The sequence below is a fragment of the Spiroplasma endosymbiont of Monopis laevigella genome (assembly GCF_964019975.1).
In the GTDB taxonomy this organism is placed as follows: Bacteria; Bacillota_I; Bacilli_A; order Mycoplasmatales; family VBWQ01; genus Spiroplasma_E; species Spiroplasma_E ixodetis_A.
The window spans coordinates 173,014-403,699 of record NZ_OZ026473.1 but is presented as its reverse complement, the minus strand read 5'-3'; the positions used below and the strand labels follow the sequence as shown (position 1 = coordinate 403,699).

The window sequence follows — 230,686 nt, the reverse complement described above, 5'->3', positions numbered from 1 at the left end:
GTTTGCATTTAAACATGTAATTCATATTGTTTAATTTCTAAATTAGTAATTTGTTTTTCTAAAGATGCTATTTTAAAATTTGCTTTTTTTGGTATTTCTAAAAGAATTTTAAAATTAGTAAGTTTATTATTTTGATAATCAGCTTTTAATTCTTTTTCTAATTTATCTTTAATATCTTTAATATTTTCTTTTAATTTTGTCTTTTGATTCTCTATCAAGATATTTTTTTGTTTTAACTTCTGCTGTTGTTTTTGTAAAAATTTTATGTCCCTATCAAAAACCTCTTTTCATAAAAGTTTTATTTTACTATTTAAAGTTAGTAAATCGCTTTCTGCTTCTATCAATTTACTATTAAAATAAACTCTAAACCTTAATACTTTTAATAAAATTTTCTTTAAATGTTTTTTAGAAAAATTATCTTTTTCAATTTGTTTATTAATAAATAAATTTAATACTTTTATTTTTTTTAAAATTAATAAAATCTTCAAGTATTTTTGGTAAAAAAACCTCTTTTAAAGTAGTTAATTGAAAATTATATGAATAATTATTTATTTCATCATTTAATTCTAAGATTAAGGAATTTGTTCAATCTTCAATAATTTTAAGTGAATCAAATTTCCCTTTTAGAATTGGTATCTTTTTATCCAAACATTTTATTTTATATTATGTTCATTTATTACTAAAAAAATAAATATAATTGTCCATTGTTCTTCATCCTTTACATAAAATTATTATTTTAAATACTAAATAAATAAATTTCCCTTAATTTAGTAAATCATTAAATATTTATAGATATCATCTCTAGTTATTTCAAAATTAGATTCTATTAATATTCTTTACTTATACTTTTGATATTTTTTCCTTTTAAATACTATTACTAATTACTTTACCATTGACATTAGAAAATATCTTATTTTCTGACATGTCTAAAATTATATCAATAATCTCGGGCGTTTTAGGTATCTCTGGTCTTTCAAATATCTCAATTTTAGTATTAACAACATCAAAGAAATCATTAATATCAGAAAATGTTTTATTTTCTGATATATCTAATATAATATCAATAATCTCGGGCGTTTTAGGTATCTCTGGTCTTTCAAACATATTAGTTTCAATGTTATTAATACCATTAGATAAATCTTTAACGTTAAATATATCTGCCTTGTGTACTATTTCTTGTTCTTCATTACTTTTAGTTACTGGCATTGGTACGATGTTAGAAAGCATTATCGTATCATCAACTTTTTGCTTTACTATAACTGTCGCATATTTTGTTTTAATATATTTTGAATTTTTGCAAATTTGAGTATCATATCACTCTATAGGACTTTGAGTATGTTCTCTCATTTTTTCTTTATTTTTTTGACATCATCTGTGATTATATTCTCGTATTTTTTCTTTATTTTTTTGGGACCATCTTTGATAAGATTCTCGTTTTCTCGCTTTCACTTCAGGCCTTTGAGCATATTTTTGCTTTTTTGCTTTCACTTCAGGCCTTTGAGCATACTCTCGTTTTCTTGCTTTCACTTCAGGCCTTTGAGAATATTTTAATTTTTTAGTTCCAACCTCAGGTTTTTGATTATGTTTCCGTATTCTTTCTTTGCTTAAATTTTTTTGATTAATTTGAATTATTTTAAAAATTTTTTCTATTTTTTTAATTAGTACTTTCTTATTTTTTTCCATTGTATACATAATATTTTCCTTTCAAAAAATAAAAAAACCTATTTACTTTAAAAAATAAAGCAATCGGTTAAAAACTTATATTTAGATTAAAACATATAATTTTTATTACAATGATAATACATTAATATTTCTAAAAATAAAAAACAATTTTCTTATAATTAATTTTGTTTTTTTAGTAGTGTTTTTTTTCTTTCTTAACTTCCTTTTTCTTTAATTTTTTATGTTTTTTCTTTTTCTTATTTCTTCTGAATCAATTTCAAAATGAACGCTTTTTCTTTACCGTTTTAATAATAGTAGGCTCAAATATTTTATTAGTATCACCAATTGAAAAATCATTACAAACAGAATTAATATTTTCATTAGAACTAATAAATAATAGTTCATCATTTAACATTAATATTTCATTTCTACTAGGAATAATAACTTTACCGTGACGTTTAATTGCAACTAAGTTAATTTTATAATTGCTAGGAATTTTTAAAGTTTCTAGTTTTTTATTTGTAAACTTAGTATTTTTAACAATTACATTAGCTATTGAGTACTTTTCATCAACTGTAGTTAAATCTATTCCTAATTTTCAAATAGCACGATATGCAGCTTTCTTACCGGCTTCTGTTTCAGATAAAATAATATTAGTAATACCAATTGCTTCTAAAATTAGTTGGTGAGTACTATCAACAGCTTTAGCAATAAGATTAAGTGATGATAATGTATTGTGTTCACGATGAATTGCTAAAACATGAACAGCAGTAACAATTGAAGCTGCTAAATCAGAACCAATAGCAATAATAATATTTTGCACTTTATGAATTCCAGCATCATTTAATGCATCACGATTAGTCGAATCTAAAATTAAAGTTTCAGAAGCTATTGATGAAACTAATTGACAACGGTCTTCTCTTTTATCAATAGCTAATGTAACTTTACCTAATTCTTCTAAAGTTTTAACAACTGAAATTCCGAATTTACCTAAACCAATGACACAAAAATCATTTTCTGATGAAGACATCTATATCCTTCTTCCTTAAATAATATTTACTTAAATATGTTATATTATACTAAATTATAAACTAATTCTTAAAATATTGGTATTTTACATTTAAAACTAATATTTAATAGAAATGACTATAGTATAGTATAATAATAAAAGAAAATGTTATTTTAGGAGTTTTTTGATGCTATCTAAGGTTAATTATCGTAGTGTAAAAAATATTTTTAAAATTATTTTTGTTGGTAAAACCCGTCCCCGACAAATGTTTAATTTATATTTTTTCACTTTATTAGTTGGAACAATACTTTTAATGACACCAATTGCCACAACAAAAGGACAATGAAACTTTTTGCCTGCCCTTTTTACTGCTAGTAGTGCGTTTTCTGACACTGGTTTAACAGTAAAAAGTACTGCTAATGATTTTACTTTCTTTGGTCAATTTATTATTTTAATTTTAATTAAATTTGGTGGTATTGGTTTAATTACAGTTAAACTAGCAATATTATCCTTATTTGTATTTAATCGACATACCAGTTTAAGAGAAAGATTACTAATGCAAGGTGAACGTGGTTCTAATAAATTAGGAACGACTATTGATGTATTAAAAATTGGTATTATTGTTATGACAATTACTGAATTTTTAGGAGCAATTGTTTTATTTTTATATTTTTATTTTGTGCCTATCTCAGGAATAGAATATGGTCTAAACAATAATACAGGTTACTATAATCACATACTATTAGCATTATGATCGGGAATTTTCCACTCAATTTCTGCTGTTAATAATGCTGGATTTGATATAGTTGGTATAACTTCATTAGAACCTTTTCAGAGTGATTATTTTGTGCAGTGAATTTTTATTATTGAATTTGTAATTGGTGGTATTGGTTTTCCTGTTTATTATGATTTATATCATTGAATTAAAAGTAAAACTCATGGTAAAAAATTTAGATTTAGTTTATTCACTAAACTAACATTAATAACATATTTTTTAGTTGCGATATTGGGTGTTAGTAGTGTTATGTTTATTGAATATTTTTCACGTAATGTCATAACTCCGTCAAGGCAAGAGCCCATTTTTAAAAATTTATCGACATCTGATGCAATTATGGCTGTTTTTTTTAATACAATGTCAACAAGAAATGCTGGATACTATACAGTTGACTTAAATAAATTTCACCTTGCCTCACAAATGATCCAATCATTAATGATGTGAATTGGTTCTTCACCAGCAAGTACTGCCGGAGGAATTAGAACGACAACTTTAGCAATTATTCTTTTAACAATTTTTAATATTGCACGTGGCCGTAATGATGTTTTTGTATTCAAGCGTAAAATTCCTAATCAAACTGTTCGTATGTCATTTATAGTCGGTACACTTGGTTTTATTTTAGTTTTTGTATCAGTAATGATTATCACAATTGAAAATGTTTTTTTAACAGATAATTCTGATATGACCTTTGCACAAGTAATTTTTGATGTTTCAAGTGCTTTTGGAACAACAGGACTTTCATTATTTGATAATTCCAAATTAGGTATTTTTAGTCAACTTAGTTTAATTTTTGTCATGTTTGTGGGACAATTAGGAGTATCAACTACTGTTCTTGCTTGAAGTGATCGTAAATCAAAACCAACGATAAGTAGAGTTGAAGAAAACGTATTAATTGGATAAATTAAGAAACGGTGAACACATATGATAAAAATTTTAGATGGTAAAATAATTGCCCAGCAAATTAAAGCAAAAATTAAATCACAAGTAATAACTATTACTAATCGCAAACCTAAACTAGCAGTAATAATTATTGGTGAAGATTTAGCATCACAAATGTACGTACGAACTAAAATTAAAGCATGTCAAGAATGTGGTATTGATGGACAAGTATTTTCACTAACAACAACAGTAACACAAAAAGAAATAATTAATAAAATTGAACAATTAAATAGTGACAATAATATTGATGGAATTTTAGTACAATTACCACTACCAAAACATTTAGATACATTAGAAATTATTAATAGCATTACTATTAATAAAGATGTTGATGGTTTAACAAATATTAATGCCGGAAGATTATTACAAGGTGATAAAAAAGCAATGTTGCCTTGTACAGTAAAAGGTATTTTAAAATTACTAAATCACTATCAAATTCCCATTTCTAAACAAAATATTACTATCATTAACGATAGTAATATTGTTGGTAAACCATTGGCTTTATCATTAACTAATATGGGAGCAACTGTTAGCATTGTTCATAAATTAACCAAAGACTTAACTATTTATACTAAAGAAGCTGATATCATTTGTAGTGCTACTGGTGTCTATAATATTATTAATAGTAGTCAAGTTAAACGTGATGTTGTTATTATTGATGTAGCAATTAATTATCAAGGTAAAGAAAAAAAAGTTGTTGGTGATATTAATTTTGAAATAATGAAAAATACCGCTTCAGCAATTACTTCTGTGCCTGGTGGTGTTGGACCAATGACTATTGCCATGTTATTAGAAAATTTAATGATTTGCTATCAATTAAATAATAAATATAATTAAATTGGAAAATTAAATGTTAAAGAAAAATTGGATTAAAAAAAGATTAAATAATATTGAAAAAAATAATTTAGAATTATTAAAATTTAAGTTTTTAAAAGAAACTATTTCAACAAATAGTGTTTATTTTGATAGTCCTTTACATTTTTTAAAACCTGAAAATTATTCAGATTATCAAATACATAATGAAAATAATACTATTATTTTTAAAATAGAAGTTAATACACAAAAATTATATGATGATTGAATAAAAGGAATGAATAATTTTGCTTGAGATTATATTTTAAGTAAAAAATATATAAATATTAACACTGAATATAATTTAAAAACTAATGATTTTATTAATAAACTTAATCAAAACTTATTTCTTTTAAAAAATAATTTAATATCAAAAAATAATATTTATGTTGTAAGAGTTTGAACTTCAAAAATAGAAAAAAATAATTTCAATATTTCTTCCTTTGAAAAAGATTGAGAAGAATTTAGCGATGTTGGATATTGATGAACAGATAAAGACACTTTAAATAAAGAAGTTTCTTTAAATAAAAAATTACGTTTTACTTTTAGAAATTCATCAGACTCTTTAATAAAAGAACTATTATTTAAAGGAAACCATGAAATTACAATAAAATATGTTGAAACTGAAACTGAAATTACTACTAAAGGTTATGAATATAAAAATTCTAATTGATGAAAAAGAAATTGATCATCATTTATTTCAATATTTATTTCAATTTTAGCACTTTTATTTACAATCATATTTAACTTTTTAAATTAATATAAATCATTAAAGCACTAAATCAAAAATAAATCATATTGTATGTAAAAATTATAAAATTTGTTATAAAAATAATTAGAAACTAAATTATAAGTTTTAACTCATTGCTTTTATTTTAAAAGTAAATGAGTTTTTTTACATTTAAAAAGGAGTACAAAAATATGAAATATTTTAATCCAAATTATTGATTTAAATTATGATTATTAATCACGCCACTTTTTAATAATCAACTTCAAAATATTAATGCTAAAATAATTTATAATAAAGAAAATATTAAAGATTGAAAACCTAAAAATATATCTATTACAGATTGTACACAATCTAATGATCAAGATATTTGGATGGGTTACACTTTATTGGACACTAATTACATAGACAAGTGAACAAATTAGTTAAAAGAAAGGAATTATAATTATGGTCACTATTAACTCATATTCAGATGAATTTAAAAAACAAATAGTAGCTTTATATCAAAGTGGCAAATCAGTATCTTGCCTTGTTAAAGAATACAATGTTACAAGAGCATCTACTTACAATTGAATTAAGCAATTTACTAATTCAGGTAGTTTTAAAACTAAAGATAATCTTTCAGATTTAGAAAAACAATTAATTCAAGCAAATAAAGAATTAAAACAGTTACGAATGGAAATTGATATTTTAAAGCAAGCAGCACTAATAATAGGCAGAAAGTAGAGATTATTGCAAATAATAAATCTAAATATAAAATTCGCACAATGTGTCATTTTTTAAAACTCTCTAAATCAACATATTATTTTAATTTAAAGAAAAAAAATAAAATTCAAAATAATATTTATGAACAAGCTGTTATTAGTGCTTTTAAAGAAAATAAAGAAGTTTATGGTACTAGAAGATTAAAAGTCATACTAGCAAACCAAGAAATTTATTTATCACGCAGAAAAATTAAAGAAATTATGAATAAGCATAATTTAATATCAAAATACACTAAATTATCATTCAAAAATTATCATAATAAAGTCAATGATAGTCAAATAACCAATCTTGTTAATAGAAACTTTAATAATAGAATTAAAAATGAAGTTATTGTTAGTGATTTAACTTATGTTCAAGTTAATGGTAAATGAAACTATATTTGCCTATTAATCGACCTATTTAACCGCGAAATTATTGGACATAGTGTTGGAGTTAAAAAAGATGCATCATTAGTATATCAAGCATTTATGCAATCAAATCACTGTTTAAAAGATATTGAAATATTTCATACTGATCGCGGTAATGAATTCAATAATAAAACTATTGATAAACTTTTATTAGCTTTCAACATAACTCGATCTTTAAGCAAAAAAGGATGTCATTATGACAATGCTGTTGCTGAAGCAACTTTTAAAACTTTCAAAATTGAATTTATTAATGATAAAAATTTTACATCATTAATCCAATTAAAATTAGAATTATTTGATTACATCAATTGATATAACAACATAAGAATTCACAGTACTCTAAACTACCTAACTCCAATTAGTTATCAAAAACAAATGTCTACCAAAAAATAGTCCTAAAAAGGGTTGCCATTCCAATCAAAACCATCAAATCTTCTTTGCCTTTTAGGAACTATTACAGGAGTAAAATTACTATTGCGATCTCTTGGTACATCAATTTCAATTTTACCTTGTTGAGTTATTAATTTTTTTGAACTTGTACCATTACGAGCATTTTCAGTAGTACTATGTTGATTTTTTTCATATCCTAAATAATTTTGCATTTCAGAATTCAACATTTTTTCAACTAATCTTTTTGTTAATTCTTTATATAAACCGCCTGGTTTAAAAACTGTTGTTAAATCTTCAGTATTTTCTAGTAATAAATCTACTGCTTTTGATATTGGATCATTATTATTAAAGTTATCTTTTTTAGCCATCTGTAACTCACTCTTTCTAGTCATTTAATTATATTTACTAGAATTAATTAAACATAGTTATTTTTGTAAGTTACACAGATTACTAAACATTTCCAAAATTAATTTTAAAATTTTCAATTTTTTCTATAAGTAAATTTATTCTATCAATAATATAAATAACTTATTTTTATAATGAAGAGTTGTTATTTATACTTGTTAAAGATTGATTTGAAAAATCTCCTAATTCCATTGAATTAATTTGATCAATATTTAAATTTGATTCGATTTTTTTATCTAAATTTAATTTTCCATAAATAGCTAAACTTAAAACATCATTGCAAATGCCTAAAATAGTTTTATTTACAAACTTGGCAGTAATTGTTTTTTCAGCAATAGAACCATCTCCACCACCTTTGTAGGGCTTATTTAAATCTAAATTCATATTTGTTAAATCAATTCCATACAAATGTCATTCTTTGGTACTTATTTTGTTTGAATAATGTTTACCTAAATAATAAATTTTTGCTTTTGTATTATTAACATTAATATTAGTTTCTTCTTTCATTTCATTTATTACTGTTGTGTTAAGATCTTTTTTTCTACTCCCCCAGTAATAGTGCTATATTCACTAATTTGTTTATTTTTAAATAACGGATTATTTTCTTTAACTAGTAAATAATAATATTCATTTTCTTTTAAAACATAAGGTAATATAGCAACTCCTTTATTATTAGTTCAATGCTCTTCAACACCATAGTAAAAGTCTTCTTTAATTAATTTTACGAAAGTAGTTCCTTCATTTGTACATGTACCATTTAAAAATGATGAATTTTTTAAGTTACTATTAATATTTCTTTTTTTATGACGATGTTTATGATTAAAAATTTCGGCTTGTTTTAAATTAATTGGTAGTTGTTGTAAATTGGTTAATGATTATTGTAAGGTTGTTGGGTTATTTAATGATTTTATTGGCATAGATTGTACTTTTTGTTTTTCATTATGAAATAATGGAATAATTAATATTCATAATTTAAATAAAAAACTTGGATTAAAATATTTCATTTTAACACCCCTTTCAAAATAATAATTAATAAAAATATATCTAAAATTATGTATTTATTTTAACATTTTTTTATTTTTCTTAAGATATTTACTTTTATAATAATAAATATGGTATATAATTTAAAGCAAGATTACTATACTTTTATAAATGAGATTTAAATATATATTATAGTTTTATCGCTATAACTAGGTATTAACCACTAAGTTTATTTTTAATTTGTATTTTAGATAATAGAAATTTATTTAATCATCAATTATTAATAAATTTTAAGTTTAAATTTAATTAAAAATAATAAAAAAAGTATCAAATTTACACTTGTGGTAAAAATTGATACTTAAATAAAATAAAATTATTTTATTTAAAACATTAAATCAGAAAATGGAAAACAAGATTTAAATAGGGTAATATATTTAATAGTTTTTTGTTCATTATAATTTAATTCTGTATTTAATGTCATTAATTGCTTACGAAATTTTTCATAAAACATTGTTCAAAATAATCAACTTATAGTAATAATAAGTAAACTAAGGAAACTAAAAATTGCTAATATTTCCTTGTTAATATTATTATTTTGAGTTGGAATATAATACAATAAAGCACAAATAATATTAATAATAACACCATTTATAAAAAATAAATTAATAATTGGTAGAGCTAAATTACTTCATTTTTGAGAATTATTTTTTCACTTAATAACAAGTACACTACTTAAAGTTTGATATTTATTTCAAGTAGTGGTTTCATTAAAATCACGACTTTTTAATTTTAAAATATTTTTTTTAAAATTATAGTTAAGATATTTAAAAGTAAATTTACTTTTAACTATTTGACAATTAATATTTTCATTGGATAATGATTGTTGATAGCTAGGTTTTAATTTAGTATCATTTTTTTTTACTTTTTAAAATAATAATTAATCAAAAAATAAATTGGAATAATTGAAATATTAAAACCATCGCAATTAAAAATAAACTAATAAGAATAAAAACACTTGTTGTTTGATCTTGAGTAATCATATATTTTCACTATTTATTTTCTATAGCATTAATACCAGGTAAATCCTTACCTTCTAGATATTCTAATGAAGCACCTCCACCAGTTGAAATGTGGCTAAATTTATTTTCATATCCAAATTTAACTGCTGCTGCTGCACTATCACCACCGCCAATTAGTGTAAATGCACCTTTTAATTGTGAAATAGTTTTACAAATATTTTTTGTTCCATTAACAAAGTTACTCATTTCAAAAACTCCTAATGGTCCATTTCAAAAAACAGTTTTAGCATTAATTAAAGTATTTTCAAATAATTTAATTGTTTTTGGACCAATATCCATTCCTTCATATCCATCATGAATATTTTCATTAGTAGTAATTTTACCTTTGATGTCCTTAAATTCCGGAGCAATTACAAAGTCAATAGGTAGTATTAATTTTTCTTTTCCTAATTCAATAATTTCTTTAGCAATATCAATTTTATCTTTTTCTAATAATGAATCACCAATTTTATAATTCAATGCTTTCATAAAAGTATAAGCCATACCACCACCAACAAGAACTTTATCAGCTTTTGTTAATAATTGTTTGATAACATCAATTTTATCTGATACTTTAGCACCACCAAGTACTGCTATAAAAGGATGTTCTGGATTAACGGTGATTTTATTAAGCATTGTTAATTCTTTTTCAATTAATAAACCAACACAACTATTTTTGATATTAGTAGCAATACCAACATTAGATGCATGAGCACGGTGTGCAGTACCAAAAGCATCATTAACAAATACATCACCTAAATGTGCTCAATCTTTACCTAATTCGGGATTATTAGTAGATTCTTTATTACCATTTAAATCTTCAAAACGAGTATTTTCTATTAAAAGTAATTCTTTGTTTTTAAGATTATTAATAGCTGTTTCAAGATTTGTACCACGAGTTTCATTAATGAATATTACATTTTCTTTTAAGATTTCACTTAGTCTTTTTGCAACAGGCGCTAAAGTATTCTTCGCTTTATCAGCTTCAGATTTAATTCTTCCAAGATGTGATAACATGATTATTTTTGCATCTTGATTTTGTAAATACTTAATAGTTTCGATGCTTGCTTTTATTCTTGTATCATCGGTAATTTTATTATTTTCTAATGGTACATTGAAGTCAAAACGAACAATAACTTTTTTATTTTTAAAATCAAGATCCTTTAATGTTTTTTTATTCATATAATTTTCATCTCCTTTTTTCATATTATAATTTTAATATATTTTTAAAACGATTAATAAAAATGCATCTTGTAATTGGTAAGATGCATTTTTGTAGTTTAATATTTTAATTAAACTATTTAAAAATTATTTTAGCTTTGCTAAGTGTATTACTGTTCTTACTAATTGTGATACATATGACATTTCATTATCATATCAAGCAAAAACTTTAACAATTTGTTTGCCTTCAACTTCAATAACTTTTGTTAATGTTGCATCAAAAATTGAACCAAAACTTGAACCAATAATATCAGTTGAAACAATTGGATCTTCATTATAAGCAAATGATTCGCTACTATGTTTTTTCATTGCTGCATTAACTTGTTCAACAGTAACATTTTTCTTTAATTCAATTGTTAAATCAACAATTGAACCAGTAATGATTGGAACACGCATTGCTGAACCATCTAGTTTTCCTTTAACAGAAGGGATAACTAAACCAATAGCTGCAGCAGCACCTGTAGCTGCAGGAACAATATTAGACATAGCACTACGTCCTCTTCTGAAATCTGAATGTTCTAAGTCTAGTAAACGTTGGTCATTGGTTGCAGCATGAACTGTTGTCATTCATCCTTTAATAATTCCAAATTCTGATTCTAGAGCATGAACAACAGGAGCAAGACAATTAGTAGTACATGAAGCACCAGAAATAATATTATCAGTACTTTTTAGAATATCATGGTTAACATTATAAACAATAGTTTTTAAGTCTCCCTTAGCTGGTGCTGAAATCACAACTTTTTTAGCTCCAGCATCAATATGTGCTTGTGCTAATTCTTTTGTTGTAAAACGTCCAGTTGCTTCAATTACGATATCAACAGCATTGGCTTTTCATGGTAATGCTTTTGGGTCTTTTTCTTGACAAACTTTAATTATTTTACCATCAACATTAATAGTATTTTTTGATTTGTCTGCTTTGATTTTTCCGTGTTTTCAAGTTCTATGTGCTGAATCATATTGTAATAGATATGCTAGGGCTTCTACATTTCCTAAATCATTGATAGCAACAATATCAATTTCTTTTTTGTCAAATAATTGACGGAAGGCAAGGCGGCCAATGCGCCCAAATCCATTAATTGCAATTTTAATTGCCATTATTAAGTCACTCCTTTTGTGTGTTTGTTTTTTATATTGATTAATGACTAGGTATATTATAAACAAATATTGTTAATATTTGTCATAAAATATGGATTTATTTATAAAACATTTATTTTATTAGTAAATTATTTCCTTTATTTTAATTATAGTTTTCATTATTTTATTTTTTTATGAAAAATACTATATTTTATATTGGTATATATTCTATTTCATTATTAATATTGTCAATATTATTATTTTCAATTGTAGTTTGTGATTCTTCAACAGTTAATTCAATTGGTATAGTTAAAGTTTGAATACGTTCTAATAAGCGTTTAACTTTAATTTCTTCTGATTTACTATTTTTTAAATAATAATGTTGATATAGTTCACTAATGCTATAGTTAGAATTAATAAATGTAGTTTTTAATGGTAAAATTCGTGCATTAAGAATACTAAATAATAATTCATCACGCTCTCAAGCGCTAACGGTTTCACCGCCTAAATCATCAATAAATAATAAGTCACATGATTTTAATTGTTCAATTTGCTGATTAGTATCAGTATCATTTTTAAAACTTTTTTTAATGTCCATAACAAATTCAGGTCATACAATAAAACAAACAGTTTGATTTTTTTGAATTAATTTATTTGCAAATAAGATAAAAATAAAAGTTTTGCCACTACCTGTGTCACCATATAAGTATAAACCTTGATAACTTTTGTGTTTTAAAGATTGATGTAAATACTGGATGATTTCTTTTCTTGCATTAGTTGAGGCATTAAAATTTTTACTTCATGAAAGTGATAAAAGTTTATCATCATAGTATTTAATTAAAAAATTATTATGTACTTGTTGTTGGACAGATCTATTAATAGAATGAAGACAATCCGTTAGTACTAAACTTATTTTTTGATTAGGTAACATTACTAGTTTATAACGATATCCTTTAACATTTTGTAGACATTTGCTAAGATTTTCTCGTTTTTTACATAAATTGTAGCTATCAATATAAGTTTTTAATAATTCAACATATGGTTCTAGTTTGCTGTTAGTTAAGTTGTTTTTTTTAATAAAGTCATGAAGTTCAGCATTGTTAATGTTTTCTTTTAAGATAGTTGTCGCTTTAAGTTTCATGATAATCATTTCCTTACTTAATAATAGTGTCTTTTAATAATTAAATTAATGGGCATCAAATTCCTTTAAAATATTCTTTATTTCTTCTTGAGTTAATGTTATATCTTTTTTATTAATATTATCAACCTTATATTTTTTAATTAATTTTTTATTGAAATTATTTGTTGTTGATTGTTCTGTAGTAGATCATAATGATTCTTGTTGAAATTGTTGCTGTGGATTTTTTTTGCTACGAGCATAAGCAAGTTTTAAATGAGATAAAGCATCATCAATAGTATTAATTTGATTTTCTTGAAAGGTTTCAGCAATTTTAATAATATAGTTTGGTTCTAAACGTTTATTATTTTTAAATCAAACATATTCAATTAAGCAGTTAATTACAGCATTATTTAATTGAAAGTTATTAGTTAATATTTCTAATGTTGTTTTTAATTTATCAGTTGGTATTTTACCAGTTAAATTTTTTAAATATTCTTCAGGTAATTTTTGTTGCATTAAATTTAATGTGGTATTAATAACATTAGAATTATCTTTAGATATAATTGTATTACCATTAGAATTTAAATTAAATTTCATAGTGTTAATTTGATTTTTATTTTGAAATGAATAAATTGGTCTAGAGATTGATGTTTGTTCTTGTTTAGCATAAATATTATTAAGTGCTGTTTTTAATTTTAAAGATTGAGGGATAGTATTTTCCTGTTGAGTAATATTAACATAATTTTCTGTAATTTCAATATCATTTTTCAAAAAATAAAATTTTTGTCTTTCGTAATTTAAAGTTCCTAATTGTTTAAGTAGTTCTGAGTTTAAATGGGTATTAGCAAAAAAATCATCAGCAGATAAGGGAGAACACAATTGATAAATGTAAGTAGATTTTAAAGAATAGTAGTAAGTATTAATAATGTTAACAGATTCAAGTTGTTGGAAAGCAACAAGTAATTGAGCGGAAGTTATTTTTAATAAAGATTTAATTCGTCCGTGATTGAAATCAAGATTAATACGTTTTGTTAATAACTTTTCTTGAACTAAAGTTAAATATAAATTTATTGCTTCAATACCAATTATTGGTTGATATAACATAAATAAAATTTGGTAATCTTCGTTACTAATATATTCTGATTGGTTCAACTTAAAAATATCAATATCATTTATTGTTCTGTTCATATTCATTCCCTAACTTTCTTTTTACTATCCATTTCTTTCATGGTATGATAATTATATGCACATAAAGAATATAAATAAAGTGAAATGATTAAAACACATACTTATCCACATTTATTCCACTTTTTTTTATTAAAAATATTCTTTATTAATATATACTTTTGAGTTTTCCACAGTTAATATTTAATTTGACAGTGATTACAAAAGTAAGTTCCGCGAAGGTTTATTTTTATTTTTTTGATAATAGTATGGCATTTAAAACAAGGCATTTTTGCTCTAGTATGAACTTGTAATTCTTGTTGATAGTAACCTGTTACACCAAGGCTTGAAGTATAACTACTAATTGTTGATCCGCCAAGTTTTATTGATTTATTAAGCACAAATTTTGCTTTATTAATGATTTCTTGTAATTGTTTAAGTGTTAAGTTTTTAGTAATACTTTGCGGATGGATACTAGCATAAAATAATACTTCATCTGCATAAATATTTCCTAAACCACTCATAACATTTTGTTCTAATAATGTTGCTTTAATACTTTGACTTTTATTTTTTCATTTATTTTTTAAATATTCAGTAGTAACATTTTTATTAAAAGGTTCTGGACCAATATTAATATAAGGTTTTATTTTTTGATATTCATTTTTAGTTTGTAAATGAAAGGTTCCAAACTGTCTTGTGTCATGATATCTTAATTCGTATTTATTGTCTAATTCTAATATTAATAAGACATGTTTTCAATTTATTGATTGATTATTTTGTTGAAAATAATATTTTCCTTCCATTCGTAAATGACTTAATAATACATAATCATCTAATATAAATATTAATAATTTACCAACTCTTTGAACATCATTTATTGTTTGTCCAATAATTTGTTTTGTGAATTGTTCAATACTTGGTGTTTTGATAATTTTATTTAAAAGAATTCTAACACCAATAATTTTATGATTAGTTAAAAGTGGTTGTAAAGTTTTGCGAACAGTTTCAACTTCGGGTAATTCTGGCATTTTTATTTTCCTTCCAATAAAATATAATAAACTAATTTATTTTAAATATTAATAAATTTTTAAAAATTTATTTTAATTCAAATCAGTTATCACCAATACTAGTATTAATTAATAAGGGAACTTTTAATTTAGTAACATTAGACATAATTTTAGTAATTTTAGTAATAACATCATTAACTTTATTATCTTCAACTTCAAAAATTAATTCATCATGAATTTGTGCAATTAATATTGCATCAATATTTTGTTTTTTTATTTCTTTATAAATTTTATTCATTGCTAATTTTAAAATATCAGCAGCACTACCTTGAATTGGCATGTTCATTGCTATTCGTTTACCAAAATTTTGAATCACCTTATTTTTATTTGTAATTTCCATTACTTCTCTTCTACGATTAAAAATTGTTTGAACGTATCCATTTTTTTCACAAAAATCAATTATATTATTAATATAACTTTTAATTTTTGGAAAAACCGAAAAATATTTATTAATAAATATTTTAGCATCTTCAACTTTAATTCCTATTTGTTGTGATAAACCAAAACTAGAAATGCCATAAACAATTCCAAAATTAATAGCTTTTGCATTTTGTCTTTGTTCGTTAGTAACTTCTGCTAAAGGTATATTTAATATTTTACTTGCAGTTTCGCGATGAATATCATGCTTTTGCTGAAAAGCTTTAATTAAATTTTCATCTTCACTAATATGAGCTAATATTCTTAATTCAATTTGCGAATAATCACAGGATAGTATTTTAGTATGTGGTTTGCTTGGAATAAAGATTTTGCGAACTTCTCTTTGCTCTTTATCGCGAATACTAATATTTTGCATATTAGGATCTAATGAAGATAACCTGCCAGTACTGGTTTGCACTTGATTATAAATGCTATGAATTTTACCATCATCAAAAATATATTTTTGTAAACCAAGTAAGTAAGTGGAATATAATTTTTGTAATTTACGATATTCTAAAAGAATATCGATGATTGGATGTTGATTTTTTAAACTAATTAAAACTTCAAAAGCAGTACTACCTTTTTTATAATTAGGTAATTTTAATTCTTTAAATAAGTATTCACTAATTTGTTTTGGTGAATTTGGATTTAAATTACTATTACTTTCTTTTTTAATTTGTAATTCTAAATCTTGGATTTTTAGTAAAGTTTTATCAGTTAGTAGTTTTAATTTTTTTTGATCAATGTTAACACCATTACACTCCATATTTACTAATACAAAAGCAGCAGGTAGTTCAATCTCTTGATATAAATTTCAGTTATTAGTATCTTTTAATTTTTTTATAAGAATGAGATGAGAATCTGTTAAAAAATTTAATTTTTTTTCTAAAAAAATAGCTATTTCTTTTTCATCATTGGGAATATTTTTTTTAATACCTTTGCCATAGAAATCATCAGCGCTTAAATTATCTTTAACATTGACATTGAGCATAACAGCAATGTTTTCTGGTAATATTTTTTCATTAGCATAAAGAAGGTAAGCAGCTAACATATGGTCAAAAATAATATTATTTATTATTAATTTTAAACGTAGTCCTGCGATAATAACCTTTTTTAAATCTCAAGTTATTTTTTGTAGTTTTTTATTTTGTAAGAAATGTTGAAAATTAGAACAATTAATTGCATTGATTTTATTAATATAAAATGTTCCTTTTTTATTTTTAATACCAAAACCAATAATATTATCACGATTATAATTATCACCAAAAATTTCTAATCATAAGTAATTTGAATCACAATTTCATTCTTGACTTCACTTATTTATAATTTGAACGTGAGATGTACTATTTTTATTAGTTTTAGGATTAGTGTCTTGTGTTAATAAAGAGTTCATATTATATTGTTTGTAAAAGTCTTGTAACTTTTCATTATTTAAATTTTCAACATTATAATTAAACGTTTCTAAATTACCAGTAATTGGTGTATTTAAATTAAGTTGTGCTAGTTGTTTACAAATAATACCATTATTAAAGTTAAGTTTAATTAGTTTACTAACATTTGGTTTTAATTGTTCTACATTTTCAATAATATTTTCTAATGTGTCATATTCTTTTAATAAACTAATAGCAGTTTTTTGACCAATTCCTTTAATGCCAGGTAAATTATCAGAACTATCACCCATTAATCCCTTTAAATCGGTAACTTGATAAGGTAATAATTCATATTCTGATTGAAATGTAGAAATAGTAATAACCTTTAAATCACTCATCCCTTTTTGTGGATTAAGAATTTTAATATTGTTATCTAATAGTTGTAATAAATCTTTATCACTACTCATAATATCAATTTGATAATTACTAGCAACTTTATTTTTAACAATGCTGCCAATAATATCATCAGCTTCATAATTATTTATTTGTCCCCAAGGAATTTGTGCTAAGTCTAAAAATATTTTAACTAAATTAAATTGTTCAATTAACTCAACCGGAGTTTCACTTCTTTTTCCTTTATATGTTGCTAAAGTTTCATGGCGAAATGTTTTACTACCAGCATCAAATGCAACAAAAACACTAGCATAGTTGTTAGATTTTAAGTACTTAGTCAGCATTCTAATAAAAGCATAGACGGCATTAGTTGGAATACCCTGTAGCGAATGTAGATTAACTCCTTGGTATGCAGTAGCATAATATGCTTTAAATAATAAATTGTTACCATCAATAATTAATGCTTTTTTCATTTATTCACCTAATTTCATAAAATTATTATAACAATAAGTAAGTATAACTTCATATAAAATTAAAAAATTAGCATATAAAAAAAACAAGATTTTTTTCTTGCTATCGAACAATAATTAAGTTACAGATTTAATTGTGTAGAAAACATTATAAATATAAGGTTTTAGGGTTAATTTTAAGAGAATTATTATATTTATAGTGATTAGAGTTCTGTAACTTAATTATTTAAATATTAAGGATATTTATAAATAGATCCTTAAGTTTTATTATAACATTCAATTTTTAATTTTTAAATTCATTTTTTCTTTTTTATATATAAAAAACAAGAGCATATAAAAAACAAGAGCTTTTCAGCTCTTGTCTACACAAGAATTATTGCTAAGGTATATGTCATTTATAAAAAAAGGGGGGGTTATTTATAAATAAAAATTAAGGTTATTGGGGTTATAGAGTTTAAATTAGGGGTTTTAGATTAATTTTAAATTTTTATATTTAAAAATATTATAATTGAATAATGTTTTGACATATTACCTTAATTTTAAAGGACCTAGGCTATCTAAATCCTTATAAGAATAATAACAAATAATATTTAAATTGCAAGGAAATTTGTTATTATTTTTAGAAATAATTTATATTTTCAGTTTTTTTTCAAAAATATATTCATACTCTATATAAGTTTTTGATTTTTTTGATAAATATTTTTGGAAAAATTGCAATAATTTTACCCTACTTATCTTAATTTTATAAAAAATCTTAGTGCATTAATGGAGTGTTTATTTTTAGTAAAAATTTTTACATATTATGAAATTTTTAAACACTAATAAAAGTAATAAAATAAAAATATGTGGTTAAACTTATAGTTTTAATTTTAGTTATAAAAATTTGTAAAAAATTATTTAAAAAAAATAAAAAAGATATATAATGATGTCGGATATTTAATATTTATTAAATTAAGTAACGTTTTTCTTTTATTGTTTGTTTTTATAATTTTTTATGATAAGATTTGTTTGTTATTAAAATCTATAAAATTGGTTTTCAAAAACCTAGAATTGCAGAATTTTATATGGATATTGAACAAGATTTTTATATTAAAAAAGTTTTTTATGCTTGTTATGTGAAAAATATAGTATTACCTATTTCATTTTTAACTAATATTGGAAATAAAAAAGGTAAATGTTATGTTGGTAATAAGCAAAAATTGAGAAATAGTACTGTTCGTACTAAAACTAATTTAATTCAAAAAGCATTACATAATTTTTATAATAGTAAAATGTTAAGTTTTGTTACTTTAACTTATAAAGATAATATGCAAGATGTTAAAAAAGCAAAAAAAGATATTGGTTTATTTTTATTAAATTACAAAAGTGATGAAATGACCCTAAACGTTTTTCACATTTAGGAGAATTAAAATATTTTTATGTTTATGAATATCAAGAACGTGGAGCAATTCATTTTCATATAATTTTTAATAGAAAGATACATAAAAGTATGTTAGCAGAATGATGAACTCATGGTTTTAATGATTTAAGGGTAGTTAAAAAAGGTACTAATGAATTTGTTATTAAATATTTAGGAAAGTATGTTACAAAAGCAATAGATGATGTTAAGTCTTTAAATCAAACAGATGTAGGTGTAAAGGCTTATGCTTTTAGTCGTAATTGTAAAAACCCTATTGTGGTTCGTGGTATTAAGAAATTAACAATTGGAGATATAATTAAAGCAAGTTTTAATGCTACAAATGTCTTTTATTTTAAAACTCAAAGAGATAGTAATGGTAATACTGTTATGATTGGTGGTATTATTGAAAGTATTGTTGTAAATGATTATTTTAAAGAGTATGAAGATTACGAACGCTATGTATATTTAAGCGCTTTATCGCATAAACATTATTTACGGACTAGTGAAATAGGTTATTTAATTCAAAGAGATAAAGATGTTTTGACTTGGGTAGATAAAGTTTTTGGTAATAAAGTTGAAAAAATAGATTTTAAGAAAAAATGGATGGGTTACACTTTATTGGACACTAATTACATAGACAAGTGAACAAATTAGTTAAAAGAAAGGAATTATAATTATGGTCACTATTAACTCATATTCAGATGAATTTAAAAAACAAATAGTAGCTTTATATCAAAGTGGCAAATCAGTATCTTGCCTTGTTAAAGAATACAATGTTACAAGAGCAGCTACTTACAATTGAATTAAGCAATTTACTAATTCAGGTAGTTTTAAAACTAAAGATAATCTTTCAGATTTAGAAAAACAATTAATTCAAGCAAATAAAGAATTAAAACAGTTACGAATGGAAATTGATATTTTAAAGCAAGCAGCACTAATAATAGGCAGAAAGTAGAGATTATTGCAAATAATAAATCTAAATATAAAATTCGCACAATGTGTCATTTTTTAAAACTCTCTAAATCAACATATTATTTTAATTTAAAGAAAAAAAAATTCAAAATAATATTTATGAACAAGCTGTTATTAGTGCTTTTAAAGAAAATAAAGAAGTTTATGGTACTAGAAGATTAAAAGTCATACTAGCAAACCAAGAAATTTATTTATCACGCAGAAAAATTAAAGAAATTATGAATAAGCATAATTTAATATCAAAATACACTAAATTATCATTCAAAAATTATCATAATAAAGTCAATGATAGTCAAATAACCAATCTTGTTAATAGAAACTTTAATAATAGAATTAAAAATGAAGTTATTGTTAGTGATTTAACTTATGTTCAAGTTAATGGTAAATGAAACTATATTTGCCTATTAATCGACCTATTTAACCGCGAAATTATTGGACATAGTGTTGGAGTTAAAAAAGATGCATCATTAGTATATCAAGCATTTATGCAATCAAATCACTGTTTAAAAGATATTGAAATATTTCATACTGATCGCGGTAATGAATTCAATAATAAAACTATTGATAAACTTTTATTAGCTTTCAACATAACTCGATCTTTAAGCAAAAAAGGATGTCCTTATGACAATGCTGTTGCTGAAGCAACTTTTAAAACTTTCAAAATTGAATTTATTAATGATAAAAATTTTACATCATTAATCCAATTAAAATTAGAATTATTTGATTACATCAATTGATATAACAACATAAGAATTCACAGCACTTTAAACTACCTAACTTCAGTTAGTTATCAAAAACAAATGTCTACCAAAAAATAGTCCTAAAAAGGGTTGCCATTCCAGATAATCAAGTAGTTATTAGAAAAAAATCTATTTTGGATTTTAAAAATAAAGAAAATATTAATGGTATCATTAATAATGATGAAAAGATTAAAGAAAGTAAAAATATTTTAGGTAAATTAGGTAGGTGAGTTTTGGAAAATTTTTTATTTTTGCCCTTGAAACTTATCTTTTTGGTGTTGTTTCAGGAATTATTTCTGTTCTTGCTCTTAAAATTCCCCTTGTAATGGCGCTTTGTTGATGAACTCCTGCAGCTTTGGGAATAGCAACATTTACTGCTCTGCCTATAGGTTGATGTATAGTTTTAGCAATTGTAGCAGTATTAGGTGTTCAGTTACTAAAAGAATGTGCAATTAAACCTTTATTAAAAAAAATGTGAAATCTAGTAGAATCAAAAAAAGCAAAAAAACTAGAAATGGAAGACTTAAAAGAAATAGATTTTCATAATATCAATTCTAGAGTTTTAAAAAACTATTTAAGTTCTCAAAAAAACATACCTTTTGATGAAATTAGACCAAGTTTTGAACAAAATATTAATATAATTAAAAATAGAAAATTGTCTCATCAAACTCAAGAAAAATTTGATGCAAAGAGTATTAATAATATTCCAATTTCAACTAATACTTGAAATAAAGTAAAATGTTTATTTCAATATACTTAATAAGTTAACAATTTTGTCGAAAATAATAAAATTTTAATCTATAAAATTAATACTATTTTCTCTTTTCTCTTATTTTATGGTTAATATTCATGTTATTATTACTAAGTAATTAAAAAATATTAATGAGGTATAAGATGAGTATTGTCACAATTGAGAATTTAACACATGCTAATGGTGGAAAAGTTTTATATAAAAACGCCACTTTACAAATTAATAAAGGTGAACATGTGGCATTAATTGGTATGAATGGTGTTGGTAAAACAACATTATTAAATATTATTAATGGAACAGTATCTGCAGATCATATTAATTTAAATATTCATCCTAAAATTAAAATTGGGTATTTGGATCAACATCAAGAGGTTAATTTAGAATTAACAGTTTTACAATATTTGCGTGAAAGTTATCAAAAACTTTTTGAACGCGAACAACAAATGGAAAACTTATATGCAGAAATGGCTAATAATTATAGTGAAGAGTTATTAACGAAAGCAATGAAAATTCAAGATGAATTGACACACCAAGGATTTGATAATATTAGTAAAAAATTGGTCGTTTAGTTGATGGATTGGGTATTAATTTACAACTTTTAGAACAAACTTTAGGTAGTTTAAGTGGTGGTCAAAGAGCAAAAGTGTTATTAGCAAAATTATTATTAAATGAAGATGATTTTTTATTACTTGATGAACCAACTAATTTTTTGGATATTGAACAAATTAATTGATTAGCTAAGTTTTTACAAAATTACCCTAGTGCATTTTTATTGGTGTCACATGATCGTAATTTTATTAATACAACATGTAATATTATTTTTGATATTGATAATTATATGATTACTCGTTATGTTGGTAATTTTGAAAGTTTTTTAGAACAAAAAAGTTTACATCATCGTCAATATGAATCAGCATATTCAAATCGAAAGAAATTAATTGAAAAATTAGAAACTTATATTAGTAAAAATGCAGCACGTGCTTCGACTGCTAAAAGTGCTGAATCAAGAAGAAAACAATTATCCAAAATTAATTTTTTAGAAAAACAGCAAATCCAGTCTCCTCCAAAGTTTTATTTTAAGTATTATAAAACAACAAGTTCAATTGCTGTCCAAGCTAAAAACCTTGAAATAGGTTATCATAAACCGAGGCTTTTTAATAATCTGTGTATCTTTGTTTTACAAAGTTACTAATTTAGATTAATTCTGTCTTCAAATTTTATCATAAAATGAGCAATTGCTGTATTTCAATTTTGAATAGGCAATGTTCATTTTTTTGTTATATTTTCAATTGCCAAGTAAAATATTTTGAAAACTGCCATATCATTAGGAAAAACTTTTTTATTTCTGATGATTTTTCGTAATTGACTATTAACAGATTCAATAGCATTTGTAGTATAAATCACTCTTTTGATTTCTACTGGATAACTAATAAAAACCATTAAATTATCTCAATTTTTATATCAAGATTTAGTAATTTGAGGATATTGTTTATTTCATTTACTTTCAAACGATTCTAAAGCTTGCATTGCTTGTTCTTCACTACATGCACTATAAATTGGTTTTAAATCTGCAACTAGACATTTTCGATGTTTGTATGAAACATATTTTAAACTATTTCTAATTTGATGAACAATGCATAATTGATGTTCTGTTTTAGGATAAACTGATTGTATTGCTTCTGACATGCCTGTTAAATTATCACTACAAGCAATAAGAATATCATTTAAGCCACGATTTTTCATTTCTGTGAAATTAGATAATCAAAACTTAGAACCTTCATTTTCACTAATTCATAATCCTAAAACATCTTTTTTGCCTTCTAAATCAACTCCTAATGCTATATAAACTGATTTGTTAATAATCCGTTTATCTTGTCGTACTTTAACTACTATACAATCAAAATAAACAATAGGATAAATACTTTCTAATGGTCGATTTTGTCATGCTTTAACATCATCAATAACATCATCAGTAATTTGACTAATAACACTTTCACTAATATCAGCACCATGATATAACTCTTGCAACTGCATTCTAATGTCAGATAATGTCATTCCTTTTGCATACAAGGAAAGAACTTGTTGATCAAAACCATCAAATCTTCTTTGCCTTTTAGGAACTATTACAGGAGTAAAATTACTATTGCGATCTCTTGGTACATCAATTTCAATTTTACCTTGTTGAGTTATTAATTTTTTTGAACTTGTACCATTACGAGCATTTTCAGTAGTACTATGTTGATTTTTTTCATATCCTAAATAATTTTGCATTTCAGAATTCAACATTTTTTCAACTAATCTTTTTGTTAATTCTTTATATAAACCGCCAGGTTTAAAAACTGTTGTTAAATCTTCAGTATTTTCTAGTAATAAATCTACTGCTTTTGATATTGGATCATTATTATTAAAGTTATCTTTTTTAGCCATCTGTAACTCACTCTTTCTAGTCATTTAATTATATTTACTAGAATTAATTAAACATAGTTATTTTTGTAAGTTACACAGATTACTAAACATTTCCCATAAACCATTAATTAAGCCGCTTACTTTTGTTATTAAGACTGGTAGTAAGTGAGTTGTTAAAGGGTATAATGGAATTGGTAAAACTACTTTCTTGCAAACGTTAGCTGGTAATATTTCCAGCACTTGCTGGAAATATTAATTTAGATGATCGAATGCAAGTAGCGTATTTTCATCAAACTGAAGTAATGACTAGTACTACTCCATTTAATTATTTAAAAGAGTTAGATATTAAATTAAATGATGTTGAGATTAGAAGAATTTTAGCAAGTTTTGGTTTGCGTAGTAATTTAGTAATGAAACCAATGAACTTACTTTCTGGTGGTGAACAAACTAAGGTTAGATTAGCAGCATTGGCATTAAAACCTTATAACTTATTAATTTTAGATGAGCCAACTAATCATATTGATGTTTTAGCTAAAGAGTCTTTATTAAAAGCATTGCAAGAATTTGAAGGCACTGTATTATTGACAACTCATGATACTAATTTTAATAATAGTTGAGTTGATGGGGTTTTAGATTTTGAAAAATTAACAAATTAGTGAAATTAAAATAGTTATTTTTAATATTTAATTTATACAATTTATACATTTAAACAAATAAAAAAAACTTATAACTAAATCTTAGTTATAAGTTTTTTTTATTTGTTTAAATTATCCTTTACGATTACGGTCGTCACGGTCTCGTCTGCTAAATCCACCACTGTTTCCTCAACTAGAATCACCACGGTCAGAACGTGGTCTAAAGTTTCCACGATCAGAAGAATTTCTATCCCCTTGTGTTCTTGCTCCACGTTCAGCAAAACGTTTTTCACGTTCTTCTGTGATTTTTACAAGTGTTGTTAAACTTGCATTAATAGTAATTACTGTTTCTTTTAAAACTTTAATTTCTTCTAATAATGCTTCTATTGTTTGATTGTTTTCCATTAACAATGCCTCTTCTTTCTTGCGCCTAATTGATAAATCTGATAATAATATCTGATATAATGAGATTAATAAGCACTTAATTAAGTATAGCATTAAAATTAAAATTGTATAGTATATAGTCATATATTTTATAGTTAAAAATAATTATTATTATGATAACTATTATTTTTTTAGAGGCTTTTTAATAATCTGTGTATCTTTGTTTTACAAAGTTACTAATTTAGATTAATTCTGTCTTCAAATTTTATCATAAAATGAGCAATTGCTGTATTTCAATTTTGAATAGGCAATGTTCATTTTTTTGTTATATTTTCAATTGCCAAGTAAAATATTTTGAAAACTGCCATATCATTAGGAAAAACTTTTTTATTTCTGATGATTTTTCGTAATTGACTATTAACAGATTCAATAGCATTTGTAGTATAAATCACTCTTTTGATTTCTACTGGATAACTAATAAAAACCATTAAATTATCTCAATTTTTATATCAAGATTTAGTAATTTGAGGATATTGTTTATTTCATTTACTTTCAAACGATTCTAAAGCTTGCATTGCTTGTTCTTCACTACATGCACTATAAATTGGTTTTAAATCTGCAACTAGACATTTTCGATGTTTGTATGAAACATATTTTAAACTATTTCTAATTTGATGAACAATGCATAATTGATGTTCTGTTTTAGGATAAACTGATTGTATTGCTTCTGACATGCCTGTTAAATTATCACTACAAGCAATAAGAATATCATTTAAGCCACGATTTTTCATTTCTGTGAAATTAGATAATCAAAACTTAGAACCTTCATTTTCACTAATTCATAATCCTAAAACATCTTTTTTGCCTTCTAAATCAACTCCTAATGCTATATAAACTGATTTGTTAATAATCCGTTTATCTTGTCGTACTTTAACTACTATACAATCAAAATAAACAATAGGATAAATACTTTCTAATGGTCGATTTTGTCATGCTTTAACATCATCAATAACATCATCAGTAATTTGACTAATAACACTTTCACTAATATCAGCACCATGATATAACTCTTGCAACTGCATTCTAATGTCAGATAATGTCATTCCTTTTGCATACAAGGAAAGAACTTGTTGATCAAAACCATCAAATCTTCTTTGCCTTTTAGGAACTATTACAGGAGTAAAATTACTATTGCGATCTCTTGGTACATCAATTTCAATTTTACCTTGTTGAGTTATTAATTTTTTTGAACTTGTACCATTACGAGCATTTTCAGTAGTACTATGTTGATTTTTTTCATATCCTAAATAATTTTGCATCTCAGAATTCAACATTTTTTCTACTAATCTTTTTGTTAATTCTTTATACAACCCTCCCTCTTTAAAAACTTTTGTTAAATCTTCAGTATTTTCTAATAATAAATCTACTGCTTTTGATATTGGATCATTATTATTAATATTTTGCTTTTTAGCCATCTGTAACTCACTCTTTCTAGTCATTTAATTATATTTACTAGAATTAATTAAATATGGATGGGTTACACTTTATTGGACACTAATTACATAGACAAGTGAACAAATTAGTTAAAAGAAAGGAATTATAATTATGGTCACTATTAACTCATATTCAGATGAATTTAAAAAACAAATAGTAGCTTTATATCAAAGTGGCAAATCAGTATCTTGCCTTGTTAAAGAATACAATGTTACAAGAGCAGCTACTTACAATTGAATTAAGCAATTTACTAATTCAGGTAGTTTTAAAACTAAAGATAATCTTTCAGATTTAGAAAAACAATTAATTCAAGCAAATAAAGAATTAAAACAGTTACGAATGGAAATTGATATTTTAAAGCAAGCAGCACTAATAATAGGCAGAAAGTAGAGATTATTGCAAATAATAAATCTAAATATAAAATTCGCACAATGTGTCATTTTTTAAAACTCTCTAAATCAACATATTATTTTAATTTAAAGAAAAAAAATAAAATTCAAAATAATATTTATGAACAAGCTGTTATTAGTGCTTTTAAAGAAAATAAAGAAGTTTATGGTACTAGAAGATTAAAAGTCATACTAGCAAACCAAGAAATTTATTTATCACGCAGAAAAATTAAAGAAATTATGAATAAGCATAATTTAATATCAAAATACACTAAATTATCATTCAAAAATTATCATAATAAAGTCAATGATAGTCAAATAACCAATCTTGTTAATAGAAACTTTAATAATAGAATTAAAAATGAAGTTATTGTTAGTGATTTAACTTATGTTCAAGTTAATGGTAAATGAAACTATATTTGCCTATTAATCGACCTATTTAACCGCGAAATTATTGGACATAGTGTTGGAGTTAAAAAACCTGCATCATTAGTATATCAAGCATTTATGCAATCAAATCACTGTTTAAAAGATATTGAAATATTTCATACTGATCGCGGTAATGAATTCAATAATAAAACTATTGATAAACTTTTATTAGCTTTCAAAATAACTCGATCTTTAAGCAAAAAAGGATGTCCTTATGACAATGCTGTTGCTGAAGCAACTTTTAAAACTTTCAAAATTGAATTTATTAATGATAAAAATTTTACATCATTAATCCAATTAAAATTAGAATTATTTGATTACATCAATTGATATAACAACATAAGAATTCACAGTACTCTAAACTACCTAACTCCAGTTAGTTATCAAAAACAAATGTCTACCAAAAAATAGTCCTAAAAAGGGTTGCCATTCCAAACATAGTTATTTTTGTAAGTTACACAGATTACTAAACATTTCCTTTTTTTATTAAATATCTAGTAAATAATACATTAAAATTAGTTTTTTATTTTACTAAAGTAATACTTTTAAATTTAAAAGTACGTATACCTTGAAAATCAATTAAATTTTCAATATCAATAGCAGTGATAATAAAATGATATGTAGTGTTTTTAATTTTATATGTAAAATCATATTTTAAATTAATTGTTTCGATATTATTGATGGTAGTTTTAGTCATAGTAATATCAGAAGTATTACCTATTTTTTTATTAATGCCGGTTGTGTTATCAGCATCAAAATAAACTTCATAGTTATCTTTAATTCATTGATTATTATTAGCAGTAATAATATTTTTAATTCCTAATTTATGAATTTCATAAGTAGTACCAAGTAATAAATTTAAGATATTATTTAGTTGACTGTTTGGTTCAAGCATAGTTTTTTGTAAAATATCAAGTATTGAACCTTGAGTAAAAGTTGGATATTCTGGATCATCTTTATTAATGTGTCCACCTAATGATTTATATAATTCTTCGACATCGGTTGCTGTTACATCACTTTTATTAATTATGTTTTTTAGAGTAACAATAGTATCATTTTTAAGAATTATTAAGAGACCAGTAGTATTATTAAATAAAAAATTCTCTAAATCTTGTAGATCAATATTAATACCTTCATTACCTGGGTATTGTTCTGAAATTTTGGTAATTAGATCAGTAATACTAGTAATAATGTTTTTAACACTATCTGTATTAATTGCTTTGATAATGGTATCAATTAATGGACTAGGATCATATGCACTATCACCAATAAGTCCGCCTAAGGTTAAATTTGCTGATATAGGTAAAGGACCAATTTTAACTTTTAAATTAAGTTTAACATCATAAAGAAATGTATCGAAACCACGAGTTTCTTCTGTAGTTTTACCAAATACGGTTAGAAGTATTTGTTTTAATTTTTCTGGTTGGCTAATTAAAGATTTTATAGTATTGATAATATCAAGTAAATTATAGCTACCAGCACTTGGCTTTGATGGATAACCATTACCAATTGTTAAATTTTTAACACCTTCAGTAATATCGGGCATATCTAATATTCATTTTTTAATAACCGGAATAATTGCTTCAATAATTGTTAAGATATAAAGTGGGTTAGTTAAAAGATAGGGAAAGTATTTTTCAATATCAGCAAAAAATCCTTTATCATCAAATTGAACATCCGGTGGATTTATACCATTAACAGTTATATATTCTGAAATAATATTACCTAAATACCTTGGAGTTTTATCATCTTTACCAAAAATTTTATTGTCTTCACTCATTTTTCAAAACAAGTAATTAATTAAAGTTCCACCATGATATAAATCATAATCTTGTTTTGATTTTCAATTTTCAAATTTATGACCAGGAAATTGACCAAAACTTGGACTTATTTTTCATTTTCCATCATCATTTCAAACGCTATAAGGTTGACCACTATCATCTTTTCAATTATTCATAAACTTAGTTAATGTTTCTTCATCAGTGGGTGTAGAAGTTTGTTGATCAGATCAACTGCCATTGACTAAATTACCAAATATTCTAGTTAGCGGATTTAAAAAATTAGGACCATAGTTATTAATTAAATTAGCAACTAATTGTAATCCAGCTGGTAAACTGCTTAAGTCACCTTGTAATGATTTTAAAAAACTAGAAATGGGGTCCATACCAGCACCTACAACTATATTTTCTAATTGTGGGTTAGCCATAATTGATATAGTTCTAATATAATCAAGTGATGAAAAAACATCATTAACTTGCTTTTTACTATTGATGGTTTTAGTTAATTCACCTGTTCCAGAAGCTTTAAAAAAATTATCAGGATCAAAGTTATTTACATCAATTTTTCCATTTTCCCCTCAACGTGTTTGTAAATCACCTCAATTATTTAAACTAGTATTTTTAGTTAAATTATTAATACTATTATTTTTAATTTTTCCCATAATATCATCATTAGTACTACTAGTATCAGCACCTAACTCTTTTGACATAACCATACTTTTAATTAAAGCAGAAGTTTGGTCAGCAAAACTTTTAGCGATACTATTAGTTACACGGTTAACATAAAAATTAAAGGTACAAGCCGATAGAGGTAAAATAGTGGCACTTGCTATTAAGATAATTCCTAACTTGGTAAATAATTTTTTCATAGCAGTTCTCCTTAAATAAAGTGTTATTTTTGTCAATTTTATTTTACTAAAATTTAATATATTTAACTCTGAAAATAATTAAATTCATTTCTTACAAATTGTATCATTAGTTATTTTAATTTTAAAATTTATTTAAATAAACAATTTAAATATGGTAATATATCAAACAGAGAAAAATTAAACATTATAAAAACTATCTATTATTTATTTTAAAATTATCCTATATATTAATTTTGTATAAGTGTGATATTATTAATCCATATGTGAACTTAATAATTAAAATTAAATGCAAAATTTTAATTTCAGGAATTAGGGAGAACTGTAATGGCAAGGTTAAATAAACGCGAAAAAGCGAATAATAAAAAAATGGTATCTACTAATAAGAAATCAAAAAAAAGTTTATTTAAGAATGCGTTACTATTAAAGCAGACTTTAGTTGCTACATGAAAAAGTAAATTACAATTAGTTATTTTACTATTACTTACTGCTTTTGCAACTTCGTTGGTTACTGGAAGTTGAATATCATACGTTATAATGATTGAAGGAAGTAATCAATTAGGATTAAATGATCTTAAGTTTGATGCTGTTTTACCTTATTCACCAGTGTCGCAAGGTATTAAACAAATTGCTAATCAAGCTTTTAGTTTAAAGTTAGGTCGATTTTATGTTCAAGATGGAACTAATAGTAAAAGTAATAAAGCGCTTTATTTTGATGATACAAAAATAGGTACAGATCAAGAAATACTACCAATCACTAAAGATAACTTAACTATTGATTATACTCGTGATAATACAGGCAATATTACTGGGTTTAATGATATAAGATGAACAAATCCGGATAATCCTTTAGTTTTTAATTTGAATAATAATAATGTTAAAGCAAGCATCTATGGTCAATTATTATTAAAATCAAAAAATGCTGCTAATGAAAATTTAAAAAACCATTTTAAAACAGCAGCAGATGATTTATATCGCGATGTTTTCTTAAAAAAAACAGCACCCAATATTCTTCAATCTATTAATACTTTTATTAAGGAATGGATTACAAAACATTCAACAGATCCGATATTAAAGGAAACTGATAATGATAAAGTTACCACTTGAATTTTAGAAAATAAAATAAATTTTAGATCTTCTTCTAATGATGCTACTATTCCTGATAGTGTTAATTTGCAAGATCCAACAGAAAGAAATGAACTTTTTATTAAAGTAGTTAAGGAAACTGAAACTGATCCAAAATTAGATAATGAGTATGGTATGAATGGTCAATGAATGAGAATTTATCGTAATTTTTCTGCAACAGAATCAGATAGTAAGATTTATACTAATTTTACTAATACTTCTATTGGTTATCATTCACCTTTTAACTATAATGTGATTAGTGATGGCACTGAAAGAGATGCATTTTCTACATATTTAATTCGTGCGGTTGCAGCATTACAAATGCGTGATTTATATGTTCGTAATCAATTTACTGCCAGTGCTGGAGTAATTAATAATACTCAAATTAATACTAAAATTATTGATATTGGTTTACCTAATGCTTTAAATCATACTAATCTAAAAGTATTTGAAGGTGTTGCACCAACAAGTAAAAATGAAATAGTTATTACGCCACAATATGCAAGAAAAAATAAAAGTAATAAAGCGTATAAACCAGGCGATCATATTAATATTAATGGTACTGACTTTATTGTTAGTGGTATTGGTGGTGATGCTTATGATATTTATCCAACGATTAGTGACTTAGATCCAATTCCTAATACAAGAACTGAATTTATTGCTTATGTTACACCTTCAGCATGAAATGATGGAAATTGATATAAGACAGCAGATAAAACCGATAATACTTTAATGTATTTTACAAAATGAAATAATATTCCTAAAAATAGTATTCATGAATTTGATGTTGATTTATTTAATGATTTTTTTCAAAAAACAATATTTAGTGATAATGGTGTTAGTGATTTAAATCAATATGATTATAATAAGTATTTAGTTGAGAAATATGGTAATACTAACCCAACACCACAATCATCTTCTACATATCTTATTAATCCAAATCCTGTAGTTACAAGTAGCAATAGTCAGTTTTCGCTTTATAATAGTAAAGAAAAGATATTTAATTCAGCAATAATTGGGTTTTTATTTGCAGCAATAGCAGGCGTATTATTTTTACTAGCGGTTGTTATTTTTATCACCACTTTAATTGTTAAAAAGGCAATCCAACATGGACAAGTTTCAATGGGTATTTTAAAATCAATAGGTTATAAAACATGACAAATTACGATTTCTTATTTGGCATATCCATTATTAACGCTATTAATTGCAATTCCAATTGGCTGAATTGTTGGTCTTGTAATTCAGGTATATTTAACTGAGATTTTTAATACTTTATTTGTTTTACCATATAATGTTTTTAACTTTGATGTTGTTCCATTATTTATTTCAATTGTTTTAATTATTGGTTTTATTACAGTTGTTACTTTATTAACTGCCTTTCGTCTTTTAAAACGTGATCCTTTATTTTTAATTAAAAAAGATAGTGATTTAGCTTTAGGTGTTCCTAAAAGTAGAGCTAGCAAGTTTTTACAAAATAATTTTCGTCTTCGTTTTTTATTATCATTATCAAAAACTAGTTGAAAAAAAATTTTAGTTACTTCGGGAGTTATTACTTTAGCTTCACTTTCAATTGTAGCAACAACACTAGTTCCTGCCACTATTAATAGTTTAAAAGTTAATTATTTCAAAACTCAAAAATATAAAAATTATTATGAGTATCAAACACCAATGCCGAATATGCCGATGAGTAAATATGGATTATATTCATGAGATTTTTTTAATCGACCAAGTGGTGAGAAATATTATCCAACTTATGGTGCTATGCCTTGACCTGAAGATAAAATTGTTTATGATGAGAAAAAGGCACGTGTTGGATGATATAATCCATTATTGTTTAAAAAAAAAAATTAACTAATAATTTTGCTGATATTTTTACTTTCGATTCATCTTTTCCTGAATCTGAAAGAGCAGAGTTTATAAAAAAAATGTCCTCTTATTATCAAGAACAATCAACAGGGACATTAGGTCTTAATGATTTAGTTTGATCATATAGTTGATTAGGTGGCAAAGCTTTTAGTAATCAGTTAATAACTGATTTAAGTAAAGAAGATAATACACCATCAAAAATATTTTCATATAATATTGTTAATTTTGCAAGTGGCCAATTACCTAATATTTTGCAGGTTCCCAATCCTGGAGTGCCCCCTGGTCCAGAGGCAATTAAAGAAATTTTAAAGCAAGTATTACCGGGCTTTGTTCGTCAGAGTATTGATAGTTTGCCAAGACCTAATATTAAAGAAGATCCTTATGATTATTTTAGTATTGGTCATAATACTATTGCTTTTAATCCAAAAACTACTAATAATGGTGATATTAATGGACCAGATGAAGAATTAGTAACACAGTTTAAAGTTGGTGTTGATGAAAGTACAAAAATTGCTAAAAAAGAACTAATGGATGTTATTGGGATTAATCCCAATACTGCAATGTTAGTATTAAAAAATGATGAAGTTAAAGCTTTAAAATATAATGCTAATGCTAATGCTATTCCAATGGTTATCAATCGTGCTTTTCAATCTAAATTTGGATTAGATGTTGGTTCACAATTTAGTGGTGTACCACAAGTTAATACTTTATGTTATAAAAATATTGATGGTAAAAGTATTCCTTTACCAAAAGAAAATTGATATTACGGTGAAACACCACCAACAGATTCTTATACTACAAATGGTGGCATCTGATCAAAAAGTGGAACAAAATGAAATTATCGTGGTGATCAAAAAATAAAATTATCTGATAATAGTAAAGAATATAGTGATATCCATGGTACTAGGTATAATGGTATGTATGATGAAAAAGGACAACCAATTATAAATAATGAACCTAGTACTTGAAATAATGTTAATGATATTTGATTAAAATTGCCTTCTGATATTGATCATCATGCTATAGAGGGTACAATTCCAACAGCTGATGGGACTAAAATTATTGAATTTAATTTAGAAAATATTTCCGATTTAACAGGTAAATGAATTAGACCTTTTTCATATGATTTGGTAAAGTCATATAATGGATTTGATCCTAAAGATCCATTAAGTATTTTATTAAACCGCCCAGCAGAATGATTTATGGGAATGGTTAATAATAATATTTTAACTAAAGAAAATAATATTAATGCTGATAGTTTACAAGCAGATATTAAAAATAACATGCCAACATGATGAAAAAATATTACGGGTAATGATAATCCACTTCATACATATCAAGTTGTGGGAATTCAAGATTCTTATGATACTCCTAAAGCCTATGTTGATCAAAAATGAGCTAATGAAATTATGGGTTATAGTTATATTGATGATAATCCTTATTATTCAGGAACGGATGTATTTCAATGATTTAATGGTAAGTTAAGTGCTAATGCTAATGTTTTTGATTTAATTGGAAGAATGAGTTTTAAATCAAATTTAGATGATTATACTTTTTATGCAACCACTAGTTTAAGTGGTAATCAAAATATACCAATGGTCAAAAAAAATTATTTATTATCAAGACAACAAGCAATGCTTACTAAAATGTCAGATATTGCTTTCAGTGCTAGTGCTTTATTTATTGTGACAACGATTATTTGTTCAATATTAATTGTTATTATGATTACTGATTTATTTACCGATCAATTTCGTCGTTTTATGGCTCATATGAAAGCAGAAGGATATACTAATTGAGAAATTAATTCTTTTACTTTAGGTATTTTTACACCTTGAGCATTACTTGGTTATATTGTAGGGTTTGCCCTAGGTTACCTTGCTATTTATGGTTTAATTAATATTCTTATTAGTTTTGTTGGTGTGGCTTTACCATTTACAATAACATGATGAATATTACCAGTAAGTTTTATCATAATTGGTGGTATATATATTTCAACATTTATTATTAATAATCATGAATTAAATAAAATGAATTTAATTGAATTATTAAAATCTGATGAATAAAATAAAGTTCACTAAAGAATGTTTGGTAAATTTAAATATTTAAATTTACCAAATTAATAGTCAAATATGTATACTTTATTTGAAAACTAAATATTGTTTTTAACTCATTACTTTATTTTAAAGTAAATGGGTTTTTTATTTTGAAAGGAGAAAAAAAGAATTTTGAAAGATAAATCATTAATTTCTAATTATTATGATATATTAAATGTATTACCAACAGCATCAGTAGCAGAAATTAAAAAAAAATTCCAATAGACTGCTCTAAAAACTCACCCAGATAAAAATAATAATCCTCAATCAAAACTTAAAATGCAAGAATTGAATGAAGCAAAAAGAATATTAACAGATGAAAACTTAAGAAAAGTTTTTGATCAAAAACTTTTTATTTACTTTTTACAAAATGGTAATAATAAGGAAGTTATTTATTTTCTTACTAATAAAATAAATAATTTAAATATAAATGAAAAAGATAATTCTGGTAATACTCCTTTACATTATGCATGTTTTCATAATTTTTTAGAAACTGCAGATCTATTAATTAAATATGGCGCTAATATAAATGTCAAAAATAATAGAGATAATACTCCTTTACATTATGCTATAATGGGTAATGCTGATTTAAAATTTATTAATTTATTAATTGATAAGGGTGCTAATTTTATTGAAAAAGATAAAATGGGTAATGATAGTTTATCTTTTGCCAAATATTTTTCAAAAGATAAGAAAATTTCTGAATTTTTTTTTAAAAAAATGAAAAAATTAAAAATAAAACAAAATCAAAAAAATTTATTAAATATAACTAAAAAAATTACCAATATTGAAAGAGATATTGCACATTTTGAACAGAAAAAAATAAATTCAGTATTAAATTATATTATTATTATTTTTACTTTTGGTTGTGTTAATAAGAACAAAGATATAAATAAGGATATTTTAATTAAAACTGATCAACTTAAAAATTTATTATTAGAAAAAGAAATTGCTAATAATGAGAAACATGTATTTGAAGAAAAAATCAACCGATTAAGTTTTAATAAAACTAAAAAAATAAATGCAATGGATTTACAAAATCAACCTTCAACAAGTGGATATAAACCATCAAATTCATCATGTATTTAATAAAACAAGTTAAAAAGATTGCAAAAGCAATCTTTTATTTTTAGTTAAAATCAAGAAAAATTGATTGATATTTTTTGGATTTATTATTAAATTAAAATATAATAAATTACTTATTAAATAAAACTTTTGAATCGTACTATTAATATTTTAATAAAATTAAAGTATTAATGTCATAAATAACTAGTTATTTATTGGTATAATAAACAATGTAGGTGAAAATATGGCATTTTTTAAAAATTTAAAGACAAAATTATTTGGTCAAAAGACAACTAAATATGATCAGGGCCTTAAAAAGTCAAGAACATTATTTGCATCTAAAATTAAAGCATTAGCAGCGCGTTATCATCAACTTGATGAACAATATTTTGAAGAATTAACTGAAGTATTAATTTTAGCAGATGTTGGATACAAAATGGCAGAAACTATTACTGATGAAATTCGTCATGAAGCCAAAATCCAAAAATTAACAAAACCAAAAGATATTAATGATATTATTATTGATAAAATGTTTGTTATTTATACTGATGGTCAGTTGGTTTCTACAAGATTAAATTTTAGTAGTAATAATATTTCGTTATTTTTAGTTGTTGGTGTTAATGGTAATGGTAAGACAACATCAGCATCTAAATTAGCAGCTAAATTAAAGACACAAGGTAAAAAACCAATTCTAGTTGCTGCTGATACTTTTCGTGCTGGTGCAGTTGAACAATTACAAATTTGAGCAGAAAGAATTGGCATTCCTTGTTATTTAGGAACACCAAAGCAAGATCCAGCTAGTGTTGTTTATGCTGGAGTTGAAGCAGCTAAATCTGAAGGTTGTGATGTTATTATTGTTGATACGGCAGGAAGATTAGAAAATAAAGTTAATTTGATGCAGGAGTTAAAAAAGATTAATAAAATTATTACTCAGAAATTAGGACATGAAGCTAATGAAACATTGTTAGTAATTGATGGTACAACTGGACAAAACGGTATTAATCAAGCGCAAGAATTTATGAAAATTGTTTCTTTGACTGGCATTATTTTAACAAAAATGGATGGCACTGCTAAAGGTGGTATTATTCTTGCTATTAAGGAAGAATTAGATATTCCTGTTAAATTAATGGGTTTTGGTGAAGGTATTAATGACTTGGAAGAGTTTGATTTAGATAAGTATATTTTTAGTTTAACAAGTGATTTGTTTGTGGAGTATGAAAATGAATAGTTTAGAAAAACAAGTTTTATATTATAGTTTATTTGCTTTTTATAATACATTATTAACAGCAAAACAAAAACAATATTTTACAAATTACTTTATTGAGAATTTATCTTTACAAGAAATTGCTGATTTACAAAAAGTATCACGAACGGCTGTTCATGATAGTCTACAAAAAGTTATTATTTTATTAAATAAATATGAAAGTAAGTTGCATCTTTATGAAAAATATAAACAACGACAAGTAATATATGAAAAATATACGGAAAAGTATAATTTTATTAAAGTTTTACAAGAAATTGATAAAATAGAATAAAGCAGGTGGAAATTAATGAAAATTTTAATAATTGGTGATATTTACAGTATTGTTGGTAGACAAATGGTTAAATATTGAATTCCTAAAATAAAAAAGGAATATGAAAATCAATTTAAGATTGATTTAGTAGTTGCGAATGGTGAAAATACTACGCATGGTAAATCATTATGTAAAAAACACTATGATGAATTAAAAAATGCTGGTATTGATATTATTACTACCGGTAATCATATTTTTGGTCATCCTGATGTTGTTAAGTATATTAATACAACTCCCGATTTATTGCGTCCTTTAAATTATAATCCTTATCATCCAGGTAATGGTACAATTTTAGTTAAAGTTGGTAATAAAAAAGTGCGTGTAACAAACTTAATTGGTCGTACTTTCATGGATAAATCTGATAATCCTTATTTTGCTCTTGAACAACTTATTACGATTGATAAACAAAATAGTGAAGAAAAAAGTGACATTCATATTATTGATTTTCATGCTGAAGCAACAGCGGAAAAGTTATCTTTTGCTTGAAATTTTGATGGTCAAGTTACTTGTGTGGTAGGAACTCATACTCATGTTCAAACAGCAGATAATCGTTTATTACCAAAAGGTACCGCTTTTATTAGTGATGTTGGAATGACAGGTCCGTTTTATTCTATTATTGGTGCTAAAGCTGAAGAAGTTATTATTCGTGATAAAAAAAGTATGCCAGCAAAATTTAGTCCAGCAGATGGTGAAGGTCAATTTTCAGCTGTTTTATTAACTATTAATGATGAAACAAATAAAGCACAAAAAATTGAACGTATTTTTATTCATCCACAAGCACCTAATTTTAAAATTTACGAATAATTACAAATATAGGAAGGGACTAACTTTAACATGATATGAAACAATGCTAATTTTTTTACTGAGCAAAATGGTTTATATTCGATTTTAATTGGGATTAGTATATTAGTAATTTTAATAATTTTAATAATTTTATTAATGGCAAAAATTAAAGACAATGTTCATGTACAACAAGCTGCTGAAATACGAGAAAAGGTAATTATTTTACGTGATGGTTATGAAGTAAAATTATTTAAGCAAATGGTTGATAAAAGTACAGTCATTATTATTGGTGCTCATGGCTTGCAAGGTCAAAAAGATGATTTTAAATTACTAAGTTCTTTTTGTAAAAAATCACAACTATCTTTGATTACTTATGATCGAAGAGGTAATGGTAAAAATGGACAAGATTGAAAATTTAAATCATTAGGTACTGATATTAATGATTTAAAAGATATAATAAGTGCAGTAAAATCTAAATATCCCAATCAAAAAATTATTGTTTTTGGTGAATCATTAGGCGCAGCTATTGCTAGTCATGCTGTTAAAAATAATTCACAAGTATCAGCATTAATTACTAGTAATTTAGTAACTAAAAAAAATCTTTATCAATTTTCATTAAGTTTTATTATTTGTTTTTGTTTTGCTTTTATTTTTAATTCTAATATTCAAATGCCAATCTATGTTGAAAATCGAGATATTTCTAGTAATAATGCTCATATTACTAATATAAATCAAAGATATAGTAATCGTCAAAATTGATCATTACGTTTTTTACTACAATTTAAAAAAATTAATAAAAAAAGTATAATGGAAATTAGTAATTCAAAACTTCCAACGTTAATCTTGCAAAGCGCTGATGATGTATTTAGTGATTTTCATCAACTTAAAATTAATAAAAAATATTGGAAGAAACATCATAGTTATGTTTTTATTTTTGATGGTAAACATGCTTTAATTAATGAACCTAATATTAAAGATATATTTGATAATGAAATTATGCCATGAATTACAAAAAATATTTTACTTGAGAAAGGTTAAAAAATATGAAATTAATACCTAATATTACCCATCCTCTTTTTACTAGTGAGTCTGTTGCTCCTGGTCATCCTGATAAGATTTGCGATCAAATTGCTGATGCAATTTTGGATGCTTTTTTAAAACAAGATCCACATGCCAAAGTAGCATGTGAGGTTTTTATTACTACAAATTTTGTTTTAATTGGTGGTGAAGTTCATAGTCACGCTCAAGTTGATTATCAAGCAATTGCGCGAAAAGTTATTACTGAAATTGGTTATATAAATGATGAAATTGGATTCAATGGCTTTACTTGTGAAATTAAAGTGTTAATTCATGAACAATCACCTGATATTTTACAAGGTGTTGAATTAAAAAATCATCAAATTGGTGCTGGTGATCAAGGAATAATGTTTGGTTATGCATGTCAGCAAACATCAGAATATATGCCATTAGCAATTGTTTTAGCACATGAATTAATTAAACGAGCTACAAAATTACGAAAGGAAAAAAAATTTAAGTATGCACTTCTTGATATGAAAGCGCAAGTTACTATTGATCAAGAAGACCCTAAAAATTTAAAAATACATACTATTTTAATGAGCATTCAACATCAAGCAAATTATGATGAAAAACAATTTAAAACATTTATTCATACAGAAATTATGCAATATATTGCTAATAAATATCATTTAAATCTTGATTTTAAATATTTAATTAATCCAACCGGTAAATTTGTAATTGGTGGACCTGCTGGTGATACTGGTTTAACAGGAAGAAAATTAATGGTTGATACTTATGGTGGAGCTGCTTGTCATGGTGGGGGAGCTTTTTCAGGAAAAGATCCCACTAAAGTTGATAGAACGGGTGCTTATTATGCTAGGTATATTGCTAAAAATATTGTTGCTGCTAACTTAGCAAAGATTTGTGAAGTACAATTAGCTTATGCAATTGGAACTCCTGAACCAATTGCAATATTTGTTAATACTCATCAAACTATTATTTCCGGTTTAACAGAGGCAAAATTAACAGAAATAATTTATCAAGTCTTTGATTGTTCTGCTAGTGCTATGATTGATAAATTAGAGTTATTGAAACAAAATTATCAACAATTATCAACTTATGGTCATTTTGGTAGAAATGATTTACAATTACCTTGAGAGAAATTAGATAAAGTTAGTTTATTGAAAACTTATTTACAAAAAAAATAAGATGGGGAGAAATATTTTATGTTTTTAGAAGTAATAGCTACATCTTTAAAAGATATAGAAAAAATTAATAATTCTTTAGCTGATCAAGTTGAACTTTGTACTGCTATGGAATTTGGTGGTTATACTCCAAGTTATGAATTGATTGCTGAAGCATGTAAAATTTCATTGAAACCAGTAATGGTTATGGTTAGAAATAATAATAATGGTTTTAATGTTACTGATAATGATTTTAAAATCTTTAAAAGAGATATTGAATTTATTAAAACAACTCATGCATCAGGTATTGTTTGTGGTATTTTAACTAAAGATAATAATATTGATGTTGAAAGAATGAGTGAAATTATTAAATTAGCAAAGCCTTTAAAAATAACTTTTCATCGTGCTTTTGATGAAATTTTTAATAAAAAACAAGCTTTAGAACAATTAGTAAAATTAGGTGTTACTACAGTTTTAACTTCTGGTGGTCAAGATAATATTGTGAATAATATTAATAAATTTAAAGAATTAAAGAAATTAAATTTACCAATAAAAATTTTTGCTGGTGGTGGAGTTAATTTAGAAAATGTTAATGTTTTATTAAAAAACGCTATTAATGATATTCATGTTGGAAAATGTGTGCACGAAGATAATAATTTTAATAATCCTATTAATTATAAATTAATTAATAATATTAAAAATATTGCATAAATAATAAAAAGTTTTATAATAGATAAGTTTAAACATTTAATAAAGGTTACTGTTCTTTTAGTACAAAAAAACAGTAACCTTTATTGATGGTTTATTATTATAATTAGTTGCATTGATTTCATTTTTATTAGATTCTAAAGAACATTGTTTTGTTAAAATTTTTTCTACTTTTGTATGTTTTTGTTTTTGTGCTCTTATTAAAGCAGTTTCACCACGTAAATTTATTTGATTAATGTCAGCATCATTGGCTATTAATAAATCAACTACATTTAAATGGCCATTTTTGGCGGCCTTTGTTAAAGCAGTATTGCCAAATTTTGTTTATATAATTAACGTTAGCGCCGTTTGTTATTAAAAGATTAACTATTTTTATGTGACCTTGTTTAGCAGCTAATATCATCATTTTTGTTTATATAATTAACGTTAGCGCCATTTGTTATTAAAAGATTAACTATTTTTATGTGACCTTTTTTGGTAGCTAATAATAAAGGTGTATCATAATTTTTATTTATATAATTAACGTTAGCGCCGTTTGTTATTAAAAGATTAACTATTTCTGTGTGACCTTGTTCAGCAGCTAATAATAAAGCTGTATCATCATTTTTGTTTATATAATTAACGTTAGCGCCGTTTGTTATTAAAAGATTAACTATTTTTATGTGACCTTTTTTGGTAGCTAATAATAAAGGTGTATCATAATTTTTATTTATATAATTAACGTTAGCGCCGTTTGTTATTAAAAGATTAACTATTTCTGTGTGACCTTGTTCAGCAGCTAGTGTTAAAGCAGTATCTTTTGTACTATTTATATGATTGATATCAGTATTATTTTGGATTAAAAATCGAACTATTTCAATGTGACCATAATCACCAGCAGTTATTAAGGCACCCTCCATATCGAACTTATTGTTATCAGAATCAAATAGTAAAGTTTTAACTGTTTGTAAGTCACCTTCTTCAATAGCTGTTAAAAATTTATTTTTAGGCATTTCTTTATCTTCCTTTTCTAAATTAAAACAAAAAACCTATTTATTTTGAAATAAAGTAAATAGGTTAAAAACTTATATTAAATTTTAATAATATAATATCATATTTTCTTTACTAGTAATAGAAAATTATCATTTTTAATTAAAAAATAATTTTAAAATATATAAAAAAGAAAAGAAATTTTTTAAAAAATTTCTTAATTTACAAGTATTTTTGCATATTAAAGTTATATTGTAAAATATTTGGTTTTCATATATTATTAATTCAAAATCTTTATTGGTTTTTAAATTAACTTATTATTTTTAAGCGAGGTAAAAAATGAAAAACTTAGTAAAATTATTATCGATCTTAACAATGTCAACACCAATATCATTATCAGTTGTTGCTTGTAATAATAACACAACACAAAAAACAGAATTAAAAGATAAAATTACTAAATTAACCACAAATATTACTATAGATGTTAATAAAAGTAATAAAAAATTAGATACATTAACAAATAATACAACAGAAGTTAAAAACTTAAATCCAAAGTTAGTTAACCCTATAATTAAATATTTTAGTGATGCACAAGGCAAAACTGATGTAAGTAATCAAAATCAAAAAGCAGGAGATTTATATGTAATTATTACTAGCAATAGTAATGATTTGAATTATCAAGGTTCAACAGCACCAATTAAAATAAATATAAAAGAACAATCTGATAAAACTGATTTAAGTACTATTACTCAATTAACTGGTTTAGACATTATTGCTAATCCAAGTAAAAGTTATAAAGAATTAATTAGTAATATAAATAGTTTTGATGAATTTAAGTCAACACCATTAGCTGCTGGTTATCAACTTCAATTTTATAACGAAAATAATCAAGAAATAACAAACAATAAACAAGAACTTGAAAAAGTATCTAAAATAGTTGTCAAAATAAGTAGTAATTCAAATGATCCGAATTATCAAGGTTCAACAATGATTGATATAACTAAGCAAACAATTATTTCAGATAGTGATATGCAAAATTATTTTTCAAAGACAACTTTGCCATTCGCTTCATTAGCATCACCAAGTTCAACTAAAGCAACCATAAATAAACAAGAAGCCGTAACAGATGTTATAAATAAATTAAAAAAATTACAAAAAGATTCAGAATTAGTTATTAAATTATTATTAAAAGGTATTTATAAAGAAAAAATTGATTTTAATAAGCTTAGAAATGAAAATGAAATTTATGATAAAAATAAAGAGCCAGTACCTAATGATTGATTTAAAGATAAAGAAACAGATAAAGAAGCAAATGTATTGATTTTTTATGGTAATACAGAAACTGGTTATTTTTACCCTATAAAAATAAATATAAATTAATTAATTTATTAAAATTTATGATAAATAATAAAAACTCTCTTTTAATTAAAAGAGAGTTTTTATTATTTAAACTTTTTTATTATTTTCCTTTAAATTTTGATGTTTATAAAACATTCTATTTTCAATACTTGCAATACGAGCAGTTGATTCACCAACATTAATATTAACCAACGCTTCATCAATTGCATAGATTTTTGCATCTAAGTTATCTAAATGATGTAAAATTTCAGCTTCTATTGTTTTTGGTAAGACAGGTGAGCCATATTCATATTTACCATGACTAGCTAATATTAGATGCTGTAATAAAACTACGATTTCTTCCTCTAAGTTAATATTTAATTCCTTACAAGCAAGTGTAACTTGCATTGCACCTAATGAAATATGACCAATCATTTTACCTGATAGTGTATATGAACTAATAGGATTATTATTTAATTCAACCATTTTTCCATAATCATGCATAATGATTCCTGCATATAATAGTTCACTATTAATATTACGATCATTATAAAGTGCTACTACTTGTTTTGCCATTCTTAGCATTGTTACTGAGTGTCATAATAAACCGCTTTGAACAGCATGATGCATTTTAACTGCTGCTGGTCATTTTTTATAATCATCAATATTTTTTTTATTAAAACATTGGATTAATAATTTTTTTAAAATTGGATTTTTAAATTCCTTTATTGTTTGACTAATTTCAGTTCATGCTTCAATAATATTAATTGGTGCTTGTGTAAGTAATAAATCATAATATTCACTAGGATTAGTAATAATAGTTCAATTATTAATTTTTAGTTGTATTTCATTATTATAATTAATGCTATTTGCTTCAATTTTAATTACTTGTCCTATTGTTAATTGTTCAATAGTTTCTTTGCTTACGTCTCAAATTCTTGCTGAAATTGTCCCAGTTTTATCTTGTAATTGTAAGTTTAAATAATTAGTATTGTTAGAAGCAACACCTTGAATTACTCGATTAATAATTGCTACTAAACTTAAAACATTATTAGGTTTAATATCTTTAATTACAGTCATTTTTTAGTTCCTTTCTATCATTTTATATCTTTGATATTTAGATGTTTGATAGCTAATTCTTCATACATTTTTCTCATTTTTAATTGTGCATCATTAATGGTTTTATCAACACAAACAAAATAGAATTTAATTTTTGGCTCAGTTCCACTAGGTCTAACAGCAAATCATGAACCATCACTGAAGTAAAATTTTAGTAAATTTTGCGATGGCATTCCATGTAAACCAGTTTGATAATCTTCAACTTTAATTGTTTTAACATTATTAAGCGTTGGTATTTTACTAGTTCTTAATGTTTCTAACATATTATTAATAGTATTTTGTCCTGTTTTTCCTTTTAAAATAAGATTAACAGTATAACAGTAATAATATCCAAATTTTTGATAAATATTTTCTAAAACATCAACTAATGTTTTTTGTGAATTTTGATAATATCAAGCCGCTTCTGCTGCTACTATTGCTGATTGAATACCATCTTTGTCACGAGTAATATCTTTAATAACATAACCATATGCTTCTTCAAAACCAAAAACAAAGTTAATGTTACGTGCTTTTTCTTTTAGCATTTCTGCACCAATTCATTTAAAGCCAGTTAACGTTTTAATGACTTGACATCCGTATGATTTAGCAATCATATCAGATAAATTGGAAGTAACAAATGTATTGTACATAACGGGATTTTTTGGCATTGTTTTATTAAGTTGATAATGGCTTAATAAATATTCTAATAAAATTGGTGCTGTTTCATTACCTGTTAATAATACATAATCATTATTATGTTTTACAGCAATACCAATGCGATCAGCATCAGGATCATTTAAAATAATTAATGGTGCATCATGTTTTTTAGCGTGTTTAATTGCTAAATCAAATGTTGGTTTTACTTCGGGATTGGGCGACACCACACCTTTAAAATCAGGATCATAGTTAGCTTGCTCTGTTACTAAAATAATTTCATAACCGCATTGTTCTAAAATTGGTTTAACTCATTCACGACTAGTACCGTGTAGATTAGAAAATACAATTTTAAAGTTACGATTTTTAACTTGTGGATAAAACTGTAAATTTTTAATATCATCACGATAATTATCTTCTACTGTTGAAGGCACTTCTTTAATTAGGTTAGTATCATAATCGAATGTTAATTGAAAATCATCAGGCAATTGTTCCATTTTATTGCTAATTATATTGGTAACATTAGGAAGAAATTGACAGCCATATTGATCATAAATTTTATAACCATTATATTCAGGAGGATTATGACTGGCCGTAATAACAATTCCAGCAAGAGCATTAACTTTTCTAATACTATATGAAAGTACTGGTGTTGGTCTTAAATCATTATTTTTAAATAAAAAAATAGGAATTTTATGTTTGGCTAAAGTTTTTGCTGTTAACATTGTAAATTCTGCTGAAAAGTGACGATTATCATGAGCAATAATAACACCACGAAGTAAGTCTTTTTCAGAAAAAGCAGATTTTAAATATTGAATAAATGCGACAGTTGCTTTCATAATAATAATTTCATTAATTCTGCCGGTACCAACTCCAGTAATACCACGCATGCCAGCTGTACCAAATTCTAAAGTTGTAGTAAAAGCATCTTCAATTTCACTTTTAGACATTGTAGTTAATTGTTTTTTTAAGTGTTGTGGTAAGTTTTGCTTTTTTCAAATCTCATATGTTTTTAGTACATTCATTATTATTTCTCCTTTATAATAAAAAATTAAGTTTATAGGTAAATCATACTATAAAATAAGAAGAAAATAAATTTTAGTAGTTAATCTAAACATAAACTTTTAATTAAATAATAAAAAATAAAATTATTAAAAATTTCAATTTCAATCTTTAATAATTTTATTTTATTTTTATATTGATTGTGAATTGGTTTTATTTAGAATTGTTATTGGTTGTTTGTCGTTTTTAATAGAATTTATTGCTTTAATGTTTATTTTTTATTTGGTTCTGAAGTTTTAATTACTTTATATAATGGTACTTGTTTGTTATCTTTATTAAGATACTGATCACTAGTAATAGTACCAACAATCTTTTCATTATTATTTAGTAATATTTCAGCAAGAGATGTTGTTATTGGTAATTGTGGTTTAATTTTTCTTGAATTTGTTGTTGTTTTTTCTTTAAAAACTTGTTTTTCTTTTTCTGTTATAAGATTTTCTGTTTTTTTACTATATAGCACTTCTAAATATCTCCTTTTTTAAATTAAAAACCTATTTACTTTAAAATAAAAGTAAATAGATAAAAACTTATATTAATTTTAGAAAAATTATATCATAGTATCTATATTTAATATAGATATTTTTCATTTATTCTTGTATTAGATAACTATTGTTTAATTAGAAATAGTTATTTCCTTAGAAGTTTTATAATTTAATTATTTATAAAAAATACATGTATAGGAAATTAAATATTAATACTTATATAAGTGTTAATTATAATTTTCATCAAAAGTATTATTTTTTATGTTATTATATATTCATAATTTATAACTGTTCAGTCCTAATGTAGATATATTTCTATGTTAGGATTTTTATTAAATTAAAGTTTTAAAGAAAAGGAAAAAAAAGATTAAAAGAAATTCCTAAAGATAAAACTAAAACAAATTAATTAAAGTAGCAGTAAGCAATAGAACAGTTCTTGCTTATGCTTGAGACGCCAGATTAGTCAATAAGAAACATTGTGAGGTTGAGTTACAAATTATGAAACAAATGATTATTTTTGTTTCTATTGTTACACCTGACTATGTAGAGATGAAAAACTTAGTTAAAAAATGACAAAAACAAGTGAGTGATTTAATAAATAAAACTGAAGTTCCAATCAGTGAATATAAAAAATTTTGTTTTAAAAACAATTTCAGGACAATTATAAATAAAGATTGCATTTGCAATCTTTATTTATCTCTTTATATTAATTTTAAGTTATTAATTTTTTTTATTGATTTTACTTGGAATTTCTTGTAAATGAGTTACAATTGTATTAAAGTTTTAAAGGAACTTTGGAACAAAATATTTTGGTTTTTTTATAGACCTCGTTTAAATTTTTGTATTTAAATTAGGTTTTTTGTTTTATTATATCGTTTAAAGGAGTGAGAAATATGAAATCACAATTTTATAGAGATGGAATAATTTATTATGCAATGAATTTAGAAAAGTGAGCAAATGTTGAAAATAAAACTTATTTTATAAAATATCATGATTTGATTTTAAAATTAACTGATATCATTAATTGTTATGATTTAAAAAATATTTCTGAAGTAAAAGTTTATAAGTTCTTAGCAGATGCTTTTAATAGTCGAATTTTAAAAGAAGTAGGGGATAACTAATGAAAATTAATTTAGAAGAATGCACAAATAATAAAATAAAATATTTAGAATCATTACCAGAAAGAACTAATGGAATGTCTTTAGTTATGTATCCAGTAAATTCATGAGCAGAAATAGTTAATAAATGTGCTTGCAGTAATTCTAGTGATGAAGAAACAGCAGTAGTACTACAAACTAAAAAAGGTCCTAAAATATAAACCATTATAAAATAAAAAAAGGCGTATTAATTACGCCTTTTATTTTTTTATAATGGAGCGGGTGATGGGAATCGAACCCACGTCTTCAGCTTGGAAGGCTGTAATAATACCATTATACGACACCCGCAGTTATGTTAACCACCATCTATTTATATCATATTACTAAAATTAAAGTCAACTACTTTTGATAAACAAGTTAAAAAAAATTATTTTTTAATCTTTTTTTTCAATATGTTTATTTTTTTTCTTTTTAAATAAAAGAAGTTTTTCTTTAAAGAAAAAAATACAAAAATAATTGAAGCTATAGCAAAAAAATTAGCAATTAATCATATAATTCAGAATTTATTAATATTTAAACTGAAAAGAAAAGTTGAACACAATATTGTGATAATTAGTGACAATGTTAAAAATACTAATAAAATTTCTTTTTTATTAGTAACTCATATTGGCATAATAAAAATAAATAGAATTATACTAGTAATTGGTCAAATCATAATTTGAATTGAAGTATTCATAGTTTTGGCAACAAATGAGTTTTGAGATTTAGGAAAAAAATTATTAGTCATAAACATTAGTCAAACTAAAAATAAAAATAAAGAAGCAATTGTTAAAGTTATTTTGCTAATTAATAAAATTTGTTTTAATTTATTTTTTTCCATTTCACTCACCATTTAATAATAAGTTTTGTAATCTGGCATCAAAATGCCAGATTACAAAAAAACCTAATTATAATACTTTATCATAAGTATACTAAAATATTTTAAAAAATATTATTCTTTGTTATTTTCTTTTCTTTTTTGTTTTTTATGACTTTTAAAATCCATTATGACAAAGAAAATAAAAAGACCAATAATACTTACTAAAGAAATTACCATTAAAATAATTGCTCCAACATCCATGTTTTTTAACCTCTTTCAGTTTTTGTTTTTATTTTAAATAATTTATTAAAACCATTATGAATATTTTTATGATAAGTTAAGATAAAAGTTAAAAGTAAAACTAATCCAACACCAAGTGTTAGACCAACTGTACCATAGACAAAATTAGCATTGATAATATTAATAATAAAATCATAGATACCAGTAGCAATATTAATTAAAATTAAAATTGGTGCGATAATTAAAATTACTATTTTATATCCTTTTGTTCATTTCATTCATGAATTTTCATTATTATATAATTTTAATGTATCATATAATTTTCAGCCATATGGACTAATACCAATTAATAAAATAAACCCAATTATTAGTAATCAAATTTGTGCTACTCAGATTGCTAGCCCATTAAACAGCGCTGGTGAATTACTAAAGGTAAATAATACTGATACTGCCATTGCTCCTAATAATGATATTGCTAATGCTTGTTTGCGCTTTAAATGAATTTCATATTCTAGACCATTTACCATTGATTCAACTTGACCAATTAGTGAGGACATACCCGCAAAGAAAAGTGTAACAAAAAATAATATTGCTAAAATATTTCCTAAAATAGGAACTTGATTATTAATAATAGCAAATAATTGTGGTATTACTTGGAAAATCAAAGCAGGACCTGCTTGAAATACATCTTTAATATCAGTTTTACCTTGATTTTGAGCAATTGCACCTATTGAATTAAAAACAATAATTGTTGTTAATATACCAATAACGCTAGTACCAAAGGCTACTACAAAAGCTTGATTAGTACTATCTTGTTTTTCGGGAGCATGAGCTGCATAAATATAAATGGTTCCTGTACATGTTGATAACATAAAGAATGATTGACCAAAAGCATCTTTTCATAATCCAGGATTTAATAATTCTTTAGCATCTAAATCAAACATTACATTTAATCCAAGTTTAGCACCCGATAATGTACTAGTATAAATTGCTAAAATAATAATCATTAAAAATAAAAATGGAATCATAATTTTATTGGCTTTTTCAATTCCTTTTTCAACACCACCTAATAGAATGATACCCAAAATAATTCATACACCAATTGTTGCAAGTAAAATCATTCAATTTAAGTTACCTAGGCTATTTAAATTGCTAATATCTTGATCATTTGTTTGTTGTAAAATATTATGATAAAAATAAGAACCTTTATTTAAATTAGAAGTAAAACTAATAATAATATTAATTAAAGTTCATCCTACTAAAACACTATAATAAGTACTTAGTAAAATAACGGTTGTTGAATGCAATCAAGAGAAAAAAGCACCTTTTTTACCTCCAACCTCACTAAAAAATTCAATATGATTTTTGCGATATTTATTACCAATTGTCATTTCAATAAATAAAACTGGTATTGCACAAATTACCATACATATTAAAAAAGGGATTAGAAAAGCACCATGATGGTTATACATTTGAGTTGGAAATCCTCAAATACCACCTAATCCTACTGCCGAACCCATTACTGAAAGTAAGAATCCTAATTTTGAGATATTTAAGCGTTGTTTTTTCATATTAATAAATGACCTCCTTTATAATAGTTAATTATACAAAAAAAATATTTTATTAAAACCAATTTCAGTAAATAAAATTTTGCGATGTTATTTATTAATAATGTGTATTGAAAAATATATAGAAAATCAAAATTTTATTTTATTAAATAAAATGATATTATTAAAAATAAATAATAAGAAAAAAACAAGGGTTTTGAGTAAATTTTAAAAAAGATTAATAAAAAATAAAACTTTTCCTTATATAAGGAAATAATAAAAATTTATTTTTTAGTGTTATTAATTTAATTATTTAAGTTTTTAAAATTATTTTTCATAATTTTAATATTAATGATTATATTACTTTCATTTATTTAATATAGGGTTATAATACAAGAAGTAATAAATAAAGACTAGAGTTTAGCTCATATTTAAGGATTGTAATTCTTAATATGGGTGTTTTTATATTAATTTTATTACTTTAAATTATTTTTTAGAAAGGATGAAAAATATGGATTCATCACCAGCAAGAAGTTATTCTTCTACAGAACAATTATTACCAAATGATTTAATATCAACTAATAATAGAAATAGGGTAGCACCTACTATAAGAGATGTATTACTTACTATTGGTAATTCAATGGTAACTGGGGGTAACTATTTATTATATCAAGATGGAGTATTATCACTAGTACCAGCATTATGTTTTATGGTGGAAGGCGCAGTTAATTCAAAAATTTCGTTAACTAATTTAATATTAAGATATCGAAATATTAATAATGTAAGGATTAATAATTTATTAACAGGAGTAAGTTTTGCAACAGCACCATTATTACCACTAGCAGTAGCTTGACTTAACTGACCAACACCCAATCCAGATACATTACCTGTTACATATGCTTTTATTACAGCAGCAGCAGCTTCAAGTTTAAATCACATAGTGACAATCAGTAAAAAAATATCAGAATGTTGTGCACCTAATAATGAAGAAAATGTAATAAATCAACAACGTAATATATGACAAAAAATAGGTAATACAGCAGCAAGTTTATTAGCACCAATAACTATTGCTAGTGCAATTACTGGTGTTAGTCTTTTTGCATATCATGAATTAAGTAATCCAAATAATAATGATGATGATCAACCATTTTATAAAAAAAGATCAATTGCTTTTTGAGAAACAATAGCTGGTCTTGCAACAGTTGGTACTGGTTTATTAATAAATACTGGAATGGAATTATATGAAAATTGATGTGCGGATGTTAATAATTTTGATGAAGAAGATACTTATGAAAATGTTTCTAGCAGTACATCTTCGCCATCATCATCAAGTTCTGAAGATAGTGATGATAATACTTCATTATTAAATAAATCTTTTAATCCAGAAAAAATTAATAATGGAGAGGAAACACAATCAGTCATGTCAACTTCTCATGTTGTTGAAATACCTGATCCTAAACCACTTAATATAGCAACATTAAATTCTGAAGAACGTTTGCCTATTAAACAACCATCTTCAGAACGTCGATTATCAGTTTAATAATATTTAATGTTATAAAAATAAAAAGGTATTCTTTTAAGAATACCTTTTTATACTAATAATTTAATATTAGTGGTGCCCAGAGCGGGACTCGAACCCGCATGATTTCTCGGTAGATTTTGAGTCTACTGCGTCTGCCATTTCGCCATCTGGGCAAAATATAGTTTACTTATTTATAAAAAATGAGGAATACTTCCTCGTCATTAATAAATATATAAAATGGTGCCCAGAGCGAGACTCGAACTCGCACAACCTATAAAAGTCATCGGATCTTAAGCCCGACGTGTCTGCCATTTCACCACCTGGGCATCAAATGGTGTCCCCGGCAAGGATCGAACTTGCGACACCTCGGTTAAAAGCCGAGTGCTCTACCGCTGAGCTACGAGGACAAATTAATAAAATATATGGCTGAGGTGGTTGGATTTGAACCAACGCATGACGGCGTCAAAGGCCGTTGCCTTACCGCTTGGCTACACCCCAATAAGTAATATGGTGGAGGGGGAGGGAGTCGAACCCCCGAACTCGAAGAGATCTGGTTTACAGCCAGGTGCAGTTGGCCACTTTGCTACCCCTCCATAAATAATAATGGTGCTGATGACAGGAATCGAACCTGCAACCTACGGTTTACAAAACCGTTGCTCTGCCGGATTGAGCCACATCAGCAGGTAAATGGTGGAGTATGACGGACTTGAACCGCCGACCTATTGCTTGTAAGGCAATTGCTCTCCCAGCTGAGCTAATACTCCTTATTTTTTGTTTTATTAGAATTATTTATTCTTAAAAAACCTTAATCATTATAATAGATATTTTTCACATTTACAATTATTTTTTAAAGATAATGTAAAATTATTTTATTTTTAATTATTTTTTAAAAGAAAACTTAAGAGAAAAAACCAAAAAAAGTAATTTTATGTTAAATATTACTATTTTATACCTATTTTCAGTTTTTATATATTTTAAATATAATATTTTTTTAGAGTTTGCTACAATTTTTTTGAGCCATATTTATATTAAAAGAAAGGGAAAATTTATGCAAAAAATTTGAAAAAAATTATCAAAGTTAGATAAAATTAGTTTTTACGTATTTATAACTATGTTAATAGTAATGATTTTAGGATTAATTTTAATTGGAACAGTATCTTGAACAGTTAAACCTCTAGGAGCTAAAGTGGCCGAAAGTCATGATGGGTTTTGAATTTTAAGAAATTCTCATCCTTGAACTATTGGAGATTTTATTAAGGGTAGTATAACTAATTTTGGTGTTACTATGTCATTAACTGATTATTTTGATAAATTAAAAATTGCAGTTGCTGCATTAGGTGGAACTGCAACTTTAACAGGTACAGCAGCACAGTTACAAATAGGATTAATCTTATCGGTTATTGCTACTCCAATCTTATTGTTTACAAGTATTATTATTTTTGGATACAGTTGTTATTTAAAAGTAGTAAAAAAGTAAAAATAGCAATTTATTAATTTTAAAAAATTCTTATTTTTCACATTAAAGTAAGAATTTTTTTATTTATTTTATAGCAGTAATATAACAATGATATAATTAAAAAAAATAGGTGATAATAATGATAACTAAAAATTGATGAAAAAAATTACCTCTTGATGAAAAAATAATTACTATTTTATTTTTTTCTGGTTTTATATTTTTATTATTAGGGTTAATTATGTTATTAAGTATTAAAATAGATATTTTTAATGGATTTAATTTTATTTATATAAATGGTGTAATTGATAGTTTAACCTATCAAAGTAGTCAAGGAATAACAGTAGATATTTTCTTTTTAAAAGTAGGAATTATTTTTACTATTTTCTTAATGCCAATTTGTTCTGGCTGTAGTATAATTTGATTTATTATTAAACGATTAATTTTTAAAAAATAGAGGTGAATAATGAAAAATAATGATTCATTTATTGAAATGATAAATAAAACTTTGGATAAAACAGTTAATTTAGATTTTAAAACTTTAAAAGGTCATAATATTATATTTATTGTTGATATGGTTAATGGCTTTGCTAAAAAAGGAAATTTATTTTCACCTAATATTAATTCAATTATTAAACCAATTAAAAATTTATTAGCAAAAGTAAATACTAATGAAACCAAAGTTATTGCTTTTAATGATGCTCATAATGAACATAGTCCCGAATTCCATACTTTTCCTAGTCATTGTTTGGAAAATACTATTGAATCAGAGTTAGTAGAAGAATTAAAATTTGACAATATTAAGATTATTAAAAAAAATAGTACTAATGGTTTTTTTGCTTTTGATTTTAAGCCAAATTTACAATGGGATAACATTATTATTGTTGGTTGTTGTACTGATATTTGTATTTATCAATTTGCTATTAGTTGTAAAACTTGATTTAATCAGCACAATAAAGAAGTAAATGTTATTGTTCCAATGACAATGACAAATACTTATGATCAACCAGAGCATCCAGCTCATATTTTAAATCAATATGCATGATATTCAATGCTTAAAAATGGCATTACTATTGTTAAGGATGTTATTTAATTAAAGTAGAGTTTTAAATAAAATAAATTTATATAAATAATAAATTTTATCCATATTATTTAATAATTTTTATATTTAGAATAGAAATTATGATAAAATAATAAAATAATTTAATAAATGTTTATACCTAATATAGAAATTAATCTATATTAGGTTTTATTAAATTAAAATATTAGAAAAGGAAGATTAAAAGATGGCTAGTAAAGTAATCCAATCAGAAAGTGAGTATCAAGAACTTGAAAATCAACAATTAATAATAAATATTTTTGAAAAATTTGAATTTAATTTAAATTTTATAAATATGAGTTATGAAGATTTATTAATATTAAATATAAAATTATTAAATAATGAATTTAATGATGTTTATCAAGAGATTATTAAGAATAATGAAATAAATGAAAAATTATCTTTCATTTTTATTGAATGTATTAATCAAGGTTTTTCTGAAGAAAAAGCACAATATTCTATTCAAGAACAAATAACTAAGCATATAGTAGAAAGTTTTTTAATTAAAGAACAAGAACAAAAAATGGTAAATGAAATAAATCAATTTGATTTTATAAATGCACCATCAACTAGTACTGGTATATATCATTTACCATCATTTAAAATACAACTTAACTTATAATTACATTTATTTAGATTATTATTTGCAAAGAAATGTCATAATATAATATTGTAAATTAATAAGTGAAAAACAACTAAGTAAATTATATAAAAACCATTCTTTTCAGAATGGTTTTTATATAACTATATTTTAATGTTTTATTAAATTTATTATTAGGAAATTATTTTTTACCTAATAATGTAAACATTTTCTTTTTGTATACTTCAACACCAGGTTGGTTAAATGGGTCAACACCTAATAATTTTGCACTAACAGCACAAGCCTTCATAAAGAAATAACTAGCATAACCAAACATTTTGCTATCCATTGTATCCCATTCTAATAAAATATTTGGAGTTTTTCCTACTATTTCATCACTATGAGCTTCAATAGTTCCTTGTAAGGCAATATTATTAATTTCATGTAAAGAATGTTTTGTTAAATAGTTTAATTGATCATTGTTTTCTTTATCAAGTGGAATTTTGATATCTTCATTAGGTTTTTTGATTTTTATTACTGTTTCAAAAAACATTTTTGAACCTTCTTGAATAAATTGGCCCATTGAATGTAAATCAGTTGAAAAAACAACACTAGCTGGTAATAATCCTTTGCCATCCTTACCTTCTGATTCACCAAATAATTGTTTTCATCATTCACATAACATTTGCATTTGTAATTCATAGCTTACTAAAATTTCAACTGCTTTATTATTAGTTTTATGTAAATGATAGCGAGAAACTGCATATAAATAAGCATTATTAACATCAATTTTATCACTTTTACATTCTTTTGCTGCTAATTGTGCACTAGCAATAATTTCTTCACAGTTAATTCCTGCTACCATCATCGGAAAAATACCAACAGGAGTTAAAACAGAGTATCTACCACCGATATTATCGGGGATAACAAAGCTTTCATATCCTTCTTCTTTTGCCAAATCATGGAGTACTCCTCTTGTTTTATCAGTAGTAGCGATAATTCTGTTATTAACAATATTCTTATTTTTCTTTTGTTTAATTAATAGTTCTTTTAACAAACGAAAGGCAATTGCTGGTTCAGTAGTAGTTCCTGATTTAGAAATAACATTAATGGCAAATTCTTTATCTTTTAAATATGATAAAACTTGGTGAACATAAGTTGAACTCATAGTATTACCCATATAAATTACTTTAACAGGAGCAGTATTATTAAATAAACCTTGCACCATATCAATTCCTGCTCTAGCACCTAAATATGATCCACCAATACCAATTACTACTAAAACTTGTATTTCTTTTTGTAGTTTCAATGCTAGAGTTTTCATTCGCTTTCAAGACTCTTGAAAAGTAATGTCTTTTTGGTATGCAAATGGAAAATCAATTCATCCTAATCAACCATCTTCATTTTTAGCATTACTTTCCAGTTCGGCGTTAATCGCCGTTACTTTTTCTTGATATAAAGTTGATAATTCTTTCATATCTAAATTAGTAAACTTTAAATTAGTTTTTATCACTATTCTATAACCTCCTTATAGTATTTAAAATTAAAATATTAATTCGTAATAATACTATTTAATATTTATAATAAAAATATAGTTGTAAAAATTTTAAATTGCAAGAAAAAAATAAAAAATATTGCCATTAAATAGCAATATTTTTTATTATTTGGAAGAAAAATAGTATTTTAATTATTTTCTTCTTTTTTAAATCAATTATCAACAGTTTCTCTTATTGGTGCAAATCCTTTACCATTTTCTTCAATTGAAGAATTATTCTTTGCCACTAATCCTTGTTCTTTTGTACTTAAACTTAATTGTTGTTTAGTATGATCAATACCTATTATTTCTGCTTTAACTGATGTACCAATTGTAAAATAATCACTAACATTTTTAACAAATTTAGGGGTAATACGACTAATGTGAATTAAACCAGAAAATCCATTTGGACACTTACAAAAAACTCCAAATTCCTTTATTCCAGTTGGAGTTACGGTAATAATGTCACCAACTTGAAATTGTTGAACATTTGATTCATTTTCTTCATTTTTAATAATTGTACTCATAATAAGTTAATTCCTCTTTCTTTTGTATAATTTAATAATACATAAAAATATTATAACATTATATTTAATCTTGAAGTTAAAATTAATAATATTAATTTTATGAATTTCTAAACATTAGAATGAGAAATTATTAATTGATTTTAAATTTAAAGATTATTAGAATATTAAATTTGTTAGCAACTTGTTTGTTTTTAAAGAAATGAATGTTATTTGTAACAATATCACTAATTTTTTTTAATATTTTTCTTTATTTTATACTTAAAACGGTAATTTAAAATAAATATTTTTATTTTATAAATATTATTAAAAATATTGGAATTTATTATAGTAATCCAGATTTTTCAAGTAATTCTTCTAGAAAAGTTCCCTTGATTTTTTTTAATGCACCTCTACGGAAAATTTTTAAGATGAGAGGAACTTGTATATCATTAATTTTTTTCTTATCTCATAAAATATGAGTTGAATTCAATAGTACTCTAATATCATATGCTGAAGCAAAAACTTCTGGTATTCCTCTATCAACGTTTAATAATTTATAGACGGCTTCCATAGCAGTTCTCACTGAATATTCGGTTGTAAAAACTGTATCATCTTCAGTTTCACTAAAATTACCAATAAATGCTAAATTTTTTGAACCTTCTGGAACTACTAAAGGACGATCACCAATTTCTCTTGGCATAAAATATGAGGTAATAAATGGCATATAAACTGGTACCACATTACATGAGTTTTTAGCAAGTTCAAAGATTTCTTCTTCAGGAACACCAATATGATATAATCACTCTTGAGCTATTTCCATGCCAGAACATTCAGTAATACTTTTTTTAATATAATCTCCTTCCTTATTTGAAAGTAATCCATAGATTCAAACAACTAATTGATCATCTGATTGGCTTTTAAAGTGTGGTTGACGATTTAAGGTATAACTTAAAATTCAACTGGAATCGATAGCTGTAACAATTCCACCAGTTACAACTTTTTTAGCATATGGATCTCTTTTACTAATTTTTTCAATATAAGGTGCCATTTTTTTATCTAGAGTTGTTAATGTTGCTGAGATAAATCAACTTTCTTTTGGTAAATTTGCATAAAATTTTTCTGGTTTTCCAAAATCTTCACTTTGCTTTGCCAAATTTTCTCATAATTCTCAACTTCCACCTAATTGGAGTTGTTCACTAATTGGTGCTGGAGTATTATGATCGCCGTATCTTGTACTTTCAGTAATACTGCCATTAGTTACAAAAACGAAATAATTTTCTTTTAATATTATTTGTTGTTCTTTATTCTTTTTTTGAAAAATGATTTTTTTTGCAATTTTTTCATTATGTTCATTTTCTGAAATTATAATATTTTTTACTGTTGTTTCATAGTGAAAAACAACACCTTGTTCTTCTAAGTGAGAAATTAATGGTAAAACAAGTGATTCGTATTGATTGTATTTGGTAAATTTAAGTGCTGATAAATCTGGTAATCCACCAAGATGATGAATGAATCTCATAATATATCTTCTCATTTCCATAGCACTATGTCATTTTTCAAAAGCAAACATTGATGATCAATATCATCAAAAATTTGATTTAAAAAAATCTTCTGGAAATACTTCTTCGATTGTTTTATTACTTAGATTTACTTCTTTTGTTAAAAATAATTCAATTATTTTTTTACAAGCTGGATGGGTTACACTTTATTGGACACTAATTACATAGACAAGTGAACAAATTAGTTAAAAGAAAGGAATTATAATTATGGTCACTATTAACTCATATTCAGATGAATTTAAAAAACAAATAGTAGCTTTATATCAAAGTGGCAAATCAGTATCTTGCCTTGTTAAAGAATACAATGTTACAAGAGCAGCTACTTACAATTGAATTAAGCAATTTACTAATTCAGGTAGTTTTAAAACTAAAGATAATCTTTCAGATTTAGAAAAACAATTAATTCAAGCAAATAAAGAATTAAAACAGTTACGAATGGAAATTGATATTTTAAAGCAAGCAGCACTAATAATAGGCAGAAAGTAGAGATTATTGCAAATAATAAATCTAAATATAAAATTCGCACAATGTGTCATTTTTTAAAACTCTCTAAATCAACATATTATTTTAATTTAAAGAAAAAAAATAAAATTCAAAATAATATTTATGAACAAGCTGTTATTAGTGCTTTTAAAGAAAATAAAGAAGTTTATGGTACTAGAAGATTAAAAGTCATACTAGCAAACCAAGAAATTTATTTATCACGCAGAAAAATTAAAGAAATTATGAATAAGCATAATTTAATATCAAAATACACTAAATTATCATTCAAAAATTATCATAATAAAGTCAATGATAGTCAAATAACCAATCTTGTTAATAGAAACTTTAATAATAGAATTAAAAATGAAGTTATTGTTAGTGATTTAACTTATGTTCAAGTTAATGGTAAATGAAACTATATTTGCCTATTAATCGACCTATTTAACCGCGAAATTATTGGACATAGTGTTGGAGTTAAAAAAGATGCATCATTAGTATATCAAGCATTTATGCAATCAAATCACTGTTTAAAAGATATTGAAATATTTCATACTGATCGCTGTAATGAATTCAATAATAAAACTATTGATAAACTTTTATTAGCTTTCAACATAACTCGATCTTTAAGCAAAAAAGGATGTCCTTATGACAATGCTGTTGCTGAAGCAACTTTTAAAAATTTCAAAATTGAATTTATTAATGATAAAAATTTTACATCATTAATCCAATTAAAATTAGAATTATTTGATTACATCAATTGATATAACAACATAAGAATTCACAGTACTCTAAACTACCTAACTCCAATTAGTTATCAAAAACAAATGTCTACCAAAAAATAGTCCTAAAAAGGGTTGCCATTCCAGTTTGTGATACTTTTATTGAAGGTTTAATAAGTAATAGTACAGTTTGTAGAACATATAAAAAGTTTCAATTACCAAAAGCCAATATCCTCAAAATACCATTACAACCATATCAAAATTTATATGTAAATATTGATGATGGACATAGAAAATTTAAGTTTAATGAAAAACATAATACTAAAAATTGTAAAAAATGTTCAATGAGATTATTAGTATTTTGTACTGGTAAAAAGAAGAATGGAAAATTAATTAATAAAAGAGCTGTATGTAAAATTAGAGTATCAAAAACAGAAATTGGTGCTGAAAAAACTGCCAAATTAATTGAAAAATATGGTAATTTATTTTTTGAAAATTTTGACCAAGCAAATTTAATAGTTTGTGGAGATAGTGCAAAATGAATTAGAAAAACTGCTACAATTTTAAATGCTAAATTTATTTTAGATAAATTCCATGCTTTTCATGTTTTATTTCTTGGCATAATGGCTGGAAGAAGAAAAAATAAAATTGCTAAATTACACTATCAAAATGCAATAAATTTATTTTCCAAAGGTCAATATTATGAATTAATTGATTTTTTACAATCATTGACTTTACAATATAAAAAATTAAAAGTTGGTTATTTTGTTAATGCAAAAGATGGCGTATTAAATCAAGCATTAGTTGAAAATATTGGTTGCTTTACTGAAACTAATATTAAACAAATTTTAAAGCATATGATTGGTGATAGAACTTATAACATTGATATGTATACCAAAATGGTTAATTTTAAATGTTATCAAATAAATACAGCAATACAATTATTATAAATTAACCATTTCAATTTAAAGATAACTAAAAATAAAATAAAACTTATTAAAGTAAAATTTAATAAGAATTTTTGAGTTATAAAAGTAAGTATTATTGTTGACTAATATTTTACAAGTGTTAAGATTAACATACAATTGCATATTGATTCTCGTCTAATCTTATAATTTAAAGACAAATTTGAATATTATTGACAACATCGGTACGCTCCCACATAATTTAATGAATATAGTAATTATTGATTATTTCACAATTTGCAATAAAGTCTCAAAAATTTTTATTTTTAATTTTTATTTTTAAATAAATTATTCATAAAATTAATAATATAGTTATAAATATTAAAATTGGTACTAAAATCTCGCAAAAAATAATTCCAATTTTAAATTGTAATAAAGAATAATGATAATAATTATGAACAGTATAATAGTTTCCAAAATTTTTAAGAGAAATATTATTATTACTTAGAATATAATATAAACTATATTTACTTCATAATATAAAACCATTATATTTAAATATTTTTTTTAAAATTTTATGTAAAGAAATATTTTTCGAGATTACTACTTCTTTTCCATGAAATAAACCTATTATTAACAATCCTATAATTAAAGTTAAAATAGTTAAAATAAATAGTAATACAGTTATTAACTGTAAATTTTTAAGTGCTTTAATTTTCATTTTTAAATTCTCCTTAATTTTATTTCATAAGTTTAACATTTAACAAACTTAATTATAAGTATTTTTGTTGCAATTTATTTAAAAAAATTATATTATTTAAATACAATTTCATAAAAATCCAAATTATTTCTTGTCTAAAATATAATAAGACTATATAAATTTAATTTATTCCGGATTTTTGACAATCTCCTTTTTTATGTTGTGAAAGTAGAGAAGTAACTTGTGCTTGTGCTGAAAATTTACTAACAAAAAATCCACCTGGATAAATACTATATCCTAATCTAGCAGCACCAACAGCATAATTTTCGCCAATTTGTTGATAAGTTTTGCCAACAAATGGTATTTTTTGAAATTTCCATGCTGGTGTTAAAGGTTTATGAAAATAATTTGCTACAATACTAACTGCATTTGGACCATTACAAAACTGATTATTATGATAAGGTTCCTCCATTTTAATTTCTTGAATTTTTGGAAGGATTTTATTACCTTTAAAATTGTGTTCCAGCTCCAACAAGTGCACCATTATCTGATAAACTATCACCAATAACGTATAAATTATCAACTTGTTCTATAGCTCGTTCTTCTTTATTTAAATAACAATGCTTTGAATTAATAGTTAATAAAGATAATGAACTTAAAAGTGTAGCACACGTTAAGTTATATAAACGCATGTTTATTTGCCTCCTATGTATTTTTTCATTATTTTTTTTAGAAATATTTATTTTTTAGTATTAAGATTTACTAAAAATATTATTTGTTGTTTTTTTAATTTTGAATTCATTTTGATAAAAAATATAAAATAATTTTAATTAATTCAGTTTTTATAAAATTCAAGTGTGTATAAACTAAACTAATGAGTAGTTTTAGTCTTTTTAAAATAATTATTATAAGTAAATCTTAATTTAAGTCTATAATTGAAAAAATGAATATACAATAAAAATAAAAAAAGATAATTTGATTAATTAAACTATCTTTTATTTATTGATTAGTGTATTTAATTTTAGATTAAAATATTAATTAGTAAAAATATAGTCTAATGGTATATCTCAATTATCGTGATTAATTATATAAGGAATTTTTTGAATAGCAAAACCAAGTCCTATTTTACTAAAGTTAAATTTATTTTTAGATAAATAACGGTCGTAAAAACCTTTACCATAACCAATACGGTAATAATCTTTATCAAAGGCAATTAATGGTACTAACATACAATCAATTTGACTTCCTATAACTTTTTGGCAATTTAAACTTGGTTGTCCAATTTTAAAATCATTATCAAATACGATATCGTTTCAACTATTAATAAAGTAAAATTCCAAATGTTCACCATTCATTCTTGGTAAACAAACTTGTTTTAGATTTTTTCATAATAATTCAATAATTTCTTTAGTTTCTACTTCATATGGTAAGGAATTATAAAGAGCAAATACATTATTTTGTTTAAAATAATGTGATTCATTAAATTTATTGAAAATAATTTTATTTCACTTTTGATAATTATTTTTAGAAACATTTTTTAATTTTTTTAAATAAATGGTTCTTAAACTAATTTTATCCTTAATTTCCATTTCCATTTTTTTCACATTCTTTCTCAATTATTTTATTAATACCATTAATACCAATAAGGGCACATTTAATTCGATTACGCTGTCTTGGTACATTTTTAAAAGCAATCATATTTTCAATTATTTTATCATTAAATTGCTTTTCTGATAACATTGCTTGATAATTAATAATAATTTCTTTTATTTGTGATATTGTTTTACCTTCAATTAAAATACAAAAAAGATCGGTTGCTGCAGTTGAAATAGCACACCCAATTCCAGTAAAGCGTGCGCTATTAATAACTTTATTTTTAATAGAAATTTCAACATGAAAATTATCAACACATGATTCATTGTTTTGATGATATGTCAAACTATTTGGTAAATTTTTAAAACCTTTATTTTTTGGATTACTATAGTGTTCAACAATTAGTTTGCGATAATAGTCTTGATTGTTATTAAAAGAATTCATTTAAAAAATCTCCTCCTTCATTAATCCCTTTTTTTAAAGATATTACTAATAAGTCAATATCTTTTTTACAATTATATATGTAAAAACTAAGACGAATTGTTACTTCAGCGTTAATTATATTAGGTAATAATTTAGCACAATAAGTTCCACTGCGTACGCATATATTTTGTGTTCCTAAAAAATTAGCAACATCTTGTGCAAATACTTTTTTAATATTAAATATTATGTTACTACTATTGCCATCAATATTATAAATTTCAATATTATTTCCTAAATGCGCTGTTAATTGTTCAATTGCGTATTTTTTTAGTAAAATTTCATGATTTCTAATATTTTCAATACCAATGTTTAATAAATACTTAATAGCTGCACCTAGCCCAAATACACCCGCAATATTTTGTGTTCCACCTTCAAAACGATAAGGACTATTTAATAAGTTAAATTTCCCATTTTCATAAATATCACCATTCATGCCTCCACCCAATATTAGTGGATCTAGCATATTTAATCATTCGTTTTTTCCTCAAAAGACACCGATTCCAGTTGGACCAAAAACTTTATGACCAGAAAATCCAAAAAAATCAATATTTCAATTTTTAACATCAGTTTTTATATGTCCTATTGATTGTGCACCATCTATTATTACTAAAATATTTTTAAAAATTCAATTATCACTTTTAACATTTTTTTTACCATATTCTTTAATAAAATTAGTTAATGTTTCAGTATCATTTTCTATTGCTAAAGAATTATTAATATTTGCAAAAGCAACTATTCTGGTTTTAGGTGTTAAAACTTTTTTTAAACTTTCAACAGTAATGAATCCTTGTTTATTTGTTTCAATAAATTTTATTTTAATTTTTTTAGTTTGTATCAAACGATAAAATGGTAAGAGTAATGAGCTATGTTCTAAAGTGGTTAATAAAATTTCATCATTTTCTTGTAAATATTTTTCTAAGCCAAAAGCAATTTGATTATAAGCAAAAGTTGCTGAAGGACAAAAAACTATTTCGTTTTCGTTACTATTAATAAATTTACTAATTGTTTTTCTAGTATCTTCAAATATATCATTTCCCTTAACAGCAAGTTGATAATCTTGACTATGTGGATTAATACAATATTTTTCATAATAATCGCTAACAGCATCAATAACTATTTGTGGTTTTAGTGAAGAAGCGGCTGTATCTAAATAAACTAAATCAGGATTATTTTTAAAAAAGGGAAAATCAGTTTTAAAGGTATTATCATTAATGTTTATTTTTTTATTCATATTTACTCCTATATCATTACACCAAATATAATATACTTATACTAATGATTATACACTTAATTTTGTGCTAATTTTCTTAAAATTAAAAAATGAATAAAATATTATTTGTGCACTATAAAGTAATAATATTTAAAAAAAATAATATTTTAAATTTTTTAAAATAAATAATTGGTAATTAGTTATTTCATTTTAAAATTAATTAGAAAAAACTATCCCTTAAATATAAATTTTATGTTAAGATATCTTAGTAAAATAAATTAAAAAATCTTTTTTTGCTATAGATTTAATTAAAAGGAGTGAATAAAGTGCGCAATATTCTTGCCTTAGTTGCAGCTTTCACGTTATCATCAACATCAACTATGTCTATTATAGCTTGTAATAATTCAAATGAAAGAGGCACAACTAATATTTTCGACTGAAATAGTGCTTTTATAGATACAAGTACTACGACTGACACCTTTTTTAATTACTTATTAAATAATCCCAACAGTGGATGAGGTAAAACATTATATACTGATATTAATCAATATATTAATCTTTCAATTTTAAAAAATACTCCAGAATATAAAGATGATTATCTTGCTGCTTTGACAGCAGCTCAATCTGAAATGGAAAATAAAATAAAATCATTACAAGCAAAATATGGTCGTTCATGAGAAAAACAATGAAAGAAAGTATTGGGCGATGATGATGTTAATACTTACATTGATAATATTTTAAAAAAGAGTGCTTTAGGTATTATTCAACGTAGTTATGTTACTAGTAATTATAAGGATTATAAATACTACAATCAAAATGAAATTAATATTTGATTAAAGGATTTATGAGAACAAGTAAAGAGCGAAAACAATCCAAATGGTACTTATGATAGTGTACAAGAATACATTAATGGTAAAGCAGGTAGTATCGCTCTTGGTAAATATTCTAGCAAAATTTGAATTGTTGCTAATGCTAATAATTCAGAATCAGATGCTATTGCAAAATTAAACGATAATGTCAAAATTGCTAAAACATGAACTGGTGTTAATATTAGTCTTCCTGTTGTAAAAACTAGTGATGATAAGAATGATAGTAATTATGAAACAGATTCATACAATACTATTGATGGCTTATTAAGTGATAATCAATCTAAAATAGCTAAAGTAATGTTAAGAAATCAAGAATTAATTTGAACTCGTCAAATTGTTATTCCTTTTGACTCTACTGCTAAACCTTTACAAGAAAAGATTAATGCTTCTCAGTTTTCTCAAAATAAAACTAAAATTAATGAAATTTTAAACAATATTAGAACCAATGGTTTCGATCAAACATTCACCGAAGAAAAAGGGGCCGCTATTACTGATGTTAGTAAAACTGGTGATTTAGGATTAATGGATATTACTAAATCTTCACAAGAGAATAGTCCTTTTTATTATTACTTATATCGTTATGTAACTAGTGCTGAAGGTGTTGGTAAAAATGTTGATGGTATTCAACCATATAAATTAACAAAATTTACTTCACCAACTGACAAGGAAAAGGGTTTAGATGACTTAATTCCTTATATAGACCGCGATAGTATTAAAGATAAAGGTAAAGATGGTACTAGTCAATATAATGATTTAGTTTATATGAAAGATATAAAAGGACCACAACTTCCTGATGCTGCAGTTAATAATGGACCTGGAGTTGGCATTTTTATTGATACTGGTGGTATTCATTTTATTCAAACGCCAGGTATCACATATCAACAGCAAGACAAACCTAAAAGCGATGAATCAACTTATAATATAATTAAAACATTTAAAAATCATAGAAAAGATACTTATCAGTGAAAAGACTTAGCACCGTTATCTGAGCGTCTAGGTGGATTATCTGATTCTCCTTATCTTGATTATTTACAAACTGGTTTTTTACTACAAAAATATACTCCAAATACAACTCCTACTTTTAATTTAAATGATGCATTAACAGCCTTTACTGGAGGTACTGGAGGTACTGGTAGCCTTGGTGATGCAACTTGATGAGATTATAATTTATACTTTAATAATAACTCAAGTTTAATTCATTGAAATTTACAGGATATATTTGGTTCAAGTCCTCTTGATCCAACTGATAAGAAAATTAATGACTTTGTTGAAAAAATGAAAAGTTGATTTGATAAAACTAAAGAAAATCGTTGAAACAATAGACAAGGTATTAATATTAATGCAACATTTAAGGATAATATTATAAAAACTAATAATACATGAGATGGCTTTACACAAGATGCACCAGTTGCTCGTATGGATACTAATATTGCTAATTATCTAGATGTTGTTGGGAAACGAACATTATGATGATATGATCCAAGTATCATTAGTTCTTAGACGGGAGGTATAAAAAATGAAAAAGATAAAAAATATTTTACCATTATTAACTTCAGTTACTCTTTTATCTGGCCCTGTATTATTATTAGTTGCTTGTGATAATGAACGTGATATGAGTAATTTACCTAGTGGTAAAATTCCTGATGATTATAAAAATCGTGTATTATTTAATTTTTTAGGAGTAAACTTTAATGAAACGATTTCTGCTCAGTTTAAGAATACTTATTCACAAGGTCTTGATTTTATTTTAAAAGATGTTGAAGGAACAATTGCTCAGCAAAAATTTTATGAATTTTTTCATAAGAAACTTCATTATAGTGAAGACACAAAAAATGCAAATGGTACTACTACAATGGGAGAAGCCAATAAAGCTTTTATAAAACTTAAAGATGATTTAGGATTAAATTTATTAACTCAAAAGTACTTAAGTGGTATTAATACAGCTAATTCACTAGATAAAGTATCAGCAGCAGATAATAATGAGTTATTATTTCAAAATCAAAGTTGACATCAGGATGGTACAAGTAAATTTAATTATCAAAATGTAGAATTTTATAAAGAAAAAAATAAAGATACTGATAAAGTTAATGATCCTGATCAAATATTTACTCCTGATAGTTTATATAAAGATTATGGTGATAAAGATGCTGCTTTTGATGAACAATTAGCTGCCATTGCTAAACATCCAGATGACAATTATAGTAATGAAATTGGTAAATTATTACCAAATGATGCTAAAAAATGAAATAGTAGTGCTGGTATTAATAAAACACAAAAAGGTCTTTCTGGTACTGATATTCCAACTTATTCAAAATATTTAAAACGTTTCCAATGATGATTACGTTTTCGTTATCAACAATATTATCAATATCAAATTTTACCAGAATTAAATCAAACTTTATTTACAATGTCTTATATTTTAGACAATATTGTTGATATTAAAGATAATGAAGCAGGTAAACCTATAATTTCAACCCAAACAAATAACCTTTACATAAGTCAATTACAAGATACTACTGGTTGACAAAAGAGTAACTATAATGTAAATTGAAACTTTACTACTGATTTAGCAAATGCGCAAAGCATTGATCAAAAATGAAATAGTAGTCCTTCTGAATCTCCAAAGTGAGAGTCGATTGTTAAAAATGATGATTCAGGAAAAGAAAAAACTTTAAATTCTGATTTTTTTACTCAATTAACAAGCGGTAATGCCTCAACTATTAGTGAAATTGATCCTAATTTTGGTGCTAATGGTTTCTTAAGTGCTGCTACTACTACCCAAGAAGCTGCAAGTTGAGTAACTAATGGTGGATTACATTACACTACGAATAATAATATTGCTACATTTACTTACTCTGCTCCTATTCATTTCCTAAACCTTTTACAAAATTTAGATTTTAGTTTTTTAAATAATAAAAACAAAGGCTGAGTTCCAGAAATTAGTAATTTAATTCATTCATGAAACAATAGTGGTAATGCTAGTCTTGAGACAGATTTCTCTAAGTATATAAGGGGTGATGCTAACGAAAGCACTATTACCCAAGAAACAAAGTGAAATATATTTTGACAAATGTTATATTCTATATCTGCTAGTGATTCTGCAACTAAAGATTCACCAGTAGCTGAAAACTTTAAAATCGCTGCTCAAAATTTATTTCCAACATATATTCCAAAAAATAATATATATGAAGAAGGATTTTGAAATAAGGTAAAAGAGTTTTATCCATAATAATACTTAATATTTTAAGTTATACTTATAAAGTAAGTTGAGGTGAAATATATGACAAATAAAGCATGCATTTTTTGTACAATTATTAAAGATACAAATAACTTAATTTTTGAAGATACAAATACAGCAGCATTCATGGATATCAATCCCGTAACTAAAGGACACATTCTAGTAATTCCAAAGCAGCATTTTGAAACTTTTATTGATACTACACCCAAAATAGTGATTGATGTTAGTATCACAACTCATAAAATTGCTAATTTGCTAATAAAAACTATTCCCGAAATTAAAGGATTTAATATTTTAACTAATAATGGTAGCGAAGCATTTCAAGAAGTGTTTCATTATCATGTTCATATTATTCCAAAATATATTCGTGAAAAAGGGTTTTTAATTAATAGGACAAAAGAAAATGTTACAATTGATGATATTAATAATATTAAAAAAATACTAAAATCACAATTAATGTAAAAAATATTTAAGGAGGAAAAAAATGAAAAGTCTTAAGTTATTAACTTTACCTAAAATATTAATGCTAATTGGTGCTGTATGAATTATTGTTTTTAGTTTATTGTATGCAGCGGGAGTTATAACTTATAGTTTCTATGGCTGAAATGAAAATGGAGCTACATTAGTTATAATAGGTATTATTTATATTCTAATACCATTTTCAGTTAAACCTGGATTATGATCAAGACTATGAGCACTATTTATATCATTTCTTTCAGTTATAATAGTTATTGGTTTATTTGTTGGCAAAGATGTAGATTATAAGTCAACATGAACTTATATTAATGCTTTACCACATATTATCATGGCGTTTGGCTCTATTTTATGAATATTTAATAGTAAATAAGTCATAAAATAATTATTAATAACTTAAAATATTGGTTGAAAATAGTATTAAACCAATTTTTAATAAATAATTAATAATATTTTTAGAGTTTATTTTCAACATAAATAATAAGAAAAAAATATTATAATAGTTATTAATTATCAAATTTTATAAAAATTATTAATTGATGAGTGGCATAACTACCTTTTTGTTTTAATCAAAAAAGCATTTTTTATTAATGATGCTATAATTTTAAGCATTAATAAAAAAAATAAAGGAGATTGAGATATGAAAAAAAGAAAAGTATTACATTGTTCAAGTTGTAATAAAGGAATTAATGGTAATGATTTAGCTTCAAACTCAAAAACAGCAAGAAAAATTATGAAATGCCCAGAGTGTGCTAATCAATAATTTTTTGATTATTAATAAAATTTATATTATTATCAATAGTCCTTATCAACTAATTTTAAAAATTTTTGGGAGCGTACCGATGTTGTCAATAATATTCAAATTTGTCTTTAAATTATAAGATTAGACGAGAATCAATATGCAATTGTATGTTAATCTTAACACTTGTAAAATATTAGTCAACAATAATACTTACTTTTATAACTCAAAAATTCTTATTAAATTTTACTTTAATAAGTTTTATTTTATTTTTAGTTATCTTTAAATTGAAATGGTTAATTTATAATAATTGTATTGCTGTATTTATTTGATAACATTTAAAATTAACCATTTTGGTATACATATCAATGTTATAAGTTCTATCACCAATCATATGCTTTAAAATTTGTTTAATATTAGTTTCAGTAAAGCAACCAATATTTTCAACTAATGCTTGATTTAATACGCCATCTTTTGCATTAACAAAATAACCAACTTTTAATTTTTTATATTGTAAAGTCAATGATTGTAAAAAATCAATTAATTCATAATATTGACCTTTGGAAAATAAATTTATTGCATTTTGATAGTGTAATTTAGCAATTTTATTTTTTCTTCTTCCAGCCATTATGCCAAGAAATAAAACATGAAAAGCATGGAATTTATCTAAAATAAATTTAGCATTTAAAATTGTAGCAGTTTTTCTAATTCATTTTGCACTATCTCCACAAACTATTAAATTTGCTTGGTCAAAATTTTCAAAAAATAAATTACCATATTTTTCAATTAATTTGGCAGTTTTTTCAGCACCAATTTCTGTTTTTGATACTCTAATTTTACATACAGCTCTTTTATTAATTAATTTTCCATTCTTCTTTTTACCAGTACAAAATACTAATAATCTCATTGAACATTTTTTACAATTTTTAGTATTATGTTTTTCATTAAACTTAAATTTTCTATGTCCATCATCAATATTTACATATAAATTTTGATATGGTTGTAATGGTATTTTGAGGATATTGGCTTTTGGTAATTGAAACTTTTTATATGTTCTACAAACTGTACTATTACTTATTAAACCTTCAATAAAAGTATCACAAACATCATGATACTTTTTACCATCTGCAAAATATTTCAAAATTTGTTTAATAACATTAGGTGCAAGTTTACTATATTTTTTAACACCAAGATAATTATCTAACAATGAAAGAAATTCCATTTTTTGTGTTTTTGGGTTATAATATGTACAAATACGTCGTTTATAAGTTAATAAACCTTTTTTTGTTTTTAATTTTCTTTTTCTAAATCTATATGACTTATATACAGATTTATCACATGCATTTCATAAATAATCATCTATTTTTTTAAATAATTCTTCTGTCTGTTGTAAATTTAATTCATCTTGATTAAAATTGTGTTTGTCTCAATCAAAATGATTTACAAATGGTAATATAAACATTTTTAATGTTCCTTTCAAAATTTTATTTGTTAATAATTTAAGTTTAATTTTTTTTAAAAATAAGGAGTAAATATGGCTTTTATCACTAGTTATGTACAATTAAATAAAAAATATAATCTTAATTTTAGTGATAATAATTATGGTTTTAGTTGGGATATTTTTAAAGAATTTGTTGGTGATGAATGAGCAGAATATTTTACTACCAATTGTTTTTATCGTTTTGTACCAACAGCACGTGGAACAAGAAAAACTTGAAATTGTTTAGCATTTGATTTATTTATATGTTGTAATTTTAGTGATAGTAGTGTTCAAGAAGTAAGAAGATATGAAAATACTCATAGTGAAACTACAATTGGTGCTTTAATGAATGTTTGTCAAGTTTTATTAGATACATATAATATTAATTTATTACCTAATAATCCACATGGTATTAAATGAAAAATAACTAAGGATGGTGGATGTATTATTTTTCCTAATAATCAACAAATTGACTTTATTGGTTATGCTAATGGTAATAAGATTTTTGGAAAAGAAGCCGGTGGTTCAAGTTTTTTAGGTTCAAGAACAGATGAAATTATTATGGCAGAAGAAAAAGAAACACTAACAGAAAAGCAATTAACATATCGATATGAACGTTTACAAAACTCTATGTTTAGAAGTAATCGTATTAAAGTATCAAAAGAACCTATTAAAGAATGAAGTTGAACGTTTATTGATAAAAATATATATAGTCCTAATTTTGGAAAAAAAATTACTCGCTATTTTTATAAAAGTTTCTTTATTACTTTTACATGTAATCCTTATGATAAATATCATCCATTTTATTTAAAATACTGTACGCCATTTTTACCATTAAATGATAAAGTGATGTAAAATCTTAAAAAAAATGGCAAAATTTATTATGAAAATCAAGATATGTTTAGTGGTTTAGGTTTATTTGTTTTAAGATTTACTATTCAACCATTTTGAAATAAATTACCAGATATTCAAAAAAGAACATTATTAGAAATGAAAAAAAGTAATCCTGATGAATTTAATACTGTTTTTTATGGTTTTGAATTTTTAGATAGTGATGCAACAATTTTCCCATTTCAAAAAACTGTAAAGTGCTGACAACCATATGATTTAAAAGAATTTTATAATTCAAAAAAAGATATGTATAAATTTGATTTTTATTCAGTTGGTGTGGATTGAGCAACTGGTCATAAAGACCATACTGTATTTATAGTAGTGGGTTTTAAAGAATATAATAATACTGGTTATTATGATGCTTATATTATTTGTGAATTAGTAGTTACTCCAAATGATTTTATAAATGAAAATGAAAAAATTAATGCTTATGTTAATGAAATTTTAGGATTAATTGATAATTTTGAAAATTTTGAACAAGCAATTTATTTTTATGATGATAAAGCACGAACTGCCATTGATTGATTAAATCAAAAATTAATAGATGAACATAATACTATTTTAATCACACAAACTGCTATTAAACATGCTTCAAATTTAAATCAAGAAGCAGGATTAACTAATAGAGTAGTTTGAATGAGAAACATTATGAGTTATGGAAACTTTTATGCAAATAAAGATGATTTACCAAAGACTACTCAATGTTTAGAAGAATTACGTTATGACCAAACCAAAACTAACATTCCTGATAAAAATATGTATCAAGACCCGTATGATGGATTATTTTATGCATTGTATCCATATAAAAATGTAATTAGGGGTAAAAATAATGCTACTGTGAAAAAAAGCATCTTCACATTTGCCATATAATAAACAACTACAATATCATTAATAGTATAGGTATCACAAAATAACGCCTTTTATTTAGGCGTTATTTTGCGTTTAAAAACGTACTTGTAAAAATAATCAAAAATAGTACAGTTTATAAGTAAAATCAAGGAAAAAAGGAGTAATTTAATATGAAAACATGAATAAAAGCAAATTTAAGTAAAATAACATTAGCATTAGCACTAACTGGTGCTACAACTGGAACAATAGGATTAATCATGGGAGGTGCTTACCCATAATCTTAGTGGACTTAAATATTATTTAAATTCATATAAAAAACCTATAATGGGTGTTCAGAAAATATGAATGTCTGACATTCATGGTATTTCAGTTTCTATAAAAAGTGAATTTAAAATATACTTTGCTGATAATCCTAAAAAAACAAAATTTTATAATGGTGGAGATACTATTGAAAGAATAGATATACCATGAGATGGCAATTATCCATATGGTTATTTTAATAAATAACATTTAAATTTCTAAATTAATATAAGAAATATTTTCATTATATTTGTCAAATAAATTAATATTAGTTAAGTTTATTTCTTGTTTGTCAGTTATTAAAATTAAATAATAATTACCAGCACCAAATATTCCACTAATTTCAATCCGATTTAAATTATTAATTGGATTTTTAATTTGCAATTCAAATTCATTTTTATTATCAATTTGTAATATCTCTTCATAAAATTCTAATTTAGAAAATAATTGAGATTTATTTGAACCATATAAATTTAAAGCATTCTCAATTTTATTGTTACTAATAATTACTCTTGTAAAGTATTTTCCATATTCGCCATTTCCTAATGTTCAATCTGCTGGAATTAATGACGGAATATTATTGCTTTCTAATTCATTTGTAATAGATAATCAATTAAATTGATTATCATCAAGTTTAAATAATTCATTTTGACTAATATCATTATTTTTTAATTTAATATTATTCATATCTGTAAAATCAAAATATTCAGATTTTAGTATTACTTTTACATCTTTATATTTTCAACTATTATCCTTATTAGAATGTATAGGATTTGATTTTAATTCAAAATAATAAGGTAATAAAATTTTATTATCATCATTTAGACCTTTATTTATTGATAATGTTGAATAAATATACTTTGATAACATAATAAATACTTGTTTAAATATTTTAACTTGTTGCAAATTTATGTAATTTGGATAATCAAGTTCTCATTTTCTAAATAAATTAGTAATAACTTCATCAGGTTTTTGACCTGAGAATTTATCACGTAATTTTGCTATTTCATTTTTATCATCATAATCTGCGCCATCAAAATTACGATTATAATTATAGGTATAACTTAGCATATCTAATAATAATTGTTGTAAGCTATCAATAGTTGGTGCATCTTTAATTTCAATTTCAATATCATTAAATTTATTATTAGTTGCAATATAACTATAAAATTGACTTTCACCTACAAAATCTCAAACTTCTTTATCCTTTAATTCTTTTTGACTTTTTAATGGTCATTTACCACCTAAAACATTACTAAACTCATATCCTAATCAAGCATGAGTTATTCTTGCATTATTAATAACTTCTCTTCTTGTTACAGAACCACTACTAATTTTAATTAAATCTAAAACTGATTTTTCTTGTCCGATAAATTGTTTTGCTAAATTTCAAGGTAATATTTGCTCACTAAATCATTGTTGTAAAATTCTAACTTTTGGTTGAGTTTCAATAGGCATTGATAACAGCGGAAATGCTATCTTATTTTTAACAAATAACTTTGGGTATACTTCCATATTGTCAACTTCACCAAGTACCTTTATATTGCCAAAAATCATGCTTCTAGGGGCTTTAATTTTTAAACCAGTAACTTTTGTATCTTTATCTAATGGTTTTTGTAATTTAATAATGATTGGATAACCATCTCTTGTTTTAAAATCTTTAATTTTAATAATAGTTATACTTTTAGTACTTCTAGTTTTTGGATTTTGATAAGGTTGTGAATAATTATTAATTATATATAAATTATCAATATTATTTTCAGTTAAAGGTTCATTTATACTAACGGCACATAACTTAAATTGATTTAATAAATTTATTTCTTGAAATATTAAATTTTTAATATCAGTCATACTATATTCAATTGTATTATCATTAATATTAGTACTTGCTCTTTGATTTAATTGCATAGTAAAATCAGATGTTTCAACAGCAGTAGTTTTTAATACTTTATCAATATCAATAAAACCTATTTTAATAGTATTTGCTGAAAATTTTAAACTATTATTTTCATTATTTTTAAATAAACGTTCAATTTCATAAATATATATCGTTCTTTTTTTAAATTCATCATATGCTCTATTAATATCTGGGTCACTAGTAGCACGCATCATATTAGTAAAGTCATAAGGAATGTTATCAATTAAATAATCATTTTCTACTTCTGCTTGATTAAGTTTAGTTTGTTTCTGTGGAAATTTCGTTTGTGGTTTGTTGTTGTTTTCCATTGTTCTCTCCTATTAATTGGTTATTTTCGGGATTAAATAATTTTAATTTAACTGTTAAATTATTAATTTCTTGATCATCATTAATATTAAATGTTTTACTATTTAATAAATCTTTATCTACACTTACTAATATTTGAATAAATTTAAGAATATCAATATTAAATTGTCATAATTTTTGTTCAATATAATTAATAGTTGAAATATTTACTGCTGTACTTTCGGGAACTGATTGTTGTGCTGATTTCTTTTGACTTGGTATATGAATACCACAACGTTTAAATATTTCATTAACATTTCAATCATATATATCAGTTAAATTTTTACCTTTAAAATTACTATTTGTCATATTGATATTTTCGTTTTGTTCATTATTATCTCCACCGCTTTTAAATATGTAATTTTTAGTAACTAATGTTCTTACTGCGTCTTCTATTAAAGATTGAACATTGCCATAAGTTTGACTAAATATAAATTTAGGTGAGTTTAAAATAGTATCTAAAACAATTTGTTCATAAATAACATCTAATGCTTTAATTTTATCCATTACTTTATTACAATCTGCTAGCTCATTTGCTTTATTTCTCATAATTGCTATTGGTATATAGTTAATATTTAGTGTTTGTTCTTGTGCTAAATTAGGGTTATTAATGAATGATTTAAAATCTAATGGAAATTGTTTTTTATTATCACTAATACTATAAATTGCACGATTAATAGTTATTTGTTCATTATTTAATGTATAAACTTCAAATAATCTTACCATTTGTGCATTTTGTTCATAACTATCATAAAAAATAGTACATTCAATTAATTTACCAGTAATATCATAAACTCTTTGTTGTATATCTACTACTTGAAAATATAAGTCATCATTAGCAATATAAATTAAATAAGCACTAATTCCTAATTTACTTAATTTAAAAATTGAATTTCAATTTTTTCTGTAAAATTCTTGTTGAATTAAATATTGTTTAATAGTTTCATTATTAATATCTAATGGAGCATTATATAAATTAGCATTATTTTCTGCTACAAAATCAGTGAAATAAGTTTCATGGTTAAAATCATTAAAACCAAAATAATTTAAAATTGAAGCATGAGTACTTTTATTTTTATTAGTTAAAAATTTTACTTTTTCATTTTGATTATCACTAATATTACTTTTTTCTTTTCTTTTAAATAGACTTAACATAATATTCACCACCTTTTTTTAAAATATTTGATTAATTTTTAATACAATTTTTATAATAATAAATATAATTAAACCTGCTGTTGCTGATGATAAAATTACTCCTATTAAACCTAAAATAATTTTTATAATTTTAAAAAACATAATATTATTCCTGTAATTCTTCTAATTTTTTAAAAATATAATCTCTACCCATACCCCACATTATTCTATTATTATAAATATTAATTTCAGTATCCGCATTAACATTATTATTTGATATTCATAAACTACTTTTTAAAACATTTGTATCTAATTGATAATAAAAATTAATTATTTGTCAACTATAATTTTTATTATTTTCTTTACTAGTATAATCACCAAAACTATAATATATTCTATAATGTGTTTTATCTTTAAATATATATTCTATATGTGTAATATTATTTTTATCTACTACGACTTTACCTACTTCTTTTCAATTTGAACCACTTGGACTGGGTTGTGGTTGTTTTTCTAATATTTCATTAATTGCTTGTAATAATTTTTTATTTTGAGTTTTTAATAATTTATATTCATTATTTTCTAATAAATCTTTACAAAGTAATGAATTTTCTTCATCATTTAATGCAATTTCATTTGTTTCAGTATTATATTTAAAATAATCATTTGAAAATTTTTTATCTTTTATTTTTTCTTTTAATTCATTAATAGCACCGGCAATAGTTTTATCAGTAGTTTCTAAATTAGGAATTTCTGCACTAATAGCATTTATTTGAAATGCAATAGGAAATTGTGATTTTACATCTTCTAATTTTTTATCTACTTCTTCTTTTTTATAATAATCAGATAAATTAGGAATTTTATTATTGATTTCATTAATTGCAGGAACTATTTGTTTAGAAACTGTTTGTAAAGCATCATCATTGATATTTTGCTTTTTATCTAATAAATTATTAGTTTCTAGTTTTGTGTAATAATCATGTTCAGTACTTTCTTCTGTTATAAATTCAGTTGGTGTATCTATTCCTTGATATTGATATATTTCTTGTATATCACCAATTAAATTAATTTTTCCACGTTCAGGATAGGAATTACCTCCACCACTAAATTTTTTATTTCTATTGTCATAGTAAATAGTTCCAATATTTAAAATATTTTCATTTTGTATTTGTTCTTTATAAGTCATGGAATCAACATTTAACAATTCAAATTCATGAAAAATATTATTTAAATAAATTTTAATTATTTTATAAAATTTCATAAAGTTATTTTCTGTTGAATAGTGATAACTGATTTTAATAAAATATCATTTCAACATTTCTATATTATTATTTTCAACTTTTTTTCATAAAGGACTAGTTTCAATATTAAATCAATTATTTTTGATATCATCAATGTTTTCATTTGTTTTAGTTAATTCACTATTTAATTTGGTAATTTCATTTTCATTAGTAGTAATTCGTTTTTGTTGTTTAGCAGAAAAATCACAAGTTGGTGCATGAGTAAAATCACCAATTTGCGGATTATTTTGTAATGCTTCTGGTGGTAATGTTCCAATTTCATCTGGTCAATCTAAAATCATTGTTTCAGTTTCTTTATCATAACCAGTTGCAACATAACCTTTATTAACAAATTTACTAATAGGACCTCTATATATTTCATTTTCATTATCATCAACTAAATCATCATATAATTTAATTTGTTTTAATAATGTAAATTCTTTTTGTTCTTTAATTAATTCATCAACTTGATTTCTAGTATAAAATGCTTTTAAGTCAATTTTTTCAACATCTATTTCATCATTATTATAACTTGAAAATATTTGTTTTAATTCTGTTAATCTTGCTCATATTTTCATTCTACTAGGTGCTAAATCTCAAACATTAATTGTAGGAGTACTATTTGCACTAAATTGATTACCATTATTAAATTGAATAGTAGCATCAACATTAAATTCAATTGGTGTACGATTAAATACTCAATGTTCAACCATAACATAAACCATATCTCTTAATGTTTCTTTAATTAATTCATCTTTAAAACTATCAAAAGGAAATTTAGATAAAATAAAATCAAGATAAGCATTAATATCATTTTGCGCGCGAATAGCAAAAGTTATAAATCAATCATTAATATTTGATCATGTTTGTATATATTGTTGTGGAGTTTCTGTAATTTTTCCAGTTAATGGATATCAGTTATTATAATTTTCAAGACTGACATCAGTTCAAAGTTTATTAATCATAATTTATCATTCCTTAAAAAATGCTTGTTTATAATGATGAGTATGTTTTTTTGTTTTTTTATGTGTTATATGTTCAATTTCTTTTTGTATTTTATTTTTACCTTTTTTTATTTTTTTCTTACTTTTTGTTACAACTTGACTATATGCAAACTTTTCTAAATGATGTAATAATCCAGTACCAAATAAAGTATTAACACTAAATTTTAAACCAACATTTTTAAATGATTTGTTAATATTTTCAATAGGATTATTAATAACATTTACTACTTTATGATAAGTTCTAATAGTTCTAAATATTTCTCTATATACTTTAAAACTATCTCTAATTACTTGTTGCACCACTGGTGGAGCAAATGCTATTGCTTTTAATCATTTATTTTGATTAACTCCATAACCAATGTATCAACCACTATATCAACGATATCAATGGAATGGATGTATTTGAGTAACAAAAGTTTTTGCTTTAAGAATACTATCAACAACTGTAATTGGGTTATATTTAGGATTGCGATGATAAATAGTAATTGCACATTTATCTAATGACAAAGGTTGAATTTTACAACCCATAAATACTGGTGAATTTAATGGAATTAATTGTGCGTGTTTAATTGCTCTTTTTTCTGCACTAGTAAATAAATCAGTTGCTTTTTCTTTTAATTTCTGAATTTTTTCAAATACTTGTTTTTCTAACTTTTCAAATTTTTCTTGTAATTTATATATACTTTCTCGTATTTTTTCAAAATATGGTGTATCTTTTCAAAATTTATTTAAACCTTTTTTTAAATAAAATCTAATATCAAAATATTTAAAAGTTTGATTTGCTTTTAAAACAAGTTGATGAATAACATTATTTTTAAAATTAAATTTAATAGCATTAGCACGAATTTTTTGTAAATCTAAAATTAAAGTTTTTCCATATCTATTTTCTGTATGTATTGTATGAACTAAATTTAATCAATCATGTTGATTCATTTTTAATACTTCTTTTAAATCAGTATTAAATTTTTTTAAAAAGTTATTTGCTTTTTCAATATCTTTAATTTTAAATTTAGGAGTTAATTGTGGACTTAATTTTATTAATGTATTTTGTAATAATAAGTGTTCCATTAATTTTTCTGTTTCTAGTTTTTGAAAATTATTCTTATATTGTCTTTCAGCAACATATCCTAAATCTCGTAATACTGTTTCACGATTAGGAGTAAAACTATACTTCATTAAATAACGTTTATTACCAATAATTTTATCTGTTAAAATTTCTTTTCCACTTACTTGACTAATAATTTCTTGTAAGTTTTTTGCTTCTTTAATACCAACTTGTTCTAATGTTTTAGTTTTTTGTGCTAACTTAATAAATTTAGTTGTACGATAACCACGACTAATTTTATTAAGTCCAGCAAATGCTGGTAATATATTAAAAAAAGTATTTAATGGTGTTACATTTCCTTTTAAATAATCATAAACTTGATTAATAGTAAAATCAGTTAAAAATTCTACACCAACAGCACTAATACTAGCAATTAAATCACTTGCACCTAATCCAAGGGCTACACTTTCACTTAATCCACCAGTAAAAGGAGCAAGTGCTACTGCTATAACTTGTACACCAATCATTTCTAAAATTTCTCATCAAAAACTTTTATTTTCTTGTTGTTTACTTATTCTAGTATGTTTTGGTTTATTTATGTTTAAAAGTATTGCTGTACTAGTTGTACCGATTGGCATGATATTAATTTCCTTTATTTAAGAGTTATTTTTATAGGATTTGTTGAACCTTGATAATTTGCATCATTAATATCTGCAGTAATAATTACATATAAATCTCCTGCTTTTTGATTTTGATTACTTACATCAGTTTTGCCTTGTGCATCACTAAAATATTTAATATTTGCATGTACTAAATCTAATGCTGGATTCAAACCAGTAATTTCTCTTGCATTTTTTATTGCTGTATCTAGTAATTGATTTTTTCTATTCGTATTAGCAGTAATATCAGTTGTTAAAATTGTAAGTTTACTACTTAAATCTGTTTTAGTAATAATTCCACATAGCATTCAACGTGATGTTGTTTCTTTTTTTGACATATAAGGAATTGATTGACCTAGTACTTCACCACCAACTTTATATGCTCTACCAAGTTTGCCATCAGCAATTTCTTGAACATAAACAATTGTTTGTTGTAACATATATCTTTTCATTGCTCTTGGTGTTGCTAAAATAAAAGGTATAATTTGTTTTTTATTTTCACTATCAGTAAATGTCATATAATCATCCATTACAATTTGACATAATACACCTTTTATATATAAATCATTACCATTTAATCTTAGTTGTTGAGCAATTTGGTTATCTGTAATTAAACCTTTATTATTAGCCAAATAAACAATAGTATCATAAAGATTATTTGTAATAAAGAAACGACAATTTGCACTATTTCTTAATTGAAATAAAGTATTTCAAGCAGATAACATTGCCTGTATATGCCCTGTTGGTGATGTGTCACTAATTATTACTTTAGTTCCGTTATCGCTAATTACTTGTATATCATCAGTTGCTAATTTATCTGCTAAATCATTAGCGACTTCATATTGCATACTTTCTAATAAATTTTGTCCATTTTCAGCATTTAAGTCAACTGCTGCAATAGTTTCACCAGCAACATATAATTTTTCAATTATTTTTGGAATAGTATCAGTTTGTGCATAAGTTACATCTATTCTTTGACTTTTATCATTTCATGCAATAACTTTAATTGATGGGTCTTTCGGAACTTTAATAATAAATTCTATTTTAGTAGAATTAACTATTTCAATAGGAAAAAAGTTTGCTCATGGACTATTTGATTGTTTGAAAAATTCAATAAATTCTGGTGCTTCAACTAGTTTTTCTGTATTATTTAAGTTTGTTTGAATATTAATTGCCATTTTTATTTTCCTTTCTGTTATAAATTATTTTTCTTTTTATAATCCAATAAACTACTTTTTATTGAATTCGATTGATTTGTTAATATTGTTTCTTGTTTACCACCTGTATTAATTGGTTCTTTAAATACTGGTTGTTCTTTAATCATTTTTTTAATAGTGTCTTCTACTTTTGAATTTTCTATATTACTTGTTTTAAATTTTAAAAAATCATAAAATTCTTTTTTAACTTGATATTTTTTAAATATATTAAGCATTTCTTTTTCTTTAATTTCTTCATTAAGTTTATTTAACTTATTTTCTAATTCAACAATCTTAGTTTCTTGTTCTTTTTGCAAATCATTATTTTCAGTTAAAGGTTCAGTTGTTTCTTGAACATTAGTTTCATTTTCTAACATTTACATTACACCTTTATTTATTAATTTTTTCATTTAATTTTGCTAATTTTTTTTTATGTTTTATTACTTTATTATTTGCTCGAACATGTTTTGGAGTTGTAATAAATCGTTTAAATCAAACAATTAATTCTCTGCAAATTAATGTTCCTACACTTGTTCCAATAATGATTAATTCATGCAATAATTCTTTCATTTCAATATTTTCCTTTCAATTATTTATTTTTTAATTATTCGTCAAATTGACCACCATTAATTCTTTCAACCATTGACTGATAATTACTTATAATAGTTACTAATAAAGAAATTTCTTTATTTAATTGTTCCATCCTTTCTTTATGTATTTTTATTTCGTGATTATAATATTCAATTAATTTTTCTTTATTCATAAATTACTCACCTCCTTTATAAACTGTCATAATATGTAGTTGGTCTATATACTGGTGATATTCTATCTACAACATCATTAATTAATCTTGCATTTTCACTAGTAAATGTTGTTTCTTGCATTTCTTCAACATGATTAGTTGTTTCCATTGGTAGTAAATTATGGATAATTTCAGATGCACCAGCAATAATAGTCGGAACTGCATAAGCATTCATAAAATCATTATTAATACCCATAGCAACACCACTACTAATCAAACAACCACCAGTTGCCATATTTGCTATTTTACGTATAGTTTCAAATTTACTTGGTATTAATTCTGTAATTCCAGCAACCAAATTTGCAATACCATATGAATTTAAAGATATATAAGTATCTCAATCCATTAAAGATTGGTCATTAACATTATTATTAGTTACTGATAATGTTAATGCTGGTCATGGCGGAGTTTCTGTAGTGGTTGTAGTTGGGGTGATAGGATTTATTGTTTCAGTAAATTTACTATAATTTGCTAAACCAATTGTTCCTAATCCTAATGCTATTTTTTTACTTGAATTTAATAGTTTACTTTTTAAATTTGGCATTTGATTTAAATTTCATATATCAATTCCTAATTTTTTAGAAAATAATAAAGCATTTATACTACCTAATATTGGATTACCAATAAGTTGACCATAGTATGCAGAAGTTCCTATCATACCAAATAATGGACTTGCTCCAGTTCTTATTAATTTTAATAAATTGTAATTACTTGATTGTACAGTTATGTCATTTGGCATTTTCTTCTACTTCTTCTACTTTCTGTTTAATAAAAACTTCTATTCAACCTTGATAATTAAAGTTATCTCCAACTAAAATTGCAGTATTAGCATGTGGTTGAGAAACAATTAAATATTTAGCAATAACATTGGGATATTTTCATAAAATCAATGCTTTTATATCATTACTATCTGTTAAATCTTTGGGATTTGGTGAAAATATTTCTATTTTATCTTCACCAAATAAATCTTTTAATTTAATCATTATCAAATTCTCCATTTTCAATTCTTTCTTTTAAAGAAAAGACATATTCTGTATAAGTTCTATGTGGATTTTTATCATTTATAATTTCATCGATATCTAAAATTAATTTTTCTTTATATTCATTAATATATTTTTGGGCAATTTTTCTTCTTATATTTTCAACTTTTATCATATGTTTATCACAAAAATATCTTACTTGAACATTATCTTTATCTAATTTTGTTGGTAAATTATTACAATTTGTTATATGTTTACCAAGTTCATTAACTTCACTAAAACAACATGGTATATTTTCTTTATTCATTATCAATGTTTCCTAAATTTCTTCAACTTCTTCTATTTCATTTATTAACTGATTCTAATCAACAACTATTACAGGTATTGGATAAAAAGTTTTCTTTTACTTTATTGTACATAGAACATTTATCTTCATATTTCATATTATTTCTCCTTATTTTCAATTTGATTAGCAATTTCACTTAATATTTTTAATACTTTATATTCATTTTTTAATTCTTTACTAATAAATATTAAAAATATTATTAGTGTTATGCTTGTTATTAATATTGGTACTATTAATAAAATTTTTCATAATATCATTTTTTACTCTTTTCATTTTTTAAATCATTTAACATTTATTGAACAAAATGCACGATTTTTAGGAATATTTAAAGTGTTAAAAATTTGACCAGTTACAATAATTTCATCGTTTTTGTTTAATAAAATACAGCGTCTATAAAATTTTGGGTTGTTAAAAATTAAAGTAACATAGTTTAATCCATTTCATTGACCTCGAACACTATAATATAATTCTTTATTACCTTTTTCGTAATATTTTGTTTCAATAGTGTTACTCAGTTTTACTGTTAATTTGACATAATTGGCTTTCTCTTTCATTTTTATAATTCCTTAAATAATATTTAATATGCTTATATGCATCTTGTTCATGTTTTGTTAATTTTATATTTCCTTTATAATTTTCTATTTTGTTTTTATTTTTTGGTTCACTTTCTAAATAATCTCAATTCATAACATCTTCTGCTAATACTATTAAAGCACCAATAATTTTAGGAGTTGCTAATGGATTTGTTAATAATTGTTTTGAATTTAAAAAGAAATTTTCTACAATAACTAATATTTTTTTATTATCAAAATGTTTTTTAATTAATAAAAAGTATTCTTTAAATAGATTTTTGCTTTTTAAAACTGTTTTAGTTTTAAATGTTTCATTAAAAACAATATTATTAGTTTCATTTGAGTATATAATAATTCCATTACTACCAATACCAGCAGGGTCAATTCCAATAATTAAGTCATATTGCATTAATCAAATTAACCTCTAACAATTGTTTTAATAATTTCTAAATCACAATTAATTCAGCAATATTTACATTCTTCGATAAACTCTTTATGTCCACAAACTAAATTATTTTTTTGTAAACTATCAATTTGTTTGATTAATCCTACTTTATATTCAATAATCTTTTTTTCCATTATGTAAATCATCCTTTTCAATTATTTTTGCTGTTTGTTTAAGGTATTTAGGTATTTTGTTATAACAACTGTCACATATTAAATAAGGTATTGGTCAATTTTTATATTTAATAGTTTTAGTAGAATTATTAATACATTCTTTTCAAACTTTATCCATACAAACTCTTAATTCACATTTTTTATTTTTATTATTCATAGTTTTTTTCTTTATAAATAAAATATCTTTTCATTATGAGTTAAAATATGTTTATAAGAAGTGACTATATAATTAATTGACAAATCATTATGGTTATATGGATTATTTAGTTTAAAACCTTTTCTGTTTTCTTCTCATGTAACATTATATTTAAAACAAGGATTAGTAATCTTTGTTTTACTATCAGTTATTTCACCAATAAATCAACTATTATGCTGTTCATAAAATGTTAATGGTTCAAGTTTTATATCATTAAGATAATATTCTTTGGGTGTTTCTGGTTTATTAACAGTTATTTTCTGTTCAGAAATATATGGTTCTAATAATTTTGTTAATTCATCACCATTTAATTCTCTTTTAATATTTTCAGAATTAAAAACCCAATATGTGTAATTATTATCAACAATAAAAGAATTATTTTTAATCATTCATTTTGGAAGTGATAATTTATATTCAACATAATCAATAAGAATAGATTGTGGTTTATCTTTAACAATTTGTTCTTTTTTAAATTCTATTTGCATAATAATCCTTTCCTAATATGTCCTGTTGCTTCTAGCATAAAGGACATATATTTTGATTTTTAAATTATTAATAATACTATTATTAGTTTTATTCATTCCAGAAATTCTGGGCTCAAAAATAAATTGTGAAATTTTAAAAAACATTGAGGCATTCGATTCAATATTTATTTAATTTGCATTTAGCAAATTAATATTTTAATTGAACCGGCACCGCTCAATTTTTTTTACAAGTTTGAAATTTATTTTCTCGCCCAAAAATTTTTCAAAAAAAATAAAAAATAAAACCAACACTTGCTCACTGGTGAGTGGCAAGGTTGGTTAAATAAAGAATAGAATTAATATAGTAGGTTCCCTAAGCAGGTCTATATATACTAGTTTCCAATCCGCTCCCACCCCAAGAATTACCATTAAATGGTTAGTATATTTTATTAGGTATCACTCCACTTTTTATTTATCCATGCAAGTCCACATGCTAGCTACTATTTTTAACAACTGTGTTGTAGTTCACTTTTTTAGTTCCCTAACACGTGTTGATAATAGCGTTAAAGAGGGTTATTAAAAATTTTAAAATTTTACAATTACAAAAAAAGACAAGATTTTTATTCTCATCTTTTGTCATTTATTTTTAATTTAAGGATTTAAAAAAGAAAGGAGCTATTTTTAAAACTTTTTAGTTATCGACATCTTCGGTACGCTCCCAAATTTTTACTGATTGTTTTAGAAATCTAAAACAATTTTCATCTTAATTGTTAATAAAACAAATTATAAATAAAAACAATACTAGTCTATATCTATTGATATCAAAGGCAAGAATATAAAGAACTTATTTCTGAAATCAAAATATGGAGGAGTATTATATGTCTAAAAAAAATAAAAATTCAAAAATTATTGCCGGAATAATTAGTTCTGCGGTTTTAATTAGTGGTGCAACTACTGGTATTTTATATAATTCTGAAATGGAAGAAAATATTGAAGAAGAAATTGAAATTGAAAAGAAAAAAAACTTAGAAATAATTTTTCCTAAAGGAAAAAGAAATTTAGGTAAAATTTATATTGGACAAAACATAACTGCTATAAATGATGATGAAAAAGTAAAAAAAGAAATTATAGATATTTTTAGTAATAAATATAATATAGATGTAACTAGTTTGGAAATTAAAATTGTTAATAACCAAAATCAAGCAATAATTACTTCAATAAATGAAGATATTTATATTGGAACAGTAAAGCTTAAATATAGTCCTAATAGATCTTTTGTAACGTTAGATTATATTGTTCCTGATTTGAATATAAGAGATGAACAAGTTCCTACTTATTCTTATCAACATCATCAAGAAATTTTATTTGGAAAAAATGATATTTTAAATGATAATGAATTTAAAAATTTACTTGCTGTAAATGATTTTATTAATATTTTAAATGAACAAGTTAAATTTAAAGCAAATGAAGAATCAAATAATGCTTTTAAAAAGTTGGAAAATAATAATGATAATTTTGAAAATTTTGAAGATTTAAAAAAACAATTTAATGATCATCATCTTTTATTTGATGGCAAAATTGATTTTGAATCATTTATTAAAACAATTAGTAATTATCATATAAATGCAAACATTGATGAATTAAAAACAGCAATATGTCGTTTTTATAATATTTTAGCTCAATTATATGGAAAAAATAATGTTTTTAAAATGTTAGAAAAAATTGAATTAGATCAAAAATTGTGAGAACAGTCTAAAAATAAATATGTCAGGAGAAGCATATTTTGGTTCTTGTAATAATAATATGTGTAATACTAAAATAATACTTGATACAGATATTTTTAGAGATATAAAGTATGGAATGGAAGTTATGGTACATGAATATGGTCATATTTTGGATTCTTTAATTCGTAATAAACAAAATAATAATTTTGATGCAAGAAAATATATGATTTCATCATTAGCAAAAGGAACTAAGATTAATAATAAATCTTATCAAAAACTTTTAAGTTATGGTATTGTTAGAAGTTGATATGGAAGAACATCATATATTGACTTATTTCCAGAAGCTTTTGGTCGTTGAATAATGACTCCTGAACAAAATCGTGATCTTGGATGAGAAAAATTAGATAAATTTTTTCGAATAGATTTACTTAAATTATTATAATAATAAAAAATATATCTTTATAATCATAATAAGGACAAAATAAACTTTGTCCTTATTATTAATTTTGTTTATTAATTAAAAATTGTAAATAAAGTTATTAATTGTTCATTATGTTATCAAAATTTATGTTGTTTAATGCAATGTTAACATATGTCATACGACCAAATGAAGAATTTAAAAAACAATACCATTGAAAGTAAATATTATCATTATCATGTCAAAGATCTAAGTTAAGAGCAATTTCTGTTCCTCATCCTCCACCATCTTTAGTATTAATATAAGCAATAAAAAGAACATTAGCATTACCGTGTTTTTTATATTGTTCAATTTTTGCAGTATTAGTTGATAGTGTTGGACTACTTTCAATTCCTGTTGAAGTTGATACTTTGAAATATGAATTAATAAAACAAAAAGTTTGATACATATTACTGAAGGTATTTCAGTCTCTTGCATAATTGCTTCACTTAAGAATATTATAAATATTAGAATTATCAGTAGCGATTGATGTTCCATTATGTCAATCTGAAAAAGAATAATTTATTTTATCATTAATAATATTATTAGTGTTTTTTCAATTATTATAATAAATAGCAACTAGATTATTACTTTTATCAAAAATTCAATTTAATGAATAGTTTTTAGTAGTTAATGTTAGTGGTGATTTATTCAAAAAATTATAAACATTTTGATTATCAATAATTAAATTAATAATGTTACTAGTTAATTGATTGTTAATTTGCCCTTTTAAACTAGTTTGATTAATAAAATACATTGCTAAGTTATTAGCTATTGTCTTACTAATTTTATTATCATGTGTTGCTTTAGCAATATAATATAAACCTAGTGTTTCATTTAGATTATTGCTATGTTCAACTTTATCAGCACCTACTTGATTAGAAATATCAATATGTTTTTCAATATCACCTTGTTGAATATATTTTCAATTATTATAACCAGTAAAGTATGAATCAGAATATTCACTTTTACTATATGGATTATAATCATCTTTAATAATAGTTACTTTTTTGTGGCTGTTCATTTCTTGTTTTGTATTTTCAATATTTACTTTATCTTTATCAGGAATATTTATATTAGGGTTATAAACTAGGTTACCATAGTTATCTACTAAAAAAGTATTCCTTGCTTTAGGAAAAGTGTATTTTGCTAAAGATAATGTATCATAACTATAAAATTTATGATCTGTTATTGATTGATTAGTAATTAACTCACTATTGCTTAAATAGTTAAATTGGTTATTGAATGAAGCATTATTTTCTTCTAATTGATTTATTAGTACAGTATTTTCAATATTTATATTATTAATATTGTTTCCTAAAAAAGTTAAAGGTGGTATCACACTTAAAAAAATTAAATATTTATTCATAATTTTATACCTCTATTTTTTAAATAATTATTTAAAAAATTAATAAATATATATTTTATAACACTTTAGTCATTAAAAAGTGTTGATTTAATTATAAACATTTTATTTGAAATTAGCAAAAAAAACTTAAATAAATAATGTGTATTAAACGTACTTTACAATATGTTTCAATATTAATAATTTGCATATTAAATAAGTCCTTTTTTAAGTTATAATATTTATTTATAACTCAATGAAAAAAAATAATACGAATTTATTGGAAAAATATTATTATTATGATAATATTCTACAAAAGAATATAAAGTTTTTTAATCCTCTTATTTTAATTTTAAAATAAATGGGTTTTTTTATTTTTAGAAAGGAAGAAGAAATAATGGCAGCTGAAACTTATATTAGAAAATTAAAATTATCGCCAACATTTGCATTCACAACACAACAAATCCGTTCATTGACAAAAGAGCAAAGAGAAGCGATTGATAAAAAACAAACACCAGTATTTACAATGGAACAAATGAGAACATTCACACTTGAACAAATGGAACAACTTGCAATTGATCCAGGTCTTATTGATGAAATCATGAGATTATCAGAAGAAGAACAAGTGGAACTGGCAAAAAAATTATCGTTAGAAAAAGAAAAACAATCTGACATAATAGTAAAAGAATTTAAAGAAACATCAATTCCCTCATCACAAACATTTAAAGTAGAGACAGAAGTAAAATTAGTTACTGAAGAGGAAATACTAAAACAAGGAGTAAGACCCAAAGGAAGTAAGATTGTTCAACGTCAAATTCAACATACAAATAATAATCATCAAGAAAAGGCAATAATTTCCGAACCAACCATTTCACCATCTCTTTATGAAAGTAGTTTAGATTTACAAGCAACCAATGAAGATGATGAATTTGGTTTTGTAGTTGTTGATGAACCTTATAAAACATTACAATCAGAAGAAGTATCTGAGAAAGAAAGAGAAGATATTGATAGAGCGATTGCATTGTCATTGCAAGACCAATTTAATGTAGAACAAGAGCAAGAAGATATTGATAGAGCAATTGCATTGTCATTGCAAGACCAATTTAATGTAGAACAAGAGCAAGAAGATATTGATAGAGCGATTGCATTAGAAGCTTTATCATTAAAAAGACAAGAAAGAAATAATAAAGCAATTGGTTTATATTTAGAAGAACAAGAAGAACTTGAAAAATCAGCAAAAAGACAATCAAATTTAATGCAAGTAATCAAAAAAACTGAAATAGAAGAAATTAAAGTTTTAGAACAACAAAAAATAAATAAATTTAAAAATTTATTTATTAAATTAGTAACTTTTGGAAAAATTAATAAAAATAAGAAAATTGAATTAGAAATTAGTAAAAAATGAAAAAAAATATCAGAATCATGTAGTAAAAAGTCAAAAACAAATCCAACATTATTTTCAAAATCATCTGGAAAAGCTTTTAATAAACAACAAGTAAACAATGACTCAACAAACGCACCATTAACAAATTTAAATAAACCAAGAACATCACAAATGTAAAAATATTAAGAAAAGAGTTATCTTATTTAAGATGAAATATTATTTTTTTTATCTTGGGGTGATCTTTTCTTTTTTAATTTGTTCAAAGATTCAAATTAGTTAAAATAAAATTATATTTTTGTCATTCTTATTTATACTTTTTTAATTATTTTTAAAAAATTACTTATTTTATTAAGAATATTGTTAATATTATATTAAATAATAACTATTAAAAATTTAAGGAGAAATTATGGAAAATAAAATTAATTTAGATAAATTAACTATTAATTCAATTCGTATGTTAGGAGTACAAGCAGTTAATGCTGCTAAAAGTGGCCATCCTGGTATTGTTTTAGGTGCTTCACCAATGACTTTTTCTTTATTCAAAAATCATTTATCTTTTAATCCAAAAAATCCAAAATGATTTAATCGTGATCGATTTGTTTTATCAGCAGGTCATGGTAGTGCTTTATTATATTCAATATTACATCATGCTGGTTATAAATATACAATCAATGATATAAAACAATTCCGTCAATTAAATAGTAATACACCCGGTCATCCCGAATATCATTTAGACTATGGAGTAGAGACGGCTACTGGGCCATTAGGTCAGGGTATCGCTAATGCTGTTGGAATGGTGCTTACTGAGAGTTTTCTTGGTGCTAAATATAATCAAAAAGATCTTAATATTATTGATCATTATACATATGCAATTTGTGGTGATGGTGATTTACAAGAAGGTATTGCGCAAGAAGCACTTAGTTTTGCTGGACATTTTAAATTAAATAAACTAATTATTTTATATGATTCAAATGATGTTCAATTAGATTCATCTGTTAAATTAGTATATTCAGAAAATTTAAAAATGCGTCTTCAAGCATTAGAGTGAAATTATTTAAAAGTTGAAGATGGTGAAGATGATAAACTTATTTCTGAAGCTATTAAAAAAGCAAAACTTAGTGATAAACCAACTTTAATTGAAATTAAAACTATAATTGGTTATGGGGCTAGTAAACAAGGAACACCCAGTGTTCATGGCTCTCCTTTAATGGAAGATATTAAAACAGTTGCTAAAAATTTAAACTGAGAATATCCTGAATTTACTGTTCCAAAAGAAGTAAGTACTTACTTCACACAAACAGCACTTAATCATGGTTCTAAAATAGAATTAGTTTGAAATCAAAAAGTTGAAAAATATGCAAAATTATATCCAAAATTGTATAATGAAATTAAATCAGCATTGAAAAATGAAATTTTTAATGAAGATTATCAATTAAATAAAATTGATTGAACTTCAATTATTGGAGTAAATCCACAAGCAACAAGAGTAGACTCTGGTAATATTTTAAAACTTTTATCAGCTCATTGTCCAACATTAATTGGTGGTAGTGCTGATTTAGCTGGCTCAACTAAAGCATTAGTAACAGATAAAGACTTTTTACCTCTTGATCATTCAGGAAGACATATTCATTATGGAGTAAGAGAATTTGCAATGGGCGCTATTGTTAACGGTATGACGTTACATCAAGGCACAATTCCTTTTGGTTCTACTTTTCTTGTGTTTAGTGATTATCTAAAGCCTGCATTACGATTAGCAGCTTTAATGTCAATTCCATCTTTGTTTATTTTTAGTCATGATAGTATCGCAGTTGGCGAAGATGGTCCTACCCATGAACCAGTTGAACAACTAACAATGTTAAGAACTATTCCTAATTTTAATGTAATTCGCCCCGCTGATACAAAAGAAACAATTGGTGCATATTTAATCGCATTATCTAGCAAAACTAACCCTAGTGCTATTATTATTACTAGACAAAATTTACCACAACTTGCAAATAGTAATATTGAGGCAGTTCAAAAAGGTGCTTATATTATTAGTAAAGAGAAGAGTAGTAAAGCTTTAGATTTAATTATTATTGCTACCGGTAGTGAAGTTTCGTTGGCTATTGCTAGTCAAGAACAACTATGAAACGATCAAAAACTTAATGTTCGTGTAGTTTCAATGCCTTCTACTTTTATTTTTGATAAACAAGATAAAACATATCAAAATAAAATTTTACCTAATGATATTATAAAAGTTGCTATTGAAATGGGTTCTAAAGATAGTTGATATAAATATGTTGCAGGTAATGGCTTTGTTATTGGCGTAAGTACTTTTGGTATTTCTGCTCCTGATAAGGTAGTACTAGAAAAATATGGCTTTACATCAAATCAAGTGTGTGATAAAATTAATAAGTTTTTAAACAGTAAGTAAGGAGAAATTAATAATGATGGTTTGGTGAGCAGTATTAATCATTGGCATTGCTAGTGCGTTAATTGGTGGATTAGTTGGTTTTATTGTTACTAAGAAGATTTTCGAAAAACAATTACAGAAAAATCCTCCTATTAATGAAAATATGATTCGTGCAATGTATTTACAAATGGGGCGTAAACCTACTGAATCTCAAATTAAATCAGTAATGCAAGCAATGAAACGTCAACAAAGTACTATTAAAAAACGATAATTTTTATTAAATATAAATTGTAAAATAGTTACCATAATGGTAACTATGAGGCTTTTTAATAATCTGTGTATCTTTGTTTTACAAAGTTACTAATTTAGATTAATTCTGTCTTCAAATTTTATCATAAAATGAGCAATTGCTGTATTTCAATTTTGAATAGGCAATGTTCATTTTTTTGTTATATTTTCAATTGCCAAGTAAAATATTTTGAAAACTGCCATATCATTAGGAAAAACTTTTTTATTTCTGATAACTTTTCGTAATTGACTATTTACAGATTCAATAGCATTTTTTGTATAAATCACTCTTTTAATTTCTGCAGGATAACTAATAAAAACCATTAAATTATCTCAATTTTTATATCAAGATTTAGCAATTTGAGGATATTGTTTATTTCACTTATTTTCAAATGATTCTAAAGCTTGCATTGTTTGTTCTTCACTACATGCACTATAAATTGGTTTTAAATCTGCAACTAGACCTTTTCGATGTTTGTATGAAACATATTTTAAACTATTTCTAATTTGATGAACAATGCATAATTGATGTTCTGTTTTAAGATAAACTGATTGTATTGCTTCTGACATGCCTGTTAAATTATCACTACAAGCAATAAGAATATCATTTAAGCCATGATTTTTCATTTATGTTAAATTTGCTAATCAAAATTTAGAACCTTCATTTTCACTAATTCATAATCCTAAAACATCTTTTTTGCCTTCTAAATCAACTCCTAATGCTATATAAACTGATTTGTTAATAATCCGTTTATCTTGTCGTACTTTAACTACTATACAATCAAAATAAACAATAGGATAAATACTTTCTAATGGTCGATTTTGTCATGCTTTAACATCATCAATAACATCATCAGTAATTTGACTAATAACACTTTCACTAATATCAGCACCATGATATAACTCTTGCAACTGCATTCTAATGCCAGATAATGTCATTCCTTTTGCATACAAGGAAAGAACTTGTTGATCAAAACCATCAAATCTTCTTTGCCTTTTAGGAACTATTACAGGAGTAAAATTACTATTGCGATCTCTTGGTACATCAATTTCAATTTTACCTTGTTGAGTTATTAATTTTTTTGAACTTGTACCATTACGAGCATTTTCAGTAGTACTATGTTGATTTTTTTCATATCCTAAATAATTTTGCATTTCAGAATTCAACATTTTTTCAACTAATCTTTTTGTTAATTCTTTATATAAACCGCCAGGTTTAAAAACTGTTGTTAAATCTTCAGTATTTTCTAGTAATAAATCTACTGCTTTTGATATTGGATCATTATTATTAAAGTTATCTTTTTTAGCCATCTGTAACTCACTCTTTCTAGTCATTTAATTATATTTACTAGAATTAATTAAACATAGTTATTTTTGTAAGTTACACAGATTACTAAACATTTCCGTAACTTATTTTTATTCATTATATTTGTGATAAATTTAATGTTTTATATATCCGCTTGTTGATGGCTTATTTTGTGGATAATTTTCTTCTTTTAATTCTTGTTTAATTTTTTTCTGTCATTTTTTTTTGATTAGTATTTAATTTATTAATGTTACATTTAAATATTTTCTTTATTCTTTGTTCAATTTTTAAAATTTTTTTCTTATTGATTTTTAATCCAATTAATATTAAATTTTCTTTTATATTTTTTACTGAATTATTTGTATTTAAATGTATTAATATATTATCTTTAATATCATGAAATAATGAGTTATTTGAAAATTCTGGCCTATATTTAATAATTTCTACTTTCGCCTTATTTGTAATATATTCTTCATATTCTTGATAAAATATGTTTTCTAATATATTTTTTATGTTTTTATCATAAAATAAACTATTATTAATAATGATTGTCAAAGCCGTATCACCATTTTGATTTATGAAATGAATATTTGCATTATTTATTAGTAAAGTATTAACTATTTGTGCTAGTCCATTTTTAGCAGCTAAATGCAAGGCTGTATCACCATTTTGGTTTGCGTGGTTGATATTAGCGCCATTTTCTATTAAAATTTTAATGGAATCTATAAGTTGATAATAGTGACTTGATAAGTTGATAATAGTGACTTGCTAATATTAAAGGACTATCACCATTTTCGTTTGTATAATTTAGATTAGCATTTTTTTCTATTAAATTATTGATCTCTTTTTTTATTTCAGAACTAATTTTTTCTTCTTTAATTATATAATCCCAATAATTAAAATATGTAATATTTTGATATGAAGTGACAGAATTTAAAATAACTGATATTATTTTTTCACCATTAATATCTTTATCATTCATTATTTTGTTCCTCCTTTTGAAATCAAAAACCCATTTATTTTGGTGAAAAATAAATGGGTTAGAAACATATAATAATTAATAATTATATTATAACACTTTTAGTATTAATTTTATTATCGTTTAAATCATTTGTAAATTTATTTCTATGTTTAATATTATTTAGATGTATATAAAAAAAATCAGTATTAATAAGTAAATACTGATTTAATATTAGTTATCTTTTAGTGATAGTGCTGTTAATAATTTATTGTATGTAGCAACATCTTGTTTTTTAAAGTATTTTAAGAAGCGTTTTCTGCTTGCTACCATTTTTAACAAACTTCGTTTTGCAGTAATATCTTTTTTTTGTACTTGTAGATGGGCTGTTAATTCTAAAATTCTTTTTGTTAAATTAATAATTTGAACTGCAGAAGAACCAGTATCTTTGGCATTTAAGCGAAATTTTTTAATCAATTCATCTTGTTTAATTTGTTCCATATTTGACAACTCTCCTTTAAATATAATTCGGCTTAAGCAAAGCTAATATCGGAGAGAATATTAACAATGTTAAGTCAACACGGTTATAATACTACATTAATTTTAAACATAAAACAAGCATTTTTTAAAAAAATATTTTTATTAATTTTGTATAAAGAGATTATTTTTTATTTTTTTTCTTCATTTGCTTTTTTATTTTTTTTATCAAAAATAGTCACTTTACGTTCAGTATGATTAAGAATTCTTTTACAATTATCTCAATGACGAATAATAATTAATATTCAAATTAGAGCCATAATTATATTAACAATATAGTATTGAGTGTCTTGTTGGGAAAGAAAAGCATGCAGTGGCATATTCGGTATTCATGATAAGATAAAAGCAAGTATCATCATTAACATTGAAGATAAAGATGACATTCTACTTAAATATAAAATAAATCATCAACTAGCAATTGTGATAACGCAATAAATAGGATTAATCATTAATAGTACTCCTAATGAAGATGCAGCTCCTTTACCACCACGAAAACCATAAAATAGTGGTCAACAGTGACCAATAATTGCAGCAAGACCAGTTGGATAAATATATGCTTGTTTAAACATTGTTTCATAATTAGGATTAGTAATATTGATAAAGGTTAAACCGTATGCAATTAAAATAGGAATAGCGGGCTTAAAACCGTCAATAATTAAAATAATAGCTCCTCATTTACCACCCATAACTCGTGTTGAATTAGTAGCACCAGCATTTTTAGAGTAATAATCTCTAACATCGGTTTTAAATTTTATTTTACTAATAATAATTGAAGGTGAGATTGAGCCAATTAAATAACCAATGATAATAAAAATAAAAGTTCCTAATAGATTAATATGTTCCATTTTTTTCTCCATTCTTGTGCAAGTATTATGTTAATAAAAATTTTATTTTTTGGAAGTTAAATTGTTCTTTTTATCTTTATTATTATAATATAAATTATAAATTATTAATGTTAATAATATGATATTAATAACTGTGCCAAAGGCATTTGCTGCTAGTAAGGGAATGTTTTTAATTAAACTAGCATAAATTATGAATGAAGTTAATCCTATTTGATATATGCTATAAGAAATTAACGATAAACCTTTTGTGTTTTTAGTTTTAATTAGTTTAATAGTTTGTGGTAAAAAGGCAACCGAAATAAAAAAGGCACCTATATATCCAATAATATCAATTGCAATATTAGACATTTTTTTCCTCCTTATTTTTTTGTTTAATTAAATTGTTAACAATAATCCCAATTATTATGAAATTTAGTATAGCAGTAATAGTTTGACAAGTAATCATGGGAATATCATTACGAAGTATGCCAAATATTAAAAAAGTAAGACCTCCCAGTTGATAGATACTATATGAAAAAATAGAAAGACCTGAAGTATTTCTTGTTTTAATTAGTTTAATAGTTTGTGGTAAGAATGCCAAAGGAATACAAATGGCTGCAAGATACCCCAATATTTCTATAAAAATGTTCATTTTTTCTCCTTTTAATTAATTTAATTTATCATAGTAATTATAATAAAATATTGTGAAAATAGTTATTTATTTTATTTTAAATAATAAAAAATGTGTTTTGCTAAACACATCATTAATTTATTTTTCTTCTTCTTTAATGAAACATTTTTTACATAAAGATTTCCCTTCTTTTGTATCAAGAATGTCAAAAGGTTCAAACATCATTTCGCAATCAAAACATTTTACGGTTTTTGTTAAAGGTTCATTATCAGTTTTTTTGTTTTTTTTATTGAATCATTTCATTATATCCTTCCTTTCTAAATATATTAAATAAGTGTGTCATTAACACACTTATTTAATATATTTATTTAGCACAATCTTTACACAAACATTTACCATCTGCTGCTTTAGTACATTCAGATGAACTTTTCATTTTCCCACAACCAGCACATTTTTTTTGATCTTTTGCTTCTCCGGTTTTATCCCTTTTTTTAAATGGTCACATGTATATAACTTCCTTTCCTCATATCATAATTATTCTACTCAATTATAACAAATTTTATTATTTTCTATGGTATTAACTATTTTTAAAACTTTTTTGTTAAATTTTGATTAATTATTTTTTTCTATTTTAAGAATATTATTTTTGATTTCTTCAATTTCTTCAATATCAGTTATTCTATTAAATAAGTGAAAAAGCATATAGTTTAATTCTTTTGGTTTATGAAAGTGTTTTTTAAAAAATATTATTGTTTCATCAATAGTTGCCATTAGCATTACTGCTTGTTTGGTGTTAATGCTATTATTTTGTAATGGTATACGAACAAGTGTTGGCAACTGACTAACAAACATGTAGTCTTCTAAAGATTTTTCTTTTTGTGTATAATAGAAAATTTGAAAAGCACTAAAAATTAGAAATATTTTAAAATATGTTTCATACAAACATCGAAAAGGTCTAGTTGCAGATTTAAAACCAATTTATAGTGCATGTAGTGAAGAACAAGCAATGCAAGCTTTAGAATCGTTTGAAAGTAAATGAAATAAACAATATCCTCAAATTACTAAATCTTGATATAAAAATTGAGATAATTTAATGGTTTTTATTAGTTATCCAGTAGAAATCAAAAGAGTGATTTATACTACAAATGCTATTGAATCTGTTAATAGTCAATTACGAAAAATCATCAGAAATAAAAAAGTTTTTCCTAATGATATGGCAGTTTTCAAAATATTTTACTTGGCAATTGAAAATATAACAAAAAAATGAACATTGCCCATTCAAAATTGAAATACAGCAATTGCTCATTTTATGATAAAATTTGAAGATAGAATTAATCTAAACTAGTACTTTGTAAAATAAAGATACACAGATTACATAAAAGCCTCAAAAATTTTAAACCAACATTTTTAAATGATTTGTTAATATTTTCAATAGGATTATTAATAACATTTACTACTTTATGATAAGTTCTTACGATTCTAAATATTTCTCTGTATACTTTAAAACTATCTCTAATTATTTGTTGAACAACCGGTGGTGCAAATGCTATTGCTTTTAATCTGGAATGGCAACCCTTTTTAGGACTATTTTTTGGTAGACATTTGTTTTTGATAACTAATTGGAGTTAGGTAGTTTAGAGTACTGTGAATTCTTATGTTGTTATATCAATTGATGTAATCAAATAATTCTAATTTTAATTGGATTAATGATGTAAAATTTTTATCATTAATAAATTCAATTTTGAAAGTTTTAAAAGTTGCTTCAGCAACAGCATTGTCATAAGGACATCCTTTTTTGCTTAAAGATCGAGTTATGTTGAAAGCTAATAAAAGTTTATCAATAGTTTTATTATTGAATTCATTACCGCGATCAGTATGAAATATTTCAATATCTTTTAAACAGTGATTTGATTGCATAAATGCTTGATATACTAATGATGCATCTTTTTTAACTCCAACACTATGTCCAATAATTTCGCGGTTAAATAGGTCGATTAATAGGCAAATATAGTTTCATTTACCATTAACTTGAACATAAGTTAAATCACTAACAATAACTTCATTTTTAATTCTATTATTAAAGTTTCTATTAACAAGATTGGTTATTTGACTATCATTGACTTTATTATGATAATTTTTGAATGATAATTTAGTGTATTTTGATATTAAATTATGCTTATTCATAATTTCTTTAATTTTTCTGCGTGATAAATAAATTTCTTGGTTTGCTAGTATGAATTTTAATCTTCTAGTACCATAAACTTCTTTATTTTCTTTAAAAGCACTAATAACAGCTTGTTCATAAATATTATTTTGAATTTTATTTTTTTTCTTTAAATTAAAATAATATGTTGATTTAGAGAGTTTTAAAAAATGACACATTGTGCGAATTTTATATTTAGATTTATTATTTGCAATAATCTCTACTTTCTGCCTATTATTAGTGCTGCTTGCTTTAAAATATCAATTTCCATTCGTAACTGTTTTAATTCTTTATTTGCTTGAATTAATTGTTTTTCTAAATCTGAAAGATTATCTTTAGTTTTAAAACTACCTGAATTAGTAAATTGCTTAATTCAATTGTAAGTAGCTGCTCTTGTAACATTGTATTCTTTAACAAGGCAAGATACTGATTTGCCACTTTGATATAAAGCTACTATTTGTTTTTTAAATTCATCTGAATATGAGTTAATAGTGACCATAATTATAATTCCTTTCTTTTAACTAATTTGTTCACTTGTCTATGTAATTAGTGTCCAATAAAGTGTAACCCATCCAATATCTTTAATTTTAAATTTAGGAGTTAATTGTGGACTTAACTTTATTAATTCGTTTTGTAATAATAAATAATCTTTTAACTCTTGTGCTTCTAATTTTTGAAAATTGTTCTTATATTCTCTTTCAGCAACATATCCTAAATTTTGTATTATTGTTTCACGATTGGGAGCAAAACTATAATTCATTAAATAACGTTTATTACCAATAATTTTATCTGTTAAAATTTCTTTTCCACTTACTTGACTAATAATTTCTTGTAAGTTTTTTGCTTCTTTAATACCAACTTGTTCTAATGTTTTAGTTTTTTGTGCTAACTTAATAAATTTAGTTGTACGATAACCACGACTAATTTTATTAAGTACAGCAAATGCTGGTAATATATTAAAAAAAGTATTTAATGGTGTTACATTTCCTTTTAAATAATCATAAACTTGATTAATAGTAAAATCAGTTAAAAATTCTACACCAACAGCACTAATACTAGCAATTAAATCACTTGCACCTAATCCAAGGGCTACACTTGCACCTAATCCACCAGTAAAAGGAGCAAGTGCTACTGCTATAACTTGTACACCAATCATTTCTAAAATTTCTCATCAAAAACTTTTATTTTCTTGTTGTTTACTTATTCTAGTATGTTTTGGTTTATTTATGTTTAAAAGTATTGCTGTACTAGTTGTACCGATTGGCATGATATTAATTTCCTTTATTTAAGAGTTATTTTAATCATATTTGTTGTTCCTTTATAATTTAAGTCATTAACATTAGCATTAATAGTTATGTATAAGTCACCTGCTTTTTGTTTTTGATTACTTACATTAGTTTTTCCTTGTGCATCACTAAAATATTTAATAGTTGGATTTGTTAAATTTGGATTTAATGATTTAAGTTCATTAGTACTTTTTATTTCTGTATTTAATTCATTGTTATTGTTATTAACATTTGCAGTAATATTTGTTGTTAAAACTGTAATTTTAGTTTTTAAATCAGTTTTTTCTGTTTTAATAACTCCACATAACATTCATCTTGATGTTGTTTCATTATTAGAAATATATGGAATTGCTTCTCCAACAACTTCACCAGCAACTTTATATGCTCTTCCTGCTTTATCATCTTTAATAAAATCTACATAAATAACTGTATTTTCTATCATATATCTTTTCATCGCTCTTGGTGTTGCTAAAATAAAGGTCATTAATTGTTGTTCATTTTTATCATTAGTAAAAATCATATAATCATCAAGAACGATTTCACATAATAAACCTTTTACATATAAACTATTTCCATTTAAACGTAATTGTTGTGCTAACTGATTATCGGTAATTAAACCTTTATTATCTGCTAAATAAACTAAACTATCATAAAGACCATTAGTAATAAAAAATTTACTATTTGCAATGTTTCTAAATTGAAACAAAGTATTTCAAGCAGATAACATTGATTTTAAATAGCCTACTGGTGTTGTATCTTCAATATCGATTTTAGTAGCAAATTTTGCAATTGCTTGTGTATCATCAATTGCCAATTTATCTGCTAAATCATTTGCAACTTCATATTGCATACTATCTAATAAATTTTGTCCATTATTTGCTTTTAAATCTACATCTGCAATAATTTCTCCTGCAAGATATTTTTTAGTTATTTTTTTACTAATTTTATCTGTATCAACATATGGTAATTCATATCTTTTACTTTTATCATCTCAAGCAATAATTTTTACTTCTGGTTTTTTTGGTTTTTTAACAATAAACTCAATATTTACTGAGTCAACAATTTCAGTAGGGAAAAAGTTTGCCCATGGACTATTTGAAATTTTAAAAAACTCTATAAATTCTGGCGCTTCTACTAATCTCTCTGTATTGTCTAAATTTTGATTAAATGGTACTGACATTTTATTTCTTCCTTTCGTTTATAAATAATTTTTCTTTTTATAATTAATTAAAAAATTTTCTTTATCATTTGTTTTATTATTAATAATTATTTGTTTATTGCCACCTGTATTAATTGTTTCTTTAAATACTGGTTGTTCTTTAATCATTTTTTTAATAGTTTCTTCAATTTTTGAATTTTCTAAATTATGAGTTTTAAATTTTAAATAATCATAAAATTCAGTTTTAACTTGATATTTTTTAAATATATTAATTATTTATTTTTCTTTAATTTCTTGATTAAGTTTATTTAACTTATTTTCTGCTTCATTAACTTTATTTTCTATTTCTTGTTGAGCATTATTTTCAGTTAAAGGTTCAGTTGTTTGTTGAACATTATCTTCATTTTCTAACATTTAACATTCTCCTAATCTTATCCCAATAATCAATCTTTAACTAATTGTGGCATTTCACTTATTAATTTTTTATAATCATTAACTGCATTTTCTAATGCGTTAATATCAGTAAATTTAAAACAATTATCAATATGTAATTCAAAATCCCTATCAATTCTGATATCTTGTTTTCTATATTTTTCATTAAATTCAATTTTTGTCATATTATTTTTCTCCTTTATTAATTTTTTCGTTTAATTTTGCTAATTTTTTTTGATGTTTTATAATTTTGTTATTTGCTCTAACATGTTTTGGAGTTGTGATAAATCTTTTTAATAAAACAATAATTTCTCTGCAAATTAATGTTCCAACACTTGTTCCAATAATTATTAATTCATGTAAAAATTCTTTCATTTGAATATTTTCCTTTCAACTATTTATTTTTAATTTTTAATTATTCATCAAATTGACCACCATTAATTCTTTCAATCATTGATTGTGAATTACTTATAATTTCTACTAATACAGATATTTCTTTATTGAATTCTTCTATTTTTTCTTTATATATTTTTATTTCCTGATTATAATATTCAAGTAATTTTTCTTTATTCATAAATTATTCACCTCCTTTATAAACTCATATGATTATAATCTCAATTTAATGAAGCATTATCGTGATTTAATACTACTTCGCTCATATTATCACTACCGTATTGACTAGTTGTTTCACTATTAATTGTGAATCTATTATCATTTACTAATCTTGCAGTTTCATCATTAAATGATGTTTATTGCATTTCTTCATTATGATGTGTAGTTTCCATAGGTAATAAATTATGGATTATTTCACTTCCACCAGCAACAATAGTAGGAATTGCATAAGCATTATTAAAATCATTATTTATACCCATTGCTACACCACTTGATATTAAACATCCACCAGTAGCCATATTACAAATCTTTCTTATTGCTTCAAATTTATTAGGTATTAACTCAGTTAATCCACTAATAAGATTTGAAATACCATAAGCATTTAAACTAATATATGTATCTCAATCCATTAATGACTGATGTTCTTGTTTTGGAAATGGTGATAATATTTCAATTTCATCTTTATTTTCAAACAAAGTAGGTAATATTATCATTATTCAAATTCTCCATTTTCTATTTTTTTAATCAGTTCTTCACGTATTATTAAATTCGTTGCAATAATTGTTTGTTTTTCTCAATTATCAGTTTCCATAAATAAAGTTTTTAAATATTTAATTAATTTTTCTTTATTCATAATTTAACCTTTCTTTCCTAACTCTTTTATTTTGTTTTTGTTTACATAAGTTATTACATTTATGAGCAAAAACTCTACCATAACCACATTTATTATTCTTTTTAATTTTTATTATCATTATAAAATTCATTACTTTCTAAATATTCTAATATATTTGCATAAGTATCTGCTTTTGATTGAAATCATTTGTCTTCAACTTGATTAAAATTATTATAAAATTCAGATAAAAAAGATACTAATTTTTCTTTATTAATACAATTTTCATGTAATAATTTATCTTCTTTAATACTTTCAATTTTACCTATTTCATTAAATACTCATTGTTCTAACTCTTCTTTATTCATTATTATTTCTCCTTAGTTTTAATTTGATTAGAAATTTCACTTAATATTTTTAATACTTTATATTCATTTTTTAATTCTTTAATAATAAATATTAAAAATATTATTAGTGTTATGCTTGTTATTAATATTGGTACTATTAATAAAATTTTTCATAATATCATTTTTTACTCTTTTCATTTTTTAAATCATTTAACATTAATTGAACAAAATGCACGATTTTTAGCAATATTTAAAGTATTAAAAATTTGACCAGTTACTATAATTTCATCGTTTTTGTTTAATAAAATACAGCGTCTATAAAATTTTGGGTTGTTAAAAATTAAAGTAACATAGTTTAATCCATTTCATTGACCTCTAACACTATAATATAATTCTTTATTACCTTTTTCGTAATATTTTGCTTCAATAGTATTACTTAGTTTTACTGTTAATTTGACATAATTTGCTTTATCTTTCATGTTTATAATTTCCTTAAATAATTATCAAAAATTAATATTTTTTTATGATTTTTTAAATAATATTGAATATGCTTATAAGCATCTTGTTCATGTTTTGTTAATTTTATATTTCCTTTATAATTTGTTATTTTATTTTTATTTTTTGGTTGGTTTTCTAGATAATCTCAGTTGAAAACATCTTGAACTAATACCATTAATGCACCAATGATTTTAGGCGTTGATAATGGATTAGTTAGTAATTGTTTTGAATTTAAAAAGAAATTTTCTACAATAACTAATATTTTTTTATCAATAAATTTTTCTTTAATTAATTGAAATTTTTCTTTATACATATTTTTAGTTCATAAAACAGTTAATGTATTGAATGTTTCATTAAAAACAATATTATTAGTTTCATTTGAATATATAACAATTCCATTATTACCAATTCCAGCGGGGTCAATTCCAATAATTAAATCATATTGCATTAATTAAGTTAACCTCTAATAACTGTTTTAATAATTTCTAAATCACAATTACATCAACAATATTTACATTCTTCAATAAATTCTTTATGACCACAAACTAAATTATCTTTTTTTAAATCATCAATCAGTTTAATTAGTCCTATTTTAAATTCAATATCATCACTGTCTGGTATGCAAATCGTTCCTCTTTTAGTTAAATATTCTTTATCCATATTTATACCTCCTACTTAACCTAATATTTAAAATACAATCATAACAAATCGCTTTACTATTTTTATCTCTTAAAAAATATTTTCTTGTTTTTATATCATTAGTATTAAAGAATAAATAATCTAATTTATTTTGTTTACATGTTCAACAAAAATATTTTTTCATTATGAGTTGAAATTTCCTTATAAGAAGTAACTAGATAATTAATTGGTAAATCATCATGTTTATATGGATTATTTATTTTAAAACCTTTTCTGTTTTCTTCTCACGTAATGTTATATTTAAAACAAGGATTAGTAATTTTAGTTTTGTTATCTGTTATTTCACCTATAAATCAACTATTATGCTGTTCATAAAATTTTAATGGTTCAAGTTTTATATCATTAAGATAATATTCTTTTGGAGCAGTTGGTTTATTAACAGTTATTTTTTGGTCTTTAATATATGGTTCTAATAATTTTATTAATTCATTACCACTTAATTCTCTTTTAATATTTTCTAAATTAAAAACTCAATATGTGTAACTGTTATCAACAATAAAAGAATTATTTTTAATCATTCATTTTGGAAGTGATAATTTATATTCAACATAATCAATAAGAATAGATTGTGGTTTATCTTTAACAATTTGTTCTTTTTTAAATTCTATTTGCATAATAATCCTTTCCTAATATGTTCTGTTGCTTCTAGCATAAAGAACATATATTTTGATTTTTAGATTATTAATAATACTACTATTCGTTTTATTCATTCCAGAAATTCTGGGCTCAAAAATAAATTTCAAAAAAAATAAAAAATAAAACCAACACTTGCTCACTGGGGAGTGGCAAGGTTGGTTAAATAAAGAATAGAATTAATATAGTAGGTTCCCTAGTAGGTCTATATATACTAGTTTCCAATTCGCTCCCACCCCAAGAATTACCATTAAATGGTTAGTATAATTTATTAGGTATCACTCCACTTTTTATTTATTCATGCAAGTCCACATGTTCTAGCTACTATTTTTAACAACTGTGTTGTAGTTCACTTTTTTAGTTCCCTAACACGTGTTGATAATAGCGTTAAAGACGGTTATTAAAAATTTTAAAATTTTACAATTACAAAAAAAGACAAGAAATAATCTTGTCTTTTTCCTTGTTAATAATTTTTATTTTATCTTATAAAATCTATATTTTTTAAAATACGTCGAATATAAATTTAAGGGTAAAAGAGAATTTAATTTGTCTATCATCATTTTTAAATGGTAATTTCGGAAATAAGTTACTAATATGATAATTAATTATTTCGTAACTTTGACAACCGCCCTATAAACAAAAGCAATGAGAAGCTTTAATTGGTTTATTAAATACAAAAGTTTATACATTTTTTTATGATGCCGCTAAAAATGGTAATAAAATTACTAGATTTATTAATGTTCAGAGAGTGTGATTACAAGTAGATTTTGGGAAAGTAAATGCACTAAAAGATTCAAGAATTGGATCATTACCAGTTTTAGATTAAAACTATATTAACACAATTATATTTTACAAAAAGAGCAGTTGACAATGCTCTTTTTGTGTTAATTAATAAATTATTTTATCTAATCTTATTTTAATATTTGAGTTTGTTGAATTAATTTATTTTTTCTTTTATTCATAAATAAAATAATTTGATATTTTATTTATGAACTAAATTTATAATTATCAAATAAGAGGGGGTGTTAAAATGATAAATAATGTTGTATTAGTAGGTAAATTAATGAATGAACCAGAAATAATACCAACCAGAGAACAAATTCCAACAAAATGAACCAAGTTTATAATGGCAGTTGAAAGACCTTTTAAAAATCGTCAAAATCAATTTGAAATTGATTTTATCACTATTAAAACTTGAATAGCTAATACAGAGGAATTAAAAACACTATTAAAAAAGAATGCAATTATTGGTATTAAAGGTAGAATTCAAACATTTGCTAATAAATCTAATGATTTTTACTATATAGAAATTATTGCTGATCGTATTATTTATTTAACTTAAAACTAATTAAAAAATAGTCTTAATTACTCAATAATTAAGACTATTTTTATTTTTACTACTAATAAGTTTATAGTCACTTTATATTTTTTCAAATTAAAACGATATATAGTAAAATAAATTTGTTATAATTTTACTATAATTTATTAGTATAAAAAGTTAGGAGTAAACAAAATGAAAATTGGAATTGTAAGTGATTCAGCTACTGGTTTTACCCTTGAAGATATGAAAAAATATCCTGAAATAATAATTATTCCTTTAAATATTATTGAAGGAGAAAATGCTTATGATGATAATAATATTGATATTGATAGTGAAACAATTCGTAAAAAGATGATTGATGAACACTATATTTTAAAAACTAGTCAAACTAGTCGTGGTAAACTTGAACAATATTGAGATAATGCTTTGAGTAAATATGATCAAATTTTATTTTTACCAATTGCTAATAATGCTTCAGGACAATATGCAAGTTCGCAAGTTTTACAAAAAGAAGAAAAATATAAAAATAAAGTCCATATTTTAGAAACAGGTGCTGCTTCAATACCTTTAAAATTTATGGTTTTAATTGCTTTTACTCTTGTTAAAAATGGAAAAAAAATTCCTGAAATTTTAGAAATTTTAAATAAATTCCGCAAAACTTATGAATCTTATATTGCTCCTAATGATTTAAAATTTTTAGCTCGTGGTGGTAGATTACCAATGAGTAAAGCAAGAATTGGTAATTTTTTACGTTTTAAACCAATTTTAAGATGTAAAGAAACAATTGATAATATTGGTAGAGTTAGAACTTTAAGTAAAGCTATGGAAGAAATGTTAGATATTATTACTAAAATTAAAGATGTTACTAAAGAAACAATATATATTATTGATGGTTGATGTAGAAAAGATATTATTGATGAAGCAATTAAAAAAGTAAAAAATAGAGGATTTACCAAATATAAAGTTGAACCATTATGTAATATTTTAAAAACACATACTGGTAATAATACTATTGGTTTTTCAGTAGTACCTAATCAATGAGTAAAAGAAGTCTAATAAAAAAGTAGTTTTATAAAAGATTGATTAAGTATGCTGTTTTTTTAGAAAAATATATAAAAAAATTTAAATCTAAAAAAGAATGTTAGTAAAGGTTAATTTAGTTTACTAACATTCAGATTTTTTTCAACTTATAAATTATAAATAATAAAATATTAAATATTATGATTTAAATTCTTATTAATAGTTAAAGTTTTAAACTAAAGAAATAATTGAAAAAATTTAATAAAATAAATATCTATAAATTAAAGTAATGGTTTTTTAATTTATTGAGCTTTAACTATAAAATTAAAAAATATTTTTAAAATTTAATGGAGGATGAAAATGCAAACTTTTATTGGAATTATAGGTTATTTAACCGGAATATTATCTATTATAACATTTATTCCACAAGCAATAAAAACAATAAAAACTAAGGAAACTAAACATATAATCTTATCAACTTATATAATTTATAATATTGCTAATCTTTTTTTCTTGATATTTGGAATACTTTCAGTAACATTACCAGTAATGTGACCAGAAGGTGCTGATACTCTTGAAATTGCAATTTGAGGTTCTACCTTAATAATACCGTATACAGTAACAATGACTGCAACTAATTGTATTATTTATGTTAAAGTAAAAAATATGAAAACGTTGGGCGAAAATGCTAGAACTTTGGAGGAATAAAAATAATGGCAAATACTGAATGATGAATTATTACTATAATAGGGATTATTGGAGCACTTATTGCTGTTATAGCATTTTGTCCACAATCTTTAAAAACAATAAAAACTAAAAAAACAGATGGTATTTCTTTACTTACATTTATTCTTTATACAACAGCTAACAGTTTATGAGTATTATGGGGCATTATTCATTTATCATATTATGGCGGATCTCAATCAACAATTTTAATGAAAGATTTAGTTATAATTTGTGCTAATACACCTTGTGCAATATGATCAGGAATTATTCTTGGTATTAAAATTAATAATATGTATAAATATTGTGAAGTTTGTAAAAAATGAAAAGGTAAAGTAAATATAAAGAGCAACTTTTAATAGTTTATTTTTTATTAAAAATAATAATTTATTACTAAAAATGCATTGTAATGATGCATTTTTTAATAGTTATAATAGTAAAATACTTATCAAAATTAAAAATAATAATTTAAGTTATAATATATGTATAATTAAAAATTTTGTGGGGTTAAATAATGATAATTCAAAATGATGTTTATAAAATTCTAGTACAAGTAATCCTAGAAAAAGGTCATTGTAATGTTTTATTAGCACAAATGATGCGAGATAAAAATCTAACATTATCAGAAAAAGAAGCAATTGAAAAGATAGTACTAGGAACTTTAAAAAATCAAATTTATTTAGATTATATATTAAATCAAATATGAAATGTTTTGAAATCAGTAATTACTATTCCTTTTCACATAACTATTTTATTATGAATAATTTTATATGAAATCTATTTTTTAGAAATTACTAATAAAGAAATTTTCATTGAAAATACTTTAAAAAAAGTAAGCACCATTGATAATAAACTAATATTTATTATTTCTAAAGTATTAGATTTATGTTTTACTGAATTTAGATCAGAAATTAACTTACAAAAAGAAAGTAAACAAAATATTAAATTAATTAAATATAGTTATCCTAGTTGATTATATTCTTTAATAAAATCACAATTTAGTATTAATATTGCAAATCAATTGATAAAAGATAACTTAAGAATGCCATTAATTAGTTTTAGAGTTAATACATTAAAAACTACTGTTAATAAAGTGTTAAACAATGAAAATTATAAATCTTTTAACTTTTGTTTAAGCGAGATAGTATCTGATGGTATTATTAGTTCAAAGTCAATTTTTAACACAAAATTATATGAAAATGGTGAAATTATTAAACGAGACCAAGCAAGTATGTTAGTTAGTCATTTTTTAGATCCACAACCATATGATGAAGTATTAGATATGTGTGCAGGAATTGCTAGTAAAACAGCTCATATGGCAGCTTTAATGTCTAATCACGGTAAGATAGTTGCTTGTGATATCAATGAAGAACGATTAAAAATTGGTGCTACTTATTTAAAAAAATTAGGCGTAACAAATACTGAACTTAAATATGGTGATTCTACAATATTGGATTTTAATAATAAGTTTGACAAAATTTTAATTGATGCTCCTAGTACTGCTTGAGGTTTAATTAAAAGAAAACCAGAAGTTAAACTTATCAATTGAAGTAAAGAAGAAATTAATCACTTAATTACTGTTCAAGCAAAATTATTAAATAAGGCTTATCAACTTTTAAAACCCGAAGCGATAATTGTGTATGTTACTTGTACTTTCAATATTAAAGAAAATCAAAATCAAATTGAGAAGTTTGTTAAAAATCACGCAGATATGACAATCATTGCAGAAAAACAATTTTTTGGTTTTAATAACAATACTGATGGATTTTATATTTGTAAATTAAAAAAAGGAATATAGGGGGTCAGTTTATGAAAATAAATGCTAGTTATAAAACAGATGTTGGTAATTATCGTACAAATAATCAAGATGCCGTTTTATATTTAACAAATAATACGGGACAAGTTATTGGTGTTGTTTGTGATGGTTTGGGTGGTCATAAATGTGGTGAAGTGGCCAGTAATATGGTTGTTAGTATGTTAAAAAAATTTTTTGAAACAACAGATTTTACTAAATTAAAACATGATAAACAAATTCATGCATGATTACAAGAAAAGATAGATATTATTCAAATTGAAATGAATAATTTTATTTTAAGTAATGAACAAGCGCTTGATATGGGAACAACTATGGTAATAATTTTAATTACTAATAACAAAGCTTATTTAGTAAATATTGGTGATTCACGTATTTATCAATATAGTGAACAAGGATTAAAACAGTTAACAGTTGATCATAATATTTTAAATCTATATTTACAAAAAAACACAACTAAAGAATCAAGTGTTGATTTAAATCACACTTATTGAAAGGCATTAACTAGTGCTCTTGGTCCACGTAAGCCATTGAAAACCGATATTTTTCATTTACCCTTAATAATTCCATCATATTTTCTTTTAACTAGTGATGGTGTTCATGATTTTTTAGAAGAATATGAAATAGTTAATATTTTAGAAAAAAATGGAAATATTAATAACAAAGTTAAGTTATTAATTAAGCAAGCATTACTTAATGTTTCAACTGATAATGTTACTGTATTATTAATGGAAATAAAATTTTAGTCTTTTGACATTTTTGTGTAAAATATAAATTATAAATAAGTTAGTAATTTTTAAAAAATAAATTTAAAAGTAATGGTGAAACTAATGGAAATAAATAAATTATTGAATAATCGTTATCATATTTTAAAAATTATTGGTTCGGGTGGTATGGCTAAAGTTTATGAAGCACAAGATAAATATTTAAATCGGCAAGTTGCTTTAAAAGTAATTAATCCAATTTCACCACTAGATGACTTAATAAAAGAACGATTTTTGCAAGAAATTAGAGCAGTATCTAGAGTTAGACATCCCAATGTTATTTTGGTATATGATGTTTTTATTGATAAGAAAGATTGATGCTTAGTTTTTGAATTATTAGAAGGTAAAACATTAAAAGAATATTTAAGTAATTATTCAGTTTTATCAGTTAATGAAGTTATAGTTATTATGGAAGAAATTTTAAAAGGGGTTAATGCGTGTCATGCAGTCAATATTATTCATCGTGATTTAAAACCCGAAAATATTATTTTAACTAGTAGTGGAGCAATTAAAGTTTTAGACTTTGGTATTGCTGTTATTGATGATTATGAAGTTAAAAAACACGCTGATCAAGTTGTAGGAACAATGAAATATATTGCTCCAGAAGTAGTAAAATTTCAAACACCAACAATTCAAAGTGATATTTATGCTTTAGGTATTATATTATATGAATTATTAGTTGGTAAACCACCTTTTTTTCATAAAAATCCACAAATATTAGCGGCCAAACATATTAAAGAACCAATGCCATTAATTCATGAAATTAATAAAAATATTCCACAAAGTTTAGAAAATATTATTTTGAAGGCAACTGCTAAGGATATTAATGATCGCTATCGGACAATTAGTGAATTGAGTAATGATTTAGATTGTTGTTTAAAAATGGAAAATAAAAATAATATGTTATTTAAGAAAAATTACTTAAATTCACAAAAATTAAAAAAACCATTTTATTTAAAAAAAGAATTTTTATCATCTTTAATTTTAATTATATTATTACTTATTGGTGTTATTATAAGCATATTAATTTTATATTAATTGGAGGACACTATGAACTTTAAACAAGGAATAGTTATTGGAGTTGCAAATAACTTTGTTGAAGTAAGAATTGAAAATCAAATTTATTCTTGTTTAATCAAAGGAAATTTAAAATTTCAAACAGCAAAAATTTTAGTTGGTGATTATGTTAAAGTTAATTTTAAAGATGATAAAAATCCTTTGGTTGAATCAATTTTACCTCGATTTAATGAACTATATCGACCAAGCATTGCTAATGTTGATCAAGTATTAATTGTTAGTTCTCTTGTTAATCCTTTTCTTAGTAGTTTTCTATTAAATAAATTATTAACTATTTTTAATTATTATCATTTAAAAATAATTTTAATATTTACAAAAATTGATTTGGTAACTAAAGATAATGAAGTTTGAACAAAAGTTAAAGCATATCAGAATTTAAATTTACCAGTAATTTTTATTTCAAATGTTAAAAAAAATGGTATTGAAGATTTAAAAAAAGTTTTTACAAACAAGTTATCAATATTAACAGGTACTTCAGGAGTGGGAAAGAGTTCAACTTTAAATAGTTTGGATAATAATTTAAAACTATGAACACAGTATATTTCTACAAGTTTAAATCGTGGTAAACATACCACAACTAAAACTCGCCTTTATTTTTTACATGATGGTATTATTGCAGATACACCTGGTTTTTCGGTCTTTCAATTGCAAGGTTTAAGTAGTATTGATATTGCTACTAATTTTCCTAGTTTTACTAATATTTGACAAAATTGTAAGTTTCGTACTTGCTTACATCAGCAAGAACCAGAATGTGCAATTAAAAAAGCAGTTGCAAATAAAATAATTTCTGGTTTTTTTTATGAAGATTATTGTAAAATTTTAATAGAATTCAATAAAATTAATAATTTAAAATAAAGGATGGTAATATATGAAAAAAGAAGTAACAATTGCCGCTAGCATTTTAACTGCTAACTTTCTATCTTTAAAAGATGATTTATTAAATTTACAAAATGCAGGAATTAATTGAATTCATTTTGATGTTATGGATCATCATTTTGTTGAAAATTTAAGTTTTGGTGCAAAAATATTAAGTGATGTATGTAAATTTAGTTCTAATATCAATATTGATTGTCATATGATGGTAAAGATAACAACATTAAAAGTATGTGATTATTTAAAACCATTTATAATTTTACCGCAAGTTAAAAATATTACTTTGCATTATGAAGCATTAACAGAAGAACAATTAAAAGAATTTCTGCAGTGAAAAAACCCTGGTTTTAAAAAAGGAATTGCCATTAATCCTGATACACCAATTTCAAAAATTTATGATTATTTGAAAGATCTTGATACAATTTTAATTATGAGTGTGCAACCAGGTGCGGGTGGACAACGTTTTTTAGATTTAACTATTAATAAAATTAAAATGTTAGTAAAACATATCGATAATAATTTTCCAAATATTACAATTGCTGTTGATGGCGGCATTAATAATTTAACAGCAAATGATTGTATTACTGCTGGTGCTAATTACCTAGTAGCGGGTAGTTATTTATTAAATAGTGATAATTCAGTAAAAAAACAAGTTGCGATGTTAACAAATTATGAAAAATAGTGATATTAAACAATTAGTAATTGTTTGTCGTGATTATAATTTAAATTGAGAACAATTTATTAATCCAATTTTTGTTGGTGTTGAAACTGGTGTTTTATCATTATTAAAATATAAAAAACCAATTAAGTTTATTTGTGGTGATAATGATACCATTAATAAACAACAGTTAAAGATTTTAAATGATCAAAGTAAAATACATAATTTTGAAATTATTACTTTTAATAAAGAAAAAGATTTTATTGATAGTGAACTTGCGATAGTTACTGCAATTTCCAAAAAAATTAATTTTCAACAAATAGTGATAGTAAGTGATGGAATACGTTGGGATATGTTACTTGCTAGTATTAATATAATAAAAAAATATGAATGTTTTAACCCAATTTTATTAGGTGAAAATAATTATTGTTTTTTATTAAAAGCAAAATCAGAATATATTTTTTACAATTGACAATTAACATATAAATATATTTCTTTTTTTAGTTTAGACAATGAAGAAGTAATTTATAATTTTAGTGGTTGTAAGTTTTATCCAAATCAGGATATTACTGTTACTAATAATAGTACACAAACTATTAGTAATGAATTTAACAAAAAAGAAAGACCAAAACTAATTATTAAAAAGGGAAAATGTTTAGTTTTTTTACATAAATAATTTTTTAAAATTTAGAAAAACTAATTATTATTTTATGCCAAAAGTATATTAATAAAATCTTAAAAAAAAGATAGTATAATAAAAATCATAAACTTAATATAAGTTTTATAACCCTTATTTTTATTAAAAATAAATGGGTTTTTTTATTTTTTAAAAGAGGAGAAATTAAAAAATGGTAAAAGAAAAAATGTTATCTGCAACAAAGTTAATAAAAAAACTTGAAAGTATAAAGTTAAGATATCAAAAACAACATAATACTCAAATTCCTTATTTTAAAAGAATTATTGAAGAATTAAAAGGAATATTTTTGGTTGCAGATATTCCTAATGTTATTAAAAATCTTAAATATCTTCAATATAATTGTGGAAAAAGTACAAAAAAATATTCTGATAAAGCAATAATGCCAATTTTATCTTTGTTTACTGTAACTATTAGTTTTTTAGAAGCACAAGCAAATAAGGGAACATTGGCAATAGATTTTAAAAATATATATAAATATGATTTAAGTAATGTTTTAACTACTTCAGAAGATAAGTTATTTGTATTAGGTTTACAAACTGATTTAGAAGTTGAAATAAAGCATAGAGATAGTTCTAAAAGTTTAGATGATTTAACACTATATGATAGTTCAGACATTAGTGAAATTTTTAAAGAAATGCAAGAAAAAATACATGATTTAAAAATACTAAAAGAAGCTAAAAATAAAATATGTGGACAAATTAATAATTTTAATTTGAATTTCAAAAATGAAAAACAATTAGCAAGAAGATGGTGACATTGACCACTTAAATTTTTGACTTGTGGAATGTGAGAAAGTAATAAAATTAAAGCAATTAATAATAAATATAGTAAGGATAGTTTTGATAAATTAATTTGCGAACATAATGGATTAAATACTAAAATTAATAAGTTAGAAAGTGATATTGAAATTTTAAAAACTAAAGTTAATAAATTAGAAAAGAAAACTAAAATATTAGGAAGTAGTAGTTTAAATTATGGTAAAAAATGAAAATCAATAAATGATTTAGATGAACATAATATTGTAGAAAAGAGTTTTTCATATCAAAATTTATTATAAGACGTTATTATTTGGTGATAATTTATTTTTTTAATTTAAAATAAAAATTAATCTCTTTAAAATTTTATTTTTAAAGAGATTAATAATATTTTTTGTTAAAAGGATATAATTTAAGCAATAAGAAATAATAATTATAAAATTATTTTAAATTTTAGTAGTTTTAGATATTTTACTTGGAAGTAATGTTGTGGTTGTAATTCCCATTAGTAGTAATAAAGGTCATTCAAATTCTAATAATGTATCTAAGTCTAATTTATTTGTTAATAAAAAACCTAAATATAAAACTACTGTCAATAAAAATGCAAATATTATTGTTAATAATTTAATTATAAAATAAAATTTAAGTTTTTTTAATTCGTATTTATCATTTTCAGTTTGTTCATCATTTTCTTTTGAATTCAAATTATTTTTAGTTTGAATATCAATTGTTTCGATAGTTTTTTTAATTTTTGATCATTTTTATCATTTGTTTTTTGAATCTGCTTTTGTTTCATTTTATCCTCTTTTTTTAATTTATATAGTAATAAACACTTATAGTATATCAAAAATAATAATTAAATAAGATAAAAAAGTATAAATGTTTGTTTTTGTTTAATAAACACTAAAAATTTACCTTTTATTAAGTAATTACACAAATTATTTATAATGTAATTGATTTATTTAATTTATCATCATATTCTTTTAAAAGTTGTTTTGAATCGTTTATAATTTTTTTTATTTCTGGTTAATATTGTTCCATTTGTGCTTGTGATACTTCGAACCTCCCTATTCTTATTAGTTCAAGTTCAATTTTTTACTAATTTTTTCTTCTTTTAATTCAGAAGAACAAGATCATAATGATAATGGTTCATCTGAAAATAGCTTGCTTTCTAATTCTTTGATTTCTTTTCAAATATTTTTAATTTTTTCTTCAATTTCTTTAATGTTCATTTTTTCTTTTTTACGTTCTTCATTTAAATTTAGTATATATTCTGTAATTCCAAGTTGGTCATCATTAATTTCAAAAAATGTAATTAAAGATGTTAATATTTTGATGCCAGTATTTTTGCTATTTTTTATTATTTGTGCAATATTTGGAAAATCTGTTTTAAATTGTGTTCAGTTTTTTGATTCTTGTTTATTTTCATTATCTTGTAATGGTTTTTCTTCAAATGTTTCGAATTCTTGAGATTGTTGAAGATTTTCCTTATTAACTTTTGTATCATTATCTAAGATTATAGTTTCAAATATTTTTAATAAATATTCACCTGGTATTTTTTTGTTAATATTTTTTATTGCTTCTTTTTTTCTTTTTTCTCTTTCATTTTGTAATAGTTTTTCTTTTTCTATATAAGTTAAAGGCATATCTTTTAATCTTTTTCCTTTCTTTAATTTTAATTTAATAAAAAACCTAATATAAATAAATTTCTATATTAGGAATTAACTTTTATTAAATTATAAATAAATATTAGCATAAAAAATAATTATATTTATAAAGTTAATACTTAACATGAATAAATGTAAATTATAGATTTATTAATGTATAAGGTGTATTAAAATTAAGATTAGCGTAGTCAATTTTCTTATTTTTATGTAGAAGTAGTTATTTTATCAAACTAGGAATCCTTTACATTATTTATTGTAAAAATTAAAAATTATTAAGTTACAAAATGATAAAATTAATATATAAAAAGTAAAGGAGGAAGTAAATGGAAAAAATTGGTGCTGCAGTTTATTTACATTTAGCAAATTTAGAAGAAATTAAAAATTATACCGAATTATTAGCCAAGAATAATATTAAAACTATTTTTACAACTTTAATTAGTTTTAAAAAAACAGATTATGAAAATTTAAAAAAATTAGTAGTATTAACACAAATTGCTAAAAAGTATAATATGCATGTTTTTGCAGATATTAATATTGAATTTATTAATGAATTTAATCTGAATCTTAATAAACGACTTGATTTCATAAAGTTTTTTAAAATGTATGGTTTATCGGGTATTCGTTGCAACGAAGGAATTGATATTAAACATCAAGCAAAATTAAGTCAAAATCGTTTAAATTTTAAAATATTTATTAATGGTTCATATGTTGTTAATGATATCAACTACTTAATATTATTTTATAAAGCTAATGTTAATAACCTTATTAGTTGTTATAATTTTTATCCACAAAGATATACCGGTGCTGATATTGACTTTTTTTGTTTAAATCAATCTGAAAGCGTTGTTAATAAAATTCCATTTGCCAGCTTTGTTACATTATTAGGAAAAGATAAAATTGGACCTTGAAAATATAATGATAATTTACCAACATTAGAACTGCATCGTGATTGACCATTGGTAACACAAATTCGTCATTATATTGCTTTATGCATTGATATGATAATTATTGCTAACCAGTTTTTAACAGAATATGATTTGAAAATGATAAATGAAATTGATTATAAAAATTTATCGTTAAAAATTGAGTTAAATTCTAATATTACTGATAGTGAACAACAGATTCTTTTTGACAAAAATATTCATAAAGTTAGATCTGATTTAGCACGAGATATAATTCGTAGTGTTATTTCTCGAGTTATATATCAAAAATTAGATATCCCTGCTAACAATACTAATCAATGATTAGAAAAAGGTGATGTTGTTATTCTTAATAATAAAGCACAAAATTATCGCGGTGAATTACATATTATTACAAATAAAATTAAAAATGATGGTATTCGTAACGTTGTTGGTAAACTTTCTAAAGAAGATTTAAATTTTATTCCATTTTTAGTGTCAAATCGTTCATTTAGATTTATTTTATAAATAAATTTTTATTTTATTTATTAAAAACATAAACATTTAAAATATGATAAAATCATTAAGTATTATTAAATAATAGTTAGTAAGTGTGAAATTTTAAAAGATAATCTTACTTTTAATTTTTTTTTAAAATAAAAAGTTTAATATTGTATAAAAATATTGATAATTTTTTAATTTACTAATATAATTGTTAAAGTAAAATAAAAAATAGGAGCTGACATGAATGCATTCAGTGAAAAAATCACCATCATCAGACAACAAAGAAAACGAAGAACGAACAAGTAGTGAACAAGAGTTTCAAAGTCTTTTAAAAGGATTTAGTAAAAAGGCCCAAGAGACTAAAAGAGCAGAAAAAAGACATAAACATTTTCTTTCTGCGCGTGATGAAAAACGCGAAAAACAAAGCTCTGCTGCTAAAAAGAAAAAACATCGTAAGTAATAAAAAGGAAAAAATGGTAATCACTGTTAATTATTATTGGCGGTTATTTTTTATATGAAATATCCTTTTGTTCAACAAGAAACAGAAAATGATTGTGGTTTGGCATGTCTTGCTATGATATATAGGTTTTATTTTAAGAAGAAGTTATTAATTAATGACATAAAAAAAGATATATTTTTAACAAAATTGGGAATTAATCTTTTAGAATTAAAACAATTGGCTAGTAATTATAATTTATTATTAAAATCTTATAATATTAATTTTGATAAATTAAAATCACTAATAATTGTTAAACCATTAATTATTCAAATATATAATGCTAATGTTGGATTTCATTTTGTAGTTATTTACAAAAAGAAAAAAAATAAATGACTGGTGGCAAATCCAGAAGATATTGAACTTAGTTGAAAAAATATTGAAGATTTTGCAAAAATTTTTACAAATGTTGTTATTTCAACTAATATAATAAATAAATTCTTTATTACTAATAAAAAAAAAGATGAATAAAATTAAAAATTTTTGACCATTTTTGATTCCAAATTATTTATATTATTCATTAATTATTATAATTAATAATTTATTTTTGGTTACTACCTTTTTTATAGCACAAGTATTTTATAAGCATTTTATTAATCAAATTATTTTAAATAATAGTTTACAGTTAGCAATGATTTTATTATTAAGTTTCTTTTTTATTAATTTAATGAAAATTTTAATTGAATATATTTTAAATAAAATATGTCAAAAATTTTATTTTTATTTCAATAACTTTTTAGTAGATTTATTTCATAATAAATGATTTAAAAGTAAACCAATAGAAATACAAAAATATAATGGTAGTGATTTTTTACAAATATATCAAGATATTAATAATATATCAACTATGTTTTGTCATAATAGTTTAGAGATAATTATTAATTTTATTACTAGTGTTATTGTTAGAATAGTTTTGATTAAGATTCATTTTATGATTTGATTAGTAAATTTATTAAATGGTTTTATAACAGTATTAATTAATTTTATAATAATGTTATGAAAAAAACCATTAGTAAAAAAAGAACTAGTTACCAAATTAGATTTGCAGCAACAAATAATTTTAAGTCAAAAAAATTTTGAAGATGCCTATTTTCGCAATTTGCAACTGCATATTAAAAGTATATTAGTTAAAAAGTATAATACACATATTAATAATTATTGACAATTAAATAATTTAGTTATTAATAATAGTTCGTTAACAAGTTTTATTAAAAATATTATTAGTTTTATTACTATATATTTATCATTAATATTAATTTTTGATGGTAAAATTAATCTATCTCAATTAATATTTATTACTAGTATTAGTATTTATATTAATTCTTTTTTTCAAAATATTGGTAATAGTCTTATTTTCTTTCCGGTTTTTATTAAATCATTTCAAAGATTTAATAATTTTATTAATTGTAGATTACAATATAAGAATAACAAAAATTTTTTTTCAATATCAATTAATAAAATAGTATTAAAAGATTGTTATTTTAATTTAAGAAATAAAGTAGTTTTTAGTAATTTAAATTTAATATTAAAACAAAGTAATATTATTATTGGTCCTTCTGGCATTGGTAAAACAACCTTACTATCATTATTAATTCAGAAATATGTGCCTTTTCAAGGTAAAATTTTAATTAATAATGAAATTGGATTAGATAATATTTCATATGAATTTTGACAAAAAAAATGTATTTATTTACATTCAAATTCTATTATTCATAACGGTACAGTTTTAGAAAATATTTTATCATTTAATATTACAAAAGAAAAATTAATAAATTTTCAAAAATTAGGATTTAATGATCTCTTGGGCAGTTTAGGTTTAACAACATTTTATTATTGTCAAGAATATGGGGCTAATCTTAGTCAAGGTCAAAAACAAATAATTATTTTCTTAAGTTTATTTTTTTATGATTGAAAAGTAATTTTATTAGATGAAATTTTGAGTAACATCAATAATGATTTAAAAATAAAGTTAATAACTTTATTATTGAATCATTATAAAAAAATAATTATTATTTATGCAGGTCATGATTTAACACTAGTAAAATTATTTAAAAATGTAATTGATTTAAATAATTATAAAAGTATAGATGGTAATGAATAATGATTTTTTTTAGAAAAAGTACTTATTTATTAGGGAGTAGTTCAATTTTTCTTTTTTTAAGACTCTTATTAGGTTTAAAAATTATTAATATTCCTCATGTTTATGCTGGTAATGGTCAAACTATTTTTATAAGTGAGACAAGATATGAAAATAAGGGACACTTTGCTTATTTATTAGATTTTAAAAGAGAAGAATGTTTAAAGTTTAATAGTTTTAATCAAATTACTATTTTTTTGGAAATGTTTAGTAATCTGTGTAACTTACAAAAATAACTTTTACTTTATTTCCATTAACTACTATTTGTTTATTAACATTATTAGCATTTAAAAATAATTTAAAATCAAACTCATAAAAATTATTAATAGTTTTTAAATCTTTAGTTTGACCTTTAAAAATAAGTGTATCATCTAATTGGGCATTAATAGTATACTGCATATTATTAATATAATAATGTGATAATAAATAATATTTTTCTCATCCTTCTTGTACTATCAAATAATTTGGATGGGTTTCTACTACTTTCAAATTAACATTTTCAATATTTATATGTTCATCTTTTTTAAAGTTAATATTAACTAAGGAAGTAAAAGTAAATACTAATAATAAAAAGAAATACTTATAAAATGATTGATTTTTAAAAAAAATATAATACAAAAGAATAATTATTATTAATAATAAAACTAAACCACTAAATATCGTAAAACTTGATAAAAAGAAAACTAAAAATATTAGAAATAAAACAGGAGATTGTCAAAAATCCGGAATAAATTAAATTTATATAGTCTTATTATATTTTAGACAAGAAATAATTTGGATTTTTATGAAATTGTATTTAAATAATATAATTTTTTTAAATAAATTGCAACAAAAATACTTATAATTAAGTTTGTTAAATGTTAAACTTATGAAATAAAATTAAGGAGAATTTAAAAATGAAAATTAAAGCACTTAAAAATTTACAGTTAATAACTGTATTACTATTTATTTTAACTATTTTAACTTTAATTATAGGATTGTGAATAATAGGTTTATTTCATGGAAAAGAAGTAGTAATCTCGAAAAATATTTCTTTACATAAAATTTTAAAAAAAATATTTAAATATAATGGTTTTATATTATGAAGTAAATATAGTTTATATTATATTCTAAGTAATAATAAGATTTCTCTTAAAAATTTTGGAAACTATTATACTGTTCATAATTATTATCATTATTCTTTATTACAATTTAAAATTGGAATTATTTTTTGCGAGATTTTAGTACCAATTTTAATATTTATAACTATATTATTAATTTTATGAATAATTTATTTAAAAATAAAAATTAAAAATAAAAATTTTTGAGACTTTATTGCAAATTGTGAAATAATCAATAATTACTATATTCATTAAATTATGTTTCTAAATTTATTTTATTACATTTAAAAATAACCATTTTAATATAAATCAAAATATTATATGTTCTATTACCAAGCATTTCTTTTAAAACATGTCAAATATTAGTTTCAGTAAAACAACCAATATTTCATTTTGCACCTTGATTTTCAATACCTTGTTTATTATTTTTAAAATATTTTTTCTTTAATTTTTTATGATTATCTAATTGATTATATAAATAGTCAATTAATTCATCATATTTACCATTATTAATTAAATTTTTACAGTGATTATATTCTTTTAAATATTTTCCTTTATTTCCAGCCATTATACCAAGATATAATGTTCTAATTAAATGGAATTTATCTAAAACAAACTGTGTACTTAAATAATCAGCAACTTCTTTAATTCATCCTGCACTATCACCACAAATAATAATTTTTGCTTGTTCAATGTTTTCGTAAAATTTTTGACAATGTTCTTTAACAAATTCAGCAGTTTTTTTAACTCCAATTTTTGTTTTTGTTGGTCTTATAATTGCTTTTACTCTTTTATTTTGTACTTTGTGATTAATATTATCTGTATATGTTACTATTAATCGAATAGAATGTTTTGTACCTTTACGTTTAAAATTTCAAAATTTTCGATGACCATCATCAATTGATGCAAAAATAGGTTGATTTTTTTCTAATTTTACTTTTACTGGATTTGCTTCAACTATTTCAAAATTTTTAAAAACTCTATGAACACTACTAACACTAATGCCTGCTTTTTTACAAATAACACAAATATCACGATATCTTTTTCCATCTGCAAAATTTTCAATAATAGTATCTTCAATATCTTCACCAATTCTTTTATATTTAGGTAATTGTATTATTTCATCAACTAAACAAACACGAATTCATTCTTGTAATTCTTCATTAAAATATTCATAAATTCTTCTTGGAATGGCAACCCTTTTTAGGACTATTTTTTGGTAGACATTTGTTTTTGATAACTAATTGGAGTTAGGTAGTTTAGAGTACTGTGAATTCTTATGTTGTTATATCAATTGATGTAATCAAATAATTCTAATTTTAATTGGATTAATGATGTAAAATTTTTATCATTAATAAATTCAATTTTGAAAGTTTTAAAAGTTGCTTCAGCAACAGCATTGTCATAAGGACATCCTTTTTTGCTTAAAGATCGAGTTATGTTGAAAGCTAATAAAAGTTTATCAATAGTTTTATTATTGAATTCATTACCGCGATCAGTATGAAATATTTCAATATCTTTTAAACAGTGATTTGATTGCATAAATGCTTGATATACTAATGATGCATCTTTTTTAACTCCAACACTATGTCCAATAATTTCGCGGTTAAATAGGTCGATTAATAGGCAAATATAGTTTCATTTACCATTAACTTGAACATAAGTTAAATCACTAACAATAACTTCATTTTTAATTCTATTATTAAAGTTTCTATTAACAAGATTGGTTATTTGACTATCATTGACTTTATTATGATAATTTTTGAATGATAATTTAGTGTATTTTGATATTAAATTATGCTTATTCATAATTTCTTTAATTTTTCTGCATGATAAATAAATTTCTTGGTTTGCTAGTATGAATTTTAATCTTCTAGTACCATAAACTTCTTTATTTTCTTTAAAAGCACTAATAACAGCTTGTTCATAAATATTATTTTGAATTTTATTTTTTTTCTTTAAATTAAAATAATATGTTGATTTAGAGAGTTTTAAAAAATGACACATTGTGCGAATTTTATATTTAGATTTATTATTTGCAATAATCTCTACTTTCTGCCTATTATTAGTGCTGCTTGCTTTAAAATATCAATTTCCATTCGTAACTGTTTTAATTCTTTATTTGCTTGAATTAATTGTTTTTCTAAATCTGAAAGATTATCTTTAGTTTTAAAACTACCTGAATTAGTAAATTGCTTAATTCAATTGTAAGTAGCTGCTCTTGTAACATTGTATTCTTTAGCAAGGCAAGATACTGATTTGCCACTTTGATATAAAGCTACTATTTGTTTTTTAAATTCATCTGAATATGAGTTAATAGTGACCATAATTATAATTCCTTTCTTTTAACTAATTTGTTCACTTGTCTATGTAATTAGTGTCCAATAAAGTGTAACCCATCCATATTTGCACTAAATTGAATAGTTGCATCAACATTAAATTCAATTGGTGTACGATTAAATACTCAATGTTCAACCATAACATAAACCATATCTCTTAATGTTTCTTTAATTAATTCATCTTTAAAACTATCAAAAGTAAATTTAGATAAAATAAAATCAAGATAAGCATTAATATCATTTTGAGCACGAATAGCAAAAGTTTTAAATCAATCATTAACATTAGGTCATGTTTGTATGTATTGCTGTGGCGTTTCTGTAATTTTTCCAGTTAATGGATATCAGTTATTATAATTTTCAAGACTGACATCAGTTCAAAGTTTATTAATCATATTTTATCATTCCTTAAAAAATGCTTTTTTATAATGCTTAGTTTTTGTTTTAGTTTTTCTATGTGATATATGGATAATTTCTTTTTGTAACTTTTTTTTACCTTTTTTTACAACTTGACTATATGCAAACTTTTCTAAATGATGTAATAATCCAGTACCAAATAAAGTATTTACTGAAAATTTTAAACCAACACTTTTAAATGATTTATTAATATTTTCAATAGGATTATTAATAACATTTACTACTTTATGATAAGTTCTTACGATTCTAAATATTTCTCTGTATACTTTAAAACTATCTCTAATTATTTGTTGAACAACCGGTGGTGCAAATGCTATTGCTTTTAATCATTTATTTTGATTAACTCCATAACCAATGTATCAACCACTATATCAACGATATCAATGGAATGGATGTATTTGAGTAACAAAAGTTTCTGCTTTAAAAATACTATCAACAATTGTAATTGGTTTATATTTAGGATTACGATGATAAATAGTAATTGCACATTTATCTAATGACAAAGGTTGAATTTTACAACCCATAAATACTGGGGAATTTAATGGAATTAATTGTGCATGTTTAATTGCTCTTTTTTCTGCACTAGTAAATAAATCTGTTGCTTTTTCTTTTAATTTATTAATTTTTTCAAATGCTTGTTTTTCTAATTTTTCAAATTTTTCTTGTAATTTATATATACTTTCTCGTAATTTTTCAAAATATGGTGTATTTTTTCAAAATTTATTTAAACCCTTTTTTAAATAAAATCTAATATCCAAATATTTAAAAAATTTATTTGCATTTAAAACAATCTTATGAATTGAACTTTTTTTAAAATTAAATTTAATAGCATTTGCACGAATTTTCTGTAAATCTAAAATTAAAGTTTTTCCATATCTATTTTCTGAATGTATTGTATGAACTAAATTTAATCAATCATGTTGGTTCATTTTTAATACTTCTTTTAAATCAGTATTATATTTTTGTAAAAAAATGTTTGCTTTATCAATATCTTTAATTTTAAATTTAGGAGTTAATTGTGGACTTAACTTTATTAATTCGTTTTGTAATAATAAATAATCTTTTAACTCTTGTGCTTCTAATTTTTGAAAATTGTTCTTATATTCTCTTTCAGCAACATATCCTAAATTTTGTATTATTGTTTCACGATTGGGAGCAAAACTATAATTCATTAAATAACGTTTATTACCAATAATTTTATCTGTTAAAATTTCTTTTCCACTTACTTGACTAATAATTTCTTGTAAGTTTTTTGCTTCTTTAATACCAACTTGTTCTAATGTTTTAGTTTTTTGTGCTAACTTAATAAATTTAGTTGTACGATAACCACGACTAATTTTATTAAGTCCAGCAAATGCTGGTAATATATTAAAAAAAGTATTTAATGGTGTTACATTTCATTTTAAATAATCATAAACTTGATTAATAGTAAAATCAGTTAAAAATTCTACACCAACAGCACTAATACTAGCAATTAAATCACTTGCACCTAATCCAAGGGCTACACTTTCACTTAATCCACCAGTAAAAGGAGCAAGTGCTACTGCTATAACTTGTACACCAATCATTTCTAAAATTTCTCATCAAAAACTTTTATTTTCTTGTTGTTTACTTATTCTAGTATGTTTTGGTTTATTTATGTTTAAAAGTATTGCTGTACTAGTTGTACCGATTGGCATGATATTAATTTCCTTTATTTAAGAGTTATTTTAATCATATTTGTTGTTCCTTTATAATTTAAGTCATTAACATTAGCAGTAATAGTTATGTATAAGTCACCTGCTTTTTGTTTTTGATTACTTACATTAGTTTTTCCTTGTGCATCACTAAAATATTTAATAGTTGGATTTGTTAAATTTGGATTTAATGATTTAAGTTCATTAGTACTTTTTATTTCTGTATTTAATTCATTGTTATTGTTATTAACATTTGCAGTAATATTTGTTGTTAAAACTGTAATTTTAGTTTTTAAATCAGTTTTTTCTGTTTTAATAACTCCACATAACATTCATCTTGATGTTGTTTCATTATTAGAAATATATGGAATTGCTTCTCCAACAACTTCACCAGCAACTTTATATGCTCTTCCTGCTTTATCATCTTTAATAAAATCTACATAAATAACTGTATTTTCTATCATATATCTTTTCATCGCTCTTGGTGTTGCTAAAATAAAGGTCATTAATTGTTGTTCATTTTTATCATTAGTAAAAATCATATAATCATCAAGAACGATTTCACATAATACACCTTTTACATATAAACTATTTCCATTTAAACGTAATTGTTGTGCTAACTGATTATCGGTAATTAAACCTTTATTATCTGCTAAATAAACTAAACTATCATAAAGACCATTAGTAATAAAAAATTTACTATTTGCAATGTTTCTAAATTGAAACAAAGTATTTCAAGCGGATAACATTGATTTTAAATAGCCTACTGGTGTTGTATCTTCAATATCGATTTTAGTAGCAAATTTTGCAATTGCTTGTGTATCATCAATTGCCAATTTATCTGCTAAATCATTTGCAACTTCATATTGCATACTATCTAATAAATTTTGTCCATTATTTGCTTTTAAATCTACATCTGCAATAATTTCTCCTGCAAGATATTTTTTAGTTATTTTTTTACTAATTTTATCTGTATCAACATATGGTAATTCATATCTTTTACTTTTATCATCTCAAGCAATAATTTTTACTTCTGGTTTTTTTGGTTTTTTAACAATAAACTCAATATTTACTGAGTCAACAATTTCAGTAGGGAAAAAGTTTGCCCATGGACTATTTGAAATTTTAAAAAACTCTATAAATTCTGGCGCTTCTACTAATCTCTCTGTATTGTCTAAATTTTGATTAAATGGTACTGACATTTTATTTCTTCCTTTCGTTTATAAATAATTTTTCTTTTTATAATTAATTAAAAAATTTTCTTTATCATTTGTTTTATTATTAATAATTATTTGTTTATTGCCACCTGTATTAATTGTTTCTTTAAATACTGGTTGTTCTTTAATCATTTTTTTAATAGTTTCTTCAATTTTTGAATTTTCTAAATTATGAGTTTTAAATTTTAAATAATCATAAAATTCAGTTTTAACTTGATATTTTTTAAATATATTAATTATTTCTTTTTCTTTAATTTCTTGATTAAGTTTATTTAACTTATTTTCTGCTTCATTAACTTTATTTTCTATTTCTTGTTGAGCATTATTTTCAGTTAAAGGTTCAGTTGTTTGTTGAACATTATCTTCATTTTCTAACATTTAACATTCTCCTAATCTTATCCCAATAATCAATCTTTAACTAATTGTGGCATTTCACTTATTAATTTTTTATAATCATTAACTGCATTTTCTAATGCGTTAATATCAGTAAATTTAAAACAATTATCAATATGTAATTCAAAATCCCTATCAATTCTGATATCTTGTTTTCTATATTTTTCATTAAATTCAATTTTTGTCATATTATTTTTCTCCTTTATTAATTTTTTCGTTTAATTTTGCTAATTTTTTTTGATGTTTTATAATTTTGTTATTTGCTCGAACATGTTTTGGAGTTGTAATAAATCGTTTAAATCAAACAATTAATTCTCTGCAAATTAATGTTCCTACACTTGTTCCAATAATGATTAATTCATGTAAAAATTCTTTCATTTGAATATTTTCCTTTCAACTATTTATTTTTAATTTTTAATTATTCATCAAATTGACCACCATTAATTCTTTCAATCATTGATTGTGAATTACTTATAATTTCTACTAATACAGATATTTCTTTATTGAATTCTTCTATTTTTTCTTTATATATTTTTATTTCCTGATTATAATATTCAAGTAATTTTTCTTTATTCATAAATTATTCACCTCCTTTATAAACTCATGTGATTATAATCTCAATTTAATGAAGCATTATCGTGATTTAATACTACTTCGCTCATATTATCACTACCGTATTGACTAGTTGTTTCACTATTAATTGTGAATCTATTATCATTTACTAATCTTGCAGTTTCATCATTAAATGATGTTTCTTGCATTTCTTCATTATGATGTGTAGTTTCCATAGGTAATAAATTATGGATTATTTCACTTTCACCAGCAACAATAGTAGGAATTGCATAAGCATTATTAAAATCATTATTTATACCCATTGCTACACCACTTGATATTAAACATCCACCAGTAGCCATATTACAAATCTTTCTTATTGCTTCAAATTTATTAGGTATTAAATCAGTTAATCCACTAATAAGATTTGAAATACCATAAGCATTTAAACTAATATATGTATCTCAATCCATTAATGACTGATGTTCTTGTTTTGGAAATGGTGATAATATTTCAATTTCATCTTTATTTTCAAACAAAGTAGGTAATATTATCATTATTCAAATTCTCCATTTTCTATTTTTTTAATCAGTTCTTCACGTATTATTAAATTCGTTGCAATAATTGTTTGTTTTTCTCAATTATCAGTTTCCATAAATAAAGTTTTTAAATATTTAATTAATTTTTCTTTATTCATAATTTAACCTTTCTTTCCTAACTCTTTTATTTTGTTTTTGTTTACATAAGTTATTACATTTATGAGCAAAAACTCTACCATAACCACATTTATTATTCTTTTTAATTTTTATTATCATTATAAAATTCATTACTTTCTAAATATTCTAATATATTTGCATAAGTATCTGCTTTTGATTGAAATGATTTGTCTTCAACTTGATTAAAATTATTATAAAATTCAGATAAAAAAGATACTAATTTTTCTTTATTAATACAATTTTCATGTAATAATTTATCTTCTTTAATACTTTCAATTTTACCTATTTCATTAAATACTCATTGTTCTAACTCTTCTTTATTCATTATTATTTCTCCTTAGTTTTAATTTGATTAGAAATTTCACTTAATATTTTTAATACTTTATATTCATTTTTTAATTCTTTAATAATAAATATTAAAAATATTATTAGTGTTATGCTTGTTATTAATATTGGTACTATTAATAAAATTTTTCATAATATCATTTTTTACTCTTTTCATTTTTTAAATCATTTAACATTAATTGAACAAAATGCACGATTTTTAGCAATATTTAAAGTATTAAAAATTTGACCAGTTACTATAATTTCATCGTTTTTGTTTAATAAAATACAGCGTCTATAAAATTTTGGGTTGTTAAAAATTAAAGTAACATAGTTTAATCCATTTCATTGACCTCTAACACTATAATATAATTATTTATTACCTTTTTCGTAATATTTTGCTTCAATAGTATTACTTAGTTTTACTGTTAATTTGACATAATTTGCTTTATCTTTCATGTTTATAATTTCCTTAAATAATTATCAAAAATTAATATTTTTTTATGATTTTTTAAATAATATTGAATATGCTTATAAGCATCTTGTTCATGTTTTGTTAATTTTATATTTCCTTTATAATTTGTTATTTTATTTTTATTTTTTGCTTGGTTTTCTAGATAATCTCAGTTGAAAACATCTTGAACTAATACCATTAATGCACCAATGATTTTAGGCGTTGATAATGGATTAGTTAGTAATTGTTTTGAATTTAAAAAGAAATTTTCTACAATAACTAATATTTTTTTATCAATAAATTTTTCTTTAATTAATTGAAATTTTTCTTTATACATATTTTTAGTTCATAAAACAGTTAATGTATTGAATGTTTCATTAAAAACAATATTATTAGTTTCATTTGAGTATATAATAATTCCATTATTACCAATTCCAGCGGGGTCAATTCCAATAATTAAATCATATTGCATTAATTAAGTTAACCTCTAATAACTGTTTTAATAATTTCTAAATCACAATTACATCAACAATATTTACATTCTTCAATAAATTCTTTATGACCACAAACTAAATTATCTTTTTTTAAATCATCAATCAGTTTAATTAGTACTATTTTAAATTCAATATCATCACTGTCTGGTATGCAAATCGTTCCTCTTTTAGTTAAATATTCTTTATCCATATTTATACCTCCTACTTAACCTAATATTTAAAATACAATCATAACAAATCGCTTTACTATTTTTATCTCTTAAAAAATATTTTCTTGTTTTTATATCATTAGTATTAAATAATAAATAATCTAATTTATTTTGTTTACATGTTCAACAAAAATATTTTTTCATTATGAGTTGAAATTTCCTTATAAGAAGTAACTAGATAATTAATTGGTAAATCATCATGTTTATATGGATTATTTATTTTAAAACCTTTTCTGTTTTCTTCTCACGTAATGTTATATTTAAAACAAGGATTAGTAATTTTAGTTTTGTTATCTGTTATTTCACCTATAAATCAACTATTATGCTGTTCATAAAATTTTAATGGTTCAAGTTTTATATCATTAAGATAATATTCTTTTGGAGCAGTTGGTTTATTAACAGTTATTTTTTGGTCTTTAATATATGGTTCTAATAATTTTATTAATTCATTACCACTTAATTCTCTTTTAATATTTTCTAAATTAAAAACTCAATATGTGTAACTGTTATCAACAATAAAAGAATTATTTTTAATCATTCATTTTGGAAGTGATAATTTATATTCAACATAATCAATAAGAATAGATTGTGGTTTATCTTTAAAAATTTGTTCTTTTTTAAATTCTATTTGCATAATAATCCTTTCCTAATATGTTCTGTTGCTTCTAGCATAAAGAACATATATTTTGATTTTTAGATTATTAATAATACTACTATTCGTTTTATTCATTCCAGAAATTCTGGGCTCAAAAATAAATTGTGAAATTTTAAAAAATAAAATCAACACTTGCTCACTGGGGAGTCGCAAGGTTGGTTAAATAAAGAATAGAATTAATATAGTAGGTTCCCTAGTAGGTCTATATATACTAGTTTCCAATTCGCTCCCACCCCAAGAATTGGATGGGTTACACTTTATTGGACACTAATTACATAGACAAGTGAACAAATTAGTTAAAAGAAAGGAATTATAATTATGGTCACTATTAACTCATATTCAGATGAATTTAAAAAACAAATAGTAGCTTTATATCAAAGTGGCAAATCAGTATCTTGCCTTGTTAAAGAATACAATGTTACAAGAGCAGCTACTTACAATTGAATTAAGCAATTTACTAATTCAGGTAGTTTTAAAACTAAAGATAATCTTTCAGATTTAGAAAAACAATTAATTCAAGCAAATAAAGAATTAAAACAGTTACGAATGGAAATTGATATTTTAAAGCAAGCAGCACTAATAATAGGCAGAAAGTAGAGATTATTGCAAATAATAAATCTAAATATAAAATTCGCACAATGTGTCATTTTTTAAAACTCTCTAAATCAACATATTATTTTAATTTAAAGAAAAAAAATAAAATTCAAAATAATATTTATGAACAAGCTGTTATTAGTGCTTTTAAAGAAAATAAAGAAGTTTATGGTACTAGAAGATTAAAAGTCATACTAGCAAACCAAGAAATTTATTTATCACGCAGAAAAATTAAAGAAATTATGAATAAGCATAATTTAATATCAAAATACACTAAATTATCATTCAAAAATTATCATAATAAAGTCAATGATAGTCAAATAACCAATCTTGTTAATAGAAACTTTAATAATAAAATTAAAAATGAAGTTATTGTTAGTGATTTAACTTATGTTCAAGTTAATGGTAAATGAAACTATATTTGCCTATTAATCGACCTATTTAACCGCGAAATTATTGGACATAGTGTTGGAGTTAAAAAAGATGCATCATTAGTATATCAAGCATTTATGCAATCAAATCACTGTTTAAAAGATATTGAAATATTTCATACTGATCGCGGTAATGAATTCAATAATAAAACTATTGATAAACTTTTATTAGCTTTCAACATAACTCGATCTTTAAGCAAAAAAGGATGTCCTTATGACAATGCTGTTGCTGAAGCAACTTTTAAAACTTTCAAAATTGAATTTATTAATGATAAAAATTTTACATCATTAATCCAATTAAAATTAGAATTATTTGATTACATCAATTGATATAACAACATAAGAATTCACAGTACTCTAAACTACCTAACTCCAATTAGTTATCAAAAACAAATGTCTACCAAAAAATAGTCCTAAAAAGGGTTGCCATTCCAAATTACCATTAAATGGTTAGTATAATTTATTAGGTATCACTCCACTTTTTATTTATTCATGCAAGTCCACATGTTCTAGCTACTATTTTTAACAACTGTGTTGTAGTTCACTTTTTTAGTTCCCTAACACGTGTTGATAATAGCGTTAAAGACGGTTATTAAAAATTTTAAAATTTTACAATTACAAAAAAAGACAAGATTATTTCTTGTCTTTTTCCTTGTTAATAATTTTTATTTTATCTTATAAAATCTATATTTTTTAAAATACGTCGAATATAAATTTAAGGGTAAAAGAGAATTTAATTTGTCTATCATCATTTTTAAATGGTAATTTCGGAAATAAGTTACTAATATGATAATTAATTATTTCGTAACTTTGACAACCGCCCAAATAAAACTAATAAAGCATGATAAGTAAACATCATTAAAAACTAATAAATTTATGCATCAATTGTATATATTTTCTTTTTGTGGTTATTAATAATTTTTCTAAATTCTCTAACAATTGTTTTGCATTTAAATTTTTTTTATTAAATAATAATAATACTTTTTTGGCATCTTGACTATTTAAACCTAAATTAATTAAAGGCTCTAAAGTAATAGTATAACGGGAATAATATTTAATAGCATTATTTCTTGGTGATAATATTAATTTATAATTTTCACTAATATTTTGATTTAGATTTAATGCCAAAATGTCAAAATAAACATTAGAAATATTCAAAGTATTAATTAAATTAATAATACTTATTTTTGAATTAAGAATTTTAACATAATATTTATTTCGTATACATAAATCTTCTCTAATTGGTAAATGTTCTTTAATTTCAACAGTAATAGTAATAATTTTTGTATCATTTTTTTCCTTACTAACTATTTCATTTTCATTAAAATTTTTAATCAACTTTAATACAACTAATCCATTACTTGCAAGAAAAAGAATTGTCAATGTTATAATTAATAATCTCATTTAATTTCACCTCAATAATTATTAAAAATGAGATAAGCAATTTCCTTTTTTTTATTTTTTTTAATATAATAAAATAAAAAAGATAATTCAAAGGCTGATAATAATGACAAAAATAAAAACTGATGGTAAGAAATGAGAAAATAATTTTATAAAAATAATTAAAAATAAAACATTTATTAAATGATGCAAATATAATTCTATTATATTAATATTAGGAACTTCATTAATACTAAATATTATTTATATCCCAAAATTCTTAAATGGTACTACTAATCAAAATAGCATTACTACTAATATTGAAATTACAGCTATCAACGGCAAGGAAACTATCCTTGAAAAAACTAATTATATTACTACTTTTAATACACTTGGTAATTTATTAAGTGCTTGTTCTAATGATTTTACTGTTGAAAAAAGTCAATTGGGAAGATTTTTGGTTGCTGTAAAAGGTAAAAAAGGTACTCAAGAAGATAAAAAATTTTGATACATTGAGCATTGAAATGGTAAAGAATTTATTGATTTTTCAGTAGGTATTGATGATATTAAATTGGAAAATAATGAAATTTTTCAACTTGAATTAAAATAAAAGTTTTTTATAATTCTTTAATCTTGGCATTGATTAATTTTTTTTGATTTTGATACTTTTCTAATTTCTGCTTTTCTATTTCAACTTTTGTTGGTGGTGCCTTTGCTAAAAATTGTTGGTTATTTAAAATATCTTTACTACGTTTTATTTCATTTTCAATATAAACTAATTCCCCTTTTAATTTTGCTAATTGTTCTTCTTTATTAAATAAATTTGAAACATTAATTTCTATTACTGCTGAATTAATAATTTTAATTATTTTATTATTAACAGACAACGGACTATCACTAATAGTAACAATTTGACTATTAGTTAATTGTAATAAATAAGGATTTAAAGTATTTTTTTCTACTTCAAAAAAAGAATTAGTCGTATTGATATGAATAGTTAACGGTAATTTTAAAGATAAATTAAGTTCTTTACGAATTTCTCGAATATTACCAATAATTTCAATTAATATTTCAACAAATTGTGTTACAACTTTTGTTTTTTCCATAACTTTAACTTTAGGAAACTTATTTGTTAAAATGCTATTTTTATACCCCATTTCTTCATAAATTGCTTCTGTAATAAAGGGAATAAAGGGATGAACCATAATAATAATTTGCTGTAAAACATAATATAATGTTTGTAATGAGTTACTTTGTTGCTCTTGATTTTGTAAATTAACTTTATTTAATTCAATATATCAAGAACAATATTTATTTCATATAAAATTTGATAGTGCTTTAACTACTAAAACAAATTCATATTTTTCCATATATTGCTCTACATAAATAATCAATTGATTAAGTTCTTGTAAAATTCATTGATCAATAAATGATAACGAATTATTATAGACAATATTTTCATCCAATTGAAACTTATCATCAATATTCATTAGCACATAACGTGCAGCGTTTCATAACTTATTATTGAAATTTCAAGCTGACTCAACTTTAGTAATACTAAATCTTAAATCTTGACCGGGAGCACAATTGCTAACTAAAAAGTAACGTAAAGCATCCGCACCATACTTTTTAATAACTTCCATTGGATCAATTCCATTATTTAATGATTTTGACATTTTTCTACCTTGTTCATCACGAATTAAACCATGAATTAAAACATTAGTAAATGGTTTTTGATTAGTAAATTTTCAACCCATAAACATCATTCGTGCAACTCAAAAAAATAAAATATCATAAGCAGTAACTAATACTGATATTGGATAATATTTTTGCAAATCAACATTTTTTTGTGGTCAACCCAAGGTTACAAAAGGTCATAAACCGCTAGAAAATCATGTATCTAATACGTCTGATTCTTGAATATAATCGTTAATTGGTGATGGTGGGTTAGTATCAACATAAATTTTCTTAGTTTTTTTATGATATCAAACCGGAAGCGAATGACCCCATCACAATTGACGGGAAATACATCAATCTTGAATATTATTTAATCACTGCAAAAGTTGTTGTTCAAATAATATTGGATGAAAATCAATCTTTGTTTTCTTATTTTTTTGTTTATCAATAATCATTTCAACTAATGGTTTCATTTTTATGAATCATTGTTGTGATAAATATGGTTCAATAATAGCGTTACTTCTTTCTGAATAACCAACTTGATGAAGATGGTCTTCAACCTTTACAACTAAATTTTCTTTTCTTAATTGTTCAACTAATTGTTTACGACATACCATTCGATCTTGATTAATATATGATTGTGCTAATTCATTCATAGTTCCATCAACATTCATACAAATAGGCATTGCTAAATTGTGACGTAATGCAATTTCATAGTCATTAGCATCATGAGCCGGTGTACATTTCATAGCACCCGTTCCAAAATTCATATCAACATAATCATCAGCAATGACTTTAATTAACATTTTATTAGCCGGATTAATAACCATTTTACCAATAAATTGTAAATAACGTTTATCTTTACTATTTACAACTATACACTGATCAGCAAACATTGTTTCTGGTCTGGTAGTAGCAATAGTAATAAATTCACTACTATTTTCTATAAAATATTTTAAATAATACATTTTTCCTTTTGTTTCATGATAATTTACTTCAATATTAGAAATAGCGGTTTTTAATTCTGGATCTCAATTTACTATCTTTTTTCCTCTATAAACTAAACCTTCTTTATATAACTTTACAAATACTTCATTAACTGCTTGTTTAACATTTTCATCTAAAGTAAATACTTCATGCGAATAATCTAATGCTAAACCAAGTTTTGCTCACTGTTTTCTTATGTTTTGTGCATATTCTGTTTTTCATTTTCATGCTTGTTGTAAAAATTTATCTTTACCTAATTCTTGCAAATTAAGTTTTTGTTCTTCTTTAATACGTTGTGCAACTTTAACTTGTGTGGCAATGCCAGCATGATCCATACCGGGTATAAATAAAGTATTAAATCCTTGTAAACGTTTATAACGAATTAATAAATCTTGGATAGTACTATCTCAAGCATGACCTAAATGTAAAAGTCCGGTTACATTGGGTGGTGGTAAGATAATAGAAAATGTAGGATTAATAGAACTAACATTTGCCTTAAATAATCCAGATTTTACTCATTGTTGATAACGATCCTTTTCAATTTCAATATGATTATATTTTTTGTTTAAATTTCTATTCATTTGTTATACTCCTTTTTAAAATAAAAAAACATTCCACAAATAGGAACGTTTTTTAACGCGGTACCATCCTAATTCATTTACAAAGTAAATGCACTTAATTATTATTTAAATTACTAATAATATAAGTTACCTTCAAATTAAACTTGCTTAGTTTACAGCAACCACTAAGTCTCTAAATTACCATTTAATTTTACTCTTTTATATTTTAAATTAATTATGTATTTTATTTTACATTGTTAATTTTAAAAAACAAGACATTTGAGAAAAGAAAAAATCTAAATATTAAAATTATCTTTTTTAAAAACAGGAGTTGATGTTTTCATAGACTGCATGCAGTCTAATTTATTTTTTATATTTTGATCAAAATCACACAATAAAGGAGTATCATCTTTTTTTATTGTCTTTTTTTGATATGCTTGTTTTTCTAATAATTTTATTTTTCTTTGTTCTGGTGTTAAGTTATTTCACCATTTTTTTGCCTCATTTTTAACAACATCTACTTGTTTGGGGGTTAAAGTATTTCATCATTGTTTTGGATTTTTGATTATTTGTTCTCTTTGTTGATTAAATCAATCAATAACTTTTTGATAATCCTCCTTTAAAATTGATTCTTCATGTATTAAAACTTCATCTAAAATACTAGATAATATTTCACTATCCTCTAATATCTTTTGTTCATCATTTATAGCTTTTGATTTTGACTTATCAAAATCAATAAAAATTTCTTTTATTTTAATATTTTTTCACTTTTTAATATCATCTCTTTTATTAAAAATTGCATGAGGTATATTAATTTCATAATCATAAAAAAAAGTTTTTTTATTTCATGCATAAGTGAATCCTAATTTTTTATAAAATTCACCGACAGTAGCATTAGTTGGATCTGATAATAAAATAAGGTTTTCGATATTATTGCTATGACATATCTCAAAAATTTTGTAAATAAGTAAACTACCATATTGTTGCTTACGATATTTTTCTTCAATAAATATACTTTCTAAAATATCTTCTTTTTTTCTAAATCAATAATAAGTAATGCGTCACCAATTTTATTACTAAATTCATCAATTAATAATAAACTTTTTATACTTGGATTATTTAAATTATTAGTAATAATAACTTCTCTGCCGTTTGCCATATTTTAACTTCTTTCTAATAAATTCAATATAAAACTTGACTTTAAACGCAATAAACCTAATATATAATATTTTTTTAATTAAATTAATTTAATAAAAACAAAAAAACTAATATAGGTAAAACTATCTATACTAGTAATTAACAGTTATTAAATTAATTTAATAATATCATAAAATATCTTTTTTTAAAAAAAACAAATTGTATGCAAAAAATATATTATATAACTTTTTTATTACATTTAACCTTACTAATAACATAAAATTTTTTCCTAATATTTATATATTTTTATTTCTATCATAAACTAAACACTTATTGCATTTATTTTTAAACGACTTAAAATATAAATTAACTTCTTAAACTTAAGAAGTTATTGGGGAAAAACAAAAAAGGAGATCTTAATGAAAATATTAATCAAAACATTAAGTGTTTTAACACTTGCAACAACCACAGGTAATTTAACTAGTTTCTTAAACACTATCAAACAAAATACTAATATTACACAAAATAAAATACAACAAGATACAATTTATATTGACAAAACAGGAACAAAAGTAGAAACAAATAAAAAAGATTTATCAAATATAGATAGTAAAGAAATTATTCAAATCGGATTTTTTGAAAATGGAATTAGAGAAATTCAAGCTGTTAAAATGCCAATAATAGTTGAAAAAGTACCAGATCAATTACCAACAAAAATTACTTCTTTAAGTAATATGTTTGCTGATAATCTAACATTTGATCAAAACATATCTTCTTGAAATATATCAAATATAGTAGATATGAGTTATATGTTTTATGATGCAAAAAAATTTAATCAAGACATTTCAAAGTGAAATACTTCAAAAGTAACAAATATGATGGGAATGTTTTGAAATGCAAAAAAATTTAATCAGAACCTTTCAGCATGAAATGTAGAAAAAGTTAATAATTTTGATCTTTTTGCTACTAATTCAGGAATTGATAGCCGAAGTAAATGACCAAAATTTAAGTATCATTAATTTTTAAAAATAAATCAAAACAAGCCTAATTAGGCTTGTTTATTTTGTAAATATTTTTTAAAATTTAAATAATTTCTTTATAAACAAATATTTTTTCTTATTTACTTATTTACTTCGATATTTATAAGCCATAATTGCTCCAAATATTAATGCTCCAATTCAAAGTAAACTAACTAAAATCGGTATTCAGTAATTATCAAAAAGTGCTGCATTGATTAAATCATTTGGAGTACCATAATTATTTCATCCTCTATTCATAATAGAAACAGGATAAGAAAAAGGAATAATTTTAGCAATAATAACTAAAACTGGTTGTCCTTTAATGGCTACATACGGAATATATTGACCTGATAAAAATGACGTTGGCAAATATAATAATAAAGCAAAAGCATTAGCAATTTTAAAATCAGAAGCAAGAATACCAACCATTATTCCTACTGCTGAACACATAATTGATGAAAGCAGAATTGCTAGTAATATATAACCTCAATTAATTAGTTCTCAATTAATCTGATTATGATATAAAGCTGCACCAATTCCTAATGTTCAAAAACTACCAATAAAAATTAAAATAACATGAAATATTAAAATACTACTAATAAATTGTCATGGTTTTAATGGTGTTGCACCAATTCTTTTAATAATTATTGATTGTTTAAAATCAGAATATGTCATTGATAAAGTAACAATTCCTAATACTGGTGAAGCTGACATCACTAACCCCGGTAATACTGTTTGTGCAGCATTTGGGTTACCAGGTGTTAATACAGCAACTAAAATTGTTAACATAATAATAGGGAAAATAAAGCCAAAGAAAATACTATGGAAAGATTTCTTAAAATAACCAAATAATAATTGAAACATTGCTAGCATTATTTTTTTTCCTTTCTCGTAGTTATTTCTAATGATGTTTCTGTTTTTTCTAAATAATATTTTAATAATGAACCATATTTTTTAGTAACTTCAACAACAGTAGTATCATCAATAATTTGACCATCCTTTAAAAAAATAATACGTTTACATAAAGCTTGTATTTCATCTAAGTTATGACTAACTAAAATTAAAGTAATGTTATTCAAACTAATTTGTTCTTGTAAAAAATTAATAATATCAATTCTTGTTTTAACATCTAAACCAGTTGAAATCTCATCACCAATATAAATTTTTGGTTGATGAAATAATGATAAAAATAAATTAACTCTTTGTCTTTGACCACCCGATAAACTATTTACTTTACGTTTGTATAATTCTTTTAATTGAAACTTATCTAACATACTATTAAAAATTTCGGGTTTTATTTTATCTAAATAAATTTTATGATAAAAATTTATTAATTCTTTAACTGTTATAAAGTTAGGATAAACTTGATCTTGAAAATTTATTCCAACAACATATGGAATATCTTTTTTATTAAAGTTATATTCAATTTCTCCTGTACTTGCATTTTTAGTATTACTAATAATCTCACATAATGTGGTTTTACCAGCACCATTAGCACCAAAAATAGCAACAGAACTACCACTCTCAATTTCTAAATTAATAGGTCCCAGTACAACATTACCATTATATGACTTAGTAATATTTTTAACCTTAATTACTTTCATAATTGCTTCCTTTCATATTATTTTAAACTTTATAAATAAGTATAGCATTAAAAAAATCTAATTTTATATCATAACAGCCAACATTTTTTAATTAAAATCTTTTTTTAATATATTTAATTTTAAGTAACATTTAAAATGTTACTTAAAATTTTTATTTGAATACAAAATGCCTTCAGTTCCTGCAGCATATAAAGTGTTTTCTGAATTAATTGTTAAGGCAAGAATATGTTCATTATCATTATCTCTTCCTAACATATTGTAAAAAGTAGATGATTTTTTTACTTTTTTATATATTTGATTTGAATCAACACCAGCAAACAAAACACCATCTCTATCAATAATTAATCGTTTAATTTCATGACCTGTATTTAAAATTTTAGAATACATTCCACTATTAATTTGATAAATATTACCATTATCAGAACCAGCAAAAATAGTTCCAATAGTATCTACGACTAAACTTTTTATTGATCCAGCATCATTTTGTTCTTTAATTAATTGAAAATCATTTACACCATTACTTTTATAAATTTTACCATGATTATTAGCTCCAGCAAAAACAGAACCATCTTCACCTATTGCTAAACTATTAATATAATCATGTGTTCCTAACATATGATTAACGTTACTATTTTTATCAATGCTATATACACCATCATCATTTCCAACATAAACAATGCCGGTTTTTTTATTAACTGCTAAAGTTCATATTCAATTTGTTGAATCTGGCAATAAAATTTTGGAATGGCAACCCTTTTTAGGACTATTTTTTGGTAGACATTTGTTTTTGATAACTAACTGGAGTTAGGTAGTTTAGAGTACTGTGAATTCTTATGTTGTTATATCAATTGATGTAATCAAATAATTCTAATTTTAATTGGATTAATGATGTAAAATTTTTATCATTAATAAATTCAATTTTGAAAGTTTTAAAAGTTGCTTCAGCAACAGCATTGTCATAAGGACATCCTTTTTTGCTTAAAGATCGAGTTATGTTGAAAGCTAATAAAAGTTTATCAATAGTTTTATTATTGAATTCATTACAGCGATCAGTATGAAATATTTCAATATCTTTTAAACAGTGATTTGATTGCATAAATGCTTGATATACTAATGATGCATCTTTTTTAACTCCAACACTATGTCCAATAATTTCGCGGTTAAATAGGTCGATTAATAGGCAAATATAGTTTCATTTACCATTAACTTGAACATAAGTTAAATCACTAACAATAACTTCATTTTTAATTCTATTATTAAAGTTTCTATTAACAAGATTGGTTATTTGACTATCATTGACTTTATTATGATAATTTTTGAATGATAATTTAGTGTATTTTGATATTAAATTATGCTTATTCATAATTTCTTTAATTTTTCTGCGTGATAAATAAATTTCTTGGTTTGCTAGTATGACTTTTAATCTTCTAGTACCATAAACTTCTTTATTTTCTTTAAAAGCACTAATAACAGCTTGTTCATAAATATTATTTTGAATTTTATTTTTTTTCTTTAAATTAAAATAATATGTTGATTTAGAGAGTTTTAAAAAATGACACATTGTGCGAATTTTATATTTAGATTTATTATTTGCAATAATCTCTACTTTCTGCCTATTATTAGTGCTGCTTGCTTTAAAATATCAATTTCCATTCGTAACTGTTTTAATTCTTTATTTGCTTGAATTAATTGTTTTTCTAAATCTGAAAGATTATCTTTAGTTTTAAAACTACCTGAATTAGTAAATTGCTTAATTCAATTGTAAGTAGCTGCTCTTGTAACATTGTATTCTTTAACAAGGCAAGATACTGATTTGCCACTTTGATATAAAGCTACTATTTGTTTTTTAAATTCATCTGAATATGAGTTAATAGTGACCATAATTATAATTCCTTTCTTTTAACTAATTTGTTCACTTGTCTATGTAATTAGTGTCCAATAAAGTGTAACCCATCCAGTTTCTACTCCTGTAGTACTAAGTTTATAAACTCTATCTTCTTGTGTTCTAAAAATATTACTTTGTGAATCAACACCCAAAGCATAAATTTTTTCATTTGCTATTTTTTTATTTAATAAAACAGATGAATCAGATAAATTATGAAATGTAATAGATTCCAAATTTATATCATAAGAACTACCACTAGCACAAAACTGAGAAGAATTATGACCTGCATATTGACAATAAATATTATTATCATCATGCCATATACATAAATATATATGAATTCGATTTTGAGCCATAAAAATTCAAAAATTATTTTCAAACTTAAAATTAAAAGTATCATTATTTAATACTACAGGATCATTAAATGGAGGAGCAATATACTCAGGAATAGATTTATTAATTTTATTAGTCATTAAACTTAGATTATTGTTAATAACAGGACCATTAGAATTAGTTAATTTAATATAAGAATTATTAAATGAAAGGCTAGGTCATAATAGACAAAATTCTTCTCATCTTTTTGCATATTTTGTTCAATTAATTAAAGTGTAGTTTTCTGATTTAAAATCTTCTCAACTATTAGTTCCATCAAATGATTGATAATTAAATATATTAATATTTTTACTTAAATTCGTATTATTAAATTTATGATAATAAATTTCAATTAAATTATTATCTTTATCAAAAATATAATTAATTGAATAATCTCTTGCATCTTTAGAAAAGGGCAATTCATTAATTAGTTTATAAACTTTTTCTTTATCAACAATTAAATTAATAATCTCATTAGTTAAACTTTTATTAAAACTATTTTTAATACTAATTTTACTAATAAAATCCTTTCCTAAACTATCAGCTACACCTTTAGTAATTTTATTTTCGTGTACTGCTTTAACAATATAGTATAAACCTAATGTTTCATTTAGATTATTACTGTGTTCAACTTTATCAGCACCTACTTGATTTGAAATATCAATATGACTATTTAATCCTCCAAATTGAATATATTGTCAATCATTATTATCACCTTCAAAATAATTATTATCATAAATACTTTCATTAGATATATTTTTTTTATCTTTAGTTTTTGTCACTTTTTTATAGTTAATCATTTCTTGTTTTGTATTTTCAATATTTAACTTATCCTTTTCTAAAATAAGTGTAGAATCATAATTTAAATTACCATCATTATCAACAAAAAAACTTCTCTAGCATTAATATAATTGCTCAACTTATAATTAGCATGATTTGTATCATAACTGTAAAATTTTTGATCTAAATCTGATTGATTAGTAATTCAATTACTATTTGTTAAATAATTATATTGATTATTAAATAAATGAGTTAAGGGCTCATTTGTTGATTCTTTTTTTGGTAGTAAGGAATTTTTATTAACAACATTATTATCCGTTTTATTACTATCAATATTAATAATGTTACTTGTGAAAAGTAATGATGCTAAAATACTTATTGTAAATATACTTAATATTTTTTTCATAATTTTGCCCTCCTAAAAAATAGAATGACAAAATGGTTTAATATTTGATTTAACTTCATCATAAATTGAATCGGTATTTATTTTTTCATATATAGGTTGTTCTTCTACTTTTTTTGTAATATTTGATAGTTTAATTTCATTAATTTCTTCCGTCGTTACTTTCATATTATTTTCACTTGTTTTATTTCTTGGTGGTAATTGTGGAGGAACATTATTACCAACTGAACTCAATGAAGTTGTTTCATCTTTTACATTTTCATAAATAAATTTTTCAAAAATAGCTTTTTCTTTTATTTCTTCATAAATATGATCATCTTGATTAAAATATAAAGGATTATCAATTGAACTATTTTGATAATTTAATAACATTTTAATAGTATTAAATAAAAAAATATTATCTTCTTTTAGTTTTTTCATCTCTTCTTCTATATGAAGAATTTCTTTTCTTATTTTTTGTAATTCTTTATTTTTCTTTTTAAAGTACTTTTTAAGATACTTATTATAAAATTTTCTTATAAACTTTAACATTTTCTTTCTCCTTCTTATAAAAAAATAAAAAAATTTTAAAACAATCATGCTTTTTTTATTTTTTTATTATTTCTTAATTTCTTTTTTAATTCCAAAATGATTTTATTAGTTCTGGTGTTATTACTATTTTTATATATTTACTTAAACTTATTTTTTAAAATTCTTTCAAAAAATAAAAATTTCTTATAATAAAGGTATGTCAAAATTTTTAATGTCCGTATTTATTTAGTTATTTAAAATTTAATTATTATAAAAGTTTAATTATAACTAAAAATAAAAAAATCATTACTTTTACCATCCTCTAAAATCACACCAGTAATTATAATAATTGTATATTAAATACAATAAAAATAAAACGATAAATATGAATTTATTTTCTAAAATATAATAGAATTTTTTTAAAATTTTTTAAACAGAGTTATTAAAATAAATCTATTATTAAAAAGGGATTTTTATATTATCCATGTGGTTCAAATGTCGGATGAGGTACACTTTCTACTTTAGAATTAATAATATTTTTATTTCAAGGAATTATTTTATAAAATACATAAGCACAAATAAAATCAGCTGATTTACTTAAACACGAAATCATAATTACCATTTTAATACTTAAGTCAGTTCACTGCAATAAAGCAAAAGTAATAAAAATATCAATAAATCAAATTAAAAATAGATCAGCAATACTAATAATTAAAGTATAGCCACCAGCATAAAGAAAACTAAATAATGGTTGCATCATATTAATGAAAAAATAAGTTACTGCTGAAAAAGCCATATATCAAACTGCAAGTTTCATAGCATTATTAGATAAATTTGGAAATAATACTTTTGGAACTCAAAAAGCACTACCCAAAATAATTAAAGCAATAACAGTTGAAATAGCAAAACTCAATTTTAATATCTTCTTAGCATTTTCTTTAGCCAGTACTAGTTCTCCTGAACCTAACTTGCTACCAACAGCATAGCCAACTAAAGCATTATATCCCCTAAAAGTAGAATAAAAAATAGCAACAACACTACCAACAATTTGCACAGCGGCAACAACTTCAGTATCACCAAAATGAGAATATAAAGCTGTTAACATTACTACTGAAACACCAAATAATACTTGACTAGCAAATAAAGGAATAAAAGTAATAATATATTTTTTATGTAAATCTTTTGTAAATTTAAAAATATTTCAATTAGGAGCATAAATTGGTTTTTTATAAATTAAATAACCTAACAATATAAAACATTCTACTGCTCTTGAAATAATTAAACTTATTGCTAATCCTTCAATGCCTAATTGTGGTCCCCCACTATATGGTAATGATAAAATACAAACTAAAAATGTATTTAAGAGTAATGAACAAATAGAAGTTATCAATGGTGTTTTAACGTTACCACATGTATTCATAGTAATTGACATAATAAAAGCAAAACCTAATAATGGGTAATTTCAAGCAATTAATTTACTATATTCTTCAGCAATACCAATAGCATTTTGATGAGAATTATCTTCAGCACCAAGAATTATTCCCATAATTTGTTTACTAAATAATTCTAATATTACAACAAAAAATATTGAAAAAATTAAAGTATAAAATAATTTTATATTAGTAGTTTCTTGAATTTTCTTCTTATCTTTAATACCTAAATATTGAGCAGTAAAAATATTACCAGTAGCAACAATAGCAAAAAAGATATATCAAACCATATCATAAATATTACTTGATGATGCAATTCCGGCAATAGCATCATCATTTCCAAATTGACCAACCACAAAATTATTCATTAAGTTTATTAATGTTTCAATTAAAGATTGTGCACAAATTGGAATCATAAATAATAATGCCATTTTATAAAAGCTTAAATTATCTTTGTTTAACATTTTCATATCATCTCACCCAATTTAAAATTTAATATAATAAAAAAATATATTAATGTTATTATTTAATATTTTGTTATATTTTTAACGAATAATTGCTTGAAATTTTTTCTTTAATATTTCTTGAATATTACTTATTTGTCCACTTACTTTTGTTTCATCTAATTGTTCTTCTTGACTATTAAATTTCAAATTAAAAGTTAATGAGTGTTGATGTTGTGATTTTAATTTTTCATCATTATAAAAATCTACCAAAGATATTTGTTCTAAAAAATCAATATTTGCAAACATTATAGCATTTTTTACATCAGAAAATTGAATATCGCTATTAACAATAATTGATATATCACGACTTAAAGTATTAAATTTTGATCAAAGCTTAAATTTAGAAACTACTTTTTGTTGTTCTTCTATGATTTTAACTAACTTACTACAATTAATTTCTGCTAAGAATATTTTTTCAACATTAATTATTTTTTCAGTTTGTGGATGCAGTGCGCCAATAGTAGCAATATGTTCTTGCTCATAAAAAATATCTGCGCTTAAATACGGATGCATTAAAGAATTATTATTATTTTTATAAACAATAGAGTTAAATAAATTTGGCATAACTTTTGCTAAAAAACCATCTAAAAAACCTTTAATAAAATAATAAGTACTATTAGTAATTTTATTAGCATTAATTTTTGGTCAAAAATTATCCATAATCATAAAAGCTAAATGATGATTATCATCAGTTTCATCACCTGTATAAACAGTTTCATCAGTAAAAATTTTTAATTGTGTTTCTTTACGTGCATAATTATATTGACAAATTCTTAATAAACTATCTGTCAAACTAAAACGCATAACTTCTCTTGTTAATGTCAACGGTGCTTCTAATTTTACAGGTATTTTATATTTAAAAAAATTAAAATCATTTAATCTCTGCATACTTGTTAAACTATATGTTTTTACTTGATTAAAACCATAACTTGTTAAATGTTGTCTTCATTTCATCATTAAATTTTCCAATGCTGTTGGTGACTTAAATGATACATTAAATTGTGGTTTAATAACTGGTAATTTATCATATCCAAATACTCTGGCAACTTCTTCACTAAAATCATTAGCGTTATTTAAATCACTACGATGATTAGGAACTGTTACTTTTAAAATTTCTTGATTTTTTGCATCAATTTCAATTTGACAACCAATAATAGTCAAATAATTAATTATTTCATTAACCTCAAATTTTGTACCTAAAATTTTATTAATAAAATTGAAATTAAAGTTAATCACTTTTGTTTTAACTTGATAAGGAACATCATTACTAAAACCGGTAATTTCATATTTAACTTGCAATTGTCCTAAAATAAACAAATAACGTTGTAAAGCAATTAAATAATAGTCAGGAACAACTGGTCTTGTTAAACGTTCTAATAATGTATTAATAAGAGCACCATGTCGTTTTGCTTGTTTACTCATTAAGGTAACATCAGGATTAATTGAAAATATAAAAACTTCTTTGGAACTTGGTTTAACTTCATATTCAATATTATGACTAACTCCTAAAACACTAAAAGCCAAATATTTATCGTGTAATAAAATATCGCCCTCTTTAATTTGCAAATTACCTTCTGGGTATGATTTAGGCGAAATATTTAAAGATGGTTTTTTTAAAACATCAGCACTAAAAGTAATTAAGGGTTGACCCAATTCTAACATTACTAAATGAATAATATCTTCTGATAAAGTTTTGGGTACAATATTTGCAAGTTGTAGTGTTCTTCTAATTCAAATTGGTGTTATTACAGATTTATCATCAAATTCAATCTTTAATGTTGCTAAAGCTTGAATTTTACCATTAAGAACGCTAACTTGACTTTTATTATCAAATTTTCCTATACTACTAACTTCCATGTTTTTTAAAGGAATTTTAAAATACCCGCTTAATTCTCTAGCAATACTATAAATCCCCAAACAATCACTACGATTTACTGTTAAATCAATAAAAAAAATTGTATCATCTAAATTTAAATATTGTAACGGATTAATATTACCAATCATTGCATCATCTGGTAAATGAATAATACCACTTAATTCTTCTTTATTCTGAACAATACCGCTTAATCCTAATTCTGTTAATGAACAAAGCATTCCTGAAGAAACAACATCTTGAATTGTTCTTTCAACAATAGTAAGACCATTACCTAAAACACTTCCTATCCTTGCTACAACAACTTTAATACCAATAACTACATTTGGTGCACCACAAACTATAGTTAACATTTCAGTACCTACTGTTACTTCACAAATATTTAATTTATTCGATTTAGGATGTTTGGTAATTTTAGTAATTTGACCAACAACTAAGTTTGTATTACTAAACATTAAATTTTTTACTTGATCAACCTCAAAACCTAAACTATTTAAAGCATCAACGATTTCATAATCTTTAATGCTATTAATATTCAATCACTGCGAAATGATTTTACGTGAAACTATCATTTTATTTTATACTCCTTTTAATTTTTAAAATTGTTTTAAGAATCGAAAATCATTATTATAAAATAATCTGATATCGTCAATGCCATATTTAATCATAGTAATTCTTTCAATGCCTACACCAAAGGCAAAACCTGCTGTTGTTTCATCTAAACCAGCAGCAATAAAAACATTTGGATGAATCATACCAGCACCCAAAACTTCAATTCAACCAGTATACTTACATAATGAACAACCTTCTGTATTACATTTTGGGCAACTTACATCTACTTCAACTGAAGGCTCCGTAAATGGGAAATAACTAGGACGTAATCTTGTTTTAGTTTCCATACCAAAAAATTGCTGACAAAAATAATTTAATGTTCATTTTAAATTTGCAAAAGTAATGTTAGAACCAACTAAAAACCCATCAACTTGCATAAATTGATGAGAATGAGTAACATCATCATCATCTTTTCGATAAACATTTCCTAAACTAATAATAGCCGTGGTTTCTTTTGAATTTTTATCTTGCTCGCTAAGAATGCGTGCAGTCATATTTGTAGCGTGTGTTCTTAATAATCAACGATTAAGTTTGTCATTATTATTTTCAAGATAAAAAGTATCTTGCATATCTCTTGCTGGATGATCAAATGGTAAATTTAAGCGATTAAAATTATATTCTTCATTTTCTACTTCATTACCACTAATGATTTGATAACCCAAATTTTTAAAAATTTCAGATATTTCGGTAACAGTTTTTAATAGAGGATTGATGTGACCAATATTAAAATCAATACCCGGTAGTGTTAAATCAATTTCTGAAGATTTAAGACGCTTATTAATGTTATCTTTCTCAATTTCATTAAATTTTTTTATTATATATTCATTAATTTCTTTTTTTAATTTATTAGCTGCTTGACCAATTTCAATTCTAAAATTATGAGGAAACTTTTCTAAAGATTTTAATATATTATTAATATCCGAATTTTTACCTAAATATTGTGATTTTAAAACTTGCAATTTATGTAAATCAGCAACTTCATCAATATTATTAAATGCTTGCTGTCTAATAATTTCTAATCTTTTTTTTAAATCGTTAACCGCTAACATTCTATTCCTCCATTAATTTGTTAATATGTATAATTAAATTTTTATAATTCAAAATAAGTATAACTTATTTTAATATATTACTAGTAAATAAGCAATACGTTACTATTGCTATACTTGTTGCTAAATTTAATGATTCAACATTAAAAGAAGTTGGAATAAAAATATTACTATTAATTTTATCTTTATACTTTTTATTAATGCCTTGTCCTTCATTGCCAAATAAAAAAGCATTCTTTTGCTTAAAGGTAATTTCAGATAAATTAGTACTATTATCTTCATGTAGAAATGTACCATAAATCATATAATTTGCATTTTTTACTTTTAATAAAAATTGATCAAAATTTTCATAATACACATTAGTATAAAAAATAGCTCCTTGACTTGCACTAATTACTTTGTGATTATATAAATCAACGCTTTCATTCGATAAATATACTTCAGAAATATTAAAAGCAGTAACACTGCGTAAAATATTTCCTAAATTACCTGGATCTTGAATTGTATCAATTAGAATAATATGAGAAGAATAAAAATAATTTAAAGGTTTAACAATATTACAAACGCCAATTATTGGTTGTGGTGTTTTTTGTTGTGAAATTTTTTTAATAATCATACTATTTACAACAATAACTTCAATATTATTACAATCTTTTAATAAATTTGCATATTTGTCTAAATACTTCTCATCAACATATACTGCAAGTAATCTTTTTTTTAATAATGCAATACTAATTAAATGTTCTCCTTCAATTAAAAACTTTTTTTTAACATTGCGATGTTTTCTTTCATGTAATAAAACTAATTCTTGAATTATTGGATTTTTAAGTGAGGTTATTTGTTTCATCCATAACTCCTTGTTTTAATATTTTTTGACAATCTTGAAAATCTGGACAATATTGAGCAACAAAATTTCAAAATGTTTTTTTATGATGAGCATGAATTATATGCGTTAACTCATGAATTATAACATAATCAATTACAGCATAATCAAAATGAATTAATTTATAATTAAGTGTAATGATTTTAGTATTTGGTTGACAAACACCTCATTTATTTAACATCGAACGAATTTTTAGTACTGAAAACTCAATATTCATAATTTCTGATCAATATTGTAAACGACTCATAAAAATATTTTTTGACTCTTCTTTTAAAAATTTTTGAATTTTAATTAATATTTGCTTATCATCTTGAATATTTGTGCATACTACCAAATTATTAAATTCAAAATAAATAATGGTTTTTTTTGAATGATACTTAGTAATTAATTTATATTTTTTACTTAAAAAATAAAGATAACTGTCATTATTATTAATAACAATATTAGGTTTTAATATAGTTTTCTTTTTTAAAATTTTAGGTAAACTTTTTAAAATGAAATCTTCAATTAATTTTTCTTGCATAAAAAATGGAGCACTAATAATAATTTGATCATTGCGCACTTTTAAATACATATGTTTTTGTTGTTTATATGTAATAATGTACTCTCATTTTGTATTATTATAATTGAAAATTTTAACATTAGTCATTTTAATCTCCTAAATAAAACGATCACTTATTTCCATTAATAATTTTGTGATTGTCGTAAATGATTTATTTCATTTTTATAAATATAACAAGAAATAATGTCTTCACTATTAAAGTTACATTTTTTACCAATTGTAAAATAAATATTTAATAATTCAAAAAAATCATTACTTGATTTTGATTTAAAAAAAGTTGTAACAAAAGCAAATAAATCAATGAATGCAAGATTAAGATCTTGATAATTTGTTTTTTCTGAAAAACTAAAATTTTGAAAATCAATATTAAGGCTATTACCGATACTAAGAATAAAATGAAGACTATCAATATATTCTTCAAGCATTACTGATTTTTCACTACTTGGTTTTGAACTTCAATATTTAAAACATCTTTGTTCATTTGCAAATTCACCTAATTCAACTAAAAGTGCTAAAAATCTAGAATTTAATGTTTTAATATCGCTAACACCGCGATTAATAATTATTTTTTTATCTAACTCATTTTGAAGTTGGATAATTGTTGAAAATTGTTTTGAATTTAACATAATTAACTCACTTTCTTTTTTTAATTATTAATTAAGATTTCATTATTTTTTTATCTTTTAAATTTAATTTTTTATAAAATTTTGTAATTAATGATTTTTTATCTTTGTAAATAAGATTAATTTTTGTTCCTTTTTCTAAATAAAAAGGAGATAAAGTTTTTATAATAAAAATATATGTTAAAACTAGTAATGAAATACCAACAACAGACATAAATGTAAAACGTAAAATTGGTAACCACACTCAAGTGTCTAATACTTTTTTACCAAAACTTGCTGTATAACCGGCATTTCCAATAAATAAGTAATTAGTACCAAAGGAAGTATTAAAAATAAAAACACCACCACCAAATAAAGTTAAATATAATATACTTTTTTTGATATATATTTTGTCATATTCAATATGACCATATAAATATAAAAGTAAATAAGAAAAAATAATAATAATATGAATAAAATAATGATTTCAATAAAGAAAATGCTGTGGACCAAAAACTCATTTTGTTTTATCTGGTAATAAAAATGCCAAAATAACAAGACCAATTAAAGGAAAAGTAATATTAAATAAACTTTTATTAGGAATAATTAATAATATACCACTAGTAATATTTAATACCGAACATAATTGAAAAGGAAAATAATCATACCATTGATAATTATCTCCATTCAATCCATGAACAATATAAAAACTAATATATAAAAGTATTTGAAAAATACCTAAACTATATTTAAAACTATAGCACTTACTTAAATTAGCATAAAACCTTTTAAAAATAAATAAACTAATTATCAAGAATAATGATATAGATAAGCCAATTCAATAATACATACCAAATAAAGGATTAATAACTGCTTGTGGATTACCATCAAAAAATCCAAGAAAAACAAATTGCATAATGGCCCCCCTCTTTTTTAAATTTCTTTCTTATTTTTATACTAAGAAGCGAATTTATTTTTTAATTTTACCATTAAATATATTATAAAACAAAGTTTGTGATAAAAAAATATTCTTTGAAATTTATATTAAATACATTTCCAAAACTTATCATAATTTTATAAATTAAAAACACTTGAAATAAATTAAATTTATTATAAGTGTTTTTAATTTATATAAAATTTGCAATTAATTATTTTGCTAAAGCAGATTTTGATGCCAAAACTAATTTCTCAAATTCTTCTGGTTGATTAATTGATAACTCAGACAATATTTTACGATTAAGATTAATATTAGATTTATTTAAGCCATCAATAAAACGTGAATATGATAAATCATAATTACGAACAGCTGCATTAATTCTTTGAATTCATAACTTGCGAAACTCACGTTTACAATTTTTACGATCACGATAAGCATATGCTAATGAGTTCATTACTTGTTCATTTGCTGTACGATATAAACTATGTTTTGCTCCATAATATCCTTTTGCTGCTTTTAGTATTTTTTTACGACGATGATTAGTTGTATAACTGCCTTTAACTCTAGCCATTTATTTTGTCACCTTCCTAAATTAAATCTTTTAAACGCTTATAGTCAGAAGCAGATACTTCACTTCACCCACGTAATTGACGTTTTTGTTTTGTTGTTTTATTTTGAGCTAAGTGAGAAACAAAAGCACCACTACGCATTCATTTACCACTTCCTGTTACTTTAATTCTTTTTTTTAAAGCTTTTTTTGTTTTCATTTTTGGCATATTTTACCTCCTATTGTTAATTTTCTTGATTTTTCTTTTTTGGAAAAAGATAAATAGTTTGTATATTTTTTTCTTTTTTATCAAAGTTTTTATCATAAATACAAATATCTTCTAATTCTTTATAAAATTTTGTAATTACTTCAAATCCTGCTTCAGGATTATGTAATTCACGACCACGATATTTTAATGTAACTTTTACTTTGTTACCATTACTTAGAAATTTACGAGCCTTATTTGCCTTTGTTTTAATGTCATTGTTATCAATAACAACACTTAGTCGAATTTCTTTTTCTTCAACAATTGTTAATTTTTGTGCTTTTTTAACTTCTTTTTCCTTTTTTTGTTGTTCAAAACGATATGTATCAAATTTAAACATTTTACAAACAGGTGGTTTAGCATTTGGTGATATACATAACAGGTCATATCCTAAATCTTCTGCTTTTTTTAAAGCATCATTTTTTTTGATTAAGCCATAATTAGTACCCTCATTACCAATTAATAAAAATTCATAAAAGGGAATATTACTATTTCATAAATTATCATTATTTTTAAAAGCCATACATACCTCCTTTAATTTGCATAAATAAAAGTCTGCTAAAACGCACACTCACCACTACAAAACTTTATTTTAAAAATAAAAATTTAAAGCATTGAACCTATAACAACTTAGTTATCAGGTGAGCGTAAAAACTACTTTCTTTATGTCAACTATTATTATATTAGATTTTTAATAAATTACAAGATTTTTTTAATATGTTAGTACATAAATTTAAATAAAAATAAAAAAACTTACTATATAATTAGCAAGCAAGTCTTTTATTTTTATTAATTTTAATACTAATTACTTATATATAACCTATATTTTATTAAAATTTTTAGCTGTATATAAGATTCCTTGCGATCCAGCAGCATAAATTGAATCATCTGGACCAACTGCTAAAGCAAAAATATGATCATCAGTATTTTTTATTCCAGATAATTCAGAACATAAATCTGTATCTTCTATTTTTTTATATACTTTATTAGAGTCAATACCAACAAATAAATTATTATCTCTATCAATGACTAAACCTTTAACCTCGTGGTTTGGATTTGTTTCTAATATTACCTCATATATTCCATTCTTTATCTTATAAAGACGACCATTTCAAGAACCAGCAAAAACAGTATTATCCTTGTCAACTACTAAACTATCAATTTGATGCCCATCGTTTATTTGTTGAAATATTCCAAAAGTTTGACTTATTTTATCAGTTTTATAAATTATTCCACGATCATCATCACCAGCATAAATTGAGCCATCTGAACCAACTGCTAAACTATGAATATGATCACCATTTGTTCCTTGCATTAAACTAGTGCTTCCATTTTTACTGATTTTGCATACACCAGTATTACTACCAACATAAACAGTTTCAGTATTTTTATCAAATGTTAAAGCTCAAATTCAGTTTTTTGGTCCTGGTATTATAATTTTTTCAAAACTACGTACACCATCACTCTTATAAACAAAACCATTATCACTACCAACATAAACATTATCTTCATTATCAATTACTAAGGCTCTAACTGCCCAATATCCTTCTAATCCTGCCATTAAAATTTCTAATCCTGTTGGAGTAATCTTATAAACCTTATCTTCTTGTGCTCTAAAAATATTACCTTGTGAATCAACACCTAAAGCATAAATGTTTCCATTTGTTAATTTTTTAGAAACAAAATTAGTAATACTATAATACAAATTAACTGTTCCTATATAATCACCTTTACCAATAATTGTAGCAGTACTATTATCTTGTCTTTTAATATCAAAATCATTAATAGTTAATGATTTAATTGCATGATTTGCTTCAATAATACCTATTAGTAAACTCATTTTAGATGGTGCTAAATCCTTCCCACTATTAATAAGTCCTAAATTATTATTTACTATTATATCTGCTAAGTTAATTACACTATGTTTATTTTCTAAACTTTTTTTATTTTGAATATAATTAGTTGCAATATTAGTTTTTTCTTCAATTGTGTTTAATACATTAGTTAAATTTCCTGTTGTTGTTGGAAGTGTTAAAACACTTAATGTTTTTATTAATGTTTTCATAAGTACCCCCTTTTTGATACTACTAATAGTTTTTTATAGTATACAATATATATAATATATATTAAGACTTTTAAAATAAAATACAAATCTTTTAATTTTCCAACTTTGTAATTCTAATTAAATTGATATGTAGGTTAATTAAATAATTGGAATGGCAACCCTTTTTAGGACTATTTTTTGGTAGACATTTGTTTTTGATAACTAATTGGAGTTAGGTAGTTTAGAGTACTGTGAATTCTTATGTTGTTATATCAATTGATGTAATCAAATAATTCTAATTTTAATTGGATTAATGATGTAAAATTTTTATCATTAATAAATTCAATTTTGAAAGTTTTAAAAGTTGCTTCAGCAACAGCATTGTCATAAGGACATCCTTTTTTGCTTAAAGATCGAGTTATGTTGAAAGCTAATAAAAGTTTATCAATAGTTTTATTATTGAATTCATTACCGCGATCAGTATGAAATATTTCAATATCTTTTAAACAGTGATTTGATTGCATAAATGCTTGATATACTAATGATGCATCTTTTTTAACTCCAACACTATGTCCAATAATTTCGCGGTTAAATAGGTCGATTAATAGGCAAATATAGTTTCATTTACCATTAACTTGAACATAAGTTAAATCACTAACAATAACTTCATTTTTAATTCTATTATTAAAGTTTCTATTAACAAGATTGGTTATTTGACTATCATTGACTTTATTATGATAATTTTTGAATGATAATTTAGTGTATTTTGATATTAAATTATGCTTATTCATAATTTCTTTAATTTTTCTGCGTGATAAATAAATTTCTTGGTTTGCTAGTATGACTTTTAATCTTCTAGTACCATAAACTTCTTTATTTTCTTTAAAAGCACTAATAACAGCTTGTTCATAAATATTATTTTGAATTTTATTTTTTTTCTTTAAATTAAAATAATATGTTGATTTAGAGAGTTTTAAAAAATGACACATTGTGCGAATTTTATATTTAGATTTATTATTTGCAATAATCTCTACTTTCTGCCTATTATTAGTGCTGCTTGCTTTAAAATATCAATTTCCATTCGTAACTGTTTTAATTCTTTATTTGCTTGAATTAATTGTTTTTCTAAATCTGAAAGATTATCTTTAGTTTTAAAACTACCTGAATTAGTAAATTGCTTAATTCAATTGTAAGTAGCTGCTCTTGTAACATTGTATTCTTTAACAAGGCAAGATACTGATTTGCCACTTTGATATAAAGCTACTATTTGTTTTTTAAATTCATCTGAATATGAGTTAATAGTGACCATAATTATAATTCCTTTCTTTTAACTAATTTGTTCACTTGTCTATGTAATTAGTGTCCAATAAAGTGTAACCCATCCACAAAATGAAAAAGTAAAATTTTTAACTAATAAAAATAAAAGTACTCATGCTTCAATTTTAAATTATTTTGGTTTTAATGATTTTAACCATGAAACTTATTTCACTGATTTTGTAGCAGAAAATAATGCTAATTTATATAATGCTCCATTAGATATTAATAATGAAACTATTAAACAATATTTAATTCAACAAGAATTTTACAGAAAAAATTGAAATTCAATTTTTAAATTAAGTAAATTAGGAATTAGTGCTTATTTAATTTATATTGCTAATGATGACTTATATTTTCAAGTAGTAGATATACAACAAAGAGTTTATGATATTACTGGTAAATTAATTGAATGTACTATTTTTTATGATAGTTATGAACAAAATGCACAAATGGTAAGATTATTTGAAGTTTATACATTAAATAATGAACAAATAACTATTAATCGTGCAATTTATAGTATTAGTGATAATAAAAAACAATTTCCATTAGATTTTAAATCATTCATTAATAACCCTAATTTAGCACAAGAACAAACACTAAATATTAACTATATACCAATAGCAATTATGAGAAATAAAGCAAATGAGCTAGCAGATTGTAATAAAGTAATGGATAAAATTAAAGCATTAGATGTTATTTATGAACAAATTGTTTTAGATACTATTTTAAACTCACCTAAATTTATATTTAGTCAAACTTATGGCAATGTTCAATCTTTAATAGAAGACGCAGTAAGAACATTAGTTACTAAAAATTACATATTTAAAAGCGGTGGAGATAATAATGAACAAAACGAAAATATCAATATGACAAATAGTAATTTTAAAGGTAAAAATTTAACTGATATATATGATTGAAATGTTAATGAAATATTTAAACGTTGTGGTATTCATATACCAAGTCAAAAGAAATCAGCACAACAATCAGTTCCCGAAAGTACAGCAGTAAATATTTCAACTATTAATTATATTGAACAAAAATTATGACAATTTAATATTGATATTCTTAAATTTATTCAAATATTAGTAAGTGTAGATAAAGATTTATTAAATAGTAAAACATTTAATATTAATGATGATCAAGAAATTAATAATTTAACTGTTAAATTAAAATTATTTAATCCCGAAAATAACCAATTAATAGGAGAGAACAATGGAAAACAACAACAAACCACAAACGAAATTTCCACAGAAACAAACTAAACTTAATCAAGCAGAAGTAGAAAATGATTATTTAATTGATAACATTCCTTATGACTTTACTAATATGATGCGTGCTACTAGTGACCCAGATATTAATAGAGCATATGATGAATTTAAAAAAAGAACGATATATATTTATGAAATTGAACGTTTATTTAAAAATAATGAAAATAATAGTTTAAAATTTTCAGCAAATACTATTAAAATAGGTTTTATTGATATTGATAAAGTATTAAAAACTACTGCTGTTGAAACATCTGATTTTACTATGCAATTAAATCAAAGAGCAAGTACTAATATTAATGATAATACAATTGAATATAGTATGACTGATATTAAAAATTTAATATTTCAAGAAATAAATTTATTAAATCAATTTAAGTTATATGCAGTTAGTATAAATGAACCTTTAACTGAAAATAATATTGATATTTTATATATAATTAATAATTATTCACAACCTTATCAAAATCCAAAAACTAGAAGTACTAAAAGTATAACTATTATTAAAATTAAAGATTTTAAAACAAGAGATGGTTATCCAATCATTATTAAATTACAAAAACCATTAGATAAAGATACAAAAGTTACTGGTTTAAAAATTAAAGCCCCTAGAAGCATGATTTTTGGCAATATAAAGGTACTTGGTGAAGTTGACAATATGGAAGTATACCCAAAGTTATTTCTCAAAGATAAGATAGCATTTCCGCTGTTATCAATGCCTATTGAAACTCAACCAAAAGTTAGAATTTTACAACAATGATTTAGTGAGCAAATATTACCTTGAAATTTAGCAAAACAATTTATCGGACAAGAAAAATCAGTTTTAGATTTAATTAAAATTAGTAGTGGTTCTGTAACAAGAAGAGAAGTTATTAATAATGCAAGAATAACTCATGCTTGATTAGGATATGAGTTTAGTAATGTTTTAGGTGGTAAATGACCATTAAAAAGTCAAAAAGAATTAAAAGATAAAGAAGTTTGAGATTTTGTAGGTGAAAGTCAATTTTATAGTTATATTGCAACTAATAATAAATTTAATGATATTGAAATTGAAATTAAAGATGCACCAACTATTGATAGCTTACAACAATTATTATTAGATATGCTAAGTTATACCTATAATTATAATCGTAATTTTGATGGCGCAGATTATGATGATAAAAATGAAATAGCAAAATTACGTGATAAATTCTCAGGTCAAAAACCTGATGAAGTTATTACTAATTTATTTAGAAAATGAGAACTTGATTATCCAAATTACATAAATTTGCAACAAGTTAAAATATTTAAACAAGTATTTATTATGTTATCAAAGTATATTTATTCAACATTATCAATAAATAAAGGTCTAAATGATGATAATAAAATTTTATTACCTTATTATTTTGAATTAAAATCAAATCCTATACATTCTAATAAGGATAATAGTTGAAAATATAAAGATGTAAAAGTAATACTAAAATCTGAATATTTTGATTTTACAGATATGAATAATATTAAATTAAAAAATAATGATATTAGTCAAAATGAATTATTTAAACTTGATGATAATCAATTTAATTGATTATCTATTACAAATGAATTAGAAAGCAATAATATTCCGTCATTAATTCCAGCAGATTGAACATTAGGAAATGGCGAATATGGAAAATACTTTACAAGAGTAATTATTAGTAACAATAAAATTGAGAATGCTTTAAATTTATATGGTTCAAATAAATCTCAATTATTTTCTAAATTAGAATTTTATGAAGAGATATTACAAATTGATAATAAAAATGAATTTGAATTGCAAATTAAAAATCCAATTAATAATTTAAATCGGATTGAAATTAGTGGGATATTTGGTGATGGTAATTATTATTTAATTTTAATAACTGACAAACAAGAAATAAACTTAACTAATATTAATTTATTTGACAAATATAATGAAAATATTTCTTATATTAATTTAGAAATTTAAATGTTATTTATTAAAATAACCATATGGATAATTGCCATCTCATGGTATATCTATTCTTTCAATAGTATCTCCACCATTATAAAATTTTGTTTTTTTAGGATTATCAGCAAAGTATATTTTAAATTCACTTTTTATAGAAACTGAAATACCATGAATGTCAGACATTCATATTTTCTGAACACCCATTATAGGTTTTTTATATGAATTTAAATAATATTTAAGTCCACTAAGATTATGGGTAAGCACCTCCCATGATTAATCCTATTGTTCCAGTTGTAGCACCAGTTAGTGCTAATGCTAATGTTATTTTACTCAAATTTGCTTTTATTCATGTTTTCATATTAAATTACTCCTTTTTTCCTTGATTTTACTTATAAATTGTACTATTTTTGATTATTTTTACAAGTACGTTTTTAAACGCAAAATAACGCCTAAATAAAAGGCGTTTATTTTGTGATACCTATACTATTAATGATATTGTAGTTGTTTATTATATGGCAAATGTGAAGATGCTTTTTTTCACAGTAGCATTATTTTTACCCCTAATTACATTTTTATATGGATACAATGCATAAAATAATCCATCATACGGGTCTTGATACATATTTTTATCAGGAATGTTAGTTTTGGTTTGGTCATAACGTAATTCTTCTAAACATTGAGTAGTCTTTGGTAAATCATCTTTATTTGCATAAAAGTTTCCATAACTCATAATGTTTCTCATTCAAACTACTCTATTAGTTAATCCTGCTTCTTGATTTAAATTTGAAGCATGTTTAATAGCAGTTTGTGTGATTAAAATAGTATTATGTTCATCTATTAATTTTTGATTTAATCAATCAATGGCAGTTCGTGCTTTATCATCATAAAAATAAATTGCTTGTTCAAAATTTTCAAAATTATCAATTAATCCTAAAATTTCATTAACATAAGCATTAATTTTTTCATTTTCATTTATAAAATCATTTGGAGTAACTACTAATTCACAAATAATATAAGCATCATAATAACCAGTATTATTATATTCTTTAAAACCCACTACTATAAATACAGTATGGTCTTTATGACCAGTTGCTCAATCCACACCAACTGAATAAAAATCAAATTTATACATATCTTTTTTTGAATTATAAAATTCTTTTAAATCATATGGTTGTCAGCACTTTACAGTTTTTTGAAATGGGAAAATTGTTGCATCACTATCTAAAAATTCAAAACCATAAAAAACAGTATTAAATTCATCAGGATTACTTTTTTTCATTTCTAATAATGTTCTTTTTTGAATATCTGGTAATTTATTTCAAAATGGTTGAATAGTAAATCTTAAAACAAATAAACCTAAACCACTAAACATATCTTGATTTTCATAATAAATTTTGCCATTTTTTTTAAGATTTTCCATCACTTTATCATTTAATGGTAAAAATGGCGTACAGTATTTTAAATAAAATGGATGATATTTATCATAAGGATTACATGTAAAAGTAATAAAGAAACTTTTATAAAAATAGCGAGTAATTTTTTTTCCAAAATTAGGACTATATATATTTTTATCAATAAACGTTCAACTTCATTCTTTAATAGGTTCTTTTGATACTTTAATACGATTACTTCTAAACATAGAGTTTTGTAAACGTTCATATCGATATGTTAATTGCTTTTCTGTTAGTGTTTCTTTTTCTTCTGCCATAATAATTTCATCTGTTCTTGAACCTAAAAAACTTGAACCACCGGCTTCTTTTCCAAAAATCTTATTACCATTAGCATAACCAATAAAGTCAATTTGTTGATTATTAGGAAAAATAATACATCCACCATCCTTAGTTATTTTTCATTTAATACCATGTGGATTATTAGGTAATAAATTAATATTATATGTATCTAATAAAACTTGACAAACATTCATTAAAGCACCAATTGTAGTTTCACTATGAGTATTTTCATATCTTCTTACTTCTTGAACACTACTATCACTAAAATTACAACATATAAATAAATCAAATGCTAAACAATTTCAAGTTTTTCTTGTTCCACGTGCTGTTGGTACAAAACGATAAAAACAATTGGTAGTAAAATATTCTGCTCATTCATCACCAACAAATTCTTTGAAAATATCCCAACTAAAACCATAATTATTATCACTAAAATTAAGATTATATTTTTTACTTAATTGTACATAACTAGTGATAAAAGCCATATTTACTCCTTATTTTTAAAAAAAATTAAACTTAAATTATTAACAAATAAAATTTTGAAAGGAACATTAAAAATGTTTATATTACCATTTGTAAATCATTTTGATTGAGACAAACACAATTTTAATCAAGATGAATTAAATTTACAACAAACAGAAGAATTATTTAAAAAAATAGATGATTATTTATGAAATGCATGTGATAAATCTGTATATAAGTCATATAGATTTAGAAAAAGAAAATTAAAAACAAAAAAAGGTTTATTAACTTATAAACGACGTATTTGTACATATTATAACCCAAAAACACAAAAAATGGAATTTCTTTCATTGTTAGATAATTATCTTGGTGTTAAAAAATATAGTAAACTTGCACCTAATGTTATTAAACAAATTTTGAAATATTTTGCAGATGGTAAAAAGTATCATGATGTTTGTGATACTTTTATTGAAGGTTTAATAAGTAATAGCACAGTTTGTAGAACATATAAAAGTTTCAATTACCAAAAGCCAATATCCTCAAAATACCATTACAACCATATCAAAATTTATATGTAAATATTGATGATGGACATAGAAAATTTAAGTTTAATGAAAAACATAATACTAAAAATTGTAAAAAATGTTCAATGAGATTATTAGTATTTTGTACTGGTAAAAAGAAGAATGGAAAATTAATTAATAAAAGAGCTGTATGTAAAATTAGAGTATCAAAAACAGAAATTGGTGCTGAAAAAACTGCCAAATTAATTGAAAAATATGGTAATTTATTTTTTGAAAATTTTGACCAAGCAAATTTAATAGTTTGTGGAGATAGTGCAAAATGAATTAGAAAAACTGCTACAATTTTAAATGCTAAATTTATTTTAGATAAATTCCATGCTTTTCATGTTTTATTTCTTGGCATAATGGCTGGAAGAAGAAAAAATAAAATTGCTAAATTACACTATCAAAATGCAATAAATTTATTTTCCAAAGGTCAATATTATGAATTAATTGATTTTTTACAATCATTGACTTTACAATATAAAAAATTAAAAGTTGGTTATTTTGTTAATGCAAAAGATGGCGTATTAAATCAAGCATTAGTTGAAAATATTGGTTGCTTTACTGAAACTAATATTAAACAAATTTTAAAGCATATGATTGGTGATAGAACTTATAACATTGATATGTATACCAAAATGGTTAATTTTAAATGTTATCAAATAAATACAGCAATACAATTATTATAAATTAACCATTTCAATTTAAAGATAACTAAAAATAAAATAAAACTTATTAAAGTAAAATTTAATAAGAATTTTTGAGTTATAAAAGTAAGTATTATTGTTGACTAATATTTTACAAGTGTTAAGATTAACATACAATTGCATATTGATTCTCGTCTAATCTTATAATTTAAAGACAAATTTGAATATTATTGACAACATCGGTACGCTCCCAAAAAATCTTAATTTTTACATTAAGATTAACAATAAAAAAAATTTGGCATCGTGCTATTTTCCCATTGCTGGTATTTTCGCCGCTGGAGTGCTTAACTGCTGTGTTCGAGATGGGAACAGGTGTGACCACTCCGCCATGGACACCAAATAGTTTAGCAATTGCTCCCTAAAAACTAGAAACAGACATCTTTAAATTTGATTACTTTTGATTTGCAATAGAGAATATATTCTTCAATAAATCCTCGATCTATTAGTATCAGTAAGCTGAACATATCACTATGCTTACACACCTGACCTATCAACCTTGTAGTATTCAAGGGATCTTACTTCTTTCGAATGAGAAATCTCATCTTGGAACTGACTTCGCGCTTAGATGCTTTCAGCGCTTATTCATGCCCTACATAGCTACCCAGCTGTGCCACTGGCGTGACAACTGGTGCACCAGAGGTAGGTCCATTCCGGTCCTCTCGTACTAGGAACAGCTTTCCTCAAATTTCTTGCGCCCACGACAGATAGGGACCAAACTGTCTCACGACGTTCTGAACCCAGCTCGCGTACCGCTTTAATGGGCGAACAGCCCAACCCTTGGAAGCGACTACACCTCCAGGATGCGATGAGCCGACATCGAGGTGCCAAACCTCCCCGTCTATATGAACTATTGGGAGAGATTAGCCTGTTATCCCCGGGGTAACTTTTATCCGTTGAGCGACGGCCTTTCCACACAGCACCGCCGGATCACTAAGCCCAACTTTCGTTCCTGCTCGACTTGTATGTCTCGCAGTCAAGCACCCTTTTACCTTTGCGCTCTACATATGATTTCCATTCATATTGAGGGTACCTTTGGGCGCCTCCGTTACTTTTTAGGAGGCGACCGCCCCAGTCAAACTACCCACCAGACACTGTCCTTAGACCAGATTATGGTCTCAAGTTAGAATTTCAATATAGCAAGGGTGGTATCCCAATGGTGACTCCATGCCTACTAGCGTCTGCATATCAACGTCTCCCACCTATGCTGTACAAACTACACCAAAATTCAATATCAAGTTGTAGTAAAGCTCCACGGGGTCTTTCCGTCTAATCGCGGGTAACCTGCATCTTCACAGGTACTAAGATTTCACCGAGTCTATAGCCGAGACAGCGTCCGGATCGTTACGCCTTTCGTGCGGGTCAGAACTTACCTGACAAGGAATTTCGCTACCTTAGGACCGTTATAGTTACGGCCGCCGTTCACTGGGGCTTCAGTTCAAAGCTTCGCTTACGCTAACAAATCTCTTTAACCTTCCAGCACTGGGCAGGCGTCACCCCCTATACATCGTCTTACGACTTAGCAGAGAGCTGTGTTTTTGCTAAACAGTCGCCCGGACCTCTTCACTGCGACTCATATTGCTATGAGCTCCCCTTCTCGCTAACTTACGGGGTTATTTTGCAGAGTTCCTTAGCTATAGTTATCTCGCTTGCCTTAGGATATTCTCCTTGACCACGTGTGTCCGTTCTCGGTACAGGCACCATGGTGATGTCTTTAGAAACTTTTCTTGGAAGTATGGCATCAAATGCTTCGTTACTAAGCGAACCGTTCACTCCCCATCGTACTTCAAGGTTAACGCTGTGCGGATTTGCCTACACAACCCTCTTTGTACTTAGCCCAGCACTACCAACCACTGGGACATTTTAGCCTTCTCCGTCATTCCATCAGTCACCATGGTGGTACAGGAATATCAACCTGTTATCCATCGACTACGCCTTTCGGCCTCGCCTTAGGTCCTGACTAACCCTGGGTGGACGAACCTAGCCCAGGAAACCTTGGTCAATCGGCATGAAGGATTCTCACCTTCAATCGTTACTCACGCCGGCATTCTCACTTCTAAACGCTCCACTAGTCCTTCCGGTCTAATTTCGTCGCAGATTAGAACGCTCCCCTACCGCCCACAATATATGTAAACATATATATAGACCCATAGCTTCGGTACAATGCTTAGCCCCAGTACATTTTCCGCGCAGAATCATTCGACTAGTGAGCTGTTACGCACTCTTTAAAGGATGGCTGCTTCTAAGCCAACCTCCTAGCTGTCTGAACAATTCCACATCGTTTTCCACTTAGCATTGATTTGGGGACCTTAGCTGATGATCTGGGCTGTTTCCCTCACGTCCATGGACCTTATCACCCATAGACTGACTGCCAGATATGTAACAATGGCATTCGCAGTTTAATTGCATTCAGTACCCCGAGGTGGGGCCATCATACATTCAGAGCTTTACCTCCATTGCACTAATTCTGACGCTAGTCCTAAAACTATATCGGGGAGAACCAGCTATCTCCAGGTTCGATTGGAATTTCACCGCTAGCCACAAGTCATCCACGGTCTTTTCAACGAACGTTGGTTCGGTCCTCCATTAACTGTTACATTAACTTCAACCTGCTCATGGCTAGATCACCTGGTTTCGGGTCTACGACCACATACTAAACGCCCTATTCAGGCTCGCTTTCACTTCGGCTCCGTCTTTTCAACTTAACCTTGCATGTAATCGTAACTCGCCGGCTCATTCTACAAAAGGCACGCCGTCACCCATTAACGGGCTCCGACTTGTTGTAAGCATATGGTTTCAGAAACTATTTCACTCCCCTCTCGGGGTACTTTTCACCTTTCCCTCACGGTACTGGTTCACTATCGGTAATTGGTTAGTATTTAGCCTTACGCAGTGGTCTGCGCAAATTCCGACAAGGTTCCACGTGCCTCGCCGTACTCAGGATACTGTCAAGAGATTTATACATTTCGCATACTGGGCTTTCACCATCTATGGCGTTGCTTCCCAACAACTTCTGCTATATATAAATTTTGTAACTCTTCATAGGTCGAACCTAATAGACAGTCCTATAACCCCAGTCTGACGACTGGTTTAGGCTGCTCCCTTTTCGCTCGCCGCTACTAAGGGAATCGCATTCGCTTTCTTTTCCTCTAGGTACTAAGATGTTTCAATTATCTAGGTATCACTCTGCACAACTATGAATTCATTATACAGTACTATCTGATTAAAGATAGTGGGTTTCCCCATTCGGACATCTCCGGATCAAAGCTTATTTCCAGCTCCCCGAAGCTTATCGCAGGTAATCGCGTCCTTCATCGTCTTCCAATTCCAAGGCATTCACCATACGCTCTTAATAATTTATTTTTAGAATATCCTATTGCAAGATAAAAATTATCTTATTTTTTTAAAAGATGTCTATTATCCAGTTTTTAAAGAACAATTGCTCAGAGAAAACAATCCCTGAAAACTAAACAGAACAAAAGAAGTAATCCAATAAATCATCCATCTAATTTTTCTTGTTGTCTTGGTTTCTTATTAGAAACTAAACTCCATAGAAAGGAGGTGATCCATCCCCACCTTCCGGTAGGGATACCTTGTTACGACTTAACCCCAATCATCAACCCTGCCTTTGGCAGCTCCCTCCTTGCGGTTAGGACACCGACTTCTGGCATTGCCAACTCTCGTGGTTTGACGGGCGGTGTGTACAAGACCCGAGAACGTATTCACCGCGACATTGCTGATTCGCGATTACTAGCGATTCCGACTTCATGAAGTCGAGTTGCAGACTTCAATCCGGACTGAGACTGACTTTTTGAGATTTGCTTGACCTCGCGGTTTAGCGACTCTTTGTATCAGCCATTGTAGCACGTGTGTAGCCCAAGTCATAAGGGGCATGATGATTTGACGTCGTCCCCACCTTCCTCTAGTTTACACTAGCAGTCTCCTTAGAGTCCCCAACTTAATGCTGGCAACTAAGGACAAGGGTTGCGTTCGTTGCTGAACTTAACCAAACATCTCACGACACGAACTGACGACAACCATGCACCACCTGTATCCTTGTTAACCTCTACTATATCTCTATAGCTTCGCAAGGTATGTCAAGACCTGGTAAGGTTCTTCGCGTTGCTTCGAATTAAACCACATGCTCCACCGCTTGTGCGGGTCCCCGTCAATTCCTTTGAGTTTCACTCTTGCGAGCATACTACTCAGGCGGAGTACTTAATGCGTTATCTACAGCACTGCCTCATGGCAACACTTAGTACTCATCGTTTACGGCGTGGACTACTAGGGTATCTAATCCTATTTGCTCCCCACGCTTTCGTGCCACAACGTCAGTAATAGGCCAGTTAGCCGCCTTCGCCACTGGTGTTCCTTCATATATCTACGCATTCCACCGCTACACATGAAATTCCACTAACCTCTCCTATACTCTAGTAATGTAGTTTCCAAGGCGGTCAGGGGTTGAGCCCCTAAATTTAACCTCAGACTTGCAAAACCGTCTACGCACGCTTTACGCCCAATAAATCCGGATAACGCTTGCCACCTATGTATTACCGCGGCTGCTGGCACATAGTTAGCCGTGGCTTTCTGGTAAGGTATGGTCGATACTAAAATCATTTCCTATTCTAGCACTTCTTCCCTTACAACAGACCTTTACAATCCGAAGACCTTCATCAGTCACGCGGCATTGCTCCATCAGGCTTTCGCCCATTGTGAAAAATTCCCTACTGCTGCCTTCCGTAGAAGTTTGGGCCGTGTCTCAGTCCCAATGTGGCCGTTCATCCTCTCAGATCGGCTACGCATCGTTACCTTGGTAAGCCATTACCTTACCAACTAGTTAATGCGCCGCATCCCCATCAATTAGCGAAGCAAATGCTCCTTTCATTATTTATCATTGCAAATAAATAACATATGCGGTATTAGCTGTCGTTTCCAACAGTTATTCCCCACTAAATGGTAGGTTAGATACGTGTTACTCACCCGTTCGCCACTAAAGTATTGCTACTTTCGTTCGACTTGCATGTATTAGGCATGCCGCCAGCGTTAATCCTGAGCCAGGATCAAACTCTCAATAAAATTGTTTTTGTTAAAAGATGATGTCTGACTTATTTAATTTTTAATAAAAAATTGACGGATTAATTCTTGTTTTATTTAGTTTTCAAAGATCGTTTTTTCTAGTTTGTAACCCATTTATTTTCGGGCACAATAAGTATCTTACAGAAAACAAAACCCAATGTCAATGAAAATAATAGTAAAAATATAAATATTTTTTTCGTATAAAAAAATGGTTTAAATTTTACTAATATACTTAGTAAAATTAAATTGCTTAATTAACTAAAAAACCATTTAAGAATTAGAACCTTAAATGGTTTTTTAATTTTTATAGTTATATTTTATTCTCAACTTGTTTTGTTAATAATTTTAAAAATTCTGATAAAGTAACAATTTTACTTTCTTTTTGACCATACTGACGATAACTTAAATTATTATTTTCTATTTCCTTATCACCAATAATAATTTGATAAGGAATTTTTTGAGTTTGTGTTTCAACAATACGTTTGCCAATAGTTCCACTGCTAATAATTTCAGTTCGTAAATTATGTTGTTTACAAGTTTGCAATAATTTATTAGCATATTCTAAGGTTTTTTCTTTTTCATTTATTGGTAAAATTGCAATTTGCCTTGGTGCTAATCATAGTGGAAAAACGCCTTTATTTTGTTCTAATAATGTGGCAATAAAACGTTCATATGTACCAATTAATCCTCGATGAACAATAACTGGATTTGTTTCATTATTATTTTCATCAATATAAGTTAAATTAAACTTTTTCGGTAATAAGAAATCGAATTGAATAGTAGATATTGTAATTTCATGACCTAATGCTGTTTTAATTTGAACATCAAATTTTGGTCCATAAAAAGCAGCCTCACCAATCATTGGTTTATACTCTAATTGTAATTCATCTAATACTTCACGTAATGCTGTTTCTGCTTGATTTCACATTTTATCATCATTAAAATATTTTTCTTTATCAGCAGGATCTCGTAAAGATAATGATAAATAATCAATTTTAATATTTAAAGTTTTTAAAACCTCAGCAATTAACTGATAACAACGTTTAAATTCTGTTTTCATTTGATCAAATCTAACAAAAATATGAGAATCAGTTAATTCCATACTTCTTACTCGTTCTAAACCAGTTAAAGCACCACTTGCTTCATAACGATATAATAAAGCATGCTCACTTAAACGCAAAGGTAAATCTTTATAACTACGAAGAGCACTTTTATAAATCATACAGTGATGAGGACAAGTCATTGGTCTTAATACCAATTGTTCTTCTTCTTTTTTAATTGGAGTAAACATATTTTCACGATAATGATCTCAATGACCACTTTTTTTATATAATTCAACAGAACCTAAAACTGGTGTTGATACTTCTTGATAATCTCACATAAATTCTTGTTTTCTCAAATATTTCTGCAAAACTTTTTTAATAACCATACCATTTGGTAAAAATATAGGTAATCCTTTACCACAATCATCATTAAAAGTAAAAATATTTAATTCTTTACCTAGTTTGCGATGATCACGATTTTTTCGTTCTTCAAGTTCATTAAGTTTATCTACTAATTTTACTTTTGAATAATCACAAATACCAGAAATGCGCTGTAATTGTTTATTTTTATCATTTCCTAATCAATATGCACCAGTAATACTTAATAATTTAAAATCTTTTATTGATGAAGAATTATTAATAGCAACACCCGATGCCACTACTAAAGTCTTATTATCAACTAAATAAGAGCATTTTAATCCATTAACATGATTTAATTTAATATATTCTAAAGCAAAAGGATTGTCTTTATGAGTTTTTAAAGATTCTTCTTTAGTTTGACAAACTCTTTTAATTTCAATATTTTTTATTAAAATTTCACGCATTTTCTCTTCAATTTTAATTAATTCATCATTAGAAAGTCGCTTTTCATAATCAAAATCTAAATAAAAACCATTATCATTAGTATTAGCAATCGTAATTAACGCTTGTGGATACATTAATTTAATATTATGAGCTAAAATCATAGCACATCCATAATTTAAAATAGTTCATCCTAAAGCATCATCTTTTTTAATAAACTTGATTTCAGCATCTTCTTTAATTTCTCAATATAAATCTTTTAATTGTCCATTCAGAGTAAAAGCAATAATTGAAGAATCTATATTTTCATTTTCCTGTTTTAATAATTGATAACCAGTAATTGGATTTTCAATATTATAAGTCATCGTTTTGCCATTTAATTTAATTACATTAATTTTCATGTTTTACCTAATTCCTTTTCTAATTTACCTCAGTAGTACTAGGTTATTTGACAATAAAAGTTGTAAAAGGATTAGTATTATTATTAATATCTACTACTAATACTTTTGATTTAGTAGGGATTATATAAGTGCTACTAATGCTTTTAACTAATTGCGAAGAATTACTTAATTCTACTGGAATTCCTTCAACTGCTAAAAAAGTATAAATTCCAAAGTTTATTGCAAATTTATTATAATCAATAAAATTATTAACAATAGGAATTATATAAACTGGCAAATGAGCATTAGCAATAGTTCTAATATAATTACTATCTTGACTATTAGTAATTAAATATTGTGGTTTTTCTTCAATAATTTTTTTAATAGTTTTAGCAACTAATTGATCTTTTGTATGCAATAAATCAGTAGCAATTTTACTCTGTTCTTGATGACTTTCAGCATCAACAAGAATTTTACTCATTGTTGCAATTGATAACACAGGATAGTTACCATTGGCAGATTCACCCGATAACATTGTACATGTTGCTCCCCAATCCATAGCAACCCAAACATCAGTAACTTCAGCGCGTGTTGGATGAGGATTATCTATCATTGAATCTAGCATTTGCGTAGCAACAATTATCGGTTTGTTAACAGTACGACATTTTTTAATTCATTCACGTTCTAAAAAAGGAACTTTTTCAAAAGGAATTTCAACTCCTAAATCACCACGAGCAACCATAATAGCATCTGATTCTTTTAAAATTTCATCAAAATTATTAACTGCTAATTGTGATTCAATTTTAGCAATGATTTGAATATGTTTACCATCATTATCATCTAAAACTTTGCGGATTTCTTTAATATCAGCTGCTGAACAAACAAATGATGCAGCAACATAATCTACTTTTTGCTGACAACCAAAAATTAAATCTGCTCTATCTTTTTCAGAAATAAAAGGTAAAGACAATTTAACATTTGGAATATTAATAGCACGACGATCTTTAATAGTATGTGTATTTAAAGCTTGACAAATAACAGTATGATCTTTAACCGCTGTAACCTTTAATGTTAATTTACCATCATCTACTAGTAAATTATCATTAACTTTAATATCCTTTGCTAAATTACCATAATTTACAGAAAACTTATCGGCAGTACCAATAATCTCTTTATTATCAATTATCGTAATAATTTCATTTTTTTTGATTTCTACACTACCCTTTGTAAAGGTATGTGTTCTAACTTCTGGACCTCTAGTATCTAACATAATAGCAACTGGTACATTTAATTGTTTAGATACTTCTCTAATCATTAAAACCCTTGCTAAATGTTCATCATGAGTACCATGAGAAAAATTTAAACGCCCACAAATTGAGCCATTTTCTATTAGTTGTTTAATAACATCAGCAGAATTTGAAGCAGGTCCTAAAGTAGTTACACATTTAGTTCTTTTTATAATTGATATCAAATTATTCACCTCTTTTTATTAAGTATTTTTTTTAAAAATAACTCCTGACAAACGTAAAATTTTATTAGCAACGTTATTTTTATTTATTGAAGGTGTGTTTAATGCATCTTGAATTTCAATAGCTACTAATTTATTATCTTGTAATCCAATACAAATACTAGATTTATTACTATTTGCAAATCTTTCGGCAGCAAAAATACCCATCATTGTTGCTAAATAACGATCAAATGCACTTGGTGTTCCCCCACGTTGAATTTGACCCAATATTACTGCTCTTGTTTCACAATCAGTATCTTTTTCAATGATTTTAGCTATTTTATTAACATCATATTGACGTTCAGTTAATACTATTACTAATGAACGACGTTGTTTTTTAGTGTACAACTGTTTAATAATATCAATCAATGACTGTTCTCCAATTCCTAAATCTTTAGTTGCAACTAAATCACAATTTGCAGCAGCAGCACTATGAAGAGCAAGGTCACCACAATTACGACCCATTACTTCAACAATCATAATTCTTCCATGAGAATTAGCGGTTTGACGAATTTTATCAAGATTTTCAACAATTGTATTAAGAGCGGTATCAAAACCAATAGTAAACTCACTTGAACTAATATCATTATCAATAGTACCTGGAATACCCACACATTGAATAGCTGCTTCATTACTTAATTTTTGCAAACCATTATATGTGCCATCACCACCAATAGCAATTAAACCTTCAATTTTTTTAGATTTTAAAATTTCAATACATTTTTTACGAGTTTCTTCTTGCTCAAATTCTCTAAAACGAGCAGACCCAATGATTGTTCCCCCCATCTCAGTCCCTAGATCAATTAAATTTGCTCAATTGTTATCAATAACATGAATGTCATTTGTCATTATTCCTTTATAACCATTTTTTATTAAAACTAATTCAAATGGTCTTTTATCAGCAGTAGCAATTTTACTATTTTCATGATTTATACCACGAAAAGTCTTATATACTGCATTAATAACATTATTCATACCTGGTGAATCACCACCAGAAGTTAAGATTCCAATTCTTCTTTTATTTAATTCTTGCATATTTAGTCATCCTCTCTTCTAATTACATTATTTTAGTGATAATTATTATAATTTGTTTAAAATTAAAAAGGATATCAGTAAATTTAACCATAAAATATGATTTTAATTAATTAATATTATAAAATACATCGTCACCTAAAAATTTAGCTTGATCTGCTAAATCAGCTTCAATTGTTAATAAACGATTGTATTTTGCAACACGATCAGTTCTTGACATTGAACCTGTTTTAATTTGTCCAGTATTAAAAGCTACTGCTAAGTCAGCAATCGTTGTATCTTCAGTTTCCCCAGAACGATGAGATACTACTGCCGTTCACCCAGCTTTTTGACACATTTCAATAGCTTCCATAGTTTCAGTTAATGTTCCAATTTGATTTAATTTAATTAATACTGAATTAGCAACGTTTTTAATAATTCCTTCTTTAATAATTTTTGGATTAGTAACGAATAAATCATCACCAACAACTTGGAATTTACCTTCTGATTTTTCTAATAATAATTTAAATCCTTCTCAATCACCTTCAGCCAAACCATCTTCAATTGAAATAATTGGATATTTTTTAGTTAAATCAACTAAATAATCTACTAGTTGCGCTGAAGTTAATAATTTTTCAGTATTTTTACTTTTACCATCTTTATTACCAAAAACATATTTACCATTTTTATAAATCTCTGATGATGCACAGTCCATAGCAATTTTTATATCTTTATTTGGAGTATAACCCGCTTTTTTAATAGCTTCAACAATTAAATCTAATGCTTCTTCGGTTGATTTTAAATTAGGAGCAAAACCACCTTCATCACCAACTGCAGTAACTAAACCCTTACCTTTTAAAATACTTTTTAAAGCATGAAAAGTTTCGGCAGCCATTTGGATTGCCTTTGAAAATGTTTTAGCACCAACTGGCATTATTAAAAATTCTTGAAAGTCAATATTATTATCAGCATGAGCACCACCATTAATTACATTTAACATTGGGACTGGCAACTGACAAGCATTAGTACCACCTAAGTATGTATATAAGGGCACATATAATTCATCAGCGGCAGCTTTAGCAACTGCTAATGATACCCCTAAAATAGCATTGGCACCTAATTTTGTTTTATTTTCTGTTCCATCTAACTTAATCATTGTTTGATCAATTAATCTTTGATTAGTAACTTCCAAACCAATAATAGCTTCGGCAATATTTTCATTAATATTTTTAATGGCTTTCATAACACCAAGTCCACCATAAACTTTAGTATCTTTGTCTCGTAGTTCTAAAGCTTCTCTAGTACCTGTTGAAGCACCTGATGGCACTAAAGCAAGCCCGTATCCACCATCTTCAGTTCAACATTCAACTTGAATAGTTGGATTTCCTCTTGAGTCTATTACTTGTAGTGCTCTAATATCAATAATGCAAGACATATTTGTTAATTCCTTCTTTCTTTAATATTTCACTAATTATTATACAGAAAAAAATATTGTTTAGAATCAAAAAAGCACAAATATTTTTTATTTGTGCTTCTAAAATGATGATGATTTAATTACATTTGTTGTTGTTGTGGATGTTGAGTTGTACTACTTGGTAATGATGCTCCATTAACTTTAGCAGCAGTATCACTATTTCATGGTTTTGGAGTTACTCCATCATCTTCTGGTATTAAACTTTCAGGATTATTAAGAGCAGTAACTATTGTTTCCATTAATTCATCAGTTTCAATCCTTTTTTGATTAAAATTATTACTATCAGATAAATCTTTCCTATTAATAGTTACATTTTGTTTTACTTCATCTCTATAAAAGGTATAACTTATACTTTTAAAATTATCATCTTTATCAAAAGTTAAAGAAAAATCAACTTCATTTTTAGCTAAATATGATAATGCACGAATTTGTTCAGGACTAAGTTTCACTTCTGCTTTTAATGGAATTCCAAGTTCATCATTACATAAAACATAACATTTTCCATTAAAAATATTAAAATTAAAAGTTTTAGTATTTTTTAAAAATAAGTTTGATTTTAAATCAAGTATTGGTGTTACTGTTCTTGCTTCTAATACTCTTGCTTTTGCTTTTTGATTTATGGTACTAAGTTGTTCTTTATCTTCATCACTTAACTTATTAGAGCAATTTACTTTCTTATTATTTTCATCAAAATAATATGCTCTTAAAAATTTACCATCACACTTATTAAATAAAATAACAGTATTTGCTTTTTTATTTTGTTCTATTAAATTATTCAAAATATCATTTTCATTTTTTTCTAATTTTAATTTTTTATCCAATGTTTGCTCATCAGTTGTTATATTTAAATCTCATAATTTTCTACTATCATCTCATTTTAAATTAATAACATTTTTAACGATAACTGGAGATAATTTTGTAGCTGATGGTTTTGGTGATATTACCTGTTCAGCAGCAGTTCTTGCCACTTTAACTTGTGCTCCATTTTCTCCACAGTGAATACCCTTTAATCCATCAGGAAATAAATTATTATTTGCAAAACTTTTTCTTAATTCCGATAAAGAAATTGTTCCAATACATTGTAGTTGATTTTGATCAGCAATAACTACTCATTTTTCTACTAAATTATTACTTGGGTTTTTCGCAAAGTATACTTTTTGATACTTACCAGCAACTTCTATATCATTATTTCATATATTTTTATTTTCTTGAGAAAGTTCTTGTTCAAAAATTACATTTTCTGGATCTGATTTAGCATCTGATATTTTTATTTTACCATCTTCTATTACTAAACTATACAAACCTTCTATGCTATTATTTTGCAATGTTTCAGAGATATTATTTGCAATCTGTAAAGGTTCAGGTAAATCTTCTGGTAACACTTCTGGTGCATTTACTAAAAAACGCATAGCAACTAAATCAATTTCTTGTTGCTCTTCTTTAAGAAGAGATGCTAATCCATTATTAATTGTTGGTTCTATAGTAAATCCTAATTGTGGAGGAATACTTAATGCTTTTAAATCATCAAATTGCTGGTCGGTTAAAGGATTAAATTCATATGCTTGATATTTTACATTATCATATAACCATCCTAGAACAGGTTTTTTTGTTATTTTATAGGTTTCTCAAAAAGTTTCTCCATTTTCGTTAATCTTTTTATTTAAATAAAAAATATCATTATCAGTAATATTTTTAGCAGTTGTTGAGATTATAAAAGTATCATTTGGATCAGTAACATTTTTAATAAAAATTTCATTTCCTTGACGATAAATAAAATAGTCTTTTTCAACATTCACTAAGTTTAAATGTTTTTTAAAATTTTCAATCATTGTGCTATTTGAAGAATAATCATTAATTTTATAGTGTTCCACATCTCAAACTGGGTTTGGTTGTTCAAATGGATTTCGCAACTGTGGAGCATCTAATAAATTATTAATCTTTTGATTAATTAAAACATCATTTTCTTTAAACAGTCCAGAATTTATAAAAATTCCATTAAATTCTGATAATTTTATACTTCCTAATAATCCTAATTCAGGTCTTATTTCACCTTCAGATTCATCAAATAAAATTTTATATATTTTAATTTTAGTATTGTCAGTTTCATCTTCAACGAAAACTAATTGGTCTTTTTTAAATAAACTTTGATCATTTTGAGTTAATGATTCATCACTAATAAATATAGTATTAACTAATGAACCACTATCAACAACAAATTTTCCATCTTGATTTAAACTAACTATTTTTTTTACTTTTAATGGATTAATCTTGAAAGAAGAATTCTTTAAAATATTAAGTGTATTCTTTTTTGAATATAGGTCATCCTCTACTTCAATAGCAATATCTTCAACATCACTTATTTCTGATTGATATATATTTCTCATAATGTTTGTAAATCATTTAAAATTTTTCATTAGTGGCATTTTTATTTTTCTCCTTTAATTATTACATTTATGGTGTTGGTGTAGATAAAACTGACTTAACACTTTGTTCTACTGGTTTTGATGGTGGTTCAGTACCATTAACTTCCTTTGCAGGAAAAGAATTATTACTTTGTACTTCTTTTTTAGGTGCAACAGAATTATTTTGTGAATGTTGTGAATGTAAAGAAGAGGCTGTACTAATTACTCTTTCAAAAGTATCAATTAATTTTTCAGCAATTTTTATATCTTTCCTCTTATGAGTCTGGTTATCAATAATATATGCAAACAAAATCTTTCCATTTTTATCAACTTCAATATTTATACTACCATTACGAGGACATTTTTTGGCTACAAAGTTTTTAAATTCCTTAGCATCATTTACATCTACAGGAACAATTGTTTTGTTTTTATTATCAATAAACAAATAACACGTTCCATTTTCAGCAAATGATAATTTCATAGGCTCTTCAGATCTTTTTATAATATTAACATTAAGATCATCTAACTCTTCTTTATATTCTTCATTATTTAAATTATTGGATTCTGATTCAGTTTTTAATAATAATGCTGGTAATTCTTTTTTACCTAAATATTCAAGAATAATCTTATCATTTTCTTTTTTAGTTCGATATAAATGTACTAGAGAACTATCTAATTTTTCTTTTACTATTACTAGTTGTTGTAATTGATCACTATTAATTACTAAAGGTGGTTGTTGAATAATACTAACGTTTTCATCATTAGTTTTTTTTACTAAACGTCCCTTTTCATCTACATATACAAGTTCAATAATATATTCTTTTAAACTACTATCCAATTGTGTTTTTATATCATCAATCTTAACTTCCAAACTATTTAAAGTTATATTGGGTGATGATTCATCTTTTTTAGAACTTAATGATTTTTGTAGAAAATCATTAAGTTCTCGATATTCTACTGTCTCTGATAATGGCATACTCTACCTCCATAATTTTTAATAAATGTATAAATTTCCAAAATATAAAAGCTAAATATAATAAACCCCTTATATTTATTTAAAAAAAATAAAAGGGGAAACACTATATTTAATTCATATGCCTATATTTTAATACTTTTATATTCTTAAAACAAGCACTTATCAATAAAAAGAAAAAATCAATATATTTTTATTTAATAATTAAAGACTCACTTGTCATAACAGTTGGTTTAACTAAACCCAAAACGTCTAATAGCGTTGGAGCAATATTTGCTAAGCAACCACCTGATTTTAATTTTAATCCTGTTTTACAAATAATAAATGGTACTGGTTGCGATGTATGTTTTTTATTAGGATTACCCTCTTTATCAATCATGATTTCAGCATTACCATGATCAGCAGTAATCATTAAAATACCATTCACTTTTTTTATTGCTTGATACAATTTTCCAAGACATTCATCAATAACATCAATCGCATCAATGGCAGCATTTAAAACACCAGTATGACCAACCATATCTGGATTAGCAAAATTTAAAACCATAACATCATATATGTTTTTAGAAATTTCACTTTCTAAACGAGTAGTAATTTCGCGAGCACTCATTTCTGGTTTTAAGTCATAAGTTGCTACTTTTGGTGAAGGAATTAAAATTCTTGTTGATAGTGGATATTCAACATCAACACCACCATCAAAAAAATAAGTTACGTGTGCATATTTTTCAGTTTCAGCAATTCGTAATTGATGATATTGATTTTTACTTAATCATTCCCCTAAAGCATCAAGCATTGATATAGGTGGAAAAATAACACCTTGTGGTTTAACACTTTTAGCATATTCCATCATTGAAATAAAAAAAGTATTTTTTAATGTTGGTATTTTCATACTAATATTAAAATCATATTTATTATTTGTTAATGCTGATGCTAATTGAATTGCACGATCAGGACGAAAATTAGCAAAAATAATGCTATCGTTATTAGTAATATTGCCATTATTAATTTCAGAATTATAAGCAGGCATAATAAATTCATCATTACGACCAGCACTATATTCTGCATTAACATAAGCAATAGGATCAATAAATGAAGCGCCTTCATGATTAACTATTACATCATATGCTATTTTTAAACGATCTCAACGTTTATCGCGATCCATAGCATAATATCTTCCTGAAATAGTAGCAAGCATATCAACACCTAATTGTTTCATAGTTTTTAATAACTGTTCAATATAAATTTTAGAAATATCAGCTTTTGTATCACGACCATCTAAAATAGCATGAACATAAACATTCTTAAAATTTTGTTGTTTAGCAATTTCTAATAATGCCAAAATATGATTAATATGAGCATGTACTCCACCATCACTTAGTAAACCAATAATATGAACATTACTATTATTCTTTTTGGCATGATTAATTGCTGACAATATTGTTTCATTTTTAAAAAATGTTTTATCATTGATTGACTTATTAATTAATGTTAATGACTGATAAATTACTCTACCGGCACCAATTTGTAAATGTCCAACTTCAGAGTTGCCCATTTGTCCTTCTGGTAAACCAACTGCAAGGCCAGAAGCTGAAACTTCAGTATGCGGATAAGTTTTTAATAAATAATCCAAATTAGGTTTTGTTGCAGAACTAATGGCATTAGTTGCACAAGCTTTTGCAATACCAAAACCATCTAAAATACATAGTAATATTGGTTGTTTTGTTTTCATAAATTTCACCTCATATTTTATTTAATAACTTGCAACTGATGTTTAAAATTATCAGATTTAAAAATAGTAATCATTTTAGTAATAAAATCAGTAATACATTGATAATGAACAGTACTCAAAATAACAATATCTTTTTTAAAGACTATTTTAATAGATTGCTTTTTAGTAATTTTAGTAATTATTGTTTTTAAATCACAAATTGATTTTAAATCTTCACTTAATAAAATAACCATACTAGGATTATCACTAATATTATTAGAAAGAAATAAAATAGTATTACTACTATTAGCTAATAAATTGTGTCCTTTAATTTCCATTAAATTATAATCTAATAAATCATTATTAAAAGAATAATGAGTAATTTTCAAATTATCAATGACTTCTGAATAATAACCATAAGCAAAAGTCTGCGATAAATTTTCTAATATATCTTGAGATACTATCCGCCATTTTGAAAATGACTTCAATAGTTCTTTATGAATTTTTTGTAATTGTCATAAATGTTGATAATTAGTAATATTAGTTATCGGTGCTATTGGTTGAATATTTTCAGGCTGATTAATTGCTCTAATTTTTTTATTAATAGCATTAATAGCAATAATGATTGGTTTTTTAGCATTAATAAAAAAGTTTTCAATTCGTTGTTTATTACCTGCTATTAATGTTATTTTTCGCTGATCTTTATTAGTTTTAATAGCAACAACTGCTATTTTTTGCAAATTAATAATTTCTTGTAATTCAACTTCATTAAATTTTTTTAAATAACTATATTCTTTTTTATTTTGCAATAAAATTAACTGTTCTAATGATAATTTTTGTTCTAATAAAGAATTAATGATACATTCACTTTGCAATATTTGTTTTCTATTTATCTTTAAATTATTAAGAACAACAATAAAATTTTGTTCAGTAATAGAAATAGAACTAAAATTAGAAGTTTTATAATTTAATTGTTTCATCAAACTATTTGTAAATAATTTAGCACCAATTTTATTATTAACTAATGATTGATGATGACTTTCATTGATGGTTAAATATAATGGAATATCGTTAATAACGATTGGTCCACTATTAACTTTAACTAAATGAATATAAGTATTAGGAATAAGAGTATTATTAACATCAATTACTTCACCAGTAAAATATTCATTAGTAATAATACCTTTGTCACTAACAATACTATCACTACTAGAAGCAAAAATAGTTTTAGTACAAATAATAAAGCCAATTTGTTCTAATTGATTAGTGTCTTCACCATTTTTACTAAACAATGCTAAAATTTCTGACTTATTCCTAAAAGCATTGACAAAAGTGGTTGCCGGAAAGGCACGATGTTTAATTTTTTTTGTTAGTTTTGTTCACATACTTTTAATTTGTATCTTTGATAATTCCATGTTTAGTTAACTCCTTATTTTTATTAGTAATTTAAATAGAGTTAAATTAGTAAATCAAAAAAAGATTGTGGTACTAATGAAGCACCTCCAACTAATGCACCATCAATGTCAGGTTCAGAAAGTATTAATTTAATATTATCGGGTTTTACTGAACCACCATACTGAATACGTACTTGTTCTGCAACATTTTTATTATATAATTCACTAATAAATTCACGAATCATTTTACAAACCGTTTGAGCTTGTTGAGCTGTTGCTGTTTTACCAGTACCAATTGCTCATATTGGCTCATAGGCAATTACTAACTTAGCAATATTTTCTGCTTTAATATTTTTTAATGCTAACTTAATTTGATTTTTAATTACTTCATTAGTCTTTTTATTTTCATATTGGTTTAAAGTTTCACCACAACATAAAATTGGTATAATATTAGCATTAAATAGTGAATGTAATTTTTTATTTATTGTTTCATCTACTTCATTAAAATACATTCTGCGTTCAGAATGACCAATAATAACATGACTAACCATCATATCTTTTAGCATCTTAATTGAAATTTCACCAGTATATGCACCTTCGGTTTCATAATGACAATTTTGAGCTGCAATAATTAAAGCAGAAGTTTTATTCATTTTTAATAAAGGTAAATTAGTAAAACTAGCTGCTATTCCATAATCATATTTAATAGTTTTAGTTTTTAATAATTTATTAAATTCATTTAAAAAAAATTGAGTTTCTTCTATATTTTTATACATTTTTCAATTTCCAATAATAATCTTTTTACGTTCCATTTGTTTCTCCTTTAAGTTAATTTTTTTTTTGATATAGTTGGCTTTAATAATGTTGCTGCTTCTTCATCAATAATAATTGTAACATCATCATGATTTTGTAAAAAAGTACATGGATAATTTGGAGAAACTTTACCTTCAACTAACTCTCGAATAGCTTGTGCTTTATTAGTTCCTGTAGCAATTAAAACAATCAATTTAGCTTGTAAAATAGTATGAATACCCATCGTAACAGCTTTGGTTGGTACATCTTCAACTTTAGAAAAAAATCTTTTATTAGCTTCAATTGTTTCTTTAGTTAAATTAACAACATGTGTTTTACTACTTGCAAGAGTACCTGGTTCATTAAAAGCAATATGACCATTAGTACCTAAGCCCAATATTTGTAAATCAATTGGTCCTTTTTCTTTTAATAATTTTTCATAATCTTCCACATTTTGGTCTAAATCACCAATACCTTTAGGAACATACGTATTTTTTAAATTAAGACTTTTAATATGATTAAATAATTGATGATTCATAAAATAACGATAACTTTTTACATGATCTGGAGTTAAACCAACATATTCATCTAAATTAAATGTTACGACTTTTGATCAATCTCTTTTGTTATTTTTTGCATCTGCTATTAATAAATCATATGTTTCAATTGGACTACTTCCCGTTGCCAATCCTAAAATAGCATTTGGTTTAACTTTAATAATATCAATAATAATTTTACTTAATAATTGAGCAACCTCAGTTTTATCTTTTAAAATAATTAATTTCATAATTTAAAAACCCCTTACATTACTTACTTATTCTTGCTGATATGCAATTTTTCCTTCACATATTGTTAAAAAAATATCATTATTCTTAGTTAATACAATAATATCTGCTAATTTACCAATAACAATATCACCCGTTTTATTTGCAATTCCTACTTGTTTAGCACTATTATAAGAAGCCATTTTGATGCAATCTTGTCAATTATTATTAGTAATTTTTAATAAATTTTTAAAACCAGCAATCATTGTTGCAATGCTGCCTGCTAATTTTCCGGTTGCTTCAACAGTAACCTTATTATTACTTTTAATGACAGGTAATGGTCCCAATAAATACTTACCATCAGGCTGTCCTTTCGCACTCATGGCATCAGTAATCATACAAATTCCATCGGCACCTTTAATTTTATATGTTATTGCTAAAATATCAATATCAACATGAATTCCATCACAAATTAACTCAGTAACTAATTGATCATAATATAATGATGCCGGAACAACACCAGGATCACGATGATTATAGGGGCTCATTGCATTATAAAGATGGGTAATATGCGTTAAACCATATTCAACAGTTTTAGTTATTTCTTTAAAAGTAGCATTACTATGACCAACACTAGGAATAATGTTATTTTTAATTAATGAAGAAATAAAATTTGAATTTTTATTATTTAAATTAGGATCTATCTCAGGAGCATAAACAATAAATTTTAAATTTTTGTTACTAATTATATTTCAAGATTTTACTAAATTAAGATCAGGAACATGAAGTAATGACGGAGTATGTGCTCCTTTTTGTAATTCTGAGATAAAAGGTCCTTCTAAATATGCACCAATAATTCGTGCCTTGTTACCTTTATTTTCTGTTTTCATATACTTAGCAAATACTGAAAGAACATTATCAATTTCTTTTTTGCTGGCAGTAACTGTTGCATAACAAAACTTTGTTACTCCCTCTTTTGGAACTAATTTTGCAAAATTATTAATTGATTCAATGGTACCATCCATTAAACTATAGCCATAACCTCCATGTACATGTAAATCAATAAAACCAGGTATTATTGTTTGATTATGACAATCAATAACCTGAGCATCTTGAAATTCATAATTATACTTTCCTTCATTAATTTGGAAAATTAAATTATCTTTAATTACTAAAAAACCATTATTTATTATTTTCTTAATGCTAATTATTTTCGCATTATTTAAAACTAAAATTTTAGACACTAATACCCTTCTTTCTAGAATTATTAATTGTTTAAAATTGCTAATGACACTATTATACCTAAAATTTTAACTTAAACCTAAATCTAAGAAAAATAATTAAAAAAAAGGCTTAATTGCCTATATTTTAAATAATGGTGGCTCGAAGCGGATTCGAACCACTGACACTTCGCTCTTCAAGCGAATGCTCTACCAACTGAGCTACCGAGCCGTTACCTATACAATAATAGCATATAAAAGTAAAAAATAACAAGGGGTTAAAACTTATTTTTTAATTTATTTAAATATATATTTATTTTTTTGCTAATTATCTTCTAATTACATATCTTCTTCAACAAGGTTTTTCAGTTTTTGGCATTAAGTGATTTGAGTCTCTTCTAATTTCTTCTTTTCAATTATTATTTAATAAATCAGTAGACTCATTTTCTTTAGCAATATTTGCTTGTAAAAATATATTATTACCAATAATATTTAATGATTCACTTCTTTGAAATTCATGATCACTACATACATCATTTACTAAACTTTTGACAATCTCACATAATTTTTTACAAGTATCTAATATCAATTTATATTTTTCTTTACCTTTTCATTTTTCAATTAATGATTCACAATTTTCAATAAATTTATCCTGTCATTCTTTAAACTCTTCGGAATTAATTGTCTTAGTTAAATCATCATCACAATAATAAGTTAATATTTCTTTTCAAACATTACGTCATACTTTTCTCATATTATTATGAGGAGTTTTAACTTTCAATTTTTTAATCAAAAAATCAAAATCTTGAATTTTATTTCTTCTTCAACAATTTAATAATGCAGTAATAATCGGAATTACTAATTGTTTATTATTTATTTTTTCTATTATTTCTTGTTTTTTATTTTCAAGATCTTCTAATCTAGTTATACGTTCTTTTTCTAATTCTTGTAAAATATTAAAATACTCTTGATATTCTTTTATTGCTTGTGAATATATTATTAATTTAATTATTACTTCTCATTTGTTTATAAGTTTAATATCCATTTTAATCATTCTTTCCATTAGTTCAAATATATCTCTTATAACCCACTATTTAATCCGATAATTTATTTATGTTTTATAAATAAATTCAATATCTATAATTTTAATAATTTATTTTATTAATAACTTATGCTACAACTGTTTGTTTAGGAGAATGAAAGTCAATATCCATATCAATATTAATACTTTCACCGAAACTATCACTTCACTCACTAATGCAGCTTTCAGAAACAAGACATGTATCAGAATCTAATTGAGATGATAATGATTTATCATCATTAATAACTTTAATTTCGTATTTTTTTTTGAAGTTCAATATTTTTTAAAACATCTTTAAATAAAGTTACTGCAAAATTACTAATTAACTCTACTTTTAAACTATTAAATCCAAGATTTTTAATTACTTTTTCACATGTAGCAACAAATTCGACTTTTCACACTTTGTATTCAGAAAACTTTAAATTTTTAGATTTTTTTTGTTCTAAATAAAATGCTAATAGTTTAGAAGATAAATCCAATTCTGCTTTTTTAAGTGCTGACTTATCTAGTGATTTAGTATGAAGATCTTTAAATTTTTTTAAAAAAAATCTTTTTCTGCAATCTTTTCACCTAATTTAATTTCTCAATTTTTGTTACTTTTTTTAACTGTCTACATTTTCAAATCTTATAAAATCATATGTTTTTTATTTTTCGTAATTTCATATTATTTTTTTCTATTTTATCTGTAATAACTTTTATTTTTAAATCAATTTCTTTTAAAACCAATTCTTGATTATCTTTTAGATTATTATATTGTTCATTAACTAATTTATAACTGGCAAATGCTACTTGAAAACTTAATATTTCTTTACTATTAATTGTTTCATAAATAAATTTTTCCATTAAATTTTTTACTTCTATAACTTCCAATTCATGTTTGTTTTGAAAAGTTTCATCACGAAATACATCTAAAAATAAAGTTTGTACTGTATTAGTTATTATTTTAATATTTTCTAAATCAAATCCTTGTAATTCATTCATTTTTATATTAGCAAATTCAATAAATATATTTGCTCATTGTTTATATTCATAAAAATATAATCTTTTACCATTTAAAGAATTATCATCAAAATATAAGGATAATATTTTCCAATAAATATTATGTTCAGCAAATCGTAATTTTTTTTCTGCTAAACTTCTTTTTGTTTTTAAAATTGAATATTTTTTGACAAAAATCATTTTCTGATTTTATTTTTTAAATTTAATTCTCTATTATTGTTTGAATTTATAAAAGCATTATATCTATCTAAACAACTATAATATTGTTTTAAAATTTCATTTAAATCATTAAAAGATTTATTATATTTTTTCATTTGTTCATCTTTTTTTGCTTCTTTAATAAATTGTTCTACTTTTTCTTCATTAAATAAAAAATCTAACTCTGACACTTAAATTTCTCCTTAACATATTTAATTTGTTTTTAATTAATATTGTTTGCTAATGAATTATATAAAAATAATAAAAAGCCACACTAATAAATTTAATTTATTAACGGGCTTAATTTTACAAATATATAATTCCTAAAAATAATACACCTATTATAATCATTTGTAAAGGGAAAATTATTATTAAAATCATAATTTATTTCTATTTTATACAATATATTTTGTTAAAATAAAAAAATAAACTTTACATATTAAATGGTCTATTTTCTAAATTTGTTACTACACTAGAGGTATTATTAATCAAACTTATATTTTCAGGAAAATCTTTTTCATTAATAACTGTGATTGCCACTTCTTCTTGAAATTCTTTATTTGTAACAATATTTTTTTTAAAATTTTGAAGAATTTCAATAAAATTACTTAAATTTTTAAATTTCTCGCGTTCTGTAATATAAAATCTCTGGTTTTTACATACTTTAATAAAGTTATCTATTCATTTTTGAAATTCTTCATTTTTTATTTCTTTATTATGATTTGTTTCTTTTAAATATAAAATTAAAATAAGATTTCATATACCACGAATTGCAAAAATAAATTTAGAATGTTTATATTCTTCAATTAATTTAAGTGTATTAATTATTTCTTCTATTGCTACTAATTCAACTTCCATTTTTGATAAAGAAAAAGTATTATTTTTATTTTCTTTCTTTTTAATTTTATTTTTATATTGTTCATTTCTTTCAAGTAATTCTTTTGATATCTTTGTGACTGTATCAATAGTCTCTCTTATTTCATTTCTTTTAAGAAGAAACAATTTATAATCAACCAGTATATCGTATTTTTTAATAATTGATATTTCTCTAATATATTTCGGTATTTTTTTGGTAAAAATAGGTAATTGTTCCATATATGTTTTAAATATTTTAGTATTTATAATTTCAAGTGCATCATTAAAAAGATTAAAAGATATTACATCTTCTATTTCTAATTTAGACTTTTCTTTTTCAATATTTAAATTATATTTTCTTTGAAAAGTTTCATCACGAAATACATCTAAAAATAAAGTTTGTACTGCATAAGTTATTATTTTAATATTTTCTAAATCAATTCCTTCAAGTTCATTCATTCTTATATTAGCAAATTCAATAAATATCTTTGCTCATTGTTCATATTCAGAAAAATCTAACGTTTTGCCTTCTATAGTAGTATCATTAAAATATAATAACAATATTTTTAAATAAATAATATGTTCCATTTCCCGTTTTGGTGCATTATCACGTAGTTCTAATAAAATATTATGTATTTCTTCCAACATATTTGCTTTCTTTTCTAAGTTTTTTATTAAAAACATTTTTTTATTATTTTCCTTTTTTAAAAAAATAGAATTTAATTTTTTTATTTTTTTATTATCAGGAACTGTTTCTGTTCTTAATTGTTCTCTAATTTTTTCTTTATTTTTTAAAAATTCATCTAAATCATAAAAAAAATTCATATATTGACATTCACCATTTAATATGATTTCTTTATAATCATTAAAAAAAATCTTTATTTCATCACTATTTTTTAGTAAAATAAGAAATTTGTTTATTCTTTCTTTTTCTAAATGTTCTAATCTTGGCATTAAAATTTCTCCTCATAATAATGTTAATTTAAAATATAAATTATAATATTAAAAAACCTTATTAATAAATAAATCTATTAAAAGGCTAATTTTGCAAATATTATAATTACTATTGATAATACACTACTATAAAATAATAATTAAAATCAAACTATACAAAATACTTATTTTATAATCATTTATTTATATTCTTTAAATTATTTTTAATTAAATATTCAAAACCTTAAAAATACAAAAAAGCATATTAATTGATAGATTAAAAAAATAAATTATAATTTTATTAATTTAATAATTGTTTATTCCTATTATAGATATTTCTATAATAGGATTTTTATTAAATTAATAAAAAAAGGAGCATTAAAAGATATGACTAAAAATGAGAAATTAATGATTGCTATTGAAGAAGGTAATTTAAAAAAACTATGAAATTAGTAAAAATGGCGCCAATGTCAATTATAGAAACTTTAAATATTCCATTTGTAAAAAACTTACCGGTAAAGTGACTTCTTATCCAGATAAAAATACTAGTGGTAATACTCCATTAAAAGCCGCCAAAAAAGGATATTTAAATATAGTTAAATTTTTAGTAGAAAATAACGCTGATATTAATCATACAAATCAAAATGGTAAAACTGTCCTAATCCTAATTGCTGATAATAATAATATAGAGGGAGTTAAGTTTCTAATAGAAAATGGTGCTAAAATTGAATGTATAGATAATTTATAGATAATTTTTGAGAATCTAGAAGTGAAAGAATATTTGCAATCATGAATTTTAAACTCAAGTAAAAATGAAATAAATTCACCTAACTCTAGTAATCAACGAACAACAAATATCAAAAAAACAAAGTTTGCTAATGATCTAATTAAAAGTCTAAAATAACTTTTATTATTTCTTAGTTTTAATATTTCTAACTTCTTTTAATTGTTTTTTTAACGTTTTTAATTGCAATTGTAAATCTTCATATGATGGTAAATCATCACTTTTAATTTCTTCTTTTTTGTTTTTACTATAATCATTAGTTTTTTTTGATAATTGTGGAGGATTAACTCATAAATTTTTTAAGCCATATCAAAAAATAGTAAGTAAACTTAAACCAATACCTGCTCAAGGAATTGTTCATAAATCTTTAAAAGGAATAGTTTGAAAATTTCTAATATTAAAGTAATTAAAAAGTACTAATACAAAAAGTATCAATACTAAGGTTATTAATAACATGTGTATAGCAAAAACTGATCTTGAAAAAGGTTTTTTAATAAAAATTAATGGTATTAAATAAGTTAAATTAAAAATCAATAATGTTCCAAAAGTATATAAAGAAACTATTGGATGGGTTACACTTTATTGGACACTAATTACATAGACAAGTGAACAAATTAGTTAAAAGAAAGGAATTATAATTATGGTCACTATTAACTCATATTCAGATGAATTTAAAAAACAAATAGTAGCTTTATATCAAAGTGGCAAATCAGTATCTTGCCTTGTTAAAGAATACAATGTTACAAGAGCAGCTACTTACAATTGAATTAAGCAATTTACTAATTCAGGTAGTTTTAAAACTAAAGATAATCTTTCAGATTTAGAAAAACAATTAATTCAAGCAAATAAAGAATTAAAACAGTTACGAATGGAAATTGATATTTTAAAGCAAGCAGCACTAATAATAGGCAGAAAGTAGAGATTATTGCAAATAATAAATCTAAATATAAAATTCGCACAATGTGTCATTTTTTAAAACTCTCTAAATCAACATATTATTTTAATTTAAAGAAAAAAAATAAAATTCAAAATAATATTTATGAACAAGCTGTTATTAGTGCTTTTAAAGAAAATAAAGAAGTTTATGGTACTAGAAGATTAAAAGTCATACTAGCAAACCAAGAAATTTATTTATCACGCAGAAAAATTAAAGAAATTATGAATAAGCATAATTTAATATCAAAATACACTAAATTATCATTCAAAAATTATCATAATAAAGTCAATGATAGTCAAATAACCAATCTTGTTAATAGAAACTTTAATAATAGAATTAAAAATGAAGTTATTGTTAGTGATTTAACTTATGTTCAAGTTAATGGTAAATGAAACTATATTTGCCTATTAATCGACCTATTTAACCGCGAAATTATTGGACATAGTGTTGGAGTTAAAAAAGATGCATCATTAGTATATCAAGCATTTATGCAATCAAATCACTGTTTAAAAGATATTGAAATATTTCATACTGATCGCGGTAATGAATTCAATAATAAAACTATTGATAAACTTTTATTAGCTTTCAACATAACTCGATCTTTAAGCAAAAAAGGATGTCCTTATGACAATGCTGTTGCTGAAGCAACTTTTAAAACTTTCAAAATTGAATTTATTAATGATAAAAATTTTACATCATTAATCCAATTAAAATTAGAATTATTTGATTACATCAATTTGGATGGTTTACACTTTATTGGACACTAATTACATAGACAAGTGAACAAATTCGAGAATTTACAGAAAAACAAATTCAATCATTTACACCAGAACAAATTCAATCATTCACTCCTGACCAAATTTCATGATTTAATCAAGAACAAATTTTAAATTTTACAGAAAAACAAATTCATTTTTTTACAGCAGAACAACGAAAAATTTTTGAGGGAAAAATAAATAAGTATTTTAATAGCACAACAGTTGCTTCAACAACAGTAAAACAAGTTGAAGAATTTAATTCAAAACCAATGCAATTATTATCAAAATCAGAAATTCAATCATTATCATTAGAACAAATTTTGTTATTAACTCCAATACAAAAAGCAGAACTGTCAGAAGAACAAATTTCATGATTTAATCAAGAACAATTGGCAACATTTAAATTAGAGTCAGAGCAAGTTGAAAACAATAAATTAGTTTCAATGTCTTTTTGAATTTTACCTATTTTACCTCTTTGTTTAGTTGGAGGCTTAATAGGTTTTATTTTTAAAAAAATTAGAACTAATTTTAAATCAAATAATAACTTAGAAAGAAATAATGCAAATAAATCACAAGAATTAATAAATATAAATAATGAAGAAGAAATATTAATTATGGATAATATTGAATTACAATCTGTATGTGATGAAAATATAGAAAGTCTAAATAATGAAGTTGATAAGTGAAAACAAATAAATTCAATAGATTTATCAGATTCTCATTCACACTTAGCAAGTGTAAGTATTTCTGGACACTCCATATAATCAAAAAAATATTTAAACAATACTATATTATTAAAATAAACAATAACTATTGAAAATTATTGTTTATTTTTCATATTACTTGTAGTTAAAATAGATATTATTAATTATGTTTGTATTTATTTTAAAATAATAATTTAATTATTTTATAGATTTAAAATTTGGATATAAGTTAACTATATAGTTTTTAAATAAAATGCATTATAATTATTTTATAGGATGGGTGAAAGATATGGATAAATCATTAGATAAACAATTTTTAATTACAAGTAATCTTATTGGTCAAAAAGAGTTAAAGAAATTAAAGGAAACTCCTTTACCTTCATTATTAGATTTAAATTTAACAAGAATTTATTTTACTAGTCTTGGTGATGGTTTTTCGCGAATATTTATTTTAATTATTCAAATTTTTTGAATTGGTTTGATTTTTTTTAATGGCATTGGTTTTGGTCAATTGGTTGCTAATCTTCCTGGTATACCATCAGCACCAGTTTTTCAAAGTGCAATATTAAAAGTAGTAGCAATGTTAGTTACTGTTTTATTTGCTTTTATAATTTTAATTATGATTTTACCCGTTTTTTTATCTAAAACTATTAGAGGTATTGGTTTAAGTTGTTTATTTTTTTTAATATTTGGTTCTATTGTTAATTTAATAATTATTGGTATTAGTTTTTTTATGTTTTCTTATAGTGACAGTCCTTATCGAATGACAGTATTGATTTTCGCGGTTATAGCACTCTTATTATGATGAATTGCTATTTTGCATTGATGATTAAATACTATTGAAAATAAAAAATATTTAATTAAAAGTATTATTAAAATGTATGAATTAAGTTTTAGATAATGGAAATTTAGGTGAATAATATATGGCTAAAAAGAAAGATAATGATGATTGAAGAAAACTAAATAATATTACTAAATACGTTACTGGTAAAGTAGAACCAGTAAAAGTAAAAAAAACTTTTCTGACAATAACTATTTCTTTAATTATGATAATTGGTTTAGCAATTAGTACTTTTTTTATTGCTCTTGCTATGCAGAGTGCTTTTAATATTGGTTATTTTAAACAAAATATTCCAGAAGAATCAATTGTTGTTGATATGAATGATGTTCCAATTGATAGTAGTAATAAAGATTTACGTTTGCCATTTTTTGAAGAAGAATCAAAAAAACAAGTTTTTGATTTATTAATAAAAGAATCTTGATGAGATAGTTTTTTTCCAACTAATATTACTAATTATGATTTCACTTTTTATAAACCTAATAGTAATGATGAATTAGATAAGAGTTTAATTAAAACTGATGGTGTTACTAAATTTGATTTAAAATTAAAGTTACAATCTTCATTTATTGAATTTAAAATACCAGTAATTGCATTAATTAAAAATACTGCTAAATTTTATGAAAAATTTATGATGTTTAATCAATTTGAAGGAAAATTTAGTAAACATATTTCAGGAAAATTTCCAAATGGTAGTGATTATTTGCAAGAACAATGAACACATGGTTATTTACCAACTAATTTTTATTATGCGGATAAAATTGATAATACTGTTGTTTATAAAACAATCGAAGATGAAATTAATAAATTTATTAATGATTATAAAGAAGAATTTGCTAGTGATACTCATCTTTATCCAATAATATCAACAATTCCTTTAGCAGATATTGATTTTAATGATGTAGCTACTATTGAACCATATTTCGAATTAGTTCATCATCCCGAATTAAATTATGTTGGTAATGCTGTGAATAGTTCCAAAGAATATGTTAATCTTTATTCATATTCTTCAAATTTTCCATTAAAACCTTTTTATATAACATATGTTTCTAATCCAAATGTTGTTTATGATTTCATTGATTTAAAACCAACAAGTATTGAAGAGGTTATTGATTATCTTAAAGTTAATCCTATTGATTTTGTTCCTTTTAGTATGGTACAAGAAGCAGTAGATAGTGATGAATCATTAATAAAATATAGTCCTCCACATGTATTATTGACTAGTGATAATAGTGGTAATCATTTTAAATATAAGGAATTGAGTTATTATTTTGGTTTTTCAAATTCAATAAATAATAGTATTGAAAATATTAATGTTAATGATTATGTTAATATTGGTGATCTAGAAACTTTTTTAGAAAATAAATATTGACAAGAAATGTATCAATTTGCAAAAAATAATTCTACTTTTTTCTTATTAGATTATCCTGATTCGACGGTTGATCCAAATATTAATTGAAATCTTGTTATTAAATCACTTGCTACTTTTAAAGGATATTTTGTTAAAGCTTTAAAGGTGCAAATTAATGAGTTAAGTGCTTTTAGTTTTTTAGATATTGATGGTAATAATTTATCATTAAAGGCAACTGATATTATTAATACTAATGATATTAAAAAAATTAGATTTCATATTGGAAAAGATTTGATAAGCAGTGACTATGTTCCCAAGCCCCATAGTTTTAATTTTACTTTTAAAGTAAAGTGAATTTAAATACTTAAAAATAAGTGTTGATTTTATGAAAATGGGTTAAATTTTGATAACTATAATTTAATATTCATACTACTTATATAAAATAGTTTTAATTATATAGGTTATTAATTGTAAAATTAATATAAATTTGTTATTATTCTTATGTATAAAAAATATAAATAATATAGTAGTTTTTAACCCATTGTTTGTTGAGATAAAAGCAAATGGGTTTTTATTTTGAAAGGAAAATTATAAATGATATTGCAAAAATATAAAAAATTAAAATTAGCAACCTTATTTTTATTTATTTTAACTATTTTAATTATGGTAATTGGTTTAATGTTAATTGGTTTTTCAAGTTTTGATAAAAGTTTTTTTGAAAATCTTAAATTATATAAAGAAAAAAGACTTATTATAGAAATAACACTAGAAATAACAAATGGATTTAGTTTATTAAATTATATGAGTGTAAATTATATTTTAAATCATTCTGCAGAAAATATATGTTCATCAGTAATTCATAATTATGATGGTTATTATGATTGAGTTCAGTTACAAATTGGAGTTATTTTTTGTATAATTTTAACTCCAATTTTTGGATTTTTTACTATTGCATTAACTTTTTTAATTATTGGTTTAAAAGTAAAAATAAAAAATAATAATTTTTGAGATGCAATCCAAAAATGTGAAATAATTAACAGTTATTATGTTCATTAGGTATTTTGTTTTTAAAATATATTAAGTATTATCTTTAGTGAATCACCAAAATATTTTATTTTATATATTGATTTATAATTTCTTATTTATTTAAAAAATATTTTTAATAATTATTTAATTTTGGATGGTCAAAGTTAAATAATTATTTTTTTGTTTTTTAATTTTGTCATATTATATCTTAAAAAAATAAATTTAAATTTGATAATATGTTTATTTAATAATTTTGTAAAATTAAACGCTTATAATTTTGATTTATATCAGATACTATTATTAAGTTTTAATACCTAAAATAAGTTATAATATAAATAAAAAATAAGGGGTGTTAGATATATGGAAGAAAAAAAAGATGACTTAAAAAATACTCCATTGTCAAATGTTGATAATAGTATTATCAAATCAAATAATGATAATCAATCATTTAAAGATATTGAAGAACAACGTTTTACTACTTATAATCCGTTATTAAGTGATAGTATTAAATTTAAAAGAATGTATTGAAGTTCAAAAATGGAAAATATTGCTCGTATTTTGTTACTTACAGTTTCATGTTTTCATTTAATTTTTTCTTATTTTTTAGCTAACAATTTGGTTAATCAAATTTTGAGTAATAAAGGTAGTAACATGAACCCAACTTATATAATTTATATATTTTTAATTATAACTCTGGGATTTAATTTTATATTTTATTTACCAGTAGCGATTGGTCGCACTGCTAGTGCTATGTTTGGATGATCAATTGTTTATATTATTTTAGCAATTGCTTATTTTATAGTTTTAGAAGTATTTTGTACAATTTTGTTAGTGGTTAATGGATTAGTAAATGAAACTGTTTCTGCAGAAGTTCCAATATTTATGATTATTGTTTTATTAATAACTGTTTTATGATTAATTGCTGCTTGTTTATTAATTGTTAAAAGTGATGATGTAAGAAGAGAATTAAGTGTCGAATAAATAATAAGTAAAGGAGAATATAATGAATACAGATAGTTTACTTTCTAAGCGAATTGAACAATTAATTAAAGTAATTAGCGCTGATGTTTATGAAAAAGAAACTGTTTTTAAACTTGCTATTTTGGCGTTATTATCAGGAGAATCAATATTTTTATTAGGATTACCAGGAATTGCTAAATCATTAATTTCACGACGAATTAAATATGCGCTTCATGATGGGCGAAATTTTGAATATTTAATGAATCGTTTTTCTACTCCAGAAGAAATTTTTGGACCAATCTCAATCAAAGATTTATTAAAAGGTAACTATGTAAGAATTATTGATCAATATTTACCTGCTGTTGATATTGCTTTTTTGGATGAAATTTGAAAAGCAGGCCCTTCAATTCAAAATACTTTACTAACTATTATTAATGAAAAAATCTTTCGTAATGGTGGTGTTGATATCAAAGTACCATTAAAACTATTAATTTCAGCTTCCAATGAGTTACCAGAAAGCGGTAAAGGTTTAGAAGCTTTATTTGATCGTTTTATTATTAGAATGATAGTTTATGGTTTAACTAATGAAGAAAATTTTAATGATATGCTAGAAAGTATTACTAGTTTAGAAGTAAAAGTTCCGCTTGAATTACAAATTAAAACATCTGAATATGAAAAGTGATTAAAAGAATTGGAAACTACTGTTACTTTAAGCAAAGAAACATTAAGTTTTATTTCTCGTTTTCGTAAAATTTTAACAGAAGCAACTAATGGTAAAGCTTACATTTCTGATCGAAGATGAAAAAAAATTGCAAAATTAATAAAAGCTTCAGCTTATTATAATGGCAGAACAACTACTGATAAGCCTGATTTATTGATTATTCCTTACTGTATTTGAGATAATGAAGTTCAAGAAAAAGAATATACAAAACTTTTCAATGAAGCATATTGTGAAGATTTAACTTACACATTAAAACAAAATCAGATTGAACTGGAAAGTGAGTTGGAAACATTAAGTAATAATGCCGAAAACATTAAAGATAGTCAAAATCAACCATCTATTTACTCCAATCCATTTTCTGAAGAAATTAAAGGTATATATTATCGTTTATTATGACATAGTGATGAATTTCCAATTTGTTTTATTAGTAGAAAGGATTTTCAGTTATTATTACGACGTAATAAAAAAAGTCATAATATTCAATTATTTTATGGTAAAAGTTTAAGTAAAATGGAAGGTAATCAGAAGTTTGAACTACAATTAAAGAATTCTAGTGAATTAATAAATATTACAAATAATTCTATAATTCAAGTTGAATTAACTAATACTGATAGTAAATCACAATTTGGAAATATTAATAGTCAAATTAAAGATTTAAAGCAACAAATTAATGAATTAAAAGTACATTTTGAACAAGAATATCATCGTTTAAGTAAAACCAATTCTATATTTTTTGATGAACAATTTAAATCACTATTAGAAATGGCATTTTTTGATAAAATTTCACAAATACCTGAGGCAGAAACCGAAAAGACTCTTTCATCAGAATCACTAACTGAAGATTCACCAATAACTATCCCAAATGTTAATGACACTAATAATAATTCTGATGTTAATTAAAATAGGTGATTAGTATGGAAGAATTAATTGAATCCCATGTTTCACAAATTTTAGAAACCAAATTAAAAAAAATGTCTTTATCAGAAACAAATTTAAGTAGTTTTGCTTGATTTAAAAGAAATTTTGCTTGATTAGCTCCGGAATTTGATCAACAAATTAGTCATTTTTATTTAAATGAAGTTTTAGAAAAAAGTAAAAATATTGTTATTAGTCCCATCATTAAAAGAGAATTACGATTATATTTCTGAGTTATGATTAATGGTATTGATAGATTAAAAAATAATTGACAAGAAATTTACACTAGGGCAAAAACTCTTGATTCACTAATGATTAATTATTTTCATTATTTTCAAGAAAAATTTAAGGATCGTAAACTTAATAGTAAATTAACTTTTGATAATTTTACAAGACATTGAGAAAGTTTAATTGTTCAAAGAATTGTAAATTATAAGTTATTTGAAACTATGCAAATGCGTCAAAAGTATTTAACAATGTGAAGTAATAATATTAAAATTATTAATGAAGTAAGGCATATTATTGGTTTTGCTTGAAATTTTTTTGGACGATTTTGAGAAGGAGATTTAAATGATTTTAAAAAAATTAATTTAAATACTATTATACAATATGGTGAAATTTTAAATAAGAATCCAGCTATTATTGAAATTGCTAGACTACTTGGTCGTTGAAAAGGAATTTCAGGTTTAACAGAAAAGCAGATTCATCAAAAAGTACAAATTGAATATGAATTAAAGCCATTAGGAAAATGGCCTAAAGAAATAGTAGGAATTACCGAGGGTAAAGATTTAGAACATTTATTACCATTAGAATTAGTTAATCTTGCTATTCCAGAGTTAAATGCCATTTTTTATAAAAAATTTGTTGAAGAAAAGTTAGCAATTACAGAGTTTGAATCAATGGATTTAGTTGCCACTGAACATCTTGTTGAAGAAGTTGTAGAAGTACCAATTCCCGAAAGTGAAGGCCCTTTTATCTTATGCATTGATACATCTAAATCAATGAGTCATAGTCCAGAAATTATTGCAAAATCAATTGCGCTGGCTATTAGTAAAATTGCTTTACAAGAAAAAAGACCGTGCTATATGATTAATTTTTCTGGTAAATTTGAAACTTATGACTTATCTAATTTAGTTTCATCAATTCCCAATCTAATTCATTTTTTAGGTCATAGTTTTAAAGGACATACTAATATTAATCCAGCTATTAGTCATGCTTTAACAATTATGCAATCTAAGACATATCATAATGCAGACTTATTGGTAGTTTCTGATTTTTTATCTGCTAATATTACTAAAAATAATATTAATTTAATGTTACAACTAAAAGCAAAAGCTAATCGTTTTCATGCTATTAATATTGCTTCTTCAACATTACCTAATAATTTTAAAAAATATTTTACTAATTATTGACATTATGATCCTCGTGATCCATTTGCTGCGCGAAAAATTGCATTAAATTTAGCTAAAACTAAAAAAATAAAATAATGCATTTCGTTTAAAAATAATTTTTATATAAAATATAAATATTATAAAAAATAAAAATAAACTAAAATATAAGTTTATTTTGTTATAATTCTTTTTGAATATAAATTAATGGAGGTAAGAATATGAAATTAAAAGTAGCAACCTCTTTTAGTGGTATTGGTTCATTTGAACAAGCGCTTAAAAAAATGGATATTGAACATGAAATATTATTTGCTTGTGATAATGATAAATATGTTAAAGAAACATACTTTGCAAATTATAAAATAAATGATAATCAATGATATGATGATGTATATAATATTGATGGTAGTAAGTTTAAAAATAAAGTTGATATATTTGTAGGTGGTTCTCCATGTCAAAGTTTTAGTTCGATTGGTTTTCAAAAAGGGTTGGAAGATACTAGAGGTTTATTAATTTTTGAATTTATTAGACTTGTAAATGAAATAAAACCCAAAGTTTTTATTTTTGAAAATGTTAAAGGTGGAATGGCAACCCTTTTTAGGACTATTTTTTGGTAGACATTTGTTTTTGATAACTAACTGGAGTTAGGTAGTTTAGAGTACTGTGAATTCTTATGTTGTTATATCAATTGATGTAATCAAATAATTCTAATTTTAATTGGATTAATGATGGAAAATTTTTATCATTAATAAATTCAATTTTGAAAGTTTTAAAAGTTGCTTCAGCAACAGCATTGTCATAAGGACATCCTTTTTTGCTTAAAGATCGAGTTATGTTGAAAGCTAATAAAAGTTTATCAATAGTTTTATTATTGAATTCATTACCGCGATCAGTATGAAATATTTCAATATCTTTTAAACAGTGATTTGATTGCATAAATGCTTGATATACTAATGATGCATCTTTTTTAACTCCAACACTATGTCCAATAATTTCGCGGTTAAATAGGTCGATTAATAGGCAAATATAGTTTCATTTACCATTAACTTGAACATAAGTTAAATCACTAACAATAACTTCATTTTTAATTCTATTATTAAAGTTTCTATTAACAAGATTGGTTATTTGACTATCATTGACTTTATTATGATAATTTTTGAATGATAATTTAGTGTATTTTGATATTAAATTATGCTTATTCATAATTTCTTTAATTTTTCTGCGTGATAAATAAATTTCTTGGTTTGCTAGTATGACTTTTAATCTTCTAGTACCATAAACTTCTTTATTTTCTTTAAAAGCACTAATAACAGCTTGTTCATAAATATTATTTTGAATTTTATTTTTTTTCTTTAAATTAAAATAATATGTTGATTTAGAGAGTTTTAAAAAATGACACATTGTGCGAATTTTATATTTAGATTTATTATTTGCAATAATCTCTACTTTCTGCCTATTATTAGTGCTGCTTGCTTTAAAATATCAATTTCCATTCGTAACTGTTTTAATTCTTTATTTGCTTGAATTAATTGTTTTTCTAAATCTGAAAGATTATCTTTAGTTTTAAAACTACCTGAATTAGTAAATTGCTTAATTCAATTGTAAGTAGCTGCTCTTGTAACATTGTATTCTTTAACAAGGCAAGATACTGATTTGCCACTTTGATATAAAGCTACTATTTGTTTTTTAAATTCATCTGAATATGAGTTAATAGTGACCATAATTATAATTCCTTTCTTTTAACTAATTTGTTCACTTGTCTATGTAATTAGTGTCCAATAAAGTGTAACCCATCCAGTCATTAATTGTTGTTCATTTTTATCATTAGTAAAAATCATATAATCATCAAGAACGATTTCACATAATACACCTTTTACATATAAACTATTTCCATTTAAACGTAATTGTTGTGCTAACTGATTATCGGTAATTAAACCTTTATTATCTGCTAAATAAACTAAACTATCATAAAGACCATTAGTAATAAAAAATTTACTATTTGCAATGTTTCTAAATTGAAACAAAGTATTTCAAGCAGATAACATTGATTTTAAATAGCCTACTGGTGTTGTATCTTCAATATCGATTTTAGTAGCAAATTTTGCAATTGCTTGTGTATCATCAATTGCCAATTTATCTGCTAAATCATTTGCAACTTCATATTGCATACTATCTAATAAATTTTGTCCATTATTTGCTTTTAAATCTACATCTGCAATAATTTCTCCTGCAAGATATTTTTTAGTTATTTTTTTACTAATTTTATCTGTATCAACATATGGTAATTCATATCTTTTACTTTTATCATCTCAAGCAATAATTTTTACTTCTGGTTTTTTTGGTTTTTTAACAATAAACTCAATATTTACTGAGTCAACAATTTCAGTAGGGAAAAAGTTTGCCCATGGACTATTTGAAATTTTAAAAAACTCTATAAATTCTGGCGCTTCTACTAATCTCTCTGTATTGTCTAAATTTTGATTAAATGGTACTGACATTTTATTTCTTCCTTTCGTTTATAAATAATTTTTCTTTTTATAATTAATTAAAAAATTTTCTTTATCATTTGTTTTATTATTAATAATTATTTGTTTATTGCCACCTGTATTAATTGTTTCTTTAAATACTGGTTGTTCTTTAATCATTTTTTTAATAGTTTCTTCAATTTTTGAATTTTCTAAATTATGAGTTTTAAATTTTAAATAATCATAAAATTCAGTTTTAACTTGATATTTTTTAAATATATTAATTATTTCTTTTTCTTTAATTTCTTGATTAAGTTTATTTAACTTATTTTCTGCTTCATTAACTTTATTTTCTATTTCTTGTTGAGCATTATTTTCAGTTAAAGGTTCAGTTGTTTGTTGAACATTATCTTCATTTTCTAACATTTAACATTCTCCTAATCTTATCCCAATAATCAATCTTTAACTAATTGTGGCATTTCACTTATTAATTTTTTATAATCATTAACTGCATTTTCTAATGCGTTAATATCAGTAAATTTAAAACAATTATCAATATGTAATTCAAAATCCCTATCAATTCTGATATCTTGTTTTCTATATTTTTCATTAAATTCAATTTTTGTCATATTATTTTTCTCCTTTATTAATTTTTTCGTTTAATTTTGCTAATTTTTTTTGATGTTTTATAATTTTGTTATTTGCTCTAACATGTTTTGGAGTTGTGATAAATCTTTTTAATAAAACAATAATTTCTCTGCAAATTAATGTTCCAACACTTGTTCCAATAATTATTAATTCATGTAAAAATTCTTTCATTTGAATATTTTCCTTTCAACTATTTATTTTTAATTTTTAATTATTCATCAAATTGACCACCATTAATTCTTTCAATCATTGATTGTGAATTACTTATAATTTCTACTAATACAGATATTTCTTTATTGAATTCTTCTATTTTTTCTTTATATATTTTTATTTCCTGATTATAATATTCAAGTAATTTTTCTTTATTCATAAATTATTCACCTCCTTTATAAACTCATGTGATTATAATCTCAATTTAATGAAGCATTATCGTGATTTAATACTACTTCGCTCATATTATCACTACCGTATTGACTAGTTGTTTCACTATTAATTGTGAATCTATTATCATTTACTAATCTTGCAGTTTCATCATTAAATGATGTTTCTTGCATTTCTTCATTATGATGTGTAGTTTCCATAGGTAATAAATTATGGATTATTTCACTTCCACCAGCAACAATAGTAGGAATTGCATAAGCATTATTAAAATCATTATTTATACCCATTGCTACACCACTTGATATTAAACATCCACCAGTAGCCATATTACAAATCTTTCTTATTGCTTCAAATCTTATTAGGTATTAACTCAGTTAATCCACTAATAAGATTTGAAATACCATAAGCATTTAAACTAATATATGTATCTCAATCCATTAATGACTGATGTTCTTGTTTTGGAAATGGTGATAATATTTCAATTTCATCTTTATTTTCAAACAAAGTAGGTAATATTATCATTATTCAAATTCTCCATTTTCTATTTTTTTAATCAGTTCTTCACGTATTATTAAATTCGTTGCAATAATTGTTTGTTTTTCTCAATTATCAGTTTCCATAAATAAAGTTTTTAAATATTTAATTAATTTTTCTTTATTCATAATTTAACCTTTCTTTCCTAACTCTTTTATTTTGTTTTTGTTTACATAAGTTATTACATTTATGAGCAAAAACTCTACCATAACCACATTTATTATTCTTTTTAATTTTTATTATCATTATAAAATTCATTACTTTCTAAATATTCTAATATATTTGCATAAGTATCTGCTTTTGATTGAAATCATTTGTCTTCAACTTGATTAAAATTATTATAAAATTCAGATAAAAAAGATACTAATTTTTCTTTATTAATACAATTTTCATGTAATAATTTATCTTCTTTAATACTTTCAATTTTACCTATTTCATTAAATACTCATTGTTCTAACTCTTCTTTATTCATTATTATTTCTCCTTAGTTTTAATTTGATTAGAAATTTCACTTAATATTTTTAATACTTTATATTCATTTTTTAATTCTTTAATAATAAATATTAAAAATATTATTAGTGTTATGCTTGTTATTAATATTGGTACTATTAATAAAATTTTTCATAATATCATTTTTTACTCTTTTCATTTTTTAAATCATTTAACATTAATTGAACAAAATGCACGATTTTTAGCAATATTTAAAGTATTAAAAATTTGACCAGTTACTATAATTTCATCGTTTTTGTTTAATAAAATACAGCGTCTATAAAATTTTGGGTTGTTAAAAATTAAAGTAACATAGTTTAATCCATTTCATTGACCTCTAACACTATAATATAATTCTTTATTACCTTTTTCGTAATATTTTGCTTCAATAGTATTACTTAGTTTTACTGTTAATTTGACATAATTTGCTTTATCTTTCATGTTTATAATTTCCTTAAATAATTATCAAAAATTAATATTTTTTTATGATTTTTTAAATAATATTGAATATGCTTATAAGCATCTTGTTCATGTTTTGTTAATTTTATATTTCCTTTATAATTTGTTATTTTATTTTTATTTTTTGGTTGGTTTTCTAGATAATCTCAGTTGAAAACATCTTGAACTAATACCATTAATGCACCAATGATTTTAGGCGTTGATAATGGATTAGTTAGTAATTGTTTTGAATTTAAAAAGAAATTTTCTACAATAACTAATATTTTTTTATCAATAAATTTTTCTTTAATTAATTGAAATTTTTCTTTATACATATTTTTAGTTCATAAAACAGTTAATGTATTGAATGTTTCATTAAAAACAATATTATTAGTTTCATTTGAATATATAACAATTCCATTATTACCAATTCCAGCGGGGTCAATTCCAATAATTAAATCATATTGCATTAATTAAGTTAACCTCTAATAACTGTTTTAATAATTTCTAAATCACAATTACATCAACAATATTTACATTCTTCAATAAATTCTTTATGACCACAAACTAAATTATCTTTTTTTAAATCATCAATCAGTTTAATTAGTCCTATTTTAAATTCAATATCATCACTGTCTGGTATGCAAATCGTTCCTCTTTTAGTTAAATATTCTTTATCCATATTTATACCTCCTACTTAACCTAATATTTAAAATACAATCATAACAAATCGCTTTACTATTTTTATCTCTTAAAAAATATTTTCTTGTTTTTATATCATTAGTATTAAAGAATAAATAATCTAATTTATTTTGTTTACATGTTCAACAAAAATATTTTTTCATTATGAGTTGAAATTTCCTTATAAGAAGTAACTAGATAATTAATTGGTAAATCATCATGTTTATATGGATTATTTATTTTAAAACCTTTTCTGTTTTCTTCTCACGTAATGTTATATTTAAAACAAGGATTAGTAATTTTAGTTTTGTTATCTGTTATTTCACCTATAAATCAACTATTATGCTGTTCATAAAATTTTAATGGTTCAAGTTTTATATCATTAAGATAATATTCTTTTGGAGCAGTTGGTTTATTAACAGTTATTTTTTGGTCTTTAATATATGGTTCTAATAATTTTATTAATTCATTACCACTTAATTCTCTTTTAATATTTTCTAAATTAAAAACTCAATATGTGTAACTGTTATCAACAATAAAAGAATTATTTTTAATCATTCATTTTGGAAGTGATAATTTATATTCAACATAATCAATAAGAATAGATTGTGGTTTATCTTTAACAATTTGTTCTTTTTTAAATTCTATTTGCATAATAATCCTTTCCTAATATGTTCTGTTGCTTCTAGCATAAAGAACATATATTTTGATTTTTAGATTATTAATAATACTACTATTCGTTTTATTCATTCCAGAAATTCTGGGCTCAAAAATTTTTCAAAAAAAATAAAAAATAAAACCAACACTTGCTCACTGGTGAGTGGCAAGGTTGGTTAAATAAAGAATAGAATTAATATAGTAGGTTCCCTAGTAGGTCTATATATACTAGTTTCCAATTCGCTCCCACCCCAAGAATTACCATTAAATGGTTAGTATAATTTATTAGGTATCACTCCACTTTTTATTTATTCATGCAAGTCCACATGTTCTAGCTACTATTTTTAACAACTGTGTTGTAGTTCACTTTTTTAGTTCCCTAACACGTGTTGATAATAGCGTTAAAGACGGTTATTAAAAATTTTAAAATTTTACAATTACAAAAAAAGACAAGATTATTTCTTGTCTTTTTCCTTGTTAATAATTTTTATTTTATCTTATAAAATCTATATTTTTTAAAATACGTCGAATATAAATTTAAGGGTAAAAGAGAATTTAATTTGTCTATCATCATTTTTAAATGGTAATTTCGGAAATAAGTTACTAATATGATAATTAATTATTTCGTAACTTTGACAACCGCCCGTTGTTTTTTAGTAAATCATGAAACTTGTTGTAAAGTAAATGCTTGAATTTGTGCTTTTGTGAAATGTGGTATTTGTTTGGCTGTAAATGCTTGAATTTGTTTTTTATTAAACATTTTAATATGTTTTTGGGTAAATTCTTGTATTTGTTCTGCCGTTAGTAACTGCAGTTGTTCTTTAGAACCCATTTCAATATTGTATAAAAAATTTAATGATAATATATTTTTTAAAATTGGTTCATTGATACCATTTTCTAATGTTAATGCATTATTCACTGGTATCAATGTCTCAACATTATTGCTACTTATGATACTCGAAGATGAGTTATTAAAGTTTAATAAATTGTTTGGCATATTTTTGCTCCCTTTTAAAAATTAAAAACTATTATAAAGTAATAGTTAAATTTAAATAAAATTATATTGATTATTTAAATTATACGTGTATTTTAATATTTTTAATTTACTTAATCAATCAAAAACTTTCTTCCATAATGAATAAAATAATTATTAATTACAACAATAAAAAAAGAGTAAGACCTTTTACTTACTCTCTAAATTAATACTGCTTATGTTTTATTTTCTAAATGGCGGTCTTGACGGGGATCGAACCCGCGATCTCCTCCGTGACAAGGAGGCGTATTAACCACTTTACCACAAGACCGTGGTTGCGGAGACTGGATTTGAACCAATGATCTTCGGATTATGAGCCCGACGGGATACCACTTCCCCACTCCGCGATGTATAAAATTTAATAATAATGGAGGAGGCTGAGGGATTCGAACCCTCGAGCACTTGCGCACTGACAGTTTTCAAGACTGTTCCCTTCAACCGGACTTGGGTAAGCCTCCGAGTATTTAAGTATGGTGGACCCTATCGGATTCGAACCAATGCTCGCCCGGTTATGAGCCGGGAGCTTTAACCAACTAAGCTAAGGGTCCTAGACTATGGTAGCGGGGATGGGACTCAAACCCATGGCCTCTCGGGTATGAACCGAACGCTCTAATCAACTGAGCTACCTCGCCAGTTTTAGTTTAAATGTTTAAACAGATATATAAATGGTGGACCCTATCGGGATCGAACCGACCACCTCCTGCGTGCAAGGCAGGCGCTCTACCAAATGAGCTAAGGGCCCTTGTTTTTAATAATGGTCGGGAAGACAGGATTCGAACCTGCGACCTCTCGGTCCCAAACCGAGCGCTCTACCAAGCTGAGCCACATCCCGATGGTGCGCCTGGCAGGACTTGAACCCACAACCTTTTGATCCGTAGTCAAACGATCTATCCAATTGATCTACAGGCGCATTTAATTACTAAAATTTATAGTAACTCATTAAATCATTAAACCTAATCAATTATAACTTATTAAAAGTAATATTTACAAGTATATTTGCAAATATTATTAATATTTTGGAGGAGCCGATCGGATTCGAACCGACGATCAAAGTTTTGCAGACTTATGCCTTAAACCACTTGGCCACGGCTCCAAATATAATTAAAAAAATTTAAAGACTTTTCAATATTACCAAGACTAGTTACTATTTGCAACTTGTTTTACAATATTATTCATAAAATATTAAATATTTTTTTATTATTTATTTCACTAATTAAAATCTTATAAAGTTATTTATAATTAATTATTAAATTAAATAATAAAAAAAGCACAATTGTGCATTTAATTTATGGTGGAGATGGCGGGGATCGAACCCGCGTCCAAAAGTTAACTGACTAACTGTATCTACAGTTTAGTATAATTTAGAAAAATCACTATTTAATAATAAATTATACGAAATTATGAATAGCTAGTTAATGGAAATTCGAAAAAATTTATTAACATCATTTTTTCTAGTTTATCCTTATGATACGTTACTAATATTGATAAACTTGCTATTAGCAACGGTAGTATTTACTTCTTAAGTAATTAAGCAGGTAAAACTGCTTGATTTCCTAAACCAAATCCAAAGTTGTTTAACTTTGTTGTGAATCAGTTAGGTACTACGGTTTTAGTTTGTTTTCCGGTTATGAAACCTCGTAGTATTATGGTATACCAAACCACTGCCACAATTAGTTGTTCACTCCTGTCGAAACCAGAACATCCCCGTTAATATTATACATTACTTTCTAATATAAAGCAATTTTTGGTTTTCTTAAAAATTACTAATAATTCTTTCAAATTTTCATCATAAATTATAAAATCTAAAAATTAAAATTTGGCAATTTATCAATGCTATTACTAATTCGAGAATTAATAGCAAAATTATCATGAATTATTACTTTTGAAACATTTCATTGTGATAAATTTTGATCAAACGTTATTGCACCAGCAAACATAGAATGATGCATAGTTATTACATTTGAAACATCTCAACCCGAAATATCTTGATTAAATGATGAAGCACTTTGAAACATCTGTTTTGTACTTGTTATTTCTGATGGTAACTGATCTGGTACTTTTTGAATTGTTTTTGGCATTCTGACAACTTGAATTTCTTCTTTCTCATTTTTATAAAATCCAATTTGAATGATTTCAGTAGTTTTTATATCTGATAAGTCTATTTTACTAGTTGTTTGCTCTTCTCCATTACTATCAACGTAAATTGTATCTTGTTGTTGTACTATTGTATATTTATAACGATTTGATTGTCTATTTGAATTTGGTGGTTTAGGTAATAAAATCTTTGGATTAAATTGTGATTTTATTTTTTTTATTTTTCATTTTCTTCCTCGTTTTTTGCTTCTATATCAGAAGTATACAAAATACCAGCAGTGGCTCCACCAACTAAAGTAGTACCACCAACAATGGCAGTAATAATTTTCTTTTTTTTACTTTTTCAGACATAAAAAACCTCTCTTAAATTCTTAATTTTTTTATAATGGCATGACCATATTTTATATAATTTTATGTAATAAATTATTTAATATGCTTAAATTTTATTTCAATAGTGATTTGTTAAAACATTTTGAAAATATTAAAAAAAATAAAAATCCCACTTCATAATTACATTTTATTTATGGTCTAAAAAATAATCATGAAATAGTTTATTTTATTATTTATTATAATAAATTCAATATTAAATCATATATAAATAGTTTTCTATAAAACCAAGAAATATTTTTATATATTAATATTTTAATTAAAATTTCAGGCTTTATATAAAATTCCTTGAGAACCACCAGCATAAATTGAACCATCTGGACCAACAGTTAACGCAAAAATATGATCATTAGTATTTTTTATTCCAGATAATTCAGAAAATGAATCTTGCTGTGCTAATTTTTTATATACTTTATTTGAATCAATACTAGCATATAAATCATTATTTTTATCTAAGAGTAAACGTTTAATCTCATGATTTGGATTCGTTTCTAAAATTGCATTATAAGTTCTATTTTTAATTTTATATACATTGCCAATTCAAGAACCAGCATAAACAATATTATCATTATCAACTACTAAACTACTTATCTGATTAGCATCTGATCTTTGCTCAAAAATACTAAATTGACCACTAATTCCATCGGTTTTATAAATCTTACCACCATAATTAACACCAGCATAAATTGAACCATCTGGACCAATTGCTAAACTTCTAATATAATCTCCATTTGTCCCAGAAATCAAACTAACATTACCAGTTTGACCAATACTATATACACCAATGTCATTACCAGCATAAACAATACCAGTTGTTTTATTAATTGTTAAGCATGAAATTCAACGTGGTGAATTTTCTGATAATATAATTTTTGAAAAATTATGGATACCATCACTTTTATAAACTGTACCATTATCACTACCAACATAAACATTATCTTCGGCATCAACCACTAAATTTCTAAGAGTTGAACCTCTTTCTATTTCTAACATTAACTCCAATCCCGTTGGTGTAAGCTTATAAACTTTATCTTCTTGTGTCCTAAAAATATTACCTTGTGAATCAACACCCAAATCATAAATATTTTCATCTGCTAATTTTTGAGGAACAAAATTAATAATATTATATTGTAAAGTTACTTCACCTACATAGTTATTCTTACCAATGATCGTAACAGAACTTACACTATATTTTTTAATATCAAAATTTTCAATAGTTAGTAATGCAGCTTTTTTATTTACTTCTTTAATTCCTATTAATAAACTCATTTTAGATGGCATTAGATCTTTTCCACTATTAACTTTTCCCAAATTATATTCAGTAATGATATCAGATAAGTCAATTGCACTATATTGTTTTTCTAAAATTGTTTTATTTTTAATATTATTATTTTCAAATTTAGTTTTTTGTGAAGTTGTTTTTAAAACATCCTCAGTTAAATTTCCTATGGTTGTTGATAATGTTAAAGCACCTACTGCTGCTAATAATGTTTTCATATTAAAAACCTCCTTTTTATTTTTATAATTAATTTATAGAAACATTAAATTAATTATAAAAATAAAAAATAATTATAAATTAAATTTTAATTTATACATATACAATATGTATAATTAATATTTTAAAACTTTAAAAAGAAACTACAAGTATTTTAATAATTAACACTTTAAATATAATATCTAAAAATAAACTTATTTTGTAATTAAAACATGATGCTTTTCTGTCACTCAATAATTTGAAGAAAATAACGTAATAAATATTAAACTAATAACAGTTAATAACGCAATACTATTACCAATATAAAACATTATTTCGTTATTTAAAGTAATTAAATTATAATTAATAAAACTATCGAGTAAATCAACACTACAAGTTAAAATAGCTATACATGATGCATAAATTCCTGTGATAGGCATTAATTGTCGATAATTTCAATCTAAAACCAAACTATATACAACAAAACTACAAATACCAAAAGCAATATTGGATAAAATTTGTGAAATCAAAACTGCTTAAATATTATTAGTTACTAAACTAACCATAATACTTACTATATAAATCCCAAAACCAAAATATAAAGCAATATTAGCACTGAAAAAATAATATAATCATCATCCCAATAAAAAAACACCAATTACTTGTGGCAAAGTAGTAAATAAAGTTTTATAAACATGCCATCTTTGATCAATATTACTTATTCTATAATTAAAAAATTGAGAATTCATTAAATAATAAATTAAATAAATAGTTAATCCAAACATAATTAAAATTATTATTTTTCATTGAGAAAAAGTTTTAATTTTTTTTAAAACTATTTCATCGTGCATACCCATATTTTTTGGATCTTCTCGTAAAAGAAAAGACATGAAAAAAGTCAAAATGAAAAAACACAAAGCAGCAATAATGAAATAACTGATTTTTGAAATTGTAATAGTTGAAATATTAAATGTGAGCATATTAATTGGTATAATAATTAAACTTGCCAATAATCCCAGAACAATAAGTATAGTAAAAGTTAAAAAAGCATGTGATTTTACAAAATATTGTTCATTGAACATTAATTCATGAACTCCCAATGATGCAGTACTCATTCCTAACGCAATATTTAACAAAATCAAAGATCATAAATTTGGTACAATTAAAACTAAACAGCAAGTAACCAAAAGTCAACTATGCATTCATCAAATATACAACTTTCTTTTTTTAAATTTTGCAGTAAAAAAAGTAGCTGGTATAGCAAAAATAATTACAGTAAGCGAAATAATCACTGTAATACTAATTGCTTCAGTTACTAAATTAGTTAATGATAAAACTAAAAAATTATTAATAGCTTTTAAACTATTAATACCAAGATAAAGAAAAAAATAATAACTAATAAATAATCATTGTCACTTATTTATCTTTTGCTTAAAAAGAAAAAATAAATAAAAACTTGTAAATAAACAAAAGATTATTAAGAAAGGTAATCATATTATCATAGTTTTTTCCTTTCTTAATTAAATTATTATTGGAAATGTTTAGTAATCTGTGTAACTTACAAAAATAACTATGTTTAATTAATTCTAGTAAATATAATTAAATGACTAGAAAGAGTGAGTTACAGATGGCTAAAAAAGATAACTTTAATAATAATGATCCAATATCAAAAGCAGTAGATTTATTACTAGAAAATACTGAAGATTTAACAACAGTTTTTAAACCTGGCGGTTTATATAAAGAATTAACAAAAATATTAGTTGAAAAAATGTTGAATTCTGAAATGCAAAATTATTTAGGATATGAAAAAAATCAACATAGTACTACTGAAAATGCTCGTAATGGTACAAGTTCAAAAAAATTAATAACTCAACAAGGTAAAATTGAAATTGATGTACCAAGAGATCGCAATAGTAATTTTACTCCTGTAATAGTTCCTAAAAGGCAAAGAAGATTTGATGGTTTTGATCAACAAGTTCTTTCCTTGTATGAAAAAGGAATGACATTATCTGACATTAGAATGCAGTTGCAAGAGTTATATCATGGTGCTGATATTAGTGAAAGTGTTATTAGTCAAATTACTGATGATGTTATTGATGATGTTAAAGCATGACAAAATCGACCATTAGAAAGTATTTATCCTATTGTTTATTTTGATTGTATAGTAGTTAAAGTACGACAAGATAAACGGATTATTAACAAATCAGTTTATATAGCATTAGGAGTTGATTTAGAAGGCAAAAAAGATGTTTTAGGATTATGAATTAGTGAAAATGAAGGTTCTAAGTTTTGATTATCTAATTTCACAGAAATGAAAAATCGTGGCTTAAATGATATTCTTATTGCTTGTAGTGATAATTTAACAGGCATGTCAGAAGCAATACAATCAGTTTATCCTAAAACAGAACATCAATTATGCATTGTTCATCAAATTAGAAATAGTTTAAAATATGTTTCATACAAACATCGAAAATGTCTAGTTGCAGATTTAAAACCAATTTATAGTGCATGTAGTGAAGAACAAGCAATGCAAGCTTTAGAATCGTTTGAAAGTAAATGAAATAAACAATATCCTCAAATTACTAAATCTTGATATAAAAATTGAGATAATTTAATGGTTTTTATTAGTTATCCAGTAGAAATCAAAAGAGTGATTTATACTACAAATGCTATTGAATCTGTTAATAGTCAATTACGAAAAATCATCAGAAATAAAAAAGTTTTTCCTAATGATATGGCAGTTTTCAAAATATTTTACTTGGCAATTGAAAATATAACAAAAAAATGAACATTGCCTATTCAAAATTGAAATACAGCAATTGCTCATTTTATGATAAAATTTGAAGACAGAATTAATCTAAATTAGTAACTTTGTAAAACAAAGATATACAGATTATTAAAAAGCCTCTTATTATTTTTTGATTTGTCTTACTGCATCACGATTTTTAATCGTCTCTCTTTTATCATAATTTTTTTTACCACGAGCCAATGCTATTTCTAACTTTGCTCTACTTTTACTATTTAAATATATCATTGTTGGAACAACAGTTAAGTTTTTTTGCTTTTGTTCTTGTTGAATTTTTTTAATTTCACGAGCATTTAAAAGTAATTTTCTTTTTCTTAATGGATCAAGTATATAACTAGTAGTAAATTTATAAGTATTAATGTTCATATTAATAATATAAGCTTCATTATTACTAAAAGTTACATAACTATCCTGTAAAGATACATTACCTAAACGAATTGATTTAATTTCAGAACCAGTCAAAACAATTCCCACTTCTAATTTTTCTAATAATTCATAATTAAAGTACGCTTTTTTATTTTTTGCAATTATTTTCATTGTTTCCACCATTATTTTCATAAACTTTATAATTAGATTATATAATAATAATTTCATAAATACCGAAATACTTACTTAAATTTGTTTTTTATTAAGAACATGCTATAATCTAATGAAGGTTAGATTAATCAATAGTTTTTCTAGCAATGATTAATGTAAAATTAAACATAAAATTAATATTTGTTGTATAGCGACCCAAGAAATAGATTTTATATTTGTTTTACGGGTTTTTGTTAATTTTATATATTAATAAACAACTGAAAGGAGTCTAAGGACATGGGAGGAGAGTTAAATACTAAAGCAACAACAGTAAAAAATAGTCAATTTTATCAAGGCGATTTGGGTTTTGATAAAAATAATAATGATAAAGTAATTATTTATAAAATTTTAACTGGTAAAAAACTTGAGGTTTGTAAAATTATTATTGATGAACAAAATCATATTTTAAAAATTTCTACTAAAACGGAAATTATTAATGAAGATGAATTTGAAATTTACACATTTGCTTTAGAAGCAGATACTGCTGATTTTATCTTAAAACTTATTGCTAAAAATCAAATTAATACTGAAATTAATTATGCATTTATAAATAATATTGAAGATTCTTATAATATATCTGAATCAGACTCATTAGAAGAAAAAAAGAGAAAAATTAGGAAACTCTTTTAACTATTTATAAATTTCTTCTCAATTATAAACTGAACCATAACACAAAGCTTTAATTTTAAAATCATTGTTATTATTGATAATTTCTAAAATAGTTTGGGCAATAGAAATCCCTGAGGCAACTATATCATCAATAATAATAATGTTTTTTTTATTAAAAAAATTAATATATTTAGGTAATAAATGAATCTTATTAGTAATTTCCATTTGTCTTTCGCTAACTTTTAATTTATTTTCTCAAAATTTACGGTAGTTATCAACTTGGAAAATATTATTAATAAATAATATTTTATAATTTAATTTTTTTTTAATAATTTTAACTAATTCAATTATTACTAATTCTAAACTACTAACTGAAGTAGGTTTTTTTGGCATCATAATAAAATAATCTAAATTTTCAAACAAATTAAATTTTTGACCAACTTCAAATAAATTAGTTGCTAATCTTATTACAATATTTTGTTCAATATTTACTTGCTTAATTAAGTTATAATCTTCATTAACTCATAATAAATCCGGATATTGTTTTAAACCTGGTGATTTAAAATAATTATAATAATAGCATTCAATGTTAAGATTGCTTTGTTGAATTAATCTTTTTTGCCCTTGTATTTTCATTTTTTTACTCCATTTTTCTTTTCACTTTTATTTTTTTTAACTTTACCATTTAGTTTTATCTTTTTTCTATATTTAAAATTATTTGCTTTATACATTTTTGATGATTGATTATTATTATTTTTATCACGGTTTTTATTTTGCTGACCATTTTCTTCTAAAATAAAATCAATAGTTCTAGCAACTTTATTTGCACTTTTTACAAGAACACTGACCTTTTGACCAAGAGCATACTGTTTTCGTTTTCTTTCACCAAACAAAATCATTGCTTTTTCATTAAAAATATAATAATCATCAGTCATGTCTGCAATTCTAATTAAACCCTCAATTGTATTATCTAACTCAACAAATAATCCAAAACCAGTTACACTAGAAATTATACCTTCAAATTTATGACCAATAAATTGCATCATGTATTCTGCTTTTTTCATTTGATCTACAGCTCGTTCACACTCTAATGCTTTTAATTCCATATTACTAGATTGCTCAGCAGCTCAATTAGTAAAACTTTGATATTTCTCAATTATTTTAGCATTTATTTCTCTTTTAACTATATATTGACGCAATAAACGATGAACTATTAAATCGGGATAACGTCTAATTGGCGAAGTAAAATGTGTATAATAATCACTAGCAAGTCCAAAATGGCCAATACATTTATTAGTATACTGTGCTTTTTCCATACTTCTTAATAATAAAGTTGATAAAACTTGAAATGTTGGTAATTGTTTTAAAGAATTTAATAATAATTGTAAATCTTTTGAACTAATATTTGTGATTTTTGGATTTAATTTAATACCCATTAATTTCAGAATTGTAACCATTTGATGCATTTTTTTAGAACGAGGATGTTCATGAACACGATAAATAAAAGGTAATTTCATATCAAATACAGTTTTAGCAACTACTTCATTAGCTCTAATCATAAAACTTTCAATTAATTTTTCAGCGATATCACGAGTTCTTAAAATAATATCAGTTACTTCTCCATTATCGTTAATAATTGTTTTTGCTTCATTAATTTCAAAATCAATTACTCCAGCATCTTGTTTAAACTTTCATAAAATTTGGTGCAATTCTTTTGCTTTTAGTAACATTTCTCAAATTTGTGGATGTGTTTTAATAAAATTTGGATTTTTACCATTATATCCATCATTTACTTCCTCATAATTCATTCTTCTTGCTGATTTCATAAATGCCTGATAAATTTTATGTTTTACTGTTAAACCATTCTTATCAATTTCCATATCACAAACCATACATAAACGTTCTACTTGTTCATTTAAAGAACAAATACCATTTGATAACTGCGTTGGTAACATAGGAATAACACGATCTGCTAAGTAAACAGATGTACCACGAGTAAATGCCTCTTCATCTAAAGGACTATTTTCTGTTACATAATGACTAACATCAGCAATAGCTACAATTAAACGATAATTACCATTAACTAGTTTAGTAACATAAATAGCATCATCAAAATCTTTAGCATCTTTACCATCAATTGTAACTAATAACTCTTTAGTCAAATCAATACGACCAATTTTATCTGATTCTAAAACTGTTAATAGCACCTTATCTGTTGCTGTTAATGTTTCAACATCAAATTGTGCTTTAATACCAATTTCATAAATAACAGCTAAAATATCAACACCAGGATCATTAATATTACCCAAGATTTTAGTAATAGTAACATTAAAAATATTTTGTTCAAAATTTTTAATTTTTGCAACAACAATATTATTTTCTAACGCTTTATCGGGGTTTAAAATATTAACTTCATACTGTTGTAACTTTGCATTTTGAATTAATAATGTTTTTACTTTCGTATCTGCATTAACAATAACAGTACCAACAAGAAGATTAGTATCACGTTTAATAATTTTTAATACTACAGCCTCATAATTCTGATTATTAATTTTTACTAACTTACATAATACTTCATCATTATTTAACGCATTATTTATGTTTTTTATATTAACGTAATATTCTTCTTCACTATTTAATAATTTAACAAATCCAAATCCTTTTTTAGTAATTTGAATTTTGCCAATAAATAAATTATTATTTTTTAGCATATAAAATTGTTGTTCTTTATTTTCCAAAATAATTTCACTATTTTTCAATTCTTCTAAATCAGCAATAAGTTCTTGCTGTTGATGATGATTAGTAATATTAAGTTTCACTGTTAAATCAACCGTTGATAAAGGTGTAATACTATTTTGTAACTCATTAATAATCTCTTGCTTCATTTCAATCAATCCCAACTTTATCCTAATTATATAATTAATTATAATCTATCTTTTAAAATTTATAAAAAGGCACATTTTAGTGTGCCTTTTTATAAAATAATTATCATTAATTTATAACTCCAATAGTATTAATAAGAATTCTTACTATTATTGCCATAGTAAATAACGATATACCTAATACTAAAGTGGCAATAGAAAATAACTTACTTCAACCACGTTCTTTAGTACTAGCAAATAATTCTTGATTACCCCCACTTAAAGCACCAAGTCCATTATGATTTTTTTTACCTTGTAATAAACCTAAAATTACTAATAATATAGCGATAATTAAGGCAATAATTTCAAAAGCAAAAATAATGTTTTGACTCATTTTGTCACTTCCACTTCTTTATAATATTATTAATTTTACACTTAATTTTACTAAAAATAAAAAAAATTTCATAATTATTATTATGACTTATTCCAAAATTAAAATTTTAATTATGAAATAATCCTAATATGTTATGTTTTATAATTCTTTTACAGGAAAAATTTATTAACTTTATTCTGGTTCAATTTCTAAGTAATTTCCAACAGCATTTGTTACAATCTTTCATCCATGTTGATTTGTCATCATATAAAAAATGTTTATTTCTGAAAAATTATTATACATAACTTTAACTAAATTTTTTAAATTACTATCACTTAAACTATTTGCTAAGGTTCCTATAAATTGCGGAAATTTAGTAATTTCACTTAAAATTTTTTTTTCAAAAAGTTGATAGTCATCTTTATTATCTTGATAAATTTCTGCTAATCTTATTCACATATCATTACTAATACCTAATTTAATTTTGCTTGATTCTGTATATTGTGGAGTTTTATTGTCTAAAGGTACGTAATATTTTTCTATTTTATTATATTGATTATGGGAATTGATATCAGCATTATGAGCATGGGATCAATTATACGCTAAATATGCTATTCCACCAACTATAATTACTCCACCCACAACTCATCCAATAGGTCCTCCTTCAATCATAACAGATGCACCACCTTCAACAACCTCTTCGCCAATAGCAATGGCTCCTTCCTCACCAACTTCTAATAAAGGCACCGCTTCTTCTGTTTCAACTACTGTTGTAGCTTGTGGAGAACTTATTCATTTAACAACTTTATATGCAGGTGGAATACTCATAGTTGTGGTAGTGGCTAGACCTTTTAATAAATATTCATTTTTATTAGGTGTTATAAAAACGATTCCGTATTTATGCAATTCAACAATTTTTTCAAATTGTGCTCAACTAGCATCAGTAAAATGTTGTCCATAAATTTCTGTTAGTTTTTTTCTTGCATTATTTTTACTTTCTGTAGATGTGGTGTGATAAATATCTAATAATTTTTGATCAATAATTTGTGTTTTTAAAATATCACACTTTGGTTTCTGATTTGTTCTAGAGTATGTACTTTGATTACTGTGTTGATTTCTATTTCTAGAACTAGTTCCAATGTTAAAAGATTGTTCAGATGTTGATGGCAAAACAGCGCTTCCACCTGCTGAAGGTGAAGGGGTTGTTGTTGTAGTGGTGTGCGAATTACTTGGTCTATAATTTGATATATCTTCAAGGGTAGTAAAAGTATGGATGGGTTACACTTTATTGGACACTAATTACATAGACAAGTGAACAAATTAGTTAAAAGAAAGGAATTATAATTATGGTCACTATTAACTCATATTCAGATGAATTTAAAAAACAAATAGTAGCTTTATATCAAAGTGGCAAATCAGTATCTTGCCTTGTTAAAGAATACAATGTTACAAGAGCAGCTACTTACAATTGAATTAAGCAATTTACTAATTCAGGTAGTTTTAAAACTAAAGATAATCTTTCAGATTTAGAAAAACAATTAATTCAAGCAAATAAAGAATTAAAACAGTTACGAATGGAAATTGATATTTTAAAGCAAGCAGCACTAATAATAGGCAGAAAGTAGAGATTATTGCAAATAATAAATCTAAATATAAAATTCGCACAATGTGTCATTTTTTAAAACTCTCTAAATCAACATATTATTTTAATTTAAAGAAAAAAAATAAAATTCAAAATAATATTTATGAACAAGCTGTTATTAGTGCTTTTAAAGAAAATAAAGAAGTTTATGGTACTAGAAGATTAAAAGTCATACTAGCAAACCAAGAAATTTATTTATCACGCAGAAAAATTAAAGAAATTATGAATAAGCATAATTTAATATCAAAATACACTAAATTATCATTCAAAAATTATCATAATAAAGTCAATGATAGTCAAATAACCAATCTTGTTAATAGAAACTTTAATAATAGAATTAAAAATGAAGTTATTGTTAGTGATTTAACTTATGTTCAAGTTAATGGTAAATGAAACTATATTTGCCTATTAATCGACCTATTTAACCGCGAAATTATTGGACATAGTGTTGGAGTTAAAAAAGATGCATCATTAGTATATCAAGCATTTATGCAATCAAATCACTGTTTAAAAGATATTGAAATATTTCATACTGATCGCGGTAATGAATTCAATAATAAAACTATTGATAAACTTTTATTAGCTTTCAACATAACTCGATCTTTAAGCAAAAAAGGATGTCCTTATGACAATGCTGTTGCTGAAGCAACTTTTAAAACTTTCAAAATTGAATTTATTAATGATAAAAATTTTACATCATTAATCCAATTAAAATTAGAATTATTTGATTACATCAATTGATATAACAACATAAGAATTCACAGTACTCTAAACTACCTAACTCCAGTTAGTTATCAAAAACAAATGTCTACCAAAAAATAGTCCTAAAAAGGGTTGCCATTCCACTATACCAGCCGCAAAATCGAAATGAAAAACTAAATCAGGATTTAATTCTCATAATCTCTCCATAATAGTACTCGGATCATTACGTCTAATTTGTCCTAAATTAGTATTTCTAAGTAAAGTTGATAATCTTACGCTTTGTTCATTAATAGTAAAAGTTACATTTAAATCACTATCAAAAACAATATGAGGATTATTCTGTTGAAAATCATAAACATTTTCTGATAAAATTTGAAAATTATTTATGCCTATAGGATGTCTATTTGTAAAACTAGGATAACGTAAATGCAAATCGGGATTTAAAAAATTTAGTCTCTCTATTATTGTTAATGGTGCATTATCTAACAATTCTCCTAACTCAGTTCTAATAAGAATCCTTGATAATGTTAATCTTTGAGGTGTAAAGTTAATAGTAAAATTTAAATTTTTTGGAATATTTCTTGCGGGATTTTGATCGTAAATGTTAATACCAGCATGCACTGTTGCATTAATATTTGTAATGTTTTCAAATTCAATATTTTCTAAAAATCTTCTCTAGATAAAATTGGATGATTAATTTCTCTTAATCTTTGAATAATATGTTGTTTATCATTCGATTCAATTTGACCAATATTAATTGTTGTCATTGTTTTTTGTAAACTTGGTGGAGTTTGCCTTTTAACTTTTTTTTTGTAGAATTTACTCTTTCATCTTTTTCTTCTAATTCATTTTCTATTTCAGTTTCTATTTTAGTTAAAGTACCACTTTCAGCAGGAATACCACTAGTTAATGCAGTTGATGCAATGATTGTTTTAATAATTTTCTTTTTCATAATATAACCCTCTCTTTAAATCTTTAAATTTTTCATAGTGTAATCATTTTATATGATTTATGAAATAAAACAGATTTGATATAAAAATATCGGGGTTTTAGAAATTTAAAATATATTCTTTGATAATTAGAAAAAACACAACATATTGATTTATATCATTAATATTTTCATCAACATTTCAATATTGATTTGAGTTTTTAAGTAGTCATTAATTTATTTGGATTTTTTTATTTTTATTACTTAATGAGTTTTATTTTTTAACTTTTTTAATAAATTTTTCTTGATTTTTAAAAAGTAATATGATGATAGTTTTGGTTTAATATATTTTGTTAGATATTTAATTATTTTTTTCCGTCATTAATAATTTTTAATTTTGAAAAAATATTTAATTTATTAATAAAATCCTTTCATGTCAAAACTAGTGTTAATTATATAACCAATTGTTTTTAGAATACATTCAGTTTTTTTAAAATTAATGTTCTGGTAAAAAATCTAAGAAACAAGAATAAATTATTCCAAAAACAACATATTAACTATTTTATATATCTTTCAACGATGAAAGTCCATTTTTAAGTAAAAAATATATGTTATAATTTAATAAATAAGTAAAAAATATTATAGTTAGGGTGAGAAAATTGAAAAAAAAAATTGGTATTGTTGCTGATTCCTCTTCAGGATTTTCAATTAAAGATTTAAAAGAAATGAATATTGGATTTTGTCCATTATTAATCACTTTTAGTGATGATACAACTATTACTGATGACCCTAACATTCTAAAGGATGAAGAATTCTATAATAGAATAGTTCATGAAAAACAATCTGCCAAAACTTCGCAAACACCACTTGGTCAAATGAGTATAATTTGAGAAGATGCTTTAACTAAATTTGAAAAGATTATTTTTATTCCTTTATCAAAAGGGTTATCAGGTCAATATAACACTGCTACTATGTTATCAAAAGAATCTAATTTTAAAGATAAAGTTTTTGTTTTTGATAGTAATGGTGTTTCAGTTATTAACTGACTATTAGTTAAAAAAGCATATCAAATGTCACTTAACGAAAAAAATAATGTTAATGATATTATAGAAGCACTAAAATTAATAAGAGATAACTATATAGCATTTATTTTACCTTATGATTTAAATTATTTAGTTCGTGGTGGTAGAATTTCAAAATCAGCAGCAGCCTTAGCTACTATGTTAAAAATAACTCCAATTTTATCTTTTGACGGAACCATTGATAAATTTGATAAAACAAGAACATGAGATAAAGCTATTAAAAATACTCTTAAAGAAATTAATAAAAATAAAAAAATAGAAAGTATTACTCTTTTTTACATTATTCATGCTTTTGCTGAGGCAAAAGAAATAGAAAAAGTTACAAAATTTGTTAAAGATTATGGCATTAAAAACGTCAAAACTATTAATTTAGCAAATGTAATTTGTGCTCATACAGGAATTGGAACCTTCAGTTTTGTTGCTTTTAATTTAGATAAAGATAAATTACCAAAATTATAATAATAAAAAATTCACTTTTATGAGAAACATTTAAAAGTGATTTTTAATAATGGCAGGGGTGGCAGGACTCGAACCCACAACACTCGGATCTGAAGGCCGATGTTCTACCATTGAACTACACCCCTAAAATATTTAATTTAAATAGTACATGTTCAATTTTACGCGAAAGAAGTTTTAAGTTCAATTAAAATTTCATTTTTTTTATTTTTAATTCACATTTATCACAAATTCCATGAATTTCTAACTTATAATGTGAAAAATAAAAATTATTTTTAATCGCTAATTTTTCAAGTTTTTCTTCTTGTAATGGTGAAATTTGTTGTTTATCTTCGAAAGAGGCATGAATAATTTTATTACAAAAATTACAAATAATATGAACGGTATTTTCTGATAGTTCATAAATTATTTGTTTTCCTTCAAAAACATTAGCATGAATAATATGTTCTGTCATTAATAAATCAATAGTATTATAAATACTCATAATATTAATATTATCATTACCTTCTTTTGTTAAAAAACTAATAATATCATTAATACTAACATGTTGCTTAAGCGTTAATACTTTAATAACTGCTTTACGAACATCAGTTAAACGATAGTCTTTATCTTTCAACTTTTGGATAATATTTTCAAAATTTTTATTCATACTAATCTCCTGATAAAAGATAATCTTACTTTTTTTTATTTTCTGCTGATTCTAATCTCTCAATTTCATTTATTAAATCTTGAACTGTTTTTGTTTGTAAATCCAGTAATTTATTATCATCAATTTTTACATGATGCTCTTCTTCTAATTTAAGAACAATCATTACTAATCCAAGAGAGTCAATTTTTACATCTTTAAATTTAGTTTTCGGTGTAATTTTTTCTTTAATCTCTGGATAATCCTCTTTAACAATTTTATGAATTTCACTTAAAATATTCATAAATTCACTCCTAATTTAAATCATTTTTATTAATAGTTATACTTAGTATAACATAGAGCATTAAATTTTATTTGTTATTTTAAAATATCATTCTAAATAATCTAGTTTTAAATTAGTATTATATTCAACTCATACAGCATTATTTAAAATATTAAAATGAAAAATAAAATTATTAATTTTTCATTGTGGAAATGTTTTAATAATTAACTTTAAAAATATGTATTGAAATAAATCTTGATTAAATTGTATTTTATATATAATCTGTGACTGATTTGCTAAGATAGTACTATTTTTATCTAAAATAATTGTAATACTTTCATTTAATTTTTTAATATCAATAGCTTCTACAACTATCTCTGGATTTAAATTTTCTTTTTTATCATCTACGGTCTCTAATTCTACATCATATTCTTTTACCATTTCATTTAAATTTTTATTAGTTGAAAAATTTTTGATAATAAAAAATAATATAATACTTAATGTAATAGTGATAGTAATAATTAAAATGCTAATTTGTAACTTACGTATAAACATTTTATACATTTATTTGACTATGTATTAAATACTTATAATCAATAAAACTAAAGTTATCACTACTATAAAATTTTAATATTTCATTGTAAGTTAAACTAAAATTAGTAGCTGCCACTCAATTTTCACTATTATTTCTTATTAATTTTTTAATAAAAATAGAATGATATGGACCACCAATAATTGATTCACTACTTTCTTCAATAAATTTTAAATTAATATCATATTTAAAAAAGGTTTGAAAATAAAATGGAATATTTATATTAAAGTGAAAATCTTCAAATCTTGGTAAGTCAAATTGATTTTTTCCTATTTCATCATTCAATACTATTTTATTTACAATGCTATTATAAATAGTGCTATAAAATTCTAAATAATATTCATCAATATTTTTTTTATTACGTAATAAAAAAGCTGGTATTTTATTATTTTGATAAAATTTTGATAGATTTTCATTAATATTTAATGATGTATTTTGTTGTAAATCAAAATTATTATTAAATATTAATATTTTACGTAATATTGTTTCTTTATCATTATATCAATCTTTTACTTTTGGAAAATGCGATACTAGATAACGTTTTATTTTTATTGGCACTATATTTGCAGTATTAATATTATTACCAGAAAACTTAAAAACCTCATCTAATCTTGATTTTCCACCAACTATCATGTTCTTCATAATCGTTTTAGAAAAAATATGATAAAATCCTTTATCAGAGAAATTTGTCGTTAAAATAATGGGATTTTTAATTTCTAAATTAAAATTTGTTGTAATAAACATTTTTGGTTTAATTTGTAATTGATACTGTGGATTACTATTAAAATAAAAACTAAGTAATCCATAATTATGTTTATTATTAATATGACGAATTTCCTTTATAAATTACTAGGTTTTTTACAATTAAAACTATAATTTAAAATATTTACATTATCTTTTTTAATTGCTATTGCTGGTAAAATTATCTTATAAGTTTTCATAACCATATGCAAAAAAGAAATATCAGCATATGGACCAAGTTTATTATTTTCAAGTAATTCTAAATATGAAGAAGTAAGAAATACTCACTTAATTGATTTAGATATCACAAGTTGTCCACTTGCTTGCTTAATACTACTATAATTCAAATCATATTGAAACGTTACATCGTCAAGTAATCCTTCACTTGGTTCTTTGTTAATATCAAAATCATAACTATATGCTTCTACAATTTGAAGTTCAATATAATAATAACTGCTTTTTTGCAAAGTTTGGATCGGAAAGCCAACCACTGTAAATCTTGGAATTAAAAATAATTCTTTTTCATAAATGGGGCTGTTTTTTACATCACTTGTTAAATTCATCTTTTGTTCTAAAAAACTACGCGAATTCAATAAATCAATGCTATTAATATTCATTTTATATCCTTAAATTAAATATAAGTATAAAAAACGCTTAATAGCCGTTTTTTCTAATTTTTCATATTCTTTGATATGATAATATTTTTTTCATCAATTTTTATTTGATTTAACTAAGAACGTTCTAATAATATAACTATATTCATTTTTTGGTAATAATGCTAAAACTGTATCAACAATTTGCACATGTTTTTCATAATTTTTTAAATCCTTATTTATCACTATCTTATTAGCATAGTGAACACTATCCTCTTTCAAAACATAATTTTCTTTAAAATTATTATTTGCTAATGTTAATTTTGCTTGTTCATATTTAACAAAAATAGCAGCAATTAGTTGCTTATCAGCACTTATTTGTTCTTTCATTATTATCACCTCAATAATAATTTAAAAACAAATAATTATTTTTCCTATATTTTATTTCTATTTAACTTACTAATTTTAATATGATCTTGCAAAATAAGTTCAGACACTATTAGGAGTTTGACACTTAAAACAATTACTTGGTTTTTTATACGGTTCTAAAGGAATACAACGTGATGTTGTACCAGTTAAACTTTTAATTTCTTCTTCACACTTTATTTGATCACAAAAAGGTACAATAAAGAAACCTTTATGAATTTTAACTAATTTATGATATTCATTAAAATCTGTTAATTCTTTTAAACTTGTATTTAATTTTTTTTGTGAACTATTAAATAAATCTTTATTTAATTTATTTAATTGATTAATAATAGTTGTTACTAATAATTTTTCATTATTAATTTCAACATCAATAGTATCTAAATTATGACGTAAAATTAATTTAATTACTTGGTTTTCAATTTCTTGCTCACCAATTGCAATAGTAATTGGAATACCTTTAATTTGACTTTCACTTTTCTTATAAGAAAAACTTTTATTATCTTCATTTATTAATACTCGGAAATGAGAACTTAAAATTTTAAATATTCTTTCAACAGTTATTTTAACTTTATCACTTTTAGGTGATAAATTTAAAAGCATAATCTGATGCGGTGCAATTGTAGATGGCAATACTAAACCTAGATCATCGCTATGTGCCATAATTAAAGCACCAATTAATCTTGTCGATACACCTCATGATGTTTGATATCCTAATTCTTGTTTATTGTCTTTATTGCTAAATTTAATATTAAATACCTTTGTGAACTCTTGGCCAAAATAATGACTAGTACCGGCTTGTAATGCTTGTCCATCTTGCATCATAGTTTCAATTGTATATGTCATTTTTGCCCCAGCAAAACGTTCGTGAATTGTTTTTGCACCAACAATAACTTTAATTGCTAATTGTTGTTCAACAAAATCAGCATACAACTTAATCATTTTTAATGTAAAGTTTTTTGCTTCTTCATCGTTATTATGCATTGTATGTCCTTCTTGTCATAAAAATTCACTAGTTCTTAAGAATGGTTTTGTATTTTTTTCTCATCTAACAACATTGCATCATTGATTATATAATAATGGTAATTGTTTATATGAACTAATTATTTTTGAAAAATGACGACAAAATAAAACTTCTGAAGTAGGACGAATAATTAGTTCCTCTGATAATTGATTATTTCCAACTTTAGTTACAGTTGCACATTCTGGTGCAAAACCCTCAATATGATCTTTTTCAACTTGAAATGCTTTTTGACTAATTAAAAGTGGTAACATTGCATTTTCAATATTTAAAATTTTAAATTTTTGATTTAATAAATGTTGAATATTTTCTCAAATTGCATATCCGCGAGGACGAAAAATAATGGTACCGGCTGCCGAACCATTTTCTGCACCATAATCACAAAGTTCTGCTTGCTTAATAACATCAGTATATCATTTGGCAAAATCAATCTCTCTTGCTGTAATATTTTTATTCTTTGCATTATTCATAACGATCTATTCACCTTTCGTTGATTGACTTTTATGTCATTTCCAATAATTTGGATAATTTAAAGCATCTAGCACTTTATTTGCTTGTTCTGATTCTAATACTTTTCCTAGTAAATAGTCAACCTTTAATCCTTTTAAAACAATAATTTCAGGAACATTAATAATACCACGAGCTAAAATATTTTTAATACCTAAAATTCTTAAATAATGCAAACAAATAATAACATCAATATATTTACTAAAACTAAAAGTAACTTGTTCTAATAAATTAGAAGTTAAAACTACATAATTAGGCTTAAAATGATTAATTAATTTAAAATTATCAATATGACGTAAATCATGAGTAAAAGAAATTTTTATTTTATTACTACGAATAGTTTTAATAATTGAATCATACTTATTCCAACTATTAATTTCACCAATATCTTGAAAATCAAAAATTAAATCACAATTTTCAAAAAGATTTTTTCTCTTATTAACGAGAGCAATCAACTTTGTTAAAATAGTTTTATCTTGTAACTCAATTAAACTAACAGGAAGAATAAGGTTTTTTTCTTGTTTTAATTTCGCAAATTTTTCAAATGTTTGAATAAATAAAGGTTCATTTACTTTTCATCACAATCCTGAATCTTGAATATTACGCATCAAAACAATAAACGAAACATAATAAGAGTTTTTAACAAAATTTCATCAAGCATAGTAACAATTTGGCTCATTTGAATTATCACTTTTATACACTGGTCTAATACTAACACTTAATAATTTTTCCATTTGCTCTGATTGTAGAAGCGAATAATGATTATAATCAGGATAATTTAAAATATCATTTGTCTTCAATTTAATTTCAATTAAGTCTCTACTTTGTACTACTTCTAATTGATTCTTATCAATAATTTTATTATATAATATATAGACATTTGAAGCATCAGTTTTTACTGAAGCATAAACACATAATATTTGACTTTGAATCTGCAAATAACTACTTTTTTCTACTAAATTACGTTTAATATAACTATTTATTTTTTTTTGGAATCGATATAAATTTATTTTCTTATTTCTAGAATAAATTAAAAACTGACCATCATAATATTTACAAATAATAGTATTATCTAATCCTAAAGTTATTTTACTATAATATGAAATTAATAACTCCATTCGTTCAATATTATTAACAGTTAAAATATTTTCTAATGCTAAATAATTTTTTATTTTTATTAAAATCATATATTCAAATTGACTATTTATTTTTTCATTATATTTTTTTTGACTAAAATTATCTAAAATAGTTTGCACAAAAACTGACTTTACCACTGTTAACTCATTTTGTTGTAAAATAATTGCTTGTGAAATAGCAAAACGATTATAACGAATATTACTTTGCATTTGACCATACAAAACTTTATTATTATTATCAAAATAATTAATTGATAAATCATAAACAATAACTTTACTTCCTAATTGAAAGGAAACCGAAAAATGACACGGCTCAAATGGAACTTTATTCACTAATAAATCTTGAATAAAAATTTCAATTTTTACTTTAGTTTTACGATTCATCATTGATTTAAATACAAACAATGAAATTCTTTTTTTACGATTTAAAACTTCTAAGCGTTCAGAAAAAGTAATAATTTCATTTTTTAAATCAATTTTCAATGGAACTAAACTTAACAAATCACCATGGATAACATTATAATATTGATT

Annotated in this window: 249 protein-coding genes, 19 tRNA genes, 3 rRNA genes, 1 other RNA gene and 8 pseudogenes (2 of these 280 running past the window's edge); 84 read left to right on the top strand and 196 right to left on the bottom strand. The window is 24.1% G+C overall.

What is annotated here, in order from left to right; genetic code table 4:
- The 4 genes from AACK94_RS02370 to AACK94_RS02355 form a co-directional block, all read right to left on the bottom strand.
- Positions 1 to 8, bottom strand: partial view of a hypothetical protein gene (locus AACK94_RS02370; RefSeq protein WP_338976052.1) — the 5' end (the start) only. It extends 202 nt beyond the left edge of the window; the window shows 8 of its 210 coding nt (coding positions 1-8); the start codon lies at positions 6 to 8; its stop codon lies beyond the left edge, outside the window.
- Positions 9 to 344, bottom strand: a complete 336-nt coding sequence (locus AACK94_RS02365; protein WP_338976050.1) for a hypothetical protein — start codon at positions 342 to 344, stop codon at positions 9 to 11.
- Positions 345 to 864: 520 nt separating this feature from the next.
- On the bottom strand, positions 865 to 1,683 hold the full coding sequence (locus tag AACK94_RS02360) for a hypothetical protein (protein WP_338976049.1): 819 nt from the start codon (positions 1,681 to 1,683) through the stop codon (positions 865 to 867).
- Positions 1,684 to 1,855: 172 nt separating this feature from the next.
- Positions 1,856 to 2,692, bottom strand: a complete 837-nt coding sequence (locus AACK94_RS02355; protein WP_338975034.1) for a TrkA family potassium uptake protein — start codon at positions 2,690 to 2,692, stop codon at positions 1,856 to 1,858.
- A gap of 166 nt (positions 2,693 to 2,858) precedes the next feature.
- Here AACK94_RS02355 and AACK94_RS02350 point away from each other — a divergent pair, with 166 nt between their 5' ends.
- The 5 genes from AACK94_RS02350 to AACK94_RS02330 all read left to right on the top strand — a co-directional run bounded on the left by AACK94_RS02350 (position 2,859) and on the right by AACK94_RS02330 (position 7,529).
- Entirely contained in the window at positions 2,859 to 4,346 is a 1,488-nt protein-coding gene (locus AACK94_RS02350) for a TrkH family potassium uptake protein (protein ID WP_338976048.1), read from the top strand.
- A 21-nt stretch (positions 4,347 to 4,367) separates the two neighbouring features.
- Complete coding sequence (locus AACK94_RS02345; protein ID WP_338976046.1) at positions 4,368 to 5,222, top strand: bifunctional 5,10-methylenetetrahydrofolate dehydrogenase/5,10-methenyltetrahydrofolate cyclohydrolase; 855 nt, start codon at positions 4,368 to 4,370, stop codon at positions 5,220 to 5,222.
- Positions 5,223 to 5,235: 13 nt separating this feature from the next.
- The gene (locus tag AACK94_RS02340; RefSeq protein WP_338976044.1) at positions 5,236 to 5,997 is read left to right on the top strand and encodes a hypothetical protein; all 762 of its coding nucleotides are present in this window, start codon (positions 5,236 to 5,238) and stop codon (positions 5,995 to 5,997) included.
- Between the two features lie 161 nt (positions 5,998 to 6,158).
- On the top strand, positions 6,159 to 6,389 hold the full coding sequence (locus AACK94_RS02335; RefSeq protein ID WP_338976043.1) for a hypothetical protein: 231 nt from the start codon (positions 6,159 to 6,161) through the stop codon (positions 6,387 to 6,389).
- 22 nt (positions 6,390 to 6,411) lie between these two features.
- A protein-coding gene (locus AACK94_RS02330) for an IS3 family transposase (protein ID WP_338976041.1) occupies positions 6,412 to 7,529 on the top strand; the annotation gives its coding sequence in 2 pieces (ribosomal slippage) (positions 6,412 to 6,682 and positions 6,682 to 7,529; 1,119 coding nt in all).
- A 23-nt stretch (positions 7,530 to 7,552) separates the two neighbouring features.
- Here AACK94_RS02330 and AACK94_RS02325 read toward each other — a convergent pair.
- From AACK94_RS02325 to polA, 9 genes and pseudogenes are all read right to left on the bottom strand, one after another.
- Positions 7,553 to 7,894: pseudogene (locus AACK94_RS02325) on the bottom strand (transposase); the annotation flags it as partial.
- Positions 7,895 to 8,060: 166 nt separating this feature from the next.
- On the bottom strand, positions 8,061 to 8,438 hold the full coding sequence (locus tag AACK94_RS02320; RefSeq protein WP_338976037.1) for a hypothetical protein: 378 nt from the start codon (positions 8,436 to 8,438) through the stop codon (positions 8,061 to 8,063).
- 368 nt (positions 8,439 to 8,806) lie between these two features.
- Positions 8,807 to 8,935, bottom strand: a complete 129-nt coding sequence (locus AACK94_RS02315) for a hypothetical protein (protein ID WP_338976036.1) — start codon at positions 8,933 to 8,935, stop codon at positions 8,807 to 8,809.
- A gap of 1,026 nt (positions 8,936 to 9,961) precedes the next feature.
- Entirely contained in the window at positions 9,962 to 11,152 is a 1,191-nt protein-coding gene (locus AACK94_RS02310) for a phosphoglycerate kinase (RefSeq protein ID WP_338976035.1), read from the bottom strand.
- Positions 11,153 to 11,278: 126 nt separating this feature from the next.
- The gene (gene gap / locus AACK94_RS02305) at positions 11,279 to 12,286 is read right to left on the bottom strand and encodes a type I glyceraldehyde-3-phosphate dehydrogenase (protein WP_338976033.1); all 1,008 of its coding nucleotides are present in this window, start codon (positions 12,284 to 12,286) and stop codon (positions 11,279 to 11,281) included.
- A gap of 190 nt (positions 12,287 to 12,476) precedes the next feature.
- Positions 12,477 to 13,406: an ATP-binding protein gene (locus AACK94_RS02300; RefSeq protein WP_281748610.1), complete on the bottom strand. Its 930-nt coding sequence runs from the start codon at positions 13,404 to 13,406 to the stop codon at positions 12,477 to 12,479.
- Between the two features lie 45 nt (positions 13,407 to 13,451).
- Entirely contained in the window at positions 13,452 to 14,573 is a 1,122-nt protein-coding gene (locus AACK94_RS02295; protein WP_338976031.1) for a DnaD domain protein, read from the bottom strand.
- Positions 14,574 to 14,746: 173 nt separating this feature from the next.
- Positions 14,747 to 15,577 (bottom strand): DNA-formamidopyrimidine glycosylase, encoded by an 831-nt coding sequence (mutM, locus tag AACK94_RS02290; protein ID WP_338976030.1) that lies wholly within the window; start codon positions 15,575 to 15,577, stop codon positions 14,747 to 14,749.
- A 67-nt stretch (positions 15,578 to 15,644) separates the two neighbouring features.
- Positions 15,645 to 18,269, bottom strand: a complete 2,625-nt coding sequence (gene polA, locus AACK94_RS02285) for a DNA polymerase I (protein WP_338976028.1) — start codon at positions 18,267 to 18,269, stop codon at positions 15,645 to 15,647.
- Positions 18,270 to 19,330: 1,061 nt separating this feature from the next.
- On the opposite strand from polA, the gene AACK94_RS02280 reads away from it, so the two are divergent.
- The 6 genes and pseudogenes from AACK94_RS02280 to AACK94_RS02255 all read left to right on the top strand — a co-directional run bounded on the left by AACK94_RS02280 (position 19,331) and on the right by AACK94_RS02255 (position 23,320).
- Positions 19,331 to 19,666, top strand: a complete 336-nt coding sequence (locus AACK94_RS02280; RefSeq protein WP_338976026.1) for a hypothetical protein — start codon at positions 19,331 to 19,333, stop codon at positions 19,664 to 19,666.
- Positions 19,612 to 20,319 carry a rolling circle replication-associated protein gene (locus AACK94_RS02275; protein WP_422397403.1) on the top strand — a complete coding sequence of 236 codons (708 nt, stop codon included), beginning with the start codon at positions 19,612 to 19,614 and terminating at the stop codon, positions 20,317 to 20,319. Before AACK94_RS02280 ends, AACK94_RS02275 begins: the two co-directional genes overlap by 55 nt.
- 22 nt (positions 20,320 to 20,341) lie before the next feature.
- Positions 20,342 to 21,455, top strand: a pseudogene (locus AACK94_RS02270) (IS3 family transposase).
- A 148-nt stretch (positions 21,456 to 21,603) separates the two neighbouring features.
- Entirely contained in the window at positions 21,604 to 22,137 is a 534-nt protein-coding gene (locus AACK94_RS02265; protein ID WP_338976023.1) for a hypothetical protein, read from the top strand.
- 134 nt (positions 22,138 to 22,271) lie between these two features.
- The gene (locus AACK94_RS02260) at positions 22,272 to 22,697 is read left to right on the top strand and encodes an ATP-binding cassette domain-containing protein (RefSeq protein WP_338976021.1); all 426 of its coding nucleotides are present in this window, start codon (positions 22,272 to 22,274) and stop codon (positions 22,695 to 22,697) included.
- Positions 22,698 to 22,705: 8 nt separating this feature from the next.
- Entirely contained in the window at positions 22,706 to 23,320 is a 615-nt protein-coding gene (locus AACK94_RS02255; protein ID WP_338976019.1) for an ATP-binding cassette domain-containing protein, read from the top strand.
- Here the strand turns inward: AACK94_RS02255 and AACK94_RS02250 are convergent.
- Entirely contained in the window at positions 23,317 to 24,555 is a 1,239-nt protein-coding gene (locus AACK94_RS02250; protein ID WP_338976314.1) for an IS256 family transposase, read from the bottom strand. The two genes, AACK94_RS02255 and AACK94_RS02250, sit on opposite strands and share 4 nt — an antisense overlap.
- A 248-nt stretch (positions 24,556 to 24,803) precedes the next feature.
- Between AACK94_RS02250 and AACK94_RS02245 the strand changes: the two genes are divergently transcribed.
- Positions 24,804 to 25,190 (top strand): ATP-binding cassette domain-containing protein, encoded by a 387-nt coding sequence (locus AACK94_RS02245; protein ID WP_338976018.1) that lies wholly within the window; start codon positions 24,804 to 24,806, stop codon positions 25,188 to 25,190.
- Positions 25,191 to 25,301: 111 nt separating this feature from the next.
- On the opposite strand, the gene AACK94_RS02240 is transcribed toward AACK94_RS02245, so the two are convergent.
- Both AACK94_RS02240 and AACK94_RS02235 read right to left on the bottom strand, forming a co-directional pair.
- A complete protein-coding gene (locus AACK94_RS02240) occupies positions 25,302 to 25,574 on the bottom strand; it encodes a hypothetical protein (protein ID WP_174480642.1) in 273 nt (90 codons plus the stop codon).
- Positions 25,575 to 25,789: 215 nt separating this feature from the next.
- Positions 25,790 to 27,028, bottom strand: a complete 1,239-nt coding sequence (locus AACK94_RS02235; RefSeq protein WP_338976313.1) for an IS256 family transposase — start codon at positions 27,026 to 27,028, stop codon at positions 25,790 to 25,792.
- Between the two features lie 130 nt (positions 27,029 to 27,158).
- Here AACK94_RS02235 and AACK94_RS02230 point away from each other — a divergent pair.
- Positions 27,159 to 28,276, top strand: a protein-coding gene (locus AACK94_RS02230) for an IS3 family transposase (RefSeq protein ID WP_422397395.1) whose coding sequence is annotated in 2 segments (ribosomal slippage) — positions 27,159 to 27,429 and positions 27,429 to 28,276 — 1,119 coding nt in all. Because the reading frame shifts where the segments join, the coding sequence is not laid out codon by codon here.
- Between the two features lie 112 nt (positions 28,277 to 28,388).
- Here the strand turns inward: AACK94_RS02230 and AACK94_RS02225 are convergent.
- The gene (locus AACK94_RS02225; RefSeq protein ID WP_338976016.1) at positions 28,389 to 30,512 is read right to left on the bottom strand and encodes a hypothetical protein; all 2,124 of its coding nucleotides are present in this window, start codon (positions 30,510 to 30,512) and stop codon (positions 28,389 to 28,391) included.
- Between the two features lie 324 nt (positions 30,513 to 30,836).
- Between AACK94_RS02225 and AACK94_RS02220 the strand changes: the two genes are divergently transcribed.
- The 9 genes and pseudogenes from AACK94_RS02220 (at position 30,837) to AACK94_RS02180 (ending at position 41,927) form a co-directional block, all read left to right on the top strand.
- Positions 30,837 to 33,485, top strand: coding sequence for an ABC transporter permease (locus tag AACK94_RS02220; RefSeq protein WP_338976015.1), 2,649 nt, complete (start codon positions 30,837 to 30,839; stop codon positions 33,483 to 33,485).
- A gap of 74 nt (positions 33,486 to 33,559) precedes the next feature.
- Positions 33,560 to 35,563 carry an ABC transporter permease gene (locus tag AACK94_RS02215; protein ID WP_338976014.1) on the top strand — a complete coding sequence of 668 codons (2,004 nt, stop codon included), beginning with the start codon at positions 33,560 to 33,562 and terminating at the stop codon, positions 35,561 to 35,563.
- 270 nt (positions 35,564 to 35,833) lie between these two features.
- Positions 35,834 to 36,682, top strand: a pseudogene (locus AACK94_RS02210) (ankyrin repeat domain-containing protein); the annotation flags it as partial.
- A 220-nt stretch (positions 36,683 to 36,902) separates the two neighbouring features.
- Positions 36,903 to 37,886 carry a signal recognition particle-docking protein FtsY gene (gene ftsY, locus AACK94_RS02205; protein ID WP_338976012.1) on the top strand — a complete coding sequence of 328 codons (984 nt, stop codon included), beginning with the start codon at positions 36,903 to 36,905 and terminating at the stop codon, positions 37,884 to 37,886.
- Positions 37,879 to 38,193, top strand: a complete 315-nt coding sequence (gene ylxM / locus AACK94_RS02200; protein ID WP_174481096.1) for a YlxM family DNA-binding protein — start codon at positions 37,879 to 37,881, stop codon at positions 38,191 to 38,193. The genes ftsY and ylxM overlap by 8 nt, the downstream gene beginning before the upstream one ends.
- Positions 38,194 to 38,208: 15 nt before the next feature.
- Positions 38,209 to 39,036 (top strand): TIGR00282 family metallophosphoesterase, encoded by an 828-nt coding sequence (locus AACK94_RS02195; RefSeq protein ID WP_338976011.1) that lies wholly within the window; start codon positions 38,209 to 38,211, stop codon positions 39,034 to 39,036.
- Between the two features lie 30 nt (positions 39,037 to 39,066).
- Positions 39,067 to 40,053: an alpha/beta fold hydrolase gene (locus AACK94_RS02190; protein WP_338976010.1), complete on the top strand. Its 987-nt coding sequence runs from the start codon at positions 39,067 to 39,069 to the stop codon at positions 40,051 to 40,053.
- Positions 40,054 to 40,064: 11 nt separating this feature from the next.
- Positions 40,065 to 41,240 carry a methionine adenosyltransferase gene (gene metK / locus AACK94_RS02185; RefSeq protein ID WP_422397402.1) on the top strand — a complete coding sequence of 392 codons (1,176 nt, stop codon included), beginning with the start codon at positions 40,065 to 40,067 and terminating at the stop codon, positions 41,238 to 41,240.
- 18 nt (positions 41,241 to 41,258) lie between these two features.
- A complete protein-coding gene (locus tag AACK94_RS02180; protein WP_338976008.1) occupies positions 41,259 to 41,927 on the top strand; it encodes a copper homeostasis protein CutC in 669 nt (222 codons plus the stop codon).
- A 57-nt stretch (positions 41,928 to 41,984) separates the two neighbouring features.
- Here AACK94_RS02180 and AACK94_RS07440 read toward each other — a convergent pair.
- The 3 genes and pseudogenes from AACK94_RS07440 to AACK94_RS02175 all read right to left on the bottom strand — a co-directional run.
- Positions 41,985 to 42,233, bottom strand: a pseudogene (locus AACK94_RS07440) (ankyrin repeat domain-containing protein); the annotation flags it as partial.
- Positions 42,157 to 42,327: a hypothetical protein gene (locus tag AACK94_RS07435; protein WP_422397401.1), complete on the bottom strand. Its 171-nt coding sequence runs from the start codon at positions 42,325 to 42,327 to the stop codon at positions 42,157 to 42,159. The pseudogene AACK94_RS07440 and the gene AACK94_RS07435, both read right to left, overlap by 77 nt.
- Positions 42,311 to 42,916, bottom strand: coding sequence for an ankyrin repeat domain-containing protein (locus AACK94_RS02175; RefSeq protein WP_338976007.1), 606 nt, complete (start codon positions 42,914 to 42,916; stop codon positions 42,311 to 42,313). Before AACK94_RS02175 ends, AACK94_RS07435 begins: the two co-directional genes overlap by 17 nt.
- 316 nt (positions 42,917 to 43,232) lie before the next feature.
- On the opposite strand from AACK94_RS02175, the gene AACK94_RS02170 reads away from it, so the two are divergent.
- Positions 43,233 to 44,273, top strand: a complete 1,041-nt coding sequence (locus tag AACK94_RS02170) for a hypothetical protein (protein ID WP_338976006.1) — start codon at positions 43,233 to 43,235, stop codon at positions 44,271 to 44,273.
- 66 nt (positions 44,274 to 44,339) lie between these two features.
- On the opposite strand, the gene AACK94_RS02165 is transcribed toward AACK94_RS02170, so the two are convergent.
- The 3 genes from AACK94_RS02165 to AACK94_RS02155 form a co-directional block, all read right to left on the bottom strand.
- Positions 44,340 to 45,311, bottom strand: coding sequence for a 3'-5' exoribonuclease YhaM family protein (locus AACK94_RS02165; RefSeq protein WP_338976005.1), 972 nt, complete (start codon positions 45,309 to 45,311; stop codon positions 44,340 to 44,342).
- A 14-nt stretch (positions 45,312 to 45,325) separates the two neighbouring features.
- Complete coding sequence (locus AACK94_RS02160; protein ID WP_338976004.1) at positions 45,326 to 47,008, bottom strand: phospho-sugar mutase; 1,683 nt, start codon at positions 47,006 to 47,008, stop codon at positions 45,326 to 45,328.
- Between the two features lie 248 nt (positions 47,009 to 47,256).
- Positions 47,257 to 47,505 carry a hypothetical protein gene (locus AACK94_RS02155; RefSeq protein ID WP_338976003.1) on the bottom strand — a complete coding sequence of 83 codons (249 nt, stop codon included), beginning with the start codon at positions 47,503 to 47,505 and terminating at the stop codon, positions 47,257 to 47,259.
- Between the two features lie 915 nt (positions 47,506 to 48,420).
- On the opposite strand from AACK94_RS02155, the gene AACK94_RS02150 reads away from it, so the two are divergent.
- A complete protein-coding gene (locus tag AACK94_RS02150; protein WP_338976002.1) occupies positions 48,421 to 48,648 on the top strand; it encodes a hypothetical protein in 228 nt (75 codons plus the stop codon).
- Positions 48,648 to 48,845, top strand: coding sequence for a hypothetical protein (locus AACK94_RS02145; protein ID WP_281749520.1), 198 nt, complete (start codon positions 48,648 to 48,650; stop codon positions 48,843 to 48,845). The genes AACK94_RS02150 and AACK94_RS02145 overlap by 1 nt, the downstream gene beginning before the upstream one ends.
- Before the next feature lie 53 nt (positions 48,846 to 48,898).
- Here AACK94_RS02145 and AACK94_RS02140 read toward each other — a convergent pair.
- The 3 genes from AACK94_RS02140 to AACK94_RS02130 form a co-directional block, all read right to left on the bottom strand.
- Positions 48,899 to 48,972, bottom strand: a tRNA-Gly gene (locus AACK94_RS02140).
- 643 nt (positions 48,973 to 49,615) lie between these two features.
- Positions 49,616 to 49,744 (bottom strand): hypothetical protein, encoded by a 129-nt coding sequence (locus AACK94_RS02135; RefSeq protein WP_281749467.1) that lies wholly within the window; start codon positions 49,742 to 49,744, stop codon positions 49,616 to 49,618.
- A 5-nt stretch (positions 49,745 to 49,749) separates the two neighbouring features.
- Positions 49,750 to 51,294 (bottom strand): sodium-dependent transporter, encoded by a 1,545-nt coding sequence (locus AACK94_RS02130; protein ID WP_252318968.1) that lies wholly within the window; start codon positions 51,292 to 51,294, stop codon positions 49,750 to 49,752.
- Positions 51,295 to 51,781: 487 nt separating this feature from the next.
- Here AACK94_RS02130 and AACK94_RS02125 point away from each other — a divergent pair, with 487 nt between their 5' ends.
- Positions 51,782 to 52,810, top strand: a complete 1,029-nt coding sequence (locus AACK94_RS02125) for a hypothetical protein (RefSeq protein ID WP_338976001.1) — start codon at positions 51,782 to 51,784, stop codon at positions 52,808 to 52,810.
- Positions 52,811 to 52,883: 73 nt separating this feature from the next.
- Here the strand turns inward: AACK94_RS02125 and AACK94_RS02120 are convergent.
- From AACK94_RS02120 to AACK94_RS02090, 7 genes are all read right to left on the bottom strand, one after another.
- Positions 52,884 to 52,965 (bottom strand) — tRNA-Leu (locus AACK94_RS02120).
- Positions 52,966 to 53,030: 65 nt separating this feature from the next.
- A tRNA-Leu gene (locus AACK94_RS02115) sits at positions 53,031 to 53,118 on the bottom strand.
- A gap of 6 nt (positions 53,119 to 53,124) precedes the next feature.
- Positions 53,125 to 53,199: transfer RNA gene (locus tag AACK94_RS02110), tRNA-Lys, on the bottom strand.
- A 16-nt stretch (positions 53,200 to 53,215) separates the two neighbouring features.
- Positions 53,216 to 53,290, bottom strand: a tRNA-Gln gene (locus tag AACK94_RS02105).
- Positions 53,291 to 53,300: 10 nt separating this feature from the next.
- Positions 53,301 to 53,385 (bottom strand) — tRNA-Tyr (locus AACK94_RS02100).
- A gap of 11 nt (positions 53,386 to 53,396) precedes the next feature.
- A tRNA-Thr gene (locus tag AACK94_RS02095) sits at positions 53,397 to 53,473 on the bottom strand.
- Positions 53,474 to 53,480: 7 nt separating this feature from the next.
- Positions 53,481 to 53,556 (bottom strand) — tRNA-Val (locus AACK94_RS02090).
- Between the two features lie 284 nt (positions 53,557 to 53,840).
- Between AACK94_RS02090 and AACK94_RS02085 the strand changes: the two genes are divergently transcribed.
- From AACK94_RS02085 to AACK94_RS02070, 4 genes are all read left to right on the top strand, one after another.
- Positions 53,841 to 54,269: a hypothetical protein gene (locus AACK94_RS02085; protein WP_338976000.1), complete on the top strand. Its 429-nt coding sequence runs from the start codon at positions 53,841 to 53,843 to the stop codon at positions 54,267 to 54,269.
- A gap of 118 nt (positions 54,270 to 54,387) precedes the next feature.
- Positions 54,388 to 54,702 carry a hypothetical protein gene (locus AACK94_RS02080; protein ID WP_281748332.1) on the top strand — a complete coding sequence of 105 codons (315 nt, stop codon included), beginning with the start codon at positions 54,388 to 54,390 and terminating at the stop codon, positions 54,700 to 54,702.
- Positions 54,703 to 54,711: 9 nt separating this feature from the next.
- Positions 54,712 to 55,338 (top strand): isochorismatase family cysteine hydrolase, encoded by a 627-nt coding sequence (locus AACK94_RS02075; protein ID WP_338962067.1) that lies wholly within the window; start codon positions 54,712 to 54,714, stop codon positions 55,336 to 55,338.
- 193 nt (positions 55,339 to 55,531) lie between these two features.
- Positions 55,532 to 55,966 (top strand): hypothetical protein, encoded by a 435-nt coding sequence (locus AACK94_RS02070; protein ID WP_338974693.1) that lies wholly within the window; start codon positions 55,532 to 55,534, stop codon positions 55,964 to 55,966.
- Positions 55,967 to 56,126: 160 nt separating this feature from the next.
- Here AACK94_RS02070 and AACK94_RS02065 read toward each other — a convergent pair whose 3' ends face one another.
- The 3 genes and pseudogenes from AACK94_RS02065 to AACK94_RS02055 all read right to left on the bottom strand — a co-directional run.
- The gene (locus AACK94_RS02065) at positions 56,127 to 57,437 is read right to left on the bottom strand and encodes a glucose-6-phosphate isomerase (protein WP_338975999.1); all 1,311 of its coding nucleotides are present in this window, start codon (positions 57,435 to 57,437) and stop codon (positions 56,127 to 56,129) included.
- Between the two features lie 170 nt (positions 57,438 to 57,607).
- Positions 57,608 to 57,985, bottom strand: a complete 378-nt coding sequence (locus AACK94_RS02060; protein ID WP_338975998.1) for a S1 RNA-binding domain-containing protein — start codon at positions 57,983 to 57,985, stop codon at positions 57,608 to 57,610.
- 322 nt (positions 57,986 to 58,307) lie between these two features.
- Positions 58,308 to 59,669: pseudogene (locus AACK94_RS02055) on the bottom strand (oleate hydratase); the annotation flags it as partial.
- Between the two features lie 61 nt (positions 59,670 to 59,730).
- On the opposite strand from AACK94_RS02055, the gene AACK94_RS02050 reads away from it, so the two are divergent.
- Positions 59,731 to 60,848 (top strand): IS3 family transposase gene (locus AACK94_RS02050; protein ID WP_338975997.1). Its coding sequence is split into 2 segments (ribosomal slippage): positions 59,731 to 60,001 and positions 60,001 to 60,848, totalling 1,119 coding nucleotides; the frame shifts between segments, so codons are not numbered across the junction.
- Complete coding sequence (locus tag AACK94_RS02045) at positions 60,818 to 61,675, top strand: Mbov_0401 family ICE element transposase-like protein (protein ID WP_422397400.1); 858 nt, start codon at positions 60,818 to 60,820, stop codon at positions 61,673 to 61,675. Before AACK94_RS02050 ends, AACK94_RS02045 begins: the two co-directional genes overlap by 31 nt.
- Before the next feature lie 836 nt (positions 61,676 to 62,511).
- Here AACK94_RS02045 and AACK94_RS02040 read toward each other — a convergent pair.
- The 5 genes from AACK94_RS02040 to AACK94_RS02020 all read right to left on the bottom strand — a co-directional run bounded on the left by AACK94_RS02040 (position 62,512) and on the right by AACK94_RS02020 (position 65,637).
- Positions 62,512 to 62,862: a hypothetical protein gene (locus AACK94_RS02040; protein WP_338975995.1), complete on the bottom strand. Its 351-nt coding sequence runs from the start codon at positions 62,860 to 62,862 to the stop codon at positions 62,512 to 62,514.
- Positions 62,840 to 63,022 carry a hypothetical protein gene (locus AACK94_RS02035; protein WP_338975994.1) on the bottom strand — a complete coding sequence of 61 codons (183 nt, stop codon included), beginning with the start codon at positions 63,020 to 63,022 and terminating at the stop codon, positions 62,840 to 62,842. Before AACK94_RS02035 ends, AACK94_RS02040 begins: the two co-directional genes overlap by 23 nt.
- 342 nt (positions 63,023 to 63,364) lie before the next feature.
- Positions 63,365 to 63,925 carry a 5-formyltetrahydrofolate cyclo-ligase gene (locus AACK94_RS02030; RefSeq protein WP_252319030.1) on the bottom strand — a complete coding sequence of 187 codons (561 nt, stop codon included), beginning with the start codon at positions 63,923 to 63,925 and terminating at the stop codon, positions 63,365 to 63,367.
- Positions 63,909 to 64,367 (bottom strand): Fe-S cluster assembly sulfur transfer protein SufU, encoded by a 459-nt coding sequence (sufU, locus tag AACK94_RS02025; RefSeq protein ID WP_174481014.1) that lies wholly within the window; start codon positions 64,365 to 64,367, stop codon positions 63,909 to 63,911. The genes AACK94_RS02030 and sufU overlap by 17 nt, the downstream gene beginning before the upstream one ends.
- The gene (locus AACK94_RS02020; RefSeq protein ID WP_338975993.1) at positions 64,354 to 65,637 is read right to left on the bottom strand and encodes an aminotransferase class V-fold PLP-dependent enzyme; all 1,284 of its coding nucleotides are present in this window, start codon (positions 65,635 to 65,637) and stop codon (positions 64,354 to 64,356) included. Before AACK94_RS02020 ends, sufU begins: the two co-directional genes overlap by 14 nt.
- Positions 65,638 to 65,942: 305 nt before the next feature.
- Here AACK94_RS02020 and AACK94_RS02015 point away from each other — a divergent pair, with 305 nt between their 5' ends.
- The 5 genes from AACK94_RS02015 (at position 65,943) to AACK94_RS01995 (ending at position 70,960) form a co-directional block, all read left to right on the top strand.
- Positions 65,943 to 67,985 (top strand): hypothetical protein, encoded by a 2,043-nt coding sequence (locus AACK94_RS02015; RefSeq protein ID WP_338975992.1) that lies wholly within the window; start codon positions 65,943 to 65,945, stop codon positions 67,983 to 67,985.
- Between the two features lie 16 nt (positions 67,986 to 68,001).
- The gene (locus AACK94_RS02010; RefSeq protein ID WP_338975991.1) at positions 68,002 to 69,714 is read left to right on the top strand and encodes a hypothetical protein; all 1,713 of its coding nucleotides are present in this window, start codon (positions 68,002 to 68,004) and stop codon (positions 69,712 to 69,714) included.
- A 51-nt stretch (positions 69,715 to 69,765) separates the two neighbouring features.
- Positions 69,766 to 70,185, top strand: a complete 420-nt coding sequence (locus AACK94_RS02005) for an HIT family protein (RefSeq protein WP_338975990.1) — start codon at positions 69,766 to 69,768, stop codon at positions 70,183 to 70,185.
- Positions 70,186 to 70,207: 22 nt separating this feature from the next.
- Positions 70,208 to 70,570, top strand: coding sequence for a hypothetical protein (locus tag AACK94_RS02000; RefSeq protein WP_252318892.1), 363 nt, complete (start codon positions 70,208 to 70,210; stop codon positions 70,568 to 70,570).
- 267 nt (positions 70,571 to 70,837) lie between these two features.
- A complete protein-coding gene (locus tag AACK94_RS01995) occupies positions 70,838 to 70,960 on the top strand; it encodes a hypothetical protein (RefSeq protein ID WP_338975989.1) in 123 nt (40 codons plus the stop codon).
- Between the two features lie 277 nt (positions 70,961 to 71,237).
- Here the strand turns inward: AACK94_RS01995 and AACK94_RS01990 are convergent, their stop codons facing one another.
- Positions 71,238 to 72,398, bottom strand: a complete 1,161-nt coding sequence (locus tag AACK94_RS01990) for an Mbov_0401 family ICE element transposase-like protein (protein WP_338975594.1) — start codon at positions 72,396 to 72,398, stop codon at positions 71,238 to 71,240.
- A gap of 72 nt (positions 72,399 to 72,470) precedes the next feature.
- On the opposite strand from AACK94_RS01990, the gene AACK94_RS01985 reads away from it, so the two are divergent.
- The 3 genes from AACK94_RS01985 to AACK94_RS01975 all read left to right on the top strand — a co-directional run bounded on the left by AACK94_RS01985 (position 72,471) and on the right by AACK94_RS01975 (position 74,663).
- On the top strand, positions 72,471 to 73,271 hold the full coding sequence (locus tag AACK94_RS01985) for a hypothetical protein (RefSeq protein WP_338975988.1): 801 nt from the start codon (positions 72,471 to 72,473) through the stop codon (positions 73,269 to 73,271).
- A gap of 42 nt (positions 73,272 to 73,313) precedes the next feature.
- Positions 73,314 to 74,177: a hypothetical protein gene (locus AACK94_RS01980; protein ID WP_338975987.1), complete on the top strand. Its 864-nt coding sequence runs from the start codon at positions 73,314 to 73,316 to the stop codon at positions 74,175 to 74,177.
- Positions 74,178 to 74,420: 243 nt separating this feature from the next.
- Positions 74,421 to 74,663, top strand: a complete 243-nt coding sequence (locus tag AACK94_RS01975) for a hypothetical protein (RefSeq protein WP_281749131.1) — start codon at positions 74,421 to 74,423, stop codon at positions 74,661 to 74,663.
- A 3-nt stretch (positions 74,664 to 74,666) separates the two neighbouring features.
- Here the strand turns inward: AACK94_RS01975 and AACK94_RS01970 are convergent, their stop codons facing one another.
- From AACK94_RS01970 to AACK94_RS01895, 16 genes are all read right to left on the bottom strand, one after another.
- Positions 74,667 to 76,682, bottom strand: coding sequence for a hypothetical protein (locus tag AACK94_RS01970; protein ID WP_338975552.1), 2,016 nt, complete (start codon positions 76,680 to 76,682; stop codon positions 74,667 to 74,669).
- On the bottom strand, positions 76,633 to 77,874 hold the full coding sequence (locus AACK94_RS01965) for a hypothetical protein (protein WP_338975553.1): 1,242 nt from the start codon (positions 77,872 to 77,874) through the stop codon (positions 76,633 to 76,635). The genes AACK94_RS01970 and AACK94_RS01965 overlap by 50 nt, the downstream gene beginning before the upstream one ends.
- 145 nt (positions 77,875 to 78,019) lie before the next feature.
- Entirely contained in the window at positions 78,020 to 80,098 is a 2,079-nt protein-coding gene (locus AACK94_RS01960) for a hypothetical protein (RefSeq protein ID WP_338975986.1), read from the bottom strand.
- Between the two features lie 3 nt (positions 80,099 to 80,101).
- Positions 80,102 to 81,820 carry a hypothetical protein gene (locus AACK94_RS01955; protein ID WP_338975985.1) on the bottom strand — a complete coding sequence of 573 codons (1,719 nt, stop codon included), beginning with the start codon at positions 81,818 to 81,820 and terminating at the stop codon, positions 80,102 to 80,104.
- Positions 81,821 to 81,834: 14 nt separating this feature from the next.
- A complete protein-coding gene (locus AACK94_RS01950; protein ID WP_338975556.1) occupies positions 81,835 to 83,019 on the bottom strand; it encodes a hypothetical protein in 1,185 nt (394 codons plus the stop codon).
- A gap of 17 nt (positions 83,020 to 83,036) precedes the next feature.
- The gene (locus tag AACK94_RS01945) at positions 83,037 to 83,414 is read right to left on the bottom strand and encodes a hypothetical protein (protein ID WP_338975557.1); all 378 of its coding nucleotides are present in this window, start codon (positions 83,412 to 83,414) and stop codon (positions 83,037 to 83,039) included.
- A gap of 13 nt (positions 83,415 to 83,427) precedes the next feature.
- Positions 83,428 to 83,607 carry a hypothetical protein gene (locus AACK94_RS01940; protein WP_338975558.1) on the bottom strand — a complete coding sequence of 60 codons (180 nt, stop codon included), beginning with the start codon at positions 83,605 to 83,607 and terminating at the stop codon, positions 83,428 to 83,430.
- 34 nt (positions 83,608 to 83,641) lie between these two features.
- Positions 83,642 to 83,800, bottom strand: coding sequence for a hypothetical protein (locus AACK94_RS01935; protein ID WP_174480523.1), 159 nt, complete (start codon positions 83,798 to 83,800; stop codon positions 83,642 to 83,644).
- 16 nt (positions 83,801 to 83,816) lie between these two features.
- Complete coding sequence (locus AACK94_RS01930) at positions 83,817 to 84,578, bottom strand: hypothetical protein (RefSeq protein WP_338975559.1); 762 nt, start codon at positions 84,576 to 84,578, stop codon at positions 83,817 to 83,819.
- Positions 84,547 to 84,822, bottom strand: coding sequence for a hypothetical protein (locus AACK94_RS01925; RefSeq protein ID WP_338975564.1), 276 nt, complete (start codon positions 84,820 to 84,822; stop codon positions 84,547 to 84,549). Before AACK94_RS01925 ends, AACK94_RS01930 begins: the two co-directional genes overlap by 32 nt.
- Positions 84,815 to 85,126, bottom strand: coding sequence for a hypothetical protein (locus tag AACK94_RS01920; protein WP_338975561.1), 312 nt, complete (start codon positions 85,124 to 85,126; stop codon positions 84,815 to 84,817). Before AACK94_RS01920 ends, AACK94_RS01925 begins: the two co-directional genes overlap by 8 nt.
- 137 nt (positions 85,127 to 85,263) lie before the next feature.
- Positions 85,264 to 85,422 carry a hypothetical protein gene (locus tag AACK94_RS01915; protein WP_174480528.1) on the bottom strand — a complete coding sequence of 53 codons (159 nt, stop codon included), beginning with the start codon at positions 85,420 to 85,422 and terminating at the stop codon, positions 85,264 to 85,266.
- 3 nt (positions 85,423 to 85,425) lie between these two features.
- Complete coding sequence (locus AACK94_RS01910) at positions 85,426 to 85,719, bottom strand: hypothetical protein (protein ID WP_338975222.1); 294 nt, start codon at positions 85,717 to 85,719, stop codon at positions 85,426 to 85,428.
- Positions 85,673 to 86,146, bottom strand: a complete 474-nt coding sequence (locus AACK94_RS01905) for a hypothetical protein (protein WP_338975223.1) — start codon at positions 86,144 to 86,146, stop codon at positions 85,673 to 85,675. Before AACK94_RS01905 ends, AACK94_RS01910 begins: the two co-directional genes overlap by 47 nt.
- An 8-nt stretch (positions 86,147 to 86,154) precedes the next feature.
- A complete protein-coding gene (locus AACK94_RS01900) occupies positions 86,155 to 86,316 on the bottom strand; it encodes a hypothetical protein (RefSeq protein ID WP_338975984.1) in 162 nt (53 codons plus the stop codon).
- Positions 86,317 to 86,523: 207 nt separating this feature from the next.
- Positions 86,524 to 87,036, bottom strand: a complete 513-nt coding sequence (locus AACK94_RS01895) for a hypothetical protein (protein ID WP_338975225.1) — start codon at positions 87,034 to 87,036, stop codon at positions 86,524 to 86,526.
- Positions 87,037 to 87,893: 857 nt separating this feature from the next.
- Here AACK94_RS01895 and AACK94_RS01890 point away from each other — a divergent pair.
- Together AACK94_RS01890 and AACK94_RS01885 are read left to right on the top strand one after the other, a co-directional pair.
- Positions 87,894 to 88,811, top strand: coding sequence for a hypothetical protein (locus AACK94_RS01890; protein ID WP_338975982.1), 918 nt, complete (start codon positions 87,894 to 87,896; stop codon positions 88,809 to 88,811).
- Positions 88,812 to 88,884: 73 nt separating this feature from the next.
- Positions 88,885 to 89,181: a hypothetical protein gene (locus tag AACK94_RS01885; RefSeq protein WP_338975981.1), complete on the top strand. Its 297-nt coding sequence runs from the start codon at positions 88,885 to 88,887 to the stop codon at positions 89,179 to 89,181.
- Positions 89,182 to 89,278: 97 nt separating this feature from the next.
- On the opposite strand, the gene AACK94_RS01880 is transcribed toward AACK94_RS01885, so the two are convergent.
- Positions 89,279 to 90,565, bottom strand: coding sequence for a hypothetical protein (locus tag AACK94_RS01880; RefSeq protein WP_338975980.1), 1,287 nt, complete (start codon positions 90,563 to 90,565; stop codon positions 89,279 to 89,281).
- 373 nt (positions 90,566 to 90,938) lie between these two features.
- On the opposite strand from AACK94_RS01880, the gene AACK94_RS01875 reads away from it, so the two are divergent.
- The 3 genes from AACK94_RS01875 (at position 90,939) to AACK94_RS01865 (ending at position 94,588) form a co-directional block, all read left to right on the top strand.
- The gene (locus tag AACK94_RS01875; protein WP_338975979.1) at positions 90,939 to 92,102 is read left to right on the top strand and encodes a hypothetical protein; all 1,164 of its coding nucleotides are present in this window, start codon (positions 90,939 to 90,941) and stop codon (positions 92,100 to 92,102) included.
- Between the two features lie 229 nt (positions 92,103 to 92,331).
- Complete coding sequence (gene tkt, locus AACK94_RS01870; protein WP_338975978.1) at positions 92,332 to 94,338, top strand: transketolase; 2,007 nt, start codon at positions 92,332 to 92,334, stop codon at positions 94,336 to 94,338.
- 13 nt (positions 94,339 to 94,351) lie between these two features.
- The gene (locus AACK94_RS01865) at positions 94,352 to 94,588 is read left to right on the top strand and encodes a YneF family protein (protein WP_281748271.1); all 237 of its coding nucleotides are present in this window, start codon (positions 94,352 to 94,354) and stop codon (positions 94,586 to 94,588) included.
- Positions 94,589 to 94,677: 89 nt separating this feature from the next.
- Here AACK94_RS01865 and AACK94_RS01860 read toward each other — a convergent pair.
- From AACK94_RS01860 to AACK94_RS01820, 10 genes and pseudogenes are all read right to left on the bottom strand, one after another.
- Positions 94,678 to 95,916 (bottom strand): annotated as a pseudogene (locus AACK94_RS01860) (IS256 family transposase).
- 196 nt (positions 95,917 to 96,112) lie between these two features.
- Complete coding sequence (locus AACK94_RS01855; protein WP_338976310.1) at positions 96,113 to 96,616, bottom strand: ankyrin repeat domain-containing protein; 504 nt, start codon at positions 96,614 to 96,616, stop codon at positions 96,113 to 96,115.
- A 7-nt stretch (positions 96,617 to 96,623) separates the two neighbouring features.
- Positions 96,624 to 96,893 carry a hypothetical protein gene (locus AACK94_RS01850; RefSeq protein ID WP_338975975.1) on the bottom strand — a complete coding sequence of 90 codons (270 nt, stop codon included), beginning with the start codon at positions 96,891 to 96,893 and terminating at the stop codon, positions 96,624 to 96,626.
- Positions 96,894 to 97,103: 210 nt separating this feature from the next.
- Positions 97,104 to 97,370, bottom strand: a complete 267-nt coding sequence (gene rpsO / locus AACK94_RS01845) for a 30S ribosomal protein S15 (RefSeq protein WP_252319942.1) — start codon at positions 97,368 to 97,370, stop codon at positions 97,104 to 97,106.
- A gap of 167 nt (positions 97,371 to 97,537) precedes the next feature.
- Positions 97,538 to 98,251: a glycerol-3-phosphate 1-O-acyltransferase PlsY gene (gene plsY / locus AACK94_RS01840; RefSeq protein WP_338975974.1), complete on the bottom strand. Its 714-nt coding sequence runs from the start codon at positions 98,249 to 98,251 to the stop codon at positions 97,538 to 97,540.
- Positions 98,252 to 98,293: 42 nt separating this feature from the next.
- Positions 98,294 to 98,599 (bottom strand): SemiSWEET family sugar transporter, encoded by a 306-nt coding sequence (locus AACK94_RS01835; protein WP_281748102.1) that lies wholly within the window; start codon positions 98,597 to 98,599, stop codon positions 98,294 to 98,296.
- On the bottom strand, positions 98,592 to 98,882 hold the full coding sequence (locus tag AACK94_RS07430; RefSeq protein ID WP_338978737.1) for a SemiSWEET family sugar transporter: 291 nt from the start codon (positions 98,880 to 98,882) through the stop codon (positions 98,592 to 98,594). Before AACK94_RS07430 ends, AACK94_RS01835 begins: the two co-directional genes overlap by 8 nt.
- A 117-nt stretch (positions 98,883 to 98,999) precedes the next feature.
- Positions 99,000 to 99,164 carry a hypothetical protein gene (locus AACK94_RS01830; RefSeq protein WP_338975973.1) on the bottom strand — a complete coding sequence of 55 codons (165 nt, stop codon included), beginning with the start codon at positions 99,162 to 99,164 and terminating at the stop codon, positions 99,000 to 99,002.
- A gap of 61 nt (positions 99,165 to 99,225) precedes the next feature.
- Complete coding sequence (locus AACK94_RS01825; RefSeq protein ID WP_338975972.1) at positions 99,226 to 99,366, bottom strand: hypothetical protein; 141 nt, start codon at positions 99,364 to 99,366, stop codon at positions 99,226 to 99,228.
- Between the two features lie 107 nt (positions 99,367 to 99,473).
- A complete protein-coding gene (locus tag AACK94_RS01820; protein ID WP_338975971.1) occupies positions 99,474 to 99,713 on the bottom strand; it encodes a hypothetical protein in 240 nt (79 codons plus the stop codon).
- A gap of 55 nt (positions 99,714 to 99,768) precedes the next feature.
- Here AACK94_RS01820 and AACK94_RS01815 point away from each other — a divergent pair.
- Positions 99,769 to 100,206 (top strand): annotated as a pseudogene (locus tag AACK94_RS01815) (transposase); the annotation flags it as partial.
- A 239-nt stretch (positions 100,207 to 100,445) separates the two neighbouring features.
- On the opposite strand, the gene AACK94_RS01810 reads toward AACK94_RS01815, so the two are convergent.
- The 16 genes from AACK94_RS01810 to AACK94_RS01735 all read right to left on the bottom strand — a co-directional run bounded on the left by AACK94_RS01810 (position 100,446) and on the right by AACK94_RS01735 (position 107,321).
- Positions 100,446 to 101,563, bottom strand: a protein-coding gene (locus tag AACK94_RS01810; RefSeq protein WP_338975572.1) for an IS3 family transposase whose coding sequence is annotated in 2 segments (ribosomal slippage) — positions 100,446 to 101,293 and positions 101,293 to 101,563 — 1,119 coding nt in all. Because the reading frame shifts where the segments join, the coding sequence is not laid out codon by codon here.
- A 39-nt stretch (positions 101,564 to 101,602) separates the two neighbouring features.
- A complete protein-coding gene (locus tag AACK94_RS01805; protein WP_338975970.1) occupies positions 101,603 to 102,331 on the bottom strand; it encodes a hypothetical protein in 729 nt (242 codons plus the stop codon).
- Between the two features lie 14 nt (positions 102,332 to 102,345).
- The gene (locus AACK94_RS01800) at positions 102,346 to 103,530 is read right to left on the bottom strand and encodes a hypothetical protein (protein ID WP_338975968.1); all 1,185 of its coding nucleotides are present in this window, start codon (positions 103,528 to 103,530) and stop codon (positions 102,346 to 102,348) included.
- Between the two features lie 18 nt (positions 103,531 to 103,548).
- The gene (locus tag AACK94_RS01795; RefSeq protein WP_338975967.1) at positions 103,549 to 103,677 is read right to left on the bottom strand and encodes a hypothetical protein; all 129 of its coding nucleotides are present in this window, start codon (positions 103,675 to 103,677) and stop codon (positions 103,549 to 103,551) included.
- Between the two features lie 108 nt (positions 103,678 to 103,785).
- Positions 103,786 to 103,923: a hypothetical protein gene (locus AACK94_RS01790; protein WP_338975966.1), complete on the bottom strand. Its 138-nt coding sequence runs from the start codon at positions 103,921 to 103,923 to the stop codon at positions 103,786 to 103,788.
- 17 nt (positions 103,924 to 103,940) lie between these two features.
- Positions 103,941 to 104,126, bottom strand: a complete 186-nt coding sequence (locus AACK94_RS01785; RefSeq protein WP_338975873.1) for a hypothetical protein — start codon at positions 104,124 to 104,126, stop codon at positions 103,941 to 103,943.
- A gap of 1 nt (position 104,127) precedes the next feature.
- A complete protein-coding gene (locus tag AACK94_RS01780; RefSeq protein WP_174481134.1) occupies positions 104,128 to 104,316 on the bottom strand; it encodes a hypothetical protein in 189 nt (62 codons plus the stop codon).
- Positions 104,317 to 104,356: 40 nt separating this feature from the next.
- On the bottom strand, positions 104,357 to 104,515 hold the full coding sequence (locus AACK94_RS01775; protein ID WP_338975872.1) for a hypothetical protein: 159 nt from the start codon (positions 104,513 to 104,515) through the stop codon (positions 104,357 to 104,359).
- A 175-nt stretch (positions 104,516 to 104,690) separates the two neighbouring features.
- Positions 104,691 to 105,047, bottom strand: coding sequence for a hypothetical protein (locus AACK94_RS01770; RefSeq protein ID WP_338975965.1), 357 nt, complete (start codon positions 105,045 to 105,047; stop codon positions 104,691 to 104,693).
- Positions 105,047 to 105,187, bottom strand: a complete 141-nt coding sequence (locus tag AACK94_RS01765; protein WP_281749441.1) for a hypothetical protein — start codon at positions 105,185 to 105,187, stop codon at positions 105,047 to 105,049. Before AACK94_RS01765 ends, AACK94_RS01770 begins: the two co-directional genes overlap by 1 nt.
- Before the next feature lie 101 nt (positions 105,188 to 105,288).
- Positions 105,289 to 105,531 carry a hypothetical protein gene (locus AACK94_RS01760; RefSeq protein WP_338975868.1) on the bottom strand — a complete coding sequence of 81 codons (243 nt, stop codon included), beginning with the start codon at positions 105,529 to 105,531 and terminating at the stop codon, positions 105,289 to 105,291.
- A gap of 2 nt (positions 105,532 to 105,533) precedes the next feature.
- The gene (locus tag AACK94_RS01755) at positions 105,534 to 105,692 is read right to left on the bottom strand and encodes a hypothetical protein (RefSeq protein WP_338975867.1); all 159 of its coding nucleotides are present in this window, start codon (positions 105,690 to 105,692) and stop codon (positions 105,534 to 105,536) included.
- A 3-nt stretch (positions 105,693 to 105,695) separates the two neighbouring features.
- Entirely contained in the window at positions 105,696 to 105,989 is a 294-nt protein-coding gene (locus AACK94_RS01750; RefSeq protein ID WP_281748670.1) for a hypothetical protein, read from the bottom strand.
- A 2-nt stretch (positions 105,990 to 105,991) separates the two neighbouring features.
- Positions 105,992 to 106,456 (bottom strand): hypothetical protein, encoded by a 465-nt coding sequence (locus tag AACK94_RS01745; protein ID WP_281748671.1) that lies wholly within the window; start codon positions 106,454 to 106,456, stop codon positions 105,992 to 105,994.
- 8 nt (positions 106,457 to 106,464) lie between these two features.
- Positions 106,465 to 106,668: a hypothetical protein gene (locus AACK94_RS01740; protein ID WP_281748672.1), complete on the bottom strand. Its 204-nt coding sequence runs from the start codon at positions 106,666 to 106,668 to the stop codon at positions 106,465 to 106,467.
- A gap of 134 nt (positions 106,669 to 106,802) precedes the next feature.
- A complete protein-coding gene (locus AACK94_RS01735) occupies positions 106,803 to 107,321 on the bottom strand; it encodes a hypothetical protein (protein ID WP_338973560.1) in 519 nt (172 codons plus the stop codon).
- Between the two features lie 1,049 nt (positions 107,322 to 108,370).
- On the opposite strand from AACK94_RS01735, the gene AACK94_RS01730 reads away from it, so the two are divergent.
- From AACK94_RS01730 to AACK94_RS01680, 11 genes are all read left to right on the top strand, one after another.
- Complete coding sequence (locus AACK94_RS01730) at positions 108,371 to 108,682, top strand: single-stranded DNA-binding protein (protein WP_338975964.1); 312 nt, start codon at positions 108,371 to 108,373, stop codon at positions 108,680 to 108,682.
- 171 nt (positions 108,683 to 108,853) lie between these two features.
- On the top strand, positions 108,854 to 109,717 hold the full coding sequence (locus AACK94_RS01725; protein WP_281748924.1) for a DegV family protein: 864 nt from the start codon (positions 108,854 to 108,856) through the stop codon (positions 109,715 to 109,717).
- 324 nt (positions 109,718 to 110,041) lie between these two features.
- Positions 110,042 to 110,389, top strand: coding sequence for a SemiSWEET family sugar transporter (locus AACK94_RS01720; RefSeq protein ID WP_338975962.1), 348 nt, complete (start codon positions 110,042 to 110,044; stop codon positions 110,387 to 110,389).
- A gap of 5 nt (positions 110,390 to 110,394) precedes the next feature.
- Positions 110,395 to 110,763 (top strand): SemiSWEET family sugar transporter, encoded by a 369-nt coding sequence (locus AACK94_RS01715; RefSeq protein ID WP_338975960.1) that lies wholly within the window; start codon positions 110,395 to 110,397, stop codon positions 110,761 to 110,763.
- Between the two features lie 155 nt (positions 110,764 to 110,918).
- Entirely contained in the window at positions 110,919 to 112,202 is a 1,284-nt protein-coding gene (locus AACK94_RS01710) for a methyltransferase domain-containing protein (RefSeq protein WP_338975959.1), read from the top strand.
- Between the two features lie 11 nt (positions 112,203 to 112,213).
- Positions 112,214 to 112,963, top strand: a complete 750-nt coding sequence (locus AACK94_RS01705; RefSeq protein WP_338975957.1) for a PP2C family protein-serine/threonine phosphatase — start codon at positions 112,214 to 112,216, stop codon at positions 112,961 to 112,963.
- A gap of 84 nt (positions 112,964 to 113,047) precedes the next feature.
- Entirely contained in the window at positions 113,048 to 114,019 is a 972-nt protein-coding gene (locus tag AACK94_RS01700; RefSeq protein ID WP_338975955.1) for a serine/threonine-protein kinase, read from the top strand.
- A gap of 12 nt (positions 114,020 to 114,031) precedes the next feature.
- Positions 114,032 to 114,913, top strand: coding sequence for a ribosome small subunit-dependent GTPase A (gene rsgA, locus AACK94_RS01695; protein ID WP_338975954.1), 882 nt, complete (start codon positions 114,032 to 114,034; stop codon positions 114,911 to 114,913).
- Positions 114,914 to 114,926: 13 nt separating this feature from the next.
- Positions 114,927 to 115,613, top strand: coding sequence for a ribulose-phosphate 3-epimerase (locus AACK94_RS01690; protein ID WP_281749492.1), 687 nt, complete (start codon positions 114,927 to 114,929; stop codon positions 115,611 to 115,613).
- Entirely contained in the window at positions 115,603 to 116,265 is a 663-nt protein-coding gene (locus tag AACK94_RS01685; RefSeq protein ID WP_338975952.1) for a hypothetical protein, read from the top strand. Before AACK94_RS01690 ends, AACK94_RS01685 begins: the two co-directional genes overlap by 11 nt.
- Before the next feature lie 172 nt (positions 116,266 to 116,437).
- Complete coding sequence (locus AACK94_RS01680) at positions 116,438 to 117,343, top strand: hypothetical protein (RefSeq protein WP_338974916.1); 906 nt, start codon at positions 116,438 to 116,440, stop codon at positions 117,341 to 117,343.
- Positions 117,344 to 117,487: 144 nt separating this feature from the next.
- Here the strand turns inward: AACK94_RS01680 and AACK94_RS01675 are convergent, their stop codons facing one another.
- The gene (locus AACK94_RS01675) at positions 117,488 to 117,745 is read right to left on the bottom strand and encodes a hypothetical protein (protein ID WP_338975951.1); all 258 of its coding nucleotides are present in this window, start codon (positions 117,743 to 117,745) and stop codon (positions 117,488 to 117,490) included.
- 372 nt (positions 117,746 to 118,117) lie between these two features.
- A complete protein-coding gene (locus AACK94_RS01670) occupies positions 118,118 to 118,687 on the bottom strand; it encodes a hypothetical protein (RefSeq protein ID WP_338975950.1) in 570 nt (189 codons plus the stop codon).
- Between the two features lie 344 nt (positions 118,688 to 119,031).
- On the opposite strand from AACK94_RS01670, the gene AACK94_RS01665 reads away from it, so the two are divergent.
- The 5 genes from AACK94_RS01665 to AACK94_RS01645 all read left to right on the top strand — a co-directional run bounded on the left by AACK94_RS01665 (position 119,032) and on the right by AACK94_RS01645 (position 122,980).
- A complete protein-coding gene (locus AACK94_RS01665) occupies positions 119,032 to 120,135 on the top strand; it encodes a MupG family TIM beta-alpha barrel fold protein (RefSeq protein WP_338975949.1) in 1,104 nt (367 codons plus the stop codon).
- Positions 120,136 to 120,355: 220 nt separating this feature from the next.
- Complete coding sequence (locus AACK94_RS01660) at positions 120,356 to 120,571, top strand: hypothetical protein (protein ID WP_338975948.1); 216 nt, start codon at positions 120,356 to 120,358, stop codon at positions 120,569 to 120,571.
- A 54-nt stretch (positions 120,572 to 120,625) separates the two neighbouring features.
- Positions 120,626 to 121,078 (top strand): cysteine peptidase family C39 domain-containing protein, encoded by a 453-nt coding sequence (locus AACK94_RS01655; protein WP_338975946.1) that lies wholly within the window; start codon positions 120,626 to 120,628, stop codon positions 121,076 to 121,078.
- Positions 121,071 to 122,708, top strand: coding sequence for an ATP-binding cassette domain-containing protein (locus AACK94_RS01650; protein WP_338975945.1), 1,638 nt, complete (start codon positions 121,071 to 121,073; stop codon positions 122,706 to 122,708). The genes AACK94_RS01655 and AACK94_RS01650 overlap by 8 nt, the downstream gene beginning before the upstream one ends.
- A complete protein-coding gene (locus tag AACK94_RS01645; RefSeq protein WP_338975944.1) occupies positions 122,708 to 122,980 on the top strand; it encodes a hypothetical protein in 273 nt (90 codons plus the stop codon). Before AACK94_RS01650 ends, AACK94_RS01645 begins: the two co-directional genes overlap by 1 nt.
- On the opposite strand, the gene AACK94_RS01640 is transcribed toward AACK94_RS01645, so the two are convergent.
- From AACK94_RS01640 to AACK94_RS01555, 17 genes are all read right to left on the bottom strand, one after another.
- Entirely contained in the window at positions 122,952 to 123,362 is a 411-nt protein-coding gene (locus tag AACK94_RS01640; RefSeq protein WP_338975942.1) for a hypothetical protein, read from the bottom strand. The genes AACK94_RS01645 and AACK94_RS01640 overlap by 29 nt on opposite strands.
- A 738-nt stretch (positions 123,363 to 124,100) precedes the next feature.
- Positions 124,101 to 124,988 (bottom strand): Mbov_0401 family ICE element transposase-like protein, encoded by an 888-nt coding sequence (locus AACK94_RS07425; protein WP_422397399.1) that lies wholly within the window; start codon positions 124,986 to 124,988, stop codon positions 124,101 to 124,103.
- Between the two features lie 65 nt (positions 124,989 to 125,053).
- Positions 125,054 to 126,171, bottom strand: a protein-coding gene (locus tag AACK94_RS01625; protein WP_338975938.1) for an IS3 family transposase whose coding sequence is annotated in 2 segments (ribosomal slippage) — positions 125,054 to 125,901 and positions 125,901 to 126,171 — 1,119 coding nt in all. Because the reading frame shifts where the segments join, the coding sequence is not laid out codon by codon here.
- Between the two features lie 47 nt (positions 126,172 to 126,218).
- On the bottom strand, positions 126,219 to 126,575 hold the full coding sequence (locus tag AACK94_RS01620; protein WP_338975937.1) for a hypothetical protein: 357 nt from the start codon (positions 126,573 to 126,575) through the stop codon (positions 126,219 to 126,221).
- Between the two features lie 3 nt (positions 126,576 to 126,578).
- A complete protein-coding gene (locus AACK94_RS01615; RefSeq protein ID WP_338975936.1) occupies positions 126,579 to 128,276 on the bottom strand; it encodes a hypothetical protein in 1,698 nt (565 codons plus the stop codon).
- A 14-nt stretch (positions 128,277 to 128,290) separates the two neighbouring features.
- Positions 128,291 to 129,475, bottom strand: a complete 1,185-nt coding sequence (locus AACK94_RS01610) for a hypothetical protein (RefSeq protein WP_338975935.1) — start codon at positions 129,473 to 129,475, stop codon at positions 128,291 to 128,293.
- A gap of 18 nt (positions 129,476 to 129,493) precedes the next feature.
- The gene (locus AACK94_RS01605) at positions 129,494 to 129,868 is read right to left on the bottom strand and encodes a hypothetical protein (RefSeq protein WP_338975874.1); all 375 of its coding nucleotides are present in this window, start codon (positions 129,866 to 129,868) and stop codon (positions 129,494 to 129,496) included.
- Between the two features lie 17 nt (positions 129,869 to 129,885).
- Positions 129,886 to 130,071 carry a hypothetical protein gene (locus AACK94_RS01600; RefSeq protein WP_338975873.1) on the bottom strand — a complete coding sequence of 62 codons (186 nt, stop codon included), beginning with the start codon at positions 130,069 to 130,071 and terminating at the stop codon, positions 129,886 to 129,888.
- A 1-nt stretch (position 130,072) separates the two neighbouring features.
- Entirely contained in the window at positions 130,073 to 130,261 is a 189-nt protein-coding gene (locus AACK94_RS01595) for a hypothetical protein (protein WP_338975934.1), read from the bottom strand.
- Between the two features lie 40 nt (positions 130,262 to 130,301).
- Entirely contained in the window at positions 130,302 to 130,460 is a 159-nt protein-coding gene (locus AACK94_RS01590) for a hypothetical protein (RefSeq protein ID WP_338975872.1), read from the bottom strand.
- Positions 130,461 to 130,476: 16 nt separating this feature from the next.
- Positions 130,477 to 130,992, bottom strand: coding sequence for a hypothetical protein (locus AACK94_RS01585; RefSeq protein ID WP_338975933.1), 516 nt, complete (start codon positions 130,990 to 130,992; stop codon positions 130,477 to 130,479).
- Positions 130,992 to 131,132 carry a hypothetical protein gene (locus AACK94_RS01580; RefSeq protein WP_281749441.1) on the bottom strand — a complete coding sequence of 47 codons (141 nt, stop codon included), beginning with the start codon at positions 131,130 to 131,132 and terminating at the stop codon, positions 130,992 to 130,994. Before AACK94_RS01580 ends, AACK94_RS01585 begins: the two co-directional genes overlap by 1 nt.
- A 101-nt stretch (positions 131,133 to 131,233) precedes the next feature.
- A complete protein-coding gene (locus tag AACK94_RS01575) occupies positions 131,234 to 131,476 on the bottom strand; it encodes a hypothetical protein (protein WP_338975931.1) in 243 nt (80 codons plus the stop codon).
- 2 nt (positions 131,477 to 131,478) lie between these two features.
- Complete coding sequence (locus AACK94_RS01570) at positions 131,479 to 131,637, bottom strand: hypothetical protein (protein ID WP_338975867.1); 159 nt, start codon at positions 131,635 to 131,637, stop codon at positions 131,479 to 131,481.
- Positions 131,638 to 131,936: 299 nt separating this feature from the next.
- Positions 131,937 to 132,401 carry a hypothetical protein gene (locus AACK94_RS01565; RefSeq protein ID WP_338975929.1) on the bottom strand — a complete coding sequence of 155 codons (465 nt, stop codon included), beginning with the start codon at positions 132,399 to 132,401 and terminating at the stop codon, positions 131,937 to 131,939.
- Positions 132,402 to 132,409: 8 nt separating this feature from the next.
- Complete coding sequence (locus AACK94_RS01560; RefSeq protein ID WP_281748866.1) at positions 132,410 to 132,613, bottom strand: hypothetical protein; 204 nt, start codon at positions 132,611 to 132,613, stop codon at positions 132,410 to 132,412.
- A gap of 134 nt (positions 132,614 to 132,747) precedes the next feature.
- Positions 132,748 to 133,266, bottom strand: coding sequence for a hypothetical protein (locus AACK94_RS01555; RefSeq protein ID WP_338975928.1), 519 nt, complete (start codon positions 133,264 to 133,266; stop codon positions 132,748 to 132,750).
- A 339-nt stretch (positions 133,267 to 133,605) separates the two neighbouring features.
- Here AACK94_RS01555 and AACK94_RS01550 point away from each other — a divergent pair.
- Positions 133,606 to 134,723, top strand: a protein-coding gene (locus tag AACK94_RS01550) for an IS3 family transposase (RefSeq protein WP_338975927.1) whose coding sequence is annotated in 2 segments (ribosomal slippage) — positions 133,606 to 133,876 and positions 133,876 to 134,723 — 1,119 coding nt in all. Because the reading frame shifts where the segments join, the coding sequence is not laid out codon by codon here.
- Positions 134,724 to 135,170: 447 nt separating this feature from the next.
- Here AACK94_RS01550 and AACK94_RS01545 read toward each other — a convergent pair.
- Positions 135,171 to 135,716 carry a hypothetical protein gene (locus tag AACK94_RS01545; RefSeq protein WP_338959069.1) on the bottom strand — a complete coding sequence of 182 codons (546 nt, stop codon included), beginning with the start codon at positions 135,714 to 135,716 and terminating at the stop codon, positions 135,171 to 135,173.
- Positions 135,717 to 135,819: 103 nt separating this feature from the next.
- Between AACK94_RS01545 and AACK94_RS01540 the strand changes: the two genes are divergently transcribed.
- On the top strand, positions 135,820 to 136,302 hold the full coding sequence (locus AACK94_RS01540) for a hypothetical protein (RefSeq protein WP_338960869.1): 483 nt from the start codon (positions 135,820 to 135,822) through the stop codon (positions 136,300 to 136,302).
- Between the two features lie 7 nt (positions 136,303 to 136,309).
- Here AACK94_RS01540 and AACK94_RS01535 read toward each other — a convergent pair whose 3' ends face one another.
- The 3 genes from AACK94_RS01535 to AACK94_RS01530 all read right to left on the bottom strand — a co-directional run bounded on the left by AACK94_RS01535 (position 136,310) and on the right by AACK94_RS01530 (position 140,075).
- Complete coding sequence (locus AACK94_RS01535; RefSeq protein WP_338975925.1) at positions 136,310 to 138,937, bottom strand: valine--tRNA ligase; 2,628 nt, start codon at positions 138,935 to 138,937, stop codon at positions 136,310 to 136,312.
- A 275-nt stretch (positions 138,938 to 139,212) separates the two neighbouring features.
- Positions 139,213 to 139,881 (bottom strand): hypothetical protein, encoded by a 669-nt coding sequence (locus AACK94_RS07420; RefSeq protein ID WP_422397398.1) that lies wholly within the window; start codon positions 139,879 to 139,881, stop codon positions 139,213 to 139,215.
- A 53-nt stretch (positions 139,882 to 139,934) separates the two neighbouring features.
- Entirely contained in the window at positions 139,935 to 140,075 is a 141-nt protein-coding gene (locus AACK94_RS01530; RefSeq protein WP_281748171.1) for a hypothetical protein, read from the bottom strand.
- Between the two features lie 397 nt (positions 140,076 to 140,472).
- Between AACK94_RS01530 and AACK94_RS01525 the strand changes: the two genes are divergently transcribed.
- Positions 140,473 to 141,072: a BspA family leucine-rich repeat surface protein gene (locus AACK94_RS01525; RefSeq protein WP_338975923.1), complete on the top strand. Its 600-nt coding sequence runs from the start codon at positions 140,473 to 140,475 to the stop codon at positions 141,070 to 141,072.
- A gap of 105 nt (positions 141,073 to 141,177) precedes the next feature.
- Here the strand turns inward: AACK94_RS01525 and AACK94_RS01520 are convergent, their stop codons facing one another.
- The 19 genes from AACK94_RS01520 to AACK94_RS01430 all read right to left on the bottom strand — a co-directional run bounded on the left by AACK94_RS01520 (position 141,178) and on the right by AACK94_RS01430 (position 159,242).
- A complete protein-coding gene (locus AACK94_RS01520; protein WP_338975922.1) occupies positions 141,178 to 141,945 on the bottom strand; it encodes an ABC transporter permease in 768 nt (255 codons plus the stop codon).
- A complete protein-coding gene (locus AACK94_RS01515) occupies positions 141,945 to 142,676 on the bottom strand; it encodes an ABC transporter ATP-binding protein (protein WP_338975921.1) in 732 nt (243 codons plus the stop codon). Before AACK94_RS01515 ends, AACK94_RS01520 begins: the two co-directional genes overlap by 1 nt.
- Positions 142,677 to 142,814: 138 nt before the next feature.
- On the bottom strand, positions 142,815 to 143,408 hold the full coding sequence (locus AACK94_RS01510; protein WP_338975920.1) for a hypothetical protein: 594 nt from the start codon (positions 143,406 to 143,408) through the stop codon (positions 142,815 to 142,817).
- A 31-nt stretch (positions 143,409 to 143,439) separates the two neighbouring features.
- Positions 143,440 to 144,557 (bottom strand): IS3 family transposase gene (locus AACK94_RS01505; RefSeq protein ID WP_338975919.1). Its coding sequence is split into 2 segments (ribosomal slippage): positions 143,440 to 144,287 and positions 144,287 to 144,557, totalling 1,119 coding nucleotides; the frame shifts between segments, so codons are not numbered across the junction.
- Between the two features lie 39 nt (positions 144,558 to 144,596).
- Complete coding sequence (locus AACK94_RS01500; RefSeq protein WP_338975918.1) at positions 144,597 to 145,733, bottom strand: hypothetical protein; 1,137 nt, start codon at positions 145,731 to 145,733, stop codon at positions 144,597 to 144,599.
- A 62-nt stretch (positions 145,734 to 145,795) separates the two neighbouring features.
- Complete coding sequence (locus AACK94_RS01495) at positions 145,796 to 146,119, bottom strand: hypothetical protein (protein WP_338975917.1); 324 nt, start codon at positions 146,117 to 146,119, stop codon at positions 145,796 to 145,798.
- A gap of 12 nt (positions 146,120 to 146,131) precedes the next feature.
- A complete protein-coding gene (locus tag AACK94_RS01490) occupies positions 146,132 to 146,647 on the bottom strand; it encodes a hypothetical protein (RefSeq protein WP_338975916.1) in 516 nt (171 codons plus the stop codon).
- 457 nt (positions 146,648 to 147,104) lie between these two features.
- Positions 147,105 to 148,526, bottom strand: a complete 1,422-nt coding sequence (locus AACK94_RS01485; protein ID WP_338975915.1) for an MATE family efflux transporter — start codon at positions 148,524 to 148,526, stop codon at positions 147,105 to 147,107.
- Positions 148,527 to 148,601: 75 nt separating this feature from the next.
- Positions 148,602 to 151,007, bottom strand: a complete 2,406-nt coding sequence (pheT, locus tag AACK94_RS01480; protein WP_338975913.1) for a phenylalanine--tRNA ligase subunit beta — start codon at positions 151,005 to 151,007, stop codon at positions 148,602 to 148,604.
- A gap of 24 nt (positions 151,008 to 151,031) precedes the next feature.
- Positions 151,032 to 152,096, bottom strand: coding sequence for a phenylalanine--tRNA ligase subunit alpha (gene pheS / locus AACK94_RS01475; protein WP_338975912.1), 1,065 nt, complete (start codon positions 152,094 to 152,096; stop codon positions 151,032 to 151,034).
- A 64-nt stretch (positions 152,097 to 152,160) separates the two neighbouring features.
- A complete protein-coding gene (locus AACK94_RS01470) occupies positions 152,161 to 152,940 on the bottom strand; it encodes an RNA methyltransferase (protein ID WP_338973997.1) in 780 nt (259 codons plus the stop codon).
- Positions 152,918 to 153,625: a M48 family metallopeptidase gene (locus AACK94_RS01465; RefSeq protein ID WP_338975911.1), complete on the bottom strand. Its 708-nt coding sequence runs from the start codon at positions 153,623 to 153,625 to the stop codon at positions 152,918 to 152,920. Before AACK94_RS01465 ends, AACK94_RS01470 begins: the two co-directional genes overlap by 23 nt.
- A 35-nt stretch (positions 153,626 to 153,660) precedes the next feature.
- Positions 153,661 to 154,164 (bottom strand): dUTP diphosphatase, encoded by a 504-nt coding sequence (locus AACK94_RS01460; RefSeq protein WP_338960903.1) that lies wholly within the window; start codon positions 154,162 to 154,164, stop codon positions 153,661 to 153,663.
- Between the two features lie 31 nt (positions 154,165 to 154,195).
- A complete protein-coding gene (locus tag AACK94_RS01455) occupies positions 154,196 to 155,056 on the bottom strand; it encodes a hypothetical protein (RefSeq protein WP_338975909.1) in 861 nt (286 codons plus the stop codon).
- 232 nt (positions 155,057 to 155,288) lie between these two features.
- Positions 155,289 to 155,648 (bottom strand): 50S ribosomal protein L20, encoded by a 360-nt coding sequence (gene rplT / locus AACK94_RS01450; protein ID WP_281749155.1) that lies wholly within the window; start codon positions 155,646 to 155,648, stop codon positions 155,289 to 155,291.
- 16 nt (positions 155,649 to 155,664) lie between these two features.
- On the bottom strand, positions 155,665 to 155,853 hold the full coding sequence (rpmI, locus tag AACK94_RS01445; RefSeq protein WP_174480739.1) for a 50S ribosomal protein L35: 189 nt from the start codon (positions 155,851 to 155,853) through the stop codon (positions 155,665 to 155,667).
- A 16-nt stretch (positions 155,854 to 155,869) separates the two neighbouring features.
- Entirely contained in the window at positions 155,870 to 156,412 is a 543-nt protein-coding gene (gene infC, locus AACK94_RS01440; protein WP_338975908.1) for a translation initiation factor IF-3, read from the bottom strand.
- Between the two features lie 297 nt (positions 156,413 to 156,709).
- The gene (locus tag AACK94_RS01435) at positions 156,710 to 157,954 is read right to left on the bottom strand and encodes a hypothetical protein (protein ID WP_338975907.1); all 1,245 of its coding nucleotides are present in this window, start codon (positions 157,952 to 157,954) and stop codon (positions 156,710 to 156,712) included.
- Between the two features lie 170 nt (positions 157,955 to 158,124).
- A protein-coding gene (locus AACK94_RS01430) for an IS3 family transposase (protein ID WP_338975281.1) occupies positions 158,125 to 159,242 on the bottom strand; the annotation gives its coding sequence in 2 pieces (ribosomal slippage) (positions 158,125 to 158,972 and positions 158,972 to 159,242; 1,119 coding nt in all).
- Positions 159,243 to 159,699: 457 nt separating this feature from the next.
- Between AACK94_RS01430 and AACK94_RS01425 the strand changes: the two genes are divergently transcribed.
- Together AACK94_RS01425 and AACK94_RS01420 are read left to right on the top strand one after the other, a co-directional pair.
- Positions 159,700 to 160,512 (top strand): hypothetical protein, encoded by an 813-nt coding sequence (locus AACK94_RS01425; RefSeq protein WP_338975906.1) that lies wholly within the window; start codon positions 159,700 to 159,702, stop codon positions 160,510 to 160,512.
- Complete coding sequence (locus tag AACK94_RS01420; RefSeq protein ID WP_338975905.1) at positions 160,463 to 162,478, top strand: hypothetical protein; 2,016 nt, start codon at positions 160,463 to 160,465, stop codon at positions 162,476 to 162,478. The genes AACK94_RS01425 and AACK94_RS01420 overlap by 50 nt, the downstream gene beginning before the upstream one ends.
- Positions 162,479 to 162,481: 3 nt before the next feature.
- Here AACK94_RS01420 and AACK94_RS01415 read toward each other — a convergent pair whose 3' ends face one another.
- Together AACK94_RS01415 and AACK94_RS01410 are read right to left on the bottom strand one after the other, a co-directional pair.
- The gene (locus AACK94_RS01415; protein ID WP_281749131.1) at positions 162,482 to 162,724 is read right to left on the bottom strand and encodes a hypothetical protein; all 243 of its coding nucleotides are present in this window, start codon (positions 162,722 to 162,724) and stop codon (positions 162,482 to 162,484) included.
- 244 nt (positions 162,725 to 162,968) lie between these two features.
- Positions 162,969 to 164,675, bottom strand: coding sequence for a hypothetical protein (locus AACK94_RS01410; protein ID WP_338975904.1), 1,707 nt, complete (start codon positions 164,673 to 164,675; stop codon positions 162,969 to 162,971).
- A gap of 72 nt (positions 164,676 to 164,747) precedes the next feature.
- Between AACK94_RS01410 and AACK94_RS01405 the strand changes: the two genes are divergently transcribed.
- Both AACK94_RS01405 and AACK94_RS01400 read left to right on the top strand, forming a co-directional pair.
- Positions 164,748 to 165,230, top strand: coding sequence for a UPF0236 family transposase-like protein (locus AACK94_RS01405; RefSeq protein WP_338975902.1), 483 nt, complete (start codon positions 164,748 to 164,750; stop codon positions 165,228 to 165,230).
- Positions 165,231 to 165,301: 71 nt separating this feature from the next.
- Positions 165,302 to 165,907 (top strand): hypothetical protein, encoded by a 606-nt coding sequence (locus tag AACK94_RS01400; protein ID WP_338975901.1) that lies wholly within the window; start codon positions 165,302 to 165,304, stop codon positions 165,905 to 165,907.
- Positions 165,908 to 166,158: 251 nt separating this feature from the next.
- Here the strand turns inward: AACK94_RS01400 and rrf are convergent.
- The 20 genes from rrf to AACK94_RS01300 all read right to left on the bottom strand — a co-directional run bounded on the left by rrf (position 166,159) and on the right by AACK94_RS01300 (position 190,554).
- Positions 166,159 to 166,265, bottom strand: a 5S ribosomal RNA gene (rrf, locus tag AACK94_RS01395).
- A gap of 82 nt (positions 166,266 to 166,347) precedes the next feature.
- A 23S ribosomal RNA gene (locus AACK94_RS01390) occupies positions 166,348 to 169,285 on the bottom strand.
- A 191-nt stretch (positions 169,286 to 169,476) separates the two neighbouring features.
- Positions 169,477 to 170,998, bottom strand: a 16S ribosomal RNA gene (locus tag AACK94_RS01385).
- Together the 16S, 23S and 5S rRNA genes form the textbook arrangement of a ribosomal RNA operon.
- A 310-nt stretch (positions 170,999 to 171,308) precedes the next feature.
- Positions 171,309 to 173,243, bottom strand: coding sequence for a threonine--tRNA ligase (thrS, locus tag AACK94_RS01380; protein WP_338975900.1), 1,935 nt, complete (start codon positions 173,241 to 173,243; stop codon positions 171,309 to 171,311).
- A gap of 43 nt (positions 173,244 to 173,286) precedes the next feature.
- Positions 173,287 to 174,693, bottom strand: coding sequence for a pyruvate kinase (gene pyk, locus AACK94_RS01375; RefSeq protein ID WP_338975899.1), 1,407 nt, complete (start codon positions 174,691 to 174,693; stop codon positions 173,287 to 173,289).
- An 18-nt stretch (positions 174,694 to 174,711) separates the two neighbouring features.
- Positions 174,712 to 175,764 carry an ATP-dependent 6-phosphofructokinase gene (locus AACK94_RS01370; RefSeq protein ID WP_338975898.1) on the bottom strand — a complete coding sequence of 351 codons (1,053 nt, stop codon included), beginning with the start codon at positions 175,762 to 175,764 and terminating at the stop codon, positions 174,712 to 174,714.
- A gap of 106 nt (positions 175,765 to 175,870) precedes the next feature.
- Positions 175,871 to 177,175, bottom strand: a complete 1,305-nt coding sequence (gene eno, locus AACK94_RS01365) for a phosphopyruvate hydratase (protein ID WP_338975897.1) — start codon at positions 177,173 to 177,175, stop codon at positions 175,871 to 175,873.
- Positions 177,176 to 177,294: 119 nt separating this feature from the next.
- On the bottom strand, positions 177,295 to 179,637 hold the full coding sequence (locus tag AACK94_RS01360; RefSeq protein WP_338975895.1) for a hypothetical protein: 2,343 nt from the start codon (positions 179,635 to 179,637) through the stop codon (positions 177,295 to 177,297).
- A gap of 28 nt (positions 179,638 to 179,665) precedes the next feature.
- Positions 179,666 to 180,592 (bottom strand): hypothetical protein, encoded by a 927-nt coding sequence (locus AACK94_RS01355; RefSeq protein ID WP_338974015.1) that lies wholly within the window; start codon positions 180,590 to 180,592, stop codon positions 179,666 to 179,668.
- Between the two features lie 190 nt (positions 180,593 to 180,782).
- Positions 180,783 to 182,318: a 2,3-bisphosphoglycerate-independent phosphoglycerate mutase gene (gene gpmI / locus AACK94_RS01350; RefSeq protein WP_338975894.1), complete on the bottom strand. Its 1,536-nt coding sequence runs from the start codon at positions 182,316 to 182,318 to the stop codon at positions 180,783 to 180,785.
- A gap of 17 nt (positions 182,319 to 182,335) precedes the next feature.
- Entirely contained in the window at positions 182,336 to 183,712 is a 1,377-nt protein-coding gene (locus tag AACK94_RS01345; protein ID WP_338975893.1) for a hypothetical protein, read from the bottom strand.
- Between the two features lie 41 nt (positions 183,713 to 183,753).
- The gene (gene tpiA, locus AACK94_RS01340; protein ID WP_338974021.1) at positions 183,754 to 184,503 is read right to left on the bottom strand and encodes a triose-phosphate isomerase; all 750 of its coding nucleotides are present in this window, start codon (positions 184,501 to 184,503) and stop codon (positions 183,754 to 183,756) included.
- Positions 184,504 to 184,514: 11 nt separating this feature from the next.
- Positions 184,515 to 185,270 (bottom strand): glucosamine-6-phosphate deaminase, encoded by a 756-nt coding sequence (gene nagB, locus AACK94_RS01335; protein WP_338975892.1) that lies wholly within the window; start codon positions 185,268 to 185,270, stop codon positions 184,515 to 184,517.
- Between the two features lie 27 nt (positions 185,271 to 185,297).
- Positions 185,298 to 186,491 carry an N-acetylglucosamine-6-phosphate deacetylase gene (gene nagA / locus AACK94_RS01330; protein ID WP_338974025.1) on the bottom strand — a complete coding sequence of 398 codons (1,194 nt, stop codon included), beginning with the start codon at positions 186,489 to 186,491 and terminating at the stop codon, positions 185,298 to 185,300.
- A 132-nt stretch (positions 186,492 to 186,623) separates the two neighbouring features.
- Positions 186,624 to 186,699, bottom strand: a tRNA-Phe gene (locus tag AACK94_RS01325).
- Between the two features lie 96 nt (positions 186,700 to 186,795).
- A complete protein-coding gene (locus AACK94_RS01320; protein WP_338975891.1) occupies positions 186,796 to 187,512 on the bottom strand; it encodes a hypothetical protein in 717 nt (238 codons plus the stop codon).
- Between the two features lie 124 nt (positions 187,513 to 187,636).
- On the bottom strand, positions 187,637 to 187,825 hold the full coding sequence (locus AACK94_RS01315) for a hypothetical protein (RefSeq protein ID WP_338975889.1): 189 nt from the start codon (positions 187,823 to 187,825) through the stop codon (positions 187,637 to 187,639).
- 293 nt (positions 187,826 to 188,118) lie between these two features.
- Complete coding sequence (locus AACK94_RS01310) at positions 188,119 to 188,727, bottom strand: hypothetical protein (protein ID WP_338975887.1); 609 nt, start codon at positions 188,725 to 188,727, stop codon at positions 188,119 to 188,121.
- Positions 188,697 to 188,936: a hypothetical protein gene (locus tag AACK94_RS01305; protein WP_338975886.1), complete on the bottom strand. Its 240-nt coding sequence runs from the start codon at positions 188,934 to 188,936 to the stop codon at positions 188,697 to 188,699. The genes AACK94_RS01310 and AACK94_RS01305 overlap by 31 nt, the downstream gene beginning before the upstream one ends.
- 241 nt (positions 188,937 to 189,177) lie before the next feature.
- Positions 189,178 to 190,554, bottom strand: a complete 1,377-nt coding sequence (locus AACK94_RS01300; protein WP_338975885.1) for a hypothetical protein — start codon at positions 190,552 to 190,554, stop codon at positions 189,178 to 189,180.
- A gap of 427 nt (positions 190,555 to 190,981) precedes the next feature.
- Here AACK94_RS01300 and AACK94_RS01295 point away from each other — a divergent pair, with 427 nt between their 5' ends.
- Complete coding sequence (locus tag AACK94_RS01295; RefSeq protein WP_338976306.1) at positions 190,982 to 191,281, top strand: ankyrin repeat domain-containing protein; 300 nt, start codon at positions 190,982 to 190,984, stop codon at positions 191,279 to 191,281.
- Between the two features lie 162 nt (positions 191,282 to 191,443).
- Here the strand turns inward: AACK94_RS01295 and AACK94_RS01290 are convergent, their stop codons facing one another.
- Complete coding sequence (locus AACK94_RS01290; RefSeq protein ID WP_338975884.1) at positions 191,444 to 191,773, bottom strand: hypothetical protein; 330 nt, start codon at positions 191,771 to 191,773, stop codon at positions 191,444 to 191,446.
- Between the two features lie 184 nt (positions 191,774 to 191,957).
- On the opposite strand from AACK94_RS01290, the gene AACK94_RS01285 reads away from it, so the two are divergent.
- From AACK94_RS01285 to AACK94_RS01240, 10 genes and pseudogenes are all read left to right on the top strand, one after another.
- A complete protein-coding gene (locus AACK94_RS01285; protein WP_338975565.1) occupies positions 191,958 to 192,236 on the top strand; it encodes a transposase in 279 nt (92 codons plus the stop codon).
- A gap of 41 nt (positions 192,237 to 192,277) precedes the next feature.
- A pseudogene (locus AACK94_RS01280) lies at positions 192,278 to 192,991 on the top strand (IS3 family transposase); the annotation flags it as partial.
- A gap of 290 nt (positions 192,992 to 193,281) precedes the next feature.
- A complete protein-coding gene (locus AACK94_RS01275) occupies positions 193,282 to 193,776 on the top strand; it encodes a hypothetical protein (protein WP_338975882.1) in 495 nt (164 codons plus the stop codon).
- A gap of 229 nt (positions 193,777 to 194,005) precedes the next feature.
- Positions 194,006 to 194,617, top strand: a complete 612-nt coding sequence (locus AACK94_RS01270; protein WP_338975881.1) for a hypothetical protein — start codon at positions 194,006 to 194,008, stop codon at positions 194,615 to 194,617.
- 22 nt (positions 194,618 to 194,639) lie between these two features.
- Entirely contained in the window at positions 194,640 to 196,265 is a 1,626-nt protein-coding gene (locus AACK94_RS01265; protein WP_338975880.1) for a hypothetical protein, read from the top strand.
- 234 nt (positions 196,266 to 196,499) lie between these two features.
- Positions 196,500 to 196,961, top strand: a complete 462-nt coding sequence (locus tag AACK94_RS01260; protein WP_281749117.1) for a hypothetical protein — start codon at positions 196,500 to 196,502, stop codon at positions 196,959 to 196,961.
- Positions 196,962 to 197,291: 330 nt separating this feature from the next.
- Positions 197,292 to 197,912 (top strand): hypothetical protein, encoded by a 621-nt coding sequence (locus AACK94_RS01255; RefSeq protein WP_281749118.1) that lies wholly within the window; start codon positions 197,292 to 197,294, stop codon positions 197,910 to 197,912.
- Between the two features lie 22 nt (positions 197,913 to 197,934).
- Positions 197,935 to 199,512, top strand: coding sequence for an AAA family ATPase (locus tag AACK94_RS01250; RefSeq protein WP_338975879.1), 1,578 nt, complete (start codon positions 197,935 to 197,937; stop codon positions 199,510 to 199,512).
- Between the two features lie 14 nt (positions 199,513 to 199,526).
- Entirely contained in the window at positions 199,527 to 201,014 is a 1,488-nt protein-coding gene (locus AACK94_RS01245; RefSeq protein ID WP_338975878.1) for a VWA domain-containing protein, read from the top strand.
- Positions 201,015 to 201,136: 122 nt separating this feature from the next.
- Entirely contained in the window at positions 201,137 to 201,532 is a 396-nt protein-coding gene (locus tag AACK94_RS01240) for a DNA (cytosine-5-)-methyltransferase (protein ID WP_338975877.1), read from the top strand.
- Here the strand turns inward: AACK94_RS01240 and AACK94_RS01235 are convergent.
- The 30 genes from AACK94_RS01235 to AACK94_RS01090 form a co-directional block, all read right to left on the bottom strand.
- Positions 201,519 to 202,636 (bottom strand): IS3 family transposase gene (locus AACK94_RS01235; RefSeq protein ID WP_338975876.1). Its coding sequence is split into 2 segments (ribosomal slippage): positions 201,519 to 202,366 and positions 202,366 to 202,636, totalling 1,119 coding nucleotides; the frame shifts between segments, so codons are not numbered across the junction. The genes AACK94_RS01240 and AACK94_RS01235 overlap by 14 nt on opposite strands.
- A gap of 39 nt (positions 202,637 to 202,675) precedes the next feature.
- A complete protein-coding gene (locus AACK94_RS01230) occupies positions 202,676 to 203,413 on the bottom strand; it encodes a hypothetical protein (protein ID WP_338975875.1) in 738 nt (245 codons plus the stop codon).
- Positions 203,414 to 203,431: 18 nt separating this feature from the next.
- A complete protein-coding gene (locus AACK94_RS01225) occupies positions 203,432 to 203,806 on the bottom strand; it encodes a hypothetical protein (RefSeq protein WP_338975874.1) in 375 nt (124 codons plus the stop codon).
- Positions 203,807 to 203,823: 17 nt separating this feature from the next.
- Complete coding sequence (locus AACK94_RS01220) at positions 203,824 to 204,009, bottom strand: hypothetical protein (protein ID WP_338975873.1); 186 nt, start codon at positions 204,007 to 204,009, stop codon at positions 203,824 to 203,826.
- A 1-nt stretch (position 204,010) separates the two neighbouring features.
- A complete protein-coding gene (locus AACK94_RS01215) occupies positions 204,011 to 204,199 on the bottom strand; it encodes a hypothetical protein (protein WP_174481134.1) in 189 nt (62 codons plus the stop codon).
- A 40-nt stretch (positions 204,200 to 204,239) separates the two neighbouring features.
- Complete coding sequence (locus AACK94_RS01210) at positions 204,240 to 204,398, bottom strand: hypothetical protein (protein WP_338975872.1); 159 nt, start codon at positions 204,396 to 204,398, stop codon at positions 204,240 to 204,242.
- A 16-nt stretch (positions 204,399 to 204,414) separates the two neighbouring features.
- Complete coding sequence (locus tag AACK94_RS01205; protein WP_338975871.1) at positions 204,415 to 204,735, bottom strand: hypothetical protein; 321 nt, start codon at positions 204,733 to 204,735, stop codon at positions 204,415 to 204,417.
- 1 nt (position 204,736) lies between these two features.
- The gene (locus AACK94_RS01200) at positions 204,737 to 204,931 is read right to left on the bottom strand and encodes a hypothetical protein (protein ID WP_338975870.1); all 195 of its coding nucleotides are present in this window, start codon (positions 204,929 to 204,931) and stop codon (positions 204,737 to 204,739) included.
- On the bottom strand, positions 204,931 to 205,071 hold the full coding sequence (locus AACK94_RS01195) for a hypothetical protein (RefSeq protein ID WP_281749441.1): 141 nt from the start codon (positions 205,069 to 205,071) through the stop codon (positions 204,931 to 204,933). Before AACK94_RS01195 ends, AACK94_RS01200 begins: the two co-directional genes overlap by 1 nt.
- A 101-nt stretch (positions 205,072 to 205,172) precedes the next feature.
- A complete protein-coding gene (locus AACK94_RS01190; RefSeq protein WP_338975868.1) occupies positions 205,173 to 205,415 on the bottom strand; it encodes a hypothetical protein in 243 nt (80 codons plus the stop codon).
- 2 nt (positions 205,416 to 205,417) lie between these two features.
- Positions 205,418 to 205,576 carry a hypothetical protein gene (locus tag AACK94_RS01185; protein ID WP_338975867.1) on the bottom strand — a complete coding sequence of 53 codons (159 nt, stop codon included), beginning with the start codon at positions 205,574 to 205,576 and terminating at the stop codon, positions 205,418 to 205,420.
- Between the two features lie 3 nt (positions 205,577 to 205,579).
- A complete protein-coding gene (locus AACK94_RS01180) occupies positions 205,580 to 205,873 on the bottom strand; it encodes a hypothetical protein (protein WP_281748670.1) in 294 nt (97 codons plus the stop codon).
- 2 nt (positions 205,874 to 205,875) lie between these two features.
- A complete protein-coding gene (locus AACK94_RS01175) occupies positions 205,876 to 206,340 on the bottom strand; it encodes a hypothetical protein (protein ID WP_281748671.1) in 465 nt (154 codons plus the stop codon).
- Between the two features lie 8 nt (positions 206,341 to 206,348).
- Positions 206,349 to 206,552: a hypothetical protein gene (locus AACK94_RS01170; protein ID WP_281748672.1), complete on the bottom strand. Its 204-nt coding sequence runs from the start codon at positions 206,550 to 206,552 to the stop codon at positions 206,349 to 206,351.
- Between the two features lie 134 nt (positions 206,553 to 206,686).
- A complete protein-coding gene (locus tag AACK94_RS01165) occupies positions 206,687 to 207,205 on the bottom strand; it encodes a hypothetical protein (protein ID WP_338973560.1) in 519 nt (172 codons plus the stop codon).
- A gap of 622 nt (positions 207,206 to 207,827) precedes the next feature.
- On the bottom strand, positions 207,828 to 208,205 hold the full coding sequence (locus AACK94_RS01160) for a hypothetical protein (RefSeq protein ID WP_338975865.1): 378 nt from the start codon (positions 208,203 to 208,205) through the stop codon (positions 207,828 to 207,830).
- Between the two features lie 231 nt (positions 208,206 to 208,436).
- A tRNA-Asp gene (locus AACK94_RS01155) sits at positions 208,437 to 208,512 on the bottom strand.
- A gap of 1 nt (position 208,513) precedes the next feature.
- A tRNA-Met gene (locus tag AACK94_RS01150) sits at positions 208,514 to 208,588 on the bottom strand.
- 21 nt (positions 208,589 to 208,609) lie between these two features.
- A tRNA-Ser gene (locus AACK94_RS01145) sits at positions 208,610 to 208,699 on the bottom strand.
- A 13-nt stretch (positions 208,700 to 208,712) separates the two neighbouring features.
- Positions 208,713 to 208,789, bottom strand: a tRNA-Ile gene (locus AACK94_RS01140).
- Between the two features lie 7 nt (positions 208,790 to 208,796).
- Positions 208,797 to 208,873 (bottom strand) — tRNA-Met (locus tag AACK94_RS01135).
- A gap of 34 nt (positions 208,874 to 208,907) precedes the next feature.
- Positions 208,908 to 208,983, bottom strand: a tRNA-Ala gene (locus tag AACK94_RS01130).
- A gap of 13 nt (positions 208,984 to 208,996) precedes the next feature.
- Positions 208,997 to 209,073, bottom strand: a tRNA-Pro gene (locus AACK94_RS01125).
- Between the two features lies 1 nt (position 209,074).
- A tRNA-Arg gene (locus tag AACK94_RS01120) sits at positions 209,075 to 209,151 on the bottom strand.
- Positions 209,152 to 209,258: 107 nt separating this feature from the next.
- A tRNA-Cys gene (locus AACK94_RS01115) sits at positions 209,259 to 209,334 on the bottom strand.
- 196 nt (positions 209,335 to 209,530) lie between these two features.
- Positions 209,531 to 209,947: a transfer-messenger RNA gene (gene ssrA / locus AACK94_RS01110) on the bottom strand.
- Positions 209,948 to 210,043: 96 nt separating this feature from the next.
- Positions 210,044 to 210,319: a BspA family leucine-rich repeat surface protein gene (locus AACK94_RS01105; protein WP_338975864.1), complete on the bottom strand. Its 276-nt coding sequence runs from the start codon at positions 210,317 to 210,319 to the stop codon at positions 210,044 to 210,046.
- Between the two features lie 658 nt (positions 210,320 to 210,977).
- Positions 210,978 to 212,219, bottom strand: coding sequence for a WD40 repeat domain-containing protein (locus tag AACK94_RS01100; RefSeq protein WP_338975863.1), 1,242 nt, complete (start codon positions 212,217 to 212,219; stop codon positions 210,978 to 210,980).
- Positions 212,220 to 212,411: 192 nt separating this feature from the next.
- Entirely contained in the window at positions 212,412 to 212,726 is a 315-nt protein-coding gene (locus AACK94_RS01095) for a hypothetical protein (RefSeq protein ID WP_338975862.1), read from the bottom strand.
- 6 nt (positions 212,727 to 212,732) lie between these two features.
- Entirely contained in the window at positions 212,733 to 213,698 is a 966-nt protein-coding gene (locus AACK94_RS01090; protein ID WP_338975861.1) for a hypothetical protein, read from the bottom strand.
- Positions 213,699 to 213,823: 125 nt separating this feature from the next.
- On the opposite strand from AACK94_RS01090, the gene AACK94_RS01085 reads away from it, so the two are divergent.
- The gene (locus AACK94_RS01085) at positions 213,824 to 215,062 is read left to right on the top strand and encodes an IS256 family transposase (protein ID WP_338976304.1); all 1,239 of its coding nucleotides are present in this window, start codon (positions 213,824 to 213,826) and stop codon (positions 215,060 to 215,062) included.
- Positions 215,063 to 215,107: 45 nt separating this feature from the next.
- On the opposite strand, the gene smpB is transcribed toward AACK94_RS01085, so the two are convergent.
- Complete coding sequence (smpB, locus tag AACK94_RS01080) at positions 215,108 to 215,539, bottom strand: SsrA-binding protein (RefSeq protein WP_338961046.1); 432 nt, start codon at positions 215,537 to 215,539, stop codon at positions 215,108 to 215,110.
- A 276-nt stretch (positions 215,540 to 215,815) separates the two neighbouring features.
- On the opposite strand from smpB, the gene AACK94_RS01075 reads away from it, so the two are divergent.
- Positions 215,816 to 216,208: a hypothetical protein gene (locus AACK94_RS01075; protein ID WP_338975859.1), complete on the top strand. Its 393-nt coding sequence runs from the start codon at positions 215,816 to 215,818 to the stop codon at positions 216,206 to 216,208.
- Here AACK94_RS01075 and AACK94_RS01070 read toward each other — a convergent pair whose 3' ends face one another.
- From AACK94_RS01070 to AACK94_RS01055, 4 genes are all read right to left on the bottom strand, one after another.
- Positions 216,209 to 216,823 carry a hypothetical protein gene (locus AACK94_RS01070; RefSeq protein ID WP_338974055.1) on the bottom strand — a complete coding sequence of 205 codons (615 nt, stop codon included), beginning with the start codon at positions 216,821 to 216,823 and terminating at the stop codon, positions 216,209 to 216,211.
- A complete protein-coding gene (gene rnr, locus AACK94_RS01065) occupies positions 216,796 to 219,072 on the bottom strand; it encodes a ribonuclease R (protein WP_338975858.1) in 2,277 nt (758 codons plus the stop codon). Before rnr ends, AACK94_RS01070 begins: the two co-directional genes overlap by 28 nt.
- Before the next feature lie 106 nt (positions 219,073 to 219,178).
- Entirely contained in the window at positions 219,179 to 219,442 is a 264-nt protein-coding gene (gene secG, locus AACK94_RS01060; protein WP_174480339.1) for a preprotein translocase subunit SecG, read from the bottom strand.
- Positions 219,443 to 219,613: 171 nt separating this feature from the next.
- On the bottom strand, positions 219,614 to 220,591 hold the full coding sequence (locus AACK94_RS01055) for a hypothetical protein (protein ID WP_338975857.1): 978 nt from the start codon (positions 220,589 to 220,591) through the stop codon (positions 219,614 to 219,616).
- 176 nt (positions 220,592 to 220,767) lie between these two features.
- Here AACK94_RS01055 and AACK94_RS01050 point away from each other — a divergent pair.
- A protein-coding gene (locus tag AACK94_RS01050) for an IS3 family transposase (RefSeq protein WP_338975221.1) occupies positions 220,768 to 221,885 on the top strand; the annotation gives its coding sequence in 2 pieces (ribosomal slippage) (positions 220,768 to 221,038 and positions 221,038 to 221,885; 1,119 coding nt in all).
- Here AACK94_RS01050 and AACK94_RS01045 read toward each other — a convergent pair.
- Complete coding sequence (locus tag AACK94_RS01045) at positions 221,841 to 222,386, bottom strand: hypothetical protein (protein WP_338975856.1); 546 nt, start codon at positions 222,384 to 222,386, stop codon at positions 221,841 to 221,843. The genes AACK94_RS01050 and AACK94_RS01045 overlap by 45 nt on opposite strands.
- An 82-nt stretch (positions 222,387 to 222,468) precedes the next feature.
- Positions 222,469 to 222,717, bottom strand: a complete 249-nt coding sequence (locus tag AACK94_RS01040) for a hypothetical protein (RefSeq protein WP_338975855.1) — start codon at positions 222,715 to 222,717, stop codon at positions 222,469 to 222,471.
- 635 nt (positions 222,718 to 223,352) lie between these two features.
- On the opposite strand from AACK94_RS01040, the gene AACK94_RS01035 reads away from it, so the two are divergent.
- Positions 223,353 to 224,234, top strand: coding sequence for a DegV family protein (locus AACK94_RS01035; protein ID WP_338974073.1), 882 nt, complete (start codon positions 223,353 to 223,355; stop codon positions 224,232 to 224,234).
- 50 nt (positions 224,235 to 224,284) lie between these two features.
- Here AACK94_RS01035 and AACK94_RS01030 read toward each other — a convergent pair.
- From AACK94_RS01030 to AACK94_RS00990, 9 genes are all read right to left on the bottom strand, one after another.
- Positions 224,285 to 224,359 (bottom strand) — tRNA-Trp (locus AACK94_RS01030).
- Positions 224,360 to 224,418: 59 nt separating this feature from the next.
- Positions 224,419 to 224,880 (bottom strand): Fur family transcriptional regulator, encoded by a 462-nt coding sequence (locus AACK94_RS01025; RefSeq protein ID WP_281748950.1) that lies wholly within the window; start codon positions 224,878 to 224,880, stop codon positions 224,419 to 224,421.
- A 25-nt stretch (positions 224,881 to 224,905) separates the two neighbouring features.
- Positions 224,906 to 225,160: an acyl carrier protein gene (locus AACK94_RS01020; protein WP_281748951.1), complete on the bottom strand. Its 255-nt coding sequence runs from the start codon at positions 225,158 to 225,160 to the stop codon at positions 224,906 to 224,908.
- A 60-nt stretch (positions 225,161 to 225,220) separates the two neighbouring features.
- Positions 225,221 to 225,703, bottom strand: a complete 483-nt coding sequence (locus tag AACK94_RS01015) for a hypothetical protein (protein ID WP_338975853.1) — start codon at positions 225,701 to 225,703, stop codon at positions 225,221 to 225,223.
- The gene (locus AACK94_RS01010; RefSeq protein ID WP_338975852.1) at positions 225,696 to 226,373 is read right to left on the bottom strand and encodes a hypothetical protein; all 678 of its coding nucleotides are present in this window, start codon (positions 226,371 to 226,373) and stop codon (positions 225,696 to 225,698) included. The genes AACK94_RS01015 and AACK94_RS01010 overlap by 8 nt, the downstream gene beginning before the upstream one ends.
- Before the next feature lie 197 nt (positions 226,374 to 226,570).
- Positions 226,571 to 227,089 carry a hypothetical protein gene (locus AACK94_RS01005; protein ID WP_338975850.1) on the bottom strand — a complete coding sequence of 173 codons (519 nt, stop codon included), beginning with the start codon at positions 227,087 to 227,089 and terminating at the stop codon, positions 226,571 to 226,573.
- Positions 227,090 to 227,098: 9 nt separating this feature from the next.
- Entirely contained in the window at positions 227,099 to 227,455 is a 357-nt protein-coding gene (locus AACK94_RS01000) for an MG284/MPN403 family protein (protein ID WP_338961069.1), read from the bottom strand.
- A 75-nt stretch (positions 227,456 to 227,530) separates the two neighbouring features.
- Positions 227,531 to 228,982: a proline--tRNA ligase gene (gene proS, locus AACK94_RS00995; RefSeq protein WP_338975848.1), complete on the bottom strand. Its 1,452-nt coding sequence runs from the start codon at positions 228,980 to 228,982 to the stop codon at positions 227,531 to 227,533.
- A gap of 6 nt (positions 228,983 to 228,988) precedes the next feature.
- Positions 228,989 to 230,686, bottom strand: partial view of a hypothetical protein gene (locus AACK94_RS00990; protein ID WP_338975847.1) — the 3' portion only. 87 nt of this gene lie beyond the right edge of the window; the window shows 1,698 of its 1,785 coding nt (coding positions 88-1,785); its start codon lies off the right edge, out of view; it ends in the stop codon at positions 228,989 to 228,991.